The sequence below is a fragment of the Candidatus Marinarcus aquaticus genome, assembly GCF_004116335.1.
GTDB lineage: Bacteria > Campylobacterota > Campylobacteria > Campylobacterales > Arcobacteraceae > Marinarcus > Marinarcus aquaticus.
Genome location: NZ_PDKN01000002.1, coordinates 114,433 through 345,118 on the forward strand (window position 1 = coordinate 114,433; position 230,686 = coordinate 345,118).

Consider the following 230,686-nt stretch of genomic DNA (forward strand, 5'->3'; position numbering starts at 1 on the left):
TGAGTACTTCGTGATTCATAAAGTTCTTGCGAAAACGAAAGGTCAATGCTCATCTCAAAGCTTTGAGTGGGTGTTTGAAACTTCACAGTTGCAGAAAAGTTGACACTTTGTTTTTGATAGTACTCTTCATGTGTTTGAAAGACCATTGCTTTTAACTCTTGTGCCGCTTGCGCTTTATAAGGATTAGAAGCAGTATTGTAAGGGTTGGGTGCTGCAATAAAATTGTTCACGGGTTGGTTGGTTGTTTTTTTAGCAGGATGAACTTCAAGTTCTTGTTCACTATAGAGTCTTCGAAGCAGGGCTTCGATAATCATTTTATTAATACGATCTTCTAAACTCATTTGATCTTCAGAGTTATAAACCACACGTTCATATCGAATGGTTGTGGTGCTTGCTTGTTGAAAATCAAGCACAAAGGCATTGCTGGTTGTGTTGTTGTCGTTGTTATTTTCATTTTTTGCCCCATAGTGCAACTGTAATGATGTGCTTGAAGTATGTTCATACGTGAAGGATGATTGAGAGTAGAGTCCTACTTGTGCATTTTCAATAATCATGACGGCTCCTTTTTAAACTAATTATAAGAATTGTATTATAAAATAAAATAATTGTCAAGATTATTTTTTGGAGTCTCTTTAAATTCACCAAACTAGTTTTATAAGTAAATATTACATTAAAATCATTTTTTGTATGATGGTATTTATTTCATAAAAGGAGTTCATCATGTCAAAAAAGATCCTTATCATAGCAGGAGATTTTGTAGAAGATTACGAGTTGATGGTGCCATTTCAGTGTTTAAAAATGTTGGGGCATGAAGTCGATGTGGTTTGTCCTGATAAAAGAGCACAAGAGCAGATTAAAACAGCCATTCATGACTTTGAAGGGGATCAAACGTACAGTGAAAAACCTGGGCATAATTTTACTTTGAATGCCACATTTGATGATGTGAATGCCTCTTCGTATGATGCATTGGTGATACCAGGTGGACGAGCTCCTGAGTATATTCGTCTCAATCAAAGAGTGTTGGAGATTGTGCAAGAGTTCGATAATAACAAAAAACCCATTGCCTCTATTTGTCATGGAATTCAAGTTTTAGTCGCTGCTGGTATTATAAAAGACCGGACGTGTTCGTGTTATCCTGCTTGCGCACCCGATGTGAATATCAATGGCGGTAAATGGGTGGACATAGGATTTGAAGATGCCTATGTCGATGACAACCTAGTCACTGCAGCTGCGTGGCCTGCACACCCCGCTTGGTTGGCTAAATTCAATGAGCTGTTATAAGTGTTTATTTTGAAATTTGTTCTTTTTTTATTGTCTCCTTTTTTACTTTATGCACAAACGGTGTTGAATTTTCAAAGTGAAAACAGACAAATAGAAGTAAAAAAACTCTTTTCCAACTTAGGCGTGCCTTGGGGCATGACCTTTGTGGGTAACAAAGAGTTGCTTGTGACTTTAAAAGAGGGTACATTTGTTTTGCTTGATACACAAAGTGGTACAAAAAAAGTTTTAAAAGCACGTATAGATGTCCTGCTTAATGGTCAAGGTGGTTTACTGGATATTCAAACTTCTCCAAACTTTAAAAATGACAGAACCGTTTACTTTACGTATGTGAAAAGTGTCGATAATCAAGGGGCAACCACTTTGGCTAAAGCAAGATTTGAAAGTGGTGAACTGCACGATATGCAAGATATAGTTGTCACTCAATCACAAAGTGATACTTCACGACACTTTGGAAGTCGTATCACTTTTGATGAGCAAGAACATCTTTTCTTTGGTGTGGGGGACAGAGGTGTACGTTCCAATGGACAAGACCTCTTAACTCATGCAGGAAGTATCTTACGTCTGAACTTGGATGGGTCTGTTCCAAAAGACAACCCTTTTGTAAAAGAGAACAGAGCACGCCCTGAGATATACAGTTATGGACACCGTAATCCACAAGGACTTTACTTTGATAAAATAAACCAACGATTGATTGAAGGAGAGCATGGACCACGAGGTGGAGATGAAGTCAATATTATTCAAAAAGGTGCCAACTATGGTTGGGCAACGATTTCATATGGTAAAGAGTATTGGAATCCATTGCCAGTAGGTGAAGGTACTCATAAAAAAGGGATGGAACAACCCTTGAAAGTTTATATTCCTTCTATCGCTCCCAGTTCCTTAATTGTTTATCAAGGAGAAATGAACTCACCTTTTAGAGGCAATATTTTCCAAGGGGCTTTAAAATTGACACATTTGAATCGTTTAGTTTTAGATGACAAAGATAATGTCATTACAAAGGAGCGATGGTTAGAGGATATGCATGAGCGTATTCGTAATGTCATTGAAGACAACAGTGGCAATCTTCTTATCTCTACAGACAGTGGCAATATCTATCAACTTATTTTAAAGTGACACAAACAACTCTTCAAACATTCAGTTTATAAAGCATGGTATAAATCTTGCATATAAATATAGATATGAATGAAAGAAGAGGATGGTGTCATGAATACATTACGAAAAACAGAAGAGTTTTATAAACCTTTTGAAACTGAGAAACATCAACTGAACAATGACGTGATGGATGAATTGCATCATGAATTTTTAGATATATATAACAGTGTTGATACGACCAATATAAAAAGTTTTCAAGAGAAACTTACGGTGCTTTTAGCCCACAGTAAAAAACACTTCTCACAAGAAGAAGAGCTGATGGATGCATATGGATATCCTACAAGTAAAGAGCACAAAGACGAACACAATAAAGTACTGGCAGAGATGCAGTATTTTTTAGACTTAAGTCGTACGCTATTTGGTCAAAAGATGCTCAAAGCCTACTATATGGAGAAGATTCCTTCATGGTTTGATTTACATTTGTTAAGTATGGACAGTGACTTGGCCTATTTTTTAAAAAAGGTGCAATGATGTTCAGCCAAAGTACTTTGACATGGATGAAACAAAACGACTATGACCCACAAGATATTAATAAAGTAGGGCAATACGGAAACACAGCTTTGATGAAAGCCGTACGAGAAGCCAGAGCAGATATTACCAAAGAGTTGCTTGATGCCAGTGCTCAACTTGAAGTGAAAAATATCGATGGTAACACCGCATTGTGGAATGCCTGTTTTGGTCAAGACTTTGAGTGTGTTAGATTGCTTGTGGAAGCGGGAATTAAACTGGACTCTAAAAACGACAATGGGGTGACGGCTTTGATGTATTGTGCCAGTGCTGGAAAAGAGGACATGGTCCAACTGCTGTTACATTACAATGCCAATAAAGAGTTGTCCAACTTAGATGACTTTAAAGCCATTGACTTAGCTGCAACATCTAAAATATATAGGCTACTTAAATAAATTCATTGTTTGATTCATTTATCTTTTAAAAATTTGAAATGAGATTGTCTATATGAAGAAGGAAAACAGATGCAATTTTTACTAAAACCCACAGTGATATTTTATGAGAAAACAGGATGTCTAGGTAATGCACGTCAAAAATCATTGCTTAAAAAGCATGGAGTAGAGTTTGAAGTGAGAAGTATGCTTGATACAGTTTGGACAAAAGAGAGTTTAGAGCCTTTTTTTGATGGTTTAGAAGTAGAGCAAATCATCAATCCTTTTGCGCCTGCAATTAAAAATAGCGAGATAACAGTTGAGAGTTTGAGTAAAGAACAAGCTGTTGAGTTGATGATACAAGAGCCTATTTTAATCAAACGACCACTTCTACAAATCAATCAACAATATTTTTGTGGTTTTGATATTTCAATACTTAACGCTGTATTGAATATTCATATGCCCATACCTGAAAACATCAATACCTGTACAAGCAGTGAAATATGCAAGAGTGTTTAAAAAATATTTGTACAGAGTTTGAAAAACTCAAAGGTTTTTTAAACGGTGCCACGTCAGAGCAAGAGCAGTTGGTCAATACACTCTTTGAAAAGTTTATGGATTGTTTTGAGCATTTAAAAGCGGAGAAGTTAGAGTATCCTAAAGAGTTTATCAATGATGTACGACTCTATAATGAAGGGTTTGAACCCATTTATAAAAAATTTGCAGACATTCAAATACGTTATTTGATGCTGAGTGATTTTTATGATTTTGCACGATTGACCAAGCGTTACATTAAAGAATAGCTTTTCTAGATAGCGGAATAGTTTTTGCATAGAATAAGGCAAATTATTTAAAAGGACAAACAATGGCTACACCTATGGAGTTTATTAAAGCAAATGAATTGGATTGGCAACCATCTTTAAACGCAGATTTAAGTGACGGATTACATGGTTACAGAGGGGCTTTAATCGTTGAAGCAGGTAAACAAATCTCACCAGATCGAAAATTGCCTCCCAAAATCCAAGCTAAGCAAGTGATTATGATAAGTAAAGATGAAAAAATCAAATTTTTCTCATGTGAATTAGAGAGTTTCCATCACTTTAAACCAATGATGGAAAAATATGGTCAATTCTTTGATGCTGATTCTTTAGTACTTTTATATGTAACTGACTTAGATGCAAACGGTACATTTGAGTACAAAGATGTTACAATCACAGCAATTATGTTAGATGAGAGTTCAGTATGGAATGAACTTTTAGAGGTAGCTTCATTGGATAAAAGTGATATGAAAGCATATAAAAAAGCTGAAGAAAAGATTGAAAAACTTTACGAAGAGTTATTAGACTCTGATGTGAAAGAGACTCCTAGAACGTACGATGAAATGTGTTCTTTTATTGGTGAGAGTTCTAAACAATTAATGGGTGCAGTTTAATTTGAGTATAAAGAGGTTATTTTGCCTCTTTATATTTTTCAACTTCTTTGACACTGTTAACTGCTGCAGGAAGCAGTGCTTCACTTAATGCTGGGTGAATATACAACATCTCTTTTAAATGTCGAATATCATTATCTAAATGCATAACTGCTAACACTTGATGCATCATGGTCGCACTTTGAGGGCCCACCAAATGACATCCCAAAATCTCATAATTATTTGGATTAATGATAAATTTTGTAATAGGGTATTTCAATTTTGTTGATTCCGCTTTGGCACTGGCTAACCAATTGGTCACACTGCTTACATAGGCTATTCCTTCCTCTTTGGCTTTTTCTTCAGTAATTCCTACACTTGCAATCTCAGGTTCACAAAAGACGGCGTGAGGCATGTATTTAAATTTTAAAGGCTCTTTTTTATCTTCATAGAGATATTTTTCCATGTGATTGACTTCATATGCTGCTGCATGTTGTAACATATATTCTCCACCTGCATCACCTACAACATACACATCTTTTGCAGTAGTTTCAAAGAACTCATTGCGTTTGATAAAACCTCGTTTATCCAGTTCAATGTTTGTTGCTTCAAGGTTTAAAAGGTCTGCATTAGATTCTCGTCCTGTTGCATATAAAAGCGCTTCACAAGAGTGAGGTGTGGTTTGTCTCTCTTTATTTTCTAAAATCAGTTCAAATACTTGTTTGCTTTCATTGTAATGAGTCTCTTTGATGGTGGTATTAAAAGCAACATCCACATTTTTACTGAACTCTTCTTGAAAGACTGCTTGTATTTCACCATCTTCGTTTTTGAGTAGTTCCCCGCTTCGAACGAGCAGTTTTGTCTTTATACCCACTGCATCAAAGAAGTTAGCAAGCTCCACAGCAATAAAACCAGAACCTACAATGGCAATGCTTTTTGGTACTTTTTTTAAAGGAAAAATATCGTCACTGCTCCATGCTTTTTCATGTGGTGGTTTCATGGGTCTGGTTCCAGTTGCTATGACAATCTGTTTGGCGGTGAGTTGCTCACCATTAACTTCAATAACCTTATTACTTACAAATTTTCCTTCACCTCTGAATACAGTGACGTTTTCATTAAACTTCTTTTGGTAGTTTTCATCGATTTTTGAGATATAGTGGTTTGTTTTTTCAAAGATTTTCTCCACATCGATTTTTTTAATCGTAGCATCGATATAGTGGCGTTTGGCTTCTTGAATCGCTCTTGATACTTCCGCATATCCTATGAGCAGTTTAGATGGCACGCACCCTCTGTTGGGACACGTTCCCCCCAAAGCTGATTTTTCTATGACGGCAACTTTTTTGCCTTTTTTTGCAGCATTTTTAGCTAAACTGGTGGCTCGTCCTCCACCTAAAACAATTAGGTCAAACTCTTTCATGGCAACACCTTTAATAATAGTTTATATATAATAACGAAAAAATATTAAGGACAACGATGTCCGAAAGAGTCTTTTTTGGAAAAACTGTATGATGTTGCAATTGTAGGCGCGGGTGCTGCTGGAATTATTGCAACCATAGCTGCTTGTCAATCACATGAAAATGTACTGCTTATAGAAAAACTGCCTAAAATTGGAGCGAAACTCAAAGCCACAGGTGGTGGACGATGTAACCTGACCAATACTTTAGATGAAGAGCAGTTTATGAAAAGCTTTGGAAAACAAGGACGTTTTATGAGTGATGCTTTGAAACTGTTTGATGCAACAGCTCTTCGAGAATTTTTTCATGACTTGGGCGTACAGACACATTGCCCTGATGGCTTCAGAATTTTTCCTGTTACCCATGATTCGACAACTATTTTAACAGCTTTACAGACCAAATTAAAGAGTTTAGCTTTAGATATTCAAACAAATTGTTCCATTGAATCGATTATAAAAGAGGATGAACTTTTTATTGTAAAAGCGAATGAAAAAAGCTTTAAAGCTAAAAAAGTGATCGTCTCTACGGGTGGACTTGGGTATCCCACTTTAGGAGCAGAAGGTGACGGTTATGAGTTTGCTAAAAGTTTAGGACACAGTGTAACGTCCTTGCATCCAGCGATGATGCCTCTTTTAACCAAAGAGCAGTGGGGTGCACAGTGTCGTGCGGATACGATTGCCAATGCTACGATTAAAGTAGACATTAAAAAGTATAAAAAACTTAAAGCGTGTGGAGATTTAATCTTTACAAAAAATGGTATACGAGGTCCTGTGGTGCTTGATTTTGCACGGGATGTGACACCAATTTTAGATAAGCATGGGGAAGTGCCTATTTTAGTAAATCTTACAAAAGGGATGAATGAAGACCAGATTTATAAAGTATTTAAAAATCATTCTACGTTAAGTACTTTAGAAACAATGCAAACTATTCTACCTTTAAGTATTGCACAAGCGCTGTGCAATGAGTGTGAAGTCAATGCCCAAGAGAAGTTTAAAAACCTTGAAGGTATTAAACGAGAAAAACTGGTCAAAGTGCTCGCTTGGACTCCTTTGACCATTATTGGGCATGAAGGTTTTAAACATGCCATGATTACCAGAGGTGGCGTGAGTTTAAAAGAGATTGAACCCAAAACCATGCAAAGCAAAATTATCAGTGGGCTTTACTTTTGTGGAGAGGTGATGGATTTGGATGGACCTTGTGGAGGATACAATCTGCAATGGTCTTTTTCCAGTGGATATTTAGCAGGACAACTGTATGATTGATAGTGTTAAAAATGAAGTCTATCATAATTTAGAAAACAAAACGCAAGATTTCAGACGCCTTTTTCATGGCAGGGGAGGGTGTTTTGAAGGCTTTGAATTTCTGACGATGGATTCTATGAATACCATTTTATTTGTGGTTTATTTTAATGAAATAGATGACTCTTTAGATGATGTATTAAAAGAGTTTTTTAAAGAGCTGTATGACAAGCAACTTTTTACCTGTGTTGTTTTACAACGACGTTATATGAAAAAGGAAAAGAGTGAATTGCTTTTTGGCTCTATGCCCAAAGAGTGCGTTGCACATGAAAATGGTTTACAATACCACTTGAATTTGATGAACAATCAAAACATTGGGTTCTTTGCCGATATGCAAAATGGACGCACCTATATTCAAACTGTTGCTAAAAACAAAAGTGTCTTGAACCTTTTTTCATATACTTGTTCTTTGGGCGTGGCTGCTACATTTGTAGGTGCGAGTAAAGTCGTTAATGTGGATATGAGTAAATCTGCATTGAGTACGGGGCGAGCCAATTATCATCTGAACAATTTAAATACAAACAATATCGAATTTATGCCGTATAATATTTTAAAATCGTGGAGCAGAATTAAAAAATCTGGACCATATGATATCATTATCATCGACCCCCCGTCTTTTCAAAAAAGCAGTTTCGCTGCAAGCAAAGATTACAGTAAGATTGTACGACGACTCATTGATTTATCTGCACCAAAAGGTGAAATATTAGCTTGTTTGAATGATCCTTATTTGCAGAGTGCCTTTTTAATTGAGCTTTTTAAACAAGAAGCCCCAGAGTTTAAATTTCAAAGACGTTTAGAGAATGTGAAAACATTTAAAAGTGTGGATGAAGAAAAGAGTTTAAAGTGTTTGATTTTTAAAAGAGATTCACAGTAGCCACACAAGCTGTGACTACTTTGCGTGTGCATTTAAAACATATTCGTTGAATAAAATCAATGATGTTTTAACAATAAAGTACGTACCAATGCCAATGAGTGCTATGGTTGCTTTAATCATTGTATCCTCCTTGTTGTTTTCTTAATAGAAGTGTATAGGGCAAGGGTTGCAATTTGGTTTCAAAAAAGTTATATTTCAGTTACAAGGAGAAGTATGGAAACAACACAAGTGAATCCTAAAGTGTGTCCCTTTTGTAAAAAAGAGAATGGGTGTATGGCAGATAGTCCCAAGCCATGTTGGTGTAATGATATCCAAGTGCCTTTAGAACTGCGTGCACATATTCCTGAGCATTTAAAGATGAAAGCCTGTATTTGTAAAGAGTGTGTACTGCTTTTTAAAAACGACCCTAAGGCGTTTGAGTCTTTGTATCTGCCTTTAAAATGAGTTTTTAAAGGATTTAAAAATCACCTCTTTATAGTTTGTACCCGTATCTGAATGTAAAACCATGTAGATAAAATCATCATTTAAAAACTTCTTATAAAAACGTTTGATATAAGGATATGAAATTGATTTATTCATTGAAGGTTGAACCGCACTTTTTATCACTTTGATTTGCATGAGAATATATAAACTGAAAGTGACGATAATCGTGATTTCTAAAACCGTAATCGATTTTGCAAAAAGCTCTTTGATTTTTTGATTGTTAAAAAACGTATTTAAAAAAGCAAGAATAAGTTTATGTGAATAAAACAGAATAATCAAATTTAAAATAAAACCAATCAGAATGGTGACGGCATAAGAGTCTGAGTTTAAAAATCCAATTTTTTGTAAAAACAGACCCATTTTGGATGCAAGTTTTGCACTGATGGTGATCCATAAAAAGATTTTAAAATATTCAAAAATTTTAAGATAGATACGTTTTTCATAAGCATAATAACTTAAAGTACCTATGAGTGCAAACAGAAGAAAGTCTAAAAGGTAGTAGATGCTCAAAGAGGATTACTCCTCTTTTGTTTCAAGTAAAAAGTTTTCACTTGGTTTTCCGACATAATACCCTTGGTAGTAGTCAATCCCCATGGTATCAATGACATCGACAATCTGTTTGTTCTCGACAAACTCTGCAATGGTTTGAACATTTAACTCTTGAGCAAGGGTGATGATACTGTGAACAAACGCTCGGTCTTTTTCATCTTCAACGATATTGATGATAAAATCCCCATCAATTTTAAGATAATCAATAGGGAATTTTTTAATATAGTGAAATGATGAAAAACCAGAACCAAAGTCATCAATGGCAAACTTGTATCCTTCTGATTTAAGGTTTTTAACAAATCGTTCAAGAAGAGAGAAATTTTTAACGGTTTCTCTCTCCGTAATTTCAAATACAATTTTTTCTTTGTCGATGCCATATTGTTCCACCAAATCATTGATTTGATTGATGAAATCACCCACAACGAGTGATTTGGGTGAAAGGTTAATAAACAAAATTCCTTTATAGTTTTTTTTGTTAATCTCTTCAAACGCTTTTTCAATGACAATAAGATCCATTTTATTAATCAATCCCATAGACTCTGCCACTTCAATGAACTCAAATGCCGAGATGATACGGTCATCTTGTTTGATTCTCATAAGCAGTTCATGAATTACTAAACCATCTTTGTTGTTGGTTGACATTTGAATGGGTTGGAAATATGGCACAATTTGTCGGTTGTCAATTGCGCTTTTAAGCATCGATGATTTATGCTGTTTTTCGTATAAAATCTCTGTTACATCACCTGCATTAGGAAGTTTAACTGAGTTTTTCCCTTCCTCTTTTACTTGGTACATCATAGAATCTGCAATCGTGAACATATCTTTTTGTGACATCGTGTGTTGTGGATAGACACAAATTCCAATTGAAATCGTCAAACTCACATTGGTACCATCTGGAGCTTGAAGTTTTGTTTTGGCAATGGTTTCTGAAATTCTACTTGCAACTGTGTAAGCTCCATTTTCGTCGCACTCTGGTAAGATGACGGTAAACTCATCTCCTCCATAACGTGCCACAATATCCTCATCTCTTTTTTCAGCTTCTAAAATATCGGCAATGGTTTGTAAGAATTTATCCCCAAAACTGTGTCCATAACTGTCATTAACTGATTTAAAGTTATCACAATCTATGACCATCAGTGCAAATGAGTAGCTGTGTCGTTTTGCTCGTTTGATTTCATATGCCATAAGGTCATTAAATACTCTTTGGTTAAACAAATCGGTTAATGGATCACGTGCAGCGTAATACTCTAAATCTTGAGTATATTTGTTGATGGCTTTTACTGAACCAACTAAGTTCGCCATGGTGGTTAAAATTGAGTCAATGACAATATATCGTACCGGGTCATTGGCAAATACAGATTGCAGACCAATTCCTACAATTCCACCAATTTTGGGTGAATCTAAGAAGAGAGATTTTGAACGATACTCTATGTCCTCTTTTTTTAAGTCACTCAAACAATAATCTTTATTGGCAATGATATGTTTGACTTTAAAATCACTCATGCCTTCAAAATAGCTGGAATTTCGAATGGAGTTATGAATGTACTCTTCAAAAAACTCTTGCACATTTTTCTCTGGTTTACCCAACCAAAAAATATCGACTTCAAATTGGTCATCTCCCACTCTAAAAATCGTCATAAGGGTGTATGTGTCCATGATTTTATTGATTTCAACGAGTAAATCACTGATATACTCTCGCCAATCTTTGACGACATCTGAAGTGATAATAAACTTATCAAGCAGTTTGATTTCAAACTCCAATAACTCTTTATCTACGGCCACATTTTTAAGTTTGTGTGCCATTAAATCAACGTGTTTAACCACTTGATTGAGTTCACTAAAATAGAGGTCAATATCTTTTGAGTTGAACTGTTTAAAGTCTTGAATGGAGTTAATCGCTTCAACTTTGTTATTAAACAGATCAATACTTTTGGTTACTTTTTTACTGGTGTATCGTGAAGTGATAAATGCAACAATGTAAAACAGTGGGATGATGATTAAGAAAAAGACAATAAATTGGTATTTGCTTTGTTCAAAGAGTGAGTGTAAGTTTTGTTTGACTTCGATGACCCCTAAAACGTCACCCACTTTTGCATTGGCATGACATGACAGACACTCTGTTTTAGCATGAAGTGGGAGCAGGTTTCTGACCAAATTATTATCAAAATATTTGAGTTGCTCTTTTTTATTGTCCAAAATATTTAAAAGGATATTGTCTTTGGTATTCTCTTCCACTTGGCCAAAAAGCTCTTTAACAATGTCGCTTCGGTAGATGTTAATGGTGTAATTGCTCTCTTTAAAGTTATCACGAAGTGATTGAGTAAACATCTCTACATCACTTTTGCTCCACCCTTTTCTCATGACTTGATACATTGATGAGAAGATTTGATTTGAAAAATTATCGGAGTGTTTAAGTGCTTCTTGTTTGGTCAATGTCGTATGTAAATAGGTGCCAAAAATAAAACAGATGACGAAAATAATTGTAACTAAAATAATTTGGCTGGAGAAAATATAATTTTTAAATGTTTTTTTCATTATTTTTACCTTTGGAACTTTAAAAAAACTGTGAATAAAACGTATTTTAGCTGAATCTAGGTTAATTTATTCATACATTTTATTGGCTAGTTTCCCTTCTAGTTGTTGTGTTACTTCTATAAACTGCATGGGGTCAACTTGCACACCATGAACACGTATGGAGAAGTGTAAATGTGGTCCAGTGACGCGACCTGTATTTCCTGAAAGTCCAATCTGTTCTCCTTTTGTTACTTTTTGGTTAACTTTGACTCCAATTTTACTTAAGTGATAATATCCACTATAGACACCATATCCATGATCAATGACAACGGAGTTACCTGCATAAAATCGATCTTGTGCAATACGGACAATGCCTGAAGCACTGGCATATATGGGAGTACCTACTTGTGCTTTAAAATCAGTACCCGAATGATACCCTTTTAAAGAGCCATTATAGGTGCGTTTAGTACCAAATGCACTCGTGATTTTTGTTTTCATGGGATAGATAAACGAGGACTCAAAAGTGTTGGTTGAGATCGTATTATAAACTTCCATGGCTTGGGCATACTCTTTTTGAGTACGCTTTTGATTTGCTTTTGACAGAATTACTTTAGATGGTGCTACTCTGAGCACTTCACTTTTATAATTGCCTTCAATCAGATGAAAAGAGATCCCTTTAAAGAGCTTTTTGTTCTTTTTAACATAAGAGACAATTATTCGATGTTCACCTAATTTGCTGTAATAGTCCATGGGAATAAATGCAAAATATGTTCCCTCTTTTTTTACATGCGGTATAAAGTCAATGTTTCTTTTTTCAATGGTGAGTTTTGGACTGTTAATAGGAACAGAAGATTCTAAATAAAGCAGTGCTGTTTGAGCATTGCTGATGGATTGTTGTTTGAAAGAGAGTTTAACTTCTTGAGCATTTACAGAAAAAGTCAAAAGTATACAATATAAAAAGAGTATGATTTTTTTCATAATAGTCTCCGCGCTTAGTACTATAATTCTATACAAAATAGATTAAAGAAATCTAAAAATAACGAAAAAGTTTCTTTTATTTTAAAAATAGGGCTTTTAAGATATAATAAAATATACTAATAAAGTAAAACCATATAATAAGATTTGAGATTGTTCCATTTTAAAATAAGTCCTGATATTAAAGCACTGAATTTTTATCCTATAAAAAATAACCTTTTTCACTACAGTTACAGCAGTAATAACATCAAACATCTTCTTAAAAAGAGGATTGATAAAAACTCACCTCAATTCATTGCTGCGTATACCAGTTTTAAAGGTGAAATCTTTGAAAACATTATTTATGAATTGTTGATTGAATATGCTTATACTGCTGAAGAAATCACCTCATTTATATTGAAAGGTCCCTACCAAAATCAAACCATGAAGTTTTATAAAAGTGGTTTGATGATCGACAAAAGCTCACAAATTGTCTATAAAAGTGCGTACAAAGATATCAGTGAGTTTGATGCACTCTTTTTTACCGAAGACTCTTTATATTTTGTAGAGATGAGTACTTCTAAAAAGACAGAGAGTTTGATCAAACGTCTTTATAAAAAGCATGCACTTTTGCGTATGCTTTTCCCTCATTTGACTATACGCGCACTGATTGTCTTAACCGAAGGCAGCAAGGGCATCAGTAAATTCCCATCATACTGTACGGTGTGGGTGACTAAAGATTTAGAGGATGATGCTTTTGTTGAGCGTATCATTTATGATAAACGTGAAAAGAAACACCTTTTTACCAAACGGCATAAGAAGTTTATACAGACGTATAAAGTCAAATATGAGAAGTTTCAATATTTTCAAACGCTTGAATATATTTTAGACAAAGCACGTTCTCACCCAAAATTTAAAGTTGATTTGAATTTTTTTAAATCGAACCAACTCTCTATATATTTTGATATTTTTACGAAACTGTATATTGGGTATTTAAAGCAAGCAGAGTTTAAAAAGCTTTACACCGATTATGCTTTGCAAGCCAAAGAGGATAAAGTGGTTGTTACGTTGGAGAAAATCAATACTAAAAAGTATGATTTGGTTTATTATGTCAAAGAGAAAAATGGCAAACTTAAACGTATTCATATCACCGATAAAGAGGTTAAAGTAAAAGATAAAGAGCTTGATGGCTTTACCAATGCTGAGATGCGCTTTATTCACCGAACACTTAAAACAGAACATGAACTGCTTGCAAGTGACTTACAAATGCTTCAAAGAGTAGGGTTTAAGTTTAAATCGGCTACTTAAAACGTATATTTTTGTTATTGTGTGCACATTGAAGTTGGTAATCCACCATGGCCTTAAAAGGTGTTAAAAACCGTTCAAACTGTGTTGATGTTATTGTTTCAAACTGTTGTGTGTGCAGATGTTGTAAAATAGAAAGTGTAGATTCAATCGTTGAAAGACACTCTTTTTGGGGTTGCGTTTTGATATGAAATTGTGAGAGTTGAGTGGCTTCAAAACTGATGCTTCTCATGGTTTGTAAAAAAGGATTTTGGCGTAAAATTTTTTTTGAACACGGCCAGGTTGAATCAATGATAAACAGCGCCAGTTTTTTTGTTGTTTCAATTTTTTCTTCATTGAGTAAAATAGAGTCTTTCCCTGGATAGAGCAAAAAAGGTTCATACTTTTTATCGTTTAAAATCGTTTGCACCGATGCATTTTTCGTAAAATCAATTCCAATATGAATCTCAGAATTCACCAGTGATTTATTGGTCAGATGGCCCGTACCATTTTTCGTTTTTCGATACTCTTTAGGATGCATTAAAATGATAAATTTTGTATTGGTTTGTATGGGATGAATGTGTTCACACATACAGCTCGTTTGTGGACGGTAACACTCATAACAAAAGGCACGTGTCATTTGCTTTGATGTCCTTTAACCCCTTCTCTTTGAAGAAGTTCATTGCAGTGTTTTCCACCAACATTGTATGCTTTGCCAAAGCCAAAGACCGCTTCTCCACTTGAAGGCGTAATCTCAAAAAGCTTAAAGTCACTCATTTTCTTTAAAATATTCACTGTTGCACCGTGCTGTTCTTCAAAGAGTTTTATAACTGTGCTAAAGGTTTCGGACTCTTTATTGATCAATTGTGCTTTTGCATCAAGTTGTACCCGTTTACGAGCAAAAATATTTTCACACATCGATTCATCTTCAATGAAAAATAAAGAGAGATGAGGGTTGTTTTTAAGGTTCTTTGAGTGTTTTGCAATATCACTGATAAAGATGTAATAACAATGGTTATAACAGATAAAAGGGGCATAGCTGCTAAAAGGCAGATTCTCTTTTGTGAGTGTACTTAAAAGGCAACTTTTAAAATTTAAAATAAATTCTGATAACATAAGAATACTTTATATGGTTTTTTTAATATTAGCATCTTATTACTATATTTGTGGTAAGATAATGGATTTTACAACGAGGAAAAAAGATGGTCATTAAAGTAAATCGTTATATCTATTGGATTTTGTTTACTTTGCTTGCAACCCCAGTGACACTCTATGTTACAGGGACATTTTCACTGTTTAATGCGGTGATGACTTTTCTTATTATCTTAGCACTTACGACATCTTTTCATTTAATTATTGAGCTTATTTTTCATGTGGTCAACCCAGAATTTTTTGAATACAATGAAGACATATTTTATGATGTAAAATGGAAATGGGATTGGAACTTGGATAAGCAAGTGCTTAATTTAAGACCTTATTGTCCCCATTGTGAAAAAGAGTTGTACTCTACGTTTGACACCCTTCTTAATCAAACAGAGTTTGTTTGTACAGTGTGTGATAAGCAAATAACCAATGTGAACAGTTCTAATAGAAATTTTGTACCTGATTCGGTTAAGAAATCAATTGTTCGAAAGTTAAAAAAAGAGGACAATTCCTTTTAAAAGAGAAGGGGTTAGTTTTTTAACCCCTCTTTCTCTTTTCGTTTGGCTTTCATCTTTCGTAAAGCCAGTTTTCTCATATCTTCTGTTGTATCGGATTCGTCCATGATTTCAAGTCCAAGCAAGGTCTCAATACAATCTTCTAACGTAACAATTCCTTCCGTTTGATCATAATTGTCCAAAACAATAAACATGTGTTCTCTTTTTTTAATAAAGAAGTTTAATGCTTTTGAAACAGGAATATTCTCATTGAGTGTAAAGACAGGGAACATAATCGATTCTACTGTGGCCTCTTTATCATTGATGGCTTGTTTGAACAGTTTTTTTGTTAAAACAACCCCTACAATGTTATCAATGGATTCATCATAAACAGGAACCCTTGAGAATTTATAGGTTCGTTTGTCATCCAATAAATCTTTGATTTTTGAATTCTTTTGAATTGAGTACATCACGGACCGTGGTGTTAAAATATCTTTGACTTTAATATCATGCAACGTTAAAGTATTCTCAATAATATCAGATTCTAAATCACCAATAATCCCTTCCTCTTCACTTAACAGTGTTGAGTGGATTAACTCTTCTCTTGAAATGGTGTCACTGGTATCTTTCCCTTTGGAAATTTTTTTAGTGACGAATTGCGTAACGATGATAATGGGGTTGGTAAAAAGAATAAAATATTTAATAAACAGAGCCGCTGTAGGAGCCAACTCTTTCCAATATATCGCTCCAATTGTTTTAGGAATGATCTCTGCAAAAAAGAGAATCATGAATGTTAAAATAATTGAAACAGCCAATACGAAATTGCTGTTGCCTTCAAAAACATTTTGTGCTTGTACCCCAATAGCTGTAGCACCAAGTGTATTGGCTATGGTATTTAAGATTAAAATTGAAGCGATTGATTTATCAATATCAATTTTAAGCTTTTTAAGTAATGCACCGCGTTTTGGATTTTTTTTCTCTAAAACAGAGATATAAGACAGATTTGTAGAGAGTATGATAGACTCTAAAATCGAACATAAAAATGAAACACCAACTACTAACACAAATAATATAATTAATATATCCATGTTACCTCGATTTTAATGATGTAACACCTCTGGGAATGCTCGTCCAAGTTTGAACTCCTTTAGTTTTTAAATTTAACACTTATTATACAATAAAATTCAAAGAATTAGTATAATTATCAATATTTTCTCATTTAAAATGTTACAAACTAATTTCAAAACTTATATTAGCTTTAAGACTTGTAGAGTTATAATGGATGAATAACGGGGGTAATGACAAGTAAGGAGTGTGTTATGGAAGTAGGAAACATACCAAAATTTGAACAATTTGCCAATTTTTCTCAGACAAAAACAGAGAAAGTACAACAAACTCATGAAACCTCACTTTTAAATGAAGAGGTTCAAAACAGAAATATTCAAAACCCTGAATTGGTTCGTGAGATGGTTCAAAGTAAAGAGACCAAAAAAGTGGAACCCACTGTAAAAGAACCGCTAGAGTTTATAATCTCTAATGTCAACTTTGGTTATAACGAAGAGAGTAAAGATTTTTACGTAAAAGTGAACCGAAGTGATTATTTCGCACAATATCCAACGGATGAAATGATGCGATTAAAAGCCTATTTAATGAGTCTTAACGAAGAGCGAATTGCTTAATCTACATCATAGACAGAGCAACGCTCTTTATATTTTCAGCTAAATCTTTTGGCACAATGGTTTGCCAACGAATCAAAATATTATCAATCTCTTCATCAAAAAACTGTTTCATCTTTTGATTAAAAAACTCTTCATTATTGATTTTTTCAATGGTTTCATCCAAGAAAATCTCTGGATGAAGTAAATCAGGATCATTTTTGACATAATCTTCTAAAGCATTAATTGAAGCATGTTTTTGTAACTCTGTCTCAAATTTCTCTTTATATGTTGCAAAATTTTTCCAGTTTCGAGTAATGGCAATGATGCTATAAAAAACATGCTCTGGATCAACTTCCAGTTGCATTTTTTCAAGTTTGGCCAAAGCGGACTCTTTGTCAAACTCTGTTTGTTGCACCAAATACTCTAAAGATATTTGATAGTAAAGTTCATATTTTGAGAGATTGGTGATCAAATTATCATAGGCAAATTGATTGATAATCTCTTTTTCTGATTGTGTCATAGATGCCCTTATTTTTTCTTTTCTTATAATAACGTAATCTTTTTTAAATTGTTGGTAATTTTTTTACAGCTGAAAGTGTGATACCACTTAAGATGATAATGGCAGCAGTAATAAAGTGAAAAGTGAGTTGCTCTTGTAAAAAAATCACTCCACCCAGTGTCGCTAAAACAGGAACAAGCAGTTGTAAAATACTTGCGGTGCTGGTCTCTATTTTTTTAACAACCATATACCAAAGTACGTAACCTAATCCTGAAGTAATCGCACCACTTATGAGTGCATAAATAAAAGCATCTGTTGTAATGGTGATGTTCAGTGTACTGATGAAACTAAAAAGTATGATAAACAGAAGTGACCAAGTGAAGTTTTGAGAGGTGGTTATAAGTGGGGATTGAATGTTCTTTCCCACGATGGAGTAGACACCCCAAGCCACACCTGAAAGTGCCATCAATAATGCACCTTCAAATGAGATTTGACTCTTTTGAGAAGGGGATAACAAATAAATTAATCCTAAAAATGCGATGCAAGCTCCAATGAGTTTAAAACGATTGAGTTGCTGTTTTGTAAAAAATGCATAAGAGATCATCACCACTTGAACCACACCAAAGAGTATGAGTGCACCCACACCCGTATCAATAAGTACATAAGAGTAAGAAAAAGTAATGGCGTAAACAAACAGCATCAATGAAGCCAGAAAGTTTTTTTTAGGTTTTTGGGTTTGATTTGAAAAGATTTGCACCAAAATGAACAGAGTAATAGCACCACTTAAAAGTCGGATAGAAGTAAATGAAAAGGGGTCAATGCCAGTATCTTTAAAAGCGAGTTTACATAGAACAGAATTGGCTGCGAGAAATATTAAAGAGAGTATCGTCACGCATAAAAGATAAAATCGATGTGAAGTTAAATGGGACATAGAGACTCTTTAATCATTTTCTTTCATTATAAAGAAGTTTTGATTAAGGGAACCTCTAAAAATAAATATCTTCATATCTTTAGCATACTTTTTTAGAGGCTCCCAATGAGTCTCTATTTATTTGCAGTTGACCACTTTAATTTCATTAAGTTTATCAAAAATATGAATGGTGAGAAACTCAATGTTTGATGAGAGTTCAATGAGTTTGTCGTTGTCTGCTTTCGATGCACTGTGGGTTACATAGGCCTGTACTGCTTCATTGTATTGTGTATTGAGTTTTTTAAGTTCTTTCCAAACATTGGATGTAATGAATGTTTGCTTGTTTTGTTCTTGTTCTTTTATCCAAAGTCCCAGTGAGGTTTCATGGGGTTTTTTAAGTGTACTGTTTTTATAGAGTTTTAATGCTGTAAAACTCTCATTTTTAAATTTAATAATGTCATTTTTAAGTTGGGCTGTTTTATAAACCAATTGCACATCACAAACTTGTTCTCGAACATCAGTGTTGTAGTTGGATTTAGAAGCTGCATCAAAGAGACTTTTGGAAAGCTTGGTGATGCCTGAAGAGAGGGTGCTGATGTCTTGCGCATTTTTATTGTTGATGGTGACACTCTCTTCTAAAATATTCACATCATCATTGATTTTGCTGATACCTTGCTGTTGGATTTTTGAAGAGTGTTCAAGCTCTTGAACCAAGGCGGTGGTGTCATTGATTTTGGCACTTAAATCGTTATACCCTTCAATCATATTTTGAGCAATGATTTTTCCAGACTGTGTTTTTTGCGTTGCTTTTTCTACCAACTCTTTAATCTCTTTGGCTGCATCTGCAGCTCTGGTGGCTAAGTTACGAACCTCTTGTGCCACCACAGCAAAACCTTTGCCTGCTTCTCCTGCTGTGGCAGCTTCGACTGCTGCATTAAGCGAGAGAATATTCGTTTGAAAGGCAATCTTGTCAATGACTTCAATGGCTTCATTGATGGAGCTCACTTCATTGGTGATTTCATTCATTGCCGTTGCTGTTTGAGTCGCCAGTTGATAACCTGTTGAGGCTGAGTGCGATACGTTTTGAGCCAAATTGCTCATTTGTTGAGAGTTTTCTCTGTTTTTATTTATTGTTTGCGTGATCTCTTGCAGTGTTTGAACACTGTTTTTAAGTGCCAAGGTTTGGTTTTCTGAACTTGAACTCAGTTTTTCAACGGTTTCATTCAGTTTTTGGGTATCAATATGGAGTTGATCTCCTGTGTTCATAATCATGGCTAAAAATTCTGAGATATTATTTCCAATGAGTTTGGTACTGGCAACCAGTGAACCAAAGTCTCCATTGAGTCGCTCTTTTAAACCTGCTTGTTGCACTTGATAGTTAAAGTTGTATTCCCCATAATTTTCTAAAGATGTGATGATGATATTAAACTTATTTTTGGTTTGCTCAATCATGGTATTAATAGAAGCGACCAGTTGTTTCATATCGGGTGAAATAATCTCATCAAAGTTGATATTATAAGCAAAGAAACCATTGGAGATTTTGTGAATGATATCATTGGTTTGATGAATGATTTCTTTGTTATTTTCAAAGGTCTTCATACTGGTATCGATGTTTTTATTGATTTCTTGTGCCATCTCATAAAATTCATCTTTGGTTTTAACTTTGATTTTGTGAATATGCTCTTTTTTATAATTGATAAAATCAAAAAAATCATTTAAACCATTTTTAACACTGGCAAGAGATTTACTGATGCTGTCAAACATTAAAAAAGCCAGCATTAATTCAAACGCAATCATCACAACGGAAATCGTTACCAACACGGTAATAAGCAGAGATATTTGTTCGTCCATGTGTTCATCAATATGTTCAGTGGTTTGTGTGACCATGTGTTGAACACTCTTAATGAGTTCACTCATGTTTTTAAGTTTTCCTTCGTTGAAGTCTTTACCAATGCTCTTTTCAAGTTCAACAATATTTGAAAGAAGATTTTTATACTCTAATAATGCTTTGATGATGACTTGTTGTAGGGGCTTATTGGTTGTAAAGTTAATGGAATCTCGAATGGATCGACGCATTTTTATTTGAAGTACATTGAGTTCATCTAAATCAATCTCTTTATTGATTAAAAAGTTTTTCTCATACAGCTCCATTTTCATCATAAATTGTAACAGTTTATAGTCATAATTTTTTTCAAAAATTTTATTGATGGCATTTTTATTTTCTAACATCTGTTTTAAATAGAGTTCTACTTGCTCTTTATCATGGACAATATCTAAAAAAAAGGTATTAAGACTTTCAATTTGTGCTTGTGTCTGTTTTAATTGGTCACTCTCAATATCCAGTTCAAGCATTTGATTGGTCACTTCATTGAGTGATTGATTGAGTTGTTTATAGGAAGTTTGATACTCTTGAAGGTTTTTTGTTAAGAAGTAACTCTCTATGTTCATACTCAGTTGAGTGACTCGGTTTTTAATGGTCAAAAGTTGGTTTCCTACAGATTTATACGCATTGGTTGAGTTAAACATAAAAAGCATCATTGCAATTAAAATAATAAAACCAGCGACTGAAATAATTGAAAATATTCGAAGTTTAGCTTTTACGCTAAGATTATGTAGTAATTTCATAGCATCTCCATTCACAGCGCAATATTAACTGAGAGTGGTTACAAATTGATTACGAAATACGATTTTTTTAGGATGTGATATTTTTATTTTTGATGTGTAATAATTTTTGTGCCTGTAAAAAATAATTATGCTGGGGAAGGGTGATTTCATTCAAATAGTGTTCATATTTTAAAAAAGTACTCCACACTTTTTCATAACTTTGAATTTTCCCTTTTTTATATAATGCCAGAGCCGTTGTACCGTTGATTAAACCTTGTAGGGCTTTGGCTTTTTTATACGCGGTTTGATCATCATTGGCTCGATATGTTTTTTTATACTCAAGCCAATCATGCTCTAACATCTCATGGGCAGGTGCAAACTCTTCGTTTTGCACTGCTTGGATGAAGCGTTCGATATCACTCATCGTTTGAGTTCTTTAATCTCTTTTTCTAAATAATAGCCTGTGTATGAACCACTCTTTTTATGGTTGGCCGCTAATTGTGCAGGAGTTCCTTCATCTACAAGCAGACCCCCTTTGCTTCCACCTTCTGGACCCATGTCAATGATCCAGTCTGCATTTTTAATGATGTCCATGTTGTGTTCAATTACCAATACAGAGTTACCTAAATCAACTAAATGGTGTAGTACTTTTGTCAGTCTGTCAACATCGGCAAAATGAAGACCGGTGGTTGGTTCATCCAGAACATACAGTGTGTTTCCTGTATCTTTTTTGCTGAGTTCTTTGGAGAGTTTAATTCGTTGCGCTTCTCCACCTGAGAGTGTCACAGCATTTTGTCCTAAGGTGATGTACCCAAGACCTACGTCGTTGAGTGTTTGCAGTTTGGCTTTGATTTTTGGCACTTTTGCAAAGAACTCCAATGCTTCACTGACACTCATGGCTAATACATCGGCAATGCTTTTGCCTTTGTATAAAATCTCCAGTGTTTGCGCATTGTATCGTTGACCATGACAATCATCACATTTGACCATGATATCGGGTAAGAAGTGCATTTCAATTTTGATTTCACCTTCCCCTTGACACTTCTCACATCGCCCACCTTTTACGTTAAAAGAAAATCGTCCGATTGCATAACCTCGAAGTTGTGCCTCTTTGGTTTTTGTAAAGAGTGTTCGTATTTCATCCATAAGCCCTGTATACGTTGCTGGGTTACTTCGAGGTGTTCGTCCAATAGGGCTTTGATCTAAATAGATGACTTTATCAAGTTTTTCTAATCCTTCAATGCTCACACCATCGACTTTTTTCACTTTTTTTGCATGATTAAGAAGTTCTTTGGCAACAGGAAGTAAAGTTTGTAGAATCAATGAACTTTTACCACTTCCACTTACACCCGTAATTGCCACAAGGTTTTTAAGTGGAATTTGCACATTTAAGTTTTTGATGTTGTTAATATTGACATCTTGGATTTCTATGAACTCCTCTTGTGGTCGCTCATAGTAGTAGTCAATCTTTTTTTTACCCGTCATATATTGTGCCGTTAACGTCTTGGCTTTATGCATTTTTGCCAAAGTGCCTGCAAACACAATTTCTCCACCAAATTTCCCCGCTTCTGGTCCAATGTCTACAATAAAATCAGCTGCTTCAATGGTCTCTTTGTCGTGTTCTACGACAATAACCGTATTTCCTTTTTCTTGTAGGGCTTTGAGTGTTTTAATCAGTTTGTTTGTATCTCGTTCATGCAAACCAATAGAAGGTTCATCCAATACATACATGACTCCTGTCAAACCTGAACCAATTTGTGACGCCACACGAATACGTTGGGCTTCTCCACCAGAAATGGTTCGTGCATCTCGACCTAAAGTGATGTAGCCTAATCCCACATCATGTAAGAAGAAGATTCTCTCTTTAATCTCTTTTAAAATGGGCGCTGAAATCATCTGATTTTGCTCACTTAAGTAAGCAAAGTTTTTCTCATTTTGAAAAAATGCATGCGAATCTTCAATAGGAAGTGAAATAATCTCAGGTAGGGTTTTTTGAGCCACTTTCACCGCTTGAGAAGAGGGTTTAAGACGATTTCCCCCACAATCAGAGCAGGTTTTTTCTGTCATATACTCAGCAAGGTCTTTTTCCTCTTTAATCATGTCATAAGCAATTTTGACAATCCCTTCCCATTTTCGAGAGAGATTGTGTCGTTTCCAGCTGAATTTGGCTTCTTCTACACCACCATGTAAAATCGCTTTTTTCTCATGCTCTTTTAAATCGCCAAACTTTACGTTGGTGTCAATGTTGGCGGCTTCACAGAAGGCTTTCATCATTTTAAAGTAATAGCCTTTGTTAAAGCCATAGATAATTCGTACTGCACCATCTTCGATGCTGAGCTCTTCATTGATGATTTTTTTCATATCCAAAGCGTATCTTATCCCTAATCCATCACATGAAGGACACGCCCCTTTAGGTGAATTAAATGAGAAGCTAAGAGGTTCAAGAGGTTCAAATGAGATCTTACAATCAAAACATGCCATGTGCTCAGAGTAGTGAATGTGTTTTTCACACCCTACCTCTTCATGGTTCATCACTTCTACTTCAAGTTCTCCAAAGCTCTCTTTGAGACCTTTTTCAACATCTTGTGCAATTCTTTGATGATTTTCTTCTTTAATTACCACACGGTCAATGACCACTTTAATGGTATGCATTTGTGTTTTAGCTAATTCAATCTCTTCATCGAGTCGAACCATCACTCCATCAATCATCGCTCGAACATACCCTTTGTTACGTAGACTTTCAAGCATATCAGCAAAGGTTCCCTTTTTTCGATTGACAAGCGGTGCTAAAATAACCAGTTTTGCATTTTCTGGTAGACTCATGACTTGTTCAATGACATCACTTGAACTCATGTGAGAAATAGGTTGACCACATTTATGGCAGTGTTGTTTTCCTACTCGTGCATAAAGCAGACGTAAGTAGTCATACACTTCAGTAATGGTCCCCACAGTAGAACGTGGGTTTTTTGAGGTGGTTTTTTGATCAATTGCAATAGCAGGCGTTAATCCTTCAATACGTTCAACATCGGGTTTTCCAACTTTGTCTAAGAATTGTCGAGCATACGCTGAAAGTGATTCGATGTAACGTCTTTGTCCCTCGGCATAAAGTGTGTCAAATGCCAGTGTCGACTTTCCAGAACCTGATAATCCCGTAAAAACAATCAGTTTGTTTTTTGGGATCTCTAAATTGATATTTTTTAAATTGTTCTCTTTTGCTTTAAATATTTTAATTGAATCTGTCATAATCATCCTCTTATAAAAAGTAGCGATTATATCAAATTAAATCCAAAATAAGGTTATAAAAATAAAACTATATCTCTTTTTAAAGTAATTTGAACCTATTGCAAAACAAATGTTTTATAAATCATCGCTACTAAAATCAATGAATACATAATAACCGTATAGGTTTTATAGGATTTGATATTGGTTTTTGCTTTGAGTTTTATGCCAAAATAGACACCAATTAATGATGCCAATCCTACAACTGCACCTTCAAAATAAAGCATGTGCCCATTGACTGATTGTGATATAAAACCTGCTAATGAACTGAATATAATAAAAAACAGTGCCAGAGAAGTGGCTTCTTTAATATTATAAAACATGAATCCCACTAAAATTGGGGTTAACATGATTGAACCACCCACTCCAATACTCATGGCAATCATTCCAATAATCAAACCAATGCAAAACAGAATCAAAGGATGGTGAGATTTTACTGCACTGTTGTGTTCAATGACTTTGACAAATCCAACTTTATAAATGGCAAATACCATCACTGCAATAAAAAGGTATTGAAGCGTTTCATTAGAGACAAGTTTTAAAATCAGACCACTTTGAAATCCTCCAATAAAACCACCAATCCCTACAACTAACCCATCTTTGAATTGTAAGAGTTTGTTTTTGAAATTTAAAAATGAACCAAAGATGGAGCTAAAAACCATCTGCATCACAGAAATAGAGACCGATTCTTTCATCGAAAAACCAATAAAAAGAAGCAGGGGTACTAAAACCATTCCCCCACCTACACCAAAGAAACCAGAGATAAACCCTGTAAGGGTTCCAAAAAATATAAGTTCAATAATCATGGCAATCAGTGTTTAATAGAGTTCATTGCAGATATAAATTTTTTATAGATGCACTCTAACTCTTTGTCTTCATTGCTTAAATCAATATCATCGTGTTGTTTGATTGCATGTTCTAACACTGCAACGCGTTTGAGCAGATATTCAAACATCTCTTTATTGATATCGGGTAAATCTGCATGGTTGAGTCGTTCATCTTTATTTTCACGTTTGATGATTTTTGCAGGCACACCTACTGCTGTACAGTTTTTAGGTACATCACAAATTACAACAGAATTGGCACCGATTTTGGCATTTTTACCAATGGTGATGTTTCCTAACACTTTTGCACCACTTCCAATAACGGAGTTGGATTTAATCGTTGGGTGTCGTTTCCCTTTGTTCAAACTGACTCCACCTAAAGTTACTCCTTGGTAAATGAGTACATCATCTTCAATAATCGCTGTTGCTCCAATAACCACTCCAATTCCGTGGTCAATAAAGACTCGACGTCCAATCGTACACGCAGGGTGAATGTCCATGTTGGTAAAAAATTGTGAGAATCCACTGATGATTCGTGCCAATCTTTTCCAATTTTTGCAATAGAGTTTGTGAGCAATTCTATAGTTGATGATCGCCCATACACCTGGATAGTTAAAAAAAAGTTCCAAACCAGAGTCCAAAGCTGGGTCGTTTAGTTTTGGAACCATGAAATCCTCTTTTATTTGTTTCCATAAAGAGAGTGGTTCGTGTTGGGTATCATCGTACATTATTAACTCCAAGTTGTTTTTAAATAATTATTGTCATTGAGATATTGCTCTAAGGTCTTAAAGTCATGTTCATTGACTTTCTCTTTTAATATAGACATGATTTCATTCGTGTCGTAATCAATGTCATCTAAAATATCGATGATTTTTTGAGATTCACAAATTTTTTCTAATTTCATTTTTTTGTTTTCAAAAACGATATTGATTTCAGTTGGATGAGAGAAAAGATTGTGTTTCATCCCTAAAATATCTTGATATGCTCCCACTAAAAAGAAACCTAAGAAGTACTCCTCTTTATCAAGGTTAACATCGTGCAGATAAAGCGGTTTTCTTGGATTAAAAGGTACCTCTCCATCACTGTCACAAGTGATATCCCAAAGACTTGCACTTCGTGTTGGTTTTTTGTTTAGGTGTGTAATTGGCATGACTGGGAACTCTTGGTCAATTCCCCAAAAGTCTGGCAGAGATTGAAAAATTGAGAAGTTTAAGAGGTATTTTTCTTGAATTTTATTATCGATGCGTTTTAACTCATCATAATCATCCACTTCAAGAAGTGAAATGGCTTTTTTAATAATCATGTGCGTTAAAATCTCTGCATTTGAACGGTCTTCTAAATCAATATAACCCAAGTCAAAGAGTTTTAGCAGTGACTCTAAGTGGTCAATTGAGTCGTGCATGTACTCTAATGCTACTTTTGAATTGATGTCATTAAACAATGAGTTTAACTCTTCAATCAATGGTGGGTTATTATCTTTGAGTCGTAAATGTTCCTCTTCATATTCAGCAGAGAAAAGCTCCAACACAGGTGTGATTAATACCGTCGAATTGGCTGCAATAAATCGACCCGATTCAGTGTAAATATCAGGTTCATCAACATTTTTTTGTAAAGCAATGTTCTTAAGTGTAAAGATTACATCATTGGCAAACTCTTGCATGGAGTAGTTGATGCTCTTTTTAAATTGAGAGTACTCAATGGCCAATCCTCCACCAATGTTAATTGCTTTTAAATTTTCAGCTCCCAAGTTTTTAAGTTCAGCATAAATATGTCCTGACTCCTTAAGTGCTTTTTTAAGAGGTTTGATGCTCGTCATGGCTGAACCAATATGGAAGTGAATCATTGTCAGTTGCTCTTTTAAGTTATTCTTTTCAAGCATTTCATACGCTTCTAAAATCTCTGTTGAGCTTAAACCAAATTTTGAATCAATACCTCCACTTTTTGCCCATACGCCACCACCTTGGTTAAACAGACGTACTCTTAGACCAATATTGGGGCAAGGAAGATTGGTCTCTTTTTTGACTTCTAAAATGGTTTCAAGTTCATTAAGCCCTTCAATAATCAGCGTGATATTGTGTCCCATTTTTTTAGCAATGAATCCAAGATGAATCATCTCTTTATCTTTAAATCCATTGACAGTAATAGGGGCATTGTTTTTGTTATAGGTCATGGCAATAAAAAGCTCGGCTTTACTTCCTGCTTCTAAACCATACTTATACTTCTCACCTGCTTCAATCAATGGGTGTAAAAAGTTTGGAAGTTGATTCACTTTTAGAGGGAAAACAGCATGAAACTTTCCATTATAATGATAATCTTCAATGGCATTATCATATAAGTTGTAGAGTTTCTCTATTTGCTTTTGAGTTAAGTGTGGAAATCTTAAAAGCAATGGCCCTTTATAGTCTTGCGCTCTGATATCTTTGACAATGTTAATAAGTGCTGGTTTAGAGGCATGATTGAGTTTAACCATACCATTTTCAATAATGAAATTATCTTCACCCCAGATGTCTATACCGTAATTTTCCAATGTTATAAATCCTTAATTGAAATCGTTTTTTCCTCTTTGCTTAAGAGGTTTTTTACATAGATGGTACTGTTTTTCAGTTCATCTTCTCCCATGATTGCTACATGCGTTGCATTGATTTTTTCTGCTTGTTTAAAGTGTTTGTTAAACCCACGTGGTGTGTACTCAACACTGCATTGTGTTGAAAGACGTTTATTACTAGCAACTTCAAACAGTTTGTCCATACAACTCTCATCCAAAGCACCAAAATAGTAGTGCTCATTTTGGTTTGCTTTCATTTTAATGAGTTCCCAAATTCGTTCAATTCCTATGGCAAATCCCACCGCAGGAGTTGCCCGGCCTCCCAAGAACTCAACCAAACGATCATATCGTCCACCCCCAGCAATGGCACTTTGTGCACCAATTTCGTCACTGACAAACTCAAAGGCTGTTTGCGTATAATAATCCAATCCACGCACTAAGTTGGTATCTATTTCAAACTCAATGCCATTGGCAGTTAAAATGGTTTTGAGTTTTTCAAAGTTGGTATCACAGTTTTCACACAGATTGTGTGTGATTTTAGGAGCATCTACTAAAAGTGTTTTACACTTCTCATTTTTACAGTCCAATACACGAATAGGATTGGTCTCAATTCTTCGATTACAATCTTCACACAGTTCGGTTCGTATGTTGTTTAAGTGTTGCACTAACTTTTCTCTGTAAGGTGGCATACACTCTTTACATCCTAAAGAGTTGAGTTGCAGTTTAAACTTAATGCCACAAAAATCAAGTATTTGTTTAATCATAATAATGACATTGGCATCTTCATAAATCGAATCCACACCAAATGATTCACATCCAAATTGGTGAAACTGTCTTAATCGTCCTTTTTGAGGGCGTTCGTATCGAAACATTGAACCGTAGTAGTAGTATCGGTGCGTTCCTCCTGCTCTATCAAGCTTATTTTGAATAAAACTTCTTACAACCCCCGCAGTTCCTTCAGGACGTAAACAGACATCATTTTCACCTTTGTCAATGAATTGATACATCTCTTTATTGACAATATCACTGCTTTCACCCACACTTCGTTTAAACAAAGCAGTCTCTTCTAAAATAGGAGTTTCTATATAGCTGTAACCATGATTTTGTGCTATTTGTGAAGCGTGCTTAATAAAGTATGTAAAAAGTTCACTTTCACTGTTTAAAATATCTTTCATGCCTCGAAGGCTTTGAATATTACTCATTAATAAAATCCTCAATTTGTTTTGCAATGGTTTCGATGCTTTCACTGGCATCAATATAAATATGATTTATGTTTAAAAGTTCCATTGTTTTTTTCATTCTGTCTTGAATATCTAAAAGATACTCAATCCCTCGTGATTCAATGCTGTCATGCTCTTTTTGACTCAGACGGTTTTTTAACTCCTCTTTGCTTAATTCCAGCAAAATAGCATGTGTTGGTAAAGTATTGCTTGTAGCAATTAAGTTTAAACTCGTTACCACTTCAAGTGGTAAACTGTTTGCATATGCTATTCCGCTGATAACACTTCTATCACTGATGACCATTTTGTCTTGATTGGGTTTGATGACCTCTTCAATATGCTCAGATCGATCAGCAAGAAACAGAAACATCTCAGCCATTTTTGATTGAGCTTCTCCGCCCAAAGCCATCTCTCGAAGTTTCACTCCAAGTTTGGTTCCACCGGGTTCCTTGGTGAAAATAGCATCAGCATGGTTTTTCTGTAAAATACTCAGCTGTGTTGATTTCCCTGCAGTATCTACTCCTTCAATTACGACATACATGCAACCACCTCTTGTGGTACGAGGTGTTCAAATCGTCCATTAAAATGAATAATTTCTCGAACGATGGTCGAAGATACAAACGCATTTTCCAAAGTTGGCATCAAATAAAGTGTTTCAATGTTTTTATTAATAGATGAATTGGCATATCCCATTTGAAGTTCATATTCAAAATCAGATACCGCCCGTAATCCTCGAATAATCGTACTCACTGCTAAATTCGTTGCCAAATCAACCAACAATGTATCAAAACCAACAACGCTGACCCCTTTGATTCCTCGTGTTGCCACTTTGACGAACTCCACTCTTTTTTCATGAGAGAACATGGGTGATTTTTTTTCACTTTGAGCTACAGCAATAATAACTTCATCAAAAATTTTACTTGCTCGTTTAATAATATCCATATGACCATTGGTAATGGGGTCAAATGTACCACTGTAAATGGCTCGCTTATAGGAGGTGATTATCTGTTTGTTTTCTTGTTCCATGTTATTCCCATCTTTTATATAAGTTATTCTCTATATTGAGTAAATCAAACCATTTACCAATCAAAAAGTTCTCCATCTCTTCAAGCGTTTGTTGTTGTGAATAGTAGCCTAATACAGGTGGAGCTATTGTGACACCAAGCGTTGAAAGCTTGTGCATATTTTCCAAAGCAATTGGGCTGTATGGCAATTCACGAGGAGCTAAAACAATATTTTTTCTCTCTTTTAACATAACACTGAAAGCTCGAGTGATGAGATTGTCCGCAATTCCAACAGCACATTTGGCCAAAGTATTTTGTGAACAAGGAAGGATGATCATAGCATCGGCGCCAAATGACCCCGAAGCAATGGCAGCATCAATTTGATTCTCTTTATAGATTGTAAAGTGCTCTTGTTGAATTGTTTTTTGGCTCAAATTATTTTCATGTTTGAGTGCAATTTTTGCGCTTTTAGAAAAGACAATGAAAGTCTCTATGTCTTTAGGTAACAGTTCAAGAAATTTTAAACCAAGGTTCACACCACTGGCTCCCGTAATTGCAACAATAAGTTTCAAATAACAAACCTTATATATCTGTATTTAATAGTAGTGGATTTTATCGAAAAATAGCTTTTTTTTCAAGCTGTATAACAATATATCCTCCAACATAGAGAAATATGAAGTAAGAGATACCATCATTAGGCTTTTCTTAAGTTTAGTTTAAAAAAATAAATGTTAACATTTCGTATAAATTTAAAATTTAAAAATTTAATAGTTTGTATTAATATTAAATTTTATATAATACATTTTGTATCAGGAGTCTATCATGAAAAAAGTCGTCAGTTTCGTTCGTATTAATCAATACAACAAAGAGTATGTAGAGAATCAAAAAACACTTATTAAAAATTATGTAGAAAAACATAATATAGAATTAAATGAAAATATTGAGATAGAAGTGAACCTTCCTATTCAAGAACAAAACATCATAAACTTGTTAAAAAACTGTCAAGAATCGTGTACGGTGATTGTGGCAGACTTGAATGTTTTTGGACGAACGACAGAGTTGATTTTAGAGATATTACGATTTTTATTGAAGAAAAAAGTACGTATTATTTCTGTGGCGCAAAACTTGGATTTGATAGATGATGCAGACATGTTAACTCAGATGATTTTAGGTGTGATTAAAATGACTGTAAACTTAGAAAAAGATCTGATGAGTCTGCGAACGAAAGAGGCTCTTACTGCTAAAAAAGTAGAAGGCGTTCATTTAGGAAAACCTAAAGGAACGATTCAAAAATCTAAATTTGATAAACAACGAGATAAAATTGAAGAGCTTCTTGCTGTTGGATTATCGGTTCGAAAAATTGCAAAACTCTTGGGATACAACAACCACATTGGTTTAAACAATTATGTGAAAAAAAGAAATATCAGAACAAAAGTGCATAATGAAATCCATAATAAAGAGGATGACATCGCCAGCTGAACGTAAGATCTGTCCAAACTCTTGGACAGATCTTTCAGACTCTCTTTTTCTTCTTTTTTTACCCTTTAACTTTCTTTTTTTATTATTATTGTAAAATACACCTCATTTAATTATATGGAGCTATTATGAAAGTATTATTGACTAAAGATGTAAAAGGCTTAGGAAAAGCCGGTGAAGTTAAAGAAGTAAAAGATGGATACGGAAAGAATTTTTTAATCGGGAAAGGGTTTGCACTGCAAGCAACCAATGAAGTTCTGAACAAGCATAAAGCTCAAGAGAAGAAAAAAGCTGAAATTGAAGCTCAAGAAATTGAAGATGCAAAAGCATTGGCAAGCACACTTGAAGCAACAAAATTTACAATCAAACATAAAGTAGGTGCTAATGGGCACTTAATTGGTTCAGTCACCAATAAAGAGATAGCTGAAGCAATCAGTGCAGAGCTGAACATTGAATTGGACAAAAAACAAGTGCATTTAGAGAATAAAATTAAAACAGAAGGTATCTTTGAAGCCGATTGTAAACTGGGGCATGGAATTCATGCATCATTAAAAGTTGATGTTATAGCAGAGTAAATTCATGTTTGATGCAACTACGATATTAGCCTATAAAGGTAAAAATAAAGCAGTCATTGGTGGCGATGGACAAGTCACTTTTGGCAATACTGTTTTAAAAGGGAACGCCACAAAGATTCGAACTCTATATAAAGGCGAAATTCTTGCAGGATTTGCAGGAAGTACCGCCGATGCGTTTAACCTTTTTGATATGTTTGAACAACACTTAGAGAATACCAAAGGTGACTTACTTAAAGCGGTGGTTGCCTTTTCCAAAGAGTGGCGAAAAGATAAAGTTTTACGTCGACTGGAAGCAATGATGATTGTTTTGAATAAAGAGCACATCTTTATTTTAAGTGGGACAGGAGATGTCGTTGAACCTGAAGATGGACAAATTGCTGCTATTGGAAGTGGAGGAAACTTTGCTATCAGTGCTGCACGAGCTTTGTTTAAACATACACAAATGGATGAAGAGGAGTTGGTAAAAGAGGCTCTTATGATTGCAGGAGAGTTGTGTATTTATACCAATCAAAATATTAAAACACTGAAGATTGAGGAATAGTTTATATGGATTTAACTCCAAAAGAGATTGTTAAATATCTTGATGATTATATCATTGGACAAAATGATGCAAAAAAAACAATTGCACTGGCATTGAGAAATCGATACAGAAGAATGCAATTGACACCTGAAATGCAAGAAGAGATTATGCCTAAAAACATTTTGATGATAGGTAGCACTGGTGTAGGTAAAACAGAGATTGCAAGACGTTTGGCAAAGATGATGAATTTGCCTTTTATTAAAGTTGAAGCAAGCAAATATACGGAAGTGGGATTTGTTGGTCGTGATGTAGAATCAATGGTTCGAGATTTGGTTTTTGAATCGATTGCTTTGGTTACAAAAGAGTATGAATCAAAGATTCAAGAAAATATTGATGCAGAAGTCATACGACAAATCGTAGAGAAACTTGTACCTCCATTGCCACAAGGTGCCAGTGAAGCTTCAAAAGAGTCTTTCATTAAAACGTATAATAAAATGGAAGCCAAAGTTGTAAGTGGTGAGTTGGATGAAAAGAAGATTGAGATTGAACTGCCTAAAAAAACGACCGTAGAGTTGATTGATTCAAATGTGCCTATGGATTTCTCTTCCATGCAAGAGAGCTTAAATCAAATGTTAGGAAACCTCAATAAAGACAAAGTTAAAAAAGAGGTCTCAATTAAAGATGCCAAACAATTGTTGAAACATGAAGCGAGTGAAAAGTTGCTTGACCATGAATCCATTAAAGTGGAAGCACTTAAAAGAGCACAAGATGGTGGAATTATTTTTCTTGATGAGATTGATAAAATTGCTTCAGGAAAAAGCAATCAAAATCAAGATCCAAGTAAAGAGGGAGTTCAGCGAGATTTACTTCCTATTGTTGAAGGAAGCAGTGTCACCACAAAATTTGGTCCTGTTAAAACAGACCATATTCTTTTTATTGCTGCTGGGGCTTTTCATGTGAGTAAACCAAGTGATTTACTGCCAGAACTTCAAGGACGGTTCCCTTTAAGAGTGGAATTGAATCCATTAAATGAAGAGGCTTTATATAAAATCTTAACCAACACTAAAAACTCACTGCTCACGCAATACAAAGCGTTGCTTGAAGTTGAAGGTGTGAATTTAGAGTTTGAAGATGAAGCGATTAAAGCATTTGCACACTTAAGTGTATCAGCCAATGCTAAAGCTGAAGATATTGGTGCACGAAGATTGCACACCGTTATTGAAAAAGTACTTGAAGATATCAGCTTTGATGCAGATGAAAAAAAGGGCGAAACTGTGAATGTGACAAAAGAACTGGTGTATCAAAAATTAGAAAATATTGTAGAACAAGAAGATACAGCACGATATATTTTGTAGTTTTTATTTTTTTTTGATACAATTATTAAAATACAATTCAATTGGGGATTAAAATGAAAATAGTTACTTTTTGCGATATCGATAAAGGTTTGTTGGATTCTAAGAATACAGTAGAAGTATTTGGAGAGGGAAGTACGGGTGATGCTAATTTAGCGATTATTGATATCAATTCTATTTTTGACTTTGAAGAGAATAAAGCTGATGCGTGCGCTGATGAGTTTATCTCAATTGCCATCATTGACGATGAGAGTGATTACGATGCATTTAAAAACTTTGGTATTGATGCATGGATTAAACGACAAGACATTGATAAAATCAATGAAATCATTGATTTAGCTCAACAAAGGTTATAAAATTATTATAGATACCCATTGTCATCTGGATAATGAACAGTATTTGGATGACGCTGACACTGTTATTCAAAATGCACTCAACGAAGGTATTAACGCTTTTTTAATACCGGGTGCAGACTTTAAAGACTTACCACGAGCCATTGAACTTTCTGAAAAGTATGATGAAGTCTATTTTGCAGTTGGAATTCATCCTTATGATGCCCAAGATTATGATGAAACCATTATGGACAAATATGTAACTCATCCTAAATGTATTGCCATTGGTGAATGTGGGTTAGACTACTTTCGATTGCCTGAAGATGAAGTTGAAAAAGAGGCGAATATGGCCCTTCAAAAAAGAGTATTTATTGCTCAAATAGAGTATGCTAAAAAGGTGAATAAACCTCTTATTGTACACATTCGTGATGCTTCCAATGATTCAAAAAAGATTTTACTTGATTATGATGCAAAAGAAGTTGGAGGTGTTTTACACTGTTATAATGCCGATGAACAACTTATCTCTTTAGCCAAAGAAAACTTCTATTTTGGTATTGGTGGAGTATTGACGTTTAAAAATGCACGAAAATTGCTTCAAAGTATGCTTAAAATACCTTTGGATAAACTGGTTGTAGAGACCGATGCTCCCTATTTAACGCCACACCCTTTTAGAGGAAAACGAAACGAACCAGTGTATACAAAATATGTCGTTGAAAAGATGGCTGAACTGCTTGAAATGAGTCCAAAAGAGGTTGAAAATCTTACAACACAAAACGCAAAAACGTTATTTAAAGAATTATCTAGCATAAATTAGGTAAAATAACCTCTATTTAGCACGTTTAAAAGGCATTCACTTTGAATAAACTATTCATTTTTATATTCATTTCATTCTCTTGGGTTCACGCAACCCTCATAGGTTCAAATTTTGATAAACGCGATATTCAGATTTTAAATGAGTTGGATATTGATCCTTCTTTTATTACTGACTACGAACTTCAACAGACCTACAACCGATATTTACGGGCCAACAAAGAGTATTATAAACAAAAACTCAGCGATGCAACTCTGTTTGTTCCTAAAATAAAAGACATTTTAAGAAACGAAGGTATTCCTTCATCTTTTGTCTACTTAGCAATGGCAGAATCAAACTTTTTATTAAGTGCACGTTCAAAAGTTGCCGCCATGGGATTATGGCAATTTATGCCTGAAACAGGACAACATTATGGTTTAAAGAACAATCTTTATGTTGATGAACGAATGGATTTGGTCAAATCAACGTACGCAGCAACTAAATACCTTAAGCGACTCCATGAAACATTTGGTAAATGGTATTTGGCAGCTATGGCATATAATTGTGGTGAAGGTAGAATTATCGAAGCCATTACACGTGCAACGATTGATATGTATGTCGATGAAAATGGTTCCAAAGCTAAAAAAGATGAAATCAGTGAATATCGAAAAATTATTCGTGATTATCAACAAAAGCGAGTACGATTCAGAGAGTTGTACAAAATTTATAAAGAGGTCAGTACATGGGATGTTAAACCAGATGTTTACCAACTTTTAGTAGTGCAAAAAAAAATAAATCGTCAATATATCCCTAATGAAACGCGAAACTATATTCGAAAAATCATCTCTTTAGGGATGATGAACAACAAAAGTTTTATTGCTGATGATGATGCACATTTGATTAATATTGGAAGCACCGCTACTTCCATTGCAACAATTAAGGTCAAAGGTGGAATACATCTTAAAAGTGTGGCAAAAGCCATTGGGATGAACTATAAAGAGTTAGCAAGTTTGAATCGGCATATAAAACAGATGATTGTGCCTCCAATGGCCAAAGAGTATGATGTTTATATCCCATACAGCCGACTCTCGCGATTTAATTTAAATAAAGAGAGCATGAAGCAAGATACCTTTAAAATTCACTTGGTACGTTCAGGTGATACTTTGGGTGGTATTGGAAGAAAATATGGCTTGTCGTATAAAATCATTAAAAATTTTAACCAATTAAGAAGTAATATACTCTCTATTAATCAAAAACTGATTATTCCTATTCCAAGTGATTATAAAGAGGTTCAACAAAAAGCCTATTTTGTAAAAAGTGGAGATACCTTGGCACTGATTTCTCGAAAATTTAATGTCAACTTGAAAAAACTCATGCTAGATAACAATCTGACAAACAGCCATATCAATGTAGGAGATAAACTTGTTGTTAACTACTAAGAAAACGATTGCTCTTGGATCGAGTGTTCTTTTAGCAGGACTTTTTGCAGGATGCTCTTCAACATCATATAATTATTCAGGGGGGCACTATTCACAAAGTTCATATCGACACGTACCCAAACAAGAGATACGAAACTCACAAGCAATGCATCGTGCGACGATGCGACCTTATAAAATTGCAGGAAAATGGTACTACCCAACCTTAGCTAAAGTTGGAGATGAACAACGAGGTATTGCTTCTTGGTATGGACCCAATTTCCATGCAAAAAAGACTTCTAACGGTGAAGTTTATAATATGTTTGCACAAACTGCTGCACATAAAACCTTGCCGATGAACACAATGGTCAGAGTGGATAACTTAGAGAATGGAAAATCAACCATTGTGCGAGTTAATGACCGTGGCCCATTTGTATCTGGACGTATTATTGACTTATCAAATAAAGCAGCACATGATATTGATATGGTTAAAAAAGGAACGGCACAAGTCAAGCTGACTATTTTAGGATTTAATGCTAAAGTGGCAACCACACAAGCTGAACGAAACGAAGTTGCAACCGTTGGCAAGTATTATGTTCAAGTGGGCGCCTTCAGACGATATGAGGGTGCAAAAATCACTCAACGTAAATTTAAGTTGATTTTAGAAAACAAATACGATGTTATCATCAAAGAAGGGTACTTTGAAGACCAACCAATCAACAGAGTATGGATCAGTGGTTTCAGATCTGAAGCAGAAGCACGTGACTTTAGAGAGAATAATGGCCTAGGTGGCGCAATGATTATAGCAGAATAGTGGAGTAACCATGGTAGAACTAAGCAGAAAAACAAAAGAGACCGATATTCGTTGTAGAGTGAATATCGATGGATGTGGAAAATTCAGTATCAGTACGGGTGTGGGTTTTTTTGACCACATGTTGGAAGCACTTTCGAAGCACAGCGGCATTGATATTGAGTTAGCGTGTAAAGGGGATTTACACATTGATGCCCACCACAGCGTAGAGGATTGTGGAATTGTTTTAGGACAAGCGTTGAAAAAAGCCATCTTCCCTATTCAAGCAGTTGAAAGATATGGCAATGCAACGGTTGTTATGGATGAAGCCTCTACCACATGTGATTTGGATTTGAGTAATCGACCGTTTTTAGTTTATGAAGTGAATGTTTCTGGAAAAGTAGGGGAGTTTGATACTGAATTGGTTGAAGAGTTCTTTCATGCCTTGGTTAATAATGCTGGAATTACGTGTCATATTATTCAAAACCGAGGACGTAATAAACACCATATTTTAGAAGCAAGTTTTAAAGCCTTTGCTGTGGCTCTACGAAGAGCTTTGATTCCTAATGAGAAGTTAGGTGTTCCAAGCACTAAAGGTGTTTTATGATTGAATTGATTGTTCTGGATGTCGATGGCACATTGACCAATGGGCAAATCACATATACTAATAGTGGTGATGAGTTAAAAAGCTTTGATGTTAAAGATGGCATGGCCATAGCGACATGGACAAAAGTGTTTGGTAAAAAAGCAGCTATTATCACCGGGCGAACATCAATCATTGTTGAAAAACGTGCACAAGATTTGAAAATTGAGCATCTCTATCAAGGAGTCCATAATAAAGAAGAAGTTTTAGAAGAAATTTTAAAACAAGAAAAACTATCGTGGAATCAAGTGGCTGCAATTGGGGATGATTTAAATGACTATAAGATGCTTAAAAAAGCGGGGCTTTCATTTGCACCTGCAGATGCCAGTCACTACATCAAAGATATTGTAAATGTAATATGCAGTCAAAAAGGTGGTGAAGGTGCCATCCGAGAGATGTTAGAGTACATCTTTAAAGAGTATGATTTAGAAGAGGAGTTTTTAAGCAGATGGGTATAAAAACCTTTGTATGGACGCTTTTTGTTGTTGCACTCTTCTCTTTATTTGCACAAGTGAGTAATAAAGATATTCAACGAGCAAAAGGGGACAGCCCACTTGTTTATTTTGAAAATTCAATCATGTATACCATGAATGAAGAGGCATTGCAACAAGTGGTACAATCAACTCAAGCACAACGTTTTAAAGACCGAGATGAGATGTATAATGGTTCCATTATTTTAAGAGTAGAGGATAAAGAAAATCCCAATTTAAGAGATTTTATCAGTGCACAAAAAATCATTAAAAAAGAAGAAAAAATTGAGATGTATGATGATGTTGTGTATGACAGAGGCGATTTTTTTAAGTTAAGAACAAATGAACTTTTTTATGATATGAAGAGCGAAATTGCATATAACAACAAACCATTTCGTTCGATCTATTATGGGGATGTTTTAAATGGAAGCCATTTTTATATGAATAATACAACCTCATTTTTCAAAGCAAAGCGGTCTCACTTTGAAGTGGACATGAACAAAAACAATTAAGGATTAATATGAAGATTTTATTGACATTTTTTATACTTTTTATGAGTGCATTTGCTGCAGAAAATAAACTTATAATTGACTCAAATAATTTTGAAGCGTATGATGCGAAAGGGATTGCTATTTTTACTGGAGATGTAAAGATGGTACGCATAAAAGACAAACTCAATGCTCAAAAAGTAGTTGTCTATTTAGCACCTAAAGAAGAGGGAAAAAGCAATAACCGAGAGCCTTTAAAATATGTGGCCACAGGTGAAGTCGATTTTGAAGTGTTTACGGATATCAAACACTATAAAGGAAGAGGTGAAAAAGTCATTTACATGCCTCAAGAGATGAAGTATGAAATCATTGGTAATGGGTATTTAAAAGATATCACCGAAGATAAAACACTTATTGGTGAGACGATCTATATTGACCAAAAAAGTGGGAATGCCACGGTTAAAGGAAGTAAAGATAAACCCGTACGATTTATTTTAAATATCGAAAGCAAAAAAGAGAGTCCAAAAGAACCAGAACCAACTCAAGTGGCTCCAAAAGTTCAAGAATCTAAAACAGTTGCTCCTGAAAAAAACGTGTTAGATGAAGTTCAAAACAGTGAAGCACAAGCAACACAAAAAGAGAAAAATACAGAAACAATGAGTGATGTACAACCAACACCAACAAAGAGTCCAACGAATGAAAATAATTGATGCACAATTTATGCAATCCGCACAAAGTCTAAAAGATTCACCCTCTCCTGATATGGCAGAGGTCGCTTTTTTAGGACGAAGTAATGTAGGGAAAAGTTCACTTTTAAATACATTAACCAACCGAAAAGGCTTGGCTAAATCCTCTTCTACTCCAGGGAAAACACAATTGATTAACTATTTTCATATTAAGTTTAAAAACAATGATGAGAATGTACCGTATCTGTATGCACGATTTGTAGATTTACCGGGCTTTGGTTATGCACGTGTTTCTAAAAGCTTGAAAGAGGATTGGAATAGAAACTTAACGGGTTATTTAGAACGTCGGGATTGTTTGCAAATTTTTGTACACCTGATTGATGCACGCCATCCTAGCTTGGAAATTGACCAAAACGTGGATGAGTTTTTACGAACCATTAAACGTGGCGATCAAATCATCATCAATGCCTTTACAAAGATTGATAAACTCAAACAAAATGATTTACAAAAACTAAAACGCGCTTATCCTGAAGGTATTTTTATCTCTAATTTAAAAAAGAGAGGAATGCAAGATTTAGAACAAGCGATTTCGGAGTATCTATTTGGACATCAAAACCTATAAACCAAACCTAACAGATATTGTTGCCATGCAACAACTGGTGAAAACAGAAGTTGAAAAAGGAATTATCTTGCTTCGTACTTCTGATGAAATGGCTACAACCATTCGTTCGTATACTGCTATTGAAGTAGATGGAGTATTGGCAGGCTTTTGTGCTTTACACATTCACAGTGTCAATCTTGCTGAGATTCGAAGTTTGGTTGTTTCTGATAAATTCAGAGGCTTAGGGTTAGGAAAACGACTCGTTAAAGAGTGTTTGGATGAAGGAAAACATCTGCACGTTAAAGAAGTATTATCGTTAACCTATCAAAAAGACTTCTTTGAAAAACTTGGCTTTAATGTGATTTCAAAAGAGAGTATCCCAGAACATAAAATTTGGGCAGACTGTATTCGATGTAAACACTTCCCAGTGTGTGATGAAGTGGCTTTGTTATATAAATTAGAGAATTAGAGCGTCAAACCTTAAAGGATTGGGCGAGGTTCCCAATAATCAGTTGCCATCCATCTACGACAATAAAGAAGATGATTTTAATGGGCAGGGAGATCATTACTGGTGGTAACATCATCATCCCCAGACTCATTAAAATCGAAGCCACAATAATATCAATGACCAAAAAAGGTAGGAAAATCAAGAAACCAATTTCAAAGGCTGTTCTTAATTCACTTACAATAAAAGCAGGCATTAAAAGAGTAATTGGAACATCATCGATATTTTTAGGGTTCTCTGTTTTTTTAATTCGGTAAAACAGTGCCAAGTCAGATTCTCGAGTATTTTTTATCATAAACTCTTTAAAGGGTTGTATCCCTTTTTCAATGGCAACATCGTAACCAATTTTCTCATCCATATAGGGTTTGATTCCTTCATCCCATGACTTTTTACCATACGGTTCCATGATGAAAATCGTCATGATTAAGGCCAAAGAGATAATCACTTGACTTGGTGGTGTTTGTTGAAGCCCCATGGCTTGTCGAAGAAGTGAGAATACAATAACAAATCGCGTAAAACTCGTCACCATTAAAAGCAGTGTGGGTGCTAAAACGAGTAGGGCTAGGATAATAGCAATATTAATGGTTCGTACAAACTGTGCGGGCTCTTCAATGGCTGCAACAGAGAGGTTAATCATGGGTGCATCTGCTGCAAACAGTGTAACAGTAATAAGCAGTAGCGCAAGAACAATTCTCAAGTTTAAATCCCTTTTTTTAATGGTGCAATCATAACACAAGTTCCATTAATCTATGAAACTACTTGATATAACCCAATTCCAACAATTTGTTATAAATTTTTGCAGTGATATCTCCACCCGCACTTCCTCCGTGCCCACCGTGCTCAATTAAGATGGTAATTACATATTGTGGGTTGTCATAAGGTGCATACGTTGTTAACCAAGCATGTGAACGGTGATAATACTCCAGTTCGTGCTCTTTCATTCTGACTTTTTCTGATTGAGGGATACTGACAACTTGTGCCGTACCTGTTTTCCCTGCCATGGTGACTTTACTGTTTCGTACGTGCCATCGTGCGGTTCCACCTTCTTTATTGGTTACATCATACATGCCTCTTTGGATCATTTTAAGGTGTGCAGGATTCACATCCACTTTTTCAGGTTCTTTGTATCCATCTTTAAAAAAGTGGGGTGTAGGAAGATTTCCTGTGGCTAAAAAAGCAGTATAACGTGCTACTTGCATTGGCGTCACCAGAACATACCCTTGCCCAATAGATGAAATAACGGTTTCCCCCATATACCATGGTTTATTGTAGCGTTTCTTTTTCCACTCTTTATTAGGATTTACGCCAATAAATTCATTGACTTGGTCAATGCCTGTTTTTTGTCCAAAACCGTATTTATTCAAAGTTTGATGCATTTCATCAATGCCTACTTTGAGGCTGAGTTTATAAAAGAAAACGTCCACACTCTCTCGTATGGCTTTTCTAAAATTTGTCCAACCATGACCTTCGGGTTTCCAGTCCCTAAAAAGACGTTCTCCCAGTTTCATCTCTGGTGCACAATAAAGCGAAATATCAGGATCCACATTGTTTTCTAAGAATGCCAAGGCAACGCCCATTTTCCAAACAGACCCAGGAGGATAAAGACCATTAATGAGTTTATTGGTAAAGGGGTGGTTAAAGTCTGAACTGAGCTCATTCCACTGTTTATGTGTAATGCCATTTACAAAGATATTGTTGTCAAACTCAGGAAAACTTCCTGCAGCGAGTATTTCGCCATCATTGGCATTCATGACAACAATGGCACCACTTTGATCACCAAATTCATCATGAATAAAAGATTGCAGCTCAATATCAAGGGTGGTTTGAATGTTATTATCTTTTGAGACCTCTTTTTCATCTAAAATTTCCAAATGCTTATTTAAAGCATTGACTTTGACATCTTTATATCCCAGCTTGCCTTGAAGTTTTTCATTATAAAACTTCTCTAAACCATTTTTCCCAATGATACCACTGTATTTAGATACGGGGTTTTCTTGTATATCTTCACGTGAAGCTTTTCCTACATAACCAATGATGTGTGAAGCAATGTTTTGGTAAGGGTAGTATCGTTTTACTGCTGATTCAACCTTAATATTCTCCATGGCATTAAACAAAGTGTATTTGTCAAAGAAGTTATCATAAGGAATATACTCAATGAGTTGTACATAGGTGTGTCGATAAGGGGAGTCGAGTTTGAGGTATTTTTTAATCAGTTCCTCTTTTGAAAACTCTGGAAAATATTGCACGATGGTTTCACACAACTCTTCTAAGATTTGTTGGTTTTTATATGAACGTAAATGAGGTTTAACGCTCAGTGAAAAGCCCAAATTGTTAATGGCCAATGCTACACCGTTTCTGTCTTCAATAATACCTCGAGAAGGTGCTTCATAAATTCTTTTAATATAGTTCTGTTTTGAAAGCTCTTCATAGTACGTATTGGACTTGATACTTAAAAAGTAGACTCGTGCCAAGAGTAAAAGTGCCATGGCTGCAATAAAAAGAATGATAAAGTTCAGACGTTTCAAGGGGCAAATCCTATGAGAACCAAGTCAAGAATAAAATTAAAAAATATAATTTTAAAAAGTAGAAAGTTGGTGTCGTGCGTCAAACTCCAAATGAAAATTATTCCTACATATAAAAGCACGATTTGTAAAAACTCATTTAAAGAGTCTAACACCATGACACGCGTTAAAAAAGGGATTAAATAGACATAAATAAAACTTCCTAAAAGAATGATGCTAAAGGGCTTAAATCCGTTATTGAGTTCTATGAATAAAAAGGAGAGAATAACATAAATCATCGCATAATAGTTTTGTGTCTTTAAGCAACGTGTAAATGCCACGTAGACAACCCCGGCTAACATGATGCTGATAAAATAGATAGAAGAGATGGTATTGGTAATAACAACTACGATAAAAAGACCAAACAGAACATAAGCATTATCAAAAACATTTTTACGTTCCCCAATTATTTCACCCAATGTACATCTGCTCCAGCTTATATTTATATAGATTATATTATAAAATCTCTTAATTAATAAAAGATTAACGCTCTATTTTTTTATTCGTCAATCCATAGATAAAACTAAAAATTTCCGCAACAGCTTTATACATACTTGGGGGAATCTCTTTGTCAATATCAAGTTGACTTAACAGTTCAACCAAATCTTCATCTTTTTTGATAGGAAGATTATTGTCTTGAGCAATTTTGATGATGTTTTTGGCCACATCACCTTTTCCCTTTGCAACGACATGTGGGGCATTACTGATTTTTTGATCATATTTGAGTGCAGCCGCTTTTTGTATGTGTGGTTTGTTTTCATTTTGCATTATCAGACCCTTATATCCACACCCAAATGCAGTTCACTACTGTAGTCATTAAAAATATTGCTTTGACTTTTTTGTTGTTCTTCTTTCTCTTTTAAATCAAGCAGTTTAACGTTCAAGGGAATCAATCCTACGCTGTTGAGCTGTTTTTTGAGTTCTTGTATGTTCTTGTGAATCATCTGCTTAAAATCCTCTTTTTGTGCGAGTATGGTGATGTCCAGATTGTTTTTATTGTAAATGGCCAAGAGAAGATTGAGTTTTCCATACTCTTTGAGTTTGAGATTGATTTCACAATAGAATTTTTCTTGGTCCGTTTTCATCGTGGCAATTGTACCTTCTTCTAAGAGGTTCCACATAAAAGGGACATAAACAAAGTTAGTATTTGAAGTATGACTCATGAGTTGGCTGTAGTCAATTTGCGTTAAGAGTCTGTCGACTTGTTTGGAGATATCTTGTGGATTTGTTATGGAAGTAGGGTTGGCATTGATCTCTTGTTGAATTTGTAGCAATATAGCTTTCATATCATGAGAAACTCCCTCTTTGAGCAAAGCAGGGTTATTGGCTGGATTAGTGAAAATAGGGTTATTGAGTATCTCTTTTGTCACAAGTGTTTCAAATTTTGTAATGAGTTGACCCAACTCTTTAAATTGCATACTGTTTTGCATGAGGTTTTGCAGTGAGTCGTTACTTTTAATGTGGGTAAAGAGCTCTTGCAAAGTGTTCACAAGCAAAGTAGGGTTGCTTTGCGTTTGAGGTAAGAGTGCTTTTTGTAGCAGTGCCGTTAACTCTTTGGTATCAATGTTACTCAGTTGTGCAACCACTGGTTGAAGTTGTGTAAGCAGTGTTTTAATCTCATTGAGTATTTCAGGTTTAATAGGTGGAAGCGATGTTGTGTTGAGTGAATTTATCGTTTGGTTTTGTAACGGCGCTGTTATACTAGATGAAGGTAAGAGGGTACTTAAAAGTTGCTCCAATTTTTGTGTCAATTGTACAAACTCATTGGGTGAGGTGTTATTATAAGCAAGTGAAGCCTGTATTTGAGGCAGTTGTTTGAGTGTTTGTAAAAACTCTTTTCCTTGTGCAAGAAGTAAGGGTGTATTTTGGGTAGTTGCACTGTTAAGTTTATCTAAAAGTTGTGTCACCTCTTTAGCCAATGTAGGTTGTGTATGAGAGACTTGAGATTGAAGTTGGGTGAGCACATTTTTAAGTTCAGATGCCACTTCAGGTTTCATGGTGTTTATAGTAGGTTGATTGAATGCTTGAGGCAACTCTTTATTTAAAAGGGTTTCCAGTTTAGTGACCAGTTGTGTCAACTGAGCTTGTGGAGTGTTTTGAGTGCTTTGCAGTTGTGTAAAAACATCTTTAATCGTATTCATAAGTGTTTTTATATCATTGAGTGTTTGTGTGGGGTTATTTTGCCCTTGATTGGTGATGATTTTATCTATTAAATTTAAGATGGCTTCTTTATTGGGAAGGTTGGTTTGTTGCAATGCTGTTTTTATCTCATTGAGTGTTTGCATGATCGCATTGGGAAGCGTTCCCAATGTTTTTGCTATCTTGGCTTCTAAAAAAACTCCTGAATTATTGAGTTGCTTTTGGATGTTGTCTTCATTCATGGAGGTAATATTGAGCATAAACTTTTCAAGAACTCCTTCGAATTTTTGTAAAGAAGGGGTGTTTTTAATCGTTGTTAAAAGGGTTTGTAACTCTTTAGGAAAAGAACCCATTTCTTTAAATATATTGGTGTTTTTGAGTATGTTTAAAACAGTTTCATTGGATTTTGTATTGTTTGTGATATCATCAAAGAGTCCTTTTAAGACATCTTGAATATTGCCGCCTTTATTGTTTGAAAGCAATTGTTCAACATCGGCTTGTTTGAGTGCTTCTTTAAGGACTTTATTATCATTGGGTAAAAGTATATTTAAAAGGTTATTTGATGATATTTCCATGGATAAAGTATATCATAATGATGGGAAAATTGGTAGTTGATGGTGGTGCGAATGGTGAGAATCGAACTCACACTCCGAAACCGGAACGGGATTTTAAGTCCCGCGCGTCTACCTATTCCGCCACACTCGCACAATCAATCATAAGTTTTTTAAAGTGGAGCGGGAGACGAGACTCGAACTCGCGACAATCTGCTTGGAAGGCAGAGGCTCTAGCCAACTGAGCTACTCCCGCAACTTTAAAAAAAATGGTGGCGCGGGGCAGAATCGAACTGCCGACACAAGGATTTTCAGTCCTTTGCTCTACCGACTGAGCTACCGAGCCACAAGTGGTGGTGAGAGAAGGATTTGAACCTTCGAAGCCATAGGCGGGAGATTTACAGTCTCCTGGATTTGACCACTCTCCAACCTCACCACTGTAAAGTTTTTAATGGATGGGATAGCAGGATTCGAACCTGCGAATGACGGTACCAAAAACCGTTGCCTTACCACTTGGCGATACCCCAATATGTCGTTTCTTTTCGAAACGTGGACGGGATTATAAACCATTCTTTCTTAACATATAATTAAATTATTACTTTTAAGCTTTTTTTTTGTTAAAAAACTTTTTTTAAGATTAATATTGGATTATGTCATTTTTTTATACAATTATTTCAATTTGTTTAAGGAGTATGATAATGCGAAATTTAATGCAACTTTTTTTAATTGTTTTTCTATCAGTATTTGTTTTGGGATGCAGTAAAACATGGGAAGGTGTGAAAGAAGATACTTCTCAAAACTGGGAAACTACAAAAGAGAAAACACAAGAAGCATGGGATTCAACTAAAGAAGCCGTGCATGACGCAACAGCAGACTAAACTTTTTTGTTCTGCTGTTTGAGATACTTCTCTTTGGCAATAAAGAGTTGTTCAACCAGCATATTTTTAAAATCGTCAGGAATATCAGGGGTATTATAAATAATATCACACATCTGTTTCTCATTCATATTGATAACATAGGGTAAGATGGTATCCTCAATGGCTTTTTTAAATATCTCTATCTCTTCAGCTGTCATAATGTTCCTTATTTTAAAAGCTGTATTATAATGAAAAGAAGATAAAACGGAACTGTATTTTTGTTATTTTTATAAGTTATATTTTTAATAATATCTCTATTTTGTGACAAGCATATGTTACAATTATTAAATTGCATAGAAGGGGTGTTATGACGACTTATAAAAACATATTTGACTTTATAAGAAAGCTCAAAGAGTCACACTATAAAGAGACGCTTCATCAAGAAATCATCAAAAAAATTGTGAATGAATCAGATGTTATTCCTGAAGAGGATAAAGAGTATATGATTCGTTATATGAATGAGGATGCAAGACTAAAGAGTTGTATACAAACGGCATAGATTAAAAAAATGGCACGTAATAAAATATTCAAATATATGTATCAAGATGGTTCGTGTATGTTTTAGGAGAAAAAGCTTTTTAGTTTGATTGTTGCTTGAAATCTCGTGCCATTTTTCGTTATTTTTTTGGTTGCGGAAATAGGATTTGAACCTATGACCTTCGGGTTATGAGCCCGACGAGCTACCGGACTGCTCTATTCCGCGGTTTAAGAAGTGGAGCTGGTGAAGGGAGTTGAACCCCCGACCTGCTGATTACAAATCAGCTGCTCTAGCCAACTGAGCTACACCAGCGCCAATAAACAAATGAGTTACATAAGTGATTTATGTGCATTCGAATGGTGTCAAGAGAGAGACTTGAACTCTCGACCTCCGGCTTATGAGACCAGCGCTCTAGCCAGCTGAGCTACCTTGACATAAGACACACATTCGTAAATTGGTTGCGGAAATAGGATTTGAACCTATGACCTTCGGGTTATGAGCCCGACGAGCTACCGGACTGCTCTATTCCGCGTTATGTAAACCATTAAGTGGATGGGATAGCAGGATTCGAACCTGCGAATGACGGTACCAAAAACCGTTGCCTTACCACTTGGCGATACCCCAAATGTTTAAGTGCCGAAATTATAGTTAAAAATTATTTTATTGTCAAGGCTTTTTAGAAAAAATTTTAAAATTTTTGCTATAATTATGGTTCAAAAAAAATGTGGAAAGAGTAAATATGACAGCGATAGAACGAGTAAAAGAAGCAATTGAAGAGATCAGAAAAGGAAACATGGTCATCATGCTTGATGATGAAGACAGAGAAAATGAGGGTGACCTAGTTTACGCAGCTGCATTAAGTACTCCAGAAAAAGTAAATTTTATGGCAACACACGCCAAAGGTTTAATTTGTGTATCGGTGACATCAGAAACTGCAAAAAAGTTAGAGTTGTATCCTATGGTGGCAGCTAACACATCTTCATATGAGACAGCTTTTACAGTATCTGTTGATGCTGCAAGTGCTGCTACTGGTATCAGTGCAGGGGAGAGAGATGATACCATTAAAATTTTAGCAAACCCTGTATCAAAAGCAGAAGAGTTAGTCAAACCAGGACATATCTTTCCTTTGATTGCAAAAGATGGCGGCGTTCTAGTTCGAACAGGACACACTGAAGGATCATTGGATCTTTGTAAATTAGCAGGGCTGAATGGTGAAGCAGTTATTTGTGAAATCATGAAAGAAGATGGAAGTATGGCAAGACGCGATGACTTGGATATTTTTGCCCAAAAACATGATTTAAAACAGATTTTCATCTCGGATTTGGTGGAGTACCGACTCTCACATGAAACACTTGTTGAAGAGATCAATTCAGAATCGTATATATTTTTTAATACGCCGGTTGTAAAAAAAGAGTATAAAGATCATTTAAATAACATTCATACCGCCATTGTATTTCCTGATACAACTGAGACAACACACGTGAAGTTTCATACGATTATCCCTGATATAAATCTGTTTTTAAATGACGATAAACTGCAATCAATGCTTAAAACAATCAATTTTATGCAAGCAAAAGGGGGGATTTTAATCTTTTTAAATGAATCAATGAAACACAATGAGACACAAAAGGATTATGGGATTGGTGCACAAATTCTAAATGCGCTTAAAATCAAACGAATTAAGCTGTTGACAAGTGGTGGGAAACATTCGTTTGTAGGACTTCAAGGTTTTGGTTTGGAAATCCTTGAAGAGATTCAAATCGAGGGTTAGTTTTACTTTTGTAAAGTAGAACTCACCTCTTTTACAGAGTCATACTCTGACTCTTTTAAATACACAAAACCAGATAACTCCATTCCTGGTTGATTGTTTTTATATGCTAACAATGCTTTTCTGAGCTTTTGAATCTCCTCTTTATTTAATCTTGTTGTTGCAAGATAAGAATCATTGGGAATGGGTTTACTGCGTTTTAAAATGCGAATGGTCATAGGGTGTTCTTGTATGGCTTTAAAGATGGCTTTATCATAGGCTGCACCAGCGTCAATGGAGCCTTTTAGAAGGGCATCTATTACACGATCATGCTTTTTAAGATAATAGACTTTTTCAAAATCTGTTTTGTAGTTGATGCCCTCTTGTTTAAGCATAGAAATGGGATAAAGAAAACCTGAAGTGGAGTTTTTATCCGTAAAAGCAAAGGATTTTCCTTTTAAATTTTTTATGCTTTCAATACTGCTTTTTTCAAGTGTGATGATATGACTCTTATACGACCAATAATTTTGCCCACGAATGTTTCGTGTGGCAGTAGCTAAATATTCAATGTTGTTAAGTCTTTGTTTTGTTTGTACGTATAAAAAAGGTCCTAATATGGCAAAGTCGACTTGATTCTCTTTGATTAAAAAATAGAGGTTGTCATAATCTTTGGCAATATGAATTTTTATATCGCAATTAAGCTCTTTTGATAAGTAGTTGGTTAAAGGAGTATATATTTTAAAAAGTTCTGTTTTGTTCATGTAGGGTACAACTCCAAAAATGAGTGTTTTAGAAAAAAGTGTGATTGAAAAAAGAAGAAGGAAAAGAATAGATTTTAACATGGATTTATCCTATGACTTGGTTTCGACCCATACGTTTTGCTTTGTACAGGTTTTTATCGGCTTGTCGTATTAACTCTTCAAGACTGAGGGAGTGCTCATTGAACTCAGCAACTCCAATACTGATAGTAACTTTTATATTATTACAAAACTCTGTGTTTTGAGTACTTGCACGAAGTTTTTCAGCTAAAAGAATGGTCTCAACTGAAGTTGAGTTTGGACAGATGATGACAAATTCTTCACCTCCATATCGTCCAAAATAGTCACTTTCTCGGATATGAGAAGAGAGTTTATTGGCCAATTTTTTTAAGACTTCATCGCCTGCTTGATGACCAAATTCATCATTGATATTTTTAAAATGGTCAATATCAATAATCATAATAGAAAAATGCGTGTGGTATCTGAGCGCTTGTCGTGTTAAGTCATTGAGAATATTATTGAGTTTTCTTCGATTAGAAATATTGGTTAAAGCATCTGTTTGTGAAAGTAGCTCTAAGTTGGATTGGGTTTTATCAATCTGTTTGGCCATCGTATGTACGGTATTTGAGATAGCGGAAATTTCATGTTTTCGATGTTTTTTTGTGAAAGAGTCACTTTGTTTAATCAACTCTTTTAAGGTGATTTTATCATCTGTAAAGTGTTCAACGATTTGGGCGAAGTCACTGTAGGCAATCAAGTGTTTTTTTATCACTTGATATAAAGAGATAATCAATACAGAGATTAAAAGCAGGGTATAAAATAGAATGTTGTTTTTGACACTCTCTAAATCTTTTTCTTGAGTGTTATTAATAAGTTCAAATCCAAGAGTACCTTCATTGTATGTGATGTTATTTAAATGAATGGAGAAAAGAGTTTCTTTATTTGAAGTGGTAATAGTATAGTTGGTTCCTTTTGTAATTTCATTGATAAATGCAGCATCAAGGTGTTTAGCAATAATAATGTAACCAACAACTAATTCTCCATACTGTTTTATGGGTTTTGCTTCAAGCAGTGCAAGTTGTGTATCATCAATGCTCTTTAAAGAGCTGTAGTATTGATTATTTTGCAGTGCATTTAAAAACTCTGGTTTAAGAGTGTCTCCAAATTTAAATTCATCATGCGCTCTTGAAATGATGACACCATGAATATCGGTGAAGATGATTTTATCGTTGGTACTTAAAAATTTTTTTCCCCAGATGCTCAGAACATCATTGTCATTATATTTAACGGCTTCAACCACTTCATATGCATTGGTTAATATATCCAAATCGCGTTGGATAAGAGTAAGTGTTTTTTTGAGTCTGTTTTCTATCATCACTCTTTGAATGGCATTGGTGTTCTCAATGGTTTGTAGTTGTTTTTGTGTAAAGTATTCAATTTGTGAAAAATTAATGATGGAGATAAGAAGAATGGGTATGAGTGCAACAAAAAATATTTTATAGTAGAGGTTACGTTTCATTCGAGTGCTTTTTGTAATACATCATAAAGCTCTTTATTGTGAGCATTAAATCCAGCTGCATTCCAACCCAAGTGCTCTTTTATTCCTTTAAGTGCAGTTGAGTTCACATCAATGGTATTAAGAATATCCGCCAGTTTCTTTATGTGTATTGTATCTATGGTTGATGACCCTACGATTACATCCAATGGTATTTTATCGGATTGTTTTATAATATGAAAGATGTCACCATACTTTTCAACGGCAGCATAATAAGTTCCATCTGAAATCGCACCTGCATCAATAGAGTCATTGACCAAAGCTTCAATCACGCGATCATGTTTTTTTAAAAAGAAATATTTAGAGAAATAGTTTTGATAGTTGATGTGGTTGTCTTTTAAAATTTTATTGGGGTAAGCATAACCCGAAGTAGAAAGTCTGTCTGTGAAAGCAAAACGTCGGTTTTTAAGCATTTTGAGTGTATACAGATTATTTTTTTTAAGTGTAACAATAAACGCTCTATAGTAAGGGGTGATTTGATGTGTAAATTTCTCTTCTTCCATATAGGTTGTGATGTATTGTAGGTCTTTGACATTTTGTTTGATGTCAATGTAGTTTTTAGACCCTAACCATGCAAAATCAATGGTTTTGTTGTCTAATCTTTGAGCCAATTCTCTATAATCGCGTGTGATTATCAACTCATACGTATCACCAGTAGTTTGTGTTAAATAGTGCGTAAAAGGTAAAAAGGCCTTGAATATCTTTTCAGGTGTATTGGATGGATATAATCCAAAAGTAAAGTGTTGAGCATTGAGCAGTGTGCTTAAAAAAAGTATTAATAAAGTTTTGTTCATATTCTATTTTATAATATAATAACTAAAACTATTATCATATGAGTATTCATTCAGAAAATAAATACAAAAAAAGGGAGAACAGGATATCTGTTCTCCCTTTTTAATAAATAAGAAACGTTCAATTACAACTGAGGTCCAGCTGCAGTGAAATCAAATTCACTCTCTAATGTAAGATATTTTTTGAAGTTTTCAATATACATTGCTGCAAGTTTCTTAGCATTTTCATCATACTCTGCTTTATTTTCCCATGTATTTCTAGGGTTTAATACAGCAGTGTCAACACCTGATAATGTTTTTGGCATCGCAAGGTTGAAGTATGGCAGTGTTTCAAACTCAGAATCATTGATAGAACCATCTAAAATAGCATTGATACAAGCTCGTGTATTTTTAATACTCATTCTGCTACCAACACCGTATGCTCCACCAGTCCATCCCGTGTTTACTAAGAATACATTAACATTGTGTTTGTCAATCTTTTGCCCCAGTAAATCAGCATAAATGGTTGGGTGAAGTGGTAAGAATGCTTCTCCAAAACAAGAACTGAATGTTGCAACAGGCTCAGTAATACCTCGCTCAGTTCCTGCAACTTTTGCAGTATAACCACTTAAGAAGTAGTACATTGCTTGCTCTTTTGAGAGTTTCGATACAGGAGGTAAAACACCAAAAGCATCGGCACTTAAGAAGATGATATTTTTAGGGTGATTCCCCATCATATCAGGTGTATGGTTTTCAATGTGGTCAATTGGGTATGAGACACGAGTGTTTTCAGTTTTAGAACCATCTGTGAAGTCAACGTTTCCATTTTCATCGGCAATAACGTTTTCTAAAATGGCACCTTTTTTAATGGCACCAAAAATCTCTGGTTCACTTGATTTATCAAGGTTAATAACTTTTGCATAACAACCCCCTTCGAAGTTGAAAATACCATTATCATCCCACCCATGTTCATCATCTCCAATTAATGCTCGGTTTGGATCGGTTGAAAGGGTTGTTTTACCTGTTCCTGAAAGTCCAAAGAATAAGGCAGTATCCCCATCTTTTCCAATATTAGCTGAACAGTGCATAGAGAGTTTTCCTTCTAAAGGAAGCCAGTAGTTCATCATAGAAAAAATTCCTTTTTTCATCTCACCAGCATACCACGTACCACCAATGATTGAAGTGTTTTTCTCTACATTAAATACCACGAAAACTTCAGAGTGCAGTCCATGACTCACATAAGACATATCGACTGTTTTACATGCATTGTAAACTGTAAATTGAGGTTCAAAGTTCTCTAATTCCTCTTTTGAAGGAACAATAAACATATTTTGAATAAAGTTTGCTTGCCATGCAACTTCTGTAATAAATCGAACTGAACGTCTTGAGTCTAAACTTGCACCACAGTATACATCTGTGACATATAAATCTTTATTGCTGAGTTGTTTTTTTGCAGTGGCTTCTAAGTCGTCATAGACCTTTGCATCAACTGCTCGGTTAACATCACCCCAAGAGATGTGTTTATTTGAAGGGTCTTGGTTTACGAAAAATTTATCTTTAGGACTTCTCCCCGTGAAGATTCCTGTGTCAATCATCAATGCGCCACTTGAAGAGAGCTTCGCCCCTTCATTTTTAATGGCATGTTCCCTTAAGGTGTCAATATCTAAGTTTCTATAAACTGTTCCTACGTTTTCTAAACCAAGAGCGTCTTTAATATCAGACATATGTATATTTCCTATTTATTATTTATTTAAAAATTGATAAAAGTACACCGGCGGCAACGGCTGAACCAATTACTCCGGCAACATTTGGACCCATCGCATGCATTAATAATACATTTGATCGATCATATTCTTGACCAACTTTACTCACAACTCGCGCCGCCATTGGTACAGCTGATACACCAGCAGCTCCAATGAGTGGATTCACTTTGTTCTCTTCTGAAGAGAATTTGTTCATAATTTTAGCCATAATAACTCCTGCAGCTGTCCCAGCAGCAAAAGCAATTAATCCAATAACCATAATTCCTAATGTTTCTAAAACAAGGAATTTATCTGCAGCCAACTTCGAACCAACCCCTAAACCTAGGAAGATTGTAACGATGTTGATTAATGAATTTTGCATTGTATCAGAAAGTCTCTCAACAACTCCTGATTGTTTTAAGAAATTTCCAAATGCAAATGCACCAATCAGTGGTGTTGACTCAGGTAAGAACATGATGGCTAACATTAAAATCAAAATAGGCAAGAAAAGGTTCTCTAACTTGTGTACCTTTCTGAGTTTTCCCATTTTGATTTTTCGTTCAGCTTCTGTTGTTAAAGCTTTCATAATCGGTGGTTGAATTACAGGTACCAACGCCATATATGAATACGCAGCAACGGCAATAGCTCCAAGCATCTCTGGTGCAAGTCTGTTTGCAATAAAGATTGATGTTGGTCCATCAGCCCCACCAATGATTGAAATTGCAGATGCAGTTTGCAAGTCAAATCCAAGTGCAACGGCACCTACAAGTGATCCAAAGATACCAAACTGTGCAGCTCCACCTAATATGGCAGCTTTTGGATTGGCTAAAAGTGGGGTAAAGTCCGTCATAGCTCCAACACCCATAAAAATAAGCAGTGGGAAGAACTCGTTTGCAATTCCCATGTTATAAATGATCCCCAACATTCCATGTTCTCCACCCATGTGTGCTAATGGAATGTTTGCTAATAAACCACCAAATGCGATTGGTAATAATAATAAAGGTTCAAACCCTTTTGCAATGGCAAGATAAAAAAGAACAAACACAATAATGATCATAATGACCCGTCCCCAAGTTTGTTCAAATGTTGTCATTGGCCGTGCATGCTCTGGATTTGGTTCTGATGTCATTACATCATCACTTGGATTTAAAATGGCGTTAATCCCAGTGGTTTCATAAAATGATGACATCAACTGTGTGATTGATTTAGGCTTGTACTCATGTACTACTTCAGTTTCTGCTTCATGCGCAGTTGCAGCTGCGTCACTGGCAAAAACATTCGTAGTAAACAGAGCAAAGAAGACCAATAGCACTGATAGTATTACTTTTTTATTCATAAAATTCTCTCCAAACTGTAATGAATTTACAAGTTATTAGCTAATTGTAGCTATTGTTTGACCTTCTTCAACTGCTTCATTTGCTGAAACGGTGATTGATGCAATTTTACCAGCAACAGGTGCTTCAACATCAATTTCCATTTTCATCGCTTCTAAAATAGCAACAACTTGACCTTTTTCAACAGTGTCTCCCACTTTAACTAACAGTTTCCATACGTTTCCAGCAACCGTTGCAGGAACTTCTGCTCCTCCAGCACTTGGTGCAGCAGCTGGTGCAGTACTTGCAGCAGGTGTTACTTGAATATCCGCATTTCCTTCAGCAACAGTTACGTTAAATTTTTGTCCATCAACGACTACAGTGTAGTTTCCAGTAGCATTACTCATAGCTTTATCTTCTCCTAATTTACAATCTTTGTTATCTTCACATACCAAATCAGCTTCATCCACTTTTCTTACATTTAAAGGTCCATCCCCTTTTAAGAAGGTAATCCCTTTTTCATCACAAGCTGCTGCAATAAAGATGTTCTCTTCAGTTGCCTCAATACCTTCTTCTTTAAGTCTGTTTTCCCAGAATGCCATTGTTTTTCTTTCATCTCTGTCAGCAATGTCAAGAGGGTTCTCTTTAGTAGGTTCAAGTTTAAGTTTTTCACTTGCAAGTTTTACGATTTCTGGATCTGGCTCAACGGGAGTTTTACCAAAATATCCAAGTACCATTTTCCCATAACCTGGTGCAATTTGTTTCCATGGACCAAACATAACGTTTGCATATGCTTGTTGCCAATAGAATTGAGATACAGGAGTTACAGAGGTACCAAAACCACCTCTCTCAACCACTTCTCTCATTGCTTTGATTACTTCTGGAAATTTATGTAAAGTGTTGTTGTCTCTCATCATTTGCGTGTTTGCAGTCAACGCACCACCTGGCATAGGTGAGAATGGGATAAGAGGTGAAACTTGAGTTGCCTCAGGTGGCATAAAGTAGTCTTTTAATTGGTCTCTTAAAACTTCTTCATACTTCAATACTTTTTCAATGTCTAAACCACCTAAGTCGTAGTTTTTACCTTTTACAGCATGCAACATTGTTAAAATATCTGGTTGTGATGTTCCTCCAGATACAGGACTTGCAGCTAGGTCAATACCATCTGCACCTGCTTCTAAAGCAGCTAAATAACACGCCACAGAAACACCTGCTGTTTCATGTGTGTGCAGTCTGATATGCATATCTTCACCCACAAGTTTTCGAGCCATTTGAATGGTCTCATATACTTTTTGAGGAGAAGATGTACCTGACGCATCTTTAAAACAGAGTGAATCAAAAGGTACACCACTGTCTAAAATTTGACGTAAAGTTTGCTCATAGAAAGGAACATCGTGTGCTCCTTCACATCCTGGAGGTAGATCCATAAGTGTTACTACCACTTCATGGTTTAAACCATACTTTTTAATACACTCAGCACTGTACTCTAAATTTTGTACATCATTGAGTGCATCAAAGTTTCGAATAGTTGTCACACCATGTTTTGCAAACATTTTTGCATGCATGTCTACAAGTTCTCTTGAACCCGTATCCAACATTACAGTGTTAATTCCTCTGGCTAATGTTTGAAGATTAGCTTCAGGTCCAACGATTTCTCTGAATCGATCCATCATTTCAAATGCATTTTCTCTTAAATAGAAGAAAAGTGATTGGAAACGTGCTCCACCTCCAAATTCGAAGTGAGTGATACCTGCTTCTTTTGCAGCTTCAACAGCTGGAAAGAAATCATCCATAAGTACTCTACCACCAAAAACAGATTGAAATCCATCTCGGAAGGTGGTATCCATTACATCAATATATTTCTTTGACATTTACATTAACCTTTTAGATTGTTGTGATGTTGAATAACTGCGGCGATAGCAGCTACTTTTTTTGCAGTTTCATCAGATGCGTGAGTTTGAGGTTGCACCTTTTTAGGGGGTTGTTTCTCTTTGACAGGGAAAAACTTGTTAATCAGCACTGCTTGTGCCTTTAACGCGTAAATCATGATGATAAGAAAGGCAAAGACGACGCCCATTCCCAACATCATAAACTTTAAAGCCTCGACGACTAAATTTACTTCCATATTACTCTCCGTGGTTACCACTGTAATTTGTAGGAAGCATTTTAATAAAAGTAACCTTTAGTAAAATTGATATAAAAGGTATTATTGAGTGAAATTTTGAAACTTTTGAAATTGTTGCAAAAAGTTAAAAAATCTTGTCCCCAATTCTGTAAATCATGTTGTCTATTTTATAAACCATTGACATAAAATAGTTGTTCATTTTTATAATTTTTGCGCTCATTTGTTATCCTTTTGGAAATAATATGACAAATTTTAATAAAAAATTTAAAAGTACTTGAAAAATATTGCAAAATGTAATATAATTATTTAAAGGAGTTTTTATGTTAGTTGTAAGTGAAATTATTGAGCGATTAAAAGATGTTTTAAGTACAGATGGAAAAAAAGGAAAAGTTTTTGATAAAGATGTGGCTGAAGCACTTGGTCTTTCCCAAGTCAATTTTGCGACCATGAAAAACAGAAGTAAAATACCGTTTTCCAATGTTTTAGACTTCTGCGCATTGAAAAAAATCTCTATTAACTGGTTACTGTATAATCAAAATCCAAATTCATTGCTTGATTCAACGGATAAGTACTGGATTAAGTACTATCCAAGTGTGAATGTCAGTGCGGGAGGAGGAGCCTATGAAGATGAAGACAGTTATGAACCTTTAGAGGTGCCAGCTTATTTTACAGCCATGCTAGGTGGTGAAAAAAATCTTAAGAATATTGAAGCGATTAATGTAGTAGGGGACTCTATGGAACCCACACTGAATTCAGATAATATTATCTTTTTAGATTCGACCAAAAAAGATTTCTCAAAAGAGGGTATTTATGCCTTTACGACAGTTCATGGTCTGTTTGTAAAACGAATACAAAGAAGAATAGATGGAAAGCTTGATATTATTTCAGATAACAGTGAGTACCCAAAACAAGTAGTTGCAACCAATGAGATACAAATATTAGGAAAAGTGATTGGTTCGTTTGGAAGTGTTTATTAAAGAAGCGGTTGTGTGGAGTTGTTATTTGAAAAAAGCAACTCTACATGCTTTTTTTGAAACCCTACAATATAAGCTGCGTTGAAACTGTTGTATTGCAGTGTTTTATAAATCTCATCAAGTTCTTGTACAACAAAATTTGTAATGCCATCAATGGTCATTTCTTCTTTTGAAATAAGAATGGTTTTTGCATACTTATACTTCTCTTTTATATAATATATCTCTTTATGCAGTTGTGATTCATCTTCTTGAACTAAGATGAATTTATCACTTCGTCCATACTCTGTCATATTAAAATATTTATCAATAAAAATAGGTTTAAAGAGTTCAAATTTTTTGAGTCGATTTAAATCTACACTTTTATTAAAAAAGTAGTAGACCTTTAAAAATTCATTGAGATAAAGGCTTGAGATTCTTAATTTTGAAAAGAAGTCATTCAGATAACTGAATGATGTCTCAAACAGTGAGTGTTCAATAAGGTTATTAATCACAAAGTTTCTGTCATTGAAATTTTCATTTTTAGGATAAATGGCATCTAAGAGTGTTTGGTCCATACAAAATAGAGTGTCATGATTTTCAAGTATATTTAAAAGTTTAATGTTTTGTGAAACATTGTTTGAAATAAACTTGATATGATTATGGTGTGATGTTTTAAAGAGTTTGAGCATTTCATAACTGATTTGATTACTGTAAAATGCTTGTAGTTCAAATTGACTCAGAACATAACGTATGTATCGAATAATGGCTTTGTTTAAATCATCCACTTTTATCCATGCAACTTCATTGTCCAATACTTTGTGGTCGTTCTCTACCACTATTGCAAAAGCACCATTTTTAAGTGCCGTTGGAATGTCTTCAGGGCAAAGTGCAAAAAAAAGATCTCCTTCACTTACTTTTTGAGCACGACTTTTGATGTTGTAAACAGAAGTGATGGCAGGAGAGTTGAGCAACTCTCCTTGTATAATGTCTGTAAGTGATGAAATTTGCACGTTAGCTTATTTTTGTACCAATAGTTTTTGGTTTTTCAGGTCGAATAAGGTTTAACCCATTTTCATCTTTGGCTGCTAGAAGCATTCCTTCACTGAGCATTCCCATAAGTTTAGCTGGTTTTAGGTTTGCAACCACACATGCTTGTGTTCCTATTAACTCTTGGGCAGTATAGAACTCTTTAATTCCTGCAAGGATTTGTCGATTTTTCCCTTCACCTAAATCAACTTGTAACTTTAATAGTTTTTTAGATTTAGGTACTTCTTCAGCCTCTACAATCGTTCCAATTTTTAAAGATGTTTCAAAGAACTTGTCAATGGTAATAAGGTTGTCTTCATCTTTTTTTTCTTCTTTTTGAGTTTTTTTCTCTTTGGCTTCAAGTTCTGTTTGGTTTTGCGTTACATCTGCTGGTGCTGCTTGTTGCAGTAACATCTCTTCAATTCGTGGAAAGAGTTGTTCAATTTTTGTGATGGTTGTTGATTGAACTAAGTTTTTATTGACAATCAAGTTGGTATAACTTGTTGTATCAATCGCAATACCTAAACATTTTGCTACTTCTTTGATCTTTTCTGGCATGACTGAATCTAAAAGTAGAGCAACTTTAGCAACAATGTTGGTAATAAGTGCTACCAATGCCATTGCTTCATCCTCTTTACCCTCTTTCATTTTTGCCCAAGGTTCATAATCTCCAATGGCTTTGTTCGCAATGGTTAACACTTTCCAAATTTCTTCTAAGTATCGGTTGAGTTGCATGTTATAGATGTACTCTTCTACATTACCTAAAATGGCGTTGACTTCATCCAACTCTTTTTGATGATATTTTGCCACATCTTTTGATGTGATTTTAAAATCAAAATATTTTCCACTCATTCCCATGATTCTGTTTAGAAGGTTTCCTAAATCATTTCCTAAATCAGAGTTGATTCTGTCCATTAAAGCTTTTTGTGAGAAGTCTCCATCTTGTCCAAAAGGTACCTCTCTTAACATGAAGTATCGAAATGCATCTAATCCATATGCATCTGCTACTTCTTTTGGATTAACGACATTTCCTTTTGATTTTGACATCTTTTCACCATCTCGTGTCCACCAACCATGAGCTGCAATATGTTTTGGCAAAGGTAAATCCAAACTCATTAAAAACGCTGGCCAATAAATTGAGTGGAAACGTAAAATATCTTTTCCTACTAAATGAATGCTTGCAGGCCATCGGTGCATGTTCTCTTCTGTTGTTCCATATCCCAATGCAGTGATATAGTTCATCAAAGCATCCAACCACACGTACATAACATGTTTTGGTTCATTGACCGATTCAGGTAGTTTTACACCCCAGTCAAAAGAGGTTCGTGAGATGGATAAATCTTTAAGTCCACCTTTTACAAAGTTGATGATTTCATTTTTTTTAGCTCGTGGTAAAATACAATCTTCATTCTCTTCATACCATTTAATTAAAGCATCTTCATATTTTGAGAGTTTAAAGAAAAAGCTCTCTTCTTTTACAATATGAGTAGGCTTTCCACAATCAGGACAGAATTCACCATCAATGAGCTGTTTTTCTGTAAAGAAGGTTTCACACGATACGCAATAGTATCCCTCGTAATCTCCTTTATAGATATCCCCTTTGGCATACATTTTTTCAAACGCTTTTTGAACACCTGTTTTATGCTCTTCATCTGTTGTTCGAATGAATTTATCATATGAGATATCAAAGTCATCCCACAGGGCTTTGAATTTCCCACTGACTTCATCTGCGTACTCTTTAGGAGTTTTTCCTCTGGCTTCTGCACTTTGAGCAATCTTTTGACCGTGTTCATCCGTTCCTGTTAATAAAAACGTGTTGGCACCTGTTAATCTTGAATATCTTGCTAACATATCTGCAATGATGGTTGTATACGCATGCCCAATATGAGCAACATCATTCACATAATAAATTGGAGTAGTTATATAGACATTCTTGCAAGCATTTTCCATTGTTTACCTTTAATTAAAATTCAAAGCCACCGCCAGAACCTTTGTTCATAGATTCATAGACGGCAACCACATACTGTTTTCTTTTTTCGCAATCAAAAAATTCACTGCAAGTTTCACAACCGGGTAAATTTTTTGATGTTTGACACTCTTTAAGGAGTTTCAACTCGTTCTCGAGTTTAAGTTCCCACTCATCAATCTCAATGACTTCACTATTTTTCATTGGCTTTATAGACTTCTTTTACTCGGTTAATCTCTTCGTTTGAACCAAAAAAACAAGGTGATGTATCATGAATGTGCGTTGTAGCAATATTAAGTACACGATCAAAGCCATCAATGGCTTGTCCACCTGCTTTTTCAAATACAAAGGCAAAAGGAAAGACCTCAAAGAGTTGTCGAAGTTTCCCTTTAGGACGATCTGTTGTCCCTGGATAAGAGAAAAGTCCGCCTCCTTTTAACAGAATTTGGTGCAAGTCTGGAACCATTCCTCCAGAGTATCGTAAGCGATATCCATCATTGAAAATATCATCAATGAGTTGTTTATGGTAGGGTGCCCAACAATTTTGTGTTGAACCCGGTGCATTGAGTTTTCCTTTTTCATTCAGTTTTATATTTTGGATGAATTTAAACTCTCCATTTAAAAGTCGATACATTTTAACGTCTGTTTGTGCGACAACCATCTCTACTCTTGGTCCAAACACTACATAAACTGAAGCAATCAAATTTTTACCAGTAAATTCGTCTTCATAAATTCCAAAGATTGAACCCACCGATAAATTCACATCTACAAGTGATGAACCATCTAATGGATCATATGCAATTAAGTATTGACCATCTTGGTGTAAAGGCACAACGGCTTCTTGCTCTTCAGATACGATTTGTTTGATACTTGGAACTTTTGAAAAAATGGATTCAATGATTTTATCGCTTTGAATATCCAGTTTAAGTTGAGTATCACCTGTTGAGTTTTCAAGCTCACTCTTTCCCGTATCTCCGGTTTCAATGAGGTGTTTTATCTCTATGGCACTTTGTTTAATGGCTTCAAAAATCTCTATCATTTTACTCTCTTTGCATTGTTTTCTATCCATTCAATCACTTCTTCAGGATTGTTTAAATCCAGTTGAGTAATCGTTGATGGAATATCTTCTTTATTGATGCTTTCATCACAAGCGATGGCATCAGTGACTTCAAAATAGGTTTCATCTAAACTGTTTCTAAAAACGGAGACTCGTGGAAGAGGCAAGGTTTTTAACCCTTCAACCAGCAGATAATCAAACTCTTTAAACAGTTCAATGAGCTCTTCAATGGTGGATGTGGATTGTTTAAACAGTGTGGTTCGTGTAGGGCTGACAACAGCTACATTGGCACCTGTTTGAGAGAATTTATGTGAATCTTTTCCCTCTTTATCAAAGAGTGCTTTATCTTTAGGGTCGTGTTTCACAATACAGACTTTATATCCTCTGTCTTGTAAAATATTGGAGACTTTCACAACCAAAGTTGTTTTTCCACTGTTGGAAGGCCCACTAAAAGCAACGGCAAGTTGTTTGTATGTTGTCTGTACATCTTTATTCATAGGGGGATTTTACCTAAATGATGGTTAAAGTATCTTTAGTGTACAATACGTGACTTATTAATTGTTAAAGGGCTTGAATGAAAAAAACTTTTTTTCTTTTTACTTTGGTTATCTCATTTATATTTACAGGTTGCACTGAACATTTAGCAACACGATATTTTGACAAAAGTTCCCTTTATTCAAGTGCATTACAATACACAAAAAAAGCCGATATTGTGTATGAAGATGAAGTAAAAGTTATGATGAATGTAACGTATTTGAACGCTGTCAATAAGATGTGGGACGATGAGTTTGAAAATTTTATCATTGGTATTTACATTGTTGATAATACGAAACAAGAGATTGATAACTCTTTAGAAGATTTAAGTTTTTTCTTGTCTTTAAATGGTCGTAACTATGTCTCTCTTGAAAAGTTGACACCTGAACATGTGATGTATAATAACCTTCCATTGATGAATCAATGGGCGAGTTATTATGTGGTGAAGTTTGACCAAGATGAAAACGATAAAGGAACACTCAAAGCCAACTATTATGATACTTCTGATTTTAATAACTCTGAAGAAATTAAGTTTACCAATAACGATATCTTAACATTGAAGCTCAATCACACTACTTATGGTGAGACTTCTTTATCGTTTGAATTAAGGTAGAAAACACCGTTTTATTTTTGGGATTGAGATGGTTATAGTAGATAAAATAGTTTGCTAAAACTTTCTTCCCATATTTTCTGCTCTCATCAACTGGAACCAACTCCATGCTTAAATAAGGTTCATACTCTTTTTTGTCCAAATCAAAAATATCTGTTTTAAGCATTTGTTGTGTAAACCCAATACCTCCATTATAGGCATAGGCAATAAAAAGTGGGTGAGAGAGATGTTCTTCTAAATAGTTCAGATGTTCATTGGCGTATGTGATACTGATTTTAGGATTAAGTTGTGCGTAGATGTTGAACGATTCTTTGCTTTTTTGCGAGAGATGTTTGGCTAAAAAAGGCATGATTTGCATCACTCCCAGTGCATATGAAGGGGAAATGGCACTTGCTATTAAGTGGCTTTCCTGTTTGGCTAATGCATAAATAAGCGCTTTGCGTTGAGTGGATTGTTCTTTTAAGAAGCTTTCATATGGCGTAATAAAATAGTGTTTCTGATACTTATTGTATTTTTCATAAATATAGGCCAAATTGGGTTTTGAATACTCTTGCGTAAAGAGATGTTCGTATTTTTTAATATCATAATTTGTTGTCAGTTCATTTTTTATTTTTTGCCATAAAAATGGATTGGTGACATCAAAACTGCTTTTTTCATCAAGTTGCTTAATATCATACTCTATATTTGTAAAGACTTCTTTGAATTGCTCTTTTGCAAAGAGGGTATAGATATTAATATCGTTGCTCTTATTGAGTGTTTCAAGATAGGATTTATCTTTGGTTGTTTGATAGAGCCAAAAATTGATTTTGTCTTTTTCAAATCGTAAATAATTCTTTTGTGATGCCGCTTTAAAATAATTGATTGCCAATTCATTGTGGTTGTGTCTTAACGCATTGATGCCCAAATAAAAGAGTGAATCGGAGGTTAATATATCTGCTTTAAACTCTTTTAAAAGTGATGTTTGCAAATTGGATAACTCAAGGTTGGTTACTATAATTTTAATGGTTTGATTAAATTTTGTATCTATTTGCAACTGTTCAAGTCTGTTTTTAGGAAGTTTATAGTTAAAATAGTGTTTTATATAGGCTGCACCCACTTGATTAAAAACATCGAAAAAGCCTTCATTGTGGCTTGCAATGAGTTTTGTAAAAGGAAGTGGAGAATTTAAAATTAACAGTGTGGCGGCTTTTTGGGGATATTTTTCTTTTAATTTTTCATAGAGCTCTTTTTTTTGTATGTAAGTCAAAGTAGTCATTTCATAGGTCGACAGACCAGCAGCAATACAATCGGCATTCGTTTGAATGAGTTCTTTTGTGGACGCTTGTAGACACTGTACTACAGCATAAGTCTCGTCATGTTGCAATTTTTTTGCATAAGCAAAGAAAAGCTTATAGTTCATGTTATGAATCAACTCTAATGCTTCAATGGCTTGTGTAGGAGTGATTTCTTGGTTGAGAAACTGTAAGATATAAAAATCTCTGGCAAATGATTTGGGTTGCTCTTGAAGCCAAGCCAGATTGATTTGTGAACTGTAAAGGTTTGAAAGCAAAAGTGTAAGCATGAAAAGCTTACTAAGCAGAGAACTTTTCATCTTACACTCTTTATATTTAAAGCATACCAGCAAAAATTCTGGCTAAAAAGGTCTCTAAAAATATAAGAATAAAGATAATAATCAGTGGTGCTAAATCAATACCACCGACCACTGTTGGAATAAATCGTCGAACCAGTGCATAGGCAGGTTGTGTTAATCGATCTAACATCTGTACAATTGGATTATATGGATCTGGTCTGACCCAACTTAATATGGCTGAGATAATAATAACCCAGTAATAGAGTTTTATTATCCCCAGAACAACGACAGCAACTGAGCTTATAAGTGCATCAATCATTTTACAATTTCTCCTAAATAGTTTTTAATAAAAGGATAGACTTCATCAAGTGAAGGTCCTGATTCATTTCCTGTTAATATATAGCAAAGTGACGCTGTTGAATCATTAAGGTCAAATTGAGTCTCTTGTTTTAAATAGTTTAAAAGGGCATCAAAGTTCTCAAAGTAGGGTGCTTTTTCAAGTGCCTCTTTTAAAACAGGAAACTCGTCTTTAAATTTTTTAATTGGTTTTTTAGGTGCAAATATGGCATCCATTTTCGCCTTGATTTCTTTAATTGTAGAGCAATTATTTAAATAGAGTTTTGAAAGTTTTCCTATATCTTCATCGGCAAAACCAATGATTTTGGACAGACGCATATTTCCCATAGTTTCAATATGTTGTTTATTGATCTCTTTTAATTTGTTTATATCAAATGTGAGATTCTCTTTGGATAAAGAATTAATATCAAACCATTCAAGAGCTTCTTCCAGTGTAAAAATCTCTTTAGGTGCATTGCTCCCTAACAGCACAAGATAGTTTGCAATGGCTGCAGGTAAAAAACCTTCATCGATTAAGTATTTGACACTGTTGGCTTCTTTTATATCACAACTAATGTCCGCGCAGTGTGTATAAGCAATCACTTTATTGTACCCTAATGCTTTTTGAATATGAATCTGTCGAGTTGTGTTCAGCAGGTGCTTTGAAGAGCGAATAATGGTTGAAATATCATAAAGCATATCATCAACGGCACAAGCATAATTATATGTCGGTGTTTTATCATGTTTCAAAATAATAAAGGCATCTATTTCATCAGGTGTATGGTTTACACTCCCTTGAAGCGAGTCTGAAAATTCAATATTTTCAGTTGGTTTTTGCATTCTGATTGTAAAAGGAGCATTGACATTTAAAACCGTTTCATCGCTTAGCGTTGCACAAAAACCATCATATGAGTAAAGTGTGTTCTTTTGTTGAGCTTCTTCTTTGAGTTCATCGAGTTTCTCTTGTGAACAAAAACATGAAAAAGCTTTTTTTTGCATCAAAAGTTGCATCGCCATTTTTTGATGATATTTTAAGTTCTCACTTTGAAAAATAACACGTGAATGACCAATTGAAAAAAGGGTAAGAAGTTCTTGTATCTCTTTTTCACAGTTTTCAATGTTGAGCTCTTTATCTGTATCATCTATACGAAGAACCAACTCTTCTTTGTGTTGTTGAGCGACAATATAGTTTAAAAGAGCAATTCGAAGACTGTTGATACTTAATGGTTCAGTTGGACTTACGGCAAATCTAAACACACTACTTCCTTACAATCGAAAATGAGAGTTGTTCGATTTCTTGGTGTGATTTGATGAAGTTATTGAGTTCTTCAAGCTCCACTTTTTCGATTTTTTTAAGTTCAAGTTCAGCAAAGTTTGCACCCAAACCTCTATAATAGTAGGTAAATGCACGGTTCAGTCTTTGACTGAGTGTTTCAGTTCTTAATGGTTCGCTTCCAAGCAAGAATTTTTTTGCACTATCTAACTCTTTTTGTGTCACTCCCTTTTTCACAAACTCATTGACCAACTCTTGTACGAGTTCTTGAGCCTCTTTTGCACTCTCTAGTTTGGTTTGTAAATAACCAGTAAAGTAGGTGTGTGATTTATTCACTGAGATATACCCATATGCACTATAAGCTAAACCACGTTTCACACGAATCTCCTCCATAAGACGGCTACCAAAACCACTTCCACCTAGGATAAATGAAGCCACTTTTGCTAAATAGGTGTGTTGGTCTTGTGAGGTCATAAAGAATGGACTGGCAAAATAGATATAGGCTTGTTCTGTCTCTTTGATCTCCTCTTTAACTTGAGCTTTGCTTGTGATTGAAATGGTTTCAAGTTCCTCATTTTTTCCTTTTGGAAGATTTGTAAGAAGTTTTTTGATTTGTTTTTCTAACTCTTCAAACGTAATCTCACCGCCTGCAACGACAATTAAGTTATTTAACGTCAATGCATTATCTAAAAAAGCTTTGATATCTTTGACTTTAATATTTGCAATAGACTCAATGGTTCCACTTGAAGGGTTTTCAAGAGCTGTATCTTTAAAAATAAGCTTTTTGAGGTTATTTTTTGCAACATAATCGTAGTCATTCTCTTTACGTTTCAAAACACCCATTTGTGTTGTTTTAATTTTATCAAGAACGTTTTTATCATAATTAGGTGAAGCCAACAAATCTTTTAAAAGTTTTAAGCCTGTTGTATATTCACTTTTTAAGCTCGCTAATTCAATCACAAAGGTTTCAAACCCATTGGATGCACTTAAAGAAATTGCACGGTTTTCAAGCTTTTGGGCAAACTTTACGCTTCCTAGCTCTTTTGTTCCTTCGTTTAAAAGTTTTGCACTGATATTGGCAAGTCCTGGTTTTGTTTTATCTTGTATATAACCTGAGTTTTTAAATACAAGTTGCATATTAAATGTCGGCAGTGAGTTCTCTTGCTCAAAAATAACGGGTATTTCAACACCACTTATTGTAACATGCTTAATTGTAGCACTCATTAAAAATCCTTGTGTACATAGTGTAATGAATAAAAGATTAAAAAGTAAGCGTGATAGCTTAGTCATTTTAAAACCTTTCTAGTATTTCGTAGGCAGTATTTCGTTTAGCAGGGTTTTCCCCCACATCTTTGATGAGTTGTATCATTTCATCTTGATTCATGCAGTTTGTAGCTCCTGCAGCAGCTACTACATTCTCTTCCATCATGGTACTTCCTAAGTCATTGGCACCAAATTTAAGAGCCATTTGACCAATATAACTTCCTTGAGTAACCCATGAACTTTGAATATTTTTAAAATTGTCTAAAAAGAGTCGTGCAACGGCAAGCAGTCTGAGATATCGATTTGAAGATTGTGGTTTTAAATCGGGTATTTCTTGAAGCAGTTTGGTGTTGGCACTTTGAAATGACCACATGATAAAGGCTCTAAAACCACCCGTTCTGTCTTGAAGTTCTCTGATTTTATCCCAATGTTCAATGATCTCTTCATCGGTTTCAACGGTACCAAACATCATGGTTGCAGTTGTTTTCATATCAATTTTGTGAGCAGCTTCATGGACATCCAACCACTTTTGAGCATCCAGTTTTTTAGGTGCGACAATATCTCGTACTCGATCACTTAATATTTCAGCTCCAGCTCCAGGAATAGAACTTAACCCTTTTGCTTGAAGTCGTGTCAAAACTTCATTATAAGTAAGTTTAGAAACCTTTGCAATATAATCAATCTCAATAGCTGAAAAAGAGTGCAGTGTGATTTGTGGAAAATTTGTATGAATGTGTTCAACTAAATCTTCATAAAAATCAATTTTTAATTTAGGGTGAACACCCCCTTGCATTAAAATTTGAGTTCCACCAATGGCTAAAAGCTCTTCAATTTTTTGATCAATTTCTTCATAGGATAAAATATAGGCATCATCGTCTCGTCCATGTCTGTAAAAAGCGCAGAATTTACAATCTACAAAACAGACATTGGTATAGTTTATGTTTCTATCAACCACAAAAGTAGTGGTTTTAGTAGGATGCAGTTGAAGTTTTTTTTCAAATGCCAACTCTCCCAGTTCTAAAAGAGGCATATTTTGAATTAAATCAAGTGCCTCCTCTTTCGTCAATCTCTTCTCTAAATCAATCATTAAAAGCTGGTTCCTAAACTAAATTCAAAGGTTGATGTTTTATCTCCTGATTCATCATCAATTGGTTGAGCAAAGATAAATTGCAGTGGACCAAATGGTGAGACCCACTCAATAAGGGCACCTGTACCACTTCGTTTAATATCATTAAATGAATCTTCCCCAATCATACCGTAATCATAAAAAAGACCCCATCGCATTTTTGCAGAAGGCACCAATGGGAAACTCAATTCAAAACCATTGGTGAACATTTTTGTGTATGGGTCATCATTGACATTTTCATCATAATCTGGACCAAATGCATATGATTCATATCCTCTGAGTGATTTTGGTCCCCCTAAATAGAATGAACTTCCGTATGGAACCATACCGTTATCTTCAATGATTTTAAGATTGGCTCTATATCTGAATACAGCATCCCAATCTAACCAGTTTTCAAGCGAGTAGAAGTATTTAAAGTACGTTGAACTCTCAATGTATTTTGCATCTCCCCCTACACCTGCAAACTCTAAAGAGGTTCCTGCTTTAATACCATTTCTTGGAAAATAGTAATCATCTGTTGAGTTGTAATTAATATAAGGTGTAATAGAGCTTAAAAGGTAATCTTCATCTTCTCTCATAAAATTAGATGGATTGGCTTTATTGGAAGCATAATCGTCTTCATAATCAAACTCTTCTTCAATGTTCTCTAGTTTATATGTTAACCCTGCATAAAAGTTTCGTGTGAGTTCTTTTCCTACACTGATAGAAAATCCCGTTGTTTTTTTATCCAGATCATACTCTCCATAATCATTGTCGTGTTCAATATCGAGTGTTCGATTATAAATACTGAAACTTCCATTGTAACTGCTGTCATTAATTGCTGGGTTTGCTAAAGAGAGTTCAAAGTTATCTCTTTTATCTGAAGTATCAATAGAGAAACCTAAGTTAAGACCTGAACCAAAGATATTTCTGTCTTGAATTGAGGCATTTACAATGAAACCATCATATGAACCAAATCCACCACCAAGTATGAGTTGACCCGTTGGCATCTCTTTCACTTTGACAATTAAGTCCATTTTATCTTCAGAAATTCTTTTTTGATCAATCGTTACGTCTTCAAAGAAACCTTGACGTTTTAATTTACTGATAGAGTCTTTATAGTCTGTTAAGCTGTATAAATCCCCATGAGCCAAATAGACATTTCTTCTTATAACTCGGTCTAATGTTTTGGTGTTTCCAGAGATATAAACATCATTGATGTATACTTTTTTACCTGGAATGACAGAATAAACGATACTGGCTTTTTTATTTTCAGTGTCTTTTTTAATATCAAATTGTACTTGAGTATAAGCATACCCCAAATCGGCAATTTGTGTTTTAATATACTCCACATCTTTTCGAAGCTTCTTCATATTAAACACATCGTCTTTTTCAAGTTGAAGTTTTGGGTAAAGGCTTGCTGGGTCCATAATAGAAGCATCCAAATAGATGATTACATCATCCACACTGTATTGTACCCCTTCTTCAATAAAAAAGTCCAGTTTTGCTTGGTTCGCTGCAAAGTCTACTTTCATAAAAGGTGGTTTTACTTTGGAGTCCAAGAATCCATGTTCAAAATAGAGTTCGTTGATTCGCATGTTCTCATAAGGGAGTTGATCTACCATTACTTCCCCACTGTTTTGTCCAAACCACCAAGAGACAAAGTCTTCTTCTCTGTTCGCTGTTACGGGTTCGAAATCATCTTCATCTAAATAAGTAGCTCCATTATAGTTTACTTTTTTGATGATAATTTCATCCCCTTTGTTTACATCTACTGTAACTGCAACGGAATCATCATTGAGTTTATCAATAGTGATTTCAACGACTGAGTTGACGTACCCTTCTCGTTGAAGTTCTGTTAAGAGTTGCTCTTTGGCATTTTGGATTTTTGCTTTTGTGTACATGGTTCCTTTTGAGAGACCAATTCGTTTTAGCACTTCATCAATATCTTCTTGTCGTGACTTATAACCGTTCATTTCTGCATTTGCAATGGATGGTTTTTCTGTAAAAATAAATTCTAAGATTCCTTTGTTGTCGTTTACTCTGATGTCATCAAAATAGCCGAATCGATAAAATTTCTTAATGGCTTCATTTACTTTATCAACGTCTAGCTCATCACCTTCTTTAATATCAATCGTTTCTAGGGCAATTTTTGGAGAAACTTTTGATAGGTTTTTAAACTCAATTTTTTGAATTGTTTGGGCTCCAAGTATCGAAGCTAGCGCAATAGATATAAAAGCGACACTTTTTTTCACAGTTATCCTTAGTATTGTAGTTATAAAATAAAGTAGCTAATATAACTAAATAAACTTTATAGGATGGTTAAGATATAATATTTTGAAATTTAATAGATTATTTAAAGGTTTACAGTGAATATAGGAATTATTGGATTGGGTTTAATGGGAGGATCGATTGCTAAAGCAGTAAAAAAATACTCCATTGCAAAAAATGTATACGGTTACGTGAGCAGAGAATCAACTAAAAAAGAGGTTTTAGAATTAGGTTTGGTTGATGAAATAATGGATTTAGATGCATTAAAAGAGCAATCGGATGTGATTATTTTGGCCATTCCAGTTGATGCAATCATTGAGATGTTCCCACAATTTTTAGATATATCAAAAAATACAACCATCATTGATTTGGGTTCAACCAAAGAGTTTATTATTGAAAATGTACCAGAGAGTATCAGGGAGCAGTTTATTGCAGCACACCCTATGACTGGAACAGAAAAATCTGGACCAAAAGCAGCAATTGATGAGTTGTATGAAGGTAAAACGGTTGTTTTATGTAATTTAGAAAAGAATGAAAACATACATGTCAATAAAGCTTTTAGGATTTTTCAAGGCATTGGTATGCGTATTGTGGTTATGGATGCAAAAGACCATGATATTCATGCGTGTTATATGTCACATCTGCCTCATGCCATCTCTTTTTCATTAGCCAATACGGTCATGGGACATGAAGATCCAAAATCAATCATTGCCTTAGCTGCGGGTGGTTTTAAAGATATGAGTCGTATTGCTAAATCAAGCCCCGATATGTGGACCGATATTTTCAAACAAAACAAAAAAAACTTACTCAGTTCCATTGAAGTGTTTGAAAAACAGATGCAAATGGTGAAAACAATGGTTGAAAATGATGATTATGAGCAATTAAAAAAGTGGATGATAAAGGCAAATTCTCTACACGAAATACTCTAACCAAAGGATAGGACATGCGTTATCTCATATTGATTTTTTTTTGTGTACTTCAGCTGAGTGCTAATGCGTATTGGACCATTGATGAATATGTTGAAAAAAATCCTGAACAAAAGTATTACATGCAACATTTCAATAAAATGGTTCAAGGTAACGCAGTTCCTTTAACACAAACACACAAAAAAGTTAAAATTGCCTTGTTGTATCCGGGTAATCAAATTACAGATTATTGGAAACGAAGTCAAACCTCGTTTGAAGCACGTTTACAAGAGTTACATGTGAATTATGAAGTTATTCCTGTTTTTGTAGATGAGAATGATGTGAAAACAATGCAACAAAAATTGAAAGAGCTATTGGCTTTAAAGAGTGATTATCTGGTTTTTACACTCAATATTGATGGGCATAAAAAACTCATTTCACAACTTATTACCAATAAAAAACCAAAACTGATTTTGCAAAATATTACGACACCATTGAAACAATGGGGTGATACGCAACCTTTTATGTATGTTGGATTTGACCATGTAGAGGGTACAAAATTGTTAGCTAAGTATTATGCAAAAACACTTCCTAAACATTCTAATTATTTGATGTTGTATCATAACGAAGGGTACATCTCTCAGATGCGAGGCGACAGTTTTATTCATATTTTTAAAGATGATTACACTCTTAAAGGTGCTTATTACACTTATGTGAAGAAAGAGTTGGCAAAACGAATAGTCAAAGAGTATTCAGGACTTGATAACATAAGTTTTATTTACAACTGTTCAACGGACATTGCTGTGGGTGCGAGTGAAGCTTTAGAAGAATTGGGCATGAAAGAAAAAATCATGATCAATGGTTGGGGTGGTGGAAGCTTAGAGCTTCAGATGATTCAAGAAGGAAAACTTGACGTTACGGCGATGCGAATGAATGATGACAATGGTGTAGCTATGGCTGAAGCAATTAAGCTTGATATTATGAACAAAAGCGTTCCTACCATTTATTCAGGGCAGTTTGAGTTGGTGGATAAAAACAGTACCAAAGAGGAAATAGAATCATTCAAACAGCGAGCATTTAGGTACAGTCATTGAAAAATCTTAAAATAAGTATTAAAACACTTTTTGTATTTTTAACACTTTTTACGGTCTCAATTATCATACTATTGACATATACGTTTTCAAAACGGGGGCTTAATGAACTTTTTATCAGTGAGTCAAAAAAGTATTTTGAACAAAGTATTCGCCTTTCTCAAACCATATTTGATTACGAAATTGAAAAAATACTTTCGGTTGTTAACTCCATTTTTTTATCTGCAAATGAACTGCAAGCGATAAAAGAGGGCAACACAGAGTTTTTAGAAAATCAACTTAATAAATCAATTGTAAAATCATTAGATTTTATGGCTGTCATTCCTTCAAAAAAAGATGACATTGCATTGGCTGGATTTTTTTTATATGACATCACTCCTTTGGTTCATGAACTTAAACGTGTTAAAACCTCTTCCTCTAAAAAGCATTTGATTAAAGTAAAAAGCAATGATCAGACATTGGTTTTTATTGTCATTACTAAAGGAATTGTTGATCCTAAAACAGGTGAAGTTATTGGTCTGTTTGCAGGTGGAGTTGAACTAAAAAACAACCTCAAGCTTTTAAATGATATTAAAAAAAATACCAAATTAGAAAAAATCATGTTGTTGTATAATGATGATTTGATTTTAGAAGATAATGAGTATGGTAATGGCTTCGCTTCCATTGAACGTTTTGGAGCAATTGAACATTTCGCTGATGACATGGATAAATTGGGATATAGAGCTGCTTTATATTTTGATGAACAAGAGAGTAGATTGAATATCAAAATGATTTTACAAAATGATGCATTAGAAAGCATCAAAAGAATCATCAAACGAGATTTACTGATCATCTCTATTTTTACACTTCTTGTGGTTATGTTATTTATTTATTTAATTAATCAACTGTTGATACGACCTATTGAGAGTCTGAAAATCTATGCCAAAGAGTTTTTTGAAAACAGTAACAGTGAACAAAAGGAACTCTCACTGAAAATTGTAGAGTATCAAGAACTTGCAAACTATTTAAAGAAACTATTTAAAGAGCTGTATAACAATCAACAAAAGCTTTTAAAAGCTAAAGAGAAGATGAGTAAAGATTATAAACTCATTCAAGAACTCAACGATAATTTAGAGATGAAAGTTGCCCAAAAAACGCGTGAATTGCAAGATTTAAATGAAAACTTGACACAAAAAGTGGGATTGGAAGTAGAGAATAACCGTAAAAAAGATCAACAAATGATGCAACAAGCACGTTATGCCGCATTAGGTGAAATGATTGCCAATATTGCTCACCAATGGCGACAGCCCTTGTGTGCCATCACTGCAGCAATCAGTGCGATTAAACTGCAAAAAGATTTGAAAATGCTTAATGATGAAACGTTTGAATACTATTATAACATGATGCTTAATAATACTGATTTTTTATCTGAAACCATCAATACGTTTAGAAGTTTCTTTAAAAATGATTTAGAAAAAAAACCCTTTAACCTGGTCAAATCAATGGAAGACACACTTATGATTATCTCTTCTACATTTAAAGACAACAATATTGAAATTGTTACGGATTTTAATCAAAGAGATTTGATGGTTTTAGGAAGCAGTACGGAGCTTTCACAAGTATTTATAAATATACTTAATAATGCAAAAGATGTGATGCTGGATAAAAAAGACCAAGAGCGAAAAGTTTTCATACGTTCAATGCAAATAGAGGATGAAAACATCATTTTTATCATAGATAATGGGGGTGGAATCCCTGAAGAGATCATTCAAAAAGTATTTGACCCATATTTTACAACCAAACATCAAAGTCAAGGTACGGGAATAGGTTTATATATGAGCAAAGAGATTGTTGAAAGAAAGTTTAATGGTCTTTTAAGTGTACAAAATACGCACTTTAAACATGGAACACAAACATTTATGGGAGCATGTTTTCGAATTGCTTTGCCTGTTATAAAAGAGAAAGCGTAAATCAAAGATTACTTTGAATCGCCTCTTGTACTTTTATGGCTTGATGGTGCTCTTTAACGTCATGACAACGCACAATAGAAGCCCCGTTTTTAATCGCCTCTAAATGAATGGCAAGTGTCCCTGGAAGACGTTCAGAAATGTCTGAAGGTACAATCTTATCAATCATCGATTTTCTGCTTGCACCAATTAAGAGTTCGTATCCAAAATATCTGAAGTGTTCATGATTCTTTAGAAGTTTCAGGTTGTGTTCGAGCGTTTTACCGAATCCAATACCTACATCTAAAATAATCTTTTTTACACCAAATGAGTGCGCTTTTTCGATTCGTTCTTGGAAAAAGTCATGCACTTCACTGATAACGTCTTCGTAGTGTGGATCATCTTGCATGTTTCTTGGGTCATTTTGCATGTGCATGATCACAACTGTGGCATCATATTGTGCAGCTACTTTTGCCACTTCATTGTTGGCTAAACCAGTAATATCATTGATGATACTGAACCCACAATCCATGGCATATTTTAAAACATCTGGTGCATAAGAATCTAAAGAAAAAGTGGCCTTTTCATAGAGTTTTTCTATTTTAATCGTATCTAAAATAGGTTTGATTCGAGAAAGTTCTTCTTGAGCACTGACTGCAACACTACCGGGCCTACTTGAAACAGCCCCTAAATCAATGATTTGGGCACCATCATGGATAAGCTTTTCCATACGTTTAACTGCATTTGATCCATTGAAACGACTATCTTTAAAAAAAGAGTCTTCGTTGGCATTGATAATACCCATAATTTTTGTGGGTGCTTGTTTTGTAAAAAGAAACGATTTTAACTCTTTAGCAATGGCCTTTAATCCAAAAGGTTGGGCTCTCTCTTTGACACTTAATACTTCAAGCTGTTTGCTATTGGCAATTAAAATAGCATCTACATAAGGCTCTCGTGCAACAATCACCCCCATAGGAACAGCTAAGTCTGCACCAATTGAGAGCGCATCTTGTTTTAAAATGTTTGCAGCTCCCACATGAAGGTTTTTGATATAAATGGTATGAACATCACATTTTTTAGCCAAGATTTTGGTTCCGGGCTTATCGCAACCCAGTTTTTCAAAAGCTTTGTTTACTTCATGCAAAGAGAGTTTGTACAGATTCATTGTTAACTCTTATTTTTGTGTTTTAAATGCACTAAATTGAGCATCAGTGTGGTTATAACATGAATAGGGCGAGTATTAAGCTCTAAGAGTTTGATTGAGGTAGAAAAACTCTCTAACTCTTTTTTTGAGAGTTTGATGCGTTGCATATTGACTTTATAAAGCAATGACTCAACGAGTTGTTTGGCCTCTAGTTTTGAAATTTTTTGATTCTGTTTTAAAAAAGCATACGCCTCTTTTAAATCCAGTTTTGCAATATCAATGTTTGAAGGTTCAACGACACTGTGTTTTTTTAGATATTTCAAAGGCATTCTTGAAATAATGGTAGGCAACAGTGTTGATTTTGAGGTGGTGATGATAATAAAAACAATATTTTTAGGAGGTTCTTCTAAAACTTTCAGCAGAGAATTTTGAGCCTCTTTTCTAAAAGAGCTTCCACAAAGAATAATATATTTGGTTTCATTGGACGCAATATAAGCTTCTTTAATGGTTGCATTGGCTTGAGCAATTAAAAACTCATCCTTCTCTTCATTTCGAATAATACGTGTGAAGTGAGGAGGCAGTGTTTGTTTGAGTGTTTGCAGTGTTGCATCTATATCATTAATAATAAGAATTGTTGATGTGTGTATGGTTGGAATGGCCATATCAGTTCTCTACATTTACTTCTGCAAAGAGTGTTGCACTGAGGGTTTTATTATATAAACGGAACATTTGAAGCAGTTTCATATCCAAAGCTTCATCACTGCTTCTAAGATTGAACGCATCTTGTCTCTCTTCGTCCAATAACCAAAGAAATGAGTTTTTACTGATTTTAGGAATTGTTGCACGAATATCTTGGCTTCGTCCAATATACCAAAAACAGTATCCATGTGGAAATGAGATATTGAGCATATCTTTGATGAAATTAATATCATCTTCAGACTGCTTTGGGTTATCAATTTGTCGATAAAAGGCTTTAAAGTCATAAAAGGGCAAGAAAGGACGATTGAGTTTGCTGTTATTGATATTGGTAAGAATGTACTCTAAAAACCATTCACGGTCTTTATCTGTGATGATAATAACAGAACGACCTTTGTCTAAAATATTGGTGATGGATTTTGCGACAATAGGTGTCCACTCATACTTTTTCTCTTCTAACCATGGCGAGATGAGTTTGTCATCTCGAATGGTGTCAATGGTCCAGTTTAAAAATTCTTGCACTGTTTAAAACCTACTTATCTAAATCATATGCATCGTGAAGTGCTCTGACAGCAAGTTCTGCATACTTCTCTTCAATGATCATTGAGATTTTAATCTCACTTGTTGAGATGATTCTGATGTTGATGTTCTCATTGGCTAACGCGCTGAATGCTTTAGAAGCAACACCCGTGTGAGACTTCATCCCTACACCTACAATAGAGACTTTACAAATGGTGTCGTTATAATCAATTTTTTCTGCTTCTTCTTTGAATTGAGACATCACTTTTTTACATACTTCCCAATCGGTTCTTGGAATGGTAAAGTCCAAATCTGTTTTTCCATCAGCACCTCTGGTTTGAACAATCATATCTACGTTGATGTTTGCATCTGCAAGAGCAGTAAAGATAGTTGATGCAATACCTGGTCGGTCAATAACACCATACATACCCACACGAATTTGGTTTTTATCCAATGCAATCCCACTTACAACTGGTTTTTCCATAATATTCTCTTCCTTTGTGATTAACGTACCTTCAACTTCTGGCGTAAAGCTGCTTCGTGATACTAAATTTACATTTAATTTTTTCGCCATTTCAACCGATCTGTTTTGTAAGACTTTTGCTCCTAAACTCGCAAGTTCTAGCATCTCATCATATGAGATTTTCTCCAGTTTTTTTGCTTTAGGTTCAATTCTTGGGTCGGTGGTATAAATCCCATCAACGTCTGTATAGATTTCACACACATCTGCTTGAATTGCTCCTGCAATAGCTACAGCTGTTAAATCTGACCCACCTCGACCAAGTGTTGAGACACGATGACCTTCTAAAGTTACCCCTTGGAAACCAGCAACAATGATGATATTTCCTTCATTGATGGCATTTTTCATATTGGTAGTGTCAATCTCTTCAATTCGAGCTTTTGTGTGCGAGTTATTGGTATAAATACCTGCTTCTCGACCACTCATCGATGTGGCTTTGTACCCTTGTTCATTCAATGCAATGGATAAAAGTGCAGAAGTAACTCTCTCTCCTGAACTTAACAACATGTCCATCTCTCGTTCACTTGGTGTCTTTGAGTAGTGTTCTGCGTATTCAATGAGTTTATTGGTCTCACCACTCATTGCAGATACCACGGCAATGACATCATGGCCGTCATCTTTTATTTTTTTAATGATTTCTGCTACGTTTTGAATACGTTCCAGTGTACCTACACTGGTACCTCCAAATTTTAATACTTTTAGCATGATTAAATATAACCCTCTTTTCTAAAATATTTCAATACTTGTTTATACACCGTTCGTTTAAAAAAGGTGATATAGTCGTATATGTTTTCAGTTGGTACAAATTTATATTCACTGAATTCTGGCGTATGGTGGGTATCAATATTGATTTTTGCACCGTGCTTGAGTTTCACCAAATAGTATTTTTGTATTTGTCCATCATAAGGTTTCATTTTTTCTGCAATGGCAGGAGGGAACTCGTAGCTTACCCACTCTGGGTATTCAGCAATGATTTCAATATGACTTGTCCCAATCTCTTCCTCTAATTCTCTGTAAAGGGCCTCTTTGGGATTCTCCCCCTCGTCAATTCCCCCTTGTGGAAACTGCCAAGCGTTCTCTACATCCGTTCTTGAAGCGATAAAAACTTCACATTTTTCAGGGTATTTGGCTGATAGTACGATTGCTGCAACATTGGGTCTATAGTTCTTATTATCTTTTTGTGTCGGTATCTCTTCCATTTTATCAGTCATAAATAATTTTTTCCTTATAATTGAGGCTAGATTATATTAAAATTAGGATTAAAAATTGCTTTTATATTTGCATATCCCCTTTTGTGACAGTAAATGTTTTTACTGCGCATTTAACTCCTATACAACCATGTTTCATCTCAAAGAAAATTATATGAAAGCGTTATATTTAGAGTTAAAAACATCGTTAGAAAAATACCAACCCACAATTGAAACACTCTTTATTGGCGGAGGTACGCCAAGTACGATTTTAGCCAAACATTTTGCACCTATTTTTGATCTTATTCAACCATATTTGCTCGAAAATGCTGAAATAACCACTGAAGCTAATCCCAACAGTGCCACACTTCAATGGCAAAAAGAGATGTATGATTTGGGTGTGAATCGTATCAGTTTTGGGGTACAAAGTTTTGATGATGACAAACTGAAGTTTTTAGGACGAGCACATAATGGGCAAAAAGCGATTCAAGCAGTTAATATTGCTTATAAGATTGGTTTTAAAAACATCAATTGTGATTTGATTTATGGGGTGGCAAACGATACCTTAAAGAGTGTGAAAAAAGACATTGATATCATGACAAGTTTGCCAATCAATCATATCAGTGCTTACAGTTTAACTCTGGAAGAGGGCACAAAATTCTTTGACCAAAAACGCGTTAAAATAGATGATGAAGAGTTGAGTGTTCAACTCTTTGAGTATTTAGAAACAAAAGGATTTAAGCAGTATGAAATCTCTAACTTTGCTCTTTCAAACGAAGCACGTTCACAACACAATTTGGGTTATTGGAAATATAAAGAGTATTTGGGAATTGGTGCAGGCGCAGTAGGGTGTATTAATAACAAACGTTATTACGCTACCAGTGAGATTGACCAGTTTATTTCAGCACCCAACACCTATGAGATTGAAAATTTAAGTGAAGAAGATATTAAAACAGAGAGAATTCTCTTAGGACTTCGCAGTGTGGTAGGATTTGAGAAGAGTCTTTTAAATGAGGATGAATTTGAACGAGCAAAAGAGCTTATAGAGAATGGACAATTGGTTTTAAAAAATGAGCAATTTTTTGCACTTAACTACTTGCTTGCTGATGAAATAGCACTTTATGTTATCAATTAATAACTTTTTTTGTCACTTTCTAACTTCTCTTTTACCTTTTTGAGTATATAATAATCACATTTTAAGAACAGAGAGGAAGTTTATGTTACGACGTTATGGTTTGTTGTTTATAGTAAGTATGGTGACGGTACTTATTCAAGGGTGTGGTTCACAAGGTTCGTATTCCGATTTTAATCCTAAAGAGGTCGTTTTTGAAGAGATTAAAGTCGAAGTAGCTTCAAATGATTTAACAAAAAAAGCTGAATTAGAAAAGTTGTTAGAAGAGGGTACATTTGCAGATATCCCAAAAGAGATCGATGCTGCAAAAGCGATGCGTTATCAGCTTTTTAGTGCGATTGATGCAAAAATAACTCACTTGAATGAAACCCAAAAGAAACTTGAATTGGGTCTTCAAAAACTTAATTCTGAAAAACCATTTGCTTTTTCAAACTATAGTGTTTCAGAAACATATTTTCCTGCTGAATATTTTACAATTGGTGAAAATAAACTTTATGGTTTTTCTGATAATGCAATCACAGTTATTGATAAGGACAGACTTAAAGAGATACAAACAATCAAAGTCAATAATATTGGAAGCATTCAAAAAGTTTTAATGAATAAAGATAAAATCTTTGTGGCAAGTTATAAAAACTATGAAAGAAAAGGGTATGATGATACTCTTCAAGTATTCAGTAAAAAAACACATAAAAGAGTGCAAGGACGACTTGAAAACAGCAGTATTTATGATATGAAACTAGTCAATGATAAATTGTATTACTACATTTTTGATACCGTTGTAGTACGAGATACAAAAAATCTAAAATCATTAAAAAGACTTTCTAAAAGAAGTACTGATGAGCTGATTGTAAGTGATAAATACTTGATAGTTTTAAATGAATTAAGACTGGAAGTGTATGACAGCAATACAATGAATCTGCTCTATAAAGTTCGACGACCATTTAAAGAGCGAGTTACGGACAGTACCCTTATAGGGGATAAACTATTTTTATCAACATCAAATCAGAAGAGCATTCAAGTGTTTGATTTGGTTCAAAAAAAGATTACAGACCGTGTTAAGTTGGAGTCACAAGTATATAAGCTTGAAAGAGTGAATCAATTTATTTTGTATCGAAGTGCAAAAAACAAACTCTCTTTACTTGATTCTAAAACTCTAAAAAGTATACCTATTCTAAAAACTAAAAAAAATATTGCAACTTTTTTTGCAAATGCAAATGAATTGTATATTGGAGATAGAATCCAGTTGACCAAATATAATTTTAAAGAGATTACAGATAACTTAGAAAAATTGCAAGAGTACATGACTCAAAAAAGCTTTTTTGAAAACAGCTTGAATGATGTAGTTGCATTGAAAGCCTATTTGGAAAATTTAAAAACTTCAAGAGATAATCAGTCATTTTTAAAGCTTGCCGGTTTGACCATGAAACAGAACTTTAAACATGGAACCATTGGAGAGCGATATGTACCATACACATCAACATCTTACTCTTCTCCACAACACACAACGACTTATATCAATGGAAAAGCGTACAATCAAACCAAATATGAAGATAAGAGTTATTCAAGTGGTGGTTATGATGAAAAAGTATATGGATATAAAGCAATTTATCGTATCGATAACACTTCAAAAAACTACTACTATGTAAAGCTTAAACAAGAGTGGACAGGGAAATACTCAAAATATGAAGTTTATGATAAAGGTGGAGCATGGAGCAGTGAGAGTGGTAGTGAAAGTAAATTGGTCTCAAAAAGACGAAGTTCAACACATGAAGAGGAGTTTGTATTAGCTCCCGAAGATAACTTCAAGTTTCAGTTTGAAGTAGGGGAAGATGAGCCTAGAATTGATTTGGCAGTTGTGGAGATTAAAGTGATTCCTCAAGAGTATTATGAGGCTTTAGATCATGCATTAGACGTTAAAAATGAAGAGTTGAGCTTGTTGGATAAGTTTTTAGAAGATGAAAAGTTAGTCAATTGGAAACCAAAAATTCTAAGTGTGAAACAAGATATTGTCAAAGTGATTAACAAACGATTCAATGAAGCCAATATTAAAAATGCAGAAGTTGAACTTACATTTGATGAAAAGACATACGACAAAGACTTTAACAGTGTCGTTACACTGAAAGCTTCGAGCAACGAACCAATGTGTATCTATGTGGATACACCATTTGGTGATAAAGTACTCAATACGTATGAAGGTAAAGAGACTGGGGCTCTTTTTTGGAAAGGGTATGAAATATCAAAAAACTATACCATTCAAGGACATGCAAAAGAGCGTCTGAAAGTAAGTGTTGAAAAAGTTGCTAAAATTTGTAACTGAGTATATAAACGACATAAAAAGAGGTGAGTTAACTCTTAACTCATTTCTTTTAACTTTTCTTTGTATTGTTATCATACGAACGGTTCTTGAGTTTGTATTTGAATCGGGTCATTTTCTAACGCTAAAGAGCTCATTTTACTACATCTTGGTTGATTATGTACATATTTTTATCTCTTGGTTGACTCTTTATGCATTTATCTCTTTGATTCTTTTTTATCTCACACCTGTTAGTTTTATCAATACTTTCAAGGTAACTTTGCACTTCTTTGGTATTATCATCATCGTGCCAATTTTAGACTACTTTGTATTTGAAAGTGGAACCATTGTTTATAACCACTCTTTTGATACTTTTTGGTTCTCCTTTCTAAACACATTTAACCCTTTTGTAGAGCTTGCTTTTGCAACCAAGGGTGTTAGAGTGGAGATTGCCTTGGTGTTAATCTTTGCTTATGCTTTTGTCTATATTGAGAGTAAAAAACATATGAAAGCTTTGTTGTCTGTACTCTTAATCTATACCATTATTTATATGTATGGGTATTTACCTGCTTTTTATAACTTTTTTTTAGATACTCGTTTTGAAGAGATTATAAATAACTCTTTTTTAAGAACAAAATCCGATGTGCAATTTAATCTCTATATCTATTTGCCATTGGTTTTATTGCTACTGGGAGTTATTTTTAAACAGTTTGACAAAAGTATGAGAGATACAATACGAGACAGCATTCGGATCGAACGCTTTACAATCTATTTGGGGCTTTTTCTTTTTGGGTTTGTCATGACACTGAAAAACAATACTATAGGGTGGGAAACAGTAAATCTCTTTGATGTACAAAAAGTGTGTATGGCTGCTTTGGCTTTACTTTTTATGTTTGCTTACTCAACGGTTTTAAACAATATTTATGATGTAGAGATTGATAAAATATCCAATACTAAAAGACCTTTGGTGATGCAAGTTATTACATTTGAACACTGTATTGAACTCAAAAACTTTTATTTGTTTATGGCATTATTGATGGCTTTGAGTATTAATGAACACTTTTTTGTTCTTTCAATGTTGATTTTGTCATTAAGTTATCTCTATTCTGCAAAACCGTTACGATTGAAACGGCATTTTATTTTTGCAAACATGACATTATCTTGTATTGCAGTGAGTGTTTATTTGCTTGGAGTAACATTGTTTGAAGGGAATTTAACCTTTATTAACAGCGATAAAACCTTGTTGGTATTTATATTTGTTCTGTTTTTCATCAGTGCAAATATCAAAGACATAAAAGATATTCGTGGCGATAAAAAAGAGGGAGTATGTACTCTTCCCATCCTTTTAGGTGAAGCTAAAACGATGCTTATCATCAAAGTGAGTGCTTTTTTGTGTATGGTGCTTTTTTTATATCTCTTGGGCTTTGGAGCCATAACCCTGACAGCTTTGTTGGGTCTGATGCTTTTCATGAGTCTGAAGCTTAAAAACTCTGAGTCCTATCTTTTAGGCTTACAACTCATTGCTTTAATGATTTATATTTTTATATTTCTAAGATAATCCTCTATCATGGGCAAATAATCTTTTCTGCATATTAAATGAGAATCGAGATTTGAATCCACTTTTGTAAGTTTAACATCATTTAAATAACCAAATTTTTCAACTATTTTTTTAGAAAGCAAGGTGACTCCATAACCTGCTTTTACACAACCCAGCATCAACTCATAGTTTTGTAAAGCAATGGTTTTATAGTTTTCAGGTTTTGTACGTTGCACATACTCTTTTAAATAGAGACAGTAACTGCAATTCTCTTTATACGATAAGATGTAGTTTTGTGCAGTTTGGTCTTTGGGTTCTATAAAATAGATTTCATCTTTAAAACTGTTGAGTATTTCGATATCTTTATTATAAGGGTTACCATTGATAAATGCAATATCAATCTCATAGTTAAGCAGTTTGTTGACCAACTCTTGACTGCTGTCAACGGTGAACTCTATTTTCATATCTTCAAAATCTTTTTTGAGCATCTCAATAATAGGAATAAGACGTATGGTTGCATTGGATTGGGTGGAGCCAATTTTCAGAAGCTCTTGATGATTGATATTTCTCATTTGTTGTGTTGCTTCTTCTACTTTTTTTGCAATTTCTATGGCATAAGGGTAGAACTTTTCACCTTCAAAGCTCAGAACCACACCTCTATTGGTTCTATGAAAGAGCTCATAACCCAAACTTTTTTCAAGCTGTTTTATACGCAAAGTAACATTTGATTGGGTAAATCCCAACTCTTTTGCTCCATTAGAGATGCTTTTTGTGTGAGCCACAGCAATAAAGACTTTCACCAAATTTAAATCCATTATAATCCTTTAAAAATGTATGGTTTGCACCACCAGTGTGGTTGCAATAATAAAAAGTAGACCTTTGAGTATTTGTGCATAAAACTTCGCATCTATTTTTTTACTTATTTTAATACCCAAATACATCCCTATACTTCCAATAACGACACTTATCATCGATATATTGAAATCCTCCATGGTAAATGCACCATAATATAAAAATATAGAGAGTTGACCTATCTTAGTAAATAGAAAACATAAATTAGAGAGTTGAATGGTATCTTTGCGACTGTATTTAAGCTCCAAAGTGTACATGATCATCAAAGGTGCCACAATGTTCGTTAAACCCGAAACAACTCCACCTATAATTCCCAATCCATAAGTTGAACTTTTTGGATATTTAGATACAAAGGTTGCTTCAATTTTTACCATTGACTGTAAAAGATACAAAAAGATAATGATTGCAAGCAAGAGTTTAAAGAGTTCAGAGTTGGTATAAATCAGTAAAATTGTACCTAAGGCACTTCCTAAAACCATGAGTGTGATGATAAACCAAAATTTTTTAAGTGCTTGAAAAAAGTGACCTTCACTTGAAATACTGACAATATTAACTACCATGGTAGGTATGAGCATATACATGATGGTGGTTTGCATGTCTGTAAAGAGTGCAACAATAGGAGTTGAAATCATTCCAAACCCAAAACCAATACTGCCATGTACTACTGAAGCAAAAAAGAGTGTCAATGCTAGTGCAATGATAAATTGAATCTCCATATGAGTATCCTTAATATTACATATAATGATTTGTAATACCTAAAGATATTACTGATAATTATATCAAAAGGGAATAAAAGTTGTATTAAAACAGAGTAATAGAAAAATATTTTATAAAAACAGTGATTGTAAATTAAAAAAAGTAAGAGTTGATTGTTTAGGTGGTACCCGTGGTCGGACTCGAACCGACAAGCCGAAGCACCGGATTTTGAATCCGACGTGTTTACCAGTTTCACCACACGGGCACATAAAATGAGACATAAAAAAACCCATCTTAAAAATTAAGATGGGTATTTTATTAAATAAATACTTAGTATTTACTTAGCAACAGCGTCTTTTAAAGCTTTACCAACTTTAAATTTAGCTACTGTAGTTGCAGCAACTTCAACTGTTCTGTCAGTACCAGGAACTTTTGCAGTTCTAGCAGCTCTTTTTGCAGTTGAGAAAGTACCAAAACCAATAAAACTTACAGAATCACCTTTAACTAATGACTCAGTGATTGTTTCTAATGCAGCGTCAACTGCACCTTTTGCATCTTTTTTAGATAAACCAGCTTTTGCAGCTACAGCATCGATAAATTCAGCCTTGTTCATATAAGAACTCCTTGTTAGTAAAATTAAACTTCCATAACTTTATAGTATCTAAGCTTTAAGAAAGCTAAAATTTAGGGGCTTGCGTACAATTTTGTCAGTAAATTTTCACATTTTTGTATAATTTTTATTGAAATGAGGACCGAAGACTTAAAAGACGACAACTGTTCTCTAGAATGGCGACTTTTTTTACAAGTTCATTGATATCTCTTTCATATACATATGTCCCAATTCCTTTTATAACCATTACATTTGAATTTGTCTCTTTAAGATATTTTGTAATTTCTAAAGAGTTTCTGTCATACCATGTTGAGAATTTACCTGGGTCAATGACTGGTACCTCTCCAAATGTGGTTTTTCCAAAATAGTCACTGAACTCAATAACTTCATGATCAAATGTATACGCTGTTGTATAAATAGGTACACCAAAGGCAATATATTTGGCTTCATGTATATGATTATAAATTGATGCAAAGATAGAGGACTCGATACTGGCAATATTCCATCGGTAATCTTTTTTGTGCATGCTCAGTTGGCAAAAATATTTTTCACACATTTCATCAAAGATGGCATCAGCAGTATTTACAATAAATGAGTTATGATCTACTTTTGCAGAGATTGCTCCATGATAAATACCAAAAAAGTTCTTTCGAAACATTGTTAAGGATAAGTCACTGAGAAGTTTGAGTGTTGCTTTGTCCATCATTTTAAAATGCCTTAAATAATTTTTTAGCTATTATACATAAAATTAACTAAGGACATTTTAAATGGCTATTCCACACATCCCTGTACTTTACAATGAGGTATTAGAAGCTTTTCATGAAATTCATGAAGGTTATATCATTGATTGTACATTGGGATATGGAGGACACAGCGAAGGTTTACTTCAACAAAACCCTGATGTGAAACTCATATGTAATGATCAAGACAATGAGGCTTTAGCGTTTTCACAAAAAAGATTAGAGCCTTTTTCAAAACGTATTACGTTTAATAAAGGAAACTTCGAGCACGTATTTGAAAAGTTTGAAACATACCCTGTTCGAGGAATATTAGCAGACATTGGTGTCTCTTCATTGCAATTAGATAAGTTGGAGCGTGGCTTTGGTTTTGAAAGCGATGTGCTAGATATGCGTATGAATCAAGAGCAAAGTTTGGATGCAAGCCAAGTGGTGAATAACTACTCTCAACATGAATTAGAACATATATTTAAAGAGTATGGTGAAGTTCGTGAGTATAAAAAGGTGGCTTCACTCATTGTCAGTAATCGACCATTTTCATCAGCAAAACAATTCTCAGAGTTTCTGGCTTCTAAAATGAGTAAAGGAAAGATTCATCCTGCAACACTTCCTTTTCAAGCCATACGAATTGAAGTTAATGATGAATTAGGAGTTCTTACACGACTTTTTGACTCCATTGAAAAAAGCCAACCTAAAAACTGTATTGTGGCAATTATCTCATTTCACTCATTAGAAGATAGAATTGTTAAAAACTATTTTAAAAAATGGAGCAAGTCGTGTGTTTGTCCAGCCCATGTATTCAGGTGTGAATGTGGAAACAATAATGCTTTAGGTAAAGTAATTACCAAGAAACCAATAGTACCAAACAAAGAAGAAATCAAGAATAATCCTAGAAGTAGGAGTTCAAAATTAAGGATTTTTAAATTTGATTAATCTGTCAGCAAAAAAAGCTTTATTGATTGTATTGACTATAACCACGGTAGTTTTAGCTCTTTTTATACCTAAAATCTACCTTCGAAATAACATCTATTATGTCAGTCGTGACATCAATATCTTATATGCAGATTATATCTCTTTAAAAGAAGAGAATCGTTTTTTACAACAGCAACTTGAAGACATGAAGTTTAAAAATCAAATCATGGATTCCTTGATTATCAATAAAATTGGAGAAAAATGATACGATATATTATAGAGTTTGGTCTTCGAAAACCCATACTCAATCATTTTCTCTTACTCTTTTTGCTCACACTCTCTGTATTTGCTTATTTTAAAATCTCAAAAGAGATATTCCCTCCTTCAACTTTAGATGCAGTGATTATCAGTGGAAACTATGCAGGTGCAAGCAGTGATATTTTAGATAAAATGGCGGTTGAAAACATTGAAGATGAGTTGATTTCTTTAAGTGAAGCCGATACGATCACAACAACCATTAAAAATGGCTTTTTCAATATTCAAGTCGATTTAAAAGATGGTTTCCAAGCCAGTGATGTATTGGATGATATCAAAGATATTGTAACCAAAACCAAACAAGATCTTCCTACAGATATGGATGAACCTACGGTTAAAGAACTGGAACACTCTTTTCCGTTAATCACCGTTGCTGTGTATGGCCAAAAAAGCAAAGAAGAGTTACTTGATATTGCCGATGATTTAAAAACACAACTTATGAAGTTTCAAGATTTAAGTAAAATTACGGTTTTCAGTGACAGCGACAAAGAGCTTTTAATCACATTTGATGAAAACAGAATCGATGCGTATGGTTTGAATAAAATTGCAGTGATTGATGCTGTGAAATCCATCAGTACTATTTTCCCCGTAGGAATTGTTAAAGATACGACAAAACACTACTATTTAAGTACTTTTAATGGAGAGAAGAATATTGAAAACATTAAAAATATTCTTATTAAAATAGGAGATACCAAGCTTTATTTAAAAGATATTGCCAATATCAAATATAAATTAGGGGATGTTGACACCATTTCACACTTCAATGGCGAACCTAATATCTCAATAGGGGTCAATAAAAGTGAAACGGGTGATGCCATTGAATTGGTTAAAAAAATCAAACAACTTATTAAAGAAAAAAAGAAAGAGTATCCTGAGTTAAAGTTCGATACATATACCGATACTTCTGTGTGGATTAAGAATCGTCTTAATACAGTAGTTTCGAATATCTTATTTGGAGTATTGCTGCTCTTTTTAGCACTCTTTTATTTTATCAATTCACGTATTGCAACTGTGGTTGCTATTGGTATTCCCACCTCTTTTATGATTGGGCTTATTTTTGCAGAGATTTTGGGATACAGTTTGAACATGCTCTCCTTGTTAGGTGCATTGATTGCTTTAGGTATGATTGTGGATGAAGCAATTGTGGTGGGTGAAAATATCTATCGTCACATGGAAATGGGAAAAGATAAAATGCAAGCAGCCATTGATGGTGCACTGGAAGTCTATCCTGCTGTGTTAACAGCCACAGCTACAACAGTATTTGCCTTTTTGCCTATTTTACTCATGTCGGGTGAGGTAGGGGTTTTCATGCGCATCTTGCCTATTATGATTACTATTTTATTATTAAGTTCACTGCTTGAAGCTTTTTTCTTTTTGCCACTGCACGCAAAACAAATTTATAAAATCAATAAAGAAGAGAAACGTTCAGAGTCAATTTGGGCAGCAAATAAAAAGATTTATTACACCATTCTTTCGTTCATTTTAAAACATCGATATAAAAGTTTGGCTGCCATTTTAGCCTCAATTATCACGTTGACTGCTTTTTTTATGGCCACATCAAAGTTTAAATTTATGCCCGATTTTGACACCACTCAAATATACATCACTGGATCTGTGGGTGTGGGAAAACGAATTGAGCAAACAGAGCAAAAGGTGTATGAAATAGAGCAACAACTTTTAGAAAACATCAATATGGAAAATGAAATCAGTTCCATTAGCTCTGTCATTGGTATGAAACTTGATGGTAAAAATCAGCCTGAAAATGAGGAGTTCTACTTTCATATTTTTGTCAATTTATTTGAACGAGCTCCTCAAAACTTCTTTGATAAGTATATTAATCCTTATTTGTCATTAAAATATGATGACACTGAGATGATTCGACATAAAAGTGCTCAAGAGATTGAGGGTGAACTCAAAACCATTTTAAAAGATAAAATAGAGAGCAATGAGTATGATGAATTGAAAGTCTTTACCGTGAAAGCAGGGATCATTAAAAACGACATTGAAATTTCTGTTTCTGGTAATACAGATGAAAAAGTTAAAGAAGCCATTATAAAAATCAAAGAGGGATTGGCTGCTATTGAAGGGGTATCCAATATTGCTGATGACTTACTTGAAGGCAATGAAGAACTCAAATTTAAAGTCAATGCTTATGGTTATGATTTGGGTATGAATGAAGAGTATATTATCTCCAGTTTGCGTCCGTATTACTTTAAAGGAGCATACTCTAAGATGTTTGATGATAAAGGCATTGTAGAGATTGTATTTCAAAGCAAAAACAAAGATGAAGTGCAAAGTTTAGATAACTTTCGAGTACCCATTCCAAACTCTAATGAAAAAGTTCTTTTAAAAGAGGTCGCAACCATTGTTAAAAAGCCTGCTTATTCACAAATTTTTAAAGAGAACAATGAACGAATTCGAACCGTAACGGCCAGTATCAATCAAGTAACCTCTACAGAAGTATATGAAAAAATGAATCCTTTGCTTGAGAAGTTGCAAAAAAGTGTTGCGATTGATATTAAAGGGGAACAAAAAGAGAATGAAAAGGTTCAACGAGAGATGAGTGAGGCATTTATCATTGCTCTGATACTCATCTTTATTGCTTTGATTTGGATGTTTGATTCTGTTATTAAACCTTTGATTATCATTTCAACGATTCCATTATCTGTTTTAGGCGTACTTGTAGGGCACTTTTTATTGGGGATTAATATTACCATGCCAAGTCTGATTGGAATTGTTGGTTTAGCTGGGGTGGTTGTTAATGATGGAATTATTATGATGGACTTTATTAAGAAATCACAAACCATGGAAGAGCTGAAATCTCTTGCCATGCTTCGATTACGTCCTATTTTATTGACATCAGTGACGACGCTTTTAGGTCTGTTTACATTGATGTTTTTTGCCTCAGGACAAGCATTGATTCTGCAGCCTATGGCTGTATCCCTTGGGTTTGGAGTTTTATGGGCGACGGTGTTGAATTTATATTATGTGCCGTTGGTTTATACGCTTATTTATAAAAGAAAAGAGCGTTAAGGATGTAAAATCACCATGCCCTTAATCTTACTTAAAATATTTGACTGGGGTGCATAATTTGGAAGCTCTTTGCCGGGTTCAAGTGTGGTAATAGCAGCTTGACCAACCACAAACCGACCTTTTTCATTAAAAAGATTTTCTGTTTTTATACCCCAAAAGTTATGAAATACCAGCGGTTCATTATCTTTAATACCTGCATAAATCATGATATGTCCAGGCAGGTAAATCAGTGTTGAAAAAGGTTCAGAGAGTGATTTTATCTGTTCTTTTTTCTCTTGATTACTGAGCTCTTTTAAAGAGATGTATTCACCATTTCTGGTTTGTTGTTTTGAGTTTCTGTTCAGATATAGCCCAAAGAGTGCAAAGAAGTCTTTGGTTAATGCAGAACAATCTCGTTTAGAAAAGGCTTCTCCCCATCCATACGGCTCTTGTATAAGTTCATTGACAACATGTTGTACCTTCTCTTTAGTAAAAGGAAGTGGCAGTGTATGCAGCTTCTCTTTTGGGTTTTGAATGGTCTGAATGTAGCCTTCTAAATTGTGATAATGATTAAATACAAAGAAGTTTCCTTGTCTGCTTTTAGGAAAAATGGTTCCCAGTTTGATTTGTTCAATAAACATACTATTTTTATAAATAGGAAAATTATCTTTAATTGCAATATAGAGTGTACTTTCCAGATAGGTTGTTTTTATACGTTCATTGACCAATGCAATATCACTTGTTTTTATCCAACCAAATGCAAATCCCGATTCAACAAAGACCCACTGTTTATCTGTTGAATAGTGAGAGATAAGAATAGGGGTATTGATTTTAATGCCTGAGTTTTGGTTGTAGTCAAAAGGGAAACCTTCTCCTGCTTTTTTAGGATTATAAAATATGGGCAATGTGCTTGGGAAGACACGTAGGTTACTGTTTTTTATGACTACTGCATCGGCTTTTAAATGGTTGTATTGTGCCCAATTGGCATTGTCATTGAGTTTTTTAAACCACTTCTTAGATAGAAGTTGGTGGTTCAAACCATACACTTTTTGAGTCATATAAATTTCTCCCCATGATGCCTTCTTTTGAGATATTGAGAGTTGTTTTTGGTTCCATGGACCGAAGAATCGTTCTTTAAAAAGTGTTAAGTTGTGTTGTGTGTTTTGTGCTGTTTGTGTTTTTAGTGTAAATTCATAGGCTAAGGCATTTTGTGGCAACGTTTGTAAATCATTAATCGAACTGACTTTATTTGAACAAGCTGAGAAAAAAAGTATTGAAAATGAAAGCAGGGTAGAAAAAAAGAGTTTATGATGTCCCAATGATACAACCTTCTTGTGTTTTGAAGATTGTACCATACTGGTCATTTATAACTATTTAGAACTCAAATTTTCTTTTGAGTTTAAAGAAGTAGACAATGGTTCTGTATTGAATGAACATGAATGGAATCATTAAAAGAAAATAGGCCAATGAGTATTTTGCAACTACGCCATTAAATGTCAATCCAAAGTTGATAAAGAACATTCCAAATACCATAAATGCTACTCCTGGGCAAATCAGTGCAAATGAGACAGGAGAACGATTTGGTCCTTCAACAAACTCTTCGAAGTATTTTAACTCTTTCATAACTTTGTATCCTAAAATTCCAAATACAATTTGAATGGAAACAACCACTGATGTAAATGTAAACAAAGATGAGTTGGCAAGTGGTGCATTAAAGTGATGGTCTAAACCAAATGAAATACGTACAAAGGCAATTCCAAGTAGAGTTAAAATAGGAATAATAATCCATAAAGATGGCGAAGCCTCAATTGAAATCCCTTTTTCAAACATATTCGTAAATCCAATGGTGATTTTAATTAATAATAACAATAATGCAATGGATGCAAAGAAAATTGAACCCATTATTCCAATGGCATTAATCGTCATATAGTGACTCATGGCCCCAGGAGCTGCAAAACCTACTGAAACCATTGCAAAAGCAAAGATAGAGATCATTTGAGAAAGATTGTTATTGGTTGTAAAATCAAAACCACCTTTTGCTAAAATTCGTGTGAAGTAGTTCATGAAAATTTTCAGTGCAAAATACCCTGCTAACATAAAAGCTGCAAGAGCCAATGGGAACATATACTCAACAATATTCCACAGCCCTGGAACAAACACCGCACCTAAAACAAAACAGACATTAATTGTCATGGTATAAGTTAATGGTATGGCCATCAAACTGACTTCTGCATTTGAATTTTTTAGATGGGTGTATTTTTCACTTTCTTTAAACATATTAAATTGTTTGGTGTTCCAAATCAAAAGTTTAAAGTGTAAAAAAGCAAACGCAATAATAAAAACCATTGAAAATGCACTTACAAATGATAACCAGTTTCCTTGCAATAAAACAGGATAAATAAAATCAAATGTTGCCATAGGTGCACCTTTATGCGGTACTAAAAACATTAAATACATAAAAAATGAAACCGACAGTCCACCAGCTCCTAGGGAACTTAGAAAGCACATCGGTGTAAATTTTTCTCTTAACTGCATATAATTTCCTCTTATAGTTAATTCTTATTTCCATGAAATGATACTCTAATAAACTTTAAAAAAAATTAAGACTATTTTATTAAAAAAACTTATAATAAATAAAAGAGAATAGTTTGACTTTAGCTTTGTGTAATGGTAGTTATATTAATATACATAAAAATAAAAAGGTGCTATTTTTTCAATGCTTACAATCTCTATTACAAAAGAATTATTTGATGATATTTTAGCAACCAAACGAAAAATAATTGAAAAAGAGGTGAGCTCTTATTGGAAAAAAGAGCTGCTTGAAATCTCTATTGTCGATGATAAAATCCATTATGATATAAAAAAAGTAAATAAAATATCCATATCCAATGGTTTAGGGGAAGACAAACCCAACATCGTTGCTGTATGTGAAAAAATAGATTATAACCTTAAGAAAAATATTTTTGAGTTTCACTTGGGACGTATCGTAGAGCAACGAAATATTGTAATTGAAGATGACCATAAAGATATCTTAATACAAGAGTTGCTTAAAGAGAAAGAGATGCTTAAAGATTCGATTAATAAAGATCACCTGACACAAGTATTCAATCGAAGAAAAATGGATGAAGACCTCACTGCATTCATTCGACAAAACAATGCTCAGTTTTTAGCAGCAGCTTTTATTGATGCGGATCGTTTCAAAGGCATCAACGATAATTTTGGACATGACACCGGAGACCGAGTTTTAAAAATGATTGCCAATAAACTTTTAACCCATGCAAACAGACTTAATGCAGAAGTGTATCGATACGGAGGGGAAGAGTTTTTAATGTTGTGTTTCTTGCCTCAGGAACAACTCATTCAAAGTTTGGAGTATCTGCAAAATGATATTCGTTCAGAGTACATTATACATGCTCAAAAACAGATCAGTGTAACAGTGAGCATTGGAGTATCGTTTTGGAAAAATTATTCATCCATTGAAAGATTTATAAAAGATGCGGACAGATGTGTTTATAAAGCAAAAGAGAAAGGTCGAGATGCCATCGAAGTTGCGTATGAGAAGTTGTCTTAGAAGAGTAAAACTCTTCTAAAACTTATTTTGCAATTTTATTTGCAATTGCTTCAATGTCAGCGTCGCTAAGACCTTTGACTTGTGCTTCCATTAAACCTTTAGTTGGTCCACCGTAAGTTCCATCTTGATACCCTTTCATCGCACTGATGAAGTCAGCTTTACTCATATCTTTAATAACTTTTGATTTTCCTAATGCAACTTTTTCCCCACTTGCTCCATGACATGTGACACATTTTGCATATGGATCTGCAAACGCTGCTAAGGCTAAAAGTGTTGTTAATAATGCTATTTTTTTCATTGATAATTCCTTTTTGATTGTTTAATCTTATTAATTTTAATATATTTATTCTTGAATTTATCTATGAAAATAGGGATTTTATAAAATTTCTTTTAAAAGTATCAATAAGTAATAATTTTTATTTTTTTTTAAGAAAATCGGAAGAGGAGGAGGGAACTTCCGATTTTTTTCTTATTTTCCGATGAAATTTGCGATGGCTTCAATGTCTGCATCGCTTAATGGGTTGGCTTGACCTTTCATCAATCCTTTCATTGGACCACCGTATGATCCATCTTTATACCCTTTCATGGCTGTTACAATTTCAGCTTTTGTCATATCTTTGATAATTTTAGATTTTCCTAAAGCTGCTTTTTCACCATTGGCACCGTGACATGCTGCGCACTTTTTGTACACTTCGGTTGCAAACACAGATGAAACCAATAAAGCAAAGATGATAATAGTTTTTTTCATGTTATTCCTTTTTTTGGATTACTTAATTGTAATAAAAAAAACAGAAGAAGTATTTGATTTATATCAAGTGAACAAAGATGTTTTTTAACATCTTTGTTGAGGGGTTAGTTGTTGTTAAGAATCTCTTTTTTCAGCTCTTCTTTATTCACTTTGCTTTTATTTGAAGCAATCAATGGAAGTGATTTTTTAAAGATGATTTGTGAAGGAATCATATAACTTGCCAAATGTTTTTTCAATTCAAACAGAATTTCGTTTTTAGCCAATTCGCTTCGCGCAGAGTAGACTAAGATAATCTCCTCTTCAATTTCATCATTTGGAATAGAGAAAACCGCACACTGTTCAATATCTTTGATGTTGTGATAAACAACCGATTCAACTTCTAAAGGAGAGACTCGAAAACCTCTGGTTTTAATCATGTCATCGGCTCGACTGACAAAGTATAAATATCCCTCTTCATCTTTGTAGACATAATCTCCACTTGCAACGACGATTTCATCATTGAGTTGCCCTTCAAGATTGATCGCTTTTTCTAAGATTTTAATGGATTTGAATCGTTGTTGTGATTCAGTGGGTGCATTCCAGAACCCTTTATAGATATAACCACCTCTGTGAATAAGTTCACCCACTTCTCTAGGTGCACACTCTTGTCCCTCTTTATTAATAACATAAAGCTCCACATCTGGAATGGCTTTACCAATAGAGTTTGGTCGGATTTTGAGCTGACTTGGCTCTAAATACGTACTTCTAAATGCTTCTGTTAATCCATGCATAGAGAAGAACTGCACATTTTTAAAATATTTTTCAATATCTGAAATCATTTTAGGGGTTACATTTCCTCCTGAAGAGGTGATGATACGCACATGTTCCAATAAGTTTGCACTTGGAAGTCGGTGCTCATCTTCATCAAACATCTGAGTGATGTTAATAGGCATTAAAGGTATTACTGTAACTTTATCATTGATTACATGGTTAAAGAAATCACCTGGTAAAACAAATCGATGCAGTGCTAAGGTTGCTCGTTTGTATAAACTGCAGAAAATTTGGTTTAACCCATAATCAAGATTGAAAATTAACAGACCTGAAATAACGTCCTCTTCACTTAAACTCAAGTATTTAGATACCACTCGTGCACTGTCAATGAGGTTTCTGTGAGAAATTACAATCCCTTTTGGAAAACCACTGCTTCCAAAGCTGTATGTAATAACAGCATTGTCATGCCCTTTGATTTCACATGAATACTCTTTATGGTAGTATTTAAAAATCTCTTCAAAAGAGGCAATCTCTTTAGAAGTCGTTTCATAAGAGATGATATGACCATCAAATGCAATCTCTTCAATTGATTCAAGTTTCAGTCTGTCGGTGATAATACATTTGATATCACAATCTTTGATGATATACTCAACTTGCTCTGGTTTTAAGAGTTTGGTTAATGGTACTAAAACATAATCGGTTGATAAAATAGCCAAGATACCAATAACTTGCTCAATTCCTTTATTTGAATAGACTCCAATACGGCTTCCTGCAGGAAGATTCAGTTCATTGAGATAAAAAGCAATTTGATTGACTTTGGTAAAAAGTTCCGCGTATGTCAAACTTTTGTGGTCAAACGTAATGGCTGTTTTAGTTGGGTGAGAGATGTTTGCATCTTCAATCAGTGTTCGAATACAGTTAATAGACATGTGCACTCCTTAATCTCGTGTTGCCATCGTCCAAATATCGTAATTTGAATCCATTACGATAGATGGGTTATGGTTTGAGTTTAATATTTTTTTATAAAAAAATGAAACGATGTTTTCTATATCTTCTTGTTGTAATACTTTGGTGATACCACCAGTGAATACTAAAGAGTTTAGCGCATTTAGTTTTAATGTAACATAAGCTTTGTTGTAATTAGAGACTTTACAAAGCACTAAGAAAATAGCCAGTTGCATTAAGATTTTAAGTGCTTTTTCACTCTGTTCATCAAAGATATTTTCGGTTACTTTCAAATAGGCCAAAAGTTCATATACAAACTCATTGTTTTTTGCACTGAAAATCAAAGACTCTTTTGATTTGAAAACACCCAGTTTTTTGAAAACCAATCGGTCATATTCATTGTCAATGACCATGTTATCATCAACCAAGTCTTTTGAGTAGTGAATATCGGTCGTTGCTCCACCAATATCAATTAAGATATATGGGTCTGCTACTTTAAACTTTGAAACAAGTAGTGGCAGAGTTTGGTTCACAATATACGGTGTTGAAAAGATTTGATTGGCTGTAATATCGTAAAGGTGTTTGATGTCCTCTTTCCCGACAATATCTGCTTGATAAAGGTTGGTTAAATACTCTTTTAAAGGCTCCTCTTGAATATGAAGCTTCTCATCAATGATATTGGGTAATATCACCAATTTCTCAATGTTTTCCTTTAAATAAGGAGCATCATCTTTGTTTCCAACATAAACAATGTTTGAGTAGTTGATTTGACTTAAATAGTTTAAAAGTTTCTCATCAAATACGCCACTTACACCATCAATTGCTCCAACAACAATCACAACATCGATTAAATCGCTGGGGATAGAGACTTCTTCAATTTGTGAATACAGTACGGTATCAATGATATTAATCCCAGAGTTATATGCCGTGTTAATTGCATATTTGAGTGAAAATGAGTGGGTGATACCAATAATCAGTGTGCTTAATCCACCGTTTGCAGATGAACAAATAAAAATATCCTCTTTTTGATATTTTGAGATAATATCTTCACATTTATATTTTAAATCATCAAAAATATTTTTATTGAAATCTCTGAAATGTTGCTGTACATCGTTGTTTGCAGCAACTTTAAAGTAGGTACTTCCTACATCGATTAAAAGTCTGTTTTCGTTCATCATTGCATAATTCCTATGTCGTGGATAATGTCATTTACAATAGAGGTGGTATCTTTGGTTAAATCACATTTAGATTTTTCATACTCATAACATCTATCCGAGATAGGTACTTTACCTCGTTTGATGATTCGAATGTTTTTATTGGCATCTCGAATAGTGATCATCTCATTGTTATTGATGATATGTGGAGAGAACGGAACATCAATGATTCCATTTTTAATTGAGTTAAATACTTTTCTCCATAAGGTATCGGCTGGGTCATTAAACACCGCTTCCATGATACTCATAACCTCTTCAGTTAAAATCTCTTCTTCCTCTTCATCCACAATGTTTGGAAGACCATTTAAAATTCTAAGCGTATATTGTGTGTTGGCTACGGTTTTAGCATTGGCTTCTTTAGTTGGAATACCACTTGCTTCTTCTCTGGTTTTCGTAATGATTTTATCTGCACCCACCATTGAAGCAATCACGGTACTCATATTAATTAGTTGCTCTGCAAAATCTTTGTTTTGTGGGAAAGCACCCATCCATTGATGGTAAACCAAATGCACTTTTGCATCTTCACAGTTGATCTCTTTGGCATAATGCTTTGCAAGTTTTTTAATCACAGCACCCATTACAATGTCTTGGTTCATTGATCCTGATTGTGAGAATGAAACTGAGAACGATTTTACTCCCTCTTCAAGTGAGAGTAACATCTCTAAAAGTTGTATGACAATTGTGATACAAGGAGGTACAAGCGTAGCAGTGAGTGGTCCAAAAGACTCTCTGTTGATGGGTTCATTTAAACCAGAGTATTTTGCACAGACTCGCTCTACATATTTCCAGTATAAAAAGGCTTTATCCAGTGGAAAGTTCTTTGAATAAGGCAGTAAGTAGGTAATTGGTCCACCTTCGATTTCAAAGATTCCAGAAGCAATGGCTGTCTCAATTAAAAGCCTTGCATCAGGCGTTCCATGACGTAGTGAAATAGGTTTGTTAAAATGAGTCATCATCTTTCGAGTGGTTCTGTACCCGTGGTTAACAAGTGGATAACCATTGAGCATGTCTACTTCATTCTCTTCTGATAGACGTAACATTTTTTTAGAAGTGGCATAGTCATTGAGTCGTGTATTTGAGTCAATCGTACAAGGCAGAACATCTACATTTGCGTCCACAAAGAATTCATACAGGGCAAACATTTTATTATATGTTGGGAATCCACCTCGTGGTTGTACCAACATCTTGTTGCTTTTTGCAAAGTTGTACGAAATAAACAGGTCTTTACTGGCATTCTTAACGAACTCTTCTACTTCTGCAAAATCGAAGTTATCAACATATTCGTTGTTTAAGATAATTTCTCTCTCTTCTTGTAATAGACTCATTTTCGCTCACTCATAAATTTTTCTAACTCATCCAGACCAGTATTTAAATCCACTTGGTGAAATACCAAATCAAATCCATAATTTTTAAATCGTGGAACAATGTCTTCAGCACTTCCCGTACCAACGACTAAATTCCCACCAATCATAAATACAACGTCATCTAAGAGTTTTCCATATTTGTTTTTTAAAAAGTTGACTTCTCGACACCAACCCTCTGCTTCACCATTGAGCGAAGAGATTAAAAGAATATCCGCATCTGTTTCAATCACTGCATCAATAAACTCTTCTAAATAGGTATTTACACCTAAGTTAAACACTTCAAAACCTCTGGCTTTGAGTGAGAGTTCAATCAGTCTGTTTGCAACGACGTGAATATCGTTTCCTACTACACCTGTTACTACTTTCATACCATTACCTAATTATATAAATTATTCTCATAAAGGGCGGTAGTATAGCTAATATTTGGTAAATCTAAGTTTATGTAAAATTAATAGCGAACATGCAATAATCTCTTTTGATTAACACAGAACAAATAGGATGATACAATGAGTTTCAGTACAGCTGATTTATGCGATGAATTTTTTGATAAAGTACGTGTTTTAAACCCTGAGTTTAAACCATATGGTGGAAAAAGAAAAGTTGAAGGTACAATTGTGACCATGCGATTGGACAAAAACAATTATGATTTGGCTTCTATGCTTAAAAATGAAGCAGGAGAGAACCGAATTGTTGTTGTGGATGTGGCACAAGAATATTACGCAGTTGTGGGTGATAACCTTATGAAGTTTGCACAAGACAATAATTGGCAAGCCATTTTAGTCAATGGCTATGTAAGAGACACGGATGAAACACAAAAATTTGATGTGGGTCTGTTTGCTATTGGAACGTGCCCGCGAAAATATATTCCACAAACATCAGGTCAAAGAGGCGTAGAGTTAAGCTTTGAAGGTGTTGTTTTTAAAGACGGTGATTATTTGTATGCGGATAATGATGGAATTATCATCACTGAAACGAAAATAGATTAAATATAACTAAAAAGTGATATTTACTTAAACTTTGATATTATTCATTAAAGGGTTTTAATGAATAATTCAAAGCTGACACTTTTAAATCAACCAAGCGATTATGCTTTTTTTATAATAGCTTTACTGCTACTTTTTAGCCTCTCTATATTCAAACACTATCAAAACTATACCGTGTTCACACACAATGAAATAACACCCGTAGAAGCAATGGTTCAAAACATTTATGAAAAAGATGAGTACAATGTCATAAAGTTCTCAACAGACACCTTTACAGCTTTTACTTCTGTTTCAAAACATAAACAATTGCAACAACTTGATACCGTAAAACTCTACCTTATTTCAAAACAAGTAAGCTTTTTTGAATACTTAAAAGGTTTTTACACTTCCAACATTAAACTTTATAAACTTGAAGCAATAAAAGAGAAAAGGGCATTTGTGATGCAACACATTCATACGCAACATAACTCTTCATCTATGAAAGAGCTCTTTGGGGCTTTGTTTTTAGCTTTGCCTATTTCAAAAGAGCTGCGCGAAGTTTGTGCAAACTATGGCATTTCACATTTGATTGCAATATCCGGATTTCATTTGGGTTTGATTTCTCTGTTTTTATACGCTCTTTTGTATTTTCCTTATGGTTATGTGCATCAACGTTTTTTCCCTTTTAGAAATCGTAAATTGGATATTGCATTGATTACTTCAGTGGTACTCCTTTCATATTTGATATTTACAGACATGGTACCATCACTGTTGCGAGCGTTTGTGATGTTTGTATTGGCATTGATTTTTTTGCGTTCGAACATCAAACTCTTATCTTACATGACTCTGCTTTTGACGCTTCTTTTGATTTTATCTGTGTTTCCTGAGTATCTTTTTTCATTGGCTTTGTGGTTTTCTGTTGCAGGTGTGTTTTATATCTTTTTATTTATGCAGTATTTCAGCTCTTTACCTAAGACAGTACAGTTTATACTCTTTAATGCTTGGATATTTTTAGCCATGAACCCTATAACGCATGCATTTTTTGGAGCAACCTCTTTTTTGCAACTCTTTTCACCTTTCATAACAGTTGCTTTTACACTCTTTTATCCCTTGGTCGCACTGCTTCATTTAATAGGTCAGGGAGATTTGCTTGATGGAGTATTACAATGGAGTTTTAGCATTGAACCTCATGCTTATATGGTAATGACACCTTGGTGGTTTTTAATGCTTTATGTGCTTGTTTCATTTGCAGCCATAAAAAGCAGAACACTTTTTATGGCGCTGAATATTTTAATGTTGGGGTTTAATAGTTGGCTGTTTTATTAATATTCTGCTGAAGATTGCGTGAGTTTATCAAGTGTGTAACGCATGTCTTCGTCAAGTTCAAGATTGTTTTTCATCCACATAAGGTATTGTTGATCTTGTTGAGCGACTTCTTGAGTGCTTTTCCCTTTGTATTTACCAAATTTAAAGGTTTGAACAAACACGGGTGTTTTGGTCAGTTCTACGAGTTTATCCATTGGGTTATAATCAGGGTAAACCTCTCTGCATTTAGAGACAAGCTTCGATAAAAAAAGTTTCATCACTAAAACATCACCAATGGCATCATGTGCTTTAATCGTAATATTGTTTTTAGCAGCTTCTGCTTCTTCGGTTTTATATAAATCTAACGCATATCTGAGGTATTGCAGTCGATGGTAAGGCAAATCAGCAAAAAGATGGCGTGCACATCGAAGGGTATCAATGAGTTGATAGGCACACTCAAATCCCTCTTTTTGTACCATTGCTAAATCAAAGCTGATATTATGAGCAATCAGATAGTTTTCAGTACTGTTGTACTCTTGCAGTTTGGCATAGAAGTTGGTTTCAACAGCCTTTGGTTTTCCTACAATCATATCTGGAGTGATATTGTGTACTTCCATGGCTTCAAGTTTAATTTCAACGTCCGTTGAACATAACTCATCATAGACCTCTAAAGGAGCTTTTGCATCGACAATCATTCCACCAAATTGAATGATTTTATCCTCTTCTTGGTTTCCAGTTGTTTCTGTATCAAACAGTACATATTTGGGCATAGTGTTCTCCTTTTATTTTATAGTATTAACATTCCGTCACCGTAAGAGTAAAAACGGTATTTCTCTTCAATGGCCAGGTTGTAAAGTTCCAATGTTTTTTCCAATCCCACAAACGATGCAATGAGCATAATCAGAGTAGATTTGGGTAAGTGGAAATTTGTAAGCAGATGATTGACTCTAAGTGGCTTATTTTCGGTGTTTAAGAATAAATCACACTCTCCAAGTTCTTGACTCGTTCTAAAATAATACTCGATTGTTCTTGTTACGGTTGTTCCTACTGCAAGCAGTGGTTTTTGTGAATCAATCATGGCTTTTGCATCACTGGAGACTTCATAATATTCGCTGTGCATAGGGTGGTCTAAAATCGCTTCTGCTTCTACGGGTTTAAACGTACCTGCACCCACATGAAGTGTCAAATAATCCACGTGATGTTGTTGTTTGAGTTGTTCAAAAAGTTCAGGTGTAAAGTGCAGTGAAGCTGTGGGTGCTGCTACTGCACCATAGTTTTTAGCAAAGAGTGTTTGATAGTGTGTTTCATCACTCTTTTCATCTTCACGGTTCATATAAGGAGGCAAAGGCAAATGCCCAATACTGTTGAGTATATCAACCAGTTCTAAAAAGTCCAGCTCTTGGTTTTGTTTGTAAAACTTAACAATACGCGAACCATCTCTGTTTTTTTCTAAAACCGTGGCCTTTAACTCATGCTTAAAAAGCAGTTCACTGCCAATATTGACTTTTCCACCAATCAGACACAAGTAGGTATTATTGGGCATGGGTTTATTAAAAAGAAGTTCCACTTTTCCACCCGTTGTTTTTTGTCCAAAAATACGTGCTTTGATGACTTTGGTGTCATTTAAAAGTATGTTTAAATCCTTGGGTAAAAACTCTAAAAGATGTTTAAAAGTGGTGTGAGTGATGGTATTGGTTTTTCTGTCATAAACAAGCAGTCTGGCTGCATCTGCAGGCTCAACGGGGTGGGTTGCTATGAGCTCTTTGGGTAAAGAGTAGTCATAGCTTTGAGTTTTGAGTGGGTCTAAGATTTTACTCATCCTCTTCCACAGTTGCTGGGTTGAATATTTTTGCAATGTAAATGGATACACCGTAAAGTAAAATCAGTGGTCCTGCCATCAAGAACTGCGTTAATACATCCGGAGGGGTTAACAGCGCTGAGGCAATAAAAATCAATACAATGGCGTATTTAAAAAAGTTTTTCAGCATTTGATCATCGACTAAACCAATCTTTGCTAAAAAGAATGTAATAACAGGCAATTCAAATGCCAATCCAAAACCAAACAGGATTTTTGTAAAGAATGTAACGTATTTACCGATACTTGGAAGTACGGACACAACCGTGTTACCAAAATTAATTAAGAATTCAAATCCAAAAGGTACAACTACATAGTATGAGAACGAAGCTCCAATTAAAAACATCAAGGTTGCGAAAAATACAAATGGCAAAGCCAGTTTTTTTTCATGGTCATACAATCCTGGCGCTAAAAAGAGCCAAAGTTGCCAAAAAATGACAGGCAGTGAGATAATAAAACCTGAAAAGAATGAGACTTTTAAGGCAGTGAAGAAGGTCTCTTGTACTTCAATGGCCACCATGCTTGAACCAGCGGGTAAGACCTCTTTTGCTGGTTGCATCATCCACTCTAAAATTGGTTCATACACTGCAAAACAGACAAAAAACATTACAATGAGAGTAAGTCCCGATATAATTAATCTCTTTCTCAAATCCGCAATATGCGGTTTCAAATCTTCAAACATTAAGCGTCTGCTCCTTTATCTTGGTTGACTCTGAATTTTTCACTGGAGTCATCTTTTTTAGACTCTTTTTTCTTTTTGAAAGAGACTTTTTCATTGTCGGTTTTTGTTTCAGGTTTCTCTTTGGGGTCTTCATTTAAAATATCATTGACACCTAAGTCTAGATTGTCCATGCTCACCGATGATTTAGCGTTTTCAATTTGTGCTTTAAATTTATTCGCTTCTTCTTTCATGTCAGAGATTTGAAGTTCATTATCGAGTGTTGATTTCGCTTCATCTATACTGCTTTTAAACTTTTTAAAAAAACGCGCTACTTCGACCATTGCCGTAGGCAGTTTTTCAGGCCCAAGTGCAATGATAGCAATCACTGCGATTAACATAATTTCAAAAAAACCCATTCCAAACATATCTGCTCCAAAAACATTTATTAAAGGAGAGATTTTACCTTACTTTTGATAAAATCTTGCTATAAAAAAATCATATATTTTGGAGTAACGATGAAACTTATTGTACTTTTAATTGTTGGAGTAATTTTATACTTTATCGCAAAAAACTATAAAACGGAAAAATACCAAAACATTCAACTCAATATAAAAGAGCGTTTTGATGGTGATTTAATGAACCACGAAGCAGGATTGTTGGTTGCCCTTATGGCGAAAGTAGCCAAGGCAGATGGAAAAGTATGCGAATTGGAAGTGGAGCTTTTAAAACATACATTAAATGATATTTCAAGCCATTTTCAAAACAGTGAAGAGATTCGAGAGAAATTAAAAACAATTTATTCAAAAGAGAAAGAGAGTTTTGACAACACCATTGCTATTTGTGAAAAGGTCTTAAAGCTGACCAAACATGACTATAACAAACGTATAGGTATCATGCAATATCTTTTAAACTTAGCTTTTATTGATAAAGAGTTGTCTCAAACAGAGTATATGATCACTGAAGATATTGCCAATGCCTTGAAAATCAAACGAAGTGATTTTGAAGCACTGATCAATAAGTTTGAATCGTTCTATAAAAACCAAGCACAATCCACGCAAGTGAGTTTAGAAGAGGCGTATAAAACGCTTGAAGCATCACAAGAAGATGATTTTTCAACGATTAAGAAAAAGTATCGGAAACTGGTTAAACAACACCACCCTGATATCATTGCAGGGCAGGGGGCAAGTAAAGATATCATTGATGAAGCTACAGCAAAACTTCAAGAGGTCAATGAAGCATACGAATTAATTAAAAAAGATAAAGGACAATGATGTCAAGACGTTTTGATAACACGTATGAGGTGTGCTCATGCAGAAGTGTTACTTTAGGTGAGATTATCTATGCCATCAAAGAGAAAAATGCCCAAACGTTAGGAGAAATACAGGAGATTACCGATGCAGGAACAGAGTGTCGATGTTGTATTTGCGAAGAGGGTGATTATGGGAAAGTGAAGAAAAAACTCTATTGTAAAGAGATATTAGACAAGTTAGGAGAAAAAAGCAAAAAATGACTCAAGAAGAAAAAAAGATATTAATTCAAGATATTAAACTGCTTATAAACTCCAGTGATGAACCGTTGGTTGAAATAAATCCAAAATTTTTAGAATATTTTACAGATGACGAATTGATGGCACTTCGAGATGACTTGATTGTGAAAAAAAGAGACGTAATGAAAAATAATTCCGAATGGCTAAACGATATTTATGAAAAAACAAAAAAAGATGAGTTATAATAACCTTATAAAGTATTTAAAGGAAAATATTAATGAACTGGCAAAATATTAAAGAACAATTAATTACTTTTTTACAAGATGAATTACAAAAAACGGGTTTAAAAAGAGTTACTGTTGGTTTAAGTGGAGGATTAGACTCTGCTGTGGTTGCAGTACTATGTAAAGAGGCTTTTGGTGAAAACATGAAGTGTGCACTTTTGCCATCACAATACTCAAGCGACAGCAGTATTGCAGATGCCAAAGAATTGTGTGCTAAATTTGATATAGATTATGAAGTCATTGAGATTGCTCCAATGGTCAATGCCTACTTACCAAATATGGAACACAATAAATTACGTATTGGAAATTTTTCTGCACGTATGAGAATGTCTGTTCTGTATGATATCAGTGCACGAGACAACTCTATTGTAGTAGGAACGTCCAATAAAAGTGAATTGCTTTTAGGTTATGGAACTATTTTTGGAGACATTGCTTGTGCGATTAATCCAATTGGTGAGATTTATAAAAGCGATGAGTATGACTTTGCGAAATTTTTAGGTGTTCCTGCATCTATTTTACAAAAAAAACCAAGTGCAGACCTTTGGACAGGGCAAAGTGATGAAGAAGAGTTGGGCTATACATATAAACAACTTGATGATGCACTTAAATTGCTCGTAGATGAAAAAAAATCAAAAGAAGAGTTGGTCAAACTCGGATTTGATGATGAGATGGTTAATACCATAGAATATCGAATAAAAGCCAATGCATTTAAAGGGAAACCACCTGTAATTGCACAAATCAACTGGAGTTAGCACATGAAAGAAATACCGTTTTACAAGCCTTCAATCGATGAGAATGAATTAGACCAAATCAAACAAGTTTTAGACATACGAAAAGATGTCTCTAAAGTGGTTGAATTTGAAGAAAGCATGGCCAACTTTGTAGGTGCCAATCATGCAATTGCAACATGCAATTCAACAGCAGCTGTTCACTTAGCTCTGAGTGCGATTGAGCTTAAACGTGGAGATAAAATTCTTATGTCGGTTAACTCTTTTGTTAATATTCCTGAAGTGGTTCGACACTTTGATGCAGAGCCAATTTTTATTGATATCAATATCGATGATATGAATATTGACTTAGTGAAGTTTGAAAAAGCGTTAGCAGAGAACAAAACGAAGAAACTGCGTGGTGCTATCATCACCTTTGTGGCAGGACAAACCCCTGATTTAAATAAATTATATGAGATTGCTAAAAAGTATGGGATTATTTTAATTGAAGATGCAACTTCTGCATTAGGAGTTACTTACAACGATGAAACAGTAGGCTCACTTCAAGCGGATATGACGATTTTTTCAACCAATCCATCGAATGGTCGAAATGCAGTCAGTAGAAGTGGAGTTATTATTACAAACAATGAAGAGATTGCAAACAGAGCTCGGCTTTTACGAACACATGCGATTACAACAACGTATGATGATTATGGAAACTTAGACTATATTTATGATGTTGTCGATATTGGACATAAATATGATATAAGTGAATTGGATGCGGCATTTTCGCTTTCGCAATTGAAAAAAACCAATAAGTTTATCAAACGAAGAAAAGAGATTGCTAAGATTTATGAGCAACGATTGGCCGATGTCAAACATGTTATTACCCCACCACATAAAAAAGAGCACATCTATACGCACTATATTATTAAAATCAATCGAAACCGAGATGCGTTTGCACGGGCATTAAAAGAACGAGGGATTTCAACAGGATTACACTATATTCCATTGCACCTTTTAAGTTATTATAAACATAAATACAACTTAAAAATTACGGCATTTGGAAGTGCCTTATCTTCGTATCAACAAATCCTTTCTTTGCCAATGTATCCTGCTTTAAGTGATGAAGAGGTGAACTATATTTGTGACCAAATCATAGAAATAGCACAAACCTGGGTATAATTTGAAGCAACAGTTTATTGCATGGGTAGAAGAGTATCTCTTCTTCCCAAACACTTTTCAACAAATCATCTCTGTTTTTTTACTCCCTTTTACTCTTTTATATACGCTTTTTACAATATTTAAAAGAATAATGGCGCGACCAGTTGATTATGGTATTCCTGTAATTTCTGTGGGGAACTTAGTTGTAGGTGGAAGTGGTAAAACACCCATGACCATCTATCTTACACGTTATAAAGAGCATGTGGCTGTTATTTTAAGAGGCTATGGACGAGAATCACAAGGCTTGTATGTGGTGAGTCATCACGGTCATATCTTAGAAGATGTTCAAACCAGTGGGGATGAAGCAATGCTGTTTGCTCAATCTCTGCCTAATGCTACTGTAATTGTAAGTGAAAACAGAGTCAATGCCATTTTAAAAGCTAAAGAGTTGGGATGTAAAGTTATTTTTTTAGATGATGGTTTCAGCAAAGCCAATATCTATAAATATGATATTTTGCTTCGACCCAAAGAGGAACCCACCAATCTTTTTTGTCTGCCAAGTGGCGGATACAGAGAACCTAAAATGATGTATAGTGTTGCAAATATGGTACTTCAAGAAGGCGTGGATTTTCAACGAGTGGTCAGTTATAAACTTTATGGTGAGAATATTGGAGTATTGCCCAATAAACTCTTACTGCTTACAGCCATTTCTAAACCCAAACGACTTTTAGAGTTTTTACCAGAAGGGGTAAAACTGGTTGCTTTTGAAGATCATCATCGCTTTAGTAACGAGGAAGTGCGAGCAGTGTTGCGAGAAAACAGAGAGTATTCTGTGATTACGACGCCTAAAGATATGGTCAAACTGCAAGGGTTTGGTCTTAAAAACCTTTATTTAATGGATTTAGAACTTTCAATTTCTTCCAATGTCAATTTTGATGAGATGGAGAAGTTTATAAAAAACTATCCTAGGTTCTAAACTTCTCAAAAAGTTCTGTTTTGTCTTTTTGAATTTCAACAAGATTGAGTAAGACACGTGTTTTAAACTTTAAATAGAGTTTGTACTGCAATGTAATGCCAATGAGCCCAATGACACTTAAGAATATAAGCAGATAATTCAATTGCGTTGTTGCGTAGTCAAATATCATGGCCGTGATACTTCCTAAAACAATGGCTAAAGAAATCATAAAAGAGCGTAACATCAAATAGTCTTTAAGTGTTATTTCTTCATCTTGCATAAAATCAACCGTATGAATACGTGCAATCTCAAAGGTAATGGCTTGAACAGTAAAGATTGTTAAAATCACATAAGTAAAAAGTAAGACAGAATAAGAAAAAAGAAAATAACTTGAAATCTGTATTAAATCTAATACAATCGTAAATAAATAGATATGATGGATTTTAATATTTTTAAACAAAGGATGAATAAACCCATCCAATGAGCCTAAAAGCATATAAAAACTGATCATATAAACAGGCAGAAAAGTTCCTTCGAGTTTAGTCACAAAAGGAATCAGTACCCAATCAATATAAGTGGTTAAAAACAGTGTCCATGATTGTATTTTTAAAAATTTACTCTTTTGGACTTGGTGAAAGATGGTTGCATAGTATTTGTATGCCATGGTTTTTCTTCAAAATAAAATCGATGTGGAAGTATACATCAAATTTTAAATTTTGAAGAAAAAAAGATAAAAATTTTTTAAGAGATAATATGCCCTACAAATTTTGAGCCATTATCTAAGATTTTTCCTCCTCGTCTGAAACCTAATGCACACGCTTCATAGGCATAAAAAACTCCTGCTTGGTAGTAATTCCCGTTGTTATCTTGTGGGAACTCAACATACTCTTGGAAAATCGATTTATGGTTTGTATACTCTCCACCATTTTCAAGTTCAATAGAGCCATCAGAATTAATGATTTTGATATTGGCACCTTCTCGTCCAAAACACTTTTTTTCGACCTGTTTTTTGCCTTGTAGGGGCTCAAATGAGGTTTCAAGAAGTAAGGGATGGTTTGGGTAAAGGTCCCATAAGATTTTCATGAACCCTTTACTTTGAAACATCAAAGTATAAGCAGGGTTAAAGACGATGGCCTTTTGATTTTCAATGATGTCGGTTAGAAAAAGTGCTAATTCACTCTCTTCTATACCGATCTCTTCCCACGGTACAAGTTTAAACCAAAACTCAAAGTGGGTGTTCTCTTTAGCTATACCATCATCACTGAATTGAACTTGGTCCATATATTCAAAGTCTGTATTAAAACCAGCTTCATTGGCAATGTGCTGAAGCAGTTTGGTGGTATTTTCATCTTCCGCACTGCCTTGAATTGATGAAAAAAGAATTTTCCAACCCAAATTGTTATAATACTCTTCAAATTTCTCTACATCACTGTCTAGAGTAATGATACGTTTGAAGTTATCTTTAAGTGCTTCATACAAGTTGTTAAATTGACTTGCTTCATCCAGACCATTTTGTTTGAGCATTGCCCATTGAATGATGGCTGTTTCAAACAAAGAAGTAGGCGTATCAGCGTTAAACTCAATGAGCTTGATGGGTTGGTCATCAATCCCACCTGCAAGATCAAATCGACCATACAGATGCCAATGCACATCATTTTCCCACGATTTTTTAATCACATCAACAAGGTTAAATGGGATATTAAGCTCATGAAAGAGGTTATTTTCAATCACATATTCACCCGCTTCACAATACATTTCATAAAGTTCATTGCATGCTTGTGCATACGCGTGAGCCTCATCGAAGCTTACTTCAACAATTTCATTGGCAATATAAGAGCTGTTGTCTTCATCTGTGTGCCATACAAAGTCAATGCTCTCTAAATATTCAGTGGTTAATGCATTCAGTGTTTTCAGTTTCATTTAGCCACCAAAGGAAAAACCAGATTTTCTGCTTCCAAAGCTGCTGCTTGAAGATGAAGTTTTACTTTTGCTTCCAAAAAATCCAGATTTTTTGCTTGAACTGCTTGCTGTGGAAGCGGTTTTAGCTTTGTTAAATGAATCCACACTTCGTGAGAATGTTTGTGGAGATTTATATTGTGTCCGTCGTTGATTTTGGTAGTTTTGATTGTTAAAAAGTTTATTCCCAATCCATGATCCAATCATAGCTCCAGCAATAGATGAAAGAAGTACGCCTCCAAGACCCATATTTCCACTTGATACCTCTGGGTTGGTTAATCCCGATGTTCCATTGTCTATTTTGATGGCTTCTTCTTTTACCAGTCTGTCAATCTCTTCTTGAGAGAGAATTCGCTCATTTCCATTAAGCTCTTTTAATACAATACGTGTATCATTGCTTGGGTATTCATCGACAATGGTATAGCCTCCATTAGGCAATGCTTCAATGACAACAAAAGCGCCTTGTTTTTGGCTGGCATTGCTAAAAGCATTGTTTTGACCTTGTTGGTTGTTGCTGTTTGAATCTCCACATCCAACTAATCCTGTCACAAGCAGGGCACTGAGACCTCCTACTTTGGCATAGTCAGATATTTTTTTAATGTGTTTCATTTCGTTCCTTTAAAAAATGGTGAGTATCTTATATAATGCGCGTATTATAGCATAGGGGAGTTAATAGAAGGTGAACAGACTCTAAAAGAACAGAGTCTGTCAGTGAAGTGTTACTCTTTGTTAAGAGCTTCTTTGATTTTCTTATCGGTATTGTATTGACTCAGTGCATATACTGACCATAAAGCAGCTGGAAGCCACCCAATGAGTGTAAATTGAAGAACCAAACAGATAATACCAGCAATAGGGCGACCAATGGTAAAAAAGTTAAACCATGGAAGAAGTATAGCTAAAAGCAGTCTCATATGATTTCCTTTGTCATCTTTTTGTTACTTATAGTTTACCCAATACTTATTTAAACTATTTTTTAAGGCCTTCTCTCATGGCTTCAATAATTTCATCACTGCATTTTGAGTTTGTAAAGTATTCAAATGCCAAAACACCTTGGTATAAAAGCATATCTTCGCCATCTTTATACTCTAAGCCAAGTTCTTTTGCTAAACTTAAAAAAGGAGTGAGTTTCCCATAGATGCAATCAAAAGCGAATTTGCTTTTGTTTAAAACAGCTTCTAACACAGTTTTTTCAACAGGATAGTATTCATCCTTTAAACCTGCACTCGTTGAGTTAACCACCAAGTCATAACTTGATGGTTTAAAGTTATCCCAAGAATAGGTGTTGCAGCCCAACTCTTTAAAAAATGTGAGTTTATTTTCACTTCGATTTAACACCGATACCTTTTTACCTGCATCTAAAAGTGCCACAGCAATGGCTTTAGCCGTTCCTCCTGCACCTAAAATCAGCACATTTTGTATTTTACCAAAAGATTCAATCGCTTTTAAAAAGCCAGGAGCATCGGTATTATAAGCAGTAACTGAACCATCTTTTTCTTTGATATAGGTATTCACTGCACCAATTTTTTGTGCCACACCTACTACATTGTCTGCTTGTGCAAATGCCTCTTCTTTATGAGGAACGGTGATATTGGCACCACTGTAACCTTTATTTAAAAACACCTCTTTAATCTCTTTGCCGTTAAGCAGATGATGTTTTATATAGTGTGCATCAAAATTGAGTTGCTTAAACCCATTATTGTGCATGTTGGGTGATTTAGAGTGTTCTACTGGGTTTCCAAAAATTGCAAATTGTTTCAAAAAAACTCCTTTAAATTTGACCAATGCTTAAAAAGATAGGAAAAGTTCCATTCTCTCTTTCCAGTTCGCAGATATTATCTAAAAATTGAAGGGTATAACCACTTTCTTCATAAAATGTTTTAATTTGTTGATGTGAAAATCCAAAATGGTGTACGCCATCATTGTTGTGTTTGGCATGAAATGTGCCGTCCTCTTCATCCAAATCGGAGATACAGAGATAACCATTGGGTTTGAGGGCTTCTTTACACTTTTGAAAAAAAGTATGGGGATGCTTGATATGGTGTAATGCCATACTGGTGACAATGACATCATAACGCTTTTGGGGTAAATCTTCTATGTCAACGTTGTGTTTGACGGCTTTTGTATTTGAAAAACCAAATTTTTGTGCTTTTTCATTAAAGACAGCTACCATGCCCTGGCTGTTATCCATGCCCGTCATACTCTTAACATCATCCGATAAACTGAATGCCAAAAGACCTGTACCACACCCATAATCTAAAATATCTTTATTGGTTAAATCAATATGTTGTGTGATTTTTGTTGATGTCTCTTTAGCAATCAAAATAGAGGTGGGTTTAGCATCCCAATCCTTTGCTGCTTGATCAAAACGATTCATTTATTTATTCCTTTTTCCTAAAAGTTCAGGGGATTATACAACAAATTTATTTTCATTTGATATAATCATGGCATGCAAATAGAACATTATTTTACAACTGCAAGCGATGGAAACATTGCATTTCATGTGACCAATGACCATAACAGTGTTGAAAACAACAGGAGTAAATTGGCATTAAAATATGGATATAATGCCTATAAACTCTATTTTATGGATCAAATACATAAAGACAATATTGTCATCATAGACGAAAAATCTCCTACGTTAACACAGGATTGTGATGCGCTTATTACACAACTTCCTGATACCACATTAATGGTGATGGTTGCAGACTGTATCCCTATTTTATTAAAAGATGAGAAAAAAGGGGTGATTGCCGCAATTCATGCCGGGCGAAATTCCACCTTTTTACAAATTGCACCTAAAACCGTACAAAAAATGATTAAACACTTTGCTTGTAATCCCAAAGATATCGAAGCCATTATGGGACCATCGATACAAAAATGTTGTTATGAAGTGAGTGTAGAACTTGCCAATATTGTTCAAACAAGCTTTGGAGAGCAGTTTGAAAAGAACCGATATATTGATTTGCACGGAATTAATAAAAAGTTGCTTCAAGAAGTTGGTGTTCAAAATATTAGCATCTCACCTGTTTGTACACACTGTTCCAATGAGGATTATTTCTCATATCGTTTGGATAAAAAGTGTGGTCGATTTGCAGGGTTAATTCATAAGTCTTAATATAATACCATCAATATAATATAAAAAATATTTTATTGTATAGATAATACTATGAATCACTTTAAGTTAATTCATATAAATGTTTAATCAAGATAAAGCTTATACAAAACTCTACATATGACTTAAGAAATAGAACTTCTCTCTTTCTTCTTTAGTGTAATATAAATTGATATCAAGAGTATAACAAAATATAAAACCTCTTTAAACATTATACATTTATATTACTAAAATATTATTCTATGTTTTGTAACATAATTATATTGAAAATGAATTAAAGATACTACTATGTATAAAAACATAATAAATAACTTTATTGAGATTTCTTGACATTTTTTCGACATTGAAATGTTAGATAAATGTTAAAGTTATGTAAAAATAGTGTATTTTTTCAAAAAAGGCTAAATTTTACAAAAAATTAAATTTAAATAAGATAATATAGTCCAAATTAAAAAAAAAGGGGAGAAATTGAGTATTCTAGTAACAAAAGAAGAGAGCTTAGCTTATCACGAGTTTCCAAAAGCAGGGAAGTTATGTGTTGAGACGACGGTTCCTTTTATGACGCAAAAAGATTTAGCTTTAGCGTATACTCCTGGTGTAGCGAACCCTTGTATCGAGATTGAAGCGAACCCAGAAAATGCATTCAGATATACATCAAAAAGTAACTTGGTTGCTGTTATTTCAAACGGTACAGCAGTACTTGGACTTGGTGATATTGGTGCATTGGCATCAAAACCAGTAATGGAAGGGAAATCAATTTTATTTAAACGATTTTCTGCGATTGATTCATTTGATATTGAAGTGGATGAAAAAGATGTTGATAAATTTTGTGCGGTTGTAAAAGCAATTGCACCGACATTTGGTGGGATTAACTTAGAAGATATCTCTGCGCCAGCTTGTTTTGAAATTGAAAGAAGATTGGTAGAAGAGTTAGATATTCCTGTAATGCACGATGACCAACATGGTACTGCTATTATCAGTAGTGCAGGTTTGATCAATGCGTGTGATATCATGAACAAAAAACTTGAAGAGGTTAAAATTGTCGTTGTTGGAGCAGGAGCTGCAGCAATTTCTTGTTCAAGAATGTACAAAAGTTTAGGTGTACAAAACATTATTATGATTGATTCTAAAGGGGTTATTCATGATGAAAGAACAGATTTAAATGAGTATAAAAAAGAGTTCTCTGCGCCAAAAGCAATGACAATGGAAGAGGCATTTTTTGATGCAGATATGGTACTTGGACTTTCTAAACCAGGTACATTTACTAAAGAACATATTGCATTGATGAAAGAAGAGCCAATTGTATTTGCTCTTTCTAACCCAACCCCTGAGCTTTTCCCTGAAGAGATTCTAGAAGTAAAACCAAAAGCAGTTGTGGGAACAGGTCGAAGTGACTTTAATAACCAAATCAACAATGTGCTTGGATTCCCTTTTATTTTCAGAGGGGCTTTAGACGTTCGAGCTACATCTATTAACATGGAGATGAAAGTAGCTGCAGCGCATGCAATTGCTGATTTAGCTAAGAAAGAAGTCACCGCTGAAGTGAAGGCAATTTTTGGTGAAAACATTGAGTACGGAAGAGATTATATCATTCCAAAACCATTTGACAAACGACTGATGGTAGATGTTTCAAGTGCCGTGGCACAAGCCGCGATTGAATCAAGTGTAGCAAAAATTACTGACTTAGATATAGTGGCGTATAAACTGCAACTATCTGAAATGATATAAATTTTTATAATTAAACTATTTCATGGTATTATTCCACTCAATAATACCATGGATAGGATAATGATGAAAGAGTATATACTGTTAATTGACACAACGGATGCCAAAGGTTTGGTATACAATGTTTCAAAAATTCTTTTTGCAAACAACTTAAATATTGAGCAAAATGCTGAGTATGTTGACGAAGAGACAAAAAAATTCTTTATGAGAAGTGTCATCTCAGGCGACTTAAATAAAGAAATATTACTAAAAGAGCTTAAAGAGGTTCTTCCCGCTGAATCTACAATTAAACTGACAACCAAAGAGAAAAAAGATATTGTTCTGCTTGCAACCAAAGAGTCTCATGTATTAGGTGACTTATTGATTCGATACATTGATGGTGAACTCAATGCAAACATCAAAGCGGTTATTGCTAACCACGATTACTTACAAGATTTGGTTGAAAAATTTGATATTCCTTTTCATTGTATCAGTGCAGAAGATATGTCTCGAGAAGAGCATGAAGAGTTGGTGATCAATATAATCAATGAATACTCACCTGAGTTGATTGTTTTAGCAAAATACATGCGAATATTAACACCTAAATTTGTACAAGCCTATCCACAAAAAGTACTCAACATTCACCATTCATTCTTGCCTGCATTTATTGGAGCCAATCCATATAAGCAGGCACATCACAGAGGAGTTAAGATTATTGGTGCAACCGCACACTATGTTACAGACGATTTGGATGAAGGTCCAATTATTGCTCAAGATGTTGTTCGCGTGGATCACACTTACTCTTGGCAAGATATGAGACGAGCAGGGCGAAATGTAGAGAAAGTTGTTTTATCAAACGCTTTACAACTGATGCTTGAAGACCGTGTTTTTGTGTACGGAAACAAAACGGTTATTTTGTGATGTTTAATCTTGTGTTACACGAACCAAGAATTCCTGGAAATGTGGGAACTATTGGGCGATTGGCTTTTGCAATGAACTGTACACTGCACTTAATCAAACCGTATGGGTTTGGTGAGATTACTGAAAAAGAGGTACGACGAGCGGGGCTTGATTATTGGTTTGATTTGGATGTACGTGAGTATGAGAATATCGAAGATTTTTGGAGTAAACATCCGTTAAACGAACGGCATTTCTTTGCAACAACCAAAACAAAACAACTCTATTTTGATATGAGATACCAAAAAGGGGATTATTTCTATTTTGGTCGAGAAGATGCAGGCTTACCTGAGTCTTTCTTGGCATTAAATGAGCAAGGGTGTATTACGATTCCTATGACCAATGACGCACGAAGTTTGAATATCGCAAATTCCGTCTCTATTGTGGCGTATGAAGCACTTCGACAAAACTTTAAAGAGTTTACTCTTTAAGTTGCTTCTTCGCCTTTTTAATGAGCTTTTTAACTGCTTTGAGCTCATCTTTTAGCAGCTCCTCTTCCTCTTTTTTGTATTTTTTATCTTTGAGTCTGTTTTTGAGTTTGAGTTTTTTGAGTTTGAGTTTCTCAATGATTTCATTGACTTTATTGGTATAACGTGTTTGTTCTTTTTGAGCTTGACTAAACAGTGTATTGATTCTTGCTACAAATTTTTTAATTCCCATTATCTTCTCCTATTTCAACTAACAGATCATCTTCCACCCATAATATCATAGTAATGTCGATTAAACGTTTACAAATGTGAATTCCAAATGAAGAGTCGTTGATCAATGATGTCGCCATTTTGGTGTCTATTTTGTTGTTTCGGATCAATTCATCAATTTTACCATTGCTGATAAAATCAAGAGTATCCAGACGTTGTTTGAGTGTCTCTACGCGTGAAATACGGTCAATATCATCGACATGGTGTTGTTGAATGTACTCTATTTCTCGAAGTGTATTGGCGATAACCTCTCGTATGGCATCGTACTCATCTTTGATGTACTCATTTTTACTTTTAGAATAGATGTTGATATTGCGTTGTAACTCTTTAATATCTTTGACTGATTTAATGATTTTTCGTGAAGCGGTTTTGAGTTTCCCTACAATGATATTTTCTGTCTCATTCATATTTTGTTGTGAAAGTAGGGCATAACGAATGATTTCTCCGTATAAAAGTTTGAGGTTATTGTTATAAATTTCATCAATATTGGTCTCTATTTTACTTTTTGATTTTTTGACCACTTCTTGTAAAGGGTTTTGAGAAAAAACATCTTCTCTGTGCAAGTTCATCGCATGAGTGATGGTTTTAAGCGATTGAAAATAGAGGTTAATCACCTCTTTTCTTAAAGAAACAATCGCTGTTTTAGGAATCTCAATGACTTCATCATTTAAATATTGGGGTTTCGCTTTGGATTTAATTTTAGGGATAAACAAGGTGTTTAAAAATTGAACCATCTTTCCAATAAACGGAGAGACTAACGCAATACCAATGACATTAAACAAGGTGTGAAAGATGGCCAGTTTAATGACATAATTCTCTTTATCCACGCCAAAAGCATCTCCTATCCAGTTGACAACTTGTACAAATTGAAAGATAAAAATAAAGGCAAATGCGGCTGTGACAAAATTAAAAATAAAGTGAGCTACGGCCAGACGTTTTCCATTTTCATTGGAGGCAATGGATCCTACAATCGCTGTAATTGTCGTACCAATATTTGCACCAATGGCGATGGCTAAAGCATTGGCATAAATGATTTGACCACTGACCAAAGCAGCAATAACAATGGCCATGGTTGCCGCACTTGATTGAATAATAACGGTTGCTATCATTCCCACGATAATAAAAACAAGTACACCCAAATAGCCTTCAATGGCATATTGTGAAAGATTAATAGTACTTTTTAAAGACTCAAAGCCATCCATCATATAAGAGATACCCAGAAAAATAAAACCTAAACCTAAAAGAATATTGCCACTTCCTTGGTAGTGTCTGTTTGTAGAAAAACGAAGAGCAACCCCTAAGATGAGCATGGGCATGGCATAGTGTGCAATACTGATTTTAACACCAAAGTATGAAACAATCCATGTGGTAGTCGTTGAGCCTAAGTTTGAACCAAAAATTACTCCAATGGCTTCATTTAATCCAATTAAACCGGCACTTAAAAATGAAATCATAATCACACTGGTTAATGAAGAGCTTTGTACCAAGGTTGTTGAGACAGTACCCGTGGCAATGGCTTTAGGCAGTGTACAGGTAAAGCGTTCTAATACTTTTTCCAAAGCACCACCAGAGAAGAGTTTAAAGCCTTCTTCCATAAAGTACATACCCACTAAAAAGATAGCAATCCCCGCTACAATTGTCTTCGCATTGTCATTGGCAAAGATGAAATAAGCTAACAGCAAAAAGAGTGTGGGGAAGAGCACTTTTTTAAACATTAACAACCTTTTTGTAGTAATGGTTCTATTATAGTATAAAAAATGTTACAATTTCAAGATACGAAAAACTATAAGTTCTCATTTGTTACAATTTCCTCTTTATAAAAAGGTGTCCATTGAAAGTATTATTGCTAGAAGATGATAAATTATTTGCTCAAACGGTTGAAGACTTCCTTGAAGAGGAGGGCTTTTGTGTTGACTTGGCTTATGATGGTCAAGAGGCTTTGAATAAAAATTATGAAAACAATTACGATCTGTATTTATTGGATATCAATGTTCCTAAACTCAATGGTTTGGATTTTTTAAAAGAGTTGCGTGATATTCAAGACACTACTCCTGCTATCTTTTTAACTTCATATAAAGATAAAGAGACCTTAAAGAAGGGTTTTATTAATGGCGCGGATGATTATTTAACCAAACCAGTGGATTTGGATGAGTTACTTTTACGAATTCACTCTCTATTCAAACGCGTAGGAAAACAGTGGTGCATGGTAGAACTTTCAAATGGTATCTCTTTTAATCCTTCTACAAGAAGAGTGTTTGAACATGGGATAGATTTAAATGTGCCCATTAAAGTGGTGCAGCTTTTTGAATTGTGTTTAGAAAACAGAAACAATATCGTTACTAAAGATATGATTGTCTCTAGGTTATGGGCAACCAATGAAGAGTACAGTGAGGGAGCAATTCGTGTCTATATTAATAACCTCAAAAAGTTATTAGGAAAAGATGCGATTACAAATATCAAAGGTGTAGGATATAAAGTTGAGTTCTAAAAAACGTAATTTTCTTATCTCTAACTCTATTTTAGTGGCGTTTATTACTATTTTAGTGCTCATTGCGAATTTTTATCTTGTCTCTCTTTTTGGTTTTAATCAAGAGAATTTTATGTTCATTACAGGAGTTTTGATTATTTTAGCTGTCTGTTTGAACCTTTTTTTGAGCAAACCTTTATTGGAACCTTTGTTTAAAAGTGATGCTAATTTACAAAAGACGATTAAAGAGACACTCCATGAACTGAATATCCCTGCTTCTACGATACAAGCCAATGCTCAAATGCTTGAAAAGAGCATCAAAGATGAAAAAAACATCAAACGTTTGGGGCGTATCAAACAAGCAACCAATGAGTTACTTAAACTCTATAACCAAATGGAGTATGAAATTAAAAAAGAAATTGATACCATTGAAAAACAAACGTTTGATTTAAAAGAATCCATTCAAGAGTCTGTCTCAAAATTTGATGAGATTAAAAAAGAGATTATCATTGATCAAAAGGTTCCAGAAGTTCAACTTTACAGTGATAAAAATGGTTTTCAAAAAGTCATTGATAACTTACTTTCCAATGCAATTAAATATAATCATCCACAAGGTAACGTATGCATCAAATATATGCATTCCATATTAAGCATACACAACAGTGGAAAAGCCATAGAGACTAAAAATATTTTTATGGTCTTTGAACAATATTATCAAGAAGACACCAACAAAAAAGGCTTTGGTTTAGGTTTAACCATTGTCAAAGAGTTTTGTGATAAACATGCGATAGAGATTAAAATTGACTCTTTAGCCGAAGGAACTACCTTTTATTTAAATCTAAGTGGCATTCTCTCTAAGTAACTTAAGATAAACTTAAAATATAAAATTAACACTAAATTAACACAAATTCTTTAACATTTCCCCAAAATTTTGGGAGCGCGCAAATGAGAAGAGGGAGTTTTGTTTTATCGTCGTTGTTACTAGGAACAATGGCGTATGCAAACAGTGTCCAGTCATTGGATACAATCAGTGTAGAGTCATCCACTATTGATGACAGATTTTCTACAAAAAGAACAGAAGTGTCGAATACTACGACTATCCGTGGTGAGATTATTGATGAGTCTCATACAGAGAACATTCAACAAATTTTACAATCCATCCCCGGTATTACCACGGAAGTAAAAACAGGTGATTCGTTGAAGATTCATATCCGTGGGGTTGAAAATCAGATGTACATGGGTGAAAAACCAGGTGTGGCCATTGTGATTGATGGGGTGCCTGTATTTGAGCGTACGGGGGCTGTGAATATTGACTTAGATAACATTGAGTCTATTAAAGTACTCAAAGGAGGAGCAAGTTATCTCTTTGGTGATGATGCCTTAAGTGGTGCAGTGATTATTACTACGAAAAAAGGGGCACACTATAATCATAACTTTGCCACGATTGAAAGAGGAAGTTTTGGTTACAGAAAATTGCTTGGTCGAACAGGGTATTCAAATGATGTGTTGAATTTTCATATTCAAGGAAGTCAACGAAAAGCGGATGGGTATCATGAAGATTCGGATTACAGTACTAAGTATTATAATGGAAAATTGCAATACTTTATTGATGATAGTTCCGATTTAACTTTTGGTGCTGAGTACTCTAAAAGAGCAAAAGATTCTCACGGTACAGTCGGTGGAGCAGATGAGGCTGATCATAATCCAGAGAGTATTTATGAAGGAGATCAGGAGAGTCGAGATTATACAAGAATGTATGATGTTGAGTTGGAAAAATACTTTGTAACGTACTCTAAATATTTTACAGAGCAGACCAACTTATTGGTTAATGCTTACATGTACACTGATGATACATCATTTTGGTCTGGTCCACAAACCAAAGATGGAAACAATGTTAAACAGCCCTCTTTGGATGACAGCGATTATATTTATGATAACTACTATGAACAAACACAACGAGGAATTAAAAGTGAACTTAGAACCAGTTCACAGAAGTTTGCAGCACTTTTAGGAGTGGATTTAAGAGACAATGAATATAAAAACAAAGTGATTTATAAAACCAATCAAGCACTTGTACGATACATGCCTATGCCCGTTGTGACCGCTGATTATTTTAAGGCAGGCGATGAAAAAAGCAATGATACCACTGATGAGAAAGTTTATGCCATTTATGGAGAGTATAAACACGGGTTCAGCAAAGATTTAACGGCGACGATTAATGCACGGTATGACAAGATTAAGTTGGATTATATGGATTCAGACGGGGAAGATTTAGAAAAAAACTTCAATGTGTATTCTTATCGTGTGGGTACGAACTATAATTTGGATGCAAAAAATACACTTTTTGTAAATTATTCAACGGGGTTTAGAGCACCTACTATTTCTCAACTTTTTGCTGGAAGTACCAGTGCTTGGGGGTATACTGAAAACAATTCTGATTTGGAACCTGAAAAGTCGTATAACTATGAGATTGGTTTAAGAGGATCATTGGATTGGTTCAATTATGAAGCAGCACTTTTTAGAATTGACAGAGATGATTTTATCATGAAAACCTCAGGAAATTATGGGGATACCAGTAACACTTCAGGAGATATGTGGGATAACATTGGAGGAGCACGACATCAAGGTTTGGAACTCTCAGTGTATGATAAAATCACCGATAAACTCTCATATAATATTGCCTATACCTATTTGGATGCACGTTATACCAACTATCATAATTTGGCAATGGATTTAGGTGGAACCATGACCTATTTTGATCCAAATGGCAATCGAATTCCACGAACATCAAAACATATGTTGAATGTAATTTTAGACTATTATGTGTTCCCATCATGGAAAATGCAAGCGGAGTGGGTGAAAAAATCAAGTTATTATGCGGATGATTTAAACCAAATGCAAATTGATGGACAAGATGCCGTAAACTTATTGACGCAATATAAATCCAATTATCAAAACATTGAATACGCTTTTTTTGCACGAGTAGATAACCTGTTTGATAACCAATACTACAGTACAGCACGAGCCAGTGGTGACAGAGATGAAAATGGAGTGTTTGACAGTGAAGACCTCTCTATTACAGTGAATCAAGGAAGAACGTTTACTGTTGGCTTCTCGATGAAGTTTTAAGGAGGCAGATGATGGTCAATTTTATCAAACGAGACAAAAATGATATCTATGGTATGCCCATATTGGGATTTCTTTTTAAAAACAAATGGTTTTTACTGGTATTTAAACTCTTGATAGTGGCACTCTTTGTCTATGCTATTTGTTTGGGGTTTGTGGATCAAAGCAGTGAGAATATCTTTACAACCAAACTCTTTTGGGGTCTGTTTTGGCCCTTTTTTATGGTGGTGAGTTTAGGAAGTTTAGGGCGTGTCTTTTGTGGGGTTTGCCCTCATGGTTTTCTAGGAAAGTATATCACGAAGTTGGGATTAAAAAAGAGTCTGCCTAAAAAACTTCAAAATCCAATGTTCGGTGGTTTGTTGTTGGTTATTGGCTGGTGGATGGTGTATTACATGTACCCAGCTGTTTATAAAACACCATATGCAACAGCCTTGTTTTTCAGTGTGTTAACGATTTATGCGGTGCTGATTTTCTTTGTTTTTAACAACATGGAGTATTGTAAGAACTTTTGTCCCATTGGAGTACTGACGCGTGCGTATTCAAAAGTAGGGTTTACATGGTTGGGTACATATAAAAATGCATGCAGCAGTTGTAAAACGTTTGATTGTGCTAAAGTGTGCAGTTATAACTTAAAACCCTTTACCTTTGATAAGAAAAACTCCATGGAAGACTGTACGTTGTGTATGGATTGTGCCAATGCCTGTGAAGCAGTAAGCTTTAAAGCCAAAGCACCATCAAGCAGTCTGTTTAAACAATTTAAACCTTTTAAATCAGAAGTTTGGATTATTTTACTCATAACAGCTTCAATCAGTATTACTATGAGTTTTCACCATGCTTTGGGACGAAGTGCGATAGTTGAAGAGTTTCCTTGGGTTAAAACTGCGCGTTATTTTGAAAGCATATTTGATTTTGGTGGTATGGACACCATAGGTTTATTTGCTTTTATTTATGCTATTATTTCAACCATTGTGATTGCAACGGGAGGGATTTATTTGGCTGCAAAAGTGTTAAAACAACCTTTTAAAGAGCTTTTTTACTCTTTAGGGTTTGCTTTTGCGCCACTTTTTATTATTGGTGGGCTCTCTCATTTATGGGAGTTTTTCTTTTATCACACAGCCAATGATATTGTGAATGCCTTTATTTATGGTTTTTCACTCAATATGGAGTATATGAAACCTTTAGCAACACGACAAGACAGCTGGGTACATCTGTTTGCAATTTTTAACTATCTTGCAGCACTGTGGGCTTTTGTGATTATCATTGCGCGACTCAGACTCATTGAAGCCAGTAAAATACGTAAAGTGATTGCCTTTCCATTGGCCAGTGCTTTGATTGTGTTTTATTTGGGATTAAACTTTTATAAAATCTATGTGTTTAAAGAGTATGGTATGCTTCAAAGAGGCCATTCTCATAACACAAGCATGAAAACAGAAGGAAGCCATAATGGACATTGAATTATTAAAAAACTTGGTTGATTATGGAGTAATTGCCTTATTGGTATTTATGAGTTTTATCTCAGTGTGGTTCTTTTTTGAACGACTCTTTTTTTATAAAGCCATTGAGGTGCAAACGTTTAAAAATAAAAAAGCATTGGAAATTGCCTTGACCAAACACCTTTCAGTTATTGGGACTATTGCTTCTAATGCACCTTATATAGGTCTTTTAGGTACGGTTTTGGCAATTATGTTGACCTTTATAACCATGAGTACAGGTGAGATTGAAGCCACTAAAATCATGGCTTCATTGGCATTGGCACTCAAAGCCACAGCGGTAGGGTTGGTCGTTGCCATTATCTCGCAAATTTTTTACAACATATTAGCCCGATTTGCTGAGGTCATAGAGAGTCGATACGATGAAATTACAGAAGTTTAACTCTATCAATGTCATACCTTTCATTGATGTATTATTGGTTCTTTTAGCCATTGTGCTGCTTACATCAACTTTTATAGCCAAAGGAGATATTCCAGTGGCATTGGCTCAAGCACAAAGTTCAACTGACTTAAGCATGCAACAAGAGAGTGTGATTACCATAAAAGCAGATAACTCCATGTTTTTAAATAAATTGCACATCTCTTTAGAAGCATTGGAAGTGAAACTTCAAAGCATGAATAGCCAATCCCATATCTATATCAAATGTGATAAAAAAGCAGACTTTGAGAGTTTTGTAAAGGTGTTGGATTTGTTAAAGTCCAATGCTTTTGAGAATATTTCCATTATTACTAAGAAGTAGTATGAGCAACAAACGACGATATACGCACTCTTTTTTACTCACAGTTTTGCTTTATGCAGTGGTGGTTTCTGCTTTGGTTTGGGGATTTACATTGACACCGGTGGTTAAATCTATTTCTAAAGAAAAGACACTTTCTTTAAAACATGTTTCACTCATTGAACAAGAAAAAAAGGTCATCAAACAAAAAAGTGAACCCAAAGAGGTTCAAAAACCAAAAGAAAAAATAGAACCAAAACCTGCTATAAAACCTAAAAAAAAGAGACCTAAACCCATTGAAAAAAAACAGAAACAACCCCAAGAAAAGGTGAAACAAAAGAGTAAAAAGGAAGAGAGAAAAGAACAAGAAGCAATCAAAAAGAGTCAAAAAAGTTATCAAGAACAGTTTGTGGATGAACACCTACGGCAAATAGTGATGCTCATACAAAAAAACATCAAATATCCCAAACGTGCCAGGGCGTTGAAAATTCAAGGCAAAGTAATCATAGAGTTTGTTCTGTTAACAAGTGGAGAAGTGCGTTCCATTAAAGCAATCTCTGGACATCGAATGCTTATAAAATCTTCCGTTTTAGCCATAGAGAATGCATCAACTGCTTTTCCAAAAGTTAAAGAACAGTTAACGCTGCGTGTGCCAATCGAGTATACGCTTAATTGAACTTCTTAAAGATATGTTGTTTGAGTTCTTCTACGCTTTCAATGGCATTTTCACTGTGATCTGAAAACCCCCAATTGACTAAAATAGAATCCACGCCCGCACTGGTTGCGGCTTGGGTGTCTTTATGACTGTCTCCTACTAATAAAGAGCGTTCTTTGGTGGTTTTAATATCTTCAATGATTTTATACACCATTTCAGGATGCGGTTTAGGTTGGCTCACGCTGTCATAACCATATAACAAATCAAAATATTCTCGAAGTCCCAAATGGGTTAACATTTTATGCGCAAATATTGAAGAAGCATTGGTTGCAACTGCGAGTTTAAATTCACCTTTGAGCTCTTTTAAGAGTGTTTCAATGCCATCATAGATTTCAAGCTCTTTAAGACAGTTTTGATTGTAGTAATTCTCAAACAGTATCGTTTGTTCCTCGGTAAAGTGTTTTGTTCCATAAAAAAATTCTGCAGTATTAATCTTGGGATCATTCACATTGGTTAAAATATGATGTTTCTCTAAAATTTCTAAACCTATATTTTCTCGAACATAATTAATGGTATTCGCAATCATGGTTCCACTGTTAACAAGTGTTCCATCCATGTCAAACATGATTAATTTCATTTATCATACCTTTATGATTTAATACGCGGATTATACACAAAAGTTAAAAAAAGTGTGTTTAAAAAAAGAGTTACATTTTTTATCTAAGTAGAACTCTAAAAACAAAAAGTGTTTTTTTCAATTTTGACTTTCATTTAACACATACTTAACAGTAGCACTCTATACTTTCATTACAACAACTGGTATTTATCAAAGTTCTCCTAATACTTGATATATGTCACTGGGCTTTAACCGTACACTATTTGCCACATTTGTACGGTTAAGCTAAAGCAGATTTAATTAAACTTATATTAGTATCTTCATTATTTTTTAGGACTTCATATGGAAAACATCTCATTACTTTCTATTATTACTATTGCTATCTTGGGTTCATTTGGACACTGTGTAGGAATGTGTGGAGGTATTGTGATTGCATATTCCAGTACAAAGGTGCAAACGGGTTGGTCTAAAGGTAAGCAGATGCTTTCGCATGTGCTGTACTCTTTTGGACGAGTGGTAACATATACGCTTTTAGGTGCACTCTTTGGTTTTGTAGGTTCAGTTGTAACGTTTAATAAAACCACCAATGGACTGCTACTTTTAATTACTGGAATTTTAATGATTCTTGTAGGACTTTCACTGCTTGGAAAATTAAAATTCTTAACAGCCATTGAACACTCAGTATCCAAACAAGCCTGGTATCAAAGAAGTTTTAAACGTCTGATTGCTTCTAATACACTGTTGAGTTTCTTTTTATTAGGAATGCTCAATGGTCTACTTCCTTGTGGATTTGTCTACTTCTTTGCCATAACGGCAGCAAGTACAGGAAGCATACTCTACGGTGCTTTGGTTATGCTTGTTTTTGGTTTAAGTACGATTCCTGCTCTTTTTTCATTGGGCTTTTTTGTAGGCTTGTTTAAACAGAGTGATTTTAGAAATCTGATGGTTAAATTTGCTTCTATCTTAGTTTTAGGCTATGGGGTATATATCATCTATTTAAGCCTTAAATACTTCTATTAAACTTCCTGCTTTTCTCTATTTTTATTAACATTAAATTATAATACACGCTTTAATTTATAAAGGAGGACAATATGAGACGATACTTTACTCTTTTTGGCATTTTAGCTGCAACGATTATGCGTAAAATGAATTCACTGTTCAGTTCAATTGACAGTATGCTTGATGTACAACCTAAAATCATCAGACGATTATTGGCATCACAGCTTAAACCAATCAAAACATATTCAACAAACAATATATAAACAATCATAGGAATACATAAAGAATGAAAAATCTAAATACGATAAGCATCGTTGCAAGCTTTTTAATTGCAGCAAACCTACACGCAACAGAACAACTCTCAACAATCACAGTTACAAGTGCAACCAATTCAGAACAATCCATTAAAGATGTTACATCAAATATTAAAGTCATTACAAAAGAAGAGATTCAAGAGCGACACTATACGACAGTATCTGAAGCATTAAACAGTGTTGCAGGTATCTCATTTACACAAAATGGAACTTTAGGATCAACCACCTCTTTACTTTTAAGAGGAAATGCAACAGAACGAGTTTTGGTGTTAATTGACGGCGTTCGATTTAATGATGTTACCAGTGGAAGTGGTGCGCCATTTGAACACTTGATGATGGAAAATATTGAACAAATTGAAGTGGTAAAAGGGGCACAAAGTGGTGTTTGGGGAGCAGATGCGAGTGCAGGTGTGATTAATATCATTACAAACAGCGCACAAAAAGGTACTCATGGAGGTGTCTCTTTAGAGTATGGTTCATTTAAAACCAAAAAGTATGGAGTCAATCTCTCTCATAAACAAGAGGATTATTATCTCCAAGGAACGCTTTCACGAGTCAGCAGTGATGGTTTCAGTTCGTTTGAGGCCAAACGTTCATCTGACGATTATGGTAAACGTTGGGATGAGCTTGCGAGAGAGAAAGATGGGTATGAAAATACGACAGGGGCTTTTAAAGCAGGATATAACTTTGATGAAGCAAATAAAATGGATGTAGCGCATACTTTTATCAATGGCTATTTAGATTTTGATGGCACTTCATCCGATACAAAAAACAAATCTTATACCCATGATAAGTTTACCTCTGCTTCGTATGAAAATAAAAATGCATTCGCCACAACGACATTGAACGTCAGCCGATCTGATTTTAATAGAGAGTACTATTATGACTCGACAGATACAAGCTCTTTTTTTAATGGTGAAACCAGAGAGTATGGTTTAAAGACGCTTATCCCATATGGAGAAGACTCATTTGTCTTAGTGGGCGCTGATTATAAAACTTTTGAACACAACAATGATATTAATGAAACCTTTACGAATAAAGCGGCGTATATGACCAACAGTACCAAGTTCAATGATGGTCAAACCATTGTGACTCAATCACTGAGAAAAGATAACTATGATAAGTTTGATGATAAAACCACAGGAAAAGTAGGAATTAAACACTTTTTTACTGAGGATCTTAATGCAAGCAGTAATTATGGAACGGCGTATAATGTACCTACACTTTATAAACTTTTTTCAAATTATGGGAACCCCAACCTCTCACCTGAAACCATTAAATCATTTGATGTACAAGTAGCTTATAAAGATTTCTCTATTACCTATTTTAAAACCGACATTACGGATATGATAGAGTATGACTTTGGAACAAGTAAGTATGCCAATATTGATGGAGAGTCAACACTGCAAGGAGTAGAGTTAGAATACACCCAAGAAGTGTATGAGGCAACGCTGTTGAGTTTAAACTATACACACTTACGAACCCGGGATAATAAAGGAGAACCTTTACGACGACAACCCAAACGTCAATTAGGGTTTGCCATAGATTATTATGGTTTTAATAAATGGCATTTAAATCTCAATGGTTCATATATAGGTGAGCGATATGATGACAGTGCACGACAAGTACAAACAGGAAATTATACACTGTGGAACTCTGTAGTCAATTATGACATCAGCAAACATTTTAAGGCATATGTTAAAATAGAGAATATCTTTGACAAGTATTATCAAACAGTAGATGGTTATGCAACAGCAGAACGAAGTGCTTATGTTGGAATAAAGGCAAGCTTTTAATGAAACAGTGGATTATTGTATTACTTCTTAGTATTCAATTGTTAGCCCAAGAGAGAGTCGTCACACTCTCTCCTTCAATCAATGAGATTGTATATGCATTGGGTGTAGGAGAAGACGTTGTAGGTAATACACGACATTGCGATTTTCCTATTGAGTCTAAAAGTGTCCCTAAAGTAGGAGGCTATGCCAATATCTCTTTGGAAAAGATTATTCAGCTAAAACCCACTGTGGTCATTGGACAAGATTATGACCAAAAACTTCAATCCAATTTAAAAGAGCTGGGAATCAAAACAAAGATATATCAAACAGACAGTTTGACTACGATTAAAAATACCATTCTCTCTTTGGGGGAGTATTTCAATAAAGAGCAAAAGGCTCAAAGCATTGTTTCAAGTATCACGCAAACCACTGAATCATTAAAGGGTATTGTACAAAATAAGAAGATACTCATTGTGATCAGTCCACGGAAGAGTTTGAGTAATCAAATCTATGTGGCAGGAAACTTTATCTATTTTAATGATATGATAGAGCTTTCGGGAAACCAAAATGCGTTTCAATCTGAAAGTAAAACCCAACCTGTGATTAATACAGAAAAAGTTATACGAAGCAATCCAGACATTATTGTATTGCTTGCACCATTTTTAGACGGCAAAGAGCAAGAGCAAGAGAAGATTAAAGATGCGTGGAGAGCTTTGCCCATTCATGCAGCAAAAGAAAATAACATATACACCATTCATAAACTGTATGCAGGTATACCAAGTCAAAGAGTAGAGAACTTTATGAAAGATTTTAAAGCGATATTAGAAGATGTTAGAAGTAAAACAGTACACCAGTAACATACTGCATGAACTCTCTTTTGTATTACCCAAAGAGGAGAACCTTATTATTTTAGGACAAAATGGGGCAGGGAAGTCTACATTGGCTAAAGTACTCTCACAACTCATTCCCAATGAGTCTGTTTACTTGGATTCAAAGAGAGTCGATGAATTAAGCAGTTTGCAACGCGCTTTAAAGATAAACTATATTCCACCCAAACTTTCGATTTTTGACGACTATATGACACTTCAAGAGTTTTTAGAGCTCTCTTTTATTGATGAGGTTAATCCTGCAAAAATTGAAAAGGTGATAGAACTGCTTAAATTGCAGAAGTTACAACATCGATGTTGTAAAGAGTTCAGTTCAGGAGAGAAACAGCTCACACTCTTGGCTTCAGCACTCATACACAATGCCCAAATTACAATTTTTGATGAACTCACTGCAAATTTGGATATTTCACGATTAAAAGAGGTGTTTGATATTTTCAACTCAGAGTGGTTGGCACAAAAAGTTATCATTACCCACAATTTAGATTTAGCCTATGCGCTTAAATACAGAGTCATGTTCATAAAAGAGGGTAAGATTGCATTTTTTGGTGAGCATGAGGAATTTTTTAACAACGAGAATCTGAAACGATTTTACAATGACACCATTATTAAACTTCAGAGTCATTTGGTGGTGAACTTATGAGAGTAGGGTTGTATACACTCAGTATGGTGTTACTTGTTATTGCCCCATTTTGGGGTGAAACCCATTTAAACTATCAAGAGCTTTTTAACTTTGACTCAACAACGGCTGTCGTTTTTTGGGATTTGCGTGTCTCTCGGGTGATATTAGCATTTTTTGTAGGTGGGATATTGGCTTTAAGTGGTTTGATTTTTCAAATCATTTTTAAAAATGAACTCATCACTCCATACACTTTAGGAATTGCAAGTGGTACCACACTGTTCACTGCAATTTCTATTGTCTTCTTTCCTGTGTTTTATATCACTTTTTCTTCGATGTTGGGTTCACTGTTGACCGTATTTATTTTGTATTTTATTGCCAAACAAATCAACAAAAGCTCCATTGCTGTATCAACGAACTCCATACTGCTTATTGGTATTGCCTTATCTTATTTTTATGCTTCTGCATTGATGTTGGTCTTTTATGTCAGTAATCTACAAGAGAACTACTCGATTGTACGTTTCACCTTAGGAAGTTTAGATACCGTGGGATTTACAATGGCATTTATTGCTATGGGAGTGAGTTTGGTTTTCTTAAGTATCATATTGGCATACAAAAGCAAAATCAAACTGCTTCTTATTTGTAATGATACCGCTTTTTTAAAAGGGTTAAATGTCCATAAAACCAACTTGATACTGCTCATTGTAGTATCATTAAGTGTAGGAGTGAGTATCAGTTTTGTAGGGCCCATTGGTTTTATAGGTTTGGTCATACCTCATATTATTCGTTTGATTTATAAAAGAAGTGCACATAACCTTTTTATTCCTGTCTTTTTCTTTGGCGGAATTTTCTTGGTCTTTTCAGATTTGATTGCTCGCAATCTAAACACTGATTCTGCACTGCCTATTGGTGTGGTGACAGCTTTTATAGGGGCACCATTTTTTGTCTATTTGCTCATAAAAAGAAACAAAAGGAACACTCATTAACGCATTATGTATCTCAGCCATTGCTTCCAATCAAGGTAAAACCATATTAACAACAGCCTTGTTGTATCACTTTAAAAAAAGTGTGCGTCCTTTTAAAATAGGTCCTGATTTTATTGACCCACAGTTTCATGAAAAGGTATGTGGTACGCCCAGTATCAACTTAGATACATGTATCATGAAGGAGGAACAAGTTCAATGGATGTTTGCACATTACAGCAACAAAGAGTATGCCATCTTAGAAGGAGTGATGGGGTTTTATGATGGGATGGATAAAGGAAGTTCTGCTTATGATGTATCTAAACTCTTAAAAGTGCCTACGGTGTTAGTGCTTGATGCCAGTGGTTCATATATCACTCTTAGTGCTGTTTTAAAAGGTCTTAAAGAGTACCGAAGTGATTGTACTATTAAAGGTGTGGTTTTTAATCATGTGGGCTCTCAAGGACACTTTGAACTCATTAAAAACCGTGTGGAGCAAGATTTTAAAGATATTGTTGTATTGGGTTGGATAAAAAAGGGCTTAGAAACTCTGCAGTCAACTCATTTGGGATTGGATTTAAAAGAGAGTGAAAAAGAGAAGCTAGAAGAGCTTTCACAAGAGGTGCTTGAACATATTGATTTAGGGGTATTAGAAAGAATGAGTCAAATAAAGAAGCTCAACATACAAGAGTATCCGTTTGAAACCATTGAAAAAAGCAAACAACATCTTGCGGTTGTACATGATCAGAACTTCTCATTTTTATATCACGATAACTTAGAGTTTTTAAAAGAGCAGTTTGAAACGGTCACGCTTGTAAATGGTATAAACAATGAAGAGGTTCCAAAAGATTGTGATGTGCTGTACATACCGGGAGGATACATTGAGACCAAGGAAGCATATGAGCGCATCAAAGATGCAAATGCGTTTAAAAACTCAATTATTGCTCACGCAAAGAGGAAGAGGCCCATTTATGCAGAGTGTGCAGGATTGTTGTTTATCTCAAAATGTGTGGATGAAAAAAAGATGTTGGGTCTGCTTGATATAGAGTTTACCCTTTCCAATCGTTTTGTACGTATGGGATACTATGAAAATGATTTGGGTATCACGGGTCACGCGTTTCACTATACCAAACCCAAAAATGAGAACATACAAGGGGAGTATACCTTGTATAAAGGGAACAAAGCTTTAGGAAAAGTTGCGGCATTTCAAAAAGGAACGGTCTTTGGTACCTATTTGCATACCATGTTTCGAAATAACTTCACAAAAATCCAAGATAAGTTCGGTTTTTAATATAAGTTGAACTTATATAATAACTAAAGAAAATTTAAAGTAAAAAGTACTATTATTCCGTCTACAAAGGATTTATTTTACTTTTTAAACTTTTTGGTATTTGTGCAAATGGTTTAAAATCATTTTTTAAAAATTTTTCTCCTTGAAAAACAGCCATTTCTATGTTCATTTTATCTCGTTTGAGAGTTAAAAGTTTATATGTCAGACCGTTTTCATCGTATGAAAAATTGTACGGTTTTAAATCAACTATCTTTTTTGTTTTTGCCATAAAGTATTATAAGGTAAATCCAATAAAGGATACTATATGGAACAAGAGAATTTAAAGAAAATTCCAAACCGTCTTCAATTTTTCCCAGTAATGATGTTTGCTATTGTTATGGGGCTTAGTGGGCTTACGCTCGTATTTAGAAAAGCGCATGAGACACTGCATTTTAGTGCTCTTCTTGATCTAAGCTTATCTTTTTTAACTGTTGCTGTATTTATTGCAGTGTTGTTGACGTATGGCATTAAAATCATAAAATATACCGCACAAGTCAAACAAGAGTTTAATCATCCTATTCGTATTAACTTTTTTGCCGCGATTTCAATTTCATTTATTTTGGTCTCTATGATTGTACACCCAATGCAAAAAGCATTGTCGTATGATTTATTTATCATTGGGGCTGTGTTACATGCTTTTTTTACTTTTTATACTTTGTCTTTTTGGATCAATAAAAGCTTAGAGATACAACATTCCAATCCTGCATGGTTCATCCCTATTGTAGGAAATTTGATTGTGCCAATTGGTGGGGTAGGGTTTGTTGATGATGCTGTGTTGCTCTATTTCTTTTCTATTGGTATTTTCTTTTGGATTATCATGTTGGCGATTATTTTAAATCGTATCATTTTTCATGTACAGTTTGCACAAAAGTTTATGCCTACGCTGTTTATTTTGATTGCTCCCCCTTCAATTGGACTGCTCTCATACTTTAAACTTACGCATGAGTTGGATATGTTTGCATACATTTTATTTAATTTGGGATTGTTTTTCACACTGCTGTTATTGTTTATGTATAAAAGTTTTTTAAATATCAAGTTTTTTATTTCTTGGTGGGCATTTACATTCCCTTTAGCTTCAATTGCATTGGCCAGTATGCTCATGTACGAGCAGACAAAAGTGGCGTTTTACAGTTACATTTCTTACTTTTTTATTTTGTTTGTAAGCTTAGTTGTGTTAATAGTAGCTTATAATACAATAAAACATATGTTTAAAAAAGAGATATGTATCATGGAGTAAATTGAATGAATTATAAATACATAGGACGAACAGGACTACGAGTAACGGATATTTGTCTGGGTACGATGACGTTTGGTACGACGACAAGCAAACAAGAAGCATTTGAGATTTTAAATAAAGCGTACGAAAAAGGGATCAACTTTTACGACACGGCTGAAATCTACCCAGTACCACCCACAGCGAAACTGGGTGGTCTTACTGAACAAATTGTTGGGGAGTGGTTAAAAACTAAACCCAGAGACTCTGTGATTTTAGCAACCAAAGTCTCAGGTGCTGCTTCAGGATGGTTTGTGCCTCCTACTCGACACGGTTTGACTGCTATTGACTCATTTCACATTAAAAGAGCCATTGAAGGAAGTCTGAGACGTCTGAATACGGACTATGTGGATTTATACCAAATGCACTGGCCAGATACCATTGTGCCTATTGAGGAGTCTTTAAAAGCGTTTGATGAGTTGGTTAAAGAGGGAAAAGTAAGATACTTAGGAACATCAAATGACACAGCATATGGATTAACCAAAGCCAATGAGACTTCTAAACACAAAGGTCTAGCACGGTTTGAATCCATACAAAACAACTTCTCTCTTTTAAACCCACGATTTTTAGATGAGCTTTCAACGGTGTGTAAAAAAGAGCAAATTTCATTGTTACCATACTCTCCAATAGGAGGAGGGGTTTTATCTGGAAAGTATAATGGAAACTTCTATCCTGAAGGTGCACGATTCTCTTTATACATGCAAAACAGCAGTAAACGTGTGCAAGCTATGGCAGATAGATTTGTCAATGAGAAGACAAAAGAGGCAACGACAAAATATATGGCGATGGCTAAAGAGTTAGGGATTTCTCCTGTAACGTTGGCGGTTGCTTGGTCAAAACAGCATGATTTTGTGGCTTCAACAATTATTGGAGCACGTAAATTAGAGCAGTTGGATGATTCACTTGCTGCACTTGATGTTACGTTGAGTGATGAAACGTTAGATAAAATTAAGGCTATACAAAAAGAAATTCTTTATCCAATGGGATAACACATGCCAAAGCCTTGCTTTGGAATCTCTCTTGTGCCTCCGTTCGGAGGTCACGCTTTGCTACTTTTCTCAACGCGAGAATAAGTAGCGCAAAAGCGCTGTTTTTAGGCATTGCCATACCACAAAAAATTTCCAAATCAAATTAACCTACGGGTAACTAAGCGTATCTTTCTTTACTCTCCGAGTAGCTATCGCCCAAATAATATTGTCATAGAAAAAGTAGATTACTTCATAGAGTAACGAATGGAAGAAAAAACTCAACATCTGCAAGAGCGCAAATGTGGAAAATATTTTGTGGAGAAAGTCGAGGACTGTTTGAGTAAATCAATAACCTAAATGGATATTGATTTACGAGTTCCGCAGACGAATAAAATATTTTTTGATTTGAAGGTATTTGCTTTAGCAAACTCTGAAGCCGTTGAGGAGGTTCTTTGCTAACTTTCTTTACGGAAAAAGAAAGTGTAAGCGAAAAGCTTTAGCTTTTAAAGAGGTTTTCATAATTAATACCTACTATCATTTTAATTCTCTATTTATGCTTATTTAGTTACAATCAAATGTATATAAAGGAATTAACTTCATGATTGAAAATAGAAGAAGATTTATAGAGAAAATTCTTTTTTCATTAGTATTAATCAAATTAAATTTATTGTCAAATTCTATTGATGTGAAACAGAAATTAAAACTTTATAAAGTGGAAGATATTTCTTCTGAAAGTACAGAAGGTGGTTTAATCGAATATCTATTTGATATGGATAATAAATTAAAAAAAGTAAATATCATTCAATGCTGGGAAAGAGGAAAACTTGAAGTAGAATTATTTATTAAGGAAAATAGAATTTTTAAATTAATTGAGATTAAACAAAAATATAATCGACCTTTTTATTATACTCAAGAAATAGCTCAAGAATTAGGTGATAATGAATGGTTTGATGAAAAGAAAAAAAATGTAATTACCACTATCATCTATAAAGATAATAAGTTGGCATATCAAACAATTAATAATCAGATAACAAAGTTTAATGAAAATTTATATGCACAATATGTAAATTATGTAAATAAAGTAAAAGAAAAAATATAATAAAGGTTTTTTTTGAAAATACAAGTCTATTATGAAGATACAGATTGCGGTGGCGTCGTCTATCACTCAAACTATTTAAACTTTTGCGAACGTGCAAGAAGTAACCTTTTTTTCTCAAAAGGTTTAAGCCCACATAATGACACAGAGTTCTTTGTAGTCAAAAAAATCGAAGCTGACTATATCCAACCTGCAAAGTTTGCAGATGAACTGGAAGTAACTACAAGCTTAGTGAAGATGAAAAATACCTCTTTGATAATGGAGCAAAACATCTACAGAGGCGAAGAGCATCTGTTTAAAATGCTTGTAACGGTTGTATTTTTAAAAGATATGAAACCAACACGTATCCCACAAGAACTTTTGAGTGTCTTTGATGAGAATTAAAACAACTTTAAAAGCGGCACTTATAACGCTTTTATTAACTCTTTGTTTACATGCAGATGATAGACTTTACTTTTTACCCAATGATGCTAAAAAGGCTGAGAAACGCATTGAGCATTTAATAGAAAATGCCAATAAGAGCATAGAAATTGCAATGTATAACTTTTCACTCAATCGTTTTGCCAAAGCTTTGGTTAAAGCACATAAAAGTGGGGTAGAGGTCAAAGTTTTTTTAGATGCCCAAAAAACAAAAGATGACAAGAGTGAGTATGAGTATTTAAAAGACAAAGGTATCAAGGTAGTGCGTATCAAAGATGCAAAACTGCATACTAAGTTGGCTTTGTTTGATAGACAAACGGTTCTGTTTGGAAGTTCCAATTGGACCAAAGAGTCGTTTGATGAAAACTATGAGGTCATTTACGTCACTTCACAAGAAGAAGTGGTCAAACCATTTACAGAATTTTTAAAAAATTTAAAGGATTAGAAAACGTGTTAGAACTATTTATTTTAGGATATTGTCTGTTTTTTGTCTTCACGGTGTACACATCATTTATGCAAATCAGTTTTGTACAAAAAGCCAAAATACAACCAGCTGTTATTTTGGATTCAACTAAGTATGAGGAAGCTGGGAACTACTCTATAGAAAAAGAGCGAATAGCAATGGCCTCTGCTTTTTATGAGTTTGTGATTTTCTTTGCATGGATTGGCTTTGGACTTCAAACTTTAGATGCACTCATTCAAGTAGAGCAGGGGTGGTTAAAAGCGATTATCTTTGTGGATGCGTTTATCATTATCAATTGGCTCTTAGGGCTGCCTTTTAGTTTGCACTCGACGTTTAAACTTGATAAAAAGTACGGTTTTTCAAACATGACACCAGCACTGTACATCAAAGATACGATTAAAACAGGAGTTCTGTTTTTACTCTTTGGATCTGCTGTGATTGCTGTGATTGCTGTGATTATTGAAAACTTACCTATGTGGTGGATTTGGGGATTTGCATTTATTTTTGCGGTGATTATTTTAATCAATATGCTCTATCCGGTTATCAGAGATAAGATGTTTGATAAGTTTGAACCACTCAAAGACAAAGAGTTAGAGAGTAAAATCAATAACTTACTCACACAAGTTGGGTTTAAAAGCAGTGGAGTCTTCAGTGTGGATGCCAGTAAGCGAGACAACCGGTTAAATGCCTATTTTGGTGGTTTGGGAAGCACCAAACGAGTAGTGCTTTTTGATACACTGGTAGAAAAACTTTCACACAATGAACTTTTAGCTGTTTTAGGACATGAATTGGGGCACTTTAAAAATGGAGACATTCTTAAAAACATTGGCATCATGGGATTTGTGATGTTCATATTCTTTGCAATATTTGGGAACTTAAGTGAAGAGATGTTCTTAGGACTTCATATCAACAATGAACCGTATGCCATTATCACGGTGTTTTTAATGTTCTCTCCAATTTTCTCATTTTTCTTAATACCACTGATTTCAAGTATCAGTCGACACAACGAATATGCTGCTGATGAGTTTGGATCAAACTTACAAACCAAAGAGGACTTAGTCACTGCACTTTTAAAGCTTGCTAATGAAAACAAGTCATTTCCACTCTCTCATCCGTTGTATATCTTCTTTTATTACTCTCACCCACCATTGGTTGAGAGACTTAAAGAGTTAGGATTTGAGCCAAGCAGTGAACGACTCAATGACATGGCATTGCAAAGTGATTATGTGAAAGAAGAAGTATGATAGAGACAGCGATATTTTGTGGCGGTTTGCTTGTAGGTGCGGTTGTTGTTTATTTAGTATTAAAACAACGGCACCAACTCATTGTATCAAACCTAGAGAATGAAGCCAATTTAAAGCTTGAATCACTCAATGACAAGCTTCAAAATGAGCAAGCTCATTTCAATGAAAAGAGCCGTTTGATTGAAGAGTCAAAAGAGAGCATGCAAAGTGAATTTGAAAACTTGGTGAATAAACTCTTTCATGAAAACACACAAAAATCGAATCAAAATCTTAACTTGATGTTAAAACCTCTTAAAGAGCAGTTAAACTCATTTACGACACGAGTCAATGAAGTTTATAATGAAGAGACGAAACAAAGAAGTTCTCTCTTAACAGAAATAAAGAACTTAAAAGAACTTAATCAAAAAATCTCTCAAGATGCCATTAATTTAACCAAAGCCTTAAAAGGGGAGAATAAAACCCAAGGAGATTGGGGTGAGATGATTTTAGAGAGCATTTTAGAGCAAAGTGGTCTTCGAAAAGATAAAGAGTACACCATACAAAACTCATACACGGATGATAACAATAAACGGCTTCGTCCGGATGTGATTTTACACTTGCCAGAGAACAAAGACATCATCATTGACTCTAAAGTCTCACTCAATGCCTATGTGCAACATGTAAATGCCGAAACAAAACAGGAACAAGAAGAGGCTAAAAAAGAGCTAGAGAGATCATTTATGGCACATATCAAAGGATTAAGTGCCAAACGATATGAAGATATCAAAGAATTGCGAAGTTTAGACTTTGTGTTGATGTTTGTCCCCATTGAAGGGGCATTTTTACTGGCAGCCTCACAAAATGGAAATCTTTTTAAAACCGCTTTTGATAACAACATCATGATTGTCTCACCTTCTACACTCTTTGTAACGCTTAGAACCATTGAAAACATCTGGAAGTTTGAGTATCAAAATGAAAATGCCCAAAAAATTGCTGAAAAAGCAGGGAACTTGTACGACAAGTTTGTGCTGTTTTTAGAGAGCTTCCAAACCGTGGGTAAAAGCATTGAAAAAGCACAAGAGGCGTATGATACTTCAATGAACCGATTAAGCAGTGGAAAAGGCAATGTCGTTTCAAAAGTTGAAGAGTTTAAACAAATGGGCGTAAAACCCAACAAACAAATAGGGCAAAACCTATTAGAAGAGTAATATATGGAATTTTTATTTGAATTTGCAAACAATTTTTTAAAACTGTTGGATGCTATGAGCATCTATGTGATGGTGGGACTTTTAATTGCAGGGATTTTAAAACAGTTGATTCCCGATGATTTTGTGGCTTCTCATTTGGGAAAAGACTCAACGACTTCTGTGATTAAAGCCACACTTTTTGGAATACCATTGCCTGTATGTTCATGTTCAGTCATACCACTTGCACAAGGGTTGAAAAAAGAGGGTGCGAGTAAGGGTGCTGTGCAGAGTTTTTTGATTTCTACACCCATTACAGGAGTGGATTCTATTTTGGCTACGTTCTCTTTTTTTGGACTTGTATTCACTGTTTTTAGAGTCGCCAGTTCCGTTGTCATTGCTATTGTAGTAGGGCTTTTACAAAACTTTATTGAGAACAAACCTAAAAAAGAGGAAACAATCACACCAAGCTTTACTGCATCTGCTGAGTTCAGTATCACAGGTTTTGGTGTTCAAGCTCCGATACAAAAAGAAGAAGAGAATTCAAGTTGTGGATGCAGTTCATCTGCTTCAAGTTGTTGTGGCAGTGAAGGTAAAAAGAGTTTCTCATTGGTTGCAGCTTTAAAGTATGGCTATGGCACGCTCTTTTCAGATATGGCAAAATCATTGTTAATAGGGCTTATTTTAGGTGCAGCATTTACCACCTTTTTACCTCAAGAGTATGCTAAACTGCTTTTTGACAATGAAATCTTGACCTATTTTGTAATTTTAATTGTGGCCATGCCCCTGTATACGTGTGCAACGGCTTCACTGCCTATTGCTGCAGCATTGATGCTTCAAGGTATGAGTGCAGGTGCCGCGTTTGTATTTTTAACGGCAGGTCCAGCCACAAGTGCTGTGACCATGAGTGTGATTTATAAAATGTTGGGGCGTACGTCATTGTTTGTATATACCATAACGATTGCGGTGATGGCACTGATTTTTGGATATGGGTTTGATACGTTCTTTGGCAACTTAGAGATCCTTAATATCTCACATGAACATGAGAGCAGTTCTATTATCTATTCGGTTGCATCTCTTTTAATGCTTGTTTTAATTGTTTATCACCTTCTGAAAGATAAATTCTCTCAAAACAGCAGCGGTTGTTGCTCTTCTGGTACGTCAAGTGACTCATGTTGTTCTACAAATTCAAAAGAGGAAGCCTCTTTGTGTTGCAGTGACCAAAAAAAGATAAGCACTCAAAGTTGTTGTTCAAAGTAAGAGTATTTTTTCTCTTACTTTAAAATGTTTCTTTTTGTTTTAAAAATAACAATCTTTTATACTTCAATATGACAATTTGGTGATAATTAATTCTATTGTTGTTATAATAAAACAGATGTAACCCCTCAAAGGAAGAAGGATGTCTGTGACTGAAGTAGGACATAAATATTATCTGATTGATAAAATTGTGATTACGCTGAACTCTGTTTTAACGTTTGATTTGTATAAAAAAGATGAAGGCGAAAAACCAACCTTGATGCTGCACAAGCACATGCCCATTGTTCAAGAACTTTACGACAATGAGATACAAGAGTATGATTTATATGTGCACGAAGATGAAAAGCAACACTATGATTTGCTTTATAAAACATTTTCGAATAAAGGTATCGCGCCTCAAAAAATGTTGCCACTGTACAATCATATCAGTGAAAATGTACACAAACTCTTTCAAAACCCAGAATCCATGACAAACTATAAAGTTGCTAAATCAAGCGTTTCTGGGCTTGTCTCAACCGTACTTTCAAAAGATTTTGGAAGCTCTTCGTTTCTTTCTGTTTTGGTTTATGACTATTATACACATACTCATTCACTCAATGTATGTGTGTATGCTGTAAGTTTAGGGCGACATTTAGGTATGGGAAAAGACCAACTTGAAGAGCTTGGTATTGCCGCACTGTTACACGATATTGGAAAAAGTAAAATTGATGAAGCAATCTTATACAAAGAGGGGAAACTCAGCGAAGATGAGTTTAAAAAAGTCAAAGAACATCCTGTGCACGGTTGGAATATTTTAAAACTTTTGGGTATTAAAAATAAAAATATTTTAGCAGGTGTACGTTCTCACCATGAGAAACTTGATGGTACGGGCTATCCTGATGGTTTAAAGAGTAAAGAGATTCATATCTATGCTAAGATTATTGGGATGTGTGATGTATTTGATGCCATTACTACCAATCGAAGTTATAATGACCCTAAAAGTACATTTGAAACACTCATTATGATGAAAAAAGAGATGCGAAATCATCTGGATACGGTGTTAATTAATCACTTTATTATGATGCTTAAAGAGCAAGCCACTGCTTAAGATTTAAGGGTATCTTCTTTTGATGTCGTGATTTGAACATTCATTTTTCTTCTTTTATAAATGGTCTAATAAAATAATATCGACACTTTGTCCTGCTTGAATATCTTGGCTGTTTTCTTCTTGTATAAGCAATGCCGTGTTCCCCAGCATGTTGGTTAAAATCGCACTCGTACCACTCTTTTTGCCTTCAAAATCAACCATATATTCACCATTTTCATAGCTGACATTACACGCTGAAAAAATGGTTTTATTGGCTTTTTTAGGAAAGTCATGACGAATTTTTGCTTGCATAATTTTGAGAGTTTCCTTACCGTTTCTGAATTTATAAATGGTATGCAGCATATATATAATCGCACATACCGTTGATGAGTAGGCAAAACCAGGCAGTGCAATGATAAATTTTCCCTCTTTTATAGCAACCAAGACATGCATTCCTGGTTTCATACTCACGCCATGAAAGAGTACGGTTGCATTGAGTCGGGTTTTGACGACATCTTGAACAAAATCATAATCACCCACACTCACACCGCCTGTTGTAACCACAATATTGGCTTGGGAAAGTCCCTCTTCAAGCAGTTGTGTAATAGAATCAATGTCATCTTTGACTGTACCCATTTGAATGGTATGTGCGCCTGCTTTTTTCGCTAAAGCTTCAATGGTTAAGTGGTTGGAACTTCGTATTTGAGCTTGGTTGCTTTGAACTTCTCCTAAATCCAATACTTCACTTCCTGTGCTTGCAATTGCGACTGTTGGGTTGGCATAGATTTTTACTTGTGGAATGTTTAATGAAGCCAATACTCCAATGTGAGCAAAACCAATTTTAGTGCCTTTTTTGATTAAAACTTCATTCTCTCGGTAGTTTTCTCCGATTTCACGTACAGCAAAACCAGTAGGAACACTTTCATTTATGGTAATAGTATCTCCATTAACTGTGACGTTTTCAATAGGTATAAGCGTATCACTTCCTTGAGGCATCAGCGAGCCTGTAAAGGTTTTGATACAAGTACCTGTTGTTACAATTGAGTCGGTCACACTTCCTGCTGGATTTTTATCGGTAATAGTCAATTGTTTAAGTTCCTGATCTGTTGCTTTTATGGCATATCCATCCATCCCTGAAGTAGGGTATGCAGGTGAATTCTCAACAGCAATAATATCTTCTGCCAAGATGGAGTTTAATGCCTCTGAAATAAAAGATTTTTTAGTAGGAAATAGGGTTAAAGTTACATCATCAATTTTGTTGATTGATTCTTTAAAAGGGATAAAATTTCTCATAGTATGCTCCTAAATATACTTGTAATATTAGCAGATAATTTTTAATGTTTTCTTTCAAAAATGTCAGATATAAAAACTTCATAGAGAGTGAAGAAAAGTGATGTATTCATAAAGTATGAATTTTTACATAAATTTTACACTCTTTGTGATTATCTTGTGACATAATAGTAGAATAGTGTAGATATACACTAAATCTTGATATAGGAGAATGAGTATGAGCAAGAGAAACAGAGAGATTGGAATTCATGAAGCATACCAACTTGACGCACAAAAAGCAGATTTAGAACTTTTTGGACGTGAATATGAAGAGTCATCACGAAGAGGATTTTTAAAGAAGAGTTCTTTAATGGCAATGGCAGCGGTTGTTGGTTCAAATATCCCTTTTGCATCGAATATGCCCAATGGATTGATTCCTGCAGCATTAGCAAACAGTGAAAAACCTTTTGCGATTCCTGGGAAAGATGGTTTAGTCTATCTCAATGATCGACCAGTGAATGCTGAGACTCCTCCCCATTTATTAAATGATGAGTTTACCCCTGCAAAACATTTTTTTATCAGAAATAATGGTATCCCACCAAAAATGGAGACCATTGATGCTGAGAATTGGACATTGGAAATTGCAGGTGAAAGTTGTGAAAATCCAACCACCTTTACTGTAAAAGAATTAAAGAAAAAATTTAAACACTATACTTATGCTTTACAGTTAGAGTGTGGAGGTAATGGTCGAAGTGAGTATAACCCACCAGCAAAAGGAAACCAATGGACAACAGGTGCGATTGCTTGTGGTCGATGGACAGGTGTCAGACTCAAAGATGTCTTACAAGCGTGCGGCGTTAAAGACGATGCGGTTTATATTGGATATTATGGTGCCGATACACACTTAAGTGGAGACCCTAAAAAAGTGGTTATTTCTCGTGGGGCACCTATAAGTAAAGCACTGCAAGAAGAGTCACTGTTGGCTTGGGCTTATGAAGGAGAAGATATCCCTTATTACAATGGATATCCGTTACGATTAGTTATGGCTGGTTGGCCTGCATCCGTTTCAGGTAAATGGTTGAAAAAAATTGTAATTCGAAATCAAGTGCATGATGGACCAAAAATGACAGGTCAATCATATCGAGTACCTTGTAACCCAGTAGCTCCGGGAACAAAAGTGCCGAATGAAGACATGTGTATCATTGAATCAATGCCTGTAAAATCATTGATTACTTATCCAAAATCTGGCGTTACACACTCCATAGATAAAAAGTTTTCATTCAACGGTAAAGCGTGGGCTGGGGAGCTTGAAGTAACCAACATGGAAGTATCTATTGATTTTGGTGCCACATGGAAAAAAGTGAAAAAGTTGAATAAACCACTTAATCGTTTAGCGTGGCAAACATGGGAAGCGAGTGTGAAATTTCCTAAAACAGGTTATTATGAGGTTTGGGCACGAGCAACTGACAGTACAGGTAAAAAACAACCAACCATTTTACCGGGTTGGAACCCAAGAGGATACTTAAATAACGCTTGTCACAGAATTGCCGTGCAAGTAGTATAAAAGGAGCCAGCATGACAACATTTATAAAAGCAGGGCTTCTGAGTTTAAGTCTGGTTTTCTCTGTGCAAGCTGCAGAGATAGATAAACAGAGCGGTTTGATTGTTGCTCCTGGAATGGAAGAGGTGAAAGCCACGTGTACGGTTTGCCACAGTGCAAAGTTTATAATTTTGCAACGAGGTGACAGAGATACATGGCTTTCGATGATTCGTTGGATGCAAAAAACGCAAGGACTGTGGGAGTTAGACCCTAAACAGGAAGATACAATTTTGACCTATTTAGAGACCAATTACCCTCCGGGAAAAGCTTCAAGAAGACCTAATTTAAAAGCGAAAGATCTGCCCAATATTCAATGATAAAAAGAGTTGATTTTTCAACTCTTTTTAGAGATTTCTTCTAAAATTATTAAAACCTATGTTGATGCTATGTTTGTGTAGTATAGTTGTTCATTATTTTTAAAACTGTGCAAGGATTTTTCATGCATTATGATGATGAACTCATTAACGAAACAATTGCTTTGGCTTCATCTTGGCAACATCAGGCCAATCGACTCCACTTGGAGTTTGATCAAGAGTTTTATTCCATCATGAATAGTATTCAAAAGTATCCCCAAGATAAGATATTTCTTATTGAGTTACTGGAAGTTATTTTTGCAACAAAAAGCAATAAACGTATTGCTCATGTTCTTGATTACTTAATTGAAAAGTATGGTATAGCTGATTTTTTTACAAAAACACAAAAAGCACTTCTGTTTTTGTTTCAACACTCCACAAAAAATATTCCTGATGTTTCTGTCCCTTTTTTTCAAGAGTACATTAAAAATGAAGTCAAAAAACTGTTGGTATATGAATCTCAACTTGATGAATTTTTAGAACGCAAAGATTATCAAGAGGTGAAAACAACGATTAATCTTATGCATGGCTTGACAATGAATGAATTGGAGGCGCAAAGAGCCATAGAAAATTACATACGAGAGTTGGGAAACCCTTATGTAAAAGCCATCTCTGTTAAGATTTCCAGTATTGATTCTATGATGGACTTAACCGATTTTGATGGCAGTGTTGAACGTATTGTGCATAAATTAACTCTTATTTTTAGACAAGCACAAAAATATACAGTTAATGGGTGCAATAAGCTTGTATTTATTGAGATGGAAGAGTCTACCACACTGCCTATTATTATTGAGAGTTTTAAACAACTTCTCAATAAAGAGGAGTTTAAAAATTTTAAAGCAGGTATCACTTTGCAAGCTTATTTAAAAGTAGCTCTAGAGATCTTAGAAAATCTTATTTTATGGATGGAAAAACGTCATGAAAAAAAAGGTGAAAAAATTATCATACGTTTGGTTAAAGGAGGGAGTTTACAAAAAGAGTATACTTCTTGTGTATTAAAACCATTGCCTTTAGCAACATTTGAAAATAAAATACATACCGACACTCAGTTTAAAAAAATGGCAAGAAGACTGATTGAGGAACAATTTTGTGAACTTTGTGATGTTCATATTGCCACACACAATATTTTTGACTTGGCATATATCTACTGTTTTGCCAAACAAAAGAGACAACTCGAACGTTTAGGTTTTGAGATGTATGAAGGAATCAATGAGTCTTTGAAAATTGCAATACAAAACCAAAGCAAAGAGGTCATAACCTATTCATCAGTATTGTTGCGTGATGATTTTTCCAATGCAATAAGGTTTTTAGTCAAACGCATACATGATTTGACCTCTTCGTGCAGTTTCCTCTCCCATGCGTATCGTTTGCAAGTTGATTCAGATAATTGGGTTGAGTATAAAAAACAGTTTTTACGCTCATTACAAACAGATGAATTGAACCTAGAAGAAGAGCACTTCTTATGCGAAAATGAACCAGTGACGGACTTCAGAGTTGCTCACAACAGAACATGGCTTAATAGTGCTTTGCAACAGTATAATGAGGGGAATGAATCTCTTAAAAATAACGAACAAACTATTGAATTTGAAACAATACAAGGGGTTTCTTTAAAACTTGATATTCAACAAAAAATCGATTGGTTAGAAGAACTCATTGTCAATATTGCAAATCACCGAAAAGAGGTTGTGTTTGCTTTGAAAAAAGATGTGGTCACCAATGACAAAGAGATCAGTTTAGCTATTGATGTATTACATCTTTTTATAAATGCTTTAAAAGTGTATGGTGAAGAGTTTGAGTTCAATGTGGTTTCAAAACACTATAAAATCATCATTGATGAGAGCTTTGCATTTAATGACATCATCACTCTTTTGGTCTCTGTTTTGATGTTTGAACATACTGTTATTCTTGAAGGAAATAGACACATCGCTTCTCTTTTAGCGCATCTTGACAGACTGTTTACTCAAAGTCAACGCTTAACAAAACGCTTTTTTTGTCTCTATAGCATGATCAAAGAGCATACCGCAGTGGATTATGTTATTCAAAAAAATAAACGAATGAAAAAAGTTTTTTATATTTCAGACATATCCAATAAAGAGTTGGCCATACGTACCATTTTTAACAGTTCATTAAAAAACTGTTTGGACTATTGGGGAAGCATTATATTGCTTTTACAAAAGGATGTGTACCATGATGAGAAGTTTTTACAGCGATTGACCAACAGTAAGAACATCAAAGATAAGAATATTCTTTATAACAATAAACAAATAGAGAGTATCTGTGTTAATGACGTTTATGAAGCGGTTGATTTGATTAACACTAATCCCACGTATATGAGTGCGAGTATTGAAAGTTTGGATGAAGAAGAGATTGAATATTTCTCTAAAAGATGTCTAAATTCGCACTTGTATGTTAATAAAACGTTAGAGTGTGAGAGTAAATACACGCTGTATGACATGTTCAATCATATTGACTTTTACTTGCCCAAAGAGTCCTTTGAGTGTTTGCACTATTTTGGTTTTTTTACACATGTTAACGCTTTACAGAGACAGAGCACTGAAGTTAAAAAAACTCAAACACTCCTAGATGACTTGATTTATCTGACACCTTTTTTTAAAGATGAGTTAAAAGCAGTGGCATGCTCTTATGAACAGGCGTATCAAACAATATTTCATCAAGAGCATGAATTCAGACATTTTCAAATAGAAAAAAGTGTGATACGTTATATAAAGCTAAATCGTATACTGCTGGTGTTCAGTGACAAAGATGATATTAAATCGTTATTGTCTCGAATGATTGCTTGCAGAGTAGTAGGTATTGAGTTTTCAATCTATTGTGGAAATAATGAAAAGCTTCGAATGTTTTGTGTTCAACATCGCTCAACTCTTTTTAAAAAAGAGGAAGATTTGATTGAAGAGGATTTAAAAGCTGGGATTGAACTTAAAGTTTATGATAGAGTTTTGTCTACTTCAAACATTGAACCCATAGAAGAAATTTATATGAGTCTGCTCATAAAGCCAGTAAATTTGGACGGAAGAGTTGAATTAAGAAACTATTTCAAAGAACAACGATACTATAGTCTTTCACATAAATATGGAATAAAAACAGAGCAGCAAAAAGGACATTTGTGTTAGCAAATATTGATGTACATGTCGATGGTTTAACGGAGGTTGAGTCTTTAATCATTTTAGAGAATATTCAAAAGCTCATTAAAAGTTATTTTAATTTGGATTTACGACGCTTATCTAAGATTATTGTGACCACTGATTTGGATAATGAAGTTAAGCGTTTGACCAACGAACTTAATAAGGATTTTCAAGGAACCTATTTGAGTAAAAATCGCTCGTATGCCAAGGTGGTCATTCTGCCTCACAGCAATGATTTTGAGATGGTGTTGGTATTGCGCAACGATTTTGTTCGATGTCTCAATCACAAACACGACGGTGAATCTTTGGTTTTATATGAAGATGCCATACATATTTTTCATCATGAAATGGTGCATATTCATGATAACAATAAAAAAATTGATGCCTTCCCCCAAGAGATGCGTTCTCATGATTATTATGGAAAACGAAAAATTACGTATCCTTTGGCCATGATTTGTTGGAGTGAATACATTTGTAACTATATCTCTTCGGAGAGTGCTGTTCATTCAGATATTCCTTCAATTCTTTTTAATTCATTGATAGAAAACATTCACCATCTTCGTGAAAATGCACGCAATGAGATATTGGCATTTCGAACCAATAAAGATATTGATAAACTCACAAAATCTTTAAATCTGCAAATAGAAGCACTTGTAAAAAATGCAGCATATTTGATTGGATATGTGCAAGGATTAAATTTAAATATTGAAGCATTAAATGACCACAATGCGGTTGAACTGGAAAAGTCATTTTTCTTTAAAACATGGCAACAAATGAATACGCACTTGCATAATATGAGGGAGCTTTATCCTGATGCTTGGGTGAGTGTAAAAGTGTTTGAAGAGTTGGCTCATAGTTTTGAATTTTTATATGAAAGAGTAGGTATTAAACTTTTAGAAGATGAAGGTATTATCAGTTTTGAAGTGGTACTTCATTAAACCTATTTTGTTTTTTGAACAGTTTTTGATATAATCGCAAAAAAATTTTAGGACAAAGAGCATTGATTGAATTAAGTAAAAAAATTTCGAAACTGGTTGGAAAAACAAATGCAGAGTATGGATTGATCAAAGAGGGAGACCGCGTTCTTGTTGGTTTCAGTGGTGGAAAAGACTCTACGACACTTATACATGCGCTGAATCATCTGAAAAAAGTAGCACCCTATAACTTTGAGTTTAAAGCCGTAACGGTTACGTATGGAATGGGTGAGCAAGTACAATTTTTAGCTGATCATTGTAAAGAGCATGCTATTGAACATGAGATTATAGATACTGAAATTTTTGAACTTGCGGGTGAAAAAATCAGAAAAAATTCATCGTTTTGTTCGTTTTTCTCTCGAATGAGAAGAGGGTATCTTTACAGTACCGCACTGGAACAAGGGTACAATAAATTGGCCTTAGGACATCATCTAGATGATGCCATGGAATCATTTTTTATGAACTTTTTGTACAATGGCGCACTTCGTTCAATGCCTCCTCAATATAAAGCAGAAAATGGTTTAACTGTAATTCGACCATTGATTTTTTGTAGAGAACGACAACTGCGAGCATTCGCTCAAAGCAATGAATTGAATGTCATTGGAGATGAAGCGTGTCCTGCAATGCGATTTGATATAAAAATGCCTCACGCCAGAGAAGCAACGAAAAAACTCTTGGCTCAGATGGAGGAGGAGAACCCTCAGATGTTTATTTCGATGAAGGCTGCTTTTAATAACGTGCAAACTTCCACTTTCTTTCAAAAAGAGTTTTTAGACGACGTAGAATGAAACTTTTAGTCTCTGCATGTCTTTTAGGACAAAATGTTAAATATGATGGGTGGAACAATCAGATTCATTCAGAATTGTTTGACAAAATCCTCTCCAAATGTGAAGTGATTGCTTTTTGTCCTGAAGTTGAAGGAGGGCTTTCTACTCCAAGAGCCAAAGCTGAAATCAAATCTTTTGATCCCATCAAAGTAAAAACTATTGATAATGAAGATGTCACCGATGCTTTTGAGAAAGGGGCACAAAAACTCTTAACCCTTTGTTTGCAAGAGAATATTACAGTGGCTTTAATGAAGTCAAAATCACCTTCGTGTGGGAATAATCTTATTTATAATGGAGCGTTTGATGGCACACTCATTGAACAAAGTGGGGTTGCGGTAAGACTGCTTTTAGAGAATGGAATTAAAGTCTATAATGAGAAAGAGCTTACAAAATTAGATGAAGCGCTGAACAAGGTTTCGTAGATTTTGTTCATCCATTGCACCTGAAATACGCTCTACTTCTTTCCCATTTTTAAAAACAATCAATGTGGGAATAGAACGAATACCATATATACTTGAAAGATTTTGTTCTTTTTCGGTATTGACTTTCGCAAATCGCGCTTGTAAAGGGAATGCACCTGCCGTTTTTTCAAACACAGGTGCCATCATTTTACATGGACCACACCATGAAGCCCAAAAATCAACAATCACAGGGATATCACTGTTGACCACATGTGTATCAAATGTTGTTGCTGTAAGTTCAATGGGGCTTGTTTCAAGCAGTGAAGCTTTGCATTTTCCACAATTGGCTTTTGCATAGTGCTCTTTTTTAGGAATAAAGTTCACACTGTTACAAGAGGGACAAACCACTTTGATTTTATCCATCTTATGCCTTAATATCTAAAAGTCGAGCCGTAACGGCATTGATGGTGTCAATTGCTTTAGCATTTGCTTCATAGGCTATAACAGTAGGTATTTGCTCAACAATGGCATCAACTAAATCTTGAGTGACCTCTTGGTTTTGTGGATCACCCACACTGTTTGCTACTTCTGCTATGACTTGCGCTGATTCGTTGAGTCTTAACTCCTCATTTTTCATGGCGGTTAATGAACTGATATTTGAATTAACTTGCATTGGATTCTCCTAAAGAGTGTAATAACATCTTATTTAAGTTTGCAGTACGGGCAATTTGTGCATCAGCACCACTGAGTTCATTGGGGGAACTGGCAGCTCGTTGAAGTTGCCCCAACTTATAACTGGCTGCTTGGGGGTCTTTAGGCATAGAAGTGTCCATGCGTACATGACCACCTACGGCATACAGTTTTCCATCAGGTCCCATTTGGTAGTTGTAGACAATTCCTGAAGCTGTTGGCCCATTGGCTGCATGTGCTTGTTCGTGTGCACGAGTTTCGTTGTCTTTTTGTTGAAATTTATTTAAAACTCGATGATAATCTTGTTCGTCATATTGTGCAGGTGCCGTTGAGAGTTCAACTCTGTCGACTTTATTGAAGTTGCCTGTACGTTCTTGATTGTCTATTTTATCCAGTTGAGCATACTTTTCTGCCAGTTTTGCATAAATGACACTGGATGATGCATATCTATTGACCCACATATAAGTTGCTCTCCTTTCATAGACTTTTCTTAATTTTAACATATGTTCTTAAAAAATACTTTAGCTTTATAAATTAGTATTATAGTTTTTTAGACTATAATAATTTATGATTTTATTTATGAAAAATATACATCTTATTTGTGCGGTACTTTTTACTTTGTATATCGTAATTGACCGTGCATACATACGACTTTTTATTGAAAAAAAACGACGTGAAATTTTTTATAAAAATGTCAAATATCCGATGCTTTTACTCTCTGTTTGTTTGATTATAAGTGGCGGTGTATTGTTTTTTAACACTGCTTGGAGTGGGTTGCTTTTTGCTAAGTTTATCAGTGCTGTTTTACTGCTTTTGGGCTTTTTCTTTTGTCCGGTGTATATGAAAAAAAACAGTTCTATGGTTAAACAGATGATGTATCGATGGGGTGTGGTTGTGTTGCTTATAAGTACTTTGAGTTTAGCAGCGGTACTTTAAAGATCCAGCGCCACTTTGTATTGAGGTTCATCTTCATTATATTCACAATAGGCTTTTGCTGTTGTAAGGTTTTGTTTACAATCTGGGCTTAAGTATCGAATACGCAATTGTGCTTTTTTCTTTTTGTATTCTAAGGCAATTTGATCAAGTGCATCGAGTGCTTCTTGGTCAACAATCCGGGCATTTTTAAAGTCAAGTATCACATAAGTCGGGTCATTTTCAATGCAAAGCAGGGATTTAAACTCATCAATATTGTTAAAACAAATGGCTCCTTTAAACTCATAGGTTTTAATACGGTACTCTTTCAAATCCTCTTTAACGCTGATGTGCAGGTTTCTCATGGTATAGAAAATAAAAACCGTAAAGGTACAGACTAAAAAAGCGATATGCAACTCTGTTAAAATCGTAATAAGGGTGATTGCAATTAAAAGAAATTTTTCTAACTTGCTCATGTATTTGATACGATGCATGTTTTGCCATTGTAAAATATTTAAAGCGACCATAAATAAAATTCCCAATAAAACAGCCAATGGAACGTACATAACATACGCAGAGAAATAGAGAATAAAACTTATTAATATCAAACTTACAAGCAAGGTTGAGAGTCGACCTTGTGCACCATTTTTAAAATTAATCATTGATTGGCTGAGCATGACTGATCCTGCCATGGCACCAAAAAAACCGCATGCCATGTTACCTGCACCTTGTGCAATACACTCTTGATTGTCTCGGCTTCTTTTTTGACTCATCTCATCAAGCATACACAAGGTAATAAGTGATTGTAAAAGCCCTACAACAGCAATGAGTAAAGAGTACGGTACAATGATAAGCAGCGTCTCTTTAGAAAGGTGAACGGTAGGAACGTAGAAGTGTGGCAAGGCAACACTTAAATTGACAATATCGCCCACTTTTTTTGTGTCCAAATTAAAAAAGTAACTGATTGAACTGATGATAACAAGCGCAATCAGTGTTACAGGAATATATTTTGAGTATTTTGAGAAGTAGTAAAGGATAAAAATGGTTCCTGCAAAGAGTGCGTAAAATGTGTAACTTTCTCCTTTAAGCAGATATAATTGAGTTGTGATGATTAGAATGGCCAAACCATTTACAAAACCAAATATCATGTATTGAGGTACAAGCCGAATATATTTACCTAATTTAAAAATACCAATAAGAAGTTGAAATAATCCTGCAAAAATGGTTGCGACTAAAATGTGTTGAAAAATATAAGTGGAGAGTTCTTGGTTGTGTAAAAGTTTATATAAAAAAGGGTCTGGAATACTCTCTTTGATTTTATAACTCAGTGCCGCAATAATGATAGCAATGGCTGCACTTGGACCTGAAATAAGCCCCGCTTTTCCACCCAAGATTGCAGTGATCAAACTTAAGATAATTACAGTATAAATACCAATTAATGGGGAAACCCCAGCAATAATTGAAAAAAGTACGGCTTCAGGAATCAATACAAAACATAATACTATCGGAGATAAAATATTATTTTTAAAGCTTGAACCAATCAATGTCTCTTTAATGTTTATCAACTATAACCCTTTGAGTCTAAACCGCGAGTATACCTTAAAAATATTTAAAGCCAAATGAAAATGAAAAGTCGCAAAATGAGCTTTTAAATTCAAGATATTTTGGATATAATTTCGCAAAATGGATTAAAGGAACTCAATGGGATTTTTGTTTAATAAAGAGAGTCATTTCAATTTAGCGAATTTAGCTACGTTTTCAAATATTGCTTCAGGTATTTTTGCACTGTATTTTTTAACGCATGGCGAATTTTTCGGAGCGGCGTTGTTTGCTTGGTTGGGCGGAGCATTTGATATCATGGACGGTAAACTCGCACGTAAATATAACCTCTCTACTCAGTTTGGAGTTCAACTTGATTCTTATGCAGATTTTCTTTCATTTGTGATTGTTCCCTCTCTTTTCATCTACTTTGCAGTTATTGATGGCAAAGAGTTAGAACTCAATACTGTTTTTATTATTTTTGTATTTATCTATTATATCATCTCTGGTCTTCGACGATTGATTCAGTTTAATATCAATGCTGATGTCGGTGAAGTAGAACAATATTTTACAGGTGTGCCTACGCCTTTAGGAGCAATCTTACTGTGGGTGGTTTATATCATTTGGTTAACAGGTTTTGTGCATGAATATGCTGTGCTTATTTCGATGGTAATCATTGGATATCTGCTCAATTCAAAAGTAAAAATCAGACATCCATAATTCACATGTCTGATTTTGTCACTGCCATTGATTTAGGATCCAATTCATTTCGTGTCGTAAACTACGATTTCTCAAACAACAAAATTCTCAATGATTATCATGAAGTTGTTGGTATGGCTGATGGCTTAGTGGATACGGGAAAAATCTCACCAGAAGCACAAGAACGTGTGATCAATGCCATTAAAACGGCTTCAAAACAACTTGACTTTCACCCAAAAGATGCCATTGCGGTTACGACTGCTGCTATGAGATATGCTAGTAATAATCAAGAAGTACTTAAGAACTTCCGAGAACAAACGAGTATAAACTTCAAAATCATTGAAGCAAATGAAGAGGCGCGTTTGACCCTTTTAGCCATAGAGTATGCGCTTAAAAGAGAGGGCTTAAAGAGTGAAAAGTTTATTGTTTTAGATATTGGTGGGGGATCTACAGAAGTGATTATCTATAATCATGGTAAGGTGCATGCACAAAGTTTTTCTTTTGGTATCGTAACTTTAACACAAAAATATACCTCCATCGAAGCGGTTAAAGAAGAATTAAATGAACAAAAGAAGAGTATTGTAAACTATTTACAACAAACAAAAGAGAATTTAGGGGAGTTTACTTTTATCTCAACGGCAGGCACTCCCACAACAGTTGCTGCAGTGAAATTAGGTCTTGATGCCTATGCTTATGACCGAGATTTAGTCAATGGCACGATTGTCAATCGTGATGATTTAAAAGATGTATTAACAATGTTTAAAAATAAACCTTTTGAGGAGCTTACTGAACTTGTAGGAAAAGGACGAGTTGAGTTTATTGAAGTGGGAATTTTAATTTTTCAAACCATGTTTGAAGCTTTGGGGCAAAACGAAAGTATTGTGTTTGATGATGGTTTAAGAGAGGGGGTAGCGATCGATTATTGTTTACGACAATAATCGCACACTTTGCTCTTGTGCAATATTGGCTTGAGAAGAGACCAAATATCCCATTTGAGCTACGACATTTGTTTTGGTGAAATCTGCACTCTCTTTTCCAAAGTTGATATCATTGGTGCTGGCATAGTTGTTAACAGCTTGCAGTTGCTCTTCAATGGCATCTCTTGCAACAGTCTCGATGTTTTTTTCAATATTTTGTATCTCTTTTGAGGCATTGGTAAGACGTTGGCTGTTTTGGCTTAATGACGTAGCAAAAACTTCATTCCCAAACTCATTTGTAATGTCATTGTTATTAAAGGCACTTACAATCTCTTTTGAAATATTCGCTGTATTGGGAAGTTCGATAGAGAAGCTTGCATTACTGGTTACAATATTGATGTATTCATCTTCTTGATTGAGAAGAGATTTATTATTAAATCGTGTTTGATTTGCTGTTTGATCAAACGATTGAAGCAGAGATTGAATTTCATCTTTGAGTTGTATTTTCTCTTCTTGTGAGGTTTTGTTATCTTTGATGGTTTCAAGGCGTGATGCAATTTGTTTTAAATCACTGTTTTGTTTATCCAATGCTTGTTGTGTGATTTTAGTGGTTGCAATGCCTTCATTCAGACTGGTTAATGCATAGGAAAAAGCGTTTCGGTTTCCTTTATCGATGTCATTGATTAAGACATTTGTAGCATCTTTTTCATTTTCTCTAATGGCTTGATTGGATTGTACACCCGTTGAAGATTGTTGAGAGAGTGGGCCTAAATTGTTGTTGACACTGTTTTGACCATTGATGCTGTTTACATCCATCTAAAAACCCCTTGAATGAAATGTTTCTTAATGATTATATTTAAATAAGAATAAAACAAATATAAAACAAACTATTTAATTTTCTTATATTAAAGATGAATTAATTTACATTTTTGTAAAATGCAATCTATTTTAATTACGGAGATATTATTATGAAAATGACAGGCGCAAAAATTGTGATCGAATCTTTACATAAAGAGGGTACGGAAGTCGTCTTTGGTTACCCAGGTGGCGCTATAATGAATGTCTACGATGAAATCTATAAACAAAACCATTTTCAACATATTTTAACACGACATGAGCAAGCAGCAATCCACGCTGCAGATGGATATGCACGAGCTACAGGAAAAGTTGGAGTTGCAATAGTAACAAGTGGTCCAGGTTTTACAAATGCAGTTACAGGTTTAGCAACAGCATACATGGACTCAATTCCAATGGTTGTTATCTCAGGACAAGTACCAACACAAATTATTGGTACCGATGGTTTCCAAGAGATTGACGCTGTAGGTATTTCACGACCATGTACAAAACATAACTATTTAGTAAAAGATGTTAAGGATTTACCAAGAGTTTTTAAAGAGGCATTTCATATTGCAAGTACAGGACGACCAGGTCCAGTACACATTGATATTCCAAAAGATGCAACGATTAATGAAGCAGATTTTGTATACCCAAAAGAGGTCTATTTACCAACGTATAAACCAACAACGAAAGGGAACAAAAAACAGCTTAAAAAAGCATTGGATGCTCTTAAAAAGTCTAAAAAACCATTGATTTATATTGGTGGAGGGGCTGTTTTATCAAACTGTGCCCATGAAATCAGAGAGTTGGCTAAACGATGCAACATTCCAGCTGTTGAGACATTGATGGCACGAGGTGTAATGGGGCATGATAATCCCCTTCTTTTTGGAATGTTGGGAATGCACGGAGAGTATGCAGCAAATATGGCAGCATATGAAACAGACCTTTTAATCTCGTTGGGTGCACGATTTGATGACAGGGTAACAGGACGATTAGATGAGTTTGCTAAAGGTGCACAGGTTATTCATATTGACATTGACCCAGCATCCATTGATAAATTGGTTAAACCAGATTTCCCCATTGTAGGGGATTTGAAAAATGTATTAGAGAGCATGTTAGAAGCGCTTAAAGAGATTGAACTCATTGATTATACATCATGGGTCAAAGAGCTTACAGAGTATCAACAAAAAGAGCCTTTAAGATACAACGAGAGTGAAGATGGAGCGATTAAACCTCAATGGGTTATTGAAGAGGTTGGTCACATCTTAGGAAACAGAGCAGTTGTTTCAACAGACGTTGGACAGCACCAAATGTGGGCAGCACAATTCTATCCCTTTTCATATCCAAGACAGTTTATCACCAGTGGTGGATTAGGAACAATGGGATTTGGACTTCCTGCAGCCATGGGTGTTGCGCGAGGTATGAAAGATAAAGTCAGTGTTAACTTCACAGGAGATGGTTCAATTTTAATGAACATTCAAGAGTTACTAACGTGTACAGAGTATGAGTTACCGGTTATTAACATCGTATTAAATAATAACTACCTTGGAATGGTACGACAGTGGCAAACGCTGTTTTATGAAAACCGATTGTCGGAAACTGATTTATCAATCCAACCAGACTTCACAAAATTGGTTGAAGCATTTGGTGGAAGAGGGTACAAAGTACATACAAAAGAGGACTTTAAAATTGCACTTAAAGATGCTGTTGAGAGCAAAAAAGTGTGTATGATTGAAGTTATTGTTGACAGATTAGAAAATGTTTTACCAATGGTTCCAAACGGACATGCATTAAATGAAATGACACTTTTAGGAGATGAGTAATGAATAATTTTAACCACTATTATGACAGTGAAGAGATCAGAAGGGTTGTTTCGGTTATTGTATTAAATGAGGATAATGTGCTCTCACGAATTGTAGGGCTTTTTTCTGCACGAGGGTACAATATTGACTCTTTAACCGTGGCTCCTATTCCTCAAAGTGAATATTCAAGAATTACCATTGTAACGAATGGGGACAGACGAATTATTGATCAAATTGTAAAGCAGTTAAATAAACTTATTCCTGTTTTAAAAGTAAATGAACATCAAAATATGATTGAGAAAGATACGGTATTGATTAAGTTCCCAATTGACCAAGATATCAGTAATATCGATGTCATTGCACGGGCATATCATGGATCCATTCAAAACGTAACTGAAGATGCTATTTTTGTATCAGCAACAGATTCTCCAAGTAGAGTTGCTAATTTTATCACGGTTATGCAAAAGTTCCAACCACTCGAGATTGTTCGAAGTGGCGTGGTTGCAATGGAGCGATAGGTTTAATTGACACAAAACCGTTTTAATTGCTTTTAAAGGCCTTTATTTGGTAGAATACTGCCATATAAAGGCCATTTTTTTTATAAGGATACTCATTGACACTTCAAGAATTCATAAACTATTTAAATATTGAGTCTCAACACACTTCAGATATTGAAATCACAGGATTAAACACACTTCAAGATGCAACATCTTCTCAAATTAGCTTTTTAGAGAATAAAAAATATACTCATGAATTAGAAAAAACCAATGCAGGAGCTGTTCTTGTAACACAAGAGTTAGCACACTTGGTTCCTAAAAACTGCATTGCACTGATTACACCAGAACCGTACTTAAAACTGGCGTATGCTTCAAAACTTTTTGCACCCAATGTGGTTGAAACAGAAGGTAAAGAGCCAGAAATTGGTGAAAATACAACTATCATGCCACATGTTTATGTGGGTAAAGACAGTGTGATTGGAAAGAACTGTACGATTATGTCAGGAGCGTACATTGCTGATAATGTTCACATTGGTGATAATACACTTATTTACCCAAATGTAACCGTATACCGAGATTGCACTATTGGAAATGATTGTATCATTCATGCAGGGACTGTGATAGGTTCAGATGGGTTTGGATTTGCTCACACAAAAGAGGGTAAATATATAAAAATTTATCAAAATGGAAATGTGGTCATTGGAAATGATGTTGAGTTAGGTTCAAACACTTCTATTGACAGAGCGGCGTTTAATTCAACCATCATTGGAAATGGTGTAAGAATTGATAACTTGGTGCATATTGCACATAACTGTATTTTAAAAGATGGATGTATTCTAACAGGACAAGTAGGCTTGTCTGGTTCTACAACACTGCACGAATATGTTATTATGGGTGGACAAAGTGCCACAGCAGGGCATTTAGAAATTGCTCCATTTACAACGATTGCTGCACGAGGTGGGGTAACAAAAACCATTAGTGAGCCTAAAAAGCAGTGGGCAGGTTTCCCTTTGATGGAACATCGAGTTTGGTTGAAACTGCAAGGTCGAATTGCCAAGTTATTAAAATAGAGGATTATACAGATTGAATAAAATTATTTCATTGATCATTGCTTTTATCATTGTTTATTTAGAGTTTGCAATTTTTGCGTTGGACAAAGCCAGTGTTGGAAAAATAGGTTATGTGTTTGCTCATACTTCACACAGCTACTTAGGATACTTGGCATATATTTATCTTTTTATTTTTGTTTATGTGATTTACAAACTCAATTTTTCAAAAACGGATGGTTTAGATTTAACGCTTCGTTTGTTAACCCTTGTGACTGCTTTTGTCTCTTTGATTATTTTCCAAGCTTTGATTTTAAAAGACTCAACAGCAGGTATTATTGGAAACAGTATCGTAAAAGAGTTAAGCCCTTTTATTGGAGATGCGGGGTTATGGATTTTTATGATCATTGGTTTGGCCATTTTTTTGACGGTTTTTTTAGAACATAAAAGAGAAGAACTCAGCTCAAATTTGAAAAATCTGATTACTTATAAACCCAAAGAGAAAACAAGCGTGCAAAATGGTTTTATGAAAAAAAAAGAAGCACCAGCCAAAGAACATAAAAAAGAGAAAGTGACCGTTAAAGAAGTCGGAGACACCGCTGAAATATCAATTGAAGAGGATAATGAAGCTGATATTGAATTCAAAAAAACTGAAACAAATAGTAAAAATACGGTTGAGTTTGAAGAGGCTGAACTGGTTGATGAAACAACACTTCTGGCTAAAGAAGAGACACCTCATGCACTCATTGTAGATGAACTTGAAGAGAATAAAAAATTATTGGATGAAATTGAACTGGGTGAAGGGGAAAAACCAAAAGATTTTAAACTGCCTCCCACAGAGTTTTTTCAAGAAGCACCTAAAGAGTCAAAAACAAAAGTAAACGAAGCTTTTATTGATAATAAGATTGCTGATTTACTTGAAAAACTGATGATGTTTAAAATTGAAGGGGATGTGGTACGAACCTATACAGGACCTATTGTAACAACATTTGAGTTTAAACCAGCTCCCAATGTTAAAGTCTCTAAAATTTTAAACTTGCAAGATGACTTGGCCATGGCTTTAAAAGCGCAAACCATACGTATTCAAGCACCCATTCCTGGTAAAGATGTGGTGGGAATTGAAGTTCCTAATGATGACCCACAAGTTATCTATATCAAAGAGCTTTTAGAGAGTGAAATTTTTCAAAATGCAAAATCACCTTTAACGATGATTTTAGGAAAAGATATTGTGGGTAAACCCTTTATTACGGATCTTAAGAGATTACCTCATTTATTGATTGCAGGGACAACTGGAAGTGGAAAGTCTGTGGGGTTAAACTCAATGATTTTATCACTTTTATATAAGAATTCTCCGGATAATTTAAAACTGATTATGATTGATCCTAAGATGTTGGAATTTTCAATGTACAATGATATCCCACATCTTTTAACGCCTGTTATTACAAAACCTACTGAAGCCATAAATGCGTTATCAAACATGGTTTCTGAAATGGAGAGACGATACACGTTGATGTCTCAAACAAAAACAAAAAACATCGAAAACTATAATGAAAAAGCAAAAAAAAATGGGTATGAACCATTCCCTTATATTGTTGTGATTATTGATGAGTTGGCAGACTTGATGATGACCAGTGGTAAAGAGGTTGAGCTTTCTATTGCTAGGCTTGCACAAATGGCACGAGCAAGTGGTATTCACCTAATCGTTGCAACGCAACGACCATCTGTGGATGTTGTAACGGGTCTGATTAAAGCAAACTTACCAAGTCGTGTTTCGTATAAAGTAGGGCAAAAAGTCGATTCTAAAATCATTTTAGACTCTATGGGCGCTGAATCATTGCTTGGTCGTGGAGATATGCTTTTTACCCCTCCTGGTATGTCAGGACTCGTACGTGTACATGCTCCTTGGAGCACAGAAATTGAGATTGAAAAAGTCGTAGAGTTCTTAAAAGACCAACGCGAAGTTGAGTATGATATGCAATTTGTCAAACAAAAAGAAGAATCAGCGCTTGCTGGTGAATTTGAAGGTGATATGGGAGAGTTGGATGAACTCTATGAAGAGGCAAAACAGATTGTGATTATGGATCAAAAAAGCTCTATCAGTTACCTTCAAAGAAAGTTGCGAATTGGATACAACCGAGCTGCCACGATTGTGGAACAGCTTGAGAAAACAGGGATCCTTTCTGAAGCCAATATAAAAGGGAATCGAGAGATTCTGGTTTAATGTGAGCAAACATAAAAGCAAATCTGCTTTTATGTCGTTTTGAACTTCTTTTTTCTCAAAAAAACTAACTTATAAAAATAATAGACTAAAACCCTATAATCTGCCCATAAATTTATAATACATATGTTAGAATTAAGAATAAATATAAAGAAGAAGGAGTATGTTATGAATACAAGTATTGTAGGAAGACACATAGAACTAACAGATGCTATCAAAGATTATGTAAATAGCTCAGTAGATATTTTTAAAAAATATAATTTAGATATTATTTCAGTAAATTCAATCATCAGTAAAGAAGAGAGAAATAGTAAACCTGTATTTGTTTTTGAGTTCACGTTAAATGTAGCACATTTAGATACAATTGTTGTAAAACAAAAAGATAAAGATTTGTATTCTGCGGTTGATATTGCAGTAGACAGAGTATCTAAAGTTCTAAGAAGACATCATGATAAAATCACTGGACACAAAGCAACAAAATTGACTGAAGTTGAAGCGGTAGAAGTGGAAGATGCAATCGCAAATGAGTTGGATAAATTTGAAAACGAAATCGTGCCTGTACGATTGGTTTCTTATAAACCAATGGATATTGAAGAGGCATTAAATGACCTTAAAGGAAGTGATGCTGTATTTAAAGTATTCTATGATAAAGATGATAACATGCGAGTACTTTACAGAACAAGTACTGAAGGTAAATTTGGTCTTTACTAAGAAATCTTTTAAGATTTGGATAAAAGGTATTAGCAGTTTTGCTAATACCTTTTTTCGTTTAGGCAAAATATAAAATTGGGAAAATAAAAATGAAAAAAATAGCGTTAATTGGGCAACCAAATGTTGGTAAAAGTTCTTTGTTTAATCGAATTGCAAAAAAGAGAATTGCAATCGTCAGTGAACAATCAGGGACAACAAGAGATATTCGAAAACACAATGTAGAGATTTTCGATAAAGAAGCTTTAATGCTTGACACAGGTGGTATTGATGAGACTGATGATGCCATTTTTTCAAATGTGAAACGAAAGTCTGTTGAGACAGCCAAAGAAGCAGATATCATACTGTTTATGGTAGATGGGAAACGAATACCAGATGATAAAGATAAAGAGTTGTATTATGAGCTTCAAGCATTGGGCAAAGAGTTGGCTTTGGTTGTCAATAAAATTGATAATGATAAAGAGATGGAGAGACTGTGGTCTTTTTATGAATTTGGTATTGGTGAAGAGAATCTCTTTGGAATTTCAGTCTCTCATAATCGGGGAACAACAAAACTTTTTGATTGGATTTATGACAGACTGCCAGAGACAGTTGAACCTATTCAAGTTAAAAAAGAGAAAGAGGGTGAAGAGGACGATGAGTTTGAGTATGATGAAGAGCTTATCGAAGAAGTTATTGAAGAAGAGAGTAATGAGATTAAAGTTGCCATTATTGGAAAAGTTAATGTGGGGAAAAGCTCTATTTTAAATGCTTTAACGGGACAGGAACGTTCAGTAGTCTCTCCTATTGCAGGTACAACCATTGACCCTGTTGATGAGTCTTTTGAGTATGAAGGTAAAAATATCACTTTTGTGGACACTGCTGGTTTACGACGACGTGGAAGTATTGAAGGGATTGAGAAGTATGCTTTAATGCGTACAGAAGATATGCTTCAAAAAGCAAATATTGCACTGCTTGTTTTAGATGCCAGTAAACCTTTTGCAGATTTGGATGAAAAAATTTCAGGATTGGTCGATAAACATGGTTTGGCAACCATCATTGTTTTAAATAAATGGGATGAGAACATGGATACCTTTAAAAAGCTTGAAGAAGAGGTACGACGACGTTTTCGCTTCTTGTTTTTTGCTCCTATAATTGCAGTATCAGCAAAAACAGGACGAAGTATTGACCGGCTTAAAGATAAAATCATTGCTATTCATGAGAACTATTCACGACGTATTTCTACGTCAGTGTTGAATAAAACAATTGAAACAGCAGTGATGAGACATGCATTGCCAAGTCCAAATGGGGCTTATTTACGTATTTATTATGCAACACAATTTGGTGTGAAACCTCCAAGAATTGCATTGATTATGAATAAACCAAAACTTCTGCATTTCAGTTATAAACGATATTTGATGAACTTTTTAAGAGAGAATATCGATTTTGAAGGAACACCAATTCACTTAGTCACAAGAGGAAAAGGTGAAAGAGAAGAAGAGGAAGAGGTTGTAACACAATATTGATATAAAATCAAATAAAGGAGTGATTCGTTGAATAATATTAAAAATAATGTTCTGGGTGGAATTACAGCAGCGGTTGTGGCTTTACCATTGGCCTTGGCTTTTGGTGTTGCAAGTGGTGCTGGAGCAACGGCCGGTTTGTATGGTGCGATTATTTTAGGTTTTTTTGCTTCTTTATTTGGGGGAACCAAAACACAAATCTCTGGTCCTACGGGACCCATGACCGTAGTTATTGCTTCAGCAGTGGTGGCTTTTTCAGGTGACATTAATGCCGTCATGACCGTTGTACTTATTGCTGGAATCTTACAAATAGCCTTTGGTGTTTTAGGTATTGGTAAATGGGTTCGTTATATTCCTTATCCTGTAATCTCAGGCTTTATGAGTGGAATAGGGTGTATTATTATCTTACTTCAAATCAACCCTTTTGTCGGTGTAGAGTCTTCGGGTCCAATTTTACAAACGATTATTGACATACCTAAAACATTTCAAAATGCCAGTCTTCCTTCACTTATAATTGCAACTTTAACACTCGTGATTATGTTTTTTACACCTAAGAAAATATCTTCAATTATACCTTCAGCTTTGATTGCCTTAGTAGTGATGACATATGTGAGTGTGTTTTTCTCTTTTTCAATTCCAACTATTGGGGAAATTCCTACCACACTTCCAGAGTTTATCTTGCCTACAACTTTTGAGTTTATTAAACTCAAAGAGGTGGTTACGTTTGCAGTTACTTTGGCTCTATTAGGAACGATTGATACACTTTTAACTTCAGTGGTTGCTGATTCCATGACCAAAACAAAACATAACTCCAATAAAGAGTTAATAGGACAAGGTATTGGTAATGCTTTGTGTTCATTTGTGGGAGCTATTCCTGGAGCGGGAGCAACCATGCGAACGGTTATTAACATTAAAAGCGGCAGTGATTCGAACCTTTCAGGAATGGTTCATGCGGTTACGTTGTTAGTCATTGTGCTTTTTCTTGCCCCTCTGGCTTCACAAATTCCATTGGCTGTGTTAGCGGGTATTTTAATCAAAGTAGGATTTGATATTTTAGATTATCGTTTCTTTAAAATCATGACCAAAGTACCAAGAAAAGATTTGGTCATTATGAGTGTGGTGCTTTTATTAACGGTGTTTGTTGATTTGATTATGGCCGTAGGTGTAGGTATTACGATTGCATCCATTCTCTCTATTTATCATATTTCTAAACACACAAAGTTTCAAACGAAAAAATCCAAAGATATTATTGCTTTGGATTTAAAACAGTCAACTACAAAAGTGTTGAAAATTCATGGGTCACTCTTTTTTGCAACGTCTGAAATGTTAGAGAAGCGTATGAATAAATTGAAAAATGTTGAGAATATTATTATTGATGCCTACAGTGTTGGTTTTCTTGACCTCTCTGCAATGTTAACGCTGGAAGAGATCGTGCAACATCTTGTGCAAGAACATAAGGAGGTCTATTTGCTTTTAAATGAGGCCAATCGAAGAAAAGTACTTAAAATTGATACAAAAGGGGTTTTCTCCTCAATTCATATGTATAAAACACTGCAACAAGCAATGAATGATATTGAAAAAAGGGCAATGGTTAATGGCTAAAATTTATGCACTCAATGATCAAATCTATGATGGTGTTGAAAACATACCTCTTTTAGGTATAAATTATCTGCCCAAAAAGATTGATTTTTCAAGTTATGATGCTTTGATTTTTACATCAAAAAACGCGGCATACTCGGTGGACTCTTTTAACCAAGAGTGGAAAAGAGTACCTGCATATGTGATTGCTCCTAAAACAGCCAAAGAGGTTCAAAAACTGGGCGGAAACGTTGTTTTCACTGGTCACAGTGGGCATGGACAAGAGTTTGCAAATGAATTGTTGAAAGTCTTAACAACGCAAAGAGTTCTGTTTTTAAAAGCTAAAAAAGTGCTCTCTGATTTACCCAATATCTTAAAAGAAAATGGTATAGATATTGAGTCCATAACCGTTTATGAAACGTCGTGCAATAGACTTCTAAAAAAGTATGATATTGAAAAAGATTCCGTTATTATCTTCTCTTCCCCTTCTACAATTGAGTGTTTCTTTACGTATTTTACTTGGGATGAAAGCTATAAAGCTGTGGTCATTGGAGGAACAACAGCCAAGTATCTTCCAAAAATCGTTTCCTACACCATTGCTGAAGCTACTTCAATGGAAGAGTGTATTAAAAAAGCCAAAGAGTTATTAATCTGAGTAATTCTTTTATCTTCAAAGTCACAAACGAAAAATTTAATCTCTTATTTAATCATTATTAGATAAAATAAGTCTATATCTAAGTATAACGGGATTTCCATTGTTGAGGGTCCGATACTGTGTTTATGTGTGTAATCGTAGTCGACTGGTGTGTAACGGTTCAACTGAACTGTTCCTTAAGGTTGCCTCTTACGTGCAGTTATTGGCTTTTGTGGGCCATTTTGATGGTTAACGTCTACTTGGATATTTGGATAATAATTAAATAAGGATTTTAATAGTGAATATATTAATACTTGGTAGTGGTGGTCGAGAATACTCTATTGGATTGGCGATTTCTAAAGAAGAAACAGCGCACAATCTTTTTTTTATGCCTGGAAATGGTGCAACTTCAAACCTTGGTGAAAATATTAATATTAAAGATTATAATGAGTTGGCTCTATGGGCTAAAGAGAAGAGCATTGATTTAACCATTGTTGGACCAGAAGCTCCATTGGTTGATGGAGTCGTTGATATATTCAAAAAACATGATTTAACTATTTTTGGACCAAGTGCAGCTGCAGCACGACTTGAAGGTTCAAAAGCATATATGAAAAATATTTTAAAAAAATACAATATTCCTACTGCAGCATTTATTGAAACAACAAACAAAGATGAAGCATTTGCATTTATTGATTCAATGACAAGAACACCTATTGTAGTAAAAGCAGATGGGCTTTGTGCAGGAAAAGGTGTAATTATAGCTCAAAGTAAAGAAGAAGCAAAAGAAGCAGCTGCAGATATGTTAAGCGGGGCATCTTTTGGTGATGCTGGAAATAATGTTGTTATTGAAGAGTTTTTAGATGGATATGAACTCTCTATCTTTGCTATTTGCGATGGAGAGAATTATAAAGTTTTACCTGCAGCACAAGACCATAAGCGAATTGGTGATGGTGATACCGGACCAAACACAGGTGGAATGGGTGCCTATGCTCCAACACCATTAGTCAATGATGATATTTATAAAAAAGTAGAAGAGAGAGTGATTAAACCAACGCTCAAAGGGATGCAACAAGAGGGAGCTCCTTTTGAAGGGGTTCTTTTTATTGGGGTCATGGTGGTTGATGGTGAGCCAATCATTTTAGAGTACAACGTACGATTTGGTGATCCTGAGTGTGAAATCATTATGCCACTTTTAGCAACATCTGTGTCTGAACTTTTCTACAAAGGTGCAACCAAAGATTTGGATTCATTGAATATCGAAATTAAAAAAGAGTTTGGTGTGGGTGTTGTAATGGCGAGTGCTAATTACCCATACTCAAGCAGTGAACCCGCACAAATCATAGTTGATGAGATTGTAGATGAAGATATTTTAAACAATACTCATATCTCTTATGCAGGTGTAAGTAAAGAAGGAGACGAACTCTTTGCTACTGGTGGAAGAGTGTTAGTGTGTGTGGGATTTGGTGAAAGTATCAAACAAGCACGAGACAGAGCTTATGCATTGTGTGGACAAGTGCACTTTGCAGGTAAAAAATGTCGAACTGATATTGCATATCAAGCGTTAAAGTAAGCCTCCAATGCAATACAATAAAGAAGAGATAGAAACCAAGAATTTAGAGTTGGCCTCTTTTATTTCAAGAGCCATTGCATTTATCATTGACGATTTGTTGATCACTTTGGTTGTGGTTGTTCTTTTTTGGGAACAAGTAAATGCAACCAATGGAGAACTTCTTAATTTATTGATGATTATGAATGATAATTTGGGACAAATTCTTTTAATGAAATTTGTTTATCAAGGCTTCTTTATTTGGTATTATGGTGCAACTATTGGAAAAATTGTTGTTAAAATCAGAGTGGTTGATTATGATAATTTTGGCCGTGTAAGTTTTGGGGCAGCTTTTATTCGATCTTTCTTTAGACTTATCAGCGAAATGTTCTTTTACGTCGGATTTATGTTGGCTTTTTTTACGCAAGGAAGACAAACCCTACAAGATAAAATTGGTAAAACGTTGGTGATAAATGCTTAAAAAATTATGTTTAGTTGTATTAATTGCATGCAATATATTTGCACAGGAAGTAGAAGAAGAGAAGTATCAAATCAATGCAAAGTTTTTAGATACTAAAAATGATATTGTTACAGCAGTTGGAGATGTGGTTATTTTTTCAAAAACCCATTTTATGACAGCCAATAAAGTGATTTATGACAGAAAAAACAAAACGTTTGAACTTTTTGATGATGTGGTCATTTTAAAAGATAATATGTTGCAAGCTCAAAGTAATTATGCTTTTGTGAATATGCAAACCGATGAAATGATACAAAATCCGACACTTTTACTTGATAAAAAATCAAACCTTTGGATTAATACCAATACTTCTGAAAAAAAAGATGTAAAAATCAAACTGGAAGACTCAGTATTGTCAAGTTGTGACTGTGAAGATCCGTTTTGGAGTATGAAATTCTCAAGTGGAGATTATAATACGGAGGATAAATGGGTTAATATGTTTAACACACGTCTTTATTTAAAATCGGTGCCACTTTTTTATATTCCATACTTTGGATTTTCTGCAGATACCACAAGACGTTCTGGATTATTGATCCCTTCACTTGGATATTCTGGAGATGAAGGGGTATTCTATTCTCAACCAATTTATTATGCTCCTCGACCTGATTTTGACTTAGAAGTGGTGCCACAAATTAGAACCAATCGAGGAGAAGGAATTCATGCATATTTAAGATGGGCCGACTCTCCTTATTCAATGTTGCGATTTTCAAGTGGTATTTTTTCTGAACACAGTGACTATTATGAGCAAGAGGATTTAGAGAATAAAAAACATTTTGGTTGGAGTTTGGATTATGAAAGAAGTAAACTTTTTTCAGATGATAAGAGCCAAGATGGTTTATACATCAATGCAAAGTGGCTGAATGATGTCGAGTTTGATAATATTGCTGGTGAACGATTTGCTGAAAATTATAATAAACGAATTGAATCGAAGCTTAATTATTTTTATAAAACTTCAGAGTATTATGGTGGAATCTATGCACGACACTATAATGAAACAAATTTAGAGAGTAATGATGCTATCATGCAACAATTGCCACAAGTACAACTGCATCAATTTACAGACTCTTTTCTTTTTGATAATCTTATATATTCAAGTGATTTCAGATACACAAACTACACAAGACAAGAAGGCATACGAGCACAACAATATGATATAAATATTCCTATTTCTTACTCTTTTAATATGTTTGATGACTATATCCGTGTGACGTTCAAAGAGGAGCTTGAGTTTACAAATTTGCAATATGATAACTCGATTGCACATTTAGAAGATGGAAGTTATTTACGAAACAGACACATTTTAGAAGTGGGTACGGATTTAATCAAGCCGTATGAAAACTATCTGCATACTTTAAACTTTACCACGCAATTTTCGGTGCCAAATAGCATTAAAGAGAAAGGTGATTTATATACAATTAATAGCAATTATAATGAATTAGCACCTTTCCCTGTTACAGAAGATGATAAAACACTTACTTTTACTCTTAATCACTCTTTATATGACCGAGAGAATTTACGCCAAATCATTAATCATAAATTAAAACAAGCCATTATTTATGATGATTTTAATAGTTCAACTTTAGGTGATTTAGAAAATGAAGTCACCTTTAATTATATTTTAGGCTCTATTTATAATCGTTTGATATACAGTAATCAAGACAATGAATTGATTGAATCTTCGTCAGGTTTTAATTTTACGTATGATTGGTTCCGATTTAATGCTACGCATTATATGTCAAAAAACACCCCTCACTCAGGTAAAGAGGATTTAGAGTCCTATACACTTGCAGCAACAACAAGATTTGCCAGAGATTATGAGTTAACGTATCGATTGGATTATAATATTCAAGATGATGTTAAAAGTCGTGAGGGAATTATTTTTACTATTAATGATCAATGTTGGCAACTTAATATCAGTTTTGAAGATGAATTGGTGGCCACATCAACCACAGATGGGGATGACTCACGTCGGCAACAAGTGGTCTATTTTAACTTATTGTTAAAACCAATTGGTGGTATTCGACAATCATTTAAACCAAGCGGAAACTGATAATGAAACTGAATAAAAAGTATTTTAAAAACCGACATGATGCGATGCAGCAACTTATTGATGTGTTGCCTGCTGATACCATGAAATATGAAGAGTGGATCATCATTGCAACGTCTGCAGGAGCTGTTCCCATTGCATACGAGTTAGCAAAAAACTTAAAAGCTTCATTTGATTTTATGTTTTCCCATAAAATTGAAGCACCCAACAATGAAGAGTGTGAAGTGGCTATTGTAACAGAAAGTGAGGAGGTCGTTATTCATGAAGAGTTAGTTAAAACATTTGATATCAGTTTGGATTTTGTTTTCTCAAAAGCAAAACAAGTCTATGAGAATGAGATTTTAAAATATATATATAAATACAGAGATGGTGAACGATTGTCAGATCTTCATAATAAAAATGTATTATTGGTAGATGAGGGGTTAAACACCAGTCTTACAATGATGGCGTGTATTAAAACAGCCATTAACTTAAAGGCAAAGTCGGTTTCAGTAGCCGTTCCTATTCTTCCAACAGTGAGTGCTCCAATCATTGAATCAATCGCAGATGATTTGTACTATGTGCGAAAATTGGATCATTTTGTCAGCATAGATTTTTATTATGAAGAGTTAGAAGAGATCACCTTTGAAAAAGTACAAGAGATAACTAAAGGATAATATATGTCAACCGTATGTGAGTTTGAATTAAGTAATAAAACAGAAGTTTATGAGTTTAATAAGGTCGCAAAACAAGCCAATGGTTCTGTTTTAGCAAAATTAGGAAATGCTGTCGTATTAGCTACAGTGGTAAGTGAATTTGATAATCCAGTAGAAGAGGATTTTACTCCTTTAACGGTGCAATATTTAGAAAAAACATACGCTGCAGCAAAAGTACCGGGTGGATTTTTTAAACGTGAAGCAAAACCAAGTGAGTTTGAAACACTCACTGCGCGTGTGATTGACAGAAGTTTACGACCACTTTTCCCTAAAGGATTTGTTTATCCTACAACCATTACGGTAATGGTTTTAAGTGCAGATAAAGATGTTGATATTCAAGCCATGGCATTAAATGCAGCATCTGCAGCTTTATATACTTCTAATTTACCAGTTAAAAAATCAGTTGCAGGTGTTCGAGTAGGGCGTATTGCTGGTGAGTATGTTGTTAACCCTGATGAGACTTCAATGAGTGAATCTACTTTAGATCTTTTTGTTGCAGGAAGCAAAGAAGAGCTTTTAATGATTGAGATGAAATCAATTGCATCAGAAGAGATGGTTGAAATCGATATTGAAGCATTTACAAAAGTGCACAGAGCCAATGAGATGAGTGAAGATGAATTGGTTGAAGCCATTTCTGTGGCACAAACTGCATTAAAAGAAGCCAATGAGACCTATGAAGTTGGTTTTGAATCAGTTTCTAAAGAGATGGCTCAAGTTGAGTTGGTTCAGTTTACAATTGATGAAGCAATCATTGAATATGTCAGAGAAAACTATACTGAAAACATTAAACAAGCGATTAAAAAACTGGCAAAAAGTGAGCGAGCAACTGAGTTAAAAGATGTGGCTAAATTGATTTCAAATGATGAGCATTGCGTGAATCACTCTTTTGAATTAGCTGATGTGTATGAAGCGGTTTCAATTGTTAAAAGAGAGTTGGTACGAAGCATGATTGTTAATGAAAATGTACGTGCTGATGGAAGAGGGCTTAAGCAAGTTCGACCTATTAGTATTGAAACCAATATTTTACCTTCCGCACACTCTTCGTGTCTTTTTACGCGTGGTGAAACACAAGCACTGGTTGTAGGAACATTGGCCGATGCAAAAAGTGGGCAAATGTATGAAAAATTAACAGAAAAATCAACATTCACTGAAAATTTTATGGTGCACTACAACTTCCCAGGTTTTTCTGTGGGTGAAGCCAAACCAATGTTTGGAGTAGGAAGAAGAGAGTTGGGACATGGTAATTTAGCTAAAAAAGCATTGGAAGCGACGATTGACTCAGATTTTTCAGATACCATTCGATTGGTTTCAGAGATTTTAGAATCTAATGGATCTTCGTCTATGGCGACCGTATGCGGTGGTTCCTTGGCACTTAAAGCCGCAGGCGTTCCTGTTTCAAGTCTGGTTGCAGGTGTTGCCATGGGAATGGTCGTAGAAGATGGAAAATATGCGGTTTTAACTGATATCATGGGCTTAGAAGATCATGATGGAGACATGGATTTTAAAGTTGCTGGTTCAAAAGAGGGGATTACAGCACTTCAAATGGACATTAAACTCGGAGGTATTGAACTATCTGTTTTAAAAGAGGCACTCGAACAAGCAAAAGAGGGACGAACTCATATTTTAGCTATCATGGAAGAGGCTGCTTCAGAGATTGTGCCAAGTGAAGCGTTACCTCTTATTGAACAGTTTGCCATTGATCCAGGTAAGATCATGGCGGTTATTGGAAAAGCAGGTTCAACAATCAAAGAGATCATTGAAAAATGGGATGTATCAATTGATTTAGACCGAGACAGCGGAAATGTAAAAGTCAGTGGAGAGAGTAAAGATAACGTTTTAGGTGCGTGCGAACATATCAAAACAATTTCCAACAATGCACCCTCACGAAAAAGTTCTAAAAGTTTAGATTTTGAAAAAATATATAAACAAGATGAAGTGTATACTGGAAAAGTAGAGAGAATTACCGATTTTGGTGCATTTGTTGCACTGCCTGAAGGTGGAGAAGGATTACTTCATATCTCTAAGATTTCTAAAGAGAGAGTCAATAAAGTAAGTGATGTTTTAAACGTCGGTGACAGCGTTGAAATCAAAGTTTTAAATGTTAAAAAAGACAGAATAGAACTGGCTTCATCAAGTTTATAATTTTTATATTAAATTAATAGTTCTTTGGTTATTATATATCAAATGTTACAAATGAAAAGAGACTACAAGGGGTTTTTATGTCAAAGCTTTTGATCGTTGATGATTCAACTATGTTAAGGGACATGTTAAATTACGCGTTAAATGAAGGCGGTTACAGCGATGTGACTGAGGCAATTGATGGTAAAGATGGTTTAGAAAAGGCGAAAGCCACACAATATGATTTAATCATTACAGACGTTAATATGCCGAATATGGATGGAATCACTTTGATTGCAGAGCTTCGAAAATTACCTCAGTACGGTTCAAAACCTATTTTAGTTTTAACAACTGAAAGAAGTGATGAAATGAAAGTAAAAGGTAAAGCGGCAGGAGCTACGGGATGGATTGTTAAACCGTTTGTTCCCGATCAGTTATTAAAAGCGGTTAATATCGTATTGAGTCGTTAATATATACTATTTATTTAAATTAAAGAAGGTGCAATATGTCTAGTTTTGATATTTCTAAATATAGAGAGATGTTTTTAGAAGAAGCCGTTGAACTTTTTGAGTCTGCAAATAATGTTTTACTTGAGGCTGAGAGTAATGGGTCTTTAACTGAAGATGAAATGGGACAACTCTTTAGAGATGTTCATACTTTAAAAGGAAGTGGTGCTTCTGTTGAATTAGCACTTTTTGCTGAGTTTACTCATGATGTTGAAAACATGATGGATAAACTGAGAAACCATCAAATCGAATTCCAAGTTGAGATGGTGGATACATTAATTGATGCACTGGATGTTATGAAGGAACTTCTTGAATTAGAAGTTGCTGAAGAGTTGACTCGAGAGACTTTTACAGAGATGACCGAAGGGCTTTTATCAGATATTCGAAATTATATAAATGGTGGGGGTGCTCCTGTTGAAGAGAGTGCCACACCAGAAGTTGCTGAAGCATCAATGATGGATGAATCAGAGGAAACAGCACCTGCCTCTGCTGGTGGTTCTTTTCAATCTGAAACGTATGGATTTTTTGATGAAGCTGGAGCTTCATCTTCAACAAATGATTTTGATGGAGAAGCATACTTTGAATCTCAACCTTATGGCTTTTTCGATGAAAGCTTCTTAGAAGATGAAAACAGCAACTTTGGATTCTTTGATGAAGAGTTACAAAACTCTGCATTTGGACGAAAAGAGGCGAAACGTGTTCAACAAGAGCAAACAGATGGTTCTGGATTTTTTGATGGAGTAGGGCCAGTGGATCCAAATGCAAAAATTGAAAGACTCAATGCAACCATTAAAGAAAAAGCAGCACAACAAGCCAGTGCCCCAGCAGAAAAACCTACTGCAGGAGCACCTGCTGGAGCGGCTGCAAGAAAACGACCAGAAAGAAATGCAGACAAAAAACCAGCAGCAGCTACAACTAATAATATTCGTGTAAACCTAGATAAAATTGACTTACTGATGAACAATGTAGGAGACTTGGTTATCACAAATGCAATGTTAACGCAGTTTACAACAACCATTGAAGATACAAAAACTCGAGTTTCTGTTCTTGAAAGATTGGAACTGTTAGAACGACATATTCGAGACATGCAAGACTCTATTATGAGTATTCGAATGGTACCAATGGAGTCTATTTACTCTAAATTCCCAAAAGTTGTTCGAGATATCTCTAAAAAACTGGGTAAAAAAGTTGAATTTAAACATTTCGGTGATAATGTTGAGATTGATAAAGCTATGATTGAAGGGTTAACAGACCCATTAATGCACATTATTAGAAACTCACTTGATCACGGGCTTGAAACTCCAGATGAAAGAACAGCCAGTGGAAAAGATGAAACGGGTGCAATCATCATCAGTGCTGAACAAGCTAACGGACAAATGATTATCACCATTGAAGATAATGGTCGAGGAATCAACTCTGAAAAAGTAGCACAAAAAGCGCTTGAAAATGGACAAATCGATGACAATCAGTTTGCTTCTATGACTGAAAATGATAAAGCAATGCTTATTTTTGGTGCAGGAGTGACGACAGCTGAACAAATTACTGATATCTCAGGTCGAGGTGTTGGTATGGACGTTGTAAAAACAAACATCCAAAAACTGGGTGGTGCAATCAAACTTGATACAGAGTTAGGTCGAGGAACAACCATTACAATTGTGTTACCATTAACTCTTGCAATTCTTGATGGTCTTGATATTGCAGTAGGTGAACATAAATATATTTTACCATTGAGTTCAATTGTTGAATCACTTCAACCTACAGAAGATATGATTAAGAAAATTGGTGATGGAACACAAGATCTTCTTATGTTGCGAGAGGAATTTATTCCTGTGGTGAAAGTACATCAACTCTTTGGAATTGAACCAAAATACCATGATATTGAAGATGGTATGTTGATTGTTGTTAAATCAGGAAATATGAAAGTTGCTCTGTTTATTGATGAATTCTTACATCAACATCAAGTGGTTGTTAAACCATTGGATAAAAACTACAGAAGTGTTGAAGGAATTGGTGCTGCAACTGTACGTGGAGATGGAAGTATTGGTCTTATTTTAGATATTTTAGGAATCATTAACGCACAAAAAAAAGTGGAAAGAAGTACGATAGAGGCAGCAGCTAAGGCTTCATAACCATGGATAAAACATTAGCTTTAAATGAAAAAGTTAAGAAGTTATTATATGGTTTGACAGGAATCACACTTTCAAACAATAAAGACATAATGATTTCTAACCGGTTGTATAAATTACAACGAGATACCAAATTTGTAGGTACCATTGATGATTTATTGGATCAAATAGAAGAGGGTGAGTATATTAATGAATTTATTAACTCATTTACAACCAATAAAACACATTTTTTCAGAGAAGATTTTCATTTTATCGATTTAAAACAGAGAGTTATTCCTGAGTTTTTAGAGAAAAATGGTTCTGGAGCAGAACTTAAAATGTACTGCTCGGCCTCTTCTACAGGAGAAGAACCATATTCAATGGCCATGACTGTTAAAGAAGCAGAAGAAGAATTGAATCGAACGATTAAATCTTCCATTATTGCAACAGATATTGATACCAATGTTTTACAATATGCAGCTGATGGTATTTATCGGTTTTCAAAAAGTGCGAAAGAGTTTCCTGATTGGGTTAAACCACAAAAATATTTTAAACGACGTGTGGTTCAAAATATTGGGAATGAAGAAGTTTTAATAAAAGTAAAAGATGAATTGAAACGTATGATTTCTTTTCAAAAAATGAATTTAAATGATGCTTCATATCCCTTTAAAGATAATCAATTTGATGTTATTTTTTGCCGAAATGTGTTGATTTATTTTTCCGCAGAAGATCAAAATTTGATTTTAAAAAAGTTGTTCAGACACCTTAAAATAGGGGGTACACTCTATATTGGACACTCTGAAAATCCTCATGACTTAATACATTATGTTCAAAAAGCTGGGCAAAATACATTTGTAAAGATAAAGGAAATTTAGTTTGATTATTATTGGACATAAAGACGGTAGTATCGAAAAAGCATCAAATTCACGTTTTACTCAAAAAATCAAAGGTTATAATGCACACACTGTTATTGGTGGTGAATTTGCTGTTGGTTTGGACGATGATGAAGTCGCTTTTAAGACACTGCTTGGGTCATGTGTAGCTGTTATGTTTTATGATAAAGTCAAAAAAATTAAAGCCATGAACCATTTTTTGCTTCCAACGACTTCAAACTCTAATGAGGATATGAAGTATGGCCTTTATTCAGTTGAGGCCATGCTCAATGAGATGTATAAATTAGGTTGCAGAAAAGAGAATATGACGGCTAAAATTTCAGGTGGTGCAGATATTATGCAACTGAATATGTCGGCTATTGCTTCAATAGGTCATCGTAATGTTGAGTTTGCAAAAGATTTTTGTAAAGCAGAAGGTTTTAAGATTGTATCTGAACACACACGAGGTGAAAGAGGGCGATTGATTCTTTTAACTACTGATTTTCAAACATTTATTAAAGTAACAGAAAAATCTGATACTAACGCGAAAATCCTTGGTGAAGAGCGATTGCTTCAAAAAGAGATCACGAGAGAGCCTGTGCTTAAAGAGTATGTTGGTGGTGTTGACTTATTTGATAAAAAATCAAAAGAAGTTGAACCTCAAATGGAAATTGAACTTTTTTAAAGGCTTGATGGATGTATACCGTAATTGTCATTGATGATTCTGCTTCTATGAGAAGAATTTTAAAAGATATGATAAACAGTATTGATGAATTTGAAGTCATCGAAGAGGCTGTGGATGCATTTGATGCTCGGGAAAAAATTAAAAAGTATGAACCTGACTTAGTAACCATTGATATAAACATGCCCAAAATGGATGGCGTGGTTTTTCTACGTAACCTTATGAGACTTCATGCAATGCCTGCTGTGGTTATTTCAGGTGAAAGTGTTCGTGGGAATGATATTTTTGATGATGGTGCGGTGGGATTTATTCCAAAACCTGAAACCGGTGAATCCATGATCTCATTTGGTAAACGTATTAAAGAGACACTTCTTAACTTAACATTTTTATTGAAACGTTATACACTGAAAAAACCAAAACCTCAAGTTGAAATTAAAAGAAAAAGTGCAGGTAATGAAGATAAGTATGGCGTTGAAAAACGTATTCACCCCGATGAAGTCTTGGTAAAACGTCCTTGTACTTTTCCTGGAAGAAAAATCATTGCAATTGGTTCATCAACGGGTGGAGTTGAAGCATTAATCAAAGTATTTTCAAAGTTAAGAGCCAATCTTCCCCCTATCGTGATCACACAACATATTCCGTATGGTTTTTCTAACTCATTTGCACAAAGGTTAAACAACACTTCTGAAATAGAGGTGTGTGAGGCAAAAGATGGAATGATATTACAAAGTTCACATGCCTATTTAGCACCTGGAAATATGCATATGAGTGTTATTCGATCGGGACAAAATTATAAGATACAACTGCTTGATACGGTACGAGTGAGTCGTCATAAACCAAGTGTGGATATTCTTTTTAGAAGTGTAAATAATGAAATAGGAGGAGGTGCCATGGCCGTTATGATGACGGGTATGGGAGATGATGGTTCCATTGGTATGAAAGAGTTGTATGATAATGGTGCTTATACCATTGCACAAGATGAAGCCAGTTGCGTTGTGTTTGGAATGCCTGCAAAAGCTATAGAAGCGGGTGCAGTGAAAGATGTTGTTTCCTTGGATGAAATTGCAGATTATATCATCGAGTTTTCACAAGGAAAACGTCGATAACTACTTAAAATCATCCATCACGGATGTGGCCGCTTTGAGTCTCTCTTTATCAAAGTGTGTATAAATTCTTGAAGTGTTTAAATCAGCATGTCCTAAAGCTTCTTGCACTAAAATCAAATCATGATTTTTTTGATAAAGCCTTGTTGCAAATGTGTGTCTTAGCATATGTGCACCATTTTTCTCTTTACGTATACCTGCTTGAAGTAGGATTTTATCCATGATGTAAGATACATATGGTTGAGAGAGGCGTTTTCCTGTACGAGAGCAGAAAAGTAGGGGAGTCGATGGTTTATACTCCAACCACTCATTTAAATCTTTTTGTATGTAGTGACTCTTTATCATTGCAATGCGTTGTTTATTCCCTTTTCCACTGATTCTAAAAATATGAAAACCATCTTCTTGTACAATATCTTTGATTTGAATATCTAAAGCCTCACTTACACGCATCCCTGTATAAAGGATGGTTTTAATAAGCAGTCGATTTTTTGCTTGGGCATAATCTTTAAATGATGTTGTTTCAATCGCTTGTAAAAAACGTTCAATCTCTTCATCATGCATATATGTAGGAAGTTTTTGTCCTTTAGAACCACCCAAACCAGCAAAGTTTTTAAGCTCAATCCTATATACATGCGATTTTCCATCATCATCTTCATTTTGTTTATCGATGTACTTAAACAGCGATAATAGAGCCATTCTGTAGTTTTTTTTAGTGGCATCGGATAAACCAGAGGTATACGTGGCTAAAAAATCGATTAGAGTTTCCTCATCAATCTCTTTCATTGAAGCAAACCCTAAAGATACCAACTGTTCATAGAGTTTTTCTAAAGGATTGATGTAGGTGTTGATTCCAATAAGTCCACACTGTCTGGCTTCTTTGCAAAGTGATTTGAGTTCATCAATATTTTGAACACCTTTATTTAAACGCTGAATAATAGTATTGAATTCAGTTTTGTCTTGAACATTACGATTCGAAAGTGTGGTCAGTTTCAATTTAACAAAACGTTCCATCCAAAACAGAAGTGTTTTATTAAAGTTGTTATGAAAGTCCAATGGATAACGCATGGAGCAATACCTTATATACTAATGTAGTGAACAGTATATCATATCCTAATTTATGAAAACATTAATTTTCACAGTTTTTAATATATTGCTCTTCTCACCAAAGGCTACCAGTCTCAAACTCACAACTGCTGCTGTCCATCTCCAAATAGATGTCCTCATTGTAATCCATATAAATGGAATACTCTCCAATACTAATGGAATTTTCAATCTCGCGTTTATTTAAATAAACATCTTGAGTATCACAACACAGATCACTTAAGTAATACTCCACCATTGAAGGAGCCATGGAAGCCATGACATCTTCTAAAGCATGGAAGTTATCCACGTTAAATGTTGAAAAAAGAAGTGCTTTATTGATTTGAGTAATCATAGAGGGTAATTACTTATTCCCAAACCCATTTAAAAGCGAAGCCATACGATTTAAGTCCAGTTTACCCTCTTCTTCTGGTTGTTTCGAGGTTGATGAAGCAGTTGTAAATTCATCTTCAATTGATTTTTTATTTTCAGTCGTAACAACAGCAGCAATATCTACTTCAGGTTCTTTTACTCGTGTGTTGTTTATGTTTGATTCATTGCTGTTGCTTGATGAGCTGTTTCCCAAAAGTGACTCAATTTTCCCCAACATTGAGTTGATATTAGTATTTTGCTCTTGACTGTTACTTTGTAGGTTATTAATATCGTCTTCTAAATTCTCTTTCTCTTTTAGAAGACTGTTTTTCTCTAAAGTTAATTTTTCAATTTGATTATTTAATACTGTGTTTTCATCTTGGAGTTTTTCATATGCTTTAATCAGTTTCGCCAATGCATCATTTAATTTCGCTATTGTTTCACTGTTATTCATCGATATTCCTTATATAAAAATGTTTTGTATTTTAAGAACAGTATTATGACAAAAATTAACTGATAATATCATCAATTTTTAACAATGCATCCACACTTGGTTCTTTATGTGCAAATTCATAGAAAAGTTCATTCATATCTTTTGAACCACCCATTTGTAAAATAAATTTCTTATAACGAAGTGCGAGCTCTTTATTGAAAACATTCGTATTTAAGAACTCATAGTAAGCATCTGCGCTTAAAACTTCCGCCCATTTATAGCTGTAGTACCCTGCACTGTATCCCCCTGAGAAGATGTGAGAGAAACCATGTTGGAATTTGTTGTATGCTGGTGGTTTAAGAGCTGCTATCTCGTCTCGAATTGAATCAAGCAAGGCTTGAACTTCATCACCTTTGTATAACTTTTGATAGAGTTTAAAGTCAAACAGTGCGAACTCAACTTGTCGAATCAAGGCAAGTGAAGATTGGAAGTTACGAGCTTTGATGATTCTTTCAATTGCTTCATCGCTTAATACCTCTTTGGTTTCATAATGTTTAGCAAAGAGCTTTAAAACATCTTTGTCGTATGAAAAATACTCTAAGAACTGTGATGGAAACTCCACTGTATCCCATGCCACACCCGAAATACCACTGACAAAAGGCTCTTCAACTTTACTTAACAGGTGGTGCAACGCATGACCCATTTCATGGAAAAGGGTTACCACATCATCGTGTCTAAGCAGTGAAGGTGTTCCCTCTTTTGAAGGTGGGAAGTTGCAAACAATATAGGCAGTAGGCAACTGTTTTTGATTATGTTGGTTAACATAATGAGTGTGCCAATTGTTCATCCATGCTCCACCTCTTTTATCTTTACGACTCTCTAAGTCAATATAAATTCGAGCACTTAATGTGTTGTCATCATAAATATCATAGACTTTAACTTTTTCATCCCAAGCTTTGGCATTGGTCTGTTTAAACTTAATATCAAAGACTTTGTTTAAGAAATCAAAGAATCCATTGAGCACTGAATCTTGCTCAAAATAAGGACGATAATACTCTTGGTCAATATCATATTTTGCTTTTTTAAGCTTCTCACTGTAGTAAGAAACATCATAACTTTGAAGTTGAGTAATGCCATCATCTTTGGCCAATTGTGCCACTTCATCCAGTTCAATAAAAGCTTTTTCTTTAGCTTTATGTGCTAATTCATATAAAAAGTTAATAACCTCTTCTTCACTGTTTGCCATTTTAGTTGCAAGTGAATATTGAGCATAGTTTTTAAACCCAAGTATTTGAGAACGCTCCAATTTTAGTTCCAATATTTCATCAATTATTTTTTGGTTTTCTGGAGCTCTTGTTGTATAAGCTTTATATATATTTTCTCTTAAACTTCGGTTGCTTCCATAGGTAATATAGGCCAAATATGAAGGCATTTGAAGGGTGAATTTATACTTTGTTTTCCTCTCTTCTTCAAACATTGCTAACTCTAAATCGCTTTTAGGAATCTCTTTAACATCTTCAAAATCTTCTACAATCATCTCAAACTCATTGGTTGCATCTAAAAGATTTTGTGAGAACTTATTGCTCAGTGTTGAGAGCCTTAAGTTGATCTCTTTGAGTCTGTTTTTTTCATTTTCTTCTAAGCCACATCCACCTAATTTGAAGTCACGAATCTCATTTTCCAATACTTTTATTTGTATATCATTTAAAGAACTTTTATAGTTAGAATGTATATCTTTTATAGACCTATAAATATTTTCATTTTGCGAGAGCTCAGTTTCATAAATTGAGATCAATGGAATGATCTCTTCTTGCACTTTTTGTGTCAATTTAGAATTTTTAACTGAATCGATATGAAACAAAGGAGTGAGAAACTCATTGAGCTTTTCAGCTAACTCTTGGTACGGTTTTAAAAAGTTATCGTAGGTTTTATTTTTTATGGACAAAAGAGCATCAATCGCTTCCCTACTCTCATTTAGTTTTTTCTCTAATAACTCTTTGCTTTGTTCTAGTTTATCAATATTAAAATCTTGAAACATTTGTTGTTCTCCTTTTGTTTTTTACTCTTATATTATAGGATAGTACAAAAATTATTTTTTGTACTATTTGGTTTTAAATTCAATACAAAAACCTCTATCAAATTGAGCATAGTCTTTGTAAAACTCAATGCTTTTTGTATCAAATTTTTTTAAATACTCTTTAAGAGGCTTCTCTTGGTCATAACCCATTTCACAACATAAATATCTAATATTATGTTTTGAAGTATAATTAATAATATCTTTAAGAAGTTCATCTCCAACCTCGCCCCCAAACAATGCATTGCTTGGTTCGTAGCTGACATTTTTTGGCAGCACATAATCATTTGCAATATAGGGAGGATTGGATATACACATATCAAACTCCCCTATTACATTCTCAAAAAGATCACTTTTTATAAAACTGATTCTGTTTTGAACGTTATGTTTGTTCGCATTTTTTTGAGCTAATTGCAATGCTTTTTCATTGATGTCTACGGCAATTATTTCAATCTCTTCAACAAGCAATGCCAACATTACACTGATGATACCACTGCCGGTTCCAATCTCTAAAACTCTTTTTTTACCTTGTATGTTTTTTAACATATCAATAGATTTTTCAACGAGTATTTCTGTTTCAGGTCGTGGTATGAGTACGCCTTCTTGTGTTAAAAAAGTCTCTCCATAAAATGAGGCTTTGCCTATAAGATACTCTAAAGGGTAATCTTGTGCCCTTTTTTGTACCAGCTTCTCTAAGGCTTTTTCTTCTGTGAATTCATTGTGATAGTTTAAATGAAGCCAAATAGTGTTCTTATCTAAAAGATACTGAATAAGTATCTCTACTTCTTTGTTGGGAATATGCGTGATATTTTGTAAAAGTTTCGCATATTTGTTTATACTCTCTTTTATTGTCATAAAATAGTTTTCCTTTAATTAAAGAGCTTATTATAGTATATTTTAGTTGTGGTTGAACTTTGATTTTTTTCTAAGAAGCTTTATAATACAATCCTTCTTAAATAAAGGATAAATAGATGAAAACGCTATATTTAGGCTTAATGACTGCTTTTTTATTTTCAGGATGTTTCAGTAGCAGTGATCAAAACAGTGAAGGAACATGGACCTCTTTTATCTACCCAGATAAGCAAAATCTTAAAAGAAGCATGGAGTATGGTCAATTTGATACGCTAGAAGAGTGTACAAAAGCTTCTGTTAAAAAAATCAGTGAATTGGGCTTGGCTCAAAGAGGATTTATGGAGTGTGGTTTGAACTGTTCATTTCATGAAGGAATGAAAACTTTAGTGTGTGAAAGAGTTGTTAAAAAATAGAGTTACTTTTGTATAAATATTTTTTATAAAATGTCCTAGTTTATGGAATTTTGACCCTTTAACAATAATTTAAAGTGTAGTATTTAAAAATGCCTTTAAATATAATACAATTTTATGGAATCTCATATTTATGATACAAGAAAAAATCACTTTTAGAACGATTTTAAAACTGATACTACAACAAAAAAAGCTTTTTGTTTGGGGCCAAGTTGCAACATTGATTGCCATTGTTATCAGTATCCCTATTCCCTTAATGCTTCCGGTGCTTGTGGATGAAGTTTTGCTGGACAAACCTGCCGTGTTTGTAAATACCATAGATTTTGTGTTTGGACAAGGCAATGCCTTTTATTATATCGCCATTGTGGCCTTAACTGTTATATTCTTGCGTTTTTTACATTTTGCTTTCAGTGTGGTTATCACCAAGATTTTTACGGCTATTTCTAAGTATGTTACGTTTGAGGTGCGAAAAAAGTTAATCAGCCACCTTAAACAGGTCAGTATGAATGAGTATGAGAGTGTCGGAAACGGTGCCATTACCTCGAATTTAGTGACCGATGTAAATACTTTGGATAACTTTATTATCACAGGTGCGAGTAAGTTTGTAGCTTCGGTACTTTCATTGATTGCTATTTCTTTTGTCATGATACTCATACACCCTACTTTAGGTTTGATGATTTTAATCATTCAACCAATTATTATGGTGATTTCAAAAAAAATATCCGCTTCTGTTGTGGACTTAAAAAAACAAGAGAATCATGCTATTGAGGACTTCCAAGATAATTTATCAGAGTCGTTGGAGTTGTTTGGACAAATCAAAGCAAGCAACAAAGAGGATTACTTTTTTAATGATTCCATTGTAAAAGCTAAAACTGTACAACTCACATCTAATGCGTATAACTATAAGAGTGTAGCATATGAACGTTTCTCTTTTACGGTGTTTTTAGCTGCATTTGAGCTCTTAAGAGCTTCAGGGCTTATTATGGTAGCTTACAGTGATTTAAGTATTGGTATGATGTTTGCCATGTTTGGGTATATTTGGTTTATTATGACTCCTGTACAAGATATTCTTTCCATGCAGTATGCCTATGCTACAGCCAAAGCTGCGGTTGAAAGACTCAATAAAGTTTTGGCTTTAAAACTTGAAAAGAGTGGTCACAAGGCCCTTTTTAAAGAGGATATTGCCATAGAAGTTAAAAATTTGAGTTTTGCATATGAAGAAGGCAAAGAGGTTCTTTCTCATGTTCATTTAACAATTCCTGCTAAAGAAAAAGTGGCACTCATTGGTGCAAGTGGAAGTGGGAAAACCACACTTGCACAGCTTATTGCTGGTTTTTATGAAAAGAGTTCGGGGGATATTTTATACAATGGTTTAAGTATTGATGAACTCAATAAACAGACATTGAGAGAATCAATTTTTTTGGTCTTACAAATGCCGATACTTTTTAACAGTACTTTGCGATTTAATATCACCATGGGTAATGATGACATACAAGATGAGGCGATTTTAGAAGCATTAAGAGTGGCACAACTTTATGATCAGCTTGAAAAAATGCCCAATGGTTTGGACACTATTGTCGGAAAACATGGTATTCGACTCTCTGGAGGACAACGACAACGTCTCTCAATCGCTCGTATGATCATTGCAAACCCCAAAGTGATTATTTTAGATGAATCAACGTCTGCATTGGATGTTTACACAGAAAACAGACTGTTTGACTCTTTAAATGCATTTTTTGAAGATAAAACGGTGATAACCATTGCACATCGTTTAAGCACGGTAAAAAATGCCCATACCGTATTTGTATTGCACGATGGGCAAATTGTTCAAAGCGGTACGCATGATGATTTAGAGCGTGAAGAAGGCCATTATGCTCAGTTTGTTAAAAATCAATTGATGTAACTTTTATCTTAATGTGATAGAATAATTCAAATTATTATTAAGGAAGAGTGTGTCTTTTTTTCGTAAAAAATTGTGGTCTATTTACTATATTCTTCTTATTGCAGCTACATTAGCACTTATTCTTTTTTCAACTCTATTTTGGAATCAAATACAAAAACAGTTTATACACGAACAAGAGAGTTTGACCAAAATCACTGCAAATTCCATCGAGTCTATTTTTTTGCAATATGAGACACTTTTAGATGTCTTGGGTTTTCAATTAAGTGCGAACAACACCTACAATTCTGTGCATCAAACACAAAAAATATTTGATCATATTTTAGATAAGAAGAGTGCCGTTTTGGGTTTTGCTTTAGCAAGACCCAATGGAGTCATTTACGCTAAAAGTTCTAATTTAACGCATAATTTAGTGAATAATCTTTTAGAAAAAGAGGAGACACGAAGTACATTTTTAAAAGCAGTGGCTTCTGAAAACATGGTCATTGGCCGAACCTATTTTCACTCTACGTTTAAAAATATCATTGTGCCTATTCGAAAAGCCATTAGAAGCAACGAAAATGAAGTGGTCTCTGTCATTATGTCTGGCATTGACTTGAATCGAGGTTTTGATTTTTTAAAAACACAACTCGATGAGTATGAAAAAGATATTGTTTTGCTTCGAGAATATGACTCTTTTGTTCAGTTTGAACCACACAACCATAATATTTCAACCTATTTAAAAAAAGTGGATAAATCTTTTTTAATTACACAATTAAAAGAGTTTGATTATGACAAAATAAAAGAGAGTGAAAAAATTTATTCTTTTAAATATAAAACACTCTTTGGTGATGAAACAGCACTCTTTAGTGTAAAATATATTAAAAAATATGAGTTATGGGCTGTTGTGATGGCACCCTATTCTCTTTTATATGAACAATTCTTTCAAATTGAAATAATTGCTTTACTGATATTTCTAATCACATCCGTGCTGATTTATCAACTCTTTAAAAAGATCTATTTGCATGAAGAAAAAAAGAAAGAGCAACTTTATCATCAAGCCAATTTTGATGAGTTGACCTCTCTTTATAACCGCACGTACCTCTCCCGTTTTGAAAAGAGTCTTACGATAAAGGGTTCCAAACCATTCAGCCTTCTGTTTATTGATATTGATAATTTTAAAAATATCAATGATAATTACGGTCATGATTATGGTGATAAAGTTTTAATTGAAGCCAGCAAACGTTTAATATCTATTGCCAGTTCACAAGATATACTCGTACGACACAGTGGAGATGAATTTTTATTTATTACATATATTACGGATCACGAAGAGTTGCGTTATTTGGCACGAAAAATTATCGAATTGCTTTCTCAACCTTATTTTATAGAGCAGTATAATTTTATGTTGGGTGCGAGTATTGGAATTGCACAGTTTCCACAAGATGGAAGCAGTTTTGATGAAATTAAACGTTATGCCGATTTTGCAATGTATGAAGCAAAAAGTCATAAAAATCACTACTGTATTTTTGAAAATAAAATTAAAAACAATTACATAAAACAGTTTGAAATCGAGCAAGAGATGAAGCTGGGACTTATGAAAAAAGAGTTTTATATGCATTACCAACCTCAGGTTGATTCAAATGGGAATATTTTAGGCGTAGAAGCGTTGGTTCGATGGCATAATAAAAACTTAGGCGTGATTCCTCCCAATGAGTTTATTCAAATAGCTGAATCGATTGGTTTGATGAAAAATTTAGGAGAATTTATTTTAAAAACCACGCTTATGGAAATCAGTGAGTTGCAACGTTTGAGCAATAAACGTTTTAAAGTTTCGATTAATGTCTCCGTAAAACAGTTTATGCAAAAAGAGTTTTATGAAACCGTGTTGAACATGATTAAGAAGTTCAATATACCAAGCGAGTTGATTACATTAGAAATAACTGAAAATATGTTTATTGAAGATATCCGTTATATTGCTCGATTACTACGTAAGTTTAAGAAACATGATATTGCTATATCGTTGGATGATTTTGGTACAGGGTACTCCTCTTTAAATATTTTAAAGAAATTGCCGATTGATGAGCTAAAAATCGATAAATCATTTGTGGATGATATTTTACGCAGCAAAGAGGATTTGCATATGGTTGAAGGGATTGTCTCTATTGCTCAAAAACTCAATTTGGATATTGTGGCTGAAGGGATTGAAAACCGTCAACAGTTAGAGTGTTTAGAACAGATGGGTTGTCGTGTATATCAAGGCTATTTGTTTGCTAAACCGATGAGTAAAAGTGATTTGTTGCATTTTCTAGAAAAATAATATGGCAGACAGGAAGGGATTCGAACCCTCGATGGCGTTAACCATACCCGCGTTCCAGGCGAGCTCTTTCAACCACTCAGACACCTGTCTACTTAAAAGATGAGAATTATAACCAACTAAAGTTCAACAAAGGCTTAGTTTGAGATAAAATGATAAGAAAAGGCACAGCTGTAAGCCGAGTTTTGTATTAGACAATAATTTATCTCGTTGTTTAATTGCTTAAACACTCTTGCGAAGAGAGGGATTGTGAAGTTCCCACCACCTCTTCTTGCTGCTGGTTGGGTTTACAAAGCACTTAAGATTGCTCAAAAGTCTGGTGGTCTCTTACACCACCGTTTCACCCTTACCCAAAATGGGCGGTCTACTCTCTGTTGCACTGTCCCTTAGGTTGCCCTAGCCATTCGTTAAATGGAACCATACTTCACTGCAGCTCGGACTTTCCTCTTGTAAAAAGCTATTGTCTGCTGTACCTGAAAAGGATTGTATCCAAAAAAGGTTTACTTTCTTATAATATCATAGGATGTAGGAGGATAAAATTCAAATAAATCATTGGGTAAAATCAAATTCTCTTTAATATTTGAAAATGCAATACTGACTTGGTTTTCCAGTTCATCTTGGTAGTTTATGGACTCTATTTGATTCTGTTTTACATGAATATCGTATTGAATTTCATACAAAGTGGTTCGATAAAGTGTGGGTGAGATCTCTTTGGCATTTTTGATGATATCTAAAATATCCACTTCTTGATGAAGTTTTGTATAGATGGCTTGTTCCAGTTCTGGCTCATCGACGATGGCATAACTGTTATTAATATAGACATTTTTAATGATGGGTTTTTTATATTGCCATAGAATTCTTGCATTGCCTTTGATAAAAACTTCTCCTTTATAAACAATCGTTTTATCACTGCTGTTTTGAATGGTTTGTATGAAATTGGCTTGAAATGTTTTGATATTATCAAAGATATTGGCTTGCGCACCAACAACAAGCAAAAAAGCGACTTGTAATAGCATTTTATAAACCATATTTTAACCTTAGTTTTTATATAATCTTGCCATTATAACAGAAAGGATTTTATTTTATGTTGAATATTTTCTCAAAGATTTTTGGTACGACAAATGACAGAGAAGTCAAACGATATGCTAAACGAGCTGAAGCAATCAATGCTTTAGAAGAGCAGTTCAAAGTGATGGACGACGAAGCGTTAAAAAACTATTTTAACGAGTTGAAAACGCAAGTTCAAGCCAATGAAAAAACCTTGGATGATGTTTTGAATGAATCGTTTGCAATTACAAGAGAAGCGAGTCGACGTACTTTAAATATGAGACACTATGATGTTCAACTTATTGGTGGTATGGTTCTAAATGATGGACGCATTGCAGAGATGAAAACAGGTGAAGGTAAAACTTTGGTTGCAACACTGCCTGTAATTTTAAATGCAATGGTGGGTCGAGGTGTACATGTTGTTACAGTTAATGACTACCTTGCAAGCAGGGATGCAAAAGAGTTAGAACCCCTTTATAACTTTCTGGGCTTCAATGTGGGTGCTATTGTTGCAGAATTGGGTGATGAACAATCACGAAAAGAGCAATATCTCGCCGATATTACTTATGGTACTAACAATGAGTTTGGATTTGATTATCTTCGTGATAATATGAAGTATGATTTGCAAGAGAAGGTTCAACGAGACCACTACTTTGTCATTGTGGATGAAGTGGATTCTATTTTAATTGATGAAGCACGAACGCCTTTGATTATCTCTGGACCTGCAAACAGAAAAGGTGTGGATTATGCAAAAGCCAACTCAATCGCTCTACAACTGGAAAAAGGTGAATTAATTGAACCTAAGAAACCAGATGAAAAACCTATTACAACAGGTGATTTTACAGTCGATGAGAAAAATAAAGCAGTATTGATGACAGAAGCAGGGATTGAAAAAGCTGAACAACTCTTTGGCGTAGATAATCTCTACTCTTTAGAAAATGCCATGCTTTCTCACCATTTAGATCAAGCTTTAAAAGCACACCATGTGTTTGAAAAAGATGTGGATTATGTTGTAAGAGACAATGAGGTTATCATCGTTGATGAGTTTACAGGACGATTAAGTGAAGGTCGACGATACTCTGATGGTCTGCACCAAGCACTTGAAGCCAAAGAGAATGTGAGTATCCAAGAGGAGTCTCAAACATTAGCAGATATTACTTACCAAAATTACTTTAGAATGTACGACAAACTTGCTGGTATGACAGGTACAGCTCAAACGGAAGCAACAGAGTTTGCAGAGATTTATAACTTGGATGTTGTCTCTATTCCAACCAATGTCCCAGTTCAAAGAATTGATCGAAACGACCTTATTTATAAAAGTGAACGAGAGAAGTTTGATGCCGTGTGTGCGAAAATTCAAGAATATCACAAAAAGGGACAGCCTGTTTTAGTGGGTACTGCTTCAATTGAAAAATCAGAGCACTTGAATAAGCTTCTCAAAAATGCAAAAGTTCCTCACACGGTGTTAAATGCAAAACAACACGAAAAAGAGGGAAAAATCATTGCAGATGCAGGACAAAAAGGTGCTGTAACGATTGCAACAAATATGGCAGGACGTGGGGTTGATATTAAATTGACTCAAGAGACACTTGACTTGGGTGGTTTGGCTATCATTGGTACTGAGCGACACGAGTCAAGACGTATTGATAACCAGCTTCGAGGACGTTCTGGACGTCAAGGAGATGTGGGTGAATCTCAATTTTATCTCAGTTTAGAAGACAATCTTTTACGAATTTTTGGAAGCGATAAAATTAAAGGGATTATGGAGAGACTGGGAATTGAAGAGGGAGAACATATCGAATCTTCAATGGTCACACGTGCAGTTGAAAATGCACAGAAAAAAGTAGAATCAATGCACTTTGAGAGCAGAAAACACCTGTTAGAGTATGATGATGTTGCCAATAAACAACGAAAAGTAATTTATGCATTCAGAAATGACTTATTAAATCCAGAGTTTGATATTGCTTCTAAAATTGATGAAAACAGACTTGAATATGTGGCAAATCTCTTAGCATCATGCGAAATTTTTGATGGTATGCCAAGTGAAGACTTTGATTATGACAAAATCATTGTCAGACTTAAAGAGGAGTTAAACTTAGTTGCAACTAAAGAGGATTTACAAGCAGACGATTATGTGGCATTAGAAGAAAAACTTATCTCTATTTTAAAATCAATGTATGATGATAAAATGAGTCTGGCAGCACCTGATCAACGAAGTGAAATAGAGAGAATTCTCTATTTGCAAATTCTTGATAATGCTTGGAGAGAACACTTATACTCTATGGATACACTCAAAACAGGTATTGGTCTTCGAGGATATAACCAAAAAGATCCATTGGTTGAGTATAAAAAAGAGTCATATAACATGTTTGTTGAATTGACTTCATCCATTAAAAATGAGATTATTAAAGTTCTTTTTACCGTACAACTTCGAAGCAAAGATGATGAGCAACGAGACAAAGAGATGTTAGAGAAAATGATTTCTGATATGGAACATGACCAAGAGCAACTTCAAACAAACTTGAGTGATAATCCAAAACTGGAAAAAAAGATTGCACGAAATGAGCCATGCCCTTGTGGTAGTGGTAAAAAATACAAACAGTGTTGCGGGAAAAGTGGTCCTAAACGAGGATTGGTCGCAGGAAATTAACTTGAATAAACAGTTGGTTAATTTCATTGTCAAAAAGTATCTTCGTTTTGACAAAAAGAATCCTTTTATCTCTATAAGTGCCCTGCTCGCCTTTATTGGTGTGGCAGTGGGTGTCATGGTTTTAATTATAACCATGGCTATTATGAACGGAACTCAAAAAGAGTTTGAAAATAAACTCTTTATTATGAACTACCCTCTTTCAATCTATCCAAAACTTCAAGGTGCAGTCAATCAAGAGTTGCTTGATGAATTGGAAGCAACATTTCCTAACTTACAATTCTCACCCTATGTCTCTTCTCAAGTGATTGTACAAAATGCCGATGAAATGAGTGGTGGTGTTATTTTTGGTGTCAATCAAGAAAAAGAGGCAAAAATCAATGCTATTTATGCAAAAGCAGTTGAAAATTTGAGTTTAGAGAAGTATGATTTGATTGTGGGACAAGGCATTCAAAACAAACTTTTTGCCAGTGATGGTTCTAAAGTCACACTTTATTTTACTTCTCTTAATCCCAGTGGTTTTTCAATGATGCCAAAAATGAAACGTTTTTCAATGCAAGGTGCTTTCTCTTCGGGGCTTAACGCGTATGATAAAGCCTATATGTATACCTCTATTGAGGCACTTCAAACTGTTCTAAAGCGTTCAAAAAATGAGTTTGATGGTATTCATATTTTCTCAAAAGAACCTTTTAAAGATATCAAAAAATTAGAAGAAACAATTGGGAACTACCGTGTGGGTATTGTCGGTTGGTGGCAACAAAATGGAAACTTCTTTGCTGCCATGGAGATGGAGAAAAAAGCACTTTTTGTTGTATTGATGTTGATTATTCTTGTAGCTTCACTGAATATCATCTCTTCATTACTTATGACCGTCATGAGCCGAAGAAAAGAGATTGCACTTCTTTTATCAATGGGAGCTTCTTCAAAAGAGGTGAAACAAATTTTTTTAAAAATTGGTATTACCATTGGTTTTAGTGGAATCATCGTTGGAATTGGATTGGGATTTTTCGGGATATTTTTATTGGATAATTTTGATATTATTTCATTGCCAGCAGATGTATATGGTACGAGTAAATTGCCTTTAGAGCTTGCAACACTTGATTTTGTCTCTATTGTCATTGGTGCAGTGGTGATTGTCTTTGCTGCTTCCTTTTATCCTGCATATAAAGCAACGCACATTGATGTGATTGAAGTTTTAAGAAACGAATAGTTTCAAACTTCAATCGCATAAAATATTATAAAATATCTTCTTTTATTTCATCACACCAGACATTGATACGCTCATCTGTAAGTTCACTTTCATTATCTTCATCTAAAGCTAACCCTACAAAAAAGCCCTCTTCTTTTTGTGCTTTTGATTCTTCATGGCTGTAGTCACTGTTTGGCCATTGACCAATCACTTTTGCACCTTTTTGTGTGATTTGTTCATACAAAGTTCCCATGGCATCAACATAATTATCTGCATAGGATTCTTGATCTCCTAAACCAAAAAGTGCAACTGTTTTTCCTGAGAAGTCAAGATTGCAAAAATCATCCCAAGCATCATCCCAATCATCTTGTAAATCACCATCTCCCCATGTGGAAGAACCAATAATTACTTTGTCATACTCACCAATTTTTGATACATCATTGCTTGCAATATCAAAAACAGCGTCTATACCTAAATTTTTCGCAATACTTTTTGCTACGATTTCAGTATTTCCTGTGCTACTTGCATAAAAAACAGCTGTTGCCATTTTGCCTCCTATCTTAAAATTGAACGCAGTGAATAAGGAATGATTTTAATACCATACTCACTGCAAAGTTTATTATTTTCAAATTCAGGTATTTTTACTTGAAGATGTTTATTAAAATGGTTATCTTTAGGATACACTAAATAGATATTTTTATAGTGTGTCTCTTTGATACATTGTACTGCCTTAGAGATGTGCTCATCAATGATACATTCTTTTTTGTCTTCAAAAAAATTCCAATATGGAAAGATTTTAATATCATCCACTTGTGAGGAGATGATATTGATACAATCCGATTCTTTTTCAATGCATCGTGTTTTTTGGTCTCGTAAGAGTTTCTTGACAATAAATTGCTCAAATGAGCTTTGTGCACTTACTTTGAGTGTGAGATTTGTTCCACCAATCATATTAAACAGTTTTAGCGCTAATGAGCAGTTTTTTTGTTGTAAAAATGCTCGAGTTGTTGTGTTGTGTTTCATGTTGAATAGTTTTTGTATGTCATTATCAAAAAAAGAAGTGATTTTTTTGATTTTAGGAGAACCATTTAAATGAAATGGAACAAAACTCACATCTAACAAACTCATGATTTTTTGGACAAAAACATCGCATAAAGGCAGGTGTTCACAACGCTTTATCTCTTGTTTGTTAAATCTGAGCTCTTTACAGACTTGGTGATTGAAAAACTCCAAAAAGAGCCTTCTTTGTGCATTGATTTTTTGAAACTGATCAAACTGTGGCAGATACTCTTTTGATTTAGAAAAACCCATTTCACTCATCTTCTACTCCTTTTTAATACTCGTATATTAAATCCCGTTGTGATTTTATAAGGTACGAACAGATTATCTAAGGTATGAGTGATTTGTAACAGCTCATCAATGTCTGCATCAATATGATTTCTTTGAGACATAAAAGTATTAATAGAAGCATTAAATTTATATGTACGTAAAAAGTCAAACCGTTGTAAGTGCTCTTGACTCATCTCTCCCCCTTTATGATAATAGTTATCATAATTATAAAGAGAGTTAGCTTAAAGTATTATTAATGATAATCGTTATTAAAAATAAATTACTCTTTTTGAGAATCATTAAAGTAGTTTATACCTTTTGAAGGAAGATCAAAAAGACGTTTTACCATGTCTAAAGGTACATTGGCGGCTTCTTTTGAGAGATTGGTGTTGATTTTAGGGTCATCCAAACTTCCACTGATTTGTACCGATGTTGCTACACGGTTGTCATCACCTAAGAACAGGTAATTCAGTACAGGGATATACCCCACAATTTTTGTATAATCTTTCATGAAAATAATATCAATATCTGCATCAACAATGCGCTTATTTAAGTCCATAGAACCCTGCCCTATAAAGTCTGCCATATTGCCTTGCGTGTTTAGATTTTCAAAGGTAAATTGTTGCTTCTGAATATTGTAATTAAAATCAAATCCTCCTTTAACTACTCTGTATCCATTGAGATTAAAGCCTGAGTTGGTTGCCATTCCTACGACCGATGGAAGTGCCAACAGTGGATTAATAAGACCCGGAGCAGTATTCACAAAAATGATTAAGTTATTTAGCAATGCCAAGTTTTTGATTTTTGTATCATCAAGTGAAACATGTCCTAAAAGCTTGGTTGTGCTTCCCTTGGCTTGCAAATCAATGCTGCCTTCACTTAGAAGCTCTTTTTTATCCAATAAAGCGTTGATGAACTCATCACTGGCCTTTTTTATATCGATTCGAACATCGTCAGCATTTTTTTCATTGTATAAAAGTGTTGTTTTATTGTGTTGCAAATCAAGTTTTGTTTGTTGTTTATTTAATGTAAGTGTGTAGTTGGAACCTAAAAGTTTTTGAGTAGGCGTGAGGTAGATATTTGAGTTATGTCCTTTTATAACGGTCAGCAACTTTTCATTAAGCGTTTTTTCTTCATTGCTTGTGTTTTTGTTTTTTTCTTCATTGAGCAAATCCAAACCATTGAGTTGCAAGTCAAGTCGGTTTTTATTTAAAAGCAGTTTAAACTCATTTTGTGGGGAGTGAAGTGTTAAAACACCTTGTTTTACACCTCCTTCAAGTGTCATTTTAGTGAGTTTATTTTGATTGTGCACAGCAATAGGAAAATCAAGCTCTTGAAGTTTTGCATTGATAGTGATCTCATCTTTTTGCTTTAAAAGCAGATAAAGTTCTCCTTGTTTTATCTTAAGATCTTGCAGGAGTGTTGAGTATGCGTAGAGTTTTTCTAAAGAGTTCAGTGCTACTTTGACACCCTCTTTTTGAACAGCGATGATGGTATCGAAGTTATCTAAGCTTATTAGCGTGTCTTCATGAAAGTCAACGTCTACCTTGGTCGTACTGTTTTGAAGTTTGATTAAATCCATATCGTTGTGTTGTATGTGTAAATCATGCAGATCAAAGACCCCTTTTGCTTTTGATGCAGTGGTATCAATCTCTAAGTTTAAAATACCTTTGGTTAAGTCATCCACTTCTACCTTTGAATCTTTAATAGTCACTTTTGAGTTGTCTAAATAGACATCGGCTTCATGTGCAAAAAACTCAAAGTTTTGTAGTCTAAAATGGCTATTGCTGGCTTTAAAGTGCCCTTTGGTTAAAATAGTATCCACATCATTAAAATAGATTTGTAAAGCAAAATCAGAATCCGTACTGCCATCTGTTTGTATTAAAGGCAGTTTGACTTGATACGCTTGTAATAATTCTAAAATCTCTTCGTTGAGGCGACTTTTAGTTTTGATGTTGACAACAATATTTGAACCCTCTTTTGAAATACCATGTATGACAACGTTACTGCCATCAATGGGTGTGTTTTTAAAAATGGGGTTTTCTAAAAAGAATGAGAGATTATCATTTTTAAAGGTCACGTTGACTTGTGAACTTTGTACGGGATCTAAATCGTGTTTGAATGTTATGTTCGCATTTTGTATCGTTGCTTCACCATCTAAACTCTCAATCACGGGTAAAAAACTCTCTCGGTTGATTTTCCCTTTTAAATACGTAACGTTTAAATTCCCCGTGATATTATCATACAGCCACTCTTCAATGGTGTGTTGAAGACGTACAAAGTTTTTGACAAAATGCAGGTTTTTAAAAGGTTTGAGGCTAGAGAGGTCAAAATAGATATAATTAGCATCTGAACGTGCATCAATAACCGTATCTAAGCCTTCTAAATAGGCATTGCCTTTAAAGATAAAATTATCGGTTTTAAGATTAACATCAAATTCTCCTTCAAGCATCATGTCGTAATCTTTTAAATACATGGAATAGAGTTTTAAGATAATATTTTTACCTTCAACAAAAGGTTGTGCCGCAATGTTGATGAATTTGGTGTCCACATAGAAAATATCGTTATCTAAAGTGATGGTAAACTCATTGTTATCCACAATAAGCCGTTCTATATCGACTTTTTGAAAAAGACGCAGTGCCGTTGGTAAATACCCAATGTGACGTTTTAGATCATTTCTAGAACTGGTTGTTTGTGATTGTTTAGGAAGTCGTATTTTTTCAATCTGTACAATAAGCTTTTTATCTAGTTTTATATACAATTTTGAAACATTAATCCCAGCAAAGGAAAATCGATCAATATTGATGCCTACAGATAAAATAAAAAAAGCTGCAATTCCCAAAATAAATATAGATATAGATAAAAATTTGATTGTTTTTAACATTATTGAATTTTTCCTAGTGCTTGTAATAATTGTTTTGTTTTATGTGAGTATACCTTTGCACTCTACGAAGGTAATATATATTCCCAAGGGCTCAACGAGTGGCATTATATCATATTTAAATAAAAGTGGGTATGAATTAAATGTGCTGGATAAAACCATTATTCGATTTTTAGGTTATCCGCAACAAGGCTGGATAGATCTGAAATCACACAAAATGGCCAAAGGGGATTTTTTATACAAACTACTAACTTCTAAAGCAGCACTTCAAACGGTGACACTTATTCCTGGAGAGACCTCTTATTTTTTTATTAAAGATGTGGCAAAAACTTTTGGACTTTCAGAAAAATTATTGCGTGAAGCGTACAATAAATATGCATTTAAAAATGATGGAAATATTTTAGCTGAGAGTTATCATTTGCCTATTGGTATGAGTGAAGAGAATCTTATTTATTATTTAATCAACTATACGAATAATCAATATGAACGAATCAGCCAAAAAATATTTGGAGAGTATAATAAAGAGCAATGGTTTTATTACATTGCCATCGCCTCAGTGATACAAAAAGAGGCAGCCAATGTTGAAGAGATGCCTTATGTCTCTAGTGTTGTGCATAATCGTTTAAAAAGAGGAATGCCTCTTCAAATGGATGGTACTCTTAATTATGGACGATTTTCTCATGACAGAATTACCGCAAGACGATTGAAAGAGGATAAGAGTTCGTACAACACTTATATGAATAAAGGGGTACCAAAACATCCTGTCAGTGCAGTCTCTTTGGATGCTATTAAAGCAGCAATTTTCCCTGCAAAGAGTGATTACCTCTATTTTGTTCGAGATAAAACAACTGGTAAACATACTTTCAGTGCAACGTATAAACAGCATGTAAACAGTGTGAACAAAAATATCACTTATATGAGAACCACACCAAAAGTAAAAATTGAACCTAAACAAGAGGAAATCAAACAGCCTAAAACTCAAGAGACCTCTATTTTTGAGCAAGTCAAAAAAGAACAAGCGCCTTCAACGATTAAGAATTTATGGAAGAGTGTAAATTAGTTTATACACATTCTTGACATCACTTGTGCAAAAATGAAACAAAAAAAATAAAGAGTTTTCTAAACCTTTGAAACTAATTTATCCTTGATTTGTTTAATGATATTATACATCCACATTTAAAATTATGGTTTTAAAAATTGTAATCAAAGAGGAAAGAACATGTCGAAAATCATTTACACAAAAGTTGATGAAGCACCTGCTTTAGCTACTTACTCGTTTCTACCAATCATTAAAGCTTTCACAAAAAGCTCTGGTATTGAAATGGTATCAAAAGATATCTCATTAGCTGGAAGAATTTTAGCAAACTTCCCTGAGAACTTAAAAGAGGACCAAAAAATTGGTGATGCTTTAGCAGAACTTGGAGAGATGACACAAGATCCAGCTTGTAATATTATTAAGTTACCAAACGTTTCAGCTTCAATTCCACAATTAAAAGCTGCAATTGCTGAATTACAATCAAAAGGTTACAATGTACCTAACTATGATGAATCAGATGAGATCACGGCAAGATATGCAAAAATCTTAGGATCTGCAGTTAACCCAGTACTAAGAGAAGGAAACTCAGACAGACGAGCTCCAAGTGCAGTTAAAAACTATGCTAAAAACAACCCACACAGAATGGGAGAATGGACAAAAGATTCTAAAACTGCTGTTGCACATATGGATCACGGTGATTTCTATGGTTCAGAACTTTCTAAAACATTTGATGCTGCTGATGATTTAAAAATCACTTATATTGCCAAAGATGGTGCAGAGAAAGTATTAAAAGCTTCTTTACCTGTTTTAGAGGGTGAAATTATTGATGCGACTGTTATGAGTGCAAAAGCACTGCAAGAGTTTTATGCACAAGCAATTGCTGAAGCAAAAGAGAAAGACGTTCTTTTATCTTTACACCTTAAAGCTACAATGATGAAAGTTTCTGATCCAATTATGTTTGGATTTGCAGTTAAAGTATACTTCAAAGATTTAATTGCTAAACACGGAGCATTATTTGATGAAATGGGTGTTAACTTTAACAATGGCTTAGGTGATTTATACTCTAAATTAGACACTTTACCAGCAGACAAAAAAGCTGAAATTGAAGCGGATATTGCTGCTGTGTATAAAAAGCAACCAAGACTTGCAATGGTAAACTCTGCAAAAGGAATTACTAACTTACACGTACCATCAGATGTTATTATTGATGCATCTATGCCAGCTATGCTTAAAGGTGGTGGTAAAATGTGGAATGCAGACGATAAAGAAGAAGATACTATCGCTATGATTCCTGACAGATGTTATGCGCAATCATTCAAAGCTGTAATTGAAGATTGTAAAGCAAATGGTAAATTAGACGTAACAACAATTGGTACGGTTCCAAATGTTGGTTTAATGGCACAAAAAGCTGAAGAGTATGGTTCACATGACAAAACTTTCCAAGCAGCAGGTGAAGGTAAAATTGTAGTTACTGATAAATCTGGAAGCACAGTATTCTCATTTGATGTAGAAGAAGGTGATATTTTCAGAATGTGTCAAGCTAAAGATGCTCCAATTCAAGATTGGATTAAATTGGCAGTTACACGAGCAAGATTATCAAATACTCCAGCAATTTTCTGGTTAGATGAAAACAGAGCTCACGATGCCCAAATGATTAAAAAAGTAAATAAATACTTACCAGACCACGATACAACGGGATTAGACATCTCTATTATGGCTCCATTAGAAGCAACGAAAGTTTCTTTAAAAAGAATGAGAGAAGGTAAAGATACTATTTCTGTTACTGGAAATGTTTTAAGAGATTACAATACTGACCTATTCCCAATCTTAGAGCTTGGAACTTCAGCTAAAATGCTTTCAATCGTTCCATTAATGAAAGGTGGAGGATTATTTGAAACAGGTGCGGGTGGTTCAGCGCCTAAACACGTTCAACAATTTGTTGAAGAAGATTACTTAAGATGGGATTCTTTAGGTGAATTCATGGCTTTAGCTGCTTCTTTTGAACACTTGGCAAATACTCAAGACAATAAAAAAGCAAAAATCTTAGCAGATACTTTAGATAAAGCAACAGGAACTTTCCTTTTAAATGATAAATCACCATCGAGAAAATTAGGAGGAATTGACAATCGAGGTTCACACTTCTATTTAGCAATGTATTGGGCACAAGAGTTAGCTGCTCAAACAGAAGATGCAGATTTAGCGGCTGAATTTGCTCCAATTGCAAAAGCAATGACTGAAAACGAAGATAAAATCGTTGCAGAACTTGTTGCAGGACATGGAAAAGCAGCTGATATTGGTGGATACTACTTACCAGATGATGCAAAAGCATCTGAGGCAATGAGACCATCTGCAACATTAAACTCTATCATTGGATAATCAATCATCCATATTTCTTAAAAGGTAAGGCGATTTGCCTTACCTTTTTTTATATCTAAAAAACATTGTAGTATAATACGCAAAACATGAAAAAAGGAAAAAGATGAGCACTAAAAAAGTTGCAATCATCGGTGCAGGAAACGTAGGTTCTACCTTGGCATATACTTTGGCTTCAAAAGGAATATGCTCCTCTATTGTATTAAAAGATATTAAAGAGAATTTAGTTAAAGCGATGTCTTTAGACATTTCACAAGCAGCAAATGCTGCAAAATCTTCAACCGTTGTAACTACTGCAAGCACAGGAGCTTGCTTACGAGGTTGTGATGTAATTGTTATTACTGCTGGGCTTCCAAGAATGCCAGGAATGAGTCGTAATGACCTGCTTTTAACTAATGCAAAGATTATGAGAGAGGTGATTGAAGAGATTAAAATCAATGCTCCTCAATCCATTGTCATTGTGGTTTCAAACCCTTTAGATGCGATGGTATATACAGCACTTAAAGTATCAGGTTTCCCAAGAAATCAAATTGTTGGAATGGCTGGGATTTTAGACAGTGCAAGAATGTCTCACTTTATTTTAGAAAAACTGGGATATGGTGCAGGACAAATTGAATCATCAGTGATGGGTGGTCATGGCGATGATATGGTCCCTCTTCCAAACTTTTCAACCGTTGCAGGAATGGCACTGACTGAAGTAATGACACAAGATGATATTGATGAAATTGTTGAAAAAACCAAAAATGGTGGAGCACAAATTGTGAAATATCTTGAGAAAGGTTCTGCCTATTATGCTCCTGCTCATGCGACTTCATTGATGGTGGAAGCCATTTTAAATGATAAAAAAGAGGTCTATCCTTGTGCTGCACTGCTTGAAGGTGAGTATGGATATGAAGATATTGTTAGTGGCGTTCCTGTGATGTTAGGAAAAAATGGGGTTGAGAAAGTGATTGAGCTTAAACTCACCAGTGAACAAAGAACACTTTTTGCAAAGTCAGTTGGATCTGTACAAGAGCTTGTTGATGCATTGTATGAAAATAAATTTTTTGAAAGTTGATGAATATGAAACAGACATTTGAAGTATTAAACGTAAAGTGTGGTGGTTGTGCCAAGACTTTGATTAAAGGTTTAAATGAAGAGTTTGGTGATGTGGAGGTGAATTTAGATGTTCATCCTCGTCAAATCAGACTTGAAATGGAAGAGAATCAAATGGAAGATTTAAAATTAAAACTTCGTAAAATGGGTTATCCTCTTATAAGTGATGAATTAAGTGGTTTTGAAAAAGCAACAACCACGGCAAAAAGTTTTGTCAGTTGTGCTATAGGAAGAATGAACAGCTAAATAAAAGAGAGTTTCCTCTCTTTTATCCTTCTAAATTTTGTGCTACAAAATTCCAATTAACCAATGCCCAAAAATTCTCTAAATATTTTGGTCGAGCATTTCGTGTATCGATATAATAAGCATGTTCCCATACATCACATGTTAACAGAGGCGTTAAACCTTCGGTAATAGGTGTGGCTGCATTAGGTGTTGATATAATGGTTAATTGTCCATGATCATCTTTAACTAACCATGCCCATCCTGAACCAAAATGATTCACAGCTGCATTGGTAAAGGCCTCTTTAAATGTTTCAACTGAACCAAATGCTTCCGTTAAGGCATCTGTAACACTTTGTGGTATTTCAGAACCATTAGGCACCAATCCTTTCCAAAAAAAATCATGATTAAATACTTGTGCAGCATTATTAAATACTCCACCATCGGACTCTTTGATAATATCAGTTAAGGAGAGGTTTTCATATTTTGTTCCTTCAATTAAACCATTTAGTTTGGTCACATAGGTTTGATGATGTTTTCCATAGTGATACTCCAGTGTCTCTTTAGACATATATGGTTCAAGTGCATCTAATTCATACGGTAAGGCCATCAATTCATGTTTCATTGTAATCTCCTTGTTGTAGTTTGTTTGAGTGTCAAATATGACACAATTTAAATTAATTCACTATAAGAGAGAAAGACTAGTTTTGTTTTTAAGATAACCTTTTCTAAAAATTTTCTCGTTATAATGGTTTAAAAAGATACGGATAGAAGATGAAAGCAGACATTATACACAGAAACAGAGGAAAATCTTTAGGATTATTGGAGCTTATTGCCATTGCATTAGGGGGAATGGTCGGTGGAGGCATCTTTACTGTTTTGGGTATTTCTGTATCGATGATAGGTGCTTTTACACCATTTGCGATTACTTTAGGTGGCATGATAGCTGCTTTAGCTGCATACTCTTACATTAAATTGGGTGTTTATTATAAAGATGAAGGTGCAACCTACTCTTTTTTTAAACGAACTTTCCCTCACTCTTCGTTTGCGGGTTCTTTAATTGGTTGGTGGGTTATTTTTGGTTATATCAGTACCATTGCATTGTATGCATATACGTTCTCTTCATACGCGATTAGTGGTTTTCCCTTTGCAGATGATCAACTGTTGCGTAAAATGGTTGCTTGTGCTGCAATTACTTTGTTCGTATCCATCAATCTTTGGAGTGTCAAAGGCATGGGAAAAATAGAGGATTTGATGGTTTATACTAAATTGGTTATTCTTGTAGTAATCTCTTTTTCTTTAATTAATCACTCTCAAACCACTTTACCAAACCTTTTAGAAAACAATATGGATATTTCTGTGCTTTCTATATTAATTGTTGCTTCTTTAACATTTGTGGCCTATGAAGGCTTTCAATTGGTTATAAATGCGGTCAATGAGATGGATAATCCTTCTAAAAATATTCCCAGAGCAATTTACAGTGCAATATTTTTAGCGGTTATGATTTATGTTATTATCTCATTGGGTGCTATTTTAGCCATCCCTTTTGAAAATATCATTCAAAATAAAGAGTATGCTCTTGCTGCTGGGGCAGAAGAGAGTTTGGGGCATTTTGGTACGCATTTGGTTATCCTTGGTGCGGTGTTAGCTACATGCAGTGCAATTAATGGCACACTTTTTGGGGCATCAAGACAGATGTCTGTGATTGCTCAAGATGGCTACTTTCCTAAGCAACTTGCCAAACGAAATCAAAACATTCCGACTTTGGCTGTGATTTGTATGGGTTTATTTGCTGTATTATTGATTGTTTTAGGTGATCTGCAAGTTATATTAGAGTTTGGAAGTGTGACGTTTTTATTGGTTTCGTTCTTGATGGCATATGCGAATTATAGGATACGAGATAAAACGAATTCTTCTTTATGGATTACTCTGCTTTCAATGGTTGCGCTGTTTATGGGAACGTGTATGATTATCTATTATGAAGTGGTGACTCAAATTAAACAACTCTATTTTATTGTAGCCATTTATGTCATTTTAACTGTTTTAGCGTATGTGTATGCCAAATTGAGTGTTAAATCGATGCAAAAGCATCGATTATAACATCTCTACAAGTGGTTGAAGTGCCTCTTTTTTCTCTTCTTTACTCATTGTACCATCTAAAGCACCCTCTTTTACTTCTCCTTCAAGAAGTTTTGTAATGGTACCATCTATATTGATTTTATAGGCACTGAACGCAGTTTTTGCATTATTTGTAACTCCTAATGCATTGACCATGTTGCCTTCAAAATCATAAATCATAGGTATATTACTGTGTTCATTAAGTTCCTCGAGTTTACCAGGAATGAACATTTTTTTTACAAACCATGGTGCGCTTGAAATGTTTGCAACCATCACATACGGTAAAGAGATATCAAAAAATCTTGGTAAATCTTTAACAACGGCTAAAGAGTCATGATTTCCTACAATTAAGAGCGTCTCTTGATTCTCTTTAAAGAGTTCAGTTTTATTAACAATTTGATCTTTTCCAACCAATTCAAAAGTGTTTGGAAGACTTGATAAGGTTAAATTTTGTTCTGATAATCCTTGTGAAGCATTCATTTCAGTTGGTTTTTCAGCTGTAATAAAAACCAACACAGCAAAGGCTGCAACACCTAAAAAAACGAGTTTTATGATATTTTTAATCACTATAAAATCCTTTATAAAAAAATGTACAGAATTCTATCATGTTAAAATAAACAGAAGATTAACTTACGCTTGACGCTTTGCCCAACGTATAAAAAGACGATCGGTTGTAATATCTGTTTGTAATTGAGTGCCATTGACCATGTGATCGACAAGTTGCTGTGCCAAATAAGGGCCTAAAACAAAACCTCGACCACCCAATCCATTGAGTACAAAAAGTTTTTTATATCGAACAAATCGTTCATGTGGTACATGTGTCCCATTTTTTATGTATGGAAACATATTAAGAGTTTTTTGTGAGTCAATAAGTTCACCGACCATGGGAAAATAATCAACACTTGAAGCGCGGGCTCCTATTTTTATATCAAGTAGTTTCACATCATTAAGTTCATGAATATCACGGGCTCTATTTAATAAAAGTTCTGTATCATTTTTAATGCTGTTTTCATCGCAACTTAAGCGTATAAAGTTTTTCTCTGTGGGAGCTCTTAAACACTCTTTTTGCTCAAGACTATCTTGATTAAATCGATGGTGTGTTGCACCAATGCTGACTTTGTAAGTATGGCTGTTCTTTAGTTTTTGTGACGTAGAGAGTGAACACTCTTTATGGTAGTTAACATCAATACAACTGTTGGTTTCTATATCAATTCTTTGCCCCCAAACAGGGCGAATGTTAAAGTATTTTTCCTCTATTAACGATACATCTGCTCCGGTTGTTAACACAAGGTTGGATGCAATCAATTCATGATTAAGAATATATTCATCGTTGATGTAACTTATATGTTTAATATCATAATTAGATTTTTTATCACATCTTTTAATGAGTTCTTGACAAAGATTATAAGTAAATACTTGTGAACCTATAGGAAAAAAACAACCCTCCTCTTTGAGTTCATACTCAAAATCCATATGAGGTAGATACGATTCAAACTTCATTTTATCCTCTTCATCCTTGGGTATTCGAATAACTCCTTTGTTTATAAGAAACTCGGGAAACTCTTTTTTATAAAAATCAATTGAGAACTTAAGAGCTTGAGTGACCAATGTTTTAAAGGTGTTGGGTTTACCTAAAAGTGGCGATAAAAATCCACCTGCTGTGCTGCTGGCGTTTTTAGATGTTGAATCAAGTCTATCAACAATCAGAACATTTTGACCACTTTTTTTGAGATAATAGGCTGTTGCACACCCTGCAATACCTGCACCCACAACAATATAATCATATTTTTTCATATATTACTTTCTATTTCATTTTGTAATCGATAATTGGGACGCCAATACCCTCTTCCACCTCGAAGACTTACACAATGGTATTCTGGAAACTTTTGTTTGTAGTAGTTGAGTCGCTCTTTGGTTGTTTTTCCTGTATCACAATAAAAAACAAAGATACTTCCTTTAGGGAACTCTCTCATTTCATAGGGATTATATGTGATGCTTTCAATGTTCTCTAAAGGTTTGAGGATGGTGTCAATTAAAACCACTTTAATATTGTGTTTTTCCAGCTCTAAACTGTATTTGTATAACTCTTCTTGAGTCCATTCATCTTTCGTAAACATAGCACATTTATACCATACTTTTCGTAAAATGTTTATTTCTTTTAATCTTTTTTGGGTAAAATAAGATATAAAAATAAGAGAAGGTTTGTTTATGAAAGTATTAGTAGCCGATGATTCAAAAATGGCACGAAAAATGCTGATTAAAATATTCTCTGACTGCCGTGAAGGGCAAGAAGATGAAATTTTACAAGCACAAAACGGGGAAGAAGCCGTTAATTTATACAAGGAGAATACTTTTGATGTGGTTTTCTTAGATTTGACCATGCCAATTATGGATGGCTTTCATGCACTTAAATTGATTAAAGAGTTTGATTCCAATGCAAAAGTGATTGTAGTTTCTGCTGATATCCAACAAGGTTCAATGAGCCAAGTACGAGAAGATGGTGCGATTGATTTTGTGAAAAAACCAATCAGTGATGTAAAAATGAAACAAATATTAGAAAAAATCAAATAAAAGAAACAGAACATGCAATCAGAAATTTTAAGTGAAGACCAACAAGACTGTTTACAAGAGTTAATTAATATTGCCTATGGTTCAGGAACAGCAGCAATTTCTGAGATTTTAGATGCATTTGCAACACTCTCTATCCCAAAGATTAATATCATTGAAACCAAATATCTTAAAGAGCATTTAGAAAATCAAGTACAAGTGGGGATGCCACAATATCTTGCAACACAACTGATTAATGGAAAATTTTCAAGTGAGAATCTTTTTATTATTGATGAAGATTCAAGTAAAAATCTTGCGCATGAATTTGGCTTAGAAGATGAAGAATTGGACGATCAAAATGAGATCAGTGATGTGATTTTAGAGATTACCAATATTCTCTCCTCTTCAACCATCAGCAAATTTGCTGAAGAGATGGAAATAGAGGTCTCTTTTTCACCACCATCAGTGAAACTGTTAAACTCTTTAGATGAGATGGACAGTAATTTCATTGATAAATATCAACAAGTGATTATTATCTCAACGATTTTACAGTTTGAAAACCAAAATATTCGTGGAGAATTGTTGATTTTAACGACCGATGATACAATTGAATTCATCAAAGAACTTCTGGATAAAATTTTAGACGAGTTGTAATGGATTATTTAGATAAGACCAGTTTGATATGTGATACAGTTGATAACGGAATTATACTTCTAAATGAAGATTTAGAAGTGCTATTTTGGAATCGTTGGTTGGAGACTCGTACTAACATCTCTCTTGACGAGATTCTCAATAAAAATATTTTAGACATTTTTCCTGATATTAATAAAAATAAGCTCAAACGGAAGATTAAAGCAGCTTTAACACTCAACTCTCCTACTTTTTACACCACTGAAGTAAATGAATCTTTTTTTAATATTGAGTATAAAAATAAGATCACTGATCGTGTTTTTTATAACATGCAACAAAATGTTACGGTCACCCCTTATGATGTACAAAAAAAGCTTGTAATCATCTACGTATACGACAGTACAATGCTTCGAGAAACCAATTTTAAACTCTCCCGAGCCAAACAAAATCTTGAAGTGGAACATCAAAAAGTTTTACAAATCAAAGGACAACTTGAAGAGTCCATTGAGGAGTTTGAGTTTCTTTTGAATGCCACTATGGAAGCGATTGTTATTTTTAATGAAAACAATCAATCGGTGAATATCAATGATGTTGGGGTTGAGCTGTTTGGACTAAACTCAAAAGAAGAAGGCTTACAAAAAGATATCGTTTATTTCTTTGAAAGTGCAAGTTTAAATTTAAACAATGCAGCTGCAACCTTTGAAGCAACGATGCGTTTGAAAAACGGTTCTACTTTTCCTGCGTTGGTAAAGTTAAAAGAGGCCGATTTTAAAGAACGGCACTATAAAATTCTAACCATTGTTGATTTAACGGAGTTAAAGTATCGTGACCGACTCATTTCTGAACAAGCCAAAATGGCTGCCATGGGAGAGATGATAGGAAACATTGCGCATCAATGGCGTCAACCTTTAAGTGCGATTACTACTGCAGCAAGTGGCGCAAAATTGCAAAAAGAGTTTAATATGCTCACCGATGAGTTGTTTAATGAGTGTTTAGATGGTATTGTAAGAAACTCCATGCACCTTTCTCAGACAATCAATGACTTCAGAGACTTTATTTCAGGAGATAAAGATATTGTAGAGTTTGATTTAGAAGAGAATATACGAAAAAATATATCTATTGTAGAAAGTATGCTTAAACATCATAAAGTTGAAGTGCATATTGAGGCTAAATCTTCTTTGAAAATTCATAACTATAAAAATGAGCTAACACAAGCCTTTTTAAATCTGATTGACAATGCAAAAGATGCTTTGATACAACATAATATCAAAGAGAAATATATTTTTATAAAAATTTATCAAGAGGGTTCTAATGCCATTATAAAAGTGACGGATAATGCCAAAGGAATTCCAACAAATATTATGAAAAAGGTGTTTGAACCTTACTTTACGACCAAACACCAAAGTCAAGGAACGGGCTTGGGACTTTATATGACGCATCAAATTATAGAGAAGAGCATGCAAGGCAGTATTGAAGTTCAAAACACAACGTTTGATTATCATGAACACACCTTCACAGGTGCCACTTTTACTATCACTCTGCCAATCATGACTAAAGAGCTCTATTAAAGTTGATTGACATCGACTCAACTTTATGTTATAATGTGACTTTAAAAACGAATATTTTATTTTAGGATTAGTTTATGGCAAAAAGTTTATATAAGACGCTTGAAGTCAGTGAAAGCGCAACACCGGATGAGATTAAAAAAGCATATCGAAAATTAGCAAGAAAGTATCATCCTGATGTCAATAAAGAGAAAGATGCTGAGGATAAATTTAAAGAGATCAATGCAGCATATGAAGTTTTAAGTGACCCTGAGAAGAAACAACAGTATGACCAATTTGGTGATCAAATGTTTGGTGGTCAAAACTTCCATGATTTTGCACGAAATCAAGGAAGCCATGTCGATTTAGATGAAATTCTTCGACAAATGTTTGGCGGTGGGGCTGGATTTGGTGGTGCCTCTTTTGGAGGAAACCCTTTTGGTGGAGGTTTTGGAGGTTCTGGCTTTGGAGCTCCTGATTTAGACATTTCAGCACAAATCACCATACCGTTTGATGTGGCCGTCTTAGGTGGAAAACAACACATCTCTTTAAACAATGACAGTTTTGATATTAAAATCCCTGAAGGGGTTGAAGATGGTCAAAAAATCAGAGCCAAAGGGAAAGGTAAGAGTTATCAAGGTCAACGAGGAGATTTGATTATCAAAGTCAATGTGGCACAAAGTCCTGAGTATGAAAGAGATGGTTCTACTTTAATAAAGAGCTTTGATATTCCTTTAAAAACTGCTTTGTTTGGAGATAAAGTACAAATTAAGACCATTCATAAAGAGTTGACGCTTAAAGTACCTGCAAACACTAAACAGAATCAAAAATTCAGAGTCAAAGAGTTGGGGGTTTTAAATCGTAAAACAGGTACCAAAGGGGATTTATACCTTAAAGCCAATATTGTGTTACCAAAAATCGAAGATTTAGATGAAGAGCTTGTGCAACAACTGCAAGAGAAGTTACCAGGAGCATAAGATGGAAACAAAAGCGTACACTGAACCGGTTTATTTGATTTCAGCTGTAGCTGAGATTTTAAGTATTCATCCTCAAACTCTGCGACAATATGAACGAGAAGGTTTAATCAAACCCTCTCGAACAAATGGTAAGATTCGTTTATATTCCCAAAAAGACATTGATCATATCAAAACCGTGTTGACACTCACACGTGAAATGGGTATTAACTTAGCTGGTGTGGATTTGATTTTACAGCTCAATGAGCGCATTGAGAAGCTTGAAAGTGAGATTGAAGGCTACAAGGGTAAAATTAAAGATTTAAATCGTTTTGGCGTGGTACCAAGTTCAAAAGCGTTGGTGATTAAAAAAAGTTCTTATGATGTGGTGATTATTAAAGAGTAGAGTATGGACTCTGACTCTTTTTATTTAAGGTTGTACTTGATCTCGTAGTGTCGCATCAATGGCGGTGTGTCGAGGTTGTTTTCGTTATTGTGTACAATATTCTCACTCTTTTCACTTTCATCACTCTCTTCTTCTTTTGATAAGTGGTTCTGAGAAGCAAATCCTGTTGCTACAATCGTGATTTTAACTTCATCTTTTTCCAGTGTTGGGTCAGAAGTGGTACCAAAGATTACTTCGGCGTTAGAATCAATCGTATCATGGATGGTTTCCATAACGTTGTTGATGGCCAAGAGTGATACTTGTGGATGAATGTTAAAGTGGATCAACATCCCTTTTGCACCACTTAATGACATCTTATCAAGCAGTGGAGAGTCAATGGCATGTTCTAGTGCTCTGTTGGCTGCATTTTCTCCTTTGGCTTTACCAATACCCATAAGTGCCATACCTTTATGTTGCATGATGGTTTTAACATCAGCAAAGTCGGTATTAATATCAGAATTACCTGGATTTAAAATGACTTCACTCATACCATTAACGGCTTGAAATAGAATGTTGTCAATGATTTTAAAGGCATCTTTCATACCAATATTTTCATCAATGATTTCAAGTAATCGATCGTTTGGAATGACAATGATAGAGTCACTCACTTTTTTAAGCTCTTCAAGTCCTAAGTTTGCGAGTCCTGCTCTTTTTTTCCCTTCCCATGCAAATGGTTTGGTTACAACTGAAACAGTGAGTGCGCCAATCTCTTTAGCTGCTTTTGCAATGATGGCAGCAGCACCTGTTCCTGTACCCCCACCAAGACCAGCAGCAATAAAGACAATATCCGATTTACCAATGGCACTTTTAATGTCTTCATAGCTCTCAATGGCTGCATCGCGCCCTACCTCAGGCTTCATTCCTGCACCCAATCCTTTGGTGAGTTTAAGTCCCAATTGGATCTTTTTAGGTGCTTTAGAGATATGTAAAACTTGCAAGTCTGTATTGGCTGCAATGAGGTCGATCTTATGACTGCCTTCGTTGATCATATGGTCAACCATATTACAACCACCACCTCCTACTCCAATGACAGAGATTTTTGCAACATTGTCAGAAAGTACTTGGTTGGGCATTTGCACAGTTATATCCTTCGCGTCAAATAAATTATCATTACTCATTAGAACCACTCCGCCACTTTGTTCCAGAATTTTGAAACACCTTTGGCTTTATCTTTTTTAGAAATTGTTGGTAATGCATCTGTTTGTTCTTCTTGTGAAGACACCGTTTGTGTTGGAGCCTGTTTTGCTTGTTCTTGTGCAGCTTTAGGCTGTTGAATCTCTTTTTTATATCGAAGTTGTTTGTTTGAGTCTAACTCATAGCTTGGATTGGGATCAAGTCCATAAAGAAGCAGTCCTACAATCGTTGACATGGTCGGGTCATCAAAACTCATGTAACCGTTTCGAATATTGACGGGATTGGAAATTTTTACAGGCATGTTATCAAAAATAAGTTCGGCAAGCTCTTTAATGCCTGGCAGTTGACTCATACCACCGGTGATGACAATTCCTGCACCCAATGAGTCTGAGATACCGCTTTTTTTAATCCGCTCTTTAGCTAAGACTAAAATCTCTTCAACTCGTGCATGAATGATGGTTTGTACAGAGTCTAAAGGCATCTCTTTTGTGTTTTGTTCATCTCCAATGATGGGGATTTTAATCTTTTTAATGGTGCTTTCATCTTCATGTCCAGAAGCACTTCCACTGTGTAAGTTGGCATACTTCATCTTAATGGTTTCAGCTGCATTGGGTGGTGTTCTTAGCATAATAGAGAGGTCATTAGTGATATTCATAGACCCAACTGGCAAGAAGTCATTGTATACAATTGATTTGCCTTTAAAACAGACGATATCAGTCGTGCTTCCTCCGATATCTAAAATTGCAGCTCCAAATCGTTTTTGTTCTTCGTTTAATACAGCAATGGCAGAAGCATAACCGCTTAATACAAAGTTTTTAATCTCTAGATTTGAGCTTTTTAAAGCCGATTTGATGTTGGTCAGTGCAGTCTTTTTCGCTGTTACAATATAGACTGCAACTTCAAGTCGGGCTCCATTCATATTCAGTGGATTATCAATGAGTTGAGAGTCATCCACTTTATAATAAATAGGCAGTACATGCACCACATCATACTCAGGTACAATGGTGGCGTTATACAGTGCCATTTGTAAAACTTGATTGATTTCAGTTTGAGTGATTTGTCCATTTGGCACGTTCACACTTCCTGAACTTCTTACCCCTTTGGTGTATGCAGCAGAAATAGAGACATAAGTGGAGTCTATTTTACTTGCAGTACCTTCATCAACACTTTTAACAGCTTCTTTAATGGCTTCTGATGCTACTTCGATGTTGGTGATTAACCCTTTATTGATCCCTTCACTCTCTTCAACTTTAGCACCTAAAATATTTATTTTATTGTTTAAATCATTTTGAGCTATTACTGCTGTTATACTAGACGAACCAATATCTATAGCTAAAATAGTATCACTCAATTATTTATCCTTTGATTCATCATTGACTGATGATTGAATTTCATATCTGTTCTCTAAATTACTGATTAAATTCGACATTAACTCACTGTTTTGTAAGTTTGATAAAGTAGATTCAACCACCTCTTTTTTACTCGTATCAATCTCATTGAGTCGTGATTTATTGATTTTATATAACACAATTTTATTGTTTAATGTGATTGAACCTTTTACACTGTTGGCATTGAAAAGTTGATTTAAAAAGTCTGCTGCTTCATTTTGAGAAAGACCTGGCAGTTTATTCACCGATGTTCGGTTAACATAGCCAACATTTGAACCTTTGAAGTTTTCAAGCATTGCTTTTGCTTTTTGTGCAATTTGAATCTGTCGCTCTTGTGCAATGTATGCCTCTTTGGCTGCAGGTTTTGCCTCATTGTAGCTTAAAGGTTGTGGGTCGTTTTTACTGTTGACTTTTACAACGATGTATTCATTGTTGTATAAAAATGGTTTTAATACCTCTCCTGCAGGAGTTGTTTGAATCTCTTTGATATTTTCTACTGGATAGAGTAACTCATTTTCATATACCATTGAGGTTGCATCAAACTGTGCTTTTGCTTTTTTAAGGTCCAAATAGGTTTTTAGTGCCTCTTTTTTTGTCTCTTTGATTAAAATAGCATTGATGATGTCTGCTTTTGCCTCTTCAAGTGTTTTTATTTTTCCATCTTCATGTGTGAAGTCGGTTTTGAATTTTGAGTAGTATGTTGAAATCTCTTCATCTGAGATATCTTGTTTGATTAAAGGAATTACTTTTGTCTCTAATTCATAAGCAGTATCAGACATGTAGTTGTTTTTATTGGTTTCCCAATATTGCTTAAGTGCATCCTCTTTGACATCGATTTTGATTTCATTGGCATCAAGTACAGTCATGTTGATGTTATCTTCAATGAAAAGCAGTTTTCCAATGTTTTCAATCTCTTTGTCATTGGCTTGAACATTTAAAATTGACTCGATTTTATTTAAAAGAAGATTTCTTTTTAAAGAGTTTTCAAATTCAACAGGATTGGTTCTGTTTTGTGCGAGCACTTGTACGTAGGTATTTTTGTCAAATTTTCCATCTTTTTGGAATGCTTTATATTTGACAACCTCTTTTGCGATGTCTTCATCAGTTACATCCAACCCAAGTTCATCTGCATATGAAAGAATAAGATTTTTTTGAATCACCAAGTTATATGCAGCATCAGAAAGATTAAACTGTTTTGCCATCTCTTGGTTAAACTGTCCACCTAACATTCGAGCATATTGCTCATAAAGGTTGCTGTACTCTCTTTGATATTCATCTAAAGAGATCTCTCGATCACCTACAACTGCAACTACACCTGATTTTTTACCGTAATCGTACGACCCCCATCCTACAAAACCTGCACCAATAAACGCAATCGTACTGATCCAAATTGTAATTACTAACCATTTCTTGTGTCTTTGCATCCATGTAATCATAAAATATTGTCCTATAAATTTTTTGATTTATATTACAAAAAAGTAGCTTTTATATTAGTTAAAATGCTCTTTGAGAATGTCATTAATCACTGATTCTCGTTTTGTGGTCTCTATTCTTTTACATGCACTCTTAAAAGCATCCTCTTCTCCTACGATATGACACATTTTTTTAGCTCGTGTGATGGCGGTGTAAAGAAGTTTTGTATTGTGCATGATATAATGAGAAAAAGTCATGGGAATAAGTGCATTTTCATACTCCATTCCTTGGGTTTTATGAATGGTCAAACAGTATGCTAAACTCAAATGAGAATCGAGCATATCAAAGTCATAAAAAACGACCATGTCATCATTGGGGTACAATACAATGCATTTTTCTTCATCAAAATCAAGTTTGATGATAAGCCCCAATTGTCCATTGAAAACACGTTTTTCAACAAAATCACTCGAACTTGTTTTATACATATGCATGGTTTGAGCTTTCATGTTTTCATTTTTAATGTGTATGACTTTATCCATGAGTTTATACTCATATAAACGTGTCTGTTTTGAGGTTTCACGACTTGAATTAAAGAGACGTTGCAGTTGAATATTGAGGTTCTCCACTCCTAAAACACCACCTTTCATGGGGGTGATAATTTGAAAGAGTGTTAACGCTTTATTGATTTTTTTCTCTTTAATCAATGCATATAATTCTTTGATATAACCACTTGCAATATGCAAAATAGAGTTTAAAATGCGCTCCGTGTTTTCATTTCGTAATTGTGCAAAATTTTGTTGGGTTTGAGAATTTTTTGCTGCATAATAGTTGTTTATAGAGATGTCATAAAATTTAAAATCCTCATACTCATCTTGATATTGAGGAATTTCACCTTGTCGTATCTCATTGGCAATAACGGCAATGGCTTGATGCTCATTTTGTCGATAAATTTTTGTGAGTTTGCATACGGGTGCGAGTTCATATTTGATGCAATCATGCAAAATATTTCCTGCGCCAATAGCAGGAAGCTGACCATCATCTCCAACGACGATAAAGATAGAATCTGGATGAATCTTGGAGATGACTTGATAAAAAGTCACACTGTTGACCATGGAAGCTTCATCAAGTAAGATGACTTTATAAGGGAAATACTCTTTATCTTTGTGTTGTACCAGCAAAGATTGTATGGTAGCACTGTTGTACCCAGTCGTATCAGATATTCGCTGTGAAGCAATCCCACTTAGAGCAATGGTCATGATATCATCATAACGTACAATCTCTTCAAGCAGTTCTAAAATGGCTCGACTTGAGGTGGACTTTCCTGTACCGGCATAACCAATTAAAAAGAGTGTATTACTGCCTTCATTGATGATTTCAACAGCGTGCTTTTGTTCACTGCTGAGTTCAAATCCCAGACTCTTCTCTTTTTTTTCAATGTACTCTTTAAAGTTGGATACAATTTTTTTATTGGGCAACTCTTTAGCTCTGTTTTGAAAGAATTCTAAGATTCTGCTTTCTGCATAAAAAAGCATACGCGGAGCAAAACGGTTTTCTGAAGTTTGCGATATCTCCTCTTGGGCAAGCATGGTGTGGAGGCAAGACTCATATAACACCTCTTCATTGTGAAAGTTTAAAGCTTCATCCAACAGTCTGTAAAGATGCTCTTTTGAAATTGAAGAGTTCCCGTTGTTGTCACAATACTCTCGCAGTGTAAAGTTCATGCATGCCATAATTCGAAATTGACTTTTTGCATCAAGTCCCAGTGAAAGTGCAATTTCATCCGCTTTTTTAAAACCAATACCTTTGACTTGTATGAGAATATATGGATTTTGTTTCAGACGTTCTATGAGGTTTTCTACTTCACTGAAGTGCGCATAGATTTTAGTAATAAGATTGCTGGTAACTCTGTATTTTGAAAGAAATGAACCCAGTTCTCTTAAGTGTTTAAATTTTTGCCAAGATTGTAAAATGGTTTGAAGTTTTTTCTCTTTGATGCCTTTAAAATTGAGCAGTTCACTGGGTTTGTTATTGAGTATTTCAACAAGCTCTTCTTCTGTATATTTTTCAAGCATCTCATGTGCCATTTTTTTACTGACACCTTTGACAATTTTGGTTAAAAAGAAAAAGAGTTCAGCCTCTTTGAGCTCAAGTGTTTCAAACTCAAATTGTACGCCATATTTTTTATGTGTAATCCAGTTTCCTGTTAAAACAATCTCTTCTCCTACAATCTTTTCAATGCTGGTATCAAAGTATTGTCCACAAATTTTTTGATTGTTTTCTAAAACAGCAATACAGTATTTGGTCTCTTCATTACAGTAAAGTACTTTTTTAAGTACACCAGAGAGTTTATAGGTTTTATGCTCGTCTTGCATTAATATCCATCATAAAAGTTTTGATTTTTGTGTTTGTCTTTTTTATAGCTGGTTCGATTCTTCTCTTTTTGAAGCAAGTTGGCCTCTTTTAAAAGCATCTCTTTTTCATTTTCAAAGCTTTCAGAGTGGTGTTCGATGCTTCTTAAGACCAAATCAATGTAGTTTTTAAGAGCGACTAAATAAGGGGAGTTCAAATCAACACTTTGCGCTTTTTTCATCTCTTCGTAGTTTTTTAGTGTACGCTCTTTATAGAGTTCAAAATCAAAATTGTCAAGTTTTAAAAGTGACATATTACGTTTAAAGAATTTCTCTAATACTCGGATATATTTGATTCGTTTTGATTTCTCGTGCATCTATTTAATGAGTTCCTTAACGTTTTCTAGCGGTCGTCCAATCACTGCTTTATCGCCTTTGATAACAATAGGACGTTCAATAAGTTTAGGGTGAGCTACCATGGCATCAAGGATTTTGTCTTCATCATGTTCATTTTTTAAATTCAGTTCTTTATAAATATCTTCACCGGTTCTTAAAAGTTCACTGGGTTTAATGCCTAAAAGTTTAATAATATGGCTTAACTCCTGTTTATTTGGAGTTGCTTCTAAATATGGAATAACTTTAAAATCACACTTATTATCTTCAAGCAGTTGTAGTGCATTTCTGGATTTTGAACAGCGTGGATTGTGCAAAATAGTGAGTTGACTCATAACTCTCCTTGTGTGATTATTTTATTTAGATTATAGCTGATTAATGGTTATAACAATATTTATCTAGACTCTGCTATAATTATTATATATACAAAAGCGGAGAAACCATGCAAAGAGTTGCGGAGTTAAAAAAACTTGCCAGAAATTTAACTGCACTTATTGTTGAAACACAGAGTGAAACAATAGATTTTTTTAAAGAGAATTTTAAAAATATTTTTAAAGAGTTGATTTTTGAAAAAGATGGCTTACGCGCTTTAGAAAGTTACAAAAAACACCAACCTGATATTGTTATTACAGAGTATGAAGTTGAAGAAATGAACAGTTTGGCACTGATTAAAAATATTAAAAAAGTGAATCGAAATGCACAAATTATTGTTGTATCAACGAAAAAAGATGCCACTACTGTATTAAAAATGGTGCATACAGGTATCGTTGATTTTCTTCCAAAACCAATTGATAAACTGTTGTTACATAATGCATTGGTGCGAGGAATGGCAATGACTACTCCAATCAATGCATTGAGTGAAAAGGTATCGTCTGAGTCACCTATTGAGTCATTAAAAGCACTCGAAGAGAACAACAATGAAATTCAACTGATCAGTGATTATAAGGGTATTCCCATTATTCACAAAGGAACCATTGTTTATATTCATAAAGATTATGTTGAAATTCAAACGCGAAAAATACAAACCAAAGCAATTGAGTTTAATGGAAAAACCATCATTGAATCAGAGTATCTTTCAGGTGATATTGAAGGAAAACTTTTAAGCATTGACAATAAAAATGGTCAAGTTGCTTTAAGTGGTCTGAAATTTATTGAGTATACGCCTAAAAGAAGAAAATATGCACGTATTGTACCCTCTTCTGATATGAAACTCATGGCATATAAAAAAGGTGGCGCTAAAATTGATATTACACTGGTGTCTATCTCGATTAATAACTTGACGTTTAAGATCAAACATTTGCCTGATTTTTTCAAAGAAGATACCCTTATTGATTTGAAATTGGCTTTTGAAATACCTGAATCAGACTTGGCTTATTATGTTGATAAACTCTGTATCTCTAACTTTCAAGGTAAAATTTTAAAAATTACACCAATGGAGGATTATTATATTATTGGCATTACTTTTGAAATACCTAAAATCAATGAAGATGTCTTTAAAAAATATCTTTATACAAGAGAACTGCAACTTATCGAAGAGTTTAAGAAGTTTGCACGCGGTTAATTAGCGGTTGTTATCCATATAATCTAAGTACATGGATGCAATAGTATAGCTGTTGAGCTCTTTGACATTATCTTTTATTTCATCTTCTATTTTGATGCATGTCTCTTTGTTACTTTGTGTGGGATCAATTAAATACAGTTGCATACAAATGATGGCCGCATCGGTTAAGTAGCTGTTTTCATAATGCAAACGATTAATCATTTCAAGCTCTTCAACCACACGATTAGAGAGGTAGTGAAAAAGTAAAGTGACCACAAAAAAGAGTGTGGTCAATGTATAAAGAACTCTTTTAAAAAATTTTTTCATGATTTATTATAATCAATTTAATCTTTAAGAAAAAATAGTTTAAAGAGTTAATTTGTTAAACCGTGATTTCTTTAATATCTGCAATGGTTTTAAACGCTTGATACACAAGACCAATCAGATGTTTTCTGTTGGCTTTGATATTTGGGTTTTCATGATTTACAAACACGCTATCAAAGAATGCATCGAGTTGTGGTTTCAGTGCAAAAAGTGCTTCTAACTCTTCATCATAGCTTAAGTAAGATTTCTGTGTTACTTCACTGTATTTTACATATAAAACCTCTTCAGCTTCGTCTTCAAAGAGTTCAGGATTGATTTCTAACTTATGGTTGGTATCAATATCTTTGATGATATTTGCCACTCGTTTAAACGTTGCACTGTACTCTTTAAAATCACTGCTTAATACCACAGGGTTTAATGCACACAATTTTTGACTGATCTTGAAAATATTGGTTTCTCCACTTCCTAGCACTGCTTTAAGTACTGAAGGGTTGACATCAAAGATTTTAAAGAGTCGTTCATTAAAAAACTCTAAGAGTTGCTCTTGGTTCAAGTTTGGATAGTTTACGCTCAGTTCACTCACCACTGCTGCAAAATCTAAGTTCAGTTTATGTTCAATGGCTATTTTAACAATACCAGCTGCCGCACGTCTGAGACCAAATGGGTCTTTTGAACCTGTTGGAATTTTACCCACACTAAACAGTCCCATAAGATTGTCAATTTTGTATGAAAGTGCAATGATGCTTGAAAAGAGGTTTGATGGAAGTTCAGAGTCTTCTCCATCAGGAAGGTACTGCTCTTTTAATGCAGTATAAACCAGCTCATCTTCATTGGCTGCTTTGGCATAGTAGTAGCCCATCAGTCCTTGAAGTTCTGTAAACTCGTATACCATCTCTGATAAAAGGTCAGCTTTAGAGAGCATCACCGCTTTTGTAAGTAGTTCAGTGTTGCTCTCTTTTAAAACGGATGCTAAATGTGAAGCAATTTTTGCTTCACGTTCACACTTGTCATACATGGAACCCAACCCTTCAACGAAAACTAATGTTTTGAGTCCTTCATTGTTCAATCCATTGTTAAGGTCATTTCTGTAGAAGAACATACCATCGGCAAGTCGTGGTCGAAGCACTTTTTCATTTCCTGCAATAATGTTACTGAAATCATCTGTTTTGGCATTTGAAACCACGATAAAGGCATTGGTCAGTTTATTGTTTTTGTACACTGCAAAATATCGTTGGTGCTCTTTCATTGAGGTTACAATGACTTCTTCTGGTAACTCCAAGAAAGGTTCATCAAATTGTCCTAAAAGTGCTGTTGGGTACTCTGTAATTGCCACAACCTCTTCTAAAAGCTCTTCATCAATCTCTATGGTGATGCCTTGTTCTTTTTCTAAAGTTTTCATTTGCTCTAAGATGATTTTTCTTCGCTCATCAGGATAGAGAATAACTCCATGTTTATCAAGTTTGCAGAAGTAATCCCCTGCAAAATCAAAGGTAAATGGCTCGTATGAAACCATTCTGTGTGCAAACGAGGCTTTTTGTGATTTTACATCAAAAAGTTCTGCATCTATGAGCTCTTCCCCATGAAGAACGCATAAACTTCGAATTGGTCGAATAAAGCTCTCTGTATTGCTTGCCCAACGCATTGATTTACCAAAATCCAATGATTTAATAAACAGATTCACCATATCATGTAAAAGTTCTTTTACAGCCGTTCCTTTCACCTCTTGTTTGAAGTAAAGAACTTCCCCTTTTGGAGTATCTTTTGTGCTTAACTCTTCAACGCTTACGCCGCACTTTTTAGCAAAACCAATGGCAGCATTTGTGGGTTGCCCCTCTTTGTAAGCAATGGCAACAGGTGCACCAAATTGCTCAACAACTGAGTCTTCTTGCGCTGTTGCAAACTCTCTGTGCCACAGTACTAAACGTCTAGGAGTATAAAAGAAATCAAACTCACATACTAAATTGAATTGCTCTAAAATGGCAAGCCATTTTTTTTCAATATGGGGTAACTCGTTTAAAAATGGAATGGCTGGTAACTCTTCTACTCCAATTTCAATCAGCAGTGGTTTAGTCATTGTGTGAATCCTTCTCTTTTCGTTTTTCTATTTCGTCAAGTTTGTCTTTGTGTTTTTGAATTTGTTGCTTATTAAAGCCAATAATGAACATGGCCACAAAAAATACAAAGAGTATTAATACAATTGCATCTAAAATTTCTTTCATTTTATTCCAATTAATTGCTTTTTTAAGGAAGTGATATTATCTAAAACTCCCTTATTTTCAGCTAATATCTCTAGAGTATTGATGAATATACCACTCCGTCAATCTCTGCTTTGGCTATTTTTTCAAGCTCATTGTTTGAATCAATGATGCAAAGAACTTTGGCATCATACATGTAGTTTTCAGCAATGAGTTGAATCTGTTTTGCTGTTTGAAATGAAGCAATGATATAACGTGCTTTTAAAGCATTGGCGTAAATTCCTTCTTTGACTTCATTGATTTGCACTGCATACGGCACACTGTTTTGAGCACAATACTGCATCAAAGCTTTATTGTAGGGAAAAAGAACTGTGCTGTTTGCTGGTGTGTTTGCAACATCTTGAACACAATTTACTTTGTGCAAAGCTTCATACGGAACAATCTCATCACCTAAAATAATCATTTCAGACACTCCTTTGAGCAAAAGTATCGTCCATTGCTTAAAATGGCTTCATCTTTTGAAACAAATGTTTTACATGTTGGACACTCTACCATGATATCTTCAAGTTCGCTTTTACTCTTTTCATTCTGTTTTATCTGAGTCTCTCTTCCTTTTTTGAAAAAGATAAGATAGATTAAAAATAGGATAAAAATAAAAGCTAAAATCTTGAAAATCATTGTTGTCCTTGTATATGTAAATAGTTTCGTTCGTGCACGTTGATTATTTTATAGTTATTCAACTTAGCCTCTTGTAACTCCTCTTTGAGCATGCTGCCTTTATAGAAGAGGTAGCTGGTGTGTTCATCACTGATGTTTTTCGTCAGTTGAAGCAGTAAAGAGGTGTTTGTTACGGCCCTTGAAGTGATTAATTCAAAAGGTTCTTGGTTTTCAACCTCTTCTACTCTTGCACATATCACTTCAAGGTTTTCAAGTTTTAAAGCATTTTTGACAAAACTTAAAAAAGCGCATCGTTTGCTGCGTGATTCAATCAATGCGCCTTTGATATGAGGTTGTGCAATGGCAATAAGAAGCCCCGGATACCCAGCACCTGTACCAATATCTGCAAATGAAGTGAAGTTGTTGATAAACTGTAAGGGATAGAGTGAGTCTATGATGTTCTTCTCTATTTGGTCTGTTTCAAGCTCAGCTGTGAAGTTATGAACTTTTCCCCATTGTTGAAGCAGTGCCACGAACTTTTCACAACGCTCATAAAACTGCTCATCCAAATTGAGGTTAAGGGGTTCAAAATTACTTCTATTTAACTGCATTAAAACATGTGCCCCATCTGCTCTTTTTTGGTATTGATATACTCTTTATTGTACTTGTTTGATTTGGTAATTGCAGGTATTCGTTCTTTTATATCAACTCCAAGTGATTCAACGTACGCCAGTTTTTTCGGGTTATTGGTGATAAGTTTGATTTTTTTAATACCCAAATCTTTAAAGATGTGTTCAACGATACGATAATCTCGCTCATCCTCGTTAAAACCCAACTCAACATTGGCTTGAATGGTGTCTCGACCTTGATCTTGAAGTGCATACGCATTGACTTTATTAAGCAGACCAATATTCCGCCCTTCTTGTCGATGATAAATCACCAAACCACCCTCTTGTGCAATGAACTTTAACGCCAAATCCAACTGGTTTTGGCAGTCACATTTTAAGCTTCCAAGGGTGTCACCGGTTAAACACTCTGAATGAATTCGTACATAGGGTATATCTAAATCTTGAAAATTTTCACTCATAATGGCAAGGTGCTCTTGGTCCTCATCTTTGTAGGCTTTTATCTTAAACTTTCCGTATTTTGTAGGTAAATTCGCTATATTTGATTGTATTATATTCATTTATCTTTAAACCTTAAATTGTTAGAATTCGAGATTATATCCAATAAAGGTAAATAGAATGTTTAAAAGATTTAGAAGATTAAGAATTAATGAAACTTTAAGAGATTTAGTTCGAGAAACGACCTTAACACCCAATGACTTCATCTATCCTCTGTTCGTAAGAGAAGGTGAAAAGATTAAAACTGAAGTGTCATCAATGCCAGGTGTTTTTCAAATGAGTATTGATGAGATTTTAAAAGAGTGTGAAGCGATTCAAAAGGTGGGGTTAAACTCAATCATTCTGTTTGGAATTCCAGATGTTAAAGATTCAGTGGGAAGTGAGTGTTTGTGTGAAGAGAGTATTATTGCTCGAACGATTAAAGCCATAAAAGCACAATTCCCAACCATGTTTGTGGCAACCGATCTTTGTTTTTGTGAGTACACTGACCATGGACACTGTGGTATTTTAGACCCAAAAACACAAACCGTTGATAATGATAAAACTTTAGAAATTTCAGCTCAACAAGCATTGGTTCATGCTCGTGCAGGTGCGGATATGATTGCTCCAAGTGGAATGATGGATGGCATCATTGAGACTTTAAGAACTGCTTTGGATGATAATGGATTTGAAAATCTTCCTATTATGGCTTACTCTACTAAATTTGCAAGTGCATATTATGGGCCATTTCGAGATGTGGCTGAGAGTACACCAAGCTTTGGGGACAGAAGAAGTTATCAAATGGACCCAGCCAATCGTCTTGAAGCGATTGAAGAGTCACTTGAAGATGAACGACAAGGTGCTGATATATTGATGGTGAAACCAGCACTTTCATACTTAGATCTCATCAGAGATATTCGAAATGAAACCAGACTTCCATTGGCTGTTTATAACGTAAGTGGTGAGTATGCCATATTAAAACATGCAGGGAATGCTGGTTTAGTTGATTATGACCGTGTGATGATGGAAACTCTTTTAAGTTTCAAACGCGCTGGGGCTGATATTATTATTACTTATCATGCAAAAGAAGCGTGTATTTTATTGAACCAAAAATAAAAAAGCTGTTTATATGGTGCCAAATCGATATCAAGAAGCAATAGAACACTCGAATATTGTCTCAAAAACTGATATTGATGGCATTATCACCTTTGTCAATGAGGAATTCTGCAATCTTTTAGGCTACACCAAAGAGGAACTTATTGGTAAAAACCACAACATTGTACGACACCCTGAAGTGCCCTCTTCTAACTTTGAAGAGCTTTGGCGTGTGATTAAACAAGAGAAACAAACTTATAAATCTACGGTTAAAAATTTAACAAAAGATGGTCGCACGGTCTATTTGAATACCACTATTACTCCTATCTTTAATGAAAAAGAAGCCATAGAAGAGTTTATTGCTATTCGTTATGATGTGACGCAAGAAGTGGAGTTAAAAAAGAATCTAGAGCAAAAAGATGCCCAACTTCAACAACTCAATTTAACACTTGAAGAGCGTGTTAAAGAGCAAACACAACAACTGCACGAACTCAATAAAACGTTAGAACAACGAGTCAAACAAGAAATTGAGAAAAATGAAGAGAAACAAAAATTGCTTTTTTGGCAATCACGTATGGCTTCATTGGGGCAAATGTTGGCCAATATTGCACACCAATGGCGACAACCCCTTACAGAGCTTAACTTAACATTTTTTAATATTAAAAAAGCGATGAACGATAAAAACATTAAAAGTGTTGAAGCGTACTACAGCGAGGGTAAAAAAATCATCAAATCGATGTCTCAAACCATTGATGACTTTTCTAACTTTTTTGACCCACATAAGGATGTCGAACCATTTTTATTAAATGAGGCCATCTCACAAGCTTTAGAGATACTTTCAAAAATGATTACACGAGAGAATATAAACGTATCATGTGAGTATGAAGAGATTGAGGTTTTAGGGGTTAAAAATGAACTGGAACAAGTCATTATTAATCTTATTCAAAACAGTACAGATATGTTTAAACTTCACCAAATACAAACGCCTCGTATTGTGATTAAAACTTACATAAAAAAAAGCTTTGCTTTGATTGAATTTTTGGACAATGCTGGAGGTATTGCGCCTCAAAATATAGATAAAATTTTTGAACCCTATTTTACAACCAAACATAAAAGCAGTGGCACAGGATTAGGGCTTTTTATGTCAAAGCTTATAATTGAAAAGAGTCTTAATGGCACCCTAAAAGTATCCAATAAAGATGCAGGTGCCCTCTTTACTGTAACCATACCTTTACATATTTAAGGATAACGATGATTAACCGACAACAACTTAAAGACTTAAAACTTCTTATTGTTGAAGATGAAAAAAAACTCTCTACTTTTTTAAAAGATGCCATTTGTGAATATTTTGCGAGCGTTACTTTAGCAAGTAACGGTGAAGAGGGGATCAATAAGTTTAATAAAATACACCCTGATGTTATTATAACAGATATTATGATGCCAAAAATGGATGGTTTACAGATGGCAAAATCTATCAAAGAGATTAATAAAGAGGCACATATTATTGTTTTAAGTGCTTTCAGTGAAAAAGAAAAACTTCTTAAATCCATTGATGTGGGGATAAATAAATACTTTATTAAACCGTTTGATCCCGATGAACTTTTACATCACATTGATAAAATTGCTTTAAAGTTACATAACCGACGTTATATGAATATCAATAAAGAGTTTATGTTTGATAAAAACAGTAAAAATTTGTATCAAAAAGAGCAGCTTGTCAAACTCACTCCACGAGAGCGAGAGTTTTTTGCACTGTTGGTTCAAAATGCTAATATGATTGTAGGTATTGAGTTGATTAAACGTACCCTTTGGCCTAAAGAGCAAGAGATCTCACCTGAACGATTACGAACTTTTATTAAAAGAGTACGCATTAAAACATCAAAAAATCTTATAGACAATATCTCTGGACAAGGTTATACTTTATCGAAAGACAATATTTAAATCTTGACTGAGCCTACTTGTGTCAAATGGGTGAATGGGCTCCTTGATATTACTTAAATGAGTGGGAGTCAAAAGAAAATTTTGTACAAAATAGCTGTTTTTATAACCCAATGCTACTAATGTGTTAATAATTTCATTGATGTCATTAACATTGAGTAAATCACTGTGCAAGGTGGTACGAACTTCATGCGCAATACCACAACCAATTACAAAACGCAAACTCTCTTCAAAACGCTCATACTCTTTATTTTTTGTGATGTTGTAAAATTTTGATTTAGGGGCTTTAAAATCTAAAGCAACATAATCCAACAAGTCATGTAAAATGAGCTGCTTTAAAGCATTGGTATGTAAACCATTGGTATCTAATTTGATTTTAAATCCCATCGATTTTATAATAGTACAAAGTTCAAAAAGATTATGTTCCAACGCTTCTCCACCACTTAGAACCACACCATCAAGCAATCCTTGTCTTCGGTTAAGAAATTCAAATATATCTTCATAGCTGTAAAGTGAGGATTCTGGGCAGAGTACAATATCTCTGTTGTAACAGTACACACATCGCATATTGCACCCTGAAAACCACAAAACAGATGCTAAGTGGTCAGGGTAATCCGTAGTGGTAAATGGTGTTATATCATGCACTCTTTTTTGGTTCAATAAACTCTTTTCTTTGTTGGTGTTCACCTTTTTTTCCTATATTAAAACTCTCTACTGGTCTGTGATAACCCATAACACGAGTATATACTACGCATTTTCTTCTTTGTTCTTGCATTGTTCTAAGCAAGTTCTCATTATTTAGCATGCTTCTTTCTCCTTTTCATTAAGTTTTTCAAGTAATATTGCATCACATTTTGGGCAAAATTCATGCTCTCCATGGATATATCCATGCACTTCACATACAGAAAAAAGTGGAGTGATAGTGATGTATGGAAGCTTGAAATTAGTGATGATATTTTGCACCAATTTTCGACACGCCTCAGCTGAGCTGATTCTCTCTTTCATGTACATGTGTAAAACGGTTCCTCCTGTATATTTGCATTGTAATTCATCTTGTAAAGTTAAAGCTTCAAAAGGATCATCCGTCAAATCAACGGGAAGTTGAGAAGAATTGGTATAGTAGATGTTTTTACCACTGCCTGCTTGTATGATATTCTCATATCTTTTTTTATCTTCTTTTGCAAAACGGTACGTTGTACCTTCTGCAGGAGTGGCTTCTAAGTTGTACAGATTACCTGTTGCTTCTTGGTATTTCACCATTTGTAAACGCATAAAATCAAGAATTTCAATGGCCAACTCTCTTCCATACTCTTTGGATATGTCATGTTTATCATTGGTAAAGTTACGAATCATCTCATTGATGCCATTGACACCAATGGTTGAAAAGTGGTTGTTGAAACTCTTTAAATAGCGTTGTGTATAAGGGAAAAGTCCTCTCTCATAAAGATCATTGACAAAAACACGTTTCTTTTCCAAAGTAGAGTGTGCTAAGTCCATGAGCTCTTTTAATCGAGCCAGTAATGCTTTTTTGTCCTCTTTATATAAGTACCCCAATCTGGCCATATTAATTGTAACCACGCCTAAACTCCCCGTCATCTCTGCACTTCCAAACAGCCCTCCTCCTCTTTTTAAGAGTTCTCGTAAATCCAATTGTAATCGGCAACACATGCTTCGTACATGCCCAGGTTTATACGCTTCTTCGTTGATAATACGCTCACCCTTATTGTTGGTGGTGTATTGGCTACCAATGAAGTTTTGAAAGTAAGAACTTCCAATTTTAGCTGTGTTTTCAAATAGAATATCGGTGTTTTCACCATGCCAGTCAAAATCTTCAGTGATATTTACCGTTGGAATAGGAAATGTAAAAGGCTGACCGGTTTTATCTCCTTCGGTCATTACTTCATAATAGGCTCTGTTTATGAGATTCATCTCTTTTTGAAAGTGTTTATAACAAAGCTTCTCTAAAGAGTCACACCCTTTGTGTAAAGCTTGCTCTTCTAAGTGAGAATTATTGATGTCTTTAAACAAATGCACGTCATTTCGTGTGGGAATTTGCTTTTTTAAATCTTCAGGCACGGTCCAGTCAATAGTGATATTGGTAAATGGACTTTGCCCCCAACGAGCAGGAACATTAAGATTATAGACAAAACTTTTAATTGCTTTTTTAACCTCTTTGTATCCCAGTTGGTCTTTAAAAACATACGGAGCCAAGTATGTGTCAAAACTGCTGAAAGCTTGTGCCCCTGCCCATTCACTTTGTAATATCCCTAAGAAGTTTGCCATTTGACCTAAAGCTTCTCTGAAGTGATTGGGTGCTTGGCTCTCTACTCTTCCTCGAACACCATTAAAACCTTCATTTAAAAGTAGCCTTAAGCTCCAGCCTGCACAATAACCACTTAAACAATCCAAGTCATGAATATGATAATCTGCATTACGATGAGCATACCCCTCTTCTTTTGAATAAATCTTGTCCAACCAGTAGTTTGCAATGACTTTTCCTGCGGTGTTATTGATTAATCCTGCATGGGAGTACCCTGTATTTGAGTTTGCATTTATGCGCCAGTCACTTCCATTGATGTACTCCTCAATGGTTTGTGTGGAATTAATGTAAGTTGTGTCATCATTGAGTCCTAAAACGTGCTCACGTTGCATTTTATGTATGTTTCTGTAAAGCATAAAGGATTTCATGACATCAAAATAACGTCCCTTATAAAGCTCTTTTTCTATAATATCTTGAATATCCTCAACGGCTGCTGCTCGTCTGTTTTTAATTTTTTCTAATACATTAAAAAATATGTCACTGTCGTATCGAATATGTTCACTTTTAAACGCTTTTTTGATGGCATCTTCAATTTTAAAAGGTTCAAAAAGTTCATAATTTCCATTACGTTTGAGTATTGTTTCTACCATAATTATCCTTTTTACAAATGCCATTTTAAAGCAGTGCAACTTAATAGATAATTATTTTTTTTGACACAAAAGTGTCATTTTATAGAGTTTGTGACACAAAAGTGCCACAAAATAATTTTATTAGAGTTTTGATTTAATATTGGAGATATTACTTAAAAGCATGCCCAGATGTTTGGTATGATCTGAAGCTTCTAAAGCAATTTTGAGTGTCATGGTAATAGGTACGGCTAAAAACATGCCAACAATACCCAAAACCCATCCCCAAAATATCAGGGAGAAGAAAATGACCATGGGTGAAAGTCCCAACTCTTTTCCCATAAATTTTGGTTCAATTACATTGCTGATGGCAATATTGATTATAAGATAGATAATAATTAACCAAATGGTGGCTTCATAGTTTCCTGCAACAATGGAAATAACAATTGCGGGCAGTGAAGCAACAATGGAACCAACTACTGGAATAAAATTAAATAAAAAGGCTACAAATGCCCAAAGAATTGGGTTTTTGATTTCAAAAAAGAGCAATGCTACATAGATAAAAAAACCTGTCAGAAAACTGGTGAAAGTTTTAACGGTGAAGTATCGTTGTAAATTGTGTGAGAAAAGATTGAAACTGACCAGTTTTTGGTTGTCATTTCTAAAAATGAGTTTGATTTTTTTATGAAAAAGTTTGGACTCTGAGAGAATAAATGCAACCCCAATTGTAATCAACAATATTTTAGAGAGAATGGCTCCAAGATTTCCTACAAGCTCTGTTGTAAAGTTAAATAAAGAGTTGAAATTCAGAAGTTTTAAGATTTCTACTTTATTGACTTTGATACCATATTGATCAAGTAAGGATATGCTTGCGAGTGTAAGCTCTTTGATCTTCTCTTCGTATACAGGCAAGGATTTCATAAAATCAAGAAGTGAAGTATTGACCAAATAAACAATCAAAAATACCGAACCAGTAAAAGTAAGTAACAAAATAGAATATGAGATGACGTTGGGAATATTTTTAGCTCTTAAAAAGTTTAAAAATGCCGATAAAATCGAAGAGATAAAAATAGAGAGCAGAAGTATAACAACAATTTCACTGGCCACTTTCAAGCCACTGATCACAATCACAAAAAGTGCAAAATAGAAAAGAACCTGATTGATGGTATTTTTGGACTGCATAATTCTCCTTTGAAGTTTTATATATTCTATCGAATTTTCTTTAAAAAAGTTTTGCTTGATTGTCTTAAGATATAAATAAAGGCTTTTTTTGTAAAATAATCTCTTTTATTAAATTTATACCTCTTTTCACAGTGAAGTGATGGTATTAAGGAACTACAATGAAACACTTTTTAACATTGGCAGATTTTACAAAAGAAGAACTTGAAGAGATTCTTGCATTATCTATCAAGGTGAAGCAAGAGACCAAACAGAGAATATTTAAAGATTATTTACCCAAACAAGTTCTTGGAATGATATTTGAAAAAAGCAGTACTCGAACACGTG

Annotated in this window: 236 protein-coding genes, 12 tRNA genes and 1 other RNA gene (2 of these 249 running past the window's edge); 124 read left to right on the forward strand and 125 right to left on the reverse strand. The window is 34.7% G+C overall.

Features of this window, described 5'->3' with window-relative positions:
- On the reverse strand, nucleotides 1-554 hold the 5' portion of the coding sequence (locus CRV04_RS03225) for a hypothetical protein (protein ID WP_128995333.1). Its footprint begins 523 nt before the window's first position; the window shows 554 of its 1,077 coding nt (coding positions 1-554); its start codon is at nucleotides 552-554; its stop codon lies off the left edge, out of view.
- Between the two features lie 166 nt (nucleotides 555-720).
- Here CRV04_RS03225 and CRV04_RS03230 point away from each other — a divergent pair, with 166 nt between their 5' ends.
- From CRV04_RS03230 to CRV04_RS03260, 7 genes are all read left to right on the forward strand, one after another.
- Nucleotides 721-1,281 carry a DJ-1/PfpI family protein gene (locus tag CRV04_RS03230; RefSeq protein WP_228126459.1) on the forward strand — a complete coding sequence of 187 codons (561 nt, stop codon included), beginning with the start codon at nucleotides 721-723 and terminating at the stop codon, nucleotides 1,279-1,281.
- Between the two features lie 9 nt (nucleotides 1,282-1,290).
- Entirely contained in the window at nucleotides 1,291-2,394 is a 1,104-nt protein-coding gene (locus tag CRV04_RS03235) for a PQQ-dependent sugar dehydrogenase (RefSeq protein ID WP_128995337.1), read from the forward strand.
- Nucleotides 2,395-2,484: 90 nt separating this feature from the next.
- Nucleotides 2,485-2,904, forward strand: a complete 420-nt coding sequence (locus tag CRV04_RS03240; RefSeq protein WP_128995339.1) for a bacteriohemerythrin — start codon at nucleotides 2,485-2,487, stop codon at nucleotides 2,902-2,904.
- Complete coding sequence (locus tag CRV04_RS03245; protein WP_228126460.1) at nucleotides 2,904-3,335, forward strand: ankyrin repeat domain-containing protein; 432 nt, start codon at nucleotides 2,904-2,906, stop codon at nucleotides 3,333-3,335. The genes CRV04_RS03240 and CRV04_RS03245 overlap by 1 nt, the downstream gene beginning before the upstream one ends.
- A 69-nt stretch (nucleotides 3,336-3,404) precedes the next feature.
- A complete protein-coding gene (locus CRV04_RS03250) occupies nucleotides 3,405-3,830 on the forward strand; it encodes an ArsC/Spx/MgsR family protein (RefSeq protein WP_128995343.1) in 426 nt (141 codons plus the stop codon).
- Nucleotides 3,815-4,114, forward strand: a complete 300-nt coding sequence (locus CRV04_RS03255) for a hypothetical protein (protein WP_128995344.1) — start codon at nucleotides 3,815-3,817, stop codon at nucleotides 4,112-4,114. Before CRV04_RS03250 ends, CRV04_RS03255 begins: the two co-directional genes overlap by 16 nt.
- Nucleotides 4,115-4,176: 62 nt before the next feature.
- Nucleotides 4,177-4,743, forward strand: a complete 567-nt coding sequence (locus CRV04_RS03260; RefSeq protein ID WP_128995346.1) for a hypothetical protein — start codon at nucleotides 4,177-4,179, stop codon at nucleotides 4,741-4,743.
- A gap of 16 nt (nucleotides 4,744-4,759) precedes the next feature.
- Here the strand turns inward: CRV04_RS03260 and CRV04_RS03265 are convergent, their stop codons facing one another.
- Nucleotides 4,760-6,136 carry a dihydrolipoyl dehydrogenase family protein gene (locus CRV04_RS03265; RefSeq protein WP_128995348.1) on the reverse strand — a complete coding sequence of 459 codons (1,377 nt, stop codon included), beginning with the start codon at nucleotides 6,134-6,136 and terminating at the stop codon, nucleotides 4,760-4,762.
- 75 nt (nucleotides 6,137-6,211) lie between these two features.
- On the opposite strand from CRV04_RS03265, the gene CRV04_RS03270 reads away from it, so the two are divergent.
- From CRV04_RS03270 to CRV04_RS03280, 3 genes are all read left to right on the forward strand, one after another.
- Entirely contained in the window at nucleotides 6,212-7,435 is a 1,224-nt protein-coding gene (locus tag CRV04_RS03270; RefSeq protein ID WP_128995350.1) for a BaiN/RdsA family NAD(P)/FAD-dependent oxidoreductase, read from the forward strand.
- A complete protein-coding gene (locus tag CRV04_RS03275) occupies nucleotides 7,428-8,345 on the forward strand; it encodes a class I SAM-dependent methyltransferase (protein ID WP_128995352.1) in 918 nt (305 codons plus the stop codon). The genes CRV04_RS03270 and CRV04_RS03275 overlap by 8 nt, the downstream gene beginning before the upstream one ends.
- A 213-nt stretch (nucleotides 8,346-8,558) precedes the next feature.
- Nucleotides 8,559-8,789: a cysteine-rich CWC family protein gene (locus tag CRV04_RS03280; RefSeq protein ID WP_128995354.1), complete on the forward strand. Its 231-nt coding sequence runs from the start codon at nucleotides 8,559-8,561 to the stop codon at nucleotides 8,787-8,789.
- Here CRV04_RS03280 and CRV04_RS03285 read toward each other — a convergent pair.
- From CRV04_RS03285 to pgp3, 3 genes are all read right to left on the reverse strand, one after another.
- The gene (locus CRV04_RS03285) at nucleotides 8,781-9,338 is read right to left on the reverse strand and encodes a hypothetical protein (protein WP_128995356.1); all 558 of its coding nucleotides are present in this window, start codon (nucleotides 9,336-9,338) and stop codon (nucleotides 8,781-8,783) included. The genes CRV04_RS03280 and CRV04_RS03285 overlap by 9 nt on opposite strands.
- A gap of 6 nt (nucleotides 9,339-9,344) precedes the next feature.
- Nucleotides 9,345-11,912, reverse strand: a complete 2,568-nt coding sequence (locus CRV04_RS03290; RefSeq protein WP_128995358.1) for a putative bifunctional diguanylate cyclase/phosphodiesterase — start codon at nucleotides 11,910-11,912, stop codon at nucleotides 9,345-9,347.
- A gap of 66 nt (nucleotides 11,913-11,978) precedes the next feature.
- Nucleotides 11,979-12,869 carry a peptidoglycan metallopeptidase Pgp3 gene (pgp3, locus tag CRV04_RS03295; RefSeq protein WP_128995360.1) on the reverse strand — a complete coding sequence of 297 codons (891 nt, stop codon included), beginning with the start codon at nucleotides 12,867-12,869 and terminating at the stop codon, nucleotides 11,979-11,981.
- 150 nt (nucleotides 12,870-13,019) lie between these two features.
- Between pgp3 and CRV04_RS03300 the strand changes: the two genes are divergently transcribed.
- On the forward strand, nucleotides 13,020-14,153 hold the full coding sequence (locus CRV04_RS03300; protein WP_228126461.1) for a hypothetical protein: 1,134 nt from the start codon (nucleotides 13,020-13,022) through the stop codon (nucleotides 14,151-14,153).
- Here the strand turns inward: CRV04_RS03300 and CRV04_RS03305 are convergent.
- Nucleotides 14,146-14,769 (reverse strand): tRNA-uridine aminocarboxypropyltransferase, encoded by a 624-nt coding sequence (locus CRV04_RS03305; RefSeq protein ID WP_128995362.1) that lies wholly within the window; start codon nucleotides 14,767-14,769, stop codon nucleotides 14,146-14,148. The two genes, CRV04_RS03300 and CRV04_RS03305, sit on opposite strands and share 8 nt — an antisense overlap.
- Nucleotides 14,766-15,245, reverse strand: coding sequence for a HugZ family pyridoxamine 5'-phosphate oxidase (locus tag CRV04_RS03310; RefSeq protein WP_128995364.1), 480 nt, complete (start codon nucleotides 15,243-15,245; stop codon nucleotides 14,766-14,768). The genes CRV04_RS03305 and CRV04_RS03310 overlap by 4 nt, the downstream gene beginning before the upstream one ends.
- 86 nt (nucleotides 15,246-15,331) lie before the next feature.
- Here CRV04_RS03310 and CRV04_RS03315 point away from each other — a divergent pair, with 86 nt between their 5' ends.
- The gene (locus tag CRV04_RS03315; RefSeq protein ID WP_128995366.1) at nucleotides 15,332-15,790 is read left to right on the forward strand and encodes a hypothetical protein; all 459 of its coding nucleotides are present in this window, start codon (nucleotides 15,332-15,334) and stop codon (nucleotides 15,788-15,790) included.
- A gap of 11 nt (nucleotides 15,791-15,801) precedes the next feature.
- Here CRV04_RS03315 and CRV04_RS03320 read toward each other — a convergent pair whose 3' ends face one another.
- Nucleotides 15,802-16,854: a CNNM domain-containing protein gene (locus tag CRV04_RS03320; protein WP_128995368.1), complete on the reverse strand. Its 1,053-nt coding sequence runs from the start codon at nucleotides 16,852-16,854 to the stop codon at nucleotides 15,802-15,804.
- Nucleotides 16,855-17,085: 231 nt separating this feature from the next.
- On the opposite strand from CRV04_RS03320, the gene CRV04_RS03325 reads away from it, so the two are divergent.
- Nucleotides 17,086-17,445 (forward strand): hypothetical protein, encoded by a 360-nt coding sequence (locus tag CRV04_RS03325; RefSeq protein WP_128995370.1) that lies wholly within the window; start codon nucleotides 17,086-17,088, stop codon nucleotides 17,443-17,445.
- 1 nt (nucleotide 17,446) lies between these two features.
- Here CRV04_RS03325 and CRV04_RS03330 read toward each other — a convergent pair whose 3' ends face one another.
- The 12 genes from CRV04_RS03330 to CRV04_RS03385 form a co-directional block, all read right to left on the reverse strand.
- The gene (locus tag CRV04_RS03330; protein ID WP_128995372.1) at nucleotides 17,447-17,944 is read right to left on the reverse strand and encodes a hypothetical protein; all 498 of its coding nucleotides are present in this window, start codon (nucleotides 17,942-17,944) and stop codon (nucleotides 17,447-17,449) included.
- 43 nt (nucleotides 17,945-17,987) lie between these two features.
- The gene (locus CRV04_RS03335) at nucleotides 17,988-18,854 is read right to left on the reverse strand and encodes a DMT family transporter (RefSeq protein WP_128995374.1); all 867 of its coding nucleotides are present in this window, start codon (nucleotides 18,852-18,854) and stop codon (nucleotides 17,988-17,990) included.
- A gap of 117 nt (nucleotides 18,855-18,971) precedes the next feature.
- Nucleotides 18,972-21,458: a methyl-accepting chemotaxis protein gene (locus CRV04_RS03340; protein ID WP_128995376.1), complete on the reverse strand. Its 2,487-nt coding sequence runs from the start codon at nucleotides 21,456-21,458 to the stop codon at nucleotides 18,972-18,974.
- Between the two features lie 67 nt (nucleotides 21,459-21,525).
- A complete protein-coding gene (locus tag CRV04_RS03345; protein ID WP_128995378.1) occupies nucleotides 21,526-21,861 on the reverse strand; it encodes a DUF309 domain-containing protein in 336 nt (111 codons plus the stop codon).
- A complete protein-coding gene (uvrA, locus tag CRV04_RS03350; RefSeq protein ID WP_128995380.1) occupies nucleotides 21,858-24,680 on the reverse strand; it encodes an excinuclease ABC subunit UvrA in 2,823 nt (940 codons plus the stop codon). Before uvrA ends, CRV04_RS03345 begins: the two co-directional genes overlap by 4 nt.
- A gap of 95 nt (nucleotides 24,681-24,775) precedes the next feature.
- Nucleotides 24,776-25,522, reverse strand: coding sequence for a sulfite exporter TauE/SafE family protein (locus tag CRV04_RS03355; RefSeq protein ID WP_128995382.1), 747 nt, complete (start codon nucleotides 25,520-25,522; stop codon nucleotides 24,776-24,778).
- A 5-nt stretch (nucleotides 25,523-25,527) separates the two neighbouring features.
- On the reverse strand, nucleotides 25,528-26,268 hold the full coding sequence (cysE, locus tag CRV04_RS03360; protein WP_128995384.1) for a serine O-acetyltransferase: 741 nt from the start codon (nucleotides 26,266-26,268) through the stop codon (nucleotides 25,528-25,530).
- Between the two features lie 2 nt (nucleotides 26,269-26,270).
- Nucleotides 26,271-28,067 carry a biosynthetic arginine decarboxylase gene (speA, locus tag CRV04_RS03365; protein WP_128995386.1) on the reverse strand — a complete coding sequence of 599 codons (1,797 nt, stop codon included), beginning with the start codon at nucleotides 28,065-28,067 and terminating at the stop codon, nucleotides 26,271-26,273.
- Nucleotides 28,068-28,069: 2 nt separating this feature from the next.
- Nucleotides 28,070-29,287, reverse strand: a complete 1,218-nt coding sequence (hisS, locus tag CRV04_RS03370) for a histidine--tRNA ligase (RefSeq protein WP_128995388.1) — start codon at nucleotides 29,285-29,287, stop codon at nucleotides 28,070-28,072.
- Nucleotides 29,280-29,846 carry a dTMP kinase gene (gene tmk, locus CRV04_RS03375; protein WP_128995390.1) on the reverse strand — a complete coding sequence of 189 codons (567 nt, stop codon included), beginning with the start codon at nucleotides 29,844-29,846 and terminating at the stop codon, nucleotides 29,280-29,282. Before tmk ends, hisS begins: the two co-directional genes overlap by 8 nt.
- The gene (gene coaD, locus CRV04_RS03380) at nucleotides 29,834-30,331 is read right to left on the reverse strand and encodes a pantetheine-phosphate adenylyltransferase (RefSeq protein WP_128995392.1); all 498 of its coding nucleotides are present in this window, start codon (nucleotides 30,329-30,331) and stop codon (nucleotides 29,834-29,836) included. The genes tmk and coaD overlap by 13 nt, the downstream gene beginning before the upstream one ends.
- Before the next feature lies 1 nt (nucleotide 30,332).
- Nucleotides 30,333-30,881, reverse strand: coding sequence for a UbiX family flavin prenyltransferase (locus CRV04_RS03385; RefSeq protein ID WP_128995394.1), 549 nt, complete (start codon nucleotides 30,879-30,881; stop codon nucleotides 30,333-30,335).
- Nucleotides 30,882-31,131: 250 nt separating this feature from the next.
- Between CRV04_RS03385 and CRV04_RS03390 the strand changes: the two genes are divergently transcribed.
- The 14 genes from CRV04_RS03390 to CRV04_RS03455 all read left to right on the forward strand — a co-directional run bounded on the left by CRV04_RS03390 (nucleotide 31,132) and on the right by CRV04_RS03455 (nucleotide 40,916).
- Nucleotides 31,132-31,788: a recombinase family protein gene (locus tag CRV04_RS03390; RefSeq protein ID WP_128995396.1), complete on the forward strand. Its 657-nt coding sequence runs from the start codon at nucleotides 31,132-31,134 to the stop codon at nucleotides 31,786-31,788.
- Nucleotides 31,789-31,913: 125 nt separating this feature from the next.
- A complete protein-coding gene (rplI, locus tag CRV04_RS03395) occupies nucleotides 31,914-32,360 on the forward strand; it encodes a 50S ribosomal protein L9 (RefSeq protein ID WP_128995398.1) in 447 nt (148 codons plus the stop codon).
- A gap of 4 nt (nucleotides 32,361-32,364) precedes the next feature.
- Complete coding sequence (hslV, locus tag CRV04_RS03400) at nucleotides 32,365-32,901, forward strand: ATP-dependent protease subunit HslV (protein ID WP_128995400.1); 537 nt, start codon at nucleotides 32,365-32,367, stop codon at nucleotides 32,899-32,901.
- A gap of 5 nt (nucleotides 32,902-32,906) precedes the next feature.
- Complete coding sequence (hslU, locus tag CRV04_RS03405) at nucleotides 32,907-34,235, forward strand: HslU--HslV peptidase ATPase subunit (protein WP_128995402.1); 1,329 nt, start codon at nucleotides 32,907-32,909, stop codon at nucleotides 34,233-34,235.
- A 53-nt stretch (nucleotides 34,236-34,288) separates the two neighbouring features.
- Complete coding sequence (locus tag CRV04_RS03410; RefSeq protein WP_128995404.1) at nucleotides 34,289-34,588, forward strand: hypothetical protein; 300 nt, start codon at nucleotides 34,289-34,291, stop codon at nucleotides 34,586-34,588.
- Between the two features lies 1 nt (nucleotide 34,589).
- On the forward strand, nucleotides 34,590-35,378 hold the full coding sequence (locus CRV04_RS03415; protein ID WP_128995406.1) for a TatD family hydrolase: 789 nt from the start codon (nucleotides 34,590-34,592) through the stop codon (nucleotides 35,376-35,378).
- A gap of 41 nt (nucleotides 35,379-35,419) precedes the next feature.
- The gene (locus tag CRV04_RS03420; protein ID WP_128995408.1) at nucleotides 35,420-36,793 is read left to right on the forward strand and encodes a lytic transglycosylase domain-containing protein; all 1,374 of its coding nucleotides are present in this window, start codon (nucleotides 35,420-35,422) and stop codon (nucleotides 36,791-36,793) included.
- Nucleotides 36,777-37,583: a septal ring lytic transglycosylase RlpA family protein gene (locus tag CRV04_RS03425; protein ID WP_419188587.1), complete on the forward strand. Its 807-nt coding sequence runs from the start codon at nucleotides 36,777-36,779 to the stop codon at nucleotides 37,581-37,583. The genes CRV04_RS03420 and CRV04_RS03425 overlap by 17 nt, the downstream gene beginning before the upstream one ends.
- Before the next feature lie 10 nt (nucleotides 37,584-37,593).
- Nucleotides 37,594-38,166, forward strand: coding sequence for an imidazoleglycerol-phosphate dehydratase HisB (gene hisB / locus CRV04_RS03430; protein ID WP_128995410.1), 573 nt, complete (start codon nucleotides 37,594-37,596; stop codon nucleotides 38,164-38,166).
- The gene (locus tag CRV04_RS03435; RefSeq protein ID WP_128995412.1) at nucleotides 38,163-38,660 is read left to right on the forward strand and encodes a KdsC family phosphatase; all 498 of its coding nucleotides are present in this window, start codon (nucleotides 38,163-38,165) and stop codon (nucleotides 38,658-38,660) included. The genes hisB and CRV04_RS03435 overlap by 4 nt, the downstream gene beginning before the upstream one ends.
- Nucleotides 38,651-39,184, forward strand: coding sequence for an LPS export ABC transporter periplasmic protein LptC (lptC, locus tag CRV04_RS03440; RefSeq protein ID WP_128995414.1), 534 nt, complete (start codon nucleotides 38,651-38,653; stop codon nucleotides 39,182-39,184). The genes CRV04_RS03435 and lptC overlap by 10 nt, the downstream gene beginning before the upstream one ends.
- An 8-nt stretch (nucleotides 39,185-39,192) precedes the next feature.
- Entirely contained in the window at nucleotides 39,193-39,870 is a 678-nt protein-coding gene (locus CRV04_RS03445; RefSeq protein WP_128995416.1) for an LptA/OstA family protein, read from the forward strand.
- Nucleotides 39,857-40,468, forward strand: a complete 612-nt coding sequence (gene yihA, locus CRV04_RS03450; RefSeq protein ID WP_128995418.1) for a ribosome biogenesis GTP-binding protein YihA/YsxC — start codon at nucleotides 39,857-39,859, stop codon at nucleotides 40,466-40,468. Before CRV04_RS03445 ends, yihA begins: the two co-directional genes overlap by 14 nt.
- The gene (locus tag CRV04_RS03455; RefSeq protein ID WP_128995420.1) at nucleotides 40,449-40,916 is read left to right on the forward strand and encodes an N-acetyltransferase; all 468 of its coding nucleotides are present in this window, start codon (nucleotides 40,449-40,451) and stop codon (nucleotides 40,914-40,916) included. Before yihA ends, CRV04_RS03455 begins: the two co-directional genes overlap by 20 nt.
- 4 nt (nucleotides 40,917-40,920) lie before the next feature.
- Here CRV04_RS03455 and fliP read toward each other — a convergent pair whose 3' ends face one another.
- The 10 genes from fliP to CRV04_RS03505 all read right to left on the reverse strand — a co-directional run bounded on the left by fliP (nucleotide 40,921) and on the right by CRV04_RS03505 (nucleotide 46,730).
- Nucleotides 40,921-41,649 carry a flagellar type III secretion system pore protein FliP gene (fliP, locus tag CRV04_RS03460; protein WP_128995422.1) on the reverse strand — a complete coding sequence of 243 codons (729 nt, stop codon included), beginning with the start codon at nucleotides 41,647-41,649 and terminating at the stop codon, nucleotides 40,921-40,923.
- A 58-nt stretch (nucleotides 41,650-41,707) separates the two neighbouring features.
- Nucleotides 41,708-43,477, reverse strand: a complete 1,770-nt coding sequence (gene mrdA, locus CRV04_RS03465; protein ID WP_228126462.1) for a penicillin-binding protein 2 — start codon at nucleotides 43,475-43,477, stop codon at nucleotides 41,708-41,710.
- A complete protein-coding gene (locus CRV04_RS03470; RefSeq protein WP_128995424.1) occupies nucleotides 43,474-43,932 on the reverse strand; it encodes a hypothetical protein in 459 nt (152 codons plus the stop codon). Before CRV04_RS03470 ends, mrdA begins: the two co-directional genes overlap by 4 nt.
- A gap of 64 nt (nucleotides 43,933-43,996) precedes the next feature.
- Entirely contained in the window at nucleotides 43,997-44,281 is a 285-nt protein-coding gene (locus CRV04_RS03475; RefSeq protein WP_164969115.1) for an EscU/YscU/HrcU family type III secretion system export apparatus switch protein, read from the reverse strand.
- 2 nt (nucleotides 44,282-44,283) lie between these two features.
- Complete coding sequence (gene fliK, locus CRV04_RS03480) at nucleotides 44,284-46,227, reverse strand: flagellar hook-length control protein FliK (protein WP_128995426.1); 1,944 nt, start codon at nucleotides 46,225-46,227, stop codon at nucleotides 44,284-44,286.
- Between the two features lie 43 nt (nucleotides 46,228-46,270).
- Nucleotides 46,271-46,357: transfer RNA gene (locus tag CRV04_RS03485), tRNA-Leu, on the reverse strand.
- 25 nt (nucleotides 46,358-46,382) lie between these two features.
- Nucleotides 46,383-46,459 (reverse strand) — tRNA-Gly (locus CRV04_RS03490).
- Nucleotides 46,460-46,473: 14 nt separating this feature from the next.
- Nucleotides 46,474-46,549 (reverse strand) — tRNA-Phe (locus CRV04_RS03495).
- Nucleotides 46,550-46,554: 5 nt separating this feature from the next.
- Nucleotides 46,555-46,639, reverse strand: a tRNA-Tyr gene (locus CRV04_RS03500).
- Nucleotides 46,640-46,655: 16 nt separating this feature from the next.
- Nucleotides 46,656-46,730, reverse strand: a tRNA-Gln gene (locus tag CRV04_RS03505).
- A gap of 171 nt (nucleotides 46,731-46,901) precedes the next feature.
- On the opposite strand from CRV04_RS03505, the gene CRV04_RS03510 reads away from it, so the two are divergent.
- A complete protein-coding gene (locus tag CRV04_RS03510) occupies nucleotides 46,902-47,081 on the forward strand; it encodes an entericidin EcnAB (RefSeq protein ID WP_128995428.1) in 180 nt (59 codons plus the stop codon).
- Here the strand turns inward: CRV04_RS03510 and CRV04_RS03515 are convergent.
- The gene (locus tag CRV04_RS03515) at nucleotides 47,078-47,278 is read right to left on the reverse strand and encodes a hypothetical protein (protein ID WP_128995430.1); all 201 of its coding nucleotides are present in this window, start codon (nucleotides 47,276-47,278) and stop codon (nucleotides 47,078-47,080) included. The two genes, CRV04_RS03510 and CRV04_RS03515, sit on opposite strands and share 4 nt — an antisense overlap.
- Nucleotides 47,279-47,427: 149 nt before the next feature.
- On the opposite strand from CRV04_RS03515, the gene CRV04_RS03520 reads away from it, so the two are divergent.
- On the forward strand, nucleotides 47,428-47,619 hold the full coding sequence (locus CRV04_RS03520; protein ID WP_128995432.1) for a hypothetical protein: 192 nt from the start codon (nucleotides 47,428-47,430) through the stop codon (nucleotides 47,617-47,619).
- Between the two features lie 127 nt (nucleotides 47,620-47,746).
- Here the strand turns inward: CRV04_RS03520 and CRV04_RS03525 are convergent.
- The 5 genes from CRV04_RS03525 to CRV04_RS03545 all read right to left on the reverse strand — a co-directional run bounded on the left by CRV04_RS03525 (nucleotide 47,747) and on the right by CRV04_RS03545 (nucleotide 48,222).
- A tRNA-Met gene (locus tag CRV04_RS03525) sits at nucleotides 47,747-47,823 on the reverse strand.
- 10 nt (nucleotides 47,824-47,833) lie between these two features.
- Nucleotides 47,834-47,910 (reverse strand) — tRNA-Thr (locus CRV04_RS03530).
- Nucleotides 47,911-47,955: 45 nt separating this feature from the next.
- Nucleotides 47,956-48,032 (reverse strand) — tRNA-Met (locus CRV04_RS03535).
- Between the two features lie 21 nt (nucleotides 48,033-48,053).
- Nucleotides 48,054-48,130: transfer RNA gene (locus CRV04_RS03540), tRNA-Met, on the reverse strand.
- Nucleotides 48,131-48,147: 17 nt separating this feature from the next.
- A tRNA-Gln gene (locus tag CRV04_RS03545) sits at nucleotides 48,148-48,222 on the reverse strand.
- Between the two features lie 115 nt (nucleotides 48,223-48,337).
- On the opposite strand from CRV04_RS03545, the gene CRV04_RS03550 reads away from it, so the two are divergent.
- Complete coding sequence (locus CRV04_RS03550; RefSeq protein ID WP_128995434.1) at nucleotides 48,338-49,369, forward strand: bifunctional 3,4-dihydroxy-2-butanone 4-phosphate synthase/GTP cyclohydrolase II; 1,032 nt, start codon at nucleotides 48,338-48,340, stop codon at nucleotides 49,367-49,369.
- Between the two features lie 2 nt (nucleotides 49,370-49,371).
- Here the strand turns inward: CRV04_RS03550 and CRV04_RS03555 are convergent, their stop codons facing one another.
- From CRV04_RS03555 to CRV04_RS03585, 7 genes are all read right to left on the reverse strand, one after another.
- Nucleotides 49,372-50,187, reverse strand: coding sequence for a phosphate/phosphite/phosphonate ABC transporter substrate-binding protein (locus tag CRV04_RS03555; protein WP_128995436.1), 816 nt, complete (start codon nucleotides 50,185-50,187; stop codon nucleotides 49,372-49,374).
- A gap of 4 nt (nucleotides 50,188-50,191) precedes the next feature.
- Nucleotides 50,192-51,622, reverse strand: coding sequence for a GGDEF domain-containing protein (locus CRV04_RS03560; protein ID WP_128995438.1), 1,431 nt, complete (start codon nucleotides 51,620-51,622; stop codon nucleotides 50,192-50,194).
- Nucleotides 51,619-52,452 carry a phosphate/phosphite/phosphonate ABC transporter substrate-binding protein gene (locus CRV04_RS03565; RefSeq protein WP_128995440.1) on the reverse strand — a complete coding sequence of 278 codons (834 nt, stop codon included), beginning with the start codon at nucleotides 52,450-52,452 and terminating at the stop codon, nucleotides 51,619-51,621. Before CRV04_RS03565 ends, CRV04_RS03560 begins: the two co-directional genes overlap by 4 nt.
- A 122-nt stretch (nucleotides 52,453-52,574) precedes the next feature.
- Complete coding sequence (gene pckA, locus CRV04_RS03570; protein WP_128995441.1) at nucleotides 52,575-54,152, reverse strand: phosphoenolpyruvate carboxykinase (ATP); 1,578 nt, start codon at nucleotides 54,150-54,152, stop codon at nucleotides 52,575-52,577.
- 22 nt (nucleotides 54,153-54,174) lie between these two features.
- Nucleotides 54,175-55,506, reverse strand: coding sequence for a sodium ion-translocating decarboxylase subunit beta (locus tag CRV04_RS03575; protein WP_128995442.1), 1,332 nt, complete (start codon nucleotides 55,504-55,506; stop codon nucleotides 54,175-54,177).
- Nucleotides 55,507-55,542: 36 nt separating this feature from the next.
- Nucleotides 55,543-57,354 carry a biotin/lipoyl-containing protein gene (locus CRV04_RS03580; RefSeq protein ID WP_128995443.1) on the reverse strand — a complete coding sequence of 604 codons (1,812 nt, stop codon included), beginning with the start codon at nucleotides 57,352-57,354 and terminating at the stop codon, nucleotides 55,543-55,545.
- 5 nt (nucleotides 57,355-57,359) lie between these two features.
- Nucleotides 57,360-57,608: an OadG family protein gene (locus tag CRV04_RS03585; protein ID WP_128995444.1), complete on the reverse strand. Its 249-nt coding sequence runs from the start codon at nucleotides 57,606-57,608 to the stop codon at nucleotides 57,360-57,362.
- A 320-nt stretch (nucleotides 57,609-57,928) separates the two neighbouring features.
- Between CRV04_RS03585 and CRV04_RS03590 the strand changes: the two genes are divergently transcribed.
- Entirely contained in the window at nucleotides 57,929-58,585 is a 657-nt protein-coding gene (locus tag CRV04_RS03590; protein WP_128995445.1) for a S24 family peptidase, read from the forward strand.
- Here CRV04_RS03590 and CRV04_RS03595 read toward each other — a convergent pair.
- From CRV04_RS03595 to mobB, 5 genes are read right to left on the reverse strand one after another with little or no spacing between them, the layout of a single operon-like run.
- Entirely contained in the window at nucleotides 58,582-59,571 is a 990-nt protein-coding gene (locus CRV04_RS03595) for a peptidoglycan synthetase (protein ID WP_128995446.1), read from the reverse strand. The two genes, CRV04_RS03590 and CRV04_RS03595, sit on opposite strands and share 4 nt — an antisense overlap.
- A 1-nt stretch (nucleotide 59,572) precedes the next feature.
- Complete coding sequence (gene metG, locus CRV04_RS03600) at nucleotides 59,573-61,537, reverse strand: methionine--tRNA ligase (RefSeq protein ID WP_128995447.1); 1,965 nt, start codon at nucleotides 61,535-61,537, stop codon at nucleotides 59,573-59,575.
- 13 nt (nucleotides 61,538-61,550) lie between these two features.
- Nucleotides 61,551-61,757, reverse strand: a complete 207-nt coding sequence (locus CRV04_RS03605; protein WP_128995448.1) for a hypothetical protein — start codon at nucleotides 61,755-61,757, stop codon at nucleotides 61,551-61,553.
- Entirely contained in the window at nucleotides 61,747-62,592 is an 846-nt protein-coding gene (locus CRV04_RS03610) for a class 1 fructose-bisphosphatase (protein ID WP_128995449.1), read from the reverse strand. Before CRV04_RS03610 ends, CRV04_RS03605 begins: the two co-directional genes overlap by 11 nt.
- Nucleotides 62,589-63,107, reverse strand: a complete 519-nt coding sequence (gene mobB, locus CRV04_RS03615) for a molybdopterin-guanine dinucleotide biosynthesis protein B (RefSeq protein WP_128995450.1) — start codon at nucleotides 63,105-63,107, stop codon at nucleotides 62,589-62,591. The genes CRV04_RS03610 and mobB overlap by 4 nt, the downstream gene beginning before the upstream one ends.
- 77 nt (nucleotides 63,108-63,184) lie before the next feature.
- Between mobB and CRV04_RS03620 the strand changes: the two genes are divergently transcribed.
- Entirely contained in the window at nucleotides 63,185-63,757 is a 573-nt protein-coding gene (locus CRV04_RS03620; RefSeq protein WP_128995451.1) for a hypothetical protein, read from the forward strand.
- On the opposite strand, the gene CRV04_RS03625 is transcribed toward CRV04_RS03620, so the two are convergent.
- The 6 genes from CRV04_RS03625 to bamA form a co-directional block, all read right to left on the reverse strand.
- Nucleotides 63,717-65,345, reverse strand: a complete 1,629-nt coding sequence (locus tag CRV04_RS03625) for a lytic transglycosylase domain-containing protein (protein WP_128995452.1) — start codon at nucleotides 65,343-65,345, stop codon at nucleotides 63,717-63,719. The genes CRV04_RS03620 and CRV04_RS03625 overlap by 41 nt on opposite strands.
- Nucleotides 65,346-65,361: 16 nt before the next feature.
- Nucleotides 65,362-65,643, reverse strand: a complete 282-nt coding sequence (locus tag CRV04_RS03630; protein WP_128995453.1) for a YggT family protein — start codon at nucleotides 65,641-65,643, stop codon at nucleotides 65,362-65,364.
- A complete protein-coding gene (gene gltX, locus CRV04_RS03635; protein WP_128995454.1) occupies nucleotides 65,640-66,917 on the reverse strand; it encodes a glutamate--tRNA ligase in 1,278 nt (425 codons plus the stop codon). Before gltX ends, CRV04_RS03630 begins: the two co-directional genes overlap by 4 nt.
- A 1-nt stretch (nucleotide 66,918) precedes the next feature.
- Nucleotides 66,919-68,157, reverse strand: a complete 1,239-nt coding sequence (locus CRV04_RS03640) for a M16 family metallopeptidase (protein WP_128995455.1) — start codon at nucleotides 68,155-68,157, stop codon at nucleotides 66,919-66,921.
- A 67-nt stretch (nucleotides 68,158-68,224) separates the two neighbouring features.
- The gene (locus CRV04_RS03645; protein WP_128995456.1) at nucleotides 68,225-69,283 is read right to left on the reverse strand and encodes a dehypoxanthine futalosine cyclase; all 1,059 of its coding nucleotides are present in this window, start codon (nucleotides 69,281-69,283) and stop codon (nucleotides 68,225-68,227) included.
- Nucleotides 69,283-71,556, reverse strand: a complete 2,274-nt coding sequence (bamA, locus tag CRV04_RS03650; RefSeq protein ID WP_128995457.1) for an outer membrane protein assembly factor BamA — start codon at nucleotides 71,554-71,556, stop codon at nucleotides 69,283-69,285. The genes CRV04_RS03645 and bamA overlap by 1 nt, the downstream gene beginning before the upstream one ends.
- Before the next feature lie 114 nt (nucleotides 71,557-71,670).
- Between bamA and CRV04_RS03655 the strand changes: the two genes are divergently transcribed.
- From CRV04_RS03655 to CRV04_RS03665, 3 genes are read left to right on the forward strand one after another with little or no spacing between them, the layout of a single operon-like run.
- A complete protein-coding gene (locus CRV04_RS03655; protein ID WP_128995458.1) occupies nucleotides 71,671-72,501 on the forward strand; it encodes a prephenate dehydrogenase in 831 nt (276 codons plus the stop codon).
- Between the two features lie 14 nt (nucleotides 72,502-72,515).
- Nucleotides 72,516-73,571: a substrate-binding domain-containing protein gene (locus CRV04_RS03660; RefSeq protein WP_128995459.1), complete on the forward strand. Its 1,056-nt coding sequence runs from the start codon at nucleotides 72,516-72,518 to the stop codon at nucleotides 73,569-73,571.
- Nucleotides 73,568-75,517 (forward strand): ATP-binding protein, encoded by a 1,950-nt coding sequence (locus CRV04_RS03665; RefSeq protein WP_128995460.1) that lies wholly within the window; start codon nucleotides 73,568-73,570, stop codon nucleotides 75,515-75,517. The genes CRV04_RS03660 and CRV04_RS03665 overlap by 4 nt, the downstream gene beginning before the upstream one ends.
- Before the next feature lies 1 nt (nucleotide 75,518).
- Here the strand turns inward: CRV04_RS03665 and folP are convergent, their stop codons facing one another.
- Genes folP through CRV04_RS03690 form a run of 5 tightly spaced genes read right to left on the reverse strand, consistent with a single transcriptional unit; the run spans nucleotide 75,519 to nucleotide 79,583 of the window.
- Nucleotides 75,519-76,658, reverse strand: a complete 1,140-nt coding sequence (gene folP, locus CRV04_RS03670; RefSeq protein WP_128995461.1) for a dihydropteroate synthase — start codon at nucleotides 76,656-76,658, stop codon at nucleotides 75,519-75,521.
- Between the two features lie 2 nt (nucleotides 76,659-76,660).
- Nucleotides 76,661-77,299, reverse strand: a complete 639-nt coding sequence (locus CRV04_RS03675) for a DNA polymerase III subunit delta' (RefSeq protein ID WP_128995462.1) — start codon at nucleotides 77,297-77,299, stop codon at nucleotides 76,661-76,663.
- Between the two features lies 1 nt (nucleotide 77,300).
- Nucleotides 77,301-77,855 carry a HobA family DNA replication regulator gene (locus tag CRV04_RS03680; RefSeq protein ID WP_128995463.1) on the reverse strand — a complete coding sequence of 185 codons (555 nt, stop codon included), beginning with the start codon at nucleotides 77,853-77,855 and terminating at the stop codon, nucleotides 77,301-77,303.
- A gap of 10 nt (nucleotides 77,856-77,865) precedes the next feature.
- Nucleotides 77,866-79,077: an aspartate kinase gene (locus CRV04_RS03685; RefSeq protein ID WP_128995464.1), complete on the reverse strand. Its 1,212-nt coding sequence runs from the start codon at nucleotides 79,075-79,077 to the stop codon at nucleotides 77,866-77,868.
- 2 nt (nucleotides 79,078-79,079) lie between these two features.
- A complete protein-coding gene (locus tag CRV04_RS03690) occupies nucleotides 79,080-79,583 on the reverse strand; it encodes an RNA pyrophosphohydrolase (RefSeq protein WP_128995465.1) in 504 nt (167 codons plus the stop codon).
- Nucleotides 79,584-79,650: 67 nt separating this feature from the next.
- On the opposite strand from CRV04_RS03690, the gene hemW reads away from it, so the two are divergent.
- The 3 genes from hemW (at nucleotide 79,651) to CRV04_RS03705 (ending at nucleotide 84,542) form a co-directional block, all read left to right on the forward strand.
- Nucleotides 79,651-80,694, forward strand: a complete 1,044-nt coding sequence (gene hemW, locus CRV04_RS03695; RefSeq protein ID WP_336470501.1) for a radical SAM family heme chaperone HemW — start codon at nucleotides 79,651-79,653, stop codon at nucleotides 80,692-80,694.
- Nucleotides 80,695-80,776: 82 nt separating this feature from the next.
- Nucleotides 80,777-83,008, forward strand: a complete 2,232-nt coding sequence (locus tag CRV04_RS03700) for a hypothetical protein (RefSeq protein ID WP_128995467.1) — start codon at nucleotides 80,777-80,779, stop codon at nucleotides 83,006-83,008.
- Nucleotides 82,980-84,542 carry a UbiA prenyltransferase family protein gene (locus tag CRV04_RS03705; RefSeq protein ID WP_128995468.1) on the forward strand — a complete coding sequence of 521 codons (1,563 nt, stop codon included), beginning with the start codon at nucleotides 82,980-82,982 and terminating at the stop codon, nucleotides 84,540-84,542. Before CRV04_RS03700 ends, CRV04_RS03705 begins: the two co-directional genes overlap by 29 nt.
- Here the strand turns inward: CRV04_RS03705 and CRV04_RS03710 are convergent.
- The 5 genes from CRV04_RS03710 to CRV04_RS03730 form a co-directional block, all read right to left on the reverse strand.
- Complete coding sequence (locus CRV04_RS03710; protein ID WP_128995469.1) at nucleotides 84,518-85,336, reverse strand: LysR family transcriptional regulator; 819 nt, start codon at nucleotides 85,334-85,336, stop codon at nucleotides 84,518-84,520. The genes CRV04_RS03705 and CRV04_RS03710 overlap by 25 nt on opposite strands.
- Nucleotides 85,337-85,345: 9 nt before the next feature.
- Complete coding sequence (locus CRV04_RS03715; RefSeq protein WP_128995470.1) at nucleotides 85,346-86,089, reverse strand: sulfite exporter TauE/SafE family protein; 744 nt, start codon at nucleotides 86,087-86,089, stop codon at nucleotides 85,346-85,348.
- 162 nt (nucleotides 86,090-86,251) lie between these two features.
- Nucleotides 86,252-86,334 (reverse strand) — tRNA-Leu (locus CRV04_RS03720).
- A 72-nt stretch (nucleotides 86,335-86,406) separates the two neighbouring features.
- The gene (locus tag CRV04_RS03725) at nucleotides 86,407-86,682 is read right to left on the reverse strand and encodes an HU family DNA-binding protein (protein ID WP_128995471.1); all 276 of its coding nucleotides are present in this window, start codon (nucleotides 86,680-86,682) and stop codon (nucleotides 86,407-86,409) included.
- Nucleotides 86,683-86,806: 124 nt separating this feature from the next.
- Complete coding sequence (locus tag CRV04_RS03730) at nucleotides 86,807-87,385, reverse strand: class II aldolase and adducin N-terminal domain-containing protein (RefSeq protein WP_128995472.1); 579 nt, start codon at nucleotides 87,383-87,385, stop codon at nucleotides 86,807-86,809.
- A gap of 61 nt (nucleotides 87,386-87,446) precedes the next feature.
- Between CRV04_RS03730 and rsmH the strand changes: the two genes are divergently transcribed.
- Genes rsmH through CRV04_RS03745 form a run of 3 tightly spaced genes read left to right on the forward strand, consistent with a single transcriptional unit; the run spans nucleotide 87,447 to nucleotide 91,676 of the window.
- Entirely contained in the window at nucleotides 87,447-88,349 is a 903-nt protein-coding gene (gene rsmH / locus CRV04_RS03735; protein ID WP_128995473.1) for a 16S rRNA (cytosine(1402)-N(4))-methyltransferase RsmH, read from the forward strand.
- Nucleotides 88,342-88,593 carry a hypothetical protein gene (locus tag CRV04_RS03740; protein ID WP_128995474.1) on the forward strand — a complete coding sequence of 84 codons (252 nt, stop codon included), beginning with the start codon at nucleotides 88,342-88,344 and terminating at the stop codon, nucleotides 88,591-88,593. Before rsmH ends, CRV04_RS03740 begins: the two co-directional genes overlap by 8 nt.
- Nucleotides 88,590-91,676, forward strand: coding sequence for an efflux RND transporter permease subunit (locus tag CRV04_RS03745; RefSeq protein WP_128995475.1), 3,087 nt, complete (start codon nucleotides 88,590-88,592; stop codon nucleotides 91,674-91,676). Before CRV04_RS03740 ends, CRV04_RS03745 begins: the two co-directional genes overlap by 4 nt.
- On the opposite strand, the gene CRV04_RS03750 is transcribed toward CRV04_RS03745, so the two are convergent.
- Both CRV04_RS03750 and CRV04_RS03755 read right to left on the reverse strand, forming a co-directional pair.
- Entirely contained in the window at nucleotides 91,673-93,019 is a 1,347-nt protein-coding gene (locus CRV04_RS03750) for a C40 family peptidase (protein WP_128995476.1), read from the reverse strand. The genes CRV04_RS03745 and CRV04_RS03750 overlap by 4 nt on opposite strands.
- A 10-nt stretch (nucleotides 93,020-93,029) precedes the next feature.
- Nucleotides 93,030-94,190, reverse strand: coding sequence for a TsoY family (seleno)protein (locus CRV04_RS03755; protein ID WP_128995477.1), 1,161 nt, complete (start codon nucleotides 94,188-94,190; stop codon nucleotides 93,030-93,032).
- Between the two features lie 181 nt (nucleotides 94,191-94,371).
- Here CRV04_RS03755 and CRV04_RS03760 point away from each other — a divergent pair, with 181 nt between their 5' ends.
- A complete protein-coding gene (locus CRV04_RS03760; protein ID WP_128995478.1) occupies nucleotides 94,372-95,226 on the forward strand; it encodes a GGDEF domain-containing protein in 855 nt (284 codons plus the stop codon).
- 22 nt (nucleotides 95,227-95,248) lie between these two features.
- On the opposite strand, the gene CRV04_RS03765 is transcribed toward CRV04_RS03760, so the two are convergent.
- The 6 genes from CRV04_RS03765 to glmS all read right to left on the reverse strand — a co-directional run bounded on the left by CRV04_RS03765 (nucleotide 95,249) and on the right by glmS (nucleotide 100,615).
- Nucleotides 95,249-95,524, reverse strand: coding sequence for a c-type cytochrome (locus CRV04_RS03765; RefSeq protein ID WP_128995479.1), 276 nt, complete (start codon nucleotides 95,522-95,524; stop codon nucleotides 95,249-95,251).
- Between the two features lie 171 nt (nucleotides 95,525-95,695).
- Nucleotides 95,696-95,974, reverse strand: a complete 279-nt coding sequence (locus CRV04_RS03770; protein WP_128995480.1) for a c-type cytochrome — start codon at nucleotides 95,972-95,974, stop codon at nucleotides 95,696-95,698.
- 104 nt (nucleotides 95,975-96,078) lie between these two features.
- On the reverse strand, nucleotides 96,079-97,653 hold the full coding sequence (locus tag CRV04_RS03775) for an AMP-binding protein (RefSeq protein WP_128995481.1): 1,575 nt from the start codon (nucleotides 97,651-97,653) through the stop codon (nucleotides 96,079-96,081).
- 9 nt (nucleotides 97,654-97,662) lie between these two features.
- Nucleotides 97,663-98,844: a glutamate mutase L gene (locus tag CRV04_RS03780; protein ID WP_228126464.1), complete on the reverse strand. Its 1,182-nt coding sequence runs from the start codon at nucleotides 98,842-98,844 to the stop codon at nucleotides 97,663-97,665.
- Nucleotides 98,844-100,208 carry a methylaspartate mutase gene (locus CRV04_RS03785; protein WP_128995483.1) on the reverse strand — a complete coding sequence of 455 codons (1,365 nt, stop codon included), beginning with the start codon at nucleotides 100,206-100,208 and terminating at the stop codon, nucleotides 98,844-98,846. The genes CRV04_RS03780 and CRV04_RS03785 overlap by 1 nt, the downstream gene beginning before the upstream one ends.
- On the reverse strand, nucleotides 100,205-100,615 hold the full coding sequence (glmS, locus tag CRV04_RS03790) for a methylaspartate mutase subunit S (protein ID WP_128995484.1): 411 nt from the start codon (nucleotides 100,613-100,615) through the stop codon (nucleotides 100,205-100,207). The genes CRV04_RS03785 and glmS overlap by 4 nt, the downstream gene beginning before the upstream one ends.
- 138 nt (nucleotides 100,616-100,753) lie before the next feature.
- Between glmS and rraA the strand changes: the two genes are divergently transcribed.
- Together rraA and CRV04_RS03800 are read left to right on the forward strand one after the other, a co-directional pair.
- Nucleotides 100,754-101,233, forward strand: coding sequence for a ribonuclease E activity regulator RraA (gene rraA, locus CRV04_RS03795; protein ID WP_128995485.1), 480 nt, complete (start codon nucleotides 100,754-100,756; stop codon nucleotides 101,231-101,233).
- Between the two features lie 57 nt (nucleotides 101,234-101,290).
- Entirely contained in the window at nucleotides 101,291-102,535 is a 1,245-nt protein-coding gene (locus CRV04_RS03800) for a ComEC/Rec2 family competence protein (RefSeq protein WP_128995486.1), read from the forward strand.
- Here the strand turns inward: CRV04_RS03800 and CRV04_RS03805 are convergent.
- From CRV04_RS03805 to tatB, 4 genes are read right to left on the reverse strand one after another with little or no spacing between them, the layout of a single operon-like run.
- Complete coding sequence (locus CRV04_RS03805) at nucleotides 102,532-103,284, reverse strand: exonuclease domain-containing protein (protein ID WP_128995487.1); 753 nt, start codon at nucleotides 103,282-103,284, stop codon at nucleotides 102,532-102,534. The genes CRV04_RS03800 and CRV04_RS03805 overlap by 4 nt on opposite strands.
- A gap of 17 nt (nucleotides 103,285-103,301) precedes the next feature.
- On the reverse strand, nucleotides 103,302-104,324 hold the full coding sequence (gene queA / locus CRV04_RS03810; protein ID WP_128995691.1) for a tRNA preQ1(34) S-adenosylmethionine ribosyltransferase-isomerase QueA: 1,023 nt from the start codon (nucleotides 104,322-104,324) through the stop codon (nucleotides 103,302-103,304).
- A 1-nt stretch (nucleotide 104,325) separates the two neighbouring features.
- Complete coding sequence (tatC, locus tag CRV04_RS03815; protein WP_128995488.1) at nucleotides 104,326-105,051, reverse strand: twin-arginine translocase subunit TatC; 726 nt, start codon at nucleotides 105,049-105,051, stop codon at nucleotides 104,326-104,328.
- Complete coding sequence (gene tatB / locus CRV04_RS03820) at nucleotides 105,051-105,455, reverse strand: Sec-independent protein translocase protein TatB (protein ID WP_128995489.1); 405 nt, start codon at nucleotides 105,453-105,455, stop codon at nucleotides 105,051-105,053. Before tatB ends, tatC begins: the two co-directional genes overlap by 1 nt.
- 90 nt (nucleotides 105,456-105,545) lie before the next feature.
- On the opposite strand from tatB, the gene CRV04_RS03825 reads away from it, so the two are divergent.
- From CRV04_RS03825 to CRV04_RS03850, 6 genes are read left to right on the forward strand one after another with little or no spacing between them, the layout of a single operon-like run.
- A complete protein-coding gene (locus CRV04_RS03825) occupies nucleotides 105,546-106,301 on the forward strand; it encodes a TerB family tellurite resistance protein (RefSeq protein ID WP_128995490.1) in 756 nt (251 codons plus the stop codon).
- A complete protein-coding gene (locus CRV04_RS03830; RefSeq protein WP_128995491.1) occupies nucleotides 106,301-106,540 on the forward strand; it encodes a (2Fe-2S)-binding protein in 240 nt (79 codons plus the stop codon). The genes CRV04_RS03825 and CRV04_RS03830 overlap by 1 nt, the downstream gene beginning before the upstream one ends.
- Entirely contained in the window at nucleotides 106,537-106,761 is a 225-nt protein-coding gene (locus tag CRV04_RS03835; RefSeq protein WP_128995492.1) for a hypothetical protein, read from the forward strand. The genes CRV04_RS03830 and CRV04_RS03835 overlap by 4 nt, the downstream gene beginning before the upstream one ends.
- Before the next feature lie 32 nt (nucleotides 106,762-106,793).
- The gene (locus CRV04_RS03840; protein ID WP_128995493.1) at nucleotides 106,794-107,552 is read left to right on the forward strand and encodes an NAD+ synthase; all 759 of its coding nucleotides are present in this window, start codon (nucleotides 106,794-106,796) and stop codon (nucleotides 107,550-107,552) included.
- A 3-nt stretch (nucleotides 107,553-107,555) separates the two neighbouring features.
- Entirely contained in the window at nucleotides 107,556-108,692 is a 1,137-nt protein-coding gene (locus CRV04_RS03845) for a DegT/DnrJ/EryC1/StrS family aminotransferase (RefSeq protein ID WP_128995494.1), read from the forward strand.
- A 1-nt stretch (nucleotide 108,693) separates the two neighbouring features.
- A complete protein-coding gene (locus tag CRV04_RS03850; RefSeq protein WP_128995495.1) occupies nucleotides 108,694-109,647 on the forward strand; it encodes a tetraacyldisaccharide 4'-kinase in 954 nt (317 codons plus the stop codon).
- On the opposite strand, the gene CRV04_RS03855 is transcribed toward CRV04_RS03850, so the two are convergent.
- From CRV04_RS03855 to CRV04_RS03880, 6 genes are all read right to left on the reverse strand, one after another.
- Nucleotides 109,637-110,290 carry a hypothetical protein gene (locus CRV04_RS03855; protein WP_128995496.1) on the reverse strand — a complete coding sequence of 218 codons (654 nt, stop codon included), beginning with the start codon at nucleotides 110,288-110,290 and terminating at the stop codon, nucleotides 109,637-109,639. The genes CRV04_RS03850 and CRV04_RS03855 overlap by 11 nt on opposite strands.
- Nucleotides 110,291-110,367: 77 nt before the next feature.
- Entirely contained in the window at nucleotides 110,368-111,546 is a 1,179-nt protein-coding gene (locus tag CRV04_RS03860) for a glutathionylspermidine synthase family protein (protein WP_128995497.1), read from the reverse strand.
- Nucleotides 111,547-112,191 carry a UPF0323 family lipoprotein gene (locus CRV04_RS03865; protein WP_128995498.1) on the reverse strand — a complete coding sequence of 215 codons (645 nt, stop codon included), beginning with the start codon at nucleotides 112,189-112,191 and terminating at the stop codon, nucleotides 111,547-111,549.
- Nucleotides 112,192-112,301: 110 nt separating this feature from the next.
- Nucleotides 112,302-112,493 (reverse strand): YqaE/Pmp3 family membrane protein, encoded by a 192-nt coding sequence (locus CRV04_RS03870; RefSeq protein ID WP_128995499.1) that lies wholly within the window; start codon nucleotides 112,491-112,493, stop codon nucleotides 112,302-112,304.
- 55 nt (nucleotides 112,494-112,548) lie between these two features.
- Entirely contained in the window at nucleotides 112,549-113,340 is a 792-nt protein-coding gene (locus tag CRV04_RS03875; RefSeq protein WP_128995500.1) for a shikimate dehydrogenase, read from the reverse strand.
- Between the two features lie 10 nt (nucleotides 113,341-113,350).
- Nucleotides 113,351-113,956 carry a class I SAM-dependent DNA methyltransferase gene (locus CRV04_RS03880; RefSeq protein WP_128995501.1) on the reverse strand — a complete coding sequence of 202 codons (606 nt, stop codon included), beginning with the start codon at nucleotides 113,954-113,956 and terminating at the stop codon, nucleotides 113,351-113,353.
- Nucleotides 113,957-114,028: 72 nt separating this feature from the next.
- On the opposite strand from CRV04_RS03880, the gene pgeF reads away from it, so the two are divergent.
- The 4 genes from pgeF (at nucleotide 114,029) to CRV04_RS03900 (ending at nucleotide 117,786) form a co-directional block, all read left to right on the forward strand.
- Nucleotides 114,029-114,697, forward strand: coding sequence for a peptidoglycan editing factor PgeF (pgeF, locus tag CRV04_RS03885; RefSeq protein ID WP_128995502.1), 669 nt, complete (start codon nucleotides 114,029-114,031; stop codon nucleotides 114,695-114,697).
- Between the two features lie 465 nt (nucleotides 114,698-115,162).
- Nucleotides 115,163-116,422: a malic enzyme-like NAD(P)-binding protein gene (locus CRV04_RS03890; RefSeq protein WP_228126465.1), complete on the forward strand. Its 1,260-nt coding sequence runs from the start codon at nucleotides 115,163-115,165 to the stop codon at nucleotides 116,420-116,422.
- A 63-nt stretch (nucleotides 116,423-116,485) separates the two neighbouring features.
- Entirely contained in the window at nucleotides 116,486-117,319 is an 834-nt protein-coding gene (gene purU / locus CRV04_RS03895) for a formyltetrahydrofolate deformylase (RefSeq protein WP_128995503.1), read from the forward strand.
- Nucleotides 117,319-117,786, forward strand: coding sequence for a tRNA (cytidine(34)-2'-O)-methyltransferase (locus CRV04_RS03900; RefSeq protein ID WP_128995693.1), 468 nt, complete (start codon nucleotides 117,319-117,321; stop codon nucleotides 117,784-117,786). Before purU ends, CRV04_RS03900 begins: the two co-directional genes overlap by 1 nt.
- Here the strand turns inward: CRV04_RS03900 and CRV04_RS03905 are convergent.
- Both CRV04_RS03905 and CRV04_RS03910 read right to left on the reverse strand, forming a co-directional pair.
- Complete coding sequence (locus tag CRV04_RS03905) at nucleotides 117,776-118,015, reverse strand: hypothetical protein (RefSeq protein ID WP_128995504.1); 240 nt, start codon at nucleotides 118,013-118,015, stop codon at nucleotides 117,776-117,778. The two genes, CRV04_RS03900 and CRV04_RS03905, sit on opposite strands and share 11 nt — an antisense overlap.
- Nucleotides 118,005-119,768: a Na/Pi cotransporter family protein gene (locus CRV04_RS03910; RefSeq protein WP_128995505.1), complete on the reverse strand. Its 1,764-nt coding sequence runs from the start codon at nucleotides 119,766-119,768 to the stop codon at nucleotides 118,005-118,007. The genes CRV04_RS03905 and CRV04_RS03910 overlap by 11 nt, the downstream gene beginning before the upstream one ends.
- A 116-nt stretch (nucleotides 119,769-119,884) precedes the next feature.
- Between CRV04_RS03910 and CRV04_RS03915 the strand changes: the two genes are divergently transcribed.
- From CRV04_RS03915 to CRV04_RS03945, 7 genes are all read left to right on the forward strand, one after another.
- Nucleotides 119,885-120,541: a response regulator transcription factor gene (locus CRV04_RS03915; protein WP_128995506.1), complete on the forward strand. Its 657-nt coding sequence runs from the start codon at nucleotides 119,885-119,887 to the stop codon at nucleotides 120,539-120,541.
- The gene (locus tag CRV04_RS03920; RefSeq protein WP_128995507.1) at nucleotides 120,531-121,382 is read left to right on the forward strand and encodes a sensor histidine kinase; all 852 of its coding nucleotides are present in this window, start codon (nucleotides 120,531-120,533) and stop codon (nucleotides 121,380-121,382) included. Before CRV04_RS03915 ends, CRV04_RS03920 begins: the two co-directional genes overlap by 11 nt.
- A gap of 83 nt (nucleotides 121,383-121,465) precedes the next feature.
- A complete protein-coding gene (locus CRV04_RS03925; protein WP_128995508.1) occupies nucleotides 121,466-123,649 on the forward strand; it encodes a TonB-dependent receptor in 2,184 nt (727 codons plus the stop codon).
- Between the two features lie 8 nt (nucleotides 123,650-123,657).
- On the forward strand, nucleotides 123,658-125,100 hold the full coding sequence (locus CRV04_RS03930; RefSeq protein WP_228126466.1) for a 4Fe-4S binding protein: 1,443 nt from the start codon (nucleotides 123,658-123,660) through the stop codon (nucleotides 125,098-125,100).
- Nucleotides 125,090-125,518: a TonB-system energizer ExbB gene (gene exbB, locus CRV04_RS03935; RefSeq protein WP_228126467.1), complete on the forward strand. Its 429-nt coding sequence runs from the start codon at nucleotides 125,090-125,092 to the stop codon at nucleotides 125,516-125,518. The genes CRV04_RS03930 and exbB overlap by 11 nt, the downstream gene beginning before the upstream one ends.
- A complete protein-coding gene (locus CRV04_RS03940) occupies nucleotides 125,499-125,876 on the forward strand; it encodes a biopolymer transporter ExbD (protein WP_128995510.1) in 378 nt (125 codons plus the stop codon). Before exbB ends, CRV04_RS03940 begins: the two co-directional genes overlap by 20 nt.
- Before the next feature lies 1 nt (nucleotide 125,877).
- Nucleotides 125,878-126,528, forward strand: a complete 651-nt coding sequence (locus tag CRV04_RS03945; RefSeq protein WP_164969116.1) for an energy transducer TonB — start codon at nucleotides 125,878-125,880, stop codon at nucleotides 126,526-126,528.
- Here the strand turns inward: CRV04_RS03945 and CRV04_RS03950 are convergent.
- A complete protein-coding gene (locus tag CRV04_RS03950; RefSeq protein WP_128995512.1) occupies nucleotides 126,521-127,144 on the reverse strand; it encodes an HAD family hydrolase in 624 nt (207 codons plus the stop codon). The genes CRV04_RS03945 and CRV04_RS03950 overlap by 8 nt on opposite strands.
- 321 nt (nucleotides 127,145-127,465) lie before the next feature.
- Between CRV04_RS03950 and CRV04_RS03955 the strand changes: the two genes are divergently transcribed.
- The 7 genes from CRV04_RS03955 (at nucleotide 127,466) to CRV04_RS03980 (ending at nucleotide 133,967) form a co-directional block, all read left to right on the forward strand.
- Nucleotides 127,466-128,143, forward strand: a complete 678-nt coding sequence (locus CRV04_RS03955) for a sulfite exporter TauE/SafE family protein (RefSeq protein WP_128995513.1) — start codon at nucleotides 127,466-127,468, stop codon at nucleotides 128,141-128,143.
- Nucleotides 128,144-128,214: 71 nt separating this feature from the next.
- A complete protein-coding gene (locus tag CRV04_RS12855) occupies nucleotides 128,215-128,385 on the forward strand; it encodes a hypothetical protein (protein ID WP_164969117.1) in 171 nt (56 codons plus the stop codon).
- 23 nt (nucleotides 128,386-128,408) lie between these two features.
- Complete coding sequence (locus tag CRV04_RS03960; protein WP_128995514.1) at nucleotides 128,409-130,232, forward strand: TonB-dependent receptor plug domain-containing protein; 1,824 nt, start codon at nucleotides 128,409-128,411, stop codon at nucleotides 130,230-130,232.
- Entirely contained in the window at nucleotides 130,232-131,068 is an 837-nt protein-coding gene (locus CRV04_RS03965) for an ABC transporter substrate-binding protein (protein WP_128995515.1), read from the forward strand. The genes CRV04_RS03960 and CRV04_RS03965 overlap by 1 nt, the downstream gene beginning before the upstream one ends.
- Nucleotides 131,040-131,738, forward strand: a complete 699-nt coding sequence (locus CRV04_RS03970; RefSeq protein WP_128995516.1) for an ATP-binding cassette domain-containing protein — start codon at nucleotides 131,040-131,042, stop codon at nucleotides 131,736-131,738. The genes CRV04_RS03965 and CRV04_RS03970 overlap by 29 nt, the downstream gene beginning before the upstream one ends.
- Nucleotides 131,735-132,700 carry a FecCD family ABC transporter permease gene (locus tag CRV04_RS03975; RefSeq protein ID WP_128995517.1) on the forward strand — a complete coding sequence of 322 codons (966 nt, stop codon included), beginning with the start codon at nucleotides 131,735-131,737 and terminating at the stop codon, nucleotides 132,698-132,700. Before CRV04_RS03970 ends, CRV04_RS03975 begins: the two co-directional genes overlap by 4 nt.
- A 10-nt stretch (nucleotides 132,701-132,710) precedes the next feature.
- Nucleotides 132,711-133,967 (forward strand): cobyrinic acid a,c-diamide synthase CobB, encoded by a 1,257-nt coding sequence (locus tag CRV04_RS03980; protein ID WP_228126479.1) that lies wholly within the window; start codon nucleotides 132,711-132,713, stop codon nucleotides 133,965-133,967.
- A 61-nt stretch (nucleotides 133,968-134,028) separates the two neighbouring features.
- Here the strand turns inward: CRV04_RS03980 and CRV04_RS03985 are convergent, their stop codons facing one another.
- A complete protein-coding gene (locus tag CRV04_RS03985) occupies nucleotides 134,029-134,235 on the reverse strand; it encodes a malate dehydrogenase (protein ID WP_128995519.1) in 207 nt (68 codons plus the stop codon).
- A 36-nt stretch (nucleotides 134,236-134,271) separates the two neighbouring features.
- Here CRV04_RS03985 and CRV04_RS03990 point away from each other — a divergent pair, with 36 nt between their 5' ends.
- From CRV04_RS03990 to CRV04_RS04030, 9 genes are all read left to right on the forward strand, one after another.
- Nucleotides 134,272-135,243, forward strand: coding sequence for an SLAC1 anion channel family protein (locus CRV04_RS03990; RefSeq protein ID WP_128995520.1), 972 nt, complete (start codon nucleotides 134,272-134,274; stop codon nucleotides 135,241-135,243).
- A gap of 5 nt (nucleotides 135,244-135,248) precedes the next feature.
- Nucleotides 135,249-136,268 (forward strand): aldo/keto reductase, encoded by a 1,020-nt coding sequence (locus CRV04_RS03995; protein WP_128995521.1) that lies wholly within the window; start codon nucleotides 135,249-135,251, stop codon nucleotides 136,266-136,268.
- A gap of 577 nt (nucleotides 136,269-136,845) precedes the next feature.
- Nucleotides 136,846-137,346, forward strand: coding sequence for a hypothetical protein (locus CRV04_RS04000; RefSeq protein ID WP_128995522.1), 501 nt, complete (start codon nucleotides 136,846-136,848; stop codon nucleotides 137,344-137,346).
- A gap of 12 nt (nucleotides 137,347-137,358) precedes the next feature.
- The gene (locus tag CRV04_RS04005) at nucleotides 137,359-137,727 is read left to right on the forward strand and encodes a YbgC/FadM family acyl-CoA thioesterase (RefSeq protein ID WP_128995523.1); all 369 of its coding nucleotides are present in this window, start codon (nucleotides 137,359-137,361) and stop codon (nucleotides 137,725-137,727) included.
- Nucleotides 137,717-138,208 carry a phospholipase D-like domain-containing protein gene (locus tag CRV04_RS04010; RefSeq protein WP_128995524.1) on the forward strand — a complete coding sequence of 164 codons (492 nt, stop codon included), beginning with the start codon at nucleotides 137,717-137,719 and terminating at the stop codon, nucleotides 138,206-138,208. The genes CRV04_RS04005 and CRV04_RS04010 overlap by 11 nt, the downstream gene beginning before the upstream one ends.
- 68 nt (nucleotides 138,209-138,276) lie before the next feature.
- Nucleotides 138,277-139,470 carry a M48 family metallopeptidase gene (locus CRV04_RS04015; protein ID WP_419188588.1) on the forward strand — a complete coding sequence of 398 codons (1,194 nt, stop codon included), beginning with the start codon at nucleotides 138,277-138,279 and terminating at the stop codon, nucleotides 139,468-139,470.
- Nucleotides 139,467-140,657 carry a DNA recombination protein RmuC gene (locus CRV04_RS04020; protein ID WP_128995526.1) on the forward strand — a complete coding sequence of 397 codons (1,191 nt, stop codon included), beginning with the start codon at nucleotides 139,467-139,469 and terminating at the stop codon, nucleotides 140,655-140,657. The genes CRV04_RS04015 and CRV04_RS04020 overlap by 4 nt, the downstream gene beginning before the upstream one ends.
- Nucleotides 140,658-140,660: 3 nt before the next feature.
- Nucleotides 140,661-141,893 carry an SO_0444 family Cu/Zn efflux transporter gene (locus CRV04_RS04025; RefSeq protein ID WP_128995527.1) on the forward strand — a complete coding sequence of 411 codons (1,233 nt, stop codon included), beginning with the start codon at nucleotides 140,661-140,663 and terminating at the stop codon, nucleotides 141,891-141,893.
- 139 nt (nucleotides 141,894-142,032) lie between these two features.
- A complete protein-coding gene (locus tag CRV04_RS04030) occupies nucleotides 142,033-142,977 on the forward strand; it encodes an HD-GYP domain-containing protein (protein ID WP_128995528.1) in 945 nt (314 codons plus the stop codon).
- A 54-nt stretch (nucleotides 142,978-143,031) separates the two neighbouring features.
- On the opposite strand, the gene CRV04_RS04035 is transcribed toward CRV04_RS04030, so the two are convergent.
- Nucleotides 143,032-144,249 (reverse strand): molybdopterin molybdotransferase MoeA, encoded by a 1,218-nt coding sequence (locus CRV04_RS04035; protein ID WP_128995529.1) that lies wholly within the window; start codon nucleotides 144,247-144,249, stop codon nucleotides 143,032-143,034.
- A 214-nt stretch (nucleotides 144,250-144,463) separates the two neighbouring features.
- On the opposite strand from CRV04_RS04035, the gene CRV04_RS04040 reads away from it, so the two are divergent.
- The 6 genes from CRV04_RS04040 to CRV04_RS04065 all read left to right on the forward strand — a co-directional run bounded on the left by CRV04_RS04040 (nucleotide 144,464) and on the right by CRV04_RS04065 (nucleotide 151,544).
- Nucleotides 144,464-145,789: a sulfite oxidase gene (locus CRV04_RS04040; protein WP_128995530.1), complete on the forward strand. Its 1,326-nt coding sequence runs from the start codon at nucleotides 144,464-144,466 to the stop codon at nucleotides 145,787-145,789.
- Between the two features lie 11 nt (nucleotides 145,790-145,800).
- Complete coding sequence (locus CRV04_RS04045; RefSeq protein ID WP_128995531.1) at nucleotides 145,801-146,142, forward strand: hypothetical protein; 342 nt, start codon at nucleotides 145,801-145,803, stop codon at nucleotides 146,140-146,142.
- 122 nt (nucleotides 146,143-146,264) lie between these two features.
- A complete protein-coding gene (locus CRV04_RS04050) occupies nucleotides 146,265-149,309 on the forward strand; it encodes a proline dehydrogenase family protein (protein ID WP_128995532.1) in 3,045 nt (1,014 codons plus the stop codon).
- Nucleotides 149,303-150,259 (forward strand): hypothetical protein, encoded by a 957-nt coding sequence (locus CRV04_RS04055; protein ID WP_128995533.1) that lies wholly within the window; start codon nucleotides 149,303-149,305, stop codon nucleotides 150,257-150,259. The genes CRV04_RS04050 and CRV04_RS04055 overlap by 7 nt, the downstream gene beginning before the upstream one ends.
- Before the next feature lie 62 nt (nucleotides 150,260-150,321).
- Nucleotides 150,322-151,083, forward strand: a complete 762-nt coding sequence (locus CRV04_RS04060) for a tRNA 2-thiocytidine biosynthesis TtcA family protein (RefSeq protein ID WP_128995534.1) — start codon at nucleotides 150,322-150,324, stop codon at nucleotides 151,081-151,083.
- On the forward strand, nucleotides 151,080-151,544 hold the full coding sequence (locus tag CRV04_RS04065) for a 2-thiouracil desulfurase family protein (RefSeq protein WP_128995535.1): 465 nt from the start codon (nucleotides 151,080-151,082) through the stop codon (nucleotides 151,542-151,544). Before CRV04_RS04060 ends, CRV04_RS04065 begins: the two co-directional genes overlap by 4 nt.
- Here CRV04_RS04065 and trxC read toward each other — a convergent pair.
- Genes trxC through CRV04_RS04080 form a run of 3 tightly spaced genes read right to left on the reverse strand, consistent with a single transcriptional unit; the run spans nucleotide 151,515 to nucleotide 152,674 of the window.
- Complete coding sequence (gene trxC, locus CRV04_RS04070) at nucleotides 151,515-151,937, reverse strand: thioredoxin TrxC (RefSeq protein ID WP_128995695.1); 423 nt, start codon at nucleotides 151,935-151,937, stop codon at nucleotides 151,515-151,517. The genes CRV04_RS04065 and trxC overlap by 30 nt on opposite strands.
- 10 nt (nucleotides 151,938-151,947) lie before the next feature.
- The gene (locus CRV04_RS04075; protein ID WP_128995536.1) at nucleotides 151,948-152,196 is read right to left on the reverse strand and encodes a hypothetical protein; all 249 of its coding nucleotides are present in this window, start codon (nucleotides 152,194-152,196) and stop codon (nucleotides 151,948-151,950) included.
- Nucleotides 152,186-152,674, reverse strand: coding sequence for a putative metalloprotease CJM1_0395 family protein (locus CRV04_RS04080; RefSeq protein WP_128995537.1), 489 nt, complete (start codon nucleotides 152,672-152,674; stop codon nucleotides 152,186-152,188). Before CRV04_RS04080 ends, CRV04_RS04075 begins: the two co-directional genes overlap by 11 nt.
- Nucleotides 152,675-152,792: 118 nt before the next feature.
- Between CRV04_RS04080 and CRV04_RS04085 the strand changes: the two genes are divergently transcribed.
- Entirely contained in the window at nucleotides 152,793-153,149 is a 357-nt protein-coding gene (locus CRV04_RS04085; protein ID WP_128995538.1) for a hypothetical protein, read from the forward strand.
- Here the strand turns inward: CRV04_RS04085 and CRV04_RS04090 are convergent.
- Nucleotides 153,146-154,690, reverse strand: coding sequence for a SulP family inorganic anion transporter (locus CRV04_RS04090; protein ID WP_128995539.1), 1,545 nt, complete (start codon nucleotides 154,688-154,690; stop codon nucleotides 153,146-153,148). The two genes, CRV04_RS04085 and CRV04_RS04090, sit on opposite strands and share 4 nt — an antisense overlap.
- A gap of 136 nt (nucleotides 154,691-154,826) precedes the next feature.
- Between CRV04_RS04090 and CRV04_RS04095 the strand changes: the two genes are divergently transcribed.
- Both CRV04_RS04095 and CRV04_RS04100 read left to right on the forward strand, forming a co-directional pair.
- Complete coding sequence (locus CRV04_RS04095) at nucleotides 154,827-155,384, forward strand: CDP-alcohol phosphatidyltransferase family protein (protein WP_128995540.1); 558 nt, start codon at nucleotides 154,827-154,829, stop codon at nucleotides 155,382-155,384.
- 5 nt (nucleotides 155,385-155,389) lie between these two features.
- The gene (locus tag CRV04_RS04100; protein WP_228126468.1) at nucleotides 155,390-156,301 is read left to right on the forward strand and encodes a Ppx/GppA phosphatase family protein; all 912 of its coding nucleotides are present in this window, start codon (nucleotides 155,390-155,392) and stop codon (nucleotides 156,299-156,301) included.
- On the opposite strand, the gene CRV04_RS04105 is transcribed toward CRV04_RS04100, so the two are convergent.
- A complete protein-coding gene (locus tag CRV04_RS04105) occupies nucleotides 156,290-157,096 on the reverse strand; it encodes a flagellin family protein (protein ID WP_128995542.1) in 807 nt (268 codons plus the stop codon). The genes CRV04_RS04100 and CRV04_RS04105 overlap by 12 nt on opposite strands.
- A 152-nt stretch (nucleotides 157,097-157,248) precedes the next feature.
- Here CRV04_RS04105 and CRV04_RS04110 point away from each other — a divergent pair, with 152 nt between their 5' ends.
- The 18 genes from CRV04_RS04110 (at nucleotide 157,249) to CRV04_RS04195 (ending at nucleotide 179,296) form a co-directional block, all read left to right on the forward strand.
- The gene (locus CRV04_RS04110) at nucleotides 157,249-158,940 is read left to right on the forward strand and encodes an acetolactate synthase large subunit (RefSeq protein WP_128995543.1); all 1,692 of its coding nucleotides are present in this window, start codon (nucleotides 157,249-157,251) and stop codon (nucleotides 158,938-158,940) included.
- Nucleotides 158,940-159,437, forward strand: a complete 498-nt coding sequence (gene ilvN, locus CRV04_RS04115; RefSeq protein WP_128995544.1) for an acetolactate synthase small subunit — start codon at nucleotides 158,940-158,942, stop codon at nucleotides 159,435-159,437. Before CRV04_RS04110 ends, ilvN begins: the two co-directional genes overlap by 1 nt.
- 95 nt (nucleotides 159,438-159,532) lie before the next feature.
- The gene (lpxD, locus tag CRV04_RS04120) at nucleotides 159,533-160,486 is read left to right on the forward strand and encodes a UDP-3-O-(3-hydroxymyristoyl)glucosamine N-acyltransferase (protein ID WP_128995545.1); all 954 of its coding nucleotides are present in this window, start codon (nucleotides 159,533-159,535) and stop codon (nucleotides 160,484-160,486) included.
- A 13-nt stretch (nucleotides 160,487-160,499) separates the two neighbouring features.
- Complete coding sequence (locus CRV04_RS04125) at nucleotides 160,500-162,683, forward strand: DNA translocase FtsK (protein WP_128995546.1); 2,184 nt, start codon at nucleotides 160,500-160,502, stop codon at nucleotides 162,681-162,683.
- A gap of 165 nt (nucleotides 162,684-162,848) precedes the next feature.
- Complete coding sequence (gene hpf, locus CRV04_RS04130) at nucleotides 162,849-163,391, forward strand: ribosome hibernation-promoting factor, HPF/YfiA family (protein ID WP_128995547.1); 543 nt, start codon at nucleotides 162,849-162,851, stop codon at nucleotides 163,389-163,391.
- Between the two features lie 89 nt (nucleotides 163,392-163,480).
- Nucleotides 163,481-164,893 (forward strand): ribosome biogenesis GTPase Der, encoded by a 1,413-nt coding sequence (der, locus tag CRV04_RS04135; protein WP_128995548.1) that lies wholly within the window; start codon nucleotides 163,481-163,483, stop codon nucleotides 164,891-164,893.
- A 27-nt stretch (nucleotides 164,894-164,920) separates the two neighbouring features.
- Nucleotides 164,921-166,492 (forward strand): SulP family inorganic anion transporter, encoded by a 1,572-nt coding sequence (locus CRV04_RS04140; RefSeq protein WP_128995549.1) that lies wholly within the window; start codon nucleotides 164,921-164,923, stop codon nucleotides 166,490-166,492.
- Entirely contained in the window at nucleotides 166,485-167,123 is a 639-nt protein-coding gene (locus CRV04_RS04145; protein WP_128995550.1) for a uroporphyrinogen-III synthase, read from the forward strand. Before CRV04_RS04140 ends, CRV04_RS04145 begins: the two co-directional genes overlap by 8 nt.
- A gap of 277 nt (nucleotides 167,124-167,400) precedes the next feature.
- On the forward strand, nucleotides 167,401-168,672 hold the full coding sequence (gene purD, locus CRV04_RS04150) for a phosphoribosylamine--glycine ligase (RefSeq protein ID WP_128995551.1): 1,272 nt from the start codon (nucleotides 167,401-167,403) through the stop codon (nucleotides 168,670-168,672).
- 7 nt (nucleotides 168,673-168,679) lie between these two features.
- Nucleotides 168,680-169,129 (forward strand): RDD family protein, encoded by a 450-nt coding sequence (locus tag CRV04_RS04155; RefSeq protein ID WP_128995552.1) that lies wholly within the window; start codon nucleotides 168,680-168,682, stop codon nucleotides 169,127-169,129.
- Nucleotides 169,122-171,215 carry an LPS-assembly protein LptD gene (locus CRV04_RS04160; protein ID WP_128995553.1) on the forward strand — a complete coding sequence of 698 codons (2,094 nt, stop codon included), beginning with the start codon at nucleotides 169,122-169,124 and terminating at the stop codon, nucleotides 171,213-171,215. The genes CRV04_RS04155 and CRV04_RS04160 overlap by 8 nt, the downstream gene beginning before the upstream one ends.
- 2 nt (nucleotides 171,216-171,217) lie before the next feature.
- Nucleotides 171,218-171,868: a phosphoribosyltransferase gene (locus CRV04_RS04165; RefSeq protein ID WP_128995554.1), complete on the forward strand. Its 651-nt coding sequence runs from the start codon at nucleotides 171,218-171,220 to the stop codon at nucleotides 171,866-171,868.
- Nucleotides 171,869-171,871: 3 nt separating this feature from the next.
- The gene (locus CRV04_RS04170; RefSeq protein WP_128995555.1) at nucleotides 171,872-174,049 is read left to right on the forward strand and encodes a polyribonucleotide nucleotidyltransferase; all 2,178 of its coding nucleotides are present in this window, start codon (nucleotides 171,872-171,874) and stop codon (nucleotides 174,047-174,049) included.
- 77 nt (nucleotides 174,050-174,126) lie between these two features.
- Nucleotides 174,127-174,495, forward strand: coding sequence for a response regulator (locus CRV04_RS04175; protein WP_128995556.1), 369 nt, complete (start codon nucleotides 174,127-174,129; stop codon nucleotides 174,493-174,495).
- 35 nt (nucleotides 174,496-174,530) lie between these two features.
- Complete coding sequence (locus CRV04_RS04180) at nucleotides 174,531-176,660, forward strand: chemotaxis protein CheA (protein WP_128995557.1); 2,130 nt, start codon at nucleotides 174,531-174,533, stop codon at nucleotides 176,658-176,660.
- A 2-nt stretch (nucleotides 176,661-176,662) separates the two neighbouring features.
- Entirely contained in the window at nucleotides 176,663-177,511 is an 849-nt protein-coding gene (locus CRV04_RS04185) for a CheR family methyltransferase (RefSeq protein WP_128995558.1), read from the forward strand.
- 1 nt (nucleotide 177,512) lies between these two features.
- Nucleotides 177,513-178,193, forward strand: coding sequence for a chemotaxis protein CheD (locus CRV04_RS04190; protein WP_128995559.1), 681 nt, complete (start codon nucleotides 177,513-177,515; stop codon nucleotides 178,191-178,193).
- Nucleotides 178,194-178,204: 11 nt separating this feature from the next.
- Nucleotides 178,205-179,296 carry a protein-glutamate methylesterase/protein-glutamine glutaminase gene (locus CRV04_RS04195; RefSeq protein WP_128995560.1) on the forward strand — a complete coding sequence of 364 codons (1,092 nt, stop codon included), beginning with the start codon at nucleotides 178,205-178,207 and terminating at the stop codon, nucleotides 179,294-179,296.
- On the opposite strand, the gene CRV04_RS04200 is transcribed toward CRV04_RS04195, so the two are convergent.
- The 5 genes from CRV04_RS04200 to prmC form a co-directional block, all read right to left on the reverse strand.
- Nucleotides 179,297-180,358, reverse strand: coding sequence for a tyrosine-type recombinase/integrase (locus CRV04_RS04200; protein WP_128995561.1), 1,062 nt, complete (start codon nucleotides 180,356-180,358; stop codon nucleotides 179,297-179,299).
- 94 nt (nucleotides 180,359-180,452) lie between these two features.
- A complete protein-coding gene (locus CRV04_RS04205) occupies nucleotides 180,453-180,728 on the reverse strand; it encodes a hypothetical protein (protein ID WP_128995562.1) in 276 nt (91 codons plus the stop codon).
- Nucleotides 180,729-180,737: 9 nt separating this feature from the next.
- Nucleotides 180,738-181,199 (reverse strand): hypothetical protein, encoded by a 462-nt coding sequence (locus tag CRV04_RS04210; RefSeq protein WP_128995563.1) that lies wholly within the window; start codon nucleotides 181,197-181,199, stop codon nucleotides 180,738-180,740.
- Nucleotides 181,200-181,254: 55 nt separating this feature from the next.
- A complete protein-coding gene (locus CRV04_RS04215) occupies nucleotides 181,255-183,216 on the reverse strand; it encodes a M3 family metallopeptidase (RefSeq protein ID WP_128995564.1) in 1,962 nt (653 codons plus the stop codon).
- 63 nt (nucleotides 183,217-183,279) lie between these two features.
- On the reverse strand, nucleotides 183,280-184,107 hold the full coding sequence (prmC, locus tag CRV04_RS04220) for a peptide chain release factor N(5)-glutamine methyltransferase (protein ID WP_128995565.1): 828 nt from the start codon (nucleotides 184,105-184,107) through the stop codon (nucleotides 183,280-183,282).
- 116 nt (nucleotides 184,108-184,223) lie between these two features.
- Between prmC and CRV04_RS04225 the strand changes: the two genes are divergently transcribed.
- The 3 genes from CRV04_RS04225 to CRV04_RS04235 all read left to right on the forward strand — a co-directional run bounded on the left by CRV04_RS04225 (nucleotide 184,224) and on the right by CRV04_RS04235 (nucleotide 188,713).
- Nucleotides 184,224-184,517: a hypothetical protein gene (locus CRV04_RS04225; protein WP_128995566.1), complete on the forward strand. Its 294-nt coding sequence runs from the start codon at nucleotides 184,224-184,226 to the stop codon at nucleotides 184,515-184,517.
- 130 nt (nucleotides 184,518-184,647) lie between these two features.
- On the forward strand, nucleotides 184,648-186,417 hold the full coding sequence (locus CRV04_RS04230) for an ABC transporter ATP-binding protein (protein WP_128995567.1): 1,770 nt from the start codon (nucleotides 184,648-184,650) through the stop codon (nucleotides 186,415-186,417).
- A gap of 49 nt (nucleotides 186,418-186,466) precedes the next feature.
- Nucleotides 186,467-188,713, forward strand: a complete 2,247-nt coding sequence (locus tag CRV04_RS04235; protein WP_128995568.1) for a bifunctional diguanylate cyclase/phosphodiesterase — start codon at nucleotides 186,467-186,469, stop codon at nucleotides 188,711-188,713.
- Between the two features lie 2 nt (nucleotides 188,714-188,715).
- Here CRV04_RS04235 and CRV04_RS04240 read toward each other — a convergent pair.
- The 3 genes from CRV04_RS04240 to lolA form a co-directional block, all read right to left on the reverse strand.
- Nucleotides 188,716-188,803 (reverse strand) — tRNA-Ser (locus tag CRV04_RS04240).
- Between the two features lie 65 nt (nucleotides 188,804-188,868).
- Nucleotides 188,869-189,186, reverse strand: an RNA gene (gene rnpB / locus CRV04_RS04245) — RNase P RNA component class A.
- A gap of 24 nt (nucleotides 189,187-189,210) precedes the next feature.
- Entirely contained in the window at nucleotides 189,211-189,738 is a 528-nt protein-coding gene (lolA, locus tag CRV04_RS04250) for a LolA-like outer membrane lipoprotein chaperone (protein ID WP_128995569.1), read from the reverse strand.
- A 56-nt stretch (nucleotides 189,739-189,794) separates the two neighbouring features.
- Between lolA and secA the strand changes: the two genes are divergently transcribed.
- Both secA and CRV04_RS04260 read left to right on the forward strand, forming a co-directional pair.
- Nucleotides 189,795-192,407, forward strand: coding sequence for a preprotein translocase subunit SecA (gene secA / locus CRV04_RS04255; protein WP_128995570.1), 2,613 nt, complete (start codon nucleotides 189,795-189,797; stop codon nucleotides 192,405-192,407).
- A 1-nt stretch (nucleotide 192,408) separates the two neighbouring features.
- Complete coding sequence (locus tag CRV04_RS04260) at nucleotides 192,409-193,614, forward strand: ABC transporter permease (protein WP_128995571.1); 1,206 nt, start codon at nucleotides 192,409-192,411, stop codon at nucleotides 193,612-193,614.
- A 25-nt stretch (nucleotides 193,615-193,639) separates the two neighbouring features.
- Here CRV04_RS04260 and CRV04_RS04265 read toward each other — a convergent pair whose 3' ends face one another.
- The 4 genes from CRV04_RS04265 to CRV04_RS04280 form a co-directional block, all read right to left on the reverse strand.
- Entirely contained in the window at nucleotides 193,640-194,140 is a 501-nt protein-coding gene (locus CRV04_RS04265) for a flavodoxin (protein ID WP_128995572.1), read from the reverse strand.
- A gap of 8 nt (nucleotides 194,141-194,148) precedes the next feature.
- Nucleotides 194,149-194,913 (reverse strand): hypothetical protein, encoded by a 765-nt coding sequence (locus CRV04_RS04270; RefSeq protein ID WP_128995573.1) that lies wholly within the window; start codon nucleotides 194,911-194,913, stop codon nucleotides 194,149-194,151.
- Nucleotides 194,910-195,116: a hypothetical protein gene (locus CRV04_RS04275; RefSeq protein WP_128995574.1), complete on the reverse strand. Its 207-nt coding sequence runs from the start codon at nucleotides 195,114-195,116 to the stop codon at nucleotides 194,910-194,912. Before CRV04_RS04275 ends, CRV04_RS04270 begins: the two co-directional genes overlap by 4 nt.
- 86 nt (nucleotides 195,117-195,202) lie before the next feature.
- Nucleotides 195,203-197,806 (reverse strand): YhdP family protein, encoded by a 2,604-nt coding sequence (locus CRV04_RS04280; RefSeq protein ID WP_128995575.1) that lies wholly within the window; start codon nucleotides 197,804-197,806, stop codon nucleotides 195,203-195,205.
- Between CRV04_RS04280 and mltG the strand changes: the two genes are divergently transcribed.
- The 4 genes from mltG to CRV04_RS04300 all read left to right on the forward strand — a co-directional run bounded on the left by mltG (nucleotide 197,727) and on the right by CRV04_RS04300 (nucleotide 202,553).
- On the forward strand, nucleotides 197,727-198,863 hold the full coding sequence (gene mltG / locus CRV04_RS04285) for an endolytic transglycosylase MltG (protein ID WP_128995576.1): 1,137 nt from the start codon (nucleotides 197,727-197,729) through the stop codon (nucleotides 198,861-198,863). The two genes, CRV04_RS04280 and mltG, sit on opposite strands and share 80 nt — an antisense overlap.
- A 159-nt stretch (nucleotides 198,864-199,022) precedes the next feature.
- On the forward strand, nucleotides 199,023-201,215 hold the full coding sequence (locus tag CRV04_RS04290; RefSeq protein ID WP_128995577.1) for an NADP-dependent isocitrate dehydrogenase: 2,193 nt from the start codon (nucleotides 199,023-199,025) through the stop codon (nucleotides 201,213-201,215).
- 103 nt (nucleotides 201,216-201,318) lie between these two features.
- Complete coding sequence (gene mdh / locus CRV04_RS04295) at nucleotides 201,319-202,269, forward strand: malate dehydrogenase (protein WP_128995578.1); 951 nt, start codon at nucleotides 201,319-201,321, stop codon at nucleotides 202,267-202,269.
- A gap of 5 nt (nucleotides 202,270-202,274) precedes the next feature.
- Complete coding sequence (locus tag CRV04_RS04300; protein ID WP_128995579.1) at nucleotides 202,275-202,553, forward strand: heavy-metal-associated domain-containing protein; 279 nt, start codon at nucleotides 202,275-202,277, stop codon at nucleotides 202,551-202,553.
- Nucleotides 202,554-202,575: 22 nt separating this feature from the next.
- Here CRV04_RS04300 and CRV04_RS04305 read toward each other — a convergent pair whose 3' ends face one another.
- The gene (locus CRV04_RS04305; RefSeq protein WP_128995580.1) at nucleotides 202,576-203,154 is read right to left on the reverse strand and encodes a superoxide dismutase; all 579 of its coding nucleotides are present in this window, start codon (nucleotides 203,152-203,154) and stop codon (nucleotides 202,576-202,578) included.
- Nucleotides 203,155-203,303: 149 nt separating this feature from the next.
- Here CRV04_RS04305 and CRV04_RS04310 point away from each other — a divergent pair, with 149 nt between their 5' ends.
- Complete coding sequence (locus CRV04_RS04310) at nucleotides 203,304-204,629, forward strand: APC family permease (protein ID WP_128995581.1); 1,326 nt, start codon at nucleotides 203,304-203,306, stop codon at nucleotides 204,627-204,629.
- On the opposite strand, the gene CRV04_RS04315 is transcribed toward CRV04_RS04310, so the two are convergent.
- From CRV04_RS04315 to CRV04_RS04325, 3 genes are all read right to left on the reverse strand, one after another.
- Complete coding sequence (locus tag CRV04_RS04315) at nucleotides 204,624-205,214, reverse strand: hypothetical protein (RefSeq protein WP_128995582.1); 591 nt, start codon at nucleotides 205,212-205,214, stop codon at nucleotides 204,624-204,626. The genes CRV04_RS04310 and CRV04_RS04315 overlap by 6 nt on opposite strands.
- 63 nt (nucleotides 205,215-205,277) lie before the next feature.
- Nucleotides 205,278-206,441 carry an NAD(P)/FAD-dependent oxidoreductase gene (locus CRV04_RS04320; RefSeq protein WP_128995583.1) on the reverse strand — a complete coding sequence of 388 codons (1,164 nt, stop codon included), beginning with the start codon at nucleotides 206,439-206,441 and terminating at the stop codon, nucleotides 205,278-205,280.
- Nucleotides 206,438-206,764, reverse strand: a complete 327-nt coding sequence (locus CRV04_RS04325) for a hypothetical protein (RefSeq protein WP_128995584.1) — start codon at nucleotides 206,762-206,764, stop codon at nucleotides 206,438-206,440. Before CRV04_RS04325 ends, CRV04_RS04320 begins: the two co-directional genes overlap by 4 nt.
- Before the next feature lie 91 nt (nucleotides 206,765-206,855).
- On the opposite strand from CRV04_RS04325, the gene CRV04_RS04330 reads away from it, so the two are divergent.
- From CRV04_RS04330 to CRV04_RS04350, 5 genes are all read left to right on the forward strand, one after another.
- Nucleotides 206,856-207,218 (forward strand): response regulator, encoded by a 363-nt coding sequence (locus CRV04_RS04330; RefSeq protein ID WP_128995585.1) that lies wholly within the window; start codon nucleotides 206,856-206,858, stop codon nucleotides 207,216-207,218.
- A gap of 12 nt (nucleotides 207,219-207,230) precedes the next feature.
- Nucleotides 207,231-207,848 carry a chemotaxis protein CheX gene (locus tag CRV04_RS04335; RefSeq protein WP_128995586.1) on the forward strand — a complete coding sequence of 206 codons (618 nt, stop codon included), beginning with the start codon at nucleotides 207,231-207,233 and terminating at the stop codon, nucleotides 207,846-207,848.
- On the forward strand, nucleotides 207,848-209,392 hold the full coding sequence (locus CRV04_RS04340) for a sensor histidine kinase (protein WP_128995587.1): 1,545 nt from the start codon (nucleotides 207,848-207,850) through the stop codon (nucleotides 209,390-209,392). The genes CRV04_RS04335 and CRV04_RS04340 overlap by 1 nt, the downstream gene beginning before the upstream one ends.
- A 74-nt stretch (nucleotides 209,393-209,466) precedes the next feature.
- Nucleotides 209,467-210,345: a DnaJ C-terminal domain-containing protein gene (locus CRV04_RS04345; RefSeq protein ID WP_128995588.1), complete on the forward strand. Its 879-nt coding sequence runs from the start codon at nucleotides 209,467-209,469 to the stop codon at nucleotides 210,343-210,345.
- Between the two features lies 1 nt (nucleotide 210,346).
- Nucleotides 210,347-210,727, forward strand: coding sequence for a heat shock protein transcriptional repressor HspR (locus CRV04_RS04350; RefSeq protein WP_128995589.1), 381 nt, complete (start codon nucleotides 210,347-210,349; stop codon nucleotides 210,725-210,727).
- A 20-nt stretch (nucleotides 210,728-210,747) separates the two neighbouring features.
- Here the strand turns inward: CRV04_RS04350 and ftsZ are convergent, their stop codons facing one another.
- Genes ftsZ through arsC form a run of 6 tightly spaced genes read right to left on the reverse strand, consistent with a single transcriptional unit; the run spans nucleotide 210,748 to nucleotide 217,777 of the window.
- A complete protein-coding gene (gene ftsZ, locus CRV04_RS04355; RefSeq protein WP_164969124.1) occupies nucleotides 210,748-211,839 on the reverse strand; it encodes a cell division protein FtsZ in 1,092 nt (363 codons plus the stop codon).
- A gap of 44 nt (nucleotides 211,840-211,883) precedes the next feature.
- Nucleotides 211,884-213,251: a cell division protein FtsA gene (gene ftsA, locus CRV04_RS04360; protein WP_128995591.1), complete on the reverse strand. Its 1,368-nt coding sequence runs from the start codon at nucleotides 213,249-213,251 to the stop codon at nucleotides 211,884-211,886.
- The gene (locus tag CRV04_RS04365) at nucleotides 213,252-214,724 is read right to left on the reverse strand and encodes a peptidylprolyl isomerase (RefSeq protein WP_128995592.1); all 1,473 of its coding nucleotides are present in this window, start codon (nucleotides 214,722-214,724) and stop codon (nucleotides 213,252-213,254) included.
- A gap of 54 nt (nucleotides 214,725-214,778) precedes the next feature.
- The gene (locus tag CRV04_RS04370) at nucleotides 214,779-217,073 is read right to left on the reverse strand and encodes an AAA family ATPase (RefSeq protein WP_128995593.1); all 2,295 of its coding nucleotides are present in this window, start codon (nucleotides 217,071-217,073) and stop codon (nucleotides 214,779-214,781) included.
- Nucleotides 217,073-217,426 (reverse strand): hypothetical protein, encoded by a 354-nt coding sequence (locus CRV04_RS04375; RefSeq protein WP_128995594.1) that lies wholly within the window; start codon nucleotides 217,424-217,426, stop codon nucleotides 217,073-217,075. The genes CRV04_RS04370 and CRV04_RS04375 overlap by 1 nt, the downstream gene beginning before the upstream one ends.
- The gene (gene arsC / locus CRV04_RS04380; RefSeq protein WP_128995595.1) at nucleotides 217,427-217,777 is read right to left on the reverse strand and encodes an arsenate reductase (glutaredoxin); all 351 of its coding nucleotides are present in this window, start codon (nucleotides 217,775-217,777) and stop codon (nucleotides 217,427-217,429) included. It abuts the gene before it with no gap.
- Between the two features lie 107 nt (nucleotides 217,778-217,884).
- On the opposite strand from arsC, the gene CRV04_RS04385 reads away from it, so the two are divergent.
- Nucleotides 217,885-219,003, forward strand: a complete 1,119-nt coding sequence (locus CRV04_RS04385) for a response regulator (protein ID WP_128995596.1) — start codon at nucleotides 217,885-217,887, stop codon at nucleotides 219,001-219,003.
- On the opposite strand, the gene CRV04_RS04390 is transcribed toward CRV04_RS04385, so the two are convergent.
- The 7 genes from CRV04_RS04390 to ribA form a co-directional block, all read right to left on the reverse strand.
- Nucleotides 219,004-219,309, reverse strand: coding sequence for a hypothetical protein (locus CRV04_RS04390; RefSeq protein ID WP_128995597.1), 306 nt, complete (start codon nucleotides 219,307-219,309; stop codon nucleotides 219,004-219,006). It abuts the gene before it with no gap.
- Between the two features lie 55 nt (nucleotides 219,310-219,364).
- Complete coding sequence (glyS, locus tag CRV04_RS04395) at nucleotides 219,365-221,380, reverse strand: glycine--tRNA ligase subunit beta (RefSeq protein ID WP_128995598.1); 2,016 nt, start codon at nucleotides 221,378-221,380, stop codon at nucleotides 219,365-219,367.
- A complete protein-coding gene (locus tag CRV04_RS12860) occupies nucleotides 221,373-221,525 on the reverse strand; it encodes a hypothetical protein (protein WP_164969120.1) in 153 nt (50 codons plus the stop codon). The genes glyS and CRV04_RS12860 overlap by 8 nt, the downstream gene beginning before the upstream one ends.
- A 70-nt stretch (nucleotides 221,526-221,595) precedes the next feature.
- Nucleotides 221,596-221,964, reverse strand: a complete 369-nt coding sequence (locus CRV04_RS04400; RefSeq protein ID WP_128995599.1) for a hypothetical protein — start codon at nucleotides 221,962-221,964, stop codon at nucleotides 221,596-221,598.
- Nucleotides 221,961-222,179: a PP0621 family protein gene (locus CRV04_RS04405; protein WP_128995600.1), complete on the reverse strand. Its 219-nt coding sequence runs from the start codon at nucleotides 222,177-222,179 to the stop codon at nucleotides 221,961-221,963. Before CRV04_RS04405 ends, CRV04_RS04400 begins: the two co-directional genes overlap by 4 nt.
- A complete protein-coding gene (rsmG, locus tag CRV04_RS04410; RefSeq protein ID WP_128995601.1) occupies nucleotides 222,176-222,769 on the reverse strand; it encodes a 16S rRNA (guanine(527)-N(7))-methyltransferase RsmG in 594 nt (197 codons plus the stop codon). The genes CRV04_RS04405 and rsmG overlap by 4 nt, the downstream gene beginning before the upstream one ends.
- On the reverse strand, nucleotides 222,769-223,344 hold the full coding sequence (ribA, locus tag CRV04_RS04415) for a GTP cyclohydrolase II (protein ID WP_128995602.1): 576 nt from the start codon (nucleotides 223,342-223,344) through the stop codon (nucleotides 222,769-222,771). The genes rsmG and ribA overlap by 1 nt, the downstream gene beginning before the upstream one ends.
- 58 nt (nucleotides 223,345-223,402) lie before the next feature.
- On the opposite strand from ribA, the gene hemB reads away from it, so the two are divergent.
- From hemB to CRV04_RS04430, 3 genes are read left to right on the forward strand one after another with little or no spacing between them, the layout of a single operon-like run.
- On the forward strand, nucleotides 223,403-224,377 hold the full coding sequence (hemB, locus tag CRV04_RS04420) for a porphobilinogen synthase (RefSeq protein ID WP_128995603.1): 975 nt from the start codon (nucleotides 223,403-223,405) through the stop codon (nucleotides 224,375-224,377).
- 16 nt (nucleotides 224,378-224,393) lie between these two features.
- A complete protein-coding gene (locus CRV04_RS04425) occupies nucleotides 224,394-225,599 on the forward strand; it encodes a PAS domain-containing sensor histidine kinase (protein WP_128995696.1) in 1,206 nt (401 codons plus the stop codon).
- Between the two features lie 8 nt (nucleotides 225,600-225,607).
- Nucleotides 225,608-226,297, forward strand: coding sequence for a response regulator transcription factor (locus CRV04_RS04430; RefSeq protein ID WP_128995604.1), 690 nt, complete (start codon nucleotides 225,608-225,610; stop codon nucleotides 226,295-226,297).
- On the opposite strand, the gene CRV04_RS04435 is transcribed toward CRV04_RS04430, so the two are convergent.
- The 4 genes from CRV04_RS04435 to CRV04_RS04450 all read right to left on the reverse strand — a co-directional run bounded on the left by CRV04_RS04435 (nucleotide 226,277) and on the right by CRV04_RS04450 (nucleotide 230,362).
- Nucleotides 226,277-226,981, reverse strand: coding sequence for an anaerobic ribonucleoside-triphosphate reductase activating protein (locus CRV04_RS04435; RefSeq protein ID WP_228126469.1), 705 nt, complete (start codon nucleotides 226,979-226,981; stop codon nucleotides 226,277-226,279). The two genes, CRV04_RS04430 and CRV04_RS04435, sit on opposite strands and share 21 nt — an antisense overlap.
- Nucleotides 226,932-227,099 carry an anaerobic ribonucleoside-triphosphate reductase gene (gene nrdD, locus CRV04_RS13020; protein WP_128995606.1) on the reverse strand — a complete coding sequence of 56 codons (168 nt, stop codon included), beginning with the start codon at nucleotides 227,097-227,099 and terminating at the stop codon, nucleotides 226,932-226,934. The genes CRV04_RS04435 and nrdD overlap by 50 nt, the downstream gene beginning before the upstream one ends.
- Nucleotides 227,093-229,204: a ribonucleoside triphosphate reductase gene (locus tag CRV04_RS04445; protein WP_128995607.1), complete on the reverse strand. Its 2,112-nt coding sequence runs from the start codon at nucleotides 229,202-229,204 to the stop codon at nucleotides 227,093-227,095. Before CRV04_RS04445 ends, nrdD begins: the two co-directional genes overlap by 7 nt.
- Nucleotides 229,205-229,324: 120 nt before the next feature.
- Nucleotides 229,325-230,362, reverse strand: a complete 1,038-nt coding sequence (locus CRV04_RS04450; RefSeq protein WP_128995608.1) for an AI-2E family transporter — start codon at nucleotides 230,360-230,362, stop codon at nucleotides 229,325-229,327.
- A gap of 158 nt (nucleotides 230,363-230,520) precedes the next feature.
- Between CRV04_RS04450 and argF the strand changes: the two genes are divergently transcribed.
- Nucleotides 230,521-230,686, forward strand: the start of a protein-coding gene (gene argF / locus CRV04_RS04455; protein ID WP_128995609.1) for an ornithine carbamoyltransferase. Its footprint extends 761 nt past the window's final position; only the first 166 of its 927 coding nucleotides appear in the window; its start codon is at nucleotides 230,521-230,523; the stop codon falls past the right edge of the window.

Excerpts from the sequence above, each read along its gene's own strand:
- CRV04_RS03865 (WP_128995498.1), bottom strand. The coding sequence starts at position 112,191 with ATGAAACACATTAAAAAAATATCTGACTATGCCAAAGTAGGAGGTCTC.
- mltG (WP_128995576.1), top strand. The coding sequence starts at position 197,727 with ATGCCTACAGATAAAATAAAAAAAGCTGCAATTCCCAAAATAAATATA.
- CRV04_RS03985 (WP_128995519.1), bottom strand. The coding sequence starts at position 134,235 with ATGGCAAAAACAAAAAAGATAGTTGATTTAAAACCGTACAATTTTTCA.
- CRV04_RS03325 (WP_128995370.1), top strand. The coding sequence starts at position 17,086 with ATGGAAGTAGGAAACATACCAAAATTTGAACAATTTGCCAATTTTTCT.
- CRV04_RS03625 (WP_128995452.1), bottom strand. The coding sequence starts at position 65,345 with ATGAAAAGTTCTCTGCTTAGTAAGCTTTTCATGCTTACACTTTTGCTT.
- CRV04_RS04040 (WP_128995530.1), top strand. The coding sequence starts at position 144,464 with ATGAGCAAGAGAAACAGAGAGATTGGAATTCATGAAGCATACCAACTT.
- tatC (WP_128995488.1), bottom strand. The coding sequence starts at position 105,051 with ATGTTTGAAGATTTGAAACCGCATATTGCGGATTTGAGAAAGAGATTA.
- CRV04_RS04390 (WP_128995597.1), bottom strand. The coding sequence starts at position 219,309 with ATGAAAAAATTTTTTAAAAGAGTTCTTTATACATTGACCACACTCTTT.
- CRV04_RS03840 (WP_128995493.1), top strand. The coding sequence starts at position 106,794 with ATGAACTGGCAAAATATTAAAGAACAATTAATTACTTTTTTACAAGAT.
- CRV04_RS03475 (WP_164969115.1), bottom strand. The coding sequence starts at position 44,281 with ATGCAAAATGAAAACAAACCACACATACAAAAAGCGGCTGCACTCAAA.
- CRV04_RS03845 (WP_128995494.1), top strand. The coding sequence starts at position 107,556 with ATGAAAGAAATACCGTTTTACAAGCCTTCAATCGATGAGAATGAATTA.
- CRV04_RS04375 (WP_128995594.1), bottom strand. The coding sequence starts at position 217,426 with ATGCACGAGAAATCAAAACGAATCAAATATATCCGAGTATTAGAGAAA.
- purU (WP_128995503.1), top strand. The coding sequence starts at position 116,486 with ATGAAAGAGTATATACTGTTAATTGACACAACGGATGCCAAAGGTTTG.
- CRV04_RS04180 (WP_128995557.1), top strand. The coding sequence starts at position 174,531 with ATGTCTAGTTTTGATATTTCTAAATATAGAGAGATGTTTTTAGAAGAA.
- CRV04_RS04400 (WP_128995599.1), bottom strand. The coding sequence starts at position 221,964 with ATGATTATTTTAGGTGATGAGATTGTTCCGTATGAAGCTTTGCACAAA.
- CRV04_RS04280 (WP_128995575.1), bottom strand. The coding sequence starts at position 197,806 with ATGTTAAAAACAATCAAATTTTTATCTATATCTATATTTATTTTGGGA.
- CRV04_RS04265 (WP_128995572.1), bottom strand. The coding sequence starts at position 194,140 with ATGGCAACAGCTGTTTTTTATGCAAGTAGCACAGGAAATACTGAAATC.
- CRV04_RS04085 (WP_128995538.1), top strand. The coding sequence starts at position 152,793 with ATGAAAAATATACATCTTATTTGTGCGGTACTTTTTACTTTGTATATC.
- nrdD (WP_128995606.1), bottom strand. The coding sequence starts at position 227,099 with ATGCTAAATAATGAGAACTTGCTTAGAACAATGCAAGAACAAAGAAGA.
- rsmG (WP_128995601.1), bottom strand. The coding sequence starts at position 222,769 with ATGCAGTTAAATAGAAGTAATTTTGAACCCCTTAACCTCAATTTGGAT.
- CRV04_RS03685 (WP_128995464.1), bottom strand. The coding sequence starts at position 79,077 with ATGCTAAAAGTATTAAAATTTGGAGGTACCAGTGTAGGTACACTGGAA.
- CRV04_RS03255 (WP_128995344.1), top strand. The coding sequence starts at position 3,815 with ATGCAAGAGTGTTTAAAAAATATTTGTACAGAGTTTGAAAAACTCAAA.
- CRV04_RS03640 (WP_128995455.1), bottom strand. The coding sequence starts at position 68,157 with ATGAGTGCTACAATTAAGCATGTTACAATAAGTGGTGTTGAAATACCC.
- CRV04_RS04020 (WP_128995526.1), top strand. The coding sequence starts at position 139,467 with ATGATAGAGACAGCGATATTTTGTGGCGGTTTGCTTGTAGGTGCGGTT.
- CRV04_RS03775 (WP_128995481.1), bottom strand. The coding sequence starts at position 97,653 with ATGTCTATTAACTGTATTCGAACACTGATTGAAGATGCAAACATCTCT.
- CRV04_RS03970 (WP_128995516.1), top strand. The coding sequence starts at position 131,040 with ATGTTAGAAGTAAAACAGTACACCAGTAACATACTGCATGAACTCTCT.
- CRV04_RS04405 (WP_128995600.1), bottom strand. The coding sequence starts at position 222,179 with ATGATTTTCAAGATTTTAGCTTTTATTTTTATCCTATTTTTAATCTAT.
- coaD (WP_128995392.1), bottom strand. The coding sequence starts at position 30,331 with ATGGAACAAGAAAACAAACAGATAATCACCTCCTATAAGCGAGCCATT.
- CRV04_RS03860 (WP_128995497.1), bottom strand. The coding sequence starts at position 111,546 with ATGAAACTGAAAACACTGAATGCATTAACCACTGAATATTTAGAGAGC.
- rsmH (WP_128995473.1), top strand. The coding sequence starts at position 87,447 with ATGGCTATTCCACACATCCCTGTACTTTACAATGAGGTATTAGAAGCT.
- CRV04_RS04175 (WP_128995556.1), top strand. The coding sequence starts at position 174,127 with ATGTCAAAGCTTTTGATCGTTGATGATTCAACTATGTTAAGGGACATG.
- hisB (WP_128995410.1), top strand. The coding sequence starts at position 37,594 with ATGGTAGAACTAAGCAGAAAAACAAAAGAGACCGATATTCGTTGTAGA.
- secA (WP_128995570.1), top strand. The coding sequence starts at position 189,795 with ATGTTGAATATTTTCTCAAAGATTTTTGGTACGACAAATGACAGAGAA.
- CRV04_RS03520 (WP_128995432.1), top strand. The coding sequence starts at position 47,428 with ATGACGACTTATAAAAACATATTTGACTTTATAAGAAAGCTCAAAGAG.
- CRV04_RS04195 (WP_128995560.1), top strand. The coding sequence starts at position 178,205 with ATGTATACCGTAATTGTCATTGATGATTCTGCTTCTATGAGAAGAATT.
- CRV04_RS04370 (WP_128995593.1), bottom strand. The coding sequence starts at position 217,073 with ATGCAAGACGAGCATAAAACCTATAAACTCTCTGGTGTACTTAAAAAA.
- CRV04_RS03990 (WP_128995520.1), top strand. The coding sequence starts at position 134,272 with ATGGAACAAGAGAATTTAAAGAAAATTCCAAACCGTCTTCAATTTTTC.
- CRV04_RS03730 (WP_128995472.1), bottom strand. The coding sequence starts at position 87,385 with ATGATGGACAAAGCAACACTCAAACTTCTCAGTGACTTATCCTTAACA.
- pgeF (WP_128995502.1), top strand. The coding sequence starts at position 114,029 with ATGCAAATAGAACATTATTTTACAACTGCAAGCGATGGAAACATTGCA.
- glmS (WP_128995484.1), bottom strand. The coding sequence starts at position 100,615 with ATGAAAGTAGTAACAGGTGTAGTAGGAAACGATATTCACGTCGTTGCA.
- CRV04_RS04365 (WP_128995592.1), bottom strand. The coding sequence starts at position 214,724 with ATGATTACATGGATGCAAAGACACAAGAAATGGTTAGTAATTACAATT.
- CRV04_RS03900 (WP_128995693.1), top strand. The coding sequence starts at position 117,319 with ATGTTTAATCTTGTGTTACACGAACCAAGAATTCCTGGAAATGTGGGA.
- CRV04_RS03660 (WP_128995459.1), top strand. The coding sequence starts at position 72,516 with ATGCGTTATCTCATATTGATTTTTTTTTGTGTACTTCAGCTGAGTGCT.
- CRV04_RS03800 (WP_128995486.1), top strand. The coding sequence starts at position 101,291 with ATGAATAATTCAAAGCTGACACTTTTAAATCAACCAAGCGATTATGCT.
- prmC (WP_128995565.1), bottom strand. The coding sequence starts at position 184,107 with ATGACAATAAAAGAGAGTATAAACAAATATGCGAAACTTTTACAAAAT.
- CRV04_RS03690 (WP_128995465.1), bottom strand. The coding sequence starts at position 79,583 with ATGACTGATAAAATGGAAGAGATACCGACACAAAAAGATAATAAGAAC.
- CRV04_RS04030 (WP_128995528.1), top strand. The coding sequence starts at position 142,033 with ATGTCTGTGACTGAAGTAGGACATAAATATTATCTGATTGATAAAATT.
- CRV04_RS04270 (WP_128995573.1), bottom strand. The coding sequence starts at position 194,913 with ATGAGTGAAATGGGTTTTTCTAAATCAAAAGAGTATCTGCCACAGTTT.
- fliK (WP_128995426.1), bottom strand. The coding sequence starts at position 46,227 with ATGGAAATATCATCAAATAACCTTTTAAATATACTTTTACCCAATGAT.
- folP (WP_128995461.1), bottom strand. The coding sequence starts at position 76,658 with ATGAATCTGTACAAACTCTCTTTGCATGAAGTAAACAAAGCTTTTGAA.
- der (WP_128995548.1), top strand. The coding sequence starts at position 163,481 with ATGAAAAAAATAGCGTTAATTGGGCAACCAAATGTTGGTAAAAGTTCT.
- CRV04_RS03945 (WP_164969116.1), top strand. The coding sequence starts at position 125,878 with ATGAGCAACAAACGACGATATACGCACTCTTTTTTACTCACAGTTTTG.
- CRV04_RS03575 (WP_128995442.1), bottom strand. The coding sequence starts at position 55,506 with ATGAATAAAAAAGTAATACTATCAGTGCTATTGGTCTTCTTTGCTCTG.
- hslU (WP_128995402.1), top strand. The coding sequence starts at position 32,907 with ATGGATTTAACTCCAAAAGAGATTGTTAAATATCTTGATGATTATATC.
- CRV04_RS03565 (WP_128995440.1), bottom strand. The coding sequence starts at position 52,452 with ATGAACAAAACTTTATTAATACTTTTTTTAAGCACACTGCTCAATGCT.
- tatB (WP_128995489.1), bottom strand. The coding sequence starts at position 105,455 with ATGTTTGGAATGGGTTTTTTTGAAATTATGTTAATCGCAGTGATTGCT.
- CRV04_RS04035 (WP_128995529.1), bottom strand. The coding sequence starts at position 144,249 with ATGAGAAATTTTATCCCTTTTAAAGAATCAATCAACAAAATTGATGAT.
- CRV04_RS12855 (WP_164969117.1), top strand. The coding sequence starts at position 128,215 with ATGAGACGATACTTTACTCTTTTTGGCATTTTAGCTGCAACGATTATG.
- CRV04_RS04350 (WP_128995589.1), top strand. The coding sequence starts at position 210,347 with ATGGAAACAAAAGCGTACACTGAACCGGTTTATTTGATTTCAGCTGTA.
- CRV04_RS04075 (WP_128995536.1), bottom strand. The coding sequence starts at position 152,196 with ATGCAAGTTAATTCAAATATCAGTTCATTAACCGCCATGAAAAATGAG.
- CRV04_RS04445 (WP_128995607.1), bottom strand. The coding sequence starts at position 229,204 with ATGGTAGAAACAATACTCAAACGTAATGGAAATTATGAACTTTTTGAA.
- CRV04_RS03645 (WP_128995456.1), bottom strand. The coding sequence starts at position 69,283 with ATGATTGATTTAGAGAAGAGATTGACGAAAGAGGAGGCACTTGATTTA.
- CRV04_RS03825 (WP_128995490.1), top strand. The coding sequence starts at position 105,546 with ATGAAACTTATTGTACTTTTAATTGTTGGAGTAATTTTATACTTTATC.
- CRV04_RS03870 (WP_128995499.1), bottom strand. The coding sequence starts at position 112,493 with ATGAGACTGCTTTTAGCTATACTTCTTCCATGGTTTAACTTTTTTACC.
- CRV04_RS03515 (WP_128995430.1), bottom strand. The coding sequence starts at position 47,278 with ATGACAGCTGAAGAGATAGAGATATTTAAAAAAGCCATTGAGGATACC.
- pgp3 (WP_128995360.1), bottom strand. The coding sequence starts at position 12,869 with ATGAAAAAAATCATACTCTTTTTATATTGTATACTTTTGACTTTTTCT.
- CRV04_RS04100 (WP_228126468.1), top strand. The coding sequence starts at position 155,390 with ATGTCTGATTTTGTCACTGCCATTGATTTAGGATCCAATTCATTTCGT.
- CRV04_RS03275 (WP_128995352.1), top strand. The coding sequence starts at position 7,428 with ATGATTGATAGTGTTAAAAATGAAGTCTATCATAATTTAGAAAACAAA.
- CRV04_RS04155 (WP_128995552.1), top strand. The coding sequence starts at position 168,680 with ATGCAATACAATAAAGAAGAGATAGAAACCAAGAATTTAGAGTTGGCC.
- CRV04_RS03240 (WP_128995339.1), top strand. The coding sequence starts at position 2,485 with ATGAATACATTACGAAAAACAGAAGAGTTTTATAAACCTTTTGAAACT.
- CRV04_RS03785 (WP_128995483.1), bottom strand. The coding sequence starts at position 100,208 with ATGAGTCTATTACAAGAAGAGAGAGAAATTATCTTAAACAACGAATAT.
- CRV04_RS03305 (WP_128995362.1), bottom strand. The coding sequence starts at position 14,769 with ATGACACGTGCCTTTTGTTATGAGTGTTACCGTCCACAAACGAGCTGT.
- hisS (WP_128995388.1), bottom strand. The coding sequence starts at position 29,287 with ATGAGTAATATTCAAAGCCTTCGAGGCATGAAAGATATTTTAAACAGT.
- CRV04_RS03345 (WP_128995378.1), bottom strand. The coding sequence starts at position 21,861 with ATGAGTGATATCGAACGCTTCATCCAAGCAGTGCAAAACGAAGAGTTT.
- hemB (WP_128995603.1), top strand. The coding sequence starts at position 223,403 with ATGTTTAAAAGATTTAGAAGATTAAGAATTAATGAAACTTTAAGAGAT.
- CRV04_RS03710 (WP_128995469.1), bottom strand. The coding sequence starts at position 85,336 with ATGGATTTAAATTTGGTGAAAGTCTTTATTGCTGTGGCTCACACAAAA.
- CRV04_RS03780 (WP_228126464.1), bottom strand. The coding sequence starts at position 98,844 with ATGAACGAAAACAGACTTTTAATCGATGTAGGAAGTACCTACTTTAAA.
- CRV04_RS03610 (WP_128995449.1), bottom strand. The coding sequence starts at position 62,592 with ATGATAGAGATTTTTGAAGCCATTAAACAAAGTGCCATAGAGATAAAA.
- CRV04_RS04065 (WP_128995535.1), top strand. The coding sequence starts at position 151,080 with ATGAAACTTTTAGTCTCTGCATGTCTTTTAGGACAAAATGTTAAATAT.
- CRV04_RS03250 (WP_128995343.1), top strand. The coding sequence starts at position 3,405 with ATGCAATTTTTACTAAAACCCACAGTGATATTTTATGAGAAAACAGGA.
- CRV04_RS03675 (WP_128995462.1), bottom strand. The coding sequence starts at position 77,299 with ATGGCCATTCCAACCATACACACATCAACAATTCTTATTATTAATGAT.
- rraA (WP_128995485.1), top strand. The coding sequence starts at position 100,754 with ATGAGTTTCAGTACAGCTGATTTATGCGATGAATTTTTTGATAAAGTA.
- CRV04_RS03390 (WP_128995396.1), top strand. The coding sequence starts at position 31,132 with ATGAAAAAAGTCGTCAGTTTCGTTCGTATTAATCAATACAACAAAGAG.
- mobB (WP_128995450.1), bottom strand. The coding sequence starts at position 63,107 with ATGAATAAAGATGTACAGACAACATACAAACAACTTGCCGTTGCTTTT.
- CRV04_RS04345 (WP_128995588.1), top strand. The coding sequence starts at position 209,467 with ATGGCAAAAAGTTTATATAAGACGCTTGAAGTCAGTGAAAGCGCAACA.
- glyS (WP_128995598.1), bottom strand. The coding sequence starts at position 221,380 with ATGACTAAACCACTGCTGATTGAAATTGGAGTAGAAGAGTTACCAGCC.
- CRV04_RS04000 (WP_128995522.1), top strand. The coding sequence starts at position 136,846 with ATGATTGAAAATAGAAGAAGATTTATAGAGAAAATTCTTTTTTCATTA.
- CRV04_RS04145 (WP_128995550.1), top strand. The coding sequence starts at position 166,485 with ATGGCTAAAATTTATGCACTCAATGATCAAATCTATGATGGTGTTGAA.
- CRV04_RS03830 (WP_128995491.1), top strand. The coding sequence starts at position 106,301 with ATGTCAAGACGTTTTGATAACACGTATGAGGTGTGCTCATGCAGAAGT.
- metG (WP_128995447.1), bottom strand. The coding sequence starts at position 61,537 with ATGGAAAATGCTTGCAAGAATGTCTATATAACTACTCCAATTTATTAT.
- CRV04_RS04320 (WP_128995583.1), bottom strand. The coding sequence starts at position 206,441 with ATGAAAAAATATGATTATATTGTTGTGGGTGCAGGTATTGCAGGGTGT.
- CRV04_RS04080 (WP_128995537.1), bottom strand. The coding sequence starts at position 152,674 with ATGTGGGTCAATAGATATGCATCATCCAGTGTCATTTATGCAAAACTG.
- CRV04_RS03835 (WP_128995492.1), top strand. The coding sequence starts at position 106,537 with ATGACTCAAGAAGAAAAAAAGATATTAATTCAAGATATTAAACTGCTT.
- cysE (WP_128995384.1), bottom strand. The coding sequence starts at position 26,268 with ATGTACGATGATACCCAACACGAACCACTCTCTTTATGGAAACAAATA.
- CRV04_RS04310 (WP_128995581.1), top strand. The coding sequence starts at position 203,304 with ATGAAAGCAGACATTATACACAGAAACAGAGGAAAATCTTTAGGATTA.
- tmk (WP_128995390.1), bottom strand. The coding sequence starts at position 29,846 with ATGTATGTCGTAATTGAAGGAGTAGATACTGCAGGGAAATCAACACAG.
- CRV04_RS04210 (WP_128995563.1), bottom strand. The coding sequence starts at position 181,199 with ATGAATAACAGTGAAACAATAGCGAAATTAAATGATGCATTGGCGAAA.
- CRV04_RS03330 (WP_128995372.1), bottom strand. The coding sequence starts at position 17,944 with ATGACACAATCAGAAAAAGAGATTATCAATCAATTTGCCTATGATAAT.
- CRV04_RS03335 (WP_128995374.1), bottom strand. The coding sequence starts at position 18,854 with ATGTCCCATTTAACTTCACATCGATTTTATCTTTTATGCGTGACGATA.
- CRV04_RS03880 (WP_128995501.1), bottom strand. The coding sequence starts at position 113,956 with ATGAATCGTTTTGATCAAGCAGCAAAGGATTGGGATGCTAAACCCACC.
- CRV04_RS03585 (WP_128995444.1), bottom strand. The coding sequence starts at position 57,608 with ATGGAAGTAAATTTAGTCGTCGAGGCTTTAAAGTTTATGATGTTGGGA.
- CRV04_RS03320 (WP_128995368.1), bottom strand. The coding sequence starts at position 16,854 with ATGGATATATTAATTATATTATTTGTGTTAGTAGTTGGTGTTTCATTT.
- CRV04_RS03910 (WP_128995505.1), bottom strand. The coding sequence starts at position 119,768 with ATGTTTAAAAAAGTGCTCTTCCCCACACTCTTTTTGCTGTTAGCTTAT.
- lptC (WP_128995414.1), top strand. The coding sequence starts at position 38,651 with ATGGGTATAAAAACCTTTGTATGGACGCTTTTTGTTGTTGCACTCTTC.
- CRV04_RS03605 (WP_128995448.1), bottom strand. The coding sequence starts at position 61,757 with ATGAAAAATAGTGAAGTCATTGAGATTGATGAGTGGGAACTTAAACTC.
- CRV04_RS03230 (WP_228126459.1), top strand. The coding sequence starts at position 721 with ATGTCAAAAAAGATCCTTATCATAGCAGGAGATTTTGTAGAAGATTAC.
- CRV04_RS04095 (WP_128995540.1), top strand. The coding sequence starts at position 154,827 with ATGGGATTTTTGTTTAATAAAGAGAGTCATTTCAATTTAGCGAATTTA.
- CRV04_RS03770 (WP_128995480.1), bottom strand. The coding sequence starts at position 95,974 with ATGAAAAAAACTATTATCATCTTTGCTTTATTGGTTTCATCTGTGTTT.
- CRV04_RS03950 (WP_128995512.1), bottom strand. The coding sequence starts at position 127,144 with ATGAAATTAATCATGTTTGACATGGATGGAACACTTGTTAACAGTGGA.
- CRV04_RS03315 (WP_128995366.1), top strand. The coding sequence starts at position 15,332 with ATGGTCATTAAAGTAAATCGTTATATCTATTGGATTTTGTTTACTTTG.
- CRV04_RS03550 (WP_128995434.1), top strand. The coding sequence starts at position 48,338 with ATGACAGCGATAGAACGAGTAAAAGAAGCAATTGAAGAGATCAGAAAA.
- CRV04_RS03410 (WP_128995404.1), top strand. The coding sequence starts at position 34,289 with ATGAAAATAGTTACTTTTTGCGATATCGATAAAGGTTTGTTGGATTCT.
- CRV04_RS04170 (WP_128995555.1), top strand. The coding sequence starts at position 171,872 with ATGTCAACCGTATGTGAGTTTGAATTAAGTAATAAAACAGAAGTTTAT.
- CRV04_RS04105 (WP_128995542.1), bottom strand. The coding sequence starts at position 157,096 with ATGGATGTAAACAGCATCAATGGTCAAAACAGTGTCAACAACAATTTA.
- CRV04_RS03445 (WP_128995416.1), top strand. The coding sequence starts at position 39,193 with ATGAAGATTTTATTGACATTTTTTATACTTTTTATGAGTGCATTTGCT.
- CRV04_RS03260 (WP_128995346.1), top strand. The coding sequence starts at position 4,177 with ATGGCTACACCTATGGAGTTTATTAAAGCAAATGAATTGGATTGGCAA.
- yihA (WP_128995418.1), top strand. The coding sequence starts at position 39,857 with ATGAAAATAATTGATGCACAATTTATGCAATCCGCACAAAGTCTAAAA.
- CRV04_RS03960 (WP_128995514.1), top strand. The coding sequence starts at position 128,409 with ATGAAAAATCTAAATACGATAAGCATCGTTGCAAGCTTTTTAATTGCA.
- CRV04_RS03805 (WP_128995487.1), bottom strand. The coding sequence starts at position 103,284 with ATGCCCAAATATGTACTGTTTGATACAGAAACAACTGGAAACCAAGAA.
- CRV04_RS03940 (WP_128995510.1), top strand. The coding sequence starts at position 125,499 with ATGAAATTACAGAAGTTTAACTCTATCAATGTCATACCTTTCATTGAT.
- CRV04_RS03555 (WP_128995436.1), bottom strand. The coding sequence starts at position 50,187 with ATGTTAAAATCTATTCTTTTCCTTCTTCTTTTTTCAATCACACTTTTT.
- CRV04_RS04340 (WP_128995587.1), top strand. The coding sequence starts at position 207,848 with ATGGATTATTTAGATAAGACCAGTTTGATATGTGATACAGTTGATAAC.
- mdh (WP_128995578.1), top strand. The coding sequence starts at position 201,319 with ATGAGCACTAAAAAAGTTGCAATCATCGGTGCAGGAAACGTAGGTTCT.
- lolA (WP_128995569.1), bottom strand. The coding sequence starts at position 189,738 with ATGGTTTATAAAATGCTATTACAAGTCGCTTTTTTGCTTGTTGTTGGT.
- CRV04_RS03560 (WP_128995438.1), bottom strand. The coding sequence starts at position 51,622 with ATGAAACGTAACCTCTACTATAAAATATTTTTTGTTGCACTCATACCC.
- CRV04_RS04015 (WP_419188588.1), top strand. The coding sequence starts at position 138,277 with ATGCAAATCAGTTTTGTACAAAAAGCCAAAATACAACCAGCTGTTATT.
- CRV04_RS04385 (WP_128995596.1), top strand. The coding sequence starts at position 217,885 with ATGCAAAGAGTTGCGGAGTTAAAAAAACTTGCCAGAAATTTAACTGCA.
- ftsZ (WP_164969124.1), bottom strand. The coding sequence starts at position 211,839 with ATGCCCAACCAAGTACTTTCTGACAATGTTGCAAAAATCTCTGTCATT.
- CRV04_RS04205 (WP_128995562.1), bottom strand. The coding sequence starts at position 180,728 with ATGATTACTCAAATCAATAAAGCACTTCTTTTTTCAACATTTAACGTG.
- CRV04_RS12860 (WP_164969120.1), bottom strand. The coding sequence starts at position 221,525 with ATGAAAGAAATTTTAGATGCAATTGTATTAATACTCTTTGTATTTTTT.
- CRV04_RS04200 (WP_128995561.1), bottom strand. The coding sequence starts at position 180,358 with ATGCGTTATCCATTGGACTTTCATAACAACTTTAATAAAACACTTCTG.
- CRV04_RS03855 (WP_128995496.1), bottom strand. The coding sequence starts at position 110,290 with ATGGCATACAAATACTATGCAACCATCTTTCACCAAGTCCAAAAGAGT.
- CRV04_RS03355 (WP_128995382.1), bottom strand. The coding sequence starts at position 25,522 with ATGATTATTGAACTTATATTTTTTGGAACCCTTACAGGGTTTATCTCT.
- CRV04_RS03765 (WP_128995479.1), bottom strand. The coding sequence starts at position 95,524 with ATGAAAAAAATAGCATTATTAACAACACTTTTAGCCTTAGCAGCGTTT.
- CRV04_RS04045 (WP_128995531.1), top strand. The coding sequence starts at position 145,801 with ATGACAACATTTATAAAAGCAGGGCTTCTGAGTTTAAGTCTGGTTTTC.
- CRV04_RS03700 (WP_128995467.1), top strand. The coding sequence starts at position 80,777 with ATGTTACGACGTTATGGTTTGTTGTTTATAGTAAGTATGGTGACGGTA.
- CRV04_RS04225 (WP_128995566.1), top strand. The coding sequence starts at position 184,224 with ATGAAAACGCTATATTTAGGCTTAATGACTGCTTTTTTATTTTCAGGA.
- uvrA (WP_128995380.1), bottom strand. The coding sequence starts at position 24,680 with ATGACAGATTCAATTAAAATATTTAAAGCAAAAGAGAACAATTTAAAA.
- CRV04_RS03750 (WP_128995476.1), bottom strand. The coding sequence starts at position 93,019 with ATGACCAGTATGGTACAATCTTCAAAACACAAGAAGGTTGTATCATTG.
- CRV04_RS04215 (WP_128995564.1), bottom strand. The coding sequence starts at position 183,216 with ATGTTTCAAGATTTTAATATTGATAAACTAGAACAAAGCAAAGAGTTA.
- CRV04_RS03930 (WP_228126466.1), top strand. The coding sequence starts at position 123,658 with ATGATGGTCAATTTTATCAAACGAGACAAAAATGATATCTATGGTATG.
- CRV04_RS03290 (WP_128995358.1), bottom strand. The coding sequence starts at position 11,912 with ATGAAAAAAACATTTAAAAATTATATTTTCTCCAGCCAAATTATTTTA.
- CRV04_RS04330 (WP_128995585.1), top strand. The coding sequence starts at position 206,856 with ATGAAAGTATTAGTAGCCGATGATTCAAAAATGGCACGAAAAATGCTG.
- CRV04_RS03725 (WP_128995471.1), bottom strand. The coding sequence starts at position 86,682 with ATGAACAAGGCTGAATTTATCGATGCTGTAGCTGCAAAAGCTGGTTTA.
- CRV04_RS03510 (WP_128995428.1), top strand. The coding sequence starts at position 46,902 with ATGCGAAATTTAATGCAACTTTTTTTAATTGTTTTTCTATCAGTATTT.
- CRV04_RS04025 (WP_128995527.1), top strand. The coding sequence starts at position 140,661 with ATGGAATTTTTATTTGAATTTGCAAACAATTTTTTAAAACTGTTGGAT.
- CRV04_RS04305 (WP_128995580.1), bottom strand. The coding sequence starts at position 203,154 with ATGAAACATGAATTGATGGCCTTACCGTATGAATTAGATGCACTTGAA.
- CRV04_RS03760 (WP_128995478.1), top strand. The coding sequence starts at position 94,372 with ATGCTTACAATCTCTATTACAAAAGAATTATTTGATGATATTTTAGCA.
- CRV04_RS03715 (WP_128995470.1), bottom strand. The coding sequence starts at position 86,089 with ATGGAGATTCAATTTATCATTGCACTAGCATTGACACTCTTTTTTGCT.
- CRV04_RS04325 (WP_128995584.1), bottom strand. The coding sequence starts at position 206,764 with ATGTTTACGAAAGATGAATGGACTCAAGAAGAGTTATACAAATACAGT.
- CRV04_RS04010 (WP_128995524.1), top strand. The coding sequence starts at position 137,717 with ATGAGAATTAAAACAACTTTAAAAGCGGCACTTATAACGCTTTTATTA.
- CRV04_RS03630 (WP_128995453.1), bottom strand. The coding sequence starts at position 65,643 with ATGATTGATGCACTTATAAGCTCAGTTGCTGTCGTTGTTCTGGGGATA.
- CRV04_RS03580 (WP_128995443.1), bottom strand. The coding sequence starts at position 57,354 with ATGTCAAAGAAATATATTGATGTAATGGATACCACCTTCCGAGATGGA.
- CRV04_RS04450 (WP_128995608.1), bottom strand. The coding sequence starts at position 230,362 with ATGCAGTCCAAAAATACCATCAATCAGGTTCTTTTCTATTTTGCACTT.
- CRV04_RS04275 (WP_128995574.1), bottom strand. The coding sequence starts at position 195,116 with ATGAGTCAAGAGCACTTACAACGGTTTGACTTTTTACGTACATATAAA.
- ribA (WP_128995602.1), bottom strand. The coding sequence starts at position 223,344 with ATGAATATAATACAATCAAATATAGCGAATTTACCTACAAAATACGGA.
- hpf (WP_128995547.1), top strand. The coding sequence starts at position 162,849 with ATGAATACAAGTATTGTAGGAAGACACATAGAACTAACAGATGCTATC.
- CRV04_RS03905 (WP_128995504.1), bottom strand. The coding sequence starts at position 118,015 with ATGGGAATTAAAAAATTTGTAGCAAGAATCAATACACTGTTTAGTCAA.
- CRV04_RS03975 (WP_128995517.1), top strand. The coding sequence starts at position 131,735 with ATGAGAGTAGGGTTGTATACACTCAGTATGGTGTTACTTGTTATTGCC.
- ilvN (WP_128995544.1), top strand. The coding sequence starts at position 158,940 with ATGAATAATTTTAACCACTATTATGACAGTGAAGAGATCAGAAGGGTT.
- CRV04_RS04335 (WP_128995586.1), top strand. The coding sequence starts at position 207,231 with ATGCAATCAGAAATTTTAAGTGAAGACCAACAAGACTGTTTACAAGAG.
- CRV04_RS03310 (WP_128995364.1), bottom strand. The coding sequence starts at position 15,245 with ATGTTATCAGAATTTATTTTAAATTTTAAAAGTTGCCTTTTAAGTACA.
- CRV04_RS04165 (WP_128995554.1), top strand. The coding sequence starts at position 171,218 with ATGAAACTGAATAAAAAGTATTTTAAAAACCGACATGATGCGATGCAG.
- CRV04_RS03265 (WP_128995348.1), bottom strand. The coding sequence starts at position 6,136 with ATGAAAGAGTTTGACCTAATTGTTTTAGGTGGAGGACGAGCCACCAGT.
- CRV04_RS04430 (WP_128995604.1), top strand. The coding sequence starts at position 225,608 with ATGATTAACCGACAACAACTTAAAGACTTAAAACTTCTTATTGTTGAA.
- CRV04_RS04290 (WP_128995577.1), top strand. The coding sequence starts at position 199,023 with ATGTCGAAAATCATTTACACAAAAGTTGATGAAGCACCTGCTTTAGCT.
- CRV04_RS03590 (WP_128995445.1), top strand. The coding sequence starts at position 57,929 with ATGTTAGTTGTAAGTGAAATTATTGAGCGATTAAAAGATGTTTTAAGT.
- CRV04_RS03745 (WP_128995475.1), top strand. The coding sequence starts at position 88,590 with ATGATACGATATATTATAGAGTTTGGTCTTCGAAAACCCATACTCAAT.
- CRV04_RS03280 (WP_128995354.1), top strand. The coding sequence starts at position 8,559 with ATGGAAACAACACAAGTGAATCCTAAAGTGTGTCCCTTTTGTAAAAAA.
- rplI (WP_128995398.1), top strand. The coding sequence starts at position 31,914 with ATGAAAGTATTATTGACTAAAGATGTAAAAGGCTTAGGAAAAGCCGGT.
- CRV04_RS04160 (WP_128995553.1), top strand. The coding sequence starts at position 169,122 with ATGCTTAAAAAATTATGTTTAGTTGTATTAATTGCATGCAATATATTT.
- CRV04_RS03340 (WP_128995376.1), bottom strand. The coding sequence starts at position 21,458 with ATGAAATTACTACATAATCTTAGCGTAAAAGCTAAACTTCGAATATTT.
- CRV04_RS03435 (WP_128995412.1), top strand. The coding sequence starts at position 38,163 with ATGATTGAATTGATTGTTCTGGATGTCGATGGCACATTGACCAATGGG.
- CRV04_RS04110 (WP_128995543.1), top strand. The coding sequence starts at position 157,249 with ATGAAAATGACAGGCGCAAAAATTGTGATCGAATCTTTACATAAAGAG.
- CRV04_RS04300 (WP_128995579.1), top strand. The coding sequence starts at position 202,275 with ATGAAACAGACATTTGAAGTATTAAACGTAAAGTGTGGTGGTTGTGCC.
- arsC (WP_128995595.1), bottom strand. The coding sequence starts at position 217,777 with ATGAGTCAACTCACTATTTTGCACAATCCACGCTGTTCAAAATCCAGA.
- CRV04_RS03925 (WP_128995508.1), top strand. The coding sequence starts at position 121,466 with ATGAGAAGAGGGAGTTTTGTTTTATCGTCGTTGTTACTAGGAACAATG.
- CRV04_RS03965 (WP_128995515.1), top strand. The coding sequence starts at position 130,232 with ATGAAACAGTGGATTATTGTATTACTTCTTAGTATTCAATTGTTAGCC.
- CRV04_RS04185 (WP_128995558.1), top strand. The coding sequence starts at position 176,663 with ATGGATAAAACATTAGCTTTAAATGAAAAAGTTAAGAAGTTATTATAT.
- CRV04_RS03755 (WP_128995477.1), bottom strand. The coding sequence starts at position 94,190 with ATGCAGTTAAGAGAAAAATTTACACCGATGTGCTTTCTAAGTTCCCTA.
- CRV04_RS03955 (WP_128995513.1), top strand. The coding sequence starts at position 127,466 with ATGGAAAACATCTCATTACTTTCTATTATTACTATTGCTATCTTGGGT.
- CRV04_RS03620 (WP_128995451.1), top strand. The coding sequence starts at position 63,185 with ATGAAAAAAACTTTTTTTCTTTTTACTTTGGTTATCTCATTTATATTT.
- CRV04_RS04230 (WP_128995567.1), top strand. The coding sequence starts at position 184,648 with ATGATACAAGAAAAAATCACTTTTAGAACGATTTTAAAACTGATACTA.
- pckA (WP_128995441.1), bottom strand. The coding sequence starts at position 54,152 with ATGTCTGATATTAAAGACGCTCTTGGTTTAGAAAACGTAGGAACAGTT.
- hslV (WP_128995400.1), top strand. The coding sequence starts at position 32,365 with ATGTTTGATGCAACTACGATATTAGCCTATAAAGGTAAAAATAAAGCA.
- CRV04_RS04050 (WP_128995532.1), top strand. The coding sequence starts at position 146,265 with ATGCATTATGATGATGAACTCATTAACGAAACAATTGCTTTGGCTTCA.
- exbB (WP_228126467.1), top strand. The coding sequence starts at position 125,090 with ATGGACATTGAATTATTAAAAAACTTGGTTGATTATGGAGTAATTGCC.
- CRV04_RS03995 (WP_128995521.1), top strand. The coding sequence starts at position 135,249 with ATGAATTATAAATACATAGGACGAACAGGACTACGAGTAACGGATATT.
- CRV04_RS03245 (WP_228126460.1), top strand. The coding sequence starts at position 2,904 with ATGTTCAGCCAAAGTACTTTGACATGGATGAAACAAAACGACTATGAC.